We start from the raw sequence: 230,686 nt of genomic DNA, 5'->3' as shown, positions 1-230,686 counted from the left end.
CAGGTTCGCTACCGGTGTGATCAGGACAACTGGCCCGAAAATTTCTTCATAAGCGATTTTAGCTGTCTTTGGTACATCACTTAAAACAGTAGGGTAATAGAAGCTTCCTTCCCGCTTGCCGCCTGTGTGGAGCTTTGCCCCTTTCATCAATGCTTCGTTCACCCAGCTTTCGACTCGCTTTGCCTCCCGTTCATTAATCATCGGGCCGACATCCGTCAGTTCATCCATTTTATCTCCGACCTTTAATTCGGACGTGCGACTGATAAACGTATCAAGGAAGCGGGAGTACACGTCTTTTTGAACGTAGATTCGCTGGACCCCGATACAATTTTGGCCGACTGCAGAGAAAGCGCCGGAGACACAGGATTGAACCGCATCGTTCAGGTTAGCATCGTTCAATACGATGACAGGAGAATTGGATCCAAGCTCCATGCTTACTTTTTTAGGACCTGCCTGTTCCGATATCTTCTTCCCGGCATCTGGTCCGCCTGTAAAGGACAACACTTTAACAGAAGGGTGAGTGACGAGTGTTTCACCGATTTCACGTCCTGAACCAGTAACTACAGATAAGAATCCATCTGGCAACCCGGCGTGGACGAAAGCTTCCGCTAACATCAAAGCACTAAGCGGAGTGACAGATGCCGGTTTGACAACAATAGCGTTTCCGGCTGCGATTGCGGGTCCGACTTTATGGGCCACAAGGTTCAGTGGATCATTGAATGGGGTGATTGCACCGACGACCCCTACCGGAAATCGGTAATGATATCCGACACGGTTTTCACTGCCTTCATTCTGATCGAAATTGATCGTTTCCCCATTGATTCTGCGAGCTTCTTCGGCACTAATCTGAATCGTCTGGATAGCCCGCTTAACTTCCCCACGAGCTTCATTGATTGTCTTGCTTCCTTCCGAAGCGACTGTTCTGGCAAAATCCTCTGCATTTTCTTTCATATAATTAGCTGCTTCCGATAACACTCGAATCCGTTCGTGGGTTGGCCAGACGGCTGTTTTCATATAAGCTTCTTCAGCTTTTTCAATCGCGGTAAGCATATCCTTACTGCTCCCCAAAGGTACGGAAGCGATTGGACGATCATTTTGGGGGTCCACCACCTCAAATGTTTGATTCGAATGGACCCATTCTCCGCCGATCAGCATCTTGACTGCTTTCACTTTGGTATGCATTTCAACACCACCTTCCTTAAATTTTGGCCATAGTCTTCTGTCTTTGATAGTCAATCAGGTCAATCAATAAGGAGAAACCCGTTTCTTTTAGCCCGGCGCCTGCGCCCGTCAACATGATTGGTCCTGCCAGATCACATTCATACAAAATTGCGTTCGTTGCACCTGTTACGCCTGCCAGAGGATCATCCGCGTCTAGTAATTGTGGTTCGACAGAGGCGGTAACCTCTCCATTCTCTTTCTTCACCTGAGCCAATAAGCGCCATTTCTTATTATCCTTCAGTGCTTCATTGACCATTTCAAGCGTCATATGACGGATGCCCTTGCATGGGATATCTTTGGAAGAAATCGGGGTACCCATCAAATAGCCAGAAAGAATGGCCGCTTTATACCGGGCGTCATAACCTTCTACATCATTCGTAGGATCTGCTTCGGCATATCCCAGCTCTTTCGCTTTTTGCAAAGCTTTGTCATAGGAATTACCTTTTTCCATTTCTGTAAGAATATAATTTGTCGTACCGTTTAAGATTCCTTTAATCTCCGTAATTTCATTGCCTGCAAGGGTAGCTATTGGCATTCTTAATGCTGGCGTTCCGCTCATAACAGTACCTTCGAAGCCCCAGTAAGCCCCGTTTTTCTCTGCAAGCGCAGTAAGCTCTTTGTAAGCGAGCGCTACCGGTCCTTTGTTCGTAGTTACGACACTTTTTCCTTTTTCAAACGCAGCCCGGCAATGGTCGATGGCAGGCTGTCCGGTTTCCACATCAGTAAAAGTCACTTCAACAATCATATCGGCATTGGTATCCTGGATCGTTTCCATACTATTCAGGCCCTTGACTGTACCTGGCTCGTCAGGATAATTCTCCACATTTCCCGTTTCCCGGACTGCTTCGAGTAACTGTGCAATATCCAATCCATCAGGTTTATAGACCGCACCTTTCATCATATCCGAAACCGCAACCACTTCTGCATCAAGGCCATAAGATCTTTCCAGCTGTTCCTTCCGCTCCAGCAGAATTTCCGCCAGCGCCTGCCCGACACCACCAAAACCGACAAATGCTATCTTAGTCATCGACCTTCCTCCCTTCTTCTATTTGTATTAACCTGTGAGCGCTATTCGTCAAAATCGCTGTACCAATTGGCAGGGCGTTTTCATCTATTTGAAAGTCACCTGTATGCAGCTTTCGTTCTGGTGTCCCTTTCTTAGCACACCCGAGAAAAAACATCGCTCCTGGCCTTTCAGCAATCATATGAGCGAAATCCTCGCCCCCCATACCAAACGGCCCCTCATGGATTTTCAAATTGGGGTAAAGATGTCTGGCAGCTCTCCTAACCGCTTCATTCACTCGTCTATCATTATCTAACGCAGGCTCTCCGGTTTCTATTTCCAGCTCATAAGTTCCACCCAGTGGCAGAATGACATTTGCCACCTGTTCTAATTCCCGGACTAGCTGCAACCGCATATCTTGAGTGTAGGAGCGCATAGTGCCAGTAATTGTCACTTCATCAGGGATAACATTCGCCGTCTCCCCTCCATGAATTTCTCCTACACTGATGGTACCTACGGAAAGTGGGTCTATTTTCCGGCTAATCAGACTGTACAACCCTTGTAAAAAATAGCTCGACATCCAAATCGGATCCGTGGCCAGGTGAGGATAGCCGCCATGGCCGCCAGTCGCTTTGATTGTCATGTGGAAATTATCGATATTTGCCATGCTCGGTCCGTCATTCACCTGAATTTCACCTGTCATATGCCAGGGGCATACATGTAAAGCAAGGAACACGTCGATGTCATCCAAAAGACCGGACTGCAACATTAATGGTGCCCCGGTTAACCCGGCATCGTTGGTGTCTTCTTCTGCCGGTTGGAAAATGAATTTGATTATACCATTTAACCTTCCTGCCTTTGCATCTTCACCCAATAGTCTAGCAGCTCCTAACAGCATAGCCGTATGGGCATCATGACCACATGCGTGCATAATACCTTGATGAATAGATTGATATTCTACATCATTGTGTTCATTAATAGGTAAAGCGTCCATATCTGCACGTAACCCAATGACAGGGCCCTCTCCACTGCTTAAGGTAGCGACAATGCCATACCCGCCGACATTGGTTTGGATATCAAAAGCCCCCATCGCTTCAAGCTCGCGGAGAACGTATGCACTCGTCTCTTTTTCCTGAAAACTTAATTCCGGATGGCGGTGCAGATGGCGCCGCCACCGGATCAAATCTGCTTTTATTCGTTCGGCATTTACGGTTACCGGGTCATGTTTAATTTGCACAAGGACCCCTCCCTATCACCCTTTCACTGTCAAACTCTCTGGCAATGAGCGGAATGCTTGATTCAAGTCTTCTTTTAAATCTTCGATATCTTCAATCCCTGCAGAGTAGCGAATCAATCCTTCTGGTATTCCCATTGCCGCCCGTTCTTCCGGCGTACACTCGACATGGCTGGTAGTTCTGGCCGGGCCGACAATCGTTTCGACAGCACCAAGGTTAGCCGCACGGTTAGAATACTTGAGCTTAGGCAGTAAATGACGGACAGTATCCATCCCGCCTTTGACAGAAAAGCTTAGCATGCCGCCGAATCCCTTCATTTGCGTCTTAGCAATATCGTGGCCTTTATGCTCTTCCAGCCCAGGGTAGAATACGTCATCGACAATATCGACCGTTTTTAAATGACGGGCTATCGCTAAGGCATTTTCATTTTGACGATCAATACGAAGCTTCAATGTCTTCATACCTCGAAGCAACAAGTATGCCGCCATCGGATCGAGCGTAGCCCCGTTAATTTCACGGTAATGGTACACTTTCTCAACGAGTTCTTTACTTCCGACAAGAGCTCCGCCAAGCGCATCGGCATGACCGCCCAAGAACTTAGTGGCACTGTGGATAACCAGGTCTGCTCCTAAGGCGAGCGGGTTCTGGTTGACTGGTGTTGCAAACGTATTATCTACAACAACAAGAGCTCCTACCTTTTTAGCCACTTTTGCCATCCGTTCAATATCAGTTATTTTAACGGTCGGGTTGGTCGGTGTTTCCAGATAAAGAACTTTACACCCTTTCATTACTTCTCTTTCAATCGCTTCATGATTCCCTGTCTCACAAAGCTCTACATCGATTTGCTGCTGCGGGAGAAATTCCGTAAAAATTTTGTTCGTGCCACCGTACGTATCTTTAATTGAAACGATCCTGTCGCCAGGGAATAAGAGTGTTCCTAGTGTGTTGCTGATAGCTGCCATCCCTGTTGAAAAGCTGGTTGCAGCTTCCGCATCCTCCAGAATCCTGATTTTTTCTTCAAATGCCTGGACGGTTGGATTCGTATTTCTTCCATAAATGTGCCCTTCTTTATTGCCTACCGCTACTTCATACCAGTCATCCATATCGTCATAACCAAACGACACACTGTGAACTACCGGTACCTGTGTTGCTCCGAATGCTAATGAATCCTTTTCCCCCGCCCAAATTGCACGTGTTCCGATATTTGTCTTTTTCATCCTAAATTCCTCCCTTGATTTTTATTTAGTAAGCCTCTCGTAGGCATATCTAGCAATTGCTGTGTCCTGGATGCCGGTACCAGTCAAATCACAAATTGTTATTTGATTTTCAGAATTTCGGCCTTTTTTATCGCCGGCAGTAATCTCCCCAAGTTCAATCGCTTCATCGATCACCCGCTGGCTGTGGCAGGCACGCAGTTCCCCGAGCCTAGTTGACTGGGCGATAACATCACAGACAAACATATCTGCTTTTTCTAAAACGCTGCTCTCCAGTTCCTGTTTATGCTCGGCGTCTGACCCCATAGCAGTTATATGCAAGCCTGGATGAAGCCATTCGGCTTTAATAACCGGTGTTGTTGCTGGTGTGGTAGTGATTATTACATCACTAGCCCTGACCATTTCTTCCGCTGAGCTGGAAATCGTCACATTAATCCCCAATTCCCGCTCCATCTCTGCTTTGTATGCTGCGGCTTTCTCAGGTGTCCGGCCATAGACGAGCAAATGATCAAAATCCCGGACTAGCTTGAGAGCTTTTACTTGATATCTTGCCTGTGCCCCCGTTCCGATTACCCCTGCTGTATTGATTTTCTCCTTGGCCATGTGTTTTGCTGCTACTGCTCCTGCAGCAGCTGTCCGCATTTCCGTGAGATAACCGTTATCGGCAAGTACAGCCTGTGGTATTCCGGTCTCCGAACTCAATAACAGCATCATACCACTGGCGCTTGGCAAGCCAAGTTTATAATTATCAAAAAAACCAGAGGAAAGCTTTACGGCGAAGCTGTCATACCCGGCTACATAAGCTGATTTAATATCAACTTCGCCGTTATATTCCGGTACATCAATCCTCATGATTGGAGGCATTTGTACTTCCTTTTTCACTAAATCAGTAAAGGCCTTCTCGACTACGTCAATAACCTCTTTTTCGAGGTGGATGACCTTCTCCATCTCCTCCTTAGCAAACAGCTTCATCACAAGACACCTCCTAGCTGATCTTATCGGTTGGATTGAGGTTCAATGGATCCCGTACAATCAACCCTTGTGGATAATTTGTAAACCGTTCACAGCCTGTATCCGTAACCCGGAAAGTCTCCGAAATTTCAATGCCATAGTGATCAAACCAAAGGCCCGGAATCAGATGGAATGTCATATTTGGCTCTAAAACTGTCTGGTCACCTTTTCGCAGGCTCGCGGTGTGCTCACCCCAGTCAGGAGGGTAACCCAAACCAACGGAGTAGCCCAGTCTTGATTCTTTTTCCATTCCATATTTGCTGATGCTTTTCCGCCACACTGCCTCAATATCACCACAAGTAATTCCTGGCTTAATTGCTGCCAGCACTTCCTGGATCCCTTCTGTCACTATTGGTGAAAGCGTTGTCATTTCCTCTGCAGGCGTTCCTAGAGAGACCGTACGAGCTAGCGGAACGTGATAACGTTTATAACAGCCAGCCAATTCAATGATGACAGATTCTCCAGTCATAAAGGACCGTTCTGACCAGGTAAGATGTGGAGTGCAGGTATTTTCCCCTGATGGCAGCAATGGTACGATCGAAGGATAATCGCCTCCATGCCCATTAGCCCCTTTGACGAGGTGATAATAAATAGTTGCCGCTACATCCGATTCTTTTGCCCCAGCATATATACTTTCAATTCCTTTTTCCATGGCATGTTCGGCTATCTGTGCGGCTCGCTTCATGTATTCAATTTCCTGATCCGACTTGATGATTCTGACACCGTTAACCAACAAGTCCGCGTTTTTGAAAGTTGCATTGGGCATGTTTTTCTTCAATTGCTCCAATGCCTTCGCTGAAAAATAATAATTATCCATCTCTACCCCAATTGTCCGGTTACCCTGGCCAATTTGATTTAATATCTCAGCGATGAAGTCCATTGGATGATAGGTATCGGAATGAACGTAGTAGTCAGGATATGAAATTACATTTTCATCATAGATCCAGGTTGTCTTCCTTGCTCCATTAGCATCCTGAAACCTGCCTATCCACAATGGCTGTGCTTCATCGATAATAATGACAAGCATCTGATGGACATAAAAAGACCATGCATCATATCCGGAGAGATAATTCATATTAGCGGGATCCGTAATCAGCAGCACCTCTATCCCACTCTCTTCCATCCGCTTCTTCGTTTTCTCCAGCCGCCCATGGTATTCTAAAATATCAAAAGGAAGCATCATTATATTCCCTCCTTACATTAACTGAATATTTATATAATTCTTACTTCTCATTGTATTCATTAAAGTAAACAAATGTAATGTCCAATATGTATGAACTTTCTAAGCTAGGCTTTATACAAATTAAATAGGCGCTCCGCAAGAACCCATAATGGGTTTCACAGAGCGCCTATATTTGGCATTATTCAAGTTTTTTCAGCATCCATAGGCGAACACTCAGCTCCAACAGGAATAAATCATCAGAGTCGACTAATGACAAGCCTGTCAAGTGCTCAATATTCCGAAGACGATGTAACAGAGACTGCCGGTGCAAGTTGAGTGCACGTGCCGTCTGACTGACATTGCTATTGTATTTATTGTAAACAATGAACGTGTGAATCAAGTCCGTCTGCCGCTTCTTATCATATTCAATCAGCTTCTCTAATGTGTCTTTGACAATTGCCGAAATATCCGGATCATGGGAGAGCGCCATCAGCAGTCGGTTGATGCGGGTGTCACTGAAAAAGGTCCGCTCCCCTTTTCCATACTGCTGCTTTCCGATATCAAGCGCTGTTTTCGCTTCCTGATAGCTTTTATGGAAGGAATAATGGCCATCCTTGTGAATGGCGATCCCCCACGATATCTCAATCCCTGCTAATAAATCGTTCAAGCGCCGTTCGACCATATCCAGAAATTGATTGGACGCTTCCATATAAGGATGATGATCCGCTTCCAGATACACAATCACTTCCCCATCCTCAAAGGTCGTCATGGTACTCCTGCTCAGTAGCTCGCCAGCCTGATTGATTTCTTTTTGAATATAATAATTACGGCTATGGAGGGAAGAGCCAGCAGAACGATCCGTTTCCTTCAATTTTTGATTCGTTTCCGTAAAGCTGATTTCACCTACCATACAGATATAAGACTTTGTCAGGTCATACCCAAGCAACTGTCCCTTCGACATCGTCTGCTTCGTAATTTCTGTATCATTTTTAGCGAGATCTAATAAGAAATTATCCTTCAAGCGGATTTCGGTCATTTCAATAGCATTTTCCTGCAAAAAATAAAGGGCACAAGCCGTCAGGGCATGTTCTAAAATATTCATGACCAGCCACGTCAGCTGGTGACGGTCATCCGGCTTAAAAATTAAATATCCTTGTTTTTTTTGATTCGAAAGGATTGTAAGCTGATAACATGTCTGTTGATCGATGACAAATTCTTCAATATGGTGGTACAGTGGATGCTCGCTGAACTGGATATCAGTCTGGGGGATTTGCTGTACCTGCCCGTCAACCTTTCCATTAAAAACATCCAGCAGGTGCGGATCGACATCATGGTTGGCCCGTATCCGCTTATTGTGATCACTGATCGCAATCGGTATTTTCGTATTTTTATACAAATAATTAGATATTTCCTGAAGTCCTTTACCATTTAAAACAAATGTAATCAATTCCTGTCTGATTTCTTCTGCCTGCTGTCTTTCGGCCTTCTTCTCCTGACTGATTTCTTCCAGCACCACTTGCAGGATATCACCAAAACGTACTTCCCAGGGGAGATCGATAAGGATCAGGTCCTTTTGTTCAGCGAGCTGTAAAATTCGGTCTGGTATATCATAGATATAACGGCCAGTGGCAAACGCCAGGACAGAAGCTCCGGATTGGATGACATCCCTTGTGAATTCCTCCAACAGCAGAGGGTCATCTTCACAGCCAATTCCTGTACTTAAAACGAACTCTTTGCTTCGCACAAAATTTTCAACTGGTGTCTCAATCACCGAAATCCAATCGACCTCTTTTTCATGTAACACTGACTTACCTGTCTTGACCTTGGCTGTCTCCATAATCGGAAGCTGGATGATGTCTTTTACGGTCAATCCCATATCCCCCACCTCACCCTTGTTAAACTAATACTTGCCGGTCAAGGAACGGATCGTGTCATGATCGACATTGTTTCCGCTGATGACTAGGACAATATTTTTATATTTACTACTTTCTTCTCCCAGCAGCCAGCCAATTCCTGCTCCGGCTGCCCCCTCTATTGCCATTTTATGATATTCCAGCATAAACATTATCCCTTTTGCAATCGAATCCTCCGATACAAGCACACTCTTATCCATTAATTGTTTCACCATTGAAAAAGTGTAGCGATTATCAGGACCAAGCCCGCCGAGCAAGCTATCGGCTAAGGTGTCCGACTCTTTCAAAACGATGGGCCTGCCATGCTTCAGACTTTCATGCATGACTGCTCCTTTCTCCATAGAAACACCAGTGATATTAATAGTCGCGTCCGTGGATTTCAATGCAAGACTGATTCCTGCAAGCAGCCCGCCACCTGACAATGGAATGACCGCCTGATCAATTTCCGGGCATTCTTCTAAAAGTTCCAATGCAATCGTCCCTTGGCCAGCGATGACTTCCGGGTCATCAAATGGCTTTATGACTGTAACGCCTGATTGCTTCTCCAGTTCGTAGCAATACTGTTCGGCGTCGTCCTGATTATCACCAACTATCTCCACATGGGCACCCAGACGCTTCAACTTTTTCACCTTTTCCTGCGGCACTCTTCTGGAAATACAGACAGTCGCAGGTATATTGGCCGCTTTTGCTACGTGAGCAACCGCAATCCCGTGATTTCCTGTTGAAAAAGTAGCTACCCCTTTATTCTTTTCTTCTCTCGTCAACGACAAAATCTTGTTGGCAGCTCCTCTTAGTTTGAAGGCTCCAGTCGGTTGCATATTCTCTAGTTTCAAATAGACATTAGCCTCCAGCCTGTCAGACAGATGCTGAGAAAAAAGCAATGGAGTTTTAGATACTATGCTTGCTATACGCTTTTGAGCTCTCCAAACATCCCGGATCGTTACACCTGCCACTTGCATTCTTTCCATTCCGCCACCCCCAATACCTTTTCTGAATTATATATAACCTTGTAATTGTCAGTCAATTGCCAATATTATAGTTTTTAATGAAAATTAGACAAAGTACCGTTCTCTCTTCAATGATACAACCATATTTTATTTAGAGAGGAGGTGTTAATATTGGCGATCACCGAACAAAAAGGATATATATATACAATCAAGCAAGGAGATACCTTATACGCTATTGCCCGCAGGTTCGGTACCACTGTGGAAGCTATTGAACAGGCAAACCATTTGTTCCCCCCTGTTACAGACCGCGGGCTTATTTTTCCAGAAGATGTGTTGGTAGTACCTACTTCTACTCCGTCCCCGATAATGAGTTATGTTGTTTACCCGGGGGATGGGTTAAGAGGGATTGCCGCTTCTTTTCAAACATCGGTAGATTTATTGGCCGGTATCAATAAAATCGATAATCCGAACCTCATTTATATCGATCAATTGCTCTTAGTGCCGGCATTTTCGTATGAAATCGAATCCGGGGACACGCTATACCGTATCGCTTCCCGATTCGGTACCACGCTAGAAGCCATTGAAAAAGCAAACAGCGACAGGCCTGGTTTTCAAAGAGATGTCATCTGGCCCGGCTATCACCTGGTTATCCCTATTCCTACTTCTACTAACATCTTTGCTACTACTCCGCTCCCAGGGACCCGAATTAGAAGTGGGCAGCAAGTAGAAGGATATGCCCGGGTTTTTGAGGCTTCCGTCCATCATCAAGTAAGGGACAATAATAATGTAGTTGTTTCCCGTGAACGCTTCACAACCGCATCCGAGGGGGCACCTGCTTATGGATTCTTCAGCAGTACGCTGCCATTTGACCGGCAGCCGACAAGCAGCTCGGGTGAAATGTGGGTATATAGCAGAAGTGCCAAAGACAACAGTATCCAGGATCTTGTACGAATCCCGGTAACTTTTTAGAACAGAAAAAACCCCGATCCTATAGCTGGATCGGGGTTTCTTCATCAGCTTGCTTTTCTCGCAATAACTTGTTTATTGAGCATTCCTTTATGTTTCATTATTTGTACGACAAACCAGACAGCGACTGCCAGCCAGATGACCGAACCGATGATCATCGATGTCGAATAAGCTAAACCGAAGCCTTCAGGAGCATAGAAGATATACGTACTGACAACACCAGTCATAAATAGCGCTGGGATACTGGCAATCCAGTGGAATTTCTTACTCTGCAGCAAATACATCGCTGCTGTCCATAGCATGACGGTGGCCACAACCTGGTTGGACCAGCCAACATAACGCCAAAGGAAGCTGTAGTCCATTTGCGTCAATAAAAAGGTTGGAATTGCTACAGGGAATACAAGACCGATTTTCACCCAGTTTCCCTTCAACTCCTTTTTACTAACTTGTTTTAATAGATCAGCAAGCATCATCCGTGAGGAACGAAGCGCTGTATCACCTGTCGTGATTGGAAGAATGATAACGCCGAGTACTGCCAGGATACCACCTAAGGTTCCAAGGGTAGTCGTGCTGATTTCATTAACTACGCCAGCAGGACCGCCTGCTGCTAATGCTTCCTGCAGCCCGCCAGTGTTCCCGAAGAAAGCCATACCTGCTGCTGCCCAAATCAAAGCGATGACACCTTCTGCTATCATGGCACCGTAAAATACTTTACGGCCTTCACTCTCTTTTTTAAGAGTACGAGCCAGTATCGGGCTTTGCGTACTATGAAAGCCGGAAATAGCACCACAGGAAATAGTGACCATCAACAACGGCCAAACTGGCAAATTTTCCGGATGAAGGTTGCTTACTGTCAAGTTCGGCACCGGGTTATCGAAAAAGAACAAGCCGATTCCGATCGCCACTGCCATGAAGATCAATACGGCACCAAAAACCGGGTAGACCTTACCGATGATTTTATTCACTGGCAAAACGGTCGCGATTAAAAAGTAAGCGAATATGAGCAAGAGGGAAGCCAGGAATCCCAGTGGGGTCACTTCCGCCATCAGCTGTGCCGGGCCTGCTGTAAAAGCGGCAGCTACCAGAATCATTAAAGCTATCGATAGTAGATTAATAATAGATTTTGCATATTTTCCTAAGTATTTGCCAACGAGAGTCGGGTACTGCGCTCCATTATGACGAAGCGACAACATTCCTGAAAAATAGTCATGTACGGCTCCTGCAAAAATCGAGCCAATTACAATCCAAATAAATGCAATAGGACCATATAACGCTCCCATTACTGCTCCAAAAATCGGACCGAGCCCAGCGATATTCAATAACTGGATCAAGCTTGCCTTCCACCAGCTCATCGGCATGTAATCGAAGCCGTCATTGTTTCTGTATGCTGGTGTCTGCTGTTGGTCGTCAATGCCGAAAATTCGTTCGACCACCTTTGCGTAAACGAAATAACCTGTCAGTAATAGTGCGATGGATGCAACAAATGTAAGCATCGCTGAGCCTCCCTTCAAATCGAGTGATAGAGAGTATTCTATAACGGAATTAGACAAAAAACAACATCTTTTCTGAAAATTTTATGTATTCTTTCTAATTAACCGCTTACATTTTCAAACACGAAAAAAGCAGTGGGGTTCCCACCGCTTTTTGACTACTTTTGATTGGATTCCAGCTTCAGCTTTAATTTTTCTACTTGAGCTTTCAAAATCATATTATCCTGGGTCAGCGCCTCAATTGTTTCTTCTTTTGCCTGCTTCCATTTTTCATATTCGTTGCTATCTTTCTTCGACGTTCTTTTATCGTCTAGTTCTTTAGTTAATTTCTGATTCTTTTCATTAAGTGTACGATTGGACTGCTCCAATTCGATGAGTTTGTTTTGGACTTTCTCTTTTTCTTTCAAAAGGTGTTCGATTCTTAAAGTGAGATTTTCCTTCTGAACGCGGAATTCGCTCTCCTGCTTTTGGAGCAGCTCCTGCAACGACTTGTTTTTGATTTGCAGTCGTGAACGGTCACTCTGTTGTTCAGCGATGATTTCTTCAGCGGCACGAAGCTCCTGCTCCATCTTTTCTACCTGGTAATCCAATGCAGCTTTGTCTTCAAGCAGCTGAATATTTTGTTCTTTCAAATCGTCAAGCTGCGCATAATGGTAGTTTTCCTGATAATCTTTTACCTTTTCTTTATACTTTGCCAGCTCTGCTTTGAAATGAATGATCTTCTGCTGGAGCTGGATAGGATCCCCCATATTATTTTTATTCATACCGTAACCTCCCATAAATATTAACTTCCTATGCTTGGGCGTTTACCATATGTATATGTATAGGATGCCTGGAAGGTTACTGGCCTATTTTTACATCATGAAAAAACCAGAGGCAAGTCGCCCTGCCTCTGGCTGAATATTTCCTTATACTTGTTTCAACCTCTCCCTTAACTTGAACTTTTGGAGCTTTCCGCTCGCGTTGCGAGGCAATTCTTCAACGAATTCATAGCGTCTAGGCCGTTTATAGCGGGCAAGCCGTTCCGTAGCGGTGCAAAATTCATCCAGTTCTTTGTCGGTAAGAGATTCATCTTTTTTAACCACGTAAGCAACGACACGTTCTCCCCACATTTCATCTGGTTCACCGATTACAGCAGCATCCATCACCTTTTCATGATCGAACAACACATCTTCGACTTCCCTGGAGTAGATGTTCTCGCCGCCGGAAATAATCATATCCTTAACCCGGTCGCTTACCCAAAGATAGCCTTCTTCATCGAAAGAACCGATATCGCCGGAATGGTACCAGCCTTTATACATCGCCTCATCGGTGGCTTCCGGACGATTATAATACCTCGGCATCATGCTTGGGCCCTGGACAATGATTTCTCCAAGTTCTCCAGACTCACAAATATCTTCCGGGTCAGCCGGGCCCTCCTCCCGTGTTCGCACCACTCTGACTTCATGGTTGATTAGGGCCCGACCGGCTGAACCTGCTTTGTCCAGCTGTTCGTCTTCCGTTAAAACCGTGATCGCAGGACCCATCTCCGTCATGCCATATGCCTCGAATAAACGAATACCGAGCTTTTCATGAAGCTTTTTCACCAATGCAGGAGCCATTGGAGCTCCGCCGTACAGCCCTTTATTAAGAGATGTAAAATCCGCATCCGTTAAATCCTCCTGGAGCATCATATTCCACATCGTGGGAGCGGCGAAAAATGTGGTAACCGCTTCTTCTTTAACTGTTTGAATAAGCGGCTTAGGATCGAAATGGTGCATGATGATATTGGCCCCCCCCATCATCACACGTGGGAAAAAGGCGCAGTGCAGCTCGGCACAATGAAACATCGGAGCCACACTGAGCCCCCTCTCTTTATCCGTTACGTTCATCACAGCTCCCATAATCAGGGCCTGATCAATCATGTCACGGTGCGTATGAAGCACCCCTTTTGGAAGGCCAGTCGTCCCTGATGTGTACATAATGGCATAGAGATCATTCTCTTCAAGCTCACACTCAGGCCTGTCTCGCGATGCTCCTTCCATTTGATCGTGGAAATTAACGGCAAAGTCCAGTTCATACTGATCGATTGACCAAAACTGTACACCGCGTACATCTCCCGCTGCCTGGGCCACCTGCTGGTGTGTCGCGTTCTCAAAGATGACAACTTTCGGTGCTGCATCCTGAAGAATAAAAGTTATTTCTTTGCCGGTTAACCGGAAATTAATCGGATTGAACACTGCGCCTACTTTCATACAGGCGAACAAAGTTGTTGCAAATTCGGCGGTATTGAACAAGACTGTTGAAACCTTATCCCCTTTTTCCACTCCGGCATCCTTCAATGTATTCGCAAGATAATTGACCTCTTCATCCCACTCCTGATATGTCCATCTTCTACCTGCCCTTATATCCACTAAGCCCTCTTTATCTGGATATTTCGCCACCGTCTGTTCGAACATACTACGCAAGGTTGGTCCCATCGATTCATCTCCCTTTATATAAGTTGAGTGTCATTCGCCTTTGACCACGTATCCTTTATTTCGGCTGCATACGAATTGCTCCGTCTAGACGGATCACCTCCCCGTTTAACATCGGATTTCCTATGATACTTGTAACCAATTCCGCATATTCGGCCGGCTTTCCTAATCGGCTCGGAAACGGCGTCATTTTGCCCAGCGCTTCACGTGCCGACTCCGGTAATGTAGCGAACATTGGTGTTTCGAACAAACCTGGCGCAATCGTCATGACCCGGATGCCATACCTGGCAAACTCCCTCGCCACAGGCAGTGTCATACTGGCTACTCCTCCCTTGGAAGCACTATAGGCAGCCTGGCCAATTTGTCCCTCAAAAGCAGCAACGGAAGCTGTATTGATGATTACACCTCGTTCGTCATCCTCGTTTGTCTCATTCGATTGCATGCGCTCCCCCGCAAGACGGATCATGTTGAACGTACCGATCAAGTTGACTTCAATTACTTTTGAAAATTGTCCTAAATCATGGGCGCCATCTTTCCCGACCACTTTCTCCGCAATTGCTATGCCTGCACAATTGACGACAGCATTTATGCTGCCAAACTGATCGACGGTTAAATCCAGCAACTGATTAATGTCGGTTTCTGAAGTGACATCCGTCGTATGGAATAGACAACGGTCGCCTAACTCCTGAGCCAGTTCTGCGGCACGTTCCTCATTTCTGTCCGCGATCACAGCTCTTCCTCCTGCTGCTATAATTTTTCTGACGGTAGCTTCACCAAGTCCGGAAGCTCCACCTGTTACAACGGCAGTGATGTTTTCCGATTTCATTTACTTACCCCTCCAGTCTTTCAATGATAGTTGCGTTGGCCATGCCCATCCCTTCGCATACCGCCTGCAGACCATACCGTTTTCCTGTCCGCTCTAATTCATGGACTAAGGTAGTCATCAGCCTTGTTCCCGTCGCACCAAGCGGATGCCCTAGCGCGATAGCTCCGCCATTGACATTTAATTTATCCGCGTCTGCCCCTGTCTCTTTCAGCCAGAATAACGGTACTGGGGCAAATGCTTCATTTACTTCAAACAAGTCCATATCCTCCAGACTAAGTCCGGCTTTTTGCAGCACTTTATAGGTGGCTGGCACCGGTCCTGTCAACATGAATGTCGGATCCGATCCAACGACGGAACGAGCAATTATTCGGAAGCGAGGCTTTAACCCTAACTGCTCCGCTCGCTCTCTCGACATCAGCAGGACAGCGGAGGCACCGTCACTGATTTGACTGGCATTTCCTGCTGTTATTAACCCGTCCTCTTTAAAAGCGGGCTTTAATTCTCCCAGCGTTTCCAGTGAGGTTCCTGGACGAGGACCTTCATCCGTATCCATTAAATTCACCGTTCCATTTTTATCTTTGACTGGCATGATTTCTTTTTTGAACCGCCCTTCTTTAATAGCGGTTAATGCTTTTTCATGGCTTTCTACAGCGAACTGGTCCAGTTCCTGTCTGGAAAAACCCCAGTGTTCTGCTATACGCTCAGCTGACAACCCCTGGTTAATGATTTCATACTGATCGGTCAGGCGGGGACTGTGCGCTGTCCCTTCAATATTAGAGAACATCGGTACACGGGTCATGTTTTCGACACCACAGGCAATGACTGTCTCCATGTCTCCACTGGAAATGGCCTGAGCTCCAAAATGAACCGCCTGTTGACTCGATCCACATTGGCGATCGATGGTGACACCGGGTACTTCTATTGGGAATCCAGCAATCAATAATGCTGTTCGGGCAATATCCATCCCTTGTTCCCCGACCTGTGATACACAGCCTGCTATCACATCCTCCACTGTTGCCGGATCAAGCTGTGCCCGGTCCATCAGCTCCTTTAGTACATCTCCTAACAGATCATCGGGCCGTTTTTCACTGAGCAGCCCTTTTCTTCTCCCTACCGGGCTGCGAACCGCTTCTACAATCAATACTTCTCTCATCGCTTATCTCCTCCTGTTGTATGTACTCCCTGATGGAGCCATTCGTTTACTATATCTGTCTGGTGTTCTCCTTGTTTCGGTGCCTCTGATATTTTCCCTGGCACTGGATACATCGTGGCCAACTGACTGCCGTTCCGGATGGCCATCGCTCGCTGCTTCCATAATGGATACTGATCCAACTCACCGATTTCCATTACCGGGGTTAAACAGCAGTCAAGCTGCAGTGAAATTTCCATCCACTCTTCCAATGGTTTAGATAGAAAGTAAGCGCTTACTTGTTCGTAAATAGTAAAACCCTTTTTCGCGCGCACGAATTGGTGATTGATCCAATCTTTTCTCCCGGCAAACTCGCAAAAAGCACGCCAAAATTTAGGTTCCAGTGCGGCAAGGGCGACGTAACGTTTATCCATTGTTTCATACAGGTGATAACATACCTTTTCTCCACTGATTTCTTTAATTCCTTTGTGAGCCCCGTTTTCTTTTGAAATCGCATAGTTGGTATTCATCATCGCGTACAGACCGTCGGTCAAAGCTACATCAAGATAAGCTCCTTCTCCTGTGCGAAAGCGGTGCACAAGAGCAGCCAATATCACTTCCGAGGCTGTCAATCCTCCCAGAAAATCAGCGATCTGAACCGATGGATGGACCGGCTTTCCATGTTCATCTTTCAACTGGGAGAGCATCCCGGTGAGGGCCATATAGTTTAAATCATGACTGGCCAAATGGCTCATGCCTTTAGTCTCCTGGCCATATCCTGAAATAGAACAGTAGACTACCTTCTGATTTAACCGTTTTACTTTTTTATAGCCAAGACCCAATCGTTCCATTACACCCGGCCGGTAGCTTTCTACGATGACATCTGCTTTAGACGCCATGTCAAAGGCTGTCCTCTGATCCTGTTCTTTTTTTAAATTCAAAGTAATACTCCGCTTCATTCGGTTGTTGGCCTCAAAAACCGCACTGTTTAAACTTCTTGACGGTTCACCGGCAGGCGGCTCTGCCAGCACGACATCCGCTCCTTTTTCAGCCAGTCGTAACGTTGCATATGGACCCGGCAAATACCTGGAGAAATCGAGCACTCGTATCCCTTTCAACATTTTGTCCATTATTGTAATCCCATCTTTTTGGCGATGATCTGTTTCATAATTTCATTGGATCCAGCGTAAATTGCTGATACCGGAGCATCACGGTACCTTCTGGCGATCTCATATTCTTCCATATAACCGTACCCGCCATGAAGGTGCATGCATTCTGCCGCTACTTTCCTGGTAAGATCAGTGACCCACCATTTTGCCATCGACACTTCTTTGACGACATCTTCTCCCTTTATATGTGAATCTACTACACGATCGAGGAATGTCCGCCCGATTTCTACCTCTGTTTCCAACTCTGCCAATTTGAACTGAGTGTTTTGGAAGGAAGCGATACTTTTGCCAAATGCTTTTCGTTCTTTGACATATTGGGTAGTGATTTCCAGCATCCGCTCTGAGGCGGCTATTCCGCCAATAGCGACAATTAACCTTTCCTGCTGAAGGTTTTTCATTAAGTAATAGAAACCCTCCCCTTCTTTACCGATCAAGTTATCGGCAGGGACACGAGCATCTTCAAAGATCAGTTCAGCAGTATCCTGGCTGTGCAAGCCGATTTTATTGAGCTTTTTCCCTTTGGTGAATCCTGGGGTATCTTTTTCCACCGCTAACAGGCTGACTCCTTTATGAGGAGGATCAGCTTTCGGATCGGTTTTACAGACAACAAGCACCAAATCTGCCTGGATGCCATTGGTGATGAACGTTTTTTCTCCATTTACTATGTAGTCTTTTCCATCACGGAGAGCAGAGGTTTTGATACCAGCCAGGTCGGAACCAGCACCAGGCTCTGTCATCGCTATAGCGGTTATTATTTCTCCCGAAGCACATTTAGGAAGCCACCGTTTCTTTTGCTCCGCTGTCCCATATTGTTCAATATACGGTACCACAATATCATTATGCAGACCGATACCGATCAGCCCGGTACCCACCTTTTCCAGCTCCTCATTGATAACAACCGAATAGCCGAAATCCGCTCCAAATCCCCCATATTCCTCACCCAGCCACGGACATAGATACCCCAGGTCCCCCATCTTTTTCCAAAAAGATCGTGGAATAAGTCCGTCTTGCTCCCATTCATTAAAGTAGGGATAAGCTTCTTTTTCTAAAAATTTTCGCAGCGACTCCCGCAATATTTCATGTTCTTCTTTTATGTAAGCTGCTTTCATATTCCTCCCCCTTACCCATGATTCGATTGAATTTTCTGACTATAATTAGTTTACCTTATTTTTCAAGGAAGTGGAAATGATTTATGAATCAGGCGAAAGCCTAAACCCTTTAAGAAAGTTAAACTTTCTTAAAGTAAAAAAAGACAGACATCAACATGTCCGTCTTTTACGCGAATATCTCCTTTTTACGATAAACCATACCATCGGCAGTCGCTAACAGTTCCCCCGCTTCATTCCGGACGACCATCCGATAGAGACCAAGCTTAGGGTTTTTCGATTCCTCAGAAGCTGTGGCTATGATCTTGTCCCCAAGCATACCCGCCCGCATATAATTCATATTGACGTTAATACCTACCGCAGTCTGCCCATAGGAATTACTGGCAATAGCAAACGCTACATCTGCCAAGGAAAATAAGACTCCTCCATTGGCTGCTCCGTGAAAGTTCATCATGTTTTCGGTGATGCTCATAGAAACTTCCGCTTCCCCTTCACCCACTCGATCAATTTCTATCCCAAGAAATCTGGCATATGGATCTTTGGATACACGCTCTACAATTGCTTCTTTCATTTTCTCCCCCCTATATTTGGAGGGGACCATGCTTTACGAGGCCCCTCCCATTTCAGTTACTATTTTAATGTCCATTCACCAGCAGATACTTCCGCCAAAACCATGCTGTCCGCTTCCAAGCCATTATGGTCGTCTGCACTAAAGGTGAAAATACCAGTGGCACCGACATAGCCTTGTACATCATTCTCTAAGTATTCTCGAATAGATTCTCTATCCGTTGCTCCAGATTCAAGGGCATCAACGATCAACATTAAATTATCATAACCATAGGAACCAAAGTTGGTAGGTGCGCTGTCATATTCACTCATATAATCATCGTAAAAACTGGAAATCACGTCGTATTGCTCGTCGTCCTCAGGTATTTGTGTCGGGAACAGTAATTTACCAGTCGGAATCGTCACCCCTTCTGCTGCTTCACCGGCTAAATCGATAAACGATTGGTTGGCAATCCCATGACTGCCGATATAAGGGATATCCAGGCCTAGTTCTTTACTGTTTTTCGCAATGATTGCCGGACCAGGATTCGTTCCCCAGACAATCATCGCTTCCGCATCAGAGCTGTCTATCTTCGTCAATTGTGTCTTCATATCTGGGTCATCCGTGTTATAGCTCTCTTTCATTACAATTTCCATGCCGTAGTCGCCTGCCAGAGCTTCCAGTTGTTCTACACCGCTTTCCCCGAATGCATTGGAATCTGCTAAAATAGCAATTTTATTCATTCCTTCGTTTTGAAGATGCATGTAGATACGCTCAACAGCATGTGCATCCGAGTGTGGGGTTTTGAAGACCCACTTTGCTTCTTCAACAGGAGAAATGATACTTACCGCAGCACCTGCAGAAACTAAAGGAACCTCATTATCCATTGCAATTCCTTTCATTGCCAGACTTGCGCCACTGGTTGTAGAACCAAGTACAGCTACAACGTTTTCATCATAAATCATTCGATTCATTTCTTCCATTGCTTTTTCCGGTGTTGATTCGTCATCCGCTAAAACAATTTCAACTTTCTTGCCATCAATGCCGCCTTCTTCATTAATTTTCTTTTCAAGCAGCTTCGTAGCATTCCATTCAGGTTCTCCTAGTGGACTACCTGCCCCTGTTTTAGAATAGATAGCACCAATCTTGTATACATCCTCATCGCCTTGAGCCTCCGTGCCACTACATGCTGCCAACCCGAGAACAACTACCATCACCAGCAAGAAACCTACCCATTTTTTCATAAAATCCCCCACTTTTTTTAGTGTCCCATGCCTCAAACCGTGTGACCTAAGAAAACTTCTTTCACTTCTGGGTTATGAAGCAGATCCTCTGCTCTTCCTTCTTTGACAATACTGCCGTGAGACATGACATAACCCCGGTCAGCAATTTTCAAAGACGCACTTACATTCTGTTCGATGAGCAAGATAGTGACACCTAGCTCATCCCGCAACTGCTTGACGTAGTTCAACACTTCTTTGACAATCAAGGGGGCAAGCCCAAGTGATGGTTCATCTAATAGCAGTAAATCAGGTTTAGCCATGATTGCCCTCGCAATTGCAAGCATCTGCTGCTGCCCGCCAGAAAGTGTCCCTGCCAGCTGTTCTTTGCGTTCTTCTAAGATTGGAAATAATGTAAACACTTTATCTATCTCTCTGGCAACCTCTTTTTTTCCGGTTTTTTTATAGTGATGATAAGCTCCCAGAGAAAGATTATCCAACACGGACATCGTCCCGAATACTTGCCGGTGTTCCGGTACCAAAATCAATTTATCTTGGACAATTTTTTCTGCTTCCATCCGTTCAATATTTCTATTTCTATATAAAATTTCTCCGCTGTCAGACTGTAGAAGACCTGCTATATTTTTCAGCAAGGTTGTCTTCCCTGCGCCATTGGCACCAAGCAACGCGACAATTTCGCCATGGTCGACATGAAGGTGGAGATCATCCAAGGCTTGAATCGGACCGTAGCTGAATGAGACCCCTTTAATTTCTAAGATCGGCAGATTCATACCGTTCCCTCCTCCTTTTCTTCATCGTTACCGAGGTAGGCTTCAATGACTCGAGGGTCATTTTGCACTTCCTTTGAGGTTCCTTCCGCAATTTTCTCACCTTGATCTAAGACGATGATCCTGTCGCTGACCCGCATCACCAGGTCCATATCATGCTCGACAACGAATATTGAAACTCCCCGATCCCTGACTTTAAAAATCAAATCACTCATCCCGGCCGTTTCCTGATGATTTAACCCAGCAGCAATTTCATCCAGCAGGAGCAATTTCGGTCTGGTGGCAAGTGCCCTCGCAAGTTCCAGCAAACGCAGTTTACCTAATGGAAGGTTGCCAGCCTCCACCGCTGCTACATCTTCTAACCCGACAAATTCTATCTCTTCCCATGCCTGCTGATAGATTGTCTCTTCTTCTTTCTTAGCTTTGGGCAGTTTAAACGCGGCGGATAAGATCCCGGATGATGTACTGGTATGTAATCCGACCATGACGTTTTCCAATACTGTCATTCGTTTGAATACCTGCAGGTTTTGAAACGTCCGGGCGATACCAAGCGGCGAAACTTTGAAGGCAGGCAGACGATCTATCCTTTTTCCTGCAAACCAAATCTCTCCTTCTGTCGGCGGAAAAATAGCGGAGACCATGTTGAATAACGTACTTTTCCCTGCACCATTAGGGCCAATCAATCCAATAACCTTTTCAGATTCAAAAGAAAAGGACACTCCCTGGTTGGCCACTACTCCCCCAAACTTTTTGGTCACATTCTTCACTTCTAATAAATCAGGCACGTTGATCCCCCTTTACGGCAGTAATACTGCCTGACTTCTTTTTTCTGCCAGTAAACTCCAGGAACGGCTTCAATTTCGCGGCAATCGCAGGAAACAATCCTTGAGGGAGGAATATGACGACAAGCATTAATATCAGTCCATAAAGCACATGTTCAAAATCGCTGGTTATAAACGATATCTTAGAACCTAAAGCCTGTACAAAAGAGCTGATAGCGGTAATTAATAAAGCACCAAAAACCGCTCCCCATACACTAGTCGAACCTCCAAGTACAACCATCGTCAAAAATAAAATCGACCCATCAAGACCGAATGATCCAGGTGAAATACTATAGGACATATGAGCGAACAGCCACCCTGCAATCCCTGCAAACATGGCACTGATAATAAACACTTGCATCTTATAACGCCCCGTATCTACCCCCATTGAACTGGAAGCGACTTCACTATCATGAATCGATCGTAATGCTCTTCCTATCCTGGAATGAATGATGTTAAGGGATAATATGATGACAAGTAACGCAAAAGCCCACACCAGGTAGTAATAGCTTATCCCCTGAGTAAAAGTGAAACCAAAAAGCTCAAGCTTAGGAATGCCATAAAAACCTGAAGCGCCTTTGGTGAACCCTTTCCACTCAACAAGCAGTACATGGATGACTATTCCAAATGCTAATGTAGCCATCGCTAAATAATATCCATGAAGTCTGGCCATCGTATGTCCTAATATATAGGCGATCAATGCCGGAGCTGTTATCGCTATCAGGAGCGACAGCCATGGACTAATTCCAAAAGTAGCTGTCAATATTGCTGTCGAATAAGCACCAACTCCATAAAAAGCTGCTTGTCCTAACGAAATTTGTCCGGCAAATCCCATCAAAAGACCAAGCCCGACTGCAACAATCGTATAGATGCCCGCAAAAGTTGCTTTGGTAATCATCAAGGAGGTGGAAAGCAGGAACGGCAGAATAAGTATCAGCACTGTAAAGGCAGCCAGCCCCTTCCAGCTCATTTGTTGTATTCCTTTACGTTTCACTTACAGACCTCCTTTTCCAACATTCTTTTCACCAAGCAATCCATAAGGGCGAATTAATAAAAGCATCAACACGAAACCGAATGCGATCGCATCTTTCATACCGGAACTGATGAAACCAGCCCCAAGCGATTCAATCACACCCAGCAGCAACCCACCGAGTACAGCCCCTGGCGCACTCCCCAGCCCGCCTAGGATTGTAGCTGAGAAACCTTTGATCCCCAGCATGACTCCCATGTCATAAGCAGGAAAAATAATAGGAGCTATCACAAGTCCTGCTAAAGCCCCTAATCCTGCACTGAGCGCGAATGAAAAGGAAGACATTTTCTTTGGACTCACAGCCATCAGTCTGGCAGCGAGCGGATTTACCGAACAGGCCCGGAATGCTTTCCCTAACATTGTTTTCTCAATCAGCAGGAACAAACCAGCAACTATGACAAGCATAAACACCATCACCCAGATACTTTGAGGGGTAATTGTCGCGCCCATTACGGATACGGGCTCATTGCTTGCAAACGAAGCGACTTTTACAGAATCTTTGCCCCAAATCATACTGGCAATTCCACGTATGAATATAGCTGCTCCGATAGTAAGGATAATAAGACTTAAAGCATCTGCCCCCTTCGCTTTTCTCACAATTGTCCGTTCTAACAACCATCCGATCATGATTACCATCGCAATCGTCGTTAAAAAGGCGATCAAATATGGGATTCCAAGTTTCAATAAAGAAAACATGATCATCCCGCCAAGCATGACAAACTCACCCTGGGCCAAGTTGATCACTTTAGTCACGCTGTAAATCGTAACAAACCCAAGTGCGACAATGGCATAAATGCTCCCTATCGTTAATCCTGAAATTAAAAACTGCACCGAATCTGCCATTGAACTCTCTCCTCACCCGTTTTTATATAACATTTTCTAACCAATCGTATATTTTCATCATGTGTTTCCTTTAAACTTCGATTGCATCCGTTGTCCGATCCACAATCCGCACCGCTTTACCTTCTGACCGGGGAACTGATTTAGGACCAAGGACTTTTACATCTACGGAAATCAGGCAATTATTTTTCATGACTTTTTGAATATACTTGCCCAGTTTCAGCACATCCGGATGAGTCAAATCCTCCTGGATACGTGCATAAAATGCTTCTTCCACTTCCACTTGGAGCTCTACATGCTGCATGCTTCCTTTTTTGAAGACATGGAGCTGATAATGCGGGACGATTCCTTCCACTGTCAGGAGATAATGCTCTATCTCAGATGGAAACACGTTAACGCCGCGGATAATCAGCATGTCATCAATGCGGCCTTTTACTCGCGACATTTTCACGGTAGTTCGTCCACATGCACACTTTCCACGCTCTAAGGAGGCGATGTCCCCAGTACGGTAGCGAATGACAGGGAATGCTTCCTTGGTCAAGCTGGTAAAAACCAGTTCACCATCCTCCCCATCGGGTACTGGTTCCAGGGTGTCTGGATCAATGACTTCAGCTAAAAAATGATCCTCGGCAATATGTAACCCGTCCTGCACTTCATGACATTCCATTGCTACCCCTGGTCCTAACACTTCGCTTAATCCATAAATGTCGCAAGCCTTGATGTTGAATTTATCCTCTAACGTCTTCCTCATTTCTTCCGACCATGGTTCCGCCCCGAATATCCCATATTTTAATGATGTGGAACGAGGGTCTTTCCCTGCCTGCTCCATATGCTCCGCTATATTCAACAAGTATGAAGGAGTGCCGCATATAACTGTCGGTTTGAAATCTTCAATCAAAGTGATCTGCCGCTCGGTATTTCCTCCTGAAATCGGCACAGTTGCCATTCCCAATTCTTCACTGCCACAATGCAGACCTAAGCCACCAGTAAACAACCCATAGCCATAGGCGTTATGAAGCACTTCCCCCGGCATGCCGCCGCCGATTGTGATGGCACGTGCCACTAATTCGGACCACATACAAATATCATTTTTGGTATAGCCGACGACCGTAGGTTTTCCGCTTGTTCCTGAAGAAGCATGTAATCTGACCAGCTCACTTCGGTCTACCGCGAATAACCCAAACGGATAATTATCTCTCAATTCTTTTTTTTCAAGAAATGGCATTTTGGCCACATCGTCGAGTGATTGGATGTCTTCCGGCACTAAACCAGCTTCATCAAACTTCTTTTTGAAAAACGGCACCTTTTCATAAACACGAGTAACGGTTTCCCGCAGCCTTTTTAATTGCAGTTCCTTCATTTCACTTTGTGAAGCGCTTTCAATTTCGTGCAAAATCATTTCCCATCTCTCCTTTTTAAAAAATAGAAACAAGACTCCCCTCCAATAAATGACTCAAAGATATAACGTAAAAAACACGACATATAAATATAATGTTATTTAACAATAAATCTACCGTTAAAATAATGGAAAGTCAACTTTATTTTGGAATTTTCTGAAATTAACGCCGATTATTTATTGTATTATTCCTGATCAAACTTACGTTGTTGGGTAGATATAACTTGTACGCAATAGCTTTTGACATTGCCGTAAAAATAAAGTATTTTAAGCGGAGCAGGTACACAAAAGTTTCACCGGTACCTTTTACAGGGAATGATTAAGGGAATTGAATTTCGGGAGTGAACAAGTTTGAACATTCTATTGACTGGCTCCACCGGTTTTCTCGGCGGCAAACTTATGAAAGAATTGATCCACGGGACAGACCATCATCTATATATCCTCGCAAGAAACCTTGAAAAAGCAGAACGAATGAAAGCCGGCTTCCAGGCGGAAGACCAGCATCGCCTTCATCTGATCACCGGGGACATCACATTGCCTTACTTTGGCTTACAACCTGATATGGTAACCTCTCTGACAGGAAAAATAGACTGTATTTACCATTCTGCAGCTTTGGTGAAATTCGATGAAGAACTGCGTGATGAATTATTTGCCATCAATTATGAGGGTACCAAGCATGCATTGGAGCTCGCTAACCAACTTTCTGTACGCAAGTTTTTCTATGTGAGCACCGCTTACACGGTTGGAAAAAGACATACAGGGGTTGAGGATCTTTATCCAGAAAATGACAGTTATCATAACCCTTATGAAGAGAGCAAAGTAAAGGCGGAGCATCTGGTTTTCAGCTATGGCAACGATATGGAGGTTGCGATTTTCCGACCTTCTATCATTGTGGGAGATTCAAAAACAGGGGAAGCGGATTCGGAGTTCACCCTCTACGGATTCATGCGGGCGTTGGAAATTTTCAAGCGTCGTATGGAAAGGAAAAAAGAGAATGATCGCCAAACGACCTATCGGGTTGTCGCTAATCCAGCCGGCACCTCGAATTTTGTCCCAGTCGATTATGTAGCAGAGATATTAGCGCTTGGCTTGACGAGAGCAGAACCTTACGGAATTTATAATATTACCAATCCAAATCCTCCCACCAACGCCGAAGTGCTCGATCTGTTCCAGGATTCGTTGGGTTTCCACCGATTAACTACAGTAGATGATCATCAGCATTATGAACTTAGTCAAGAAGAAGAAAAATTGAATGATATGATTGATACCTTCAAAGTTTATCTGGCCAGTGATATCACATTTGAAGATGATAATACCCAACAGTTGATTAGCGGTACTGACACGAGACACCTTCACATGTCTCGAGAGATGCTTGAGATGATTATTCACGCCTATTTTTCATTCGATGGATAAGCACAAAAGGGTTGTCCCAGAGAGGACAACCCTTTTGTGCTATTTCCCTTTAAAATTGGCAGGCCGCTTTTCCTTGAATGCTTCCAGGGCCTCGACACGATCTTCTGTCGGAATAATTACTTCATAAGCCTTTGCCTCGATTGCCAAGCCTGTATGTATATCTACATTGCTCCCATGATTAATCGCGTACTTAGCCTGGGTGACAGCCAATGGCCCATTGCCCATAATTTCCTGAGCGAGAGAAGCCGCCCCCTCCATTAAGTCCTTCTGACCATACACCTCGTTGACCAGCCCGATATCCAACGCTTTCTCTGCATCGACCTTGCGAGCGGTCAAAATCAGTTCTTTAGCCCGTGACGTCCCAACAAGCCTTGATAATCGCTGTGTTCCCCCAGCTCCAGGTATAATCGCCCAGCTTACCTCGGTTAGACCCATGACAGCATTTGAAACGGCATACCGGAAGTCACAAGCGAGCGCGAGTTCCAGACCGCCTCCCAGGGCATAACCATTAATGGCTGCGATTGTTGGTTGTGGAAGCTCCTCAATCGCTGTAAAAACTTCTCGTATTGCCCGGACATTACGGCGCACCTCCTTTTCGGAGAGTGTGCGGCGCTCTTTCAAATCAGCTCCGGCACTAAAGGCTTTCTCTCCTGCTCCTGTGATGATAACCGCGCGAACTTCTTTATCCGCTTGAAGGCTTTCGACAATTTCTCCTAGCAATACAAGCGTTTCATAATCAAAACAGTTCAATTGATCCGGCCGATTGATCGTAATTCTGCCGAGATGTCCATCTTTCTCAAACAAAACTTTGCTCATGAAAATCCTCCACTTTTTAAGATTAAATAGTATCCCTTCTGTGATCACGAGACACGCTTACATTATTTATTCGACATGGATCACATTTCCCCTCTCTGAAAAGAAAAAAGCTGACAGTTGGCTTCCTGTCAGCTTTCCTTATTCTTCCACACTTCCATGCAGCATCGCATAATAATCAACTTTTTCGTCAGAAGTCGTAAATCCGTGTTTCCCATCATCGTAGGCTATTAAAATATAACCTAATTCACTTTCCAGCTCCATAATCTTTCTTGTCTGCTCTTCCGTCAATGATGCTATATCCCACTCCATAGTCTCACCCTTCCTTTTTTAATCTAAAGAATCCAGCTCAATTTCTTCCGGCAGTTTTTTTGTTGCTCCGGGAATTTTACGCGATTCAAAATCCACTACATCAGAGGAGTAAATTTTGATACTCACTTGTCCATTTATTACGTTTGTCCGGATCAGCAATGGTTGATTGTACACATTTTTAAAGGTGAAATCGGGACCGTACCAGTTGACGGTAGCATCTCTTCCTTCAGGAACATAGGGGACTCGCTTGCTGTGGGAATAGCGCTCAAGAATCTTCACTCCGGCGTTATCCACTGCATTATACATCGTGGACGAAATTTGACAGATCCCTCCGCCTATCCCTTCTGTCACTTCTCCTTTGACGATAACAGGGGCAGGCTTATACCCTTTTTCTTTTGTTCGTTTGCCAACTACCTCATTGAAAGAAAATGTTTCTCCCGGAAAAACCACATGGCTGTCAATTGCTTCAGCAGCAAGCCGGATATTGTGGGACCGTTCTTTGTTTTTAGGGTTGAAATAAGTGACATAACTTCCAATTTCCTGTGTTCGGATGTTTGCCAGCAATTCACTGTCCACTTTAGGATGAACAGTCAGTTCTGGTACCTCGATTTTCGAGCCTCCACTCCCGTACAAATAGCTGAACAACCCTTCGATGAATCTTTCCCGGTGCAACTGGCGTCCGACTTTCTCCTGGTTTATGTTCCCGTTCTTCTCGATCTTGGCATTTTTAGCCTGTTCATGTACTTCTCTTTCTACCTGGACGACCAGTTGGTGAATTTTTTCCATGTTAAAAAAAGGATCAAGCAGTTCGTTTTCAATAAATTGATGACGGTTGATGTGCTGAATCACTTCATCATCGTGGGTGATGGTTAAATCTTCATCATAAGTCATTGGTTGTATAAAAAATAAAACGGTTACTATCACATTCAGCATAGGCATCCTCCCACGGATAGTATGGCAAAGATACGCATCATTCATGTGACAGAAACGCACAAGTTAAATTTTGGCATTAAAAAAAGGAGAAAGGGTAACCTTCTCCTCAGCTTGTATCCATTCTCTTTGGTAATTAAAGAAGAGTCAGCTGCTTCTTTTCATAGCCTGCTGTTCTTCTGAACCTTCCTCGTACTTTCCCCAATTTATTGTCTTCTCCAACAGGATGGCCACCAGTACTCCAACGATAAACCCATTCGAGACAAGCGGCTGTACCAATGCTGGGAGCTGATTAAACAACGAAGGATCAACAAACATGATCCCTACACCCACTAGTACCGGCCCTGCCAGCCGATGAATCGTAACCGAGTTAAACTGATACCCGCCCAGACTCTTCAGTGAAGTGCCAAAAAGTTGCATGTAAGCAACAAACAAAACAGCATTCCCAACAGTAATCGGCAAAGTTGCCAGCACCCCACCGAGGACGGGGATGATACCTAATAATGACATCAGCCCTCCCCCAATGAGGAACGGCTTACGATTAAAAATGCGGGTGCTTTCCAAAAATCCAACCGACGATGCAAATGGGGCATAAGATACAAGCCCGAACACACCCGCTGTCACCGAATAGCTCCCGGTAAGCATGTAAGATCGGAGAAACTGTCTATCAGTCGGAGTTTTTCCTAATAACTGAGAAGCAGCACGAACGGAAGCAATCGTATTGCTTAAATTAATCATACTGGCTAAAAAGGTAATCAGGATAATTCCTATATTAAGGTTAGGAGGACCGAACGGGAATAGCAGCAGCCCACCATTCGATTGAATGACAGTGCCCTGTTCAGAAGGAAAAAGTATCAGATAAAGCACCCATCCAGCAACCATTCCAATCAAAATTGCAAAATTACTCACGGTAGGCTTCCCTTTTATCTTCAGCAAGCTGACAAGTATGACAATTCCAAAAGAAAACAAGCTGACAGGTATATTCAGCGTACCTCCATTATCCACTTTCAGCATGCCCTCAAAAAAGATAAGTATCAGTTGGAAGGTCAATAAAAACAAATAAACACTCATCACCATTGGCGTAAATATCCGCTGTATAAAAGTAAGCAAGTTGAATAAACCCAATAAAAGGACAACAACGCCTGCAAGAATCATACCTGTAGCAATGCCGCCGCCAATGGAAGTCAAACTCATCCCCATTGCTGATGCTGCCACGCTAAGGTTCAATATTAACCCCCATATGACGCCAGAAGGCCCTTCCATAAGTGGATAGCGGTGACCGATCCACCCTTGCAATACACAGGCTATTCCTGTAAAAATCAGTGCGCTTCTTAGGATCGAGGCAATTTCTTCTTGAGATAATCCAAAAGCAGCCCCTACTGAAATCGGTACCACTACCGTATTTGCAAAAATGAAAAACAACCACTGCAGTGATGCAGCAGCTGTCCCCCATGATGATAGCCGATTCATCAAACCACCTCTTCTTCATAACAGATACATTCTTTTCATTCTACTACTTTTTTCATCTTCCAGCCATTTTCCAAAGTAAAACAGAACCTTTCTCCTATTAGACCAAGGACTGTGGATAGAGGACCAGCTTATTGTCAAAAAAAGACTGCCTCTCACCATTTAGGAGGCAGTCTTACGGTTAACCGATATATATTCCTTTTTTCAATAAATTCATTTCCATTTGATAGGTCTCCTTTGCCTGCTCTTCAGACAATCCCTGGGCGAATTTCTCTACGAAGTTGCGGAAGGTAACCGCCGTGAGAATTTGCATGATATGATATAACTCCTGGTCACCCACAATATTGAGTTTACGTTTATCTATTTGAGCACTGACTTCATTGAAGTCATCGATACTTTCCTCATCACTGAATATCCCAAGAAAACTATGTTCGACCTTGTGCGTCATATTAAGAAAAGCATTCTTCATGAAGCTGATATGTTCCTCTTCATGCAGCATGCATTCAAACATGGCTATCATCGCTTCAATCAGGTCCCCATCATGGTTTTGCAAAAAACCGATGAATTTGTCCTTGCGTTGCTTCGCCATCTTATCGAGAAGATAAAAGTAAATGTCCTCTTTCCCTTCGAAATACTGATAAAAGCTGCCGCGTGGTATTCCGGCAGCTTTGATGATATTGGCTATCGAGGCTTCAAATAATGGGACACGGGAAAATTCTTTCTCCGCAGATTGTAACAGAATTTGTTTCTTCTCTTCCGGCAAATTGAAAAATGTTTGTTTCGGCAATGTACTCCCACCATTCTCTATGTAAAGAAACACCAGCAAGTGGTGTTTCTTTTTCTAAAACCCTCTATATAAATTAAGTTTTTCCTGTCTTTTTTCTTCTTCTAAAAACGCTACAAAATGCTTCATTGCATTCATCGGCTGGGATTTCACCTGATCGGTGTAATCCTTTTTGGCCTGTTCAGTTGCAACATCGCTTCTTCCGATACGTTCCACAATGTAACTAACGCTTCGCTCCTGGATTTCGATTTGTTTATGCTTAGCTTCTTTAGATAAGGCCATACCGACAGCTCCAATCAGAGCATAGATACCTATAGAGATCCAGTTAACCTGTTCGTCTGGCAGCATAAATAAAACTGTCAGCAAGTTCACTACCGAGATTGCTATTAAAGGGAAAGACAAGAAAACATATTTAGCTGCTTTTTTAGTAACAGGAGATAGGTTTCTCTCTAACTCCTCCACCTCTTGCTTGACAGAATTAGGCATATCCGTCATGGAAAAATTCATGTGATTTCCCCTTTTCTTATACTTTAATCCTTTAACAAAAATAAACGTTGGTAAAGGATAAGAAATGAATATACTATTCAATCTTCCCTTTGCGCCAATTCCTTAATCATCGGTTTTTTACAAAATTTCACATCTATTCCTTTGCCTTGTAAATCAAATGCCAGCTTCTTCAGTCTCTCTACATAAATAGGGTTGATTTCCATATGTTTATGCACCTCATTGTGACAATATGTCATGTATACTTCAATCATATATGACACGGTGTCATAAGTCAATCTTTTTCCATGACAACATGTCACCTTCCACTACTTTTTGTTTTCCCTTAAAAATAATAAGATAATCACCATTTTTCTTTCCTTTCCTCTTGAAATCGTAATGAATTTTTGTTAAAGTACAGTCAATTAAATATTTTCTTGCTTCAATAAGTTGAAGCGGGATAGAGGTGCGAAGACCATTAGTACACAATAGGAGGATCATGAGGTCCAGCGAGAATTGTGGAAAGGGGAATTCGCCGAAGCGAAGAGAAACTCATGTTCTCAACGTTGGTTCTGCTATTGAATAAATACAGGACTGTCATATAGGCGACTATATGGAGGGCTATCTTACGCAAAGGAACGGATTTTACACGTTTCTACTGCAACAGCGATCCCTCGTTGTTGTTTTTTTAATGCGATAAATGGGAATGGCTCTATAAAACGCCTCTTATTTAAAATTTTACAAAAGGGTGTGAAAAGCTATGAATTTCGGCCAGGTATTAACCGCTATGGTTACCCCATTTGATCAGAATGGCGAGATCGATTTCAATGCTACACGTACATTAGTCAATTACTTAATTTCTAACGGTTCGGACGGTTTAGTAGTAGCGGGGACGACGGGTGAATCCCCTACATTGACAGACTCTGAAAAGCTTGAGTTATTCCGCTTCGTTGCCCAGGTCGCAGATGGACGAGCGGCAGTCATTGCAGGAACCGGTTCCAATAATACACGGGCATCAATCGAGTTGACAAAACAGGCAGAACAGACTGGTGTCGATGCGGTTATGCTTACAACTCCATATTACAACAAGCCTTCCCAGGAAGGATTGTACCAGCACTATAAAGCAGTCGCTGAGGCAACTTCTTTGCCTGTAATGCTGTACAACATTCCAGGACGAAGCGCAGCGAAAATCGCACCGGAAACAATTATCCGCTTATCTGAAATTGAGAATATCGTTTCTGTAAAAGAAGCAAGCGGTGATTTGGACGCGATGACAGAAATCATCACAAAAACCGGAGATGATTTCACCTTATACAGCGGTGATGACGGCTTGACCCTGCCTGTGTTAGCAATCGGCGGAACAGGAATTGTATCTGTATCAGCTCATATCCTCGGTAATGAAATGCAGGAAATGGTCAACAGCTATAATTACGGAGATGTCAAACGCGCAGCAATCATTCACCAGGAAATCCTCCCGGTAATGAAAGCAATGTTTGCCCAGCCAAGTCCATCTCCAGTAAAAGCAGCCTTAAACCTGATGGGCATCCACGTCGGCGACGTTCGCCTACCGATGGTCCCATTGACAACAGAAGAAATCAATACCCTGCAGCAAAGCCTGCCACCGTATAAAGTCACAGCGGCTGGTTAAGGTAAGAACAAAAGCGCAAGCGCTTTGCTCACCCCCGACAAGCTTAAGGCAAGCCTCGCCGTGACGTTTTTGGTCACAGAGAGGATTGACTTAAGACCTCGAGGGGGTAGGCGCTGGAGCTGGATGTAACCCACTACTTAAAGTTATCTACAAAAAGAAATTATTAAAATTTCCTAGAGTGAGAAAAAGCGATGAAACCAGGATGCTGGTTTCATCGCTTTTTCTGTTTTTATGCAGCAGGTATATGTTTATCTATTTGCTTTGAAGTGAAAATACACAGAATTCCCAACAAACATAGGCTGGCAGCGATTATCATGCCACCTGCAACAAAGGATACCATTAAAAAATAAACTCCTATTCCGGTTGTAAACCAGCCGATAATCAACAATAAACCAGCCAAAAACTCTAACCCTGCTTTCATATGAATCACTTCTTCCTGCGATTAACTGAGTCTGAAAAAAGATATCGATAAAACGATCAGCACCACCAATAGCTGAATGATAACTCCTGTTACACTACATATCATCCCTGTAGTGGCCAACCCTTTGTCGTCCTCATTCTTTTGATTCATTTCCTTCCGAGCTTTTATTGAAAAAATAATCCCCATTGCCCCAAGTACGATTCCCACCAAAGGCATCAGAATGGACAAAACCCCGAGAACTAAAGATACTATAGCATGACTATTAGGTGGTGCTTTCTCCCGCATACTCTTATCCCCTTTTGTGTGAATTAAATCGTTGCTCGATTGCTTTGAAGAATAGCATATTAAATGTATTCACCAGTTTACACTTATATACAAGTAATTAGGGAATAAGAGTTATTTTATAGCTTCTGCCTTCCTCGCTACCTTTAACAGCTGACTTTTACTAATATCATCGTTTGCAAATACTTCATAAATCACCTCATCATTTTCCCATCTTAACGTTTTCAAATCACCGTTCTCACCATATCGTCCCTGCTGAGATTCACTGATTTCTATATCCTCCGTTGTAAAATCCAGGGCATTTTCATTTTCATTAATGGCCCGGAATAAAAAAGATTCATTACCTTCACTAAAATATTGAATAGCAAGCATTTTCCCTTCTCCCATCTCCGGAGTATCGACTTGTATATCACTAGGTTCGAACGGTATTTCTGTTGGCACCTGGGGATCAAAGCTTAACGAACCCACTGCTTCTTCCACCCTGGAAGTATCGTAGGTATGCATTTTTTGAGGGCTGCATCCAGCAAGTATGAAATACAATATGGCGGTGATTGTCATTAATTTTTTCAATAGAAGCATCTCCCTTTCGTGTTCAAACATTGCATTATTGAATATGACCTGTCAGACTGGGGAAGTTATAACCAAAGAAAATAAGAAGGCGACGGTGAAATTTTGATAGAAGTAAAAACATCTACTATTTCTGATGACGAACTTGATAAAGGCGTATTTGCTACAAAAGATATAGCAGAAGGTGAACTGATTCACCAGGCACCAGTACTCCCTTATCCGAATGAAGAACATGAGCATATTGAGAAAACTCACCTAGGCGACTATGTATTCGAGTATGGCAAAAACCACACGGCATTTTTGTTAGGTTATGGGATGTTTTTCAACCATTCCTACCAGCCAAACGCATATTACGAAATTAATTTTGATAATCACTCATTTGAATTCTACGCTTTCAAGGATATAAAAGCTGGAGAAGAAATCTTCATCAACTATAATGGCGAAACGGAAAACGATTCCCCGCTTTGGTTTAATGAAGATAATGATGATTGAACATGCACCCGATTTTCGGGTGTATTTTTTATACTTTAAGAAAAAGTATAAGAAAATCTAAGGCTTTCCCCATATGTACTTGGCGGAAAACAAGTTTTTCCAATGAAATTATGAAGCTTTTGGGATAGCTAATTCGTATACATACTGTAAGAAATAATCGAATAAGTGAGGTGTTGAATATGCTCCCACGTATCTTTCATAAAGCAAACCGTCCTACCAAAATAGCCCTGTTAGCAGGCTCCATACTTTTGCTGCTCGGTGGTTTGGTAAAACTGCTACTCCTTTAGGTCATCTGGAAAATGCGCTTCCTCTTTTGGCCATTGCAAGATTCGTAAATATAAGAGACAAAACCATGGTAATGGAGACATGTCATGTTATATGAGTGAAACCGCACCAATTATATTAGACATGTTTGAAAATAAGAGAGACAAATTTTTCCGAAAGAGAGACAGTTTTAAAAAAAAGAGAGAATGGAAGTCTTGTTATGAGACAATAGGTAAGCTAATTAGAACAACCATCACTCCTCTGTCCATATCCGTATCCTCATTATTCTCACGTTACTGTATATATCCTTTTTGGTTTTCCACCTTTCTATATGTACGAATGAGATAGGCAAAAGTTTTCAATATTATCCAATTTTCTTAGAAAACCTGGCTTACACGTAGGTAGTGTTATATTAAAAAAAGGTTCCGCTCTCCGCGGAACCTTATGTTCTGATCTCTACTTCTTCCCTTTTTTCAGTCGATGTCCTGGTAAACTTCGGAAATCGGAAAACAATGGCCAGTAGGCCAGACAAAGCAAGCAGTATCGGATAAAAACTGTAAGGAACGATTTCCACCGGTGATATCTTTGCTACCCCGGCAGCTGCAAGGATCTGAGCTCCATAAGGAATTAATCCCTGTACCGCGCTTGAAAAGATATCAAGCAGGCTTGCCGACCTCCGGTTATCAATAGCAAACCGTTCAGAAATTTGTTTTGCAAGCGGCCCGGCTGTAATTATGGAAATCGTATTATTCGCTGTCGCGAGGTTCACTGCTGAGACCAGACCAGCAATCCCTGATTCCCCGCCTTTATTGCTATTGATTCGCTTTGTAATACTTTCCAACAAAAATTCAATGCCGCCATTTCGCCGAATCAGTTCAACCAACCCGCCAAGTAAGATGACGAGCATCGTCAGCTCCTGCATCCCAGTAAACCCTTCACTGATCAACGTCACAAAATCCATTACGGCAAACTCTCCAAGTGCCAGACCGACAATCCCGGCAAATATGATACCGCCAATCAACACAAAGATGACATTAACACCAGCGATAGCAAACCCAAGCACCCCAAGATAAGGCAGCACTTTGACAAGGTTGAATGGATGGTTTTCATTGATAGAACCGGAGGCATCGGCACTCAACACACCGAAAATCACAGCCGTTATCACTGCTGCCGGAAGGACGATGAAAAAGTTTGCCTTAAACTTGTCCTTCATTTTTGTCCCTTGCGTCCGGACTGCAGCGATGGTGGTATCAGAAATGATAGACAGGTTGTCCCCGAACATCGCACCGCTGATAATTGCTCCCATTATAAGAGCTGTCGGAATTCCTGTCTGCTCTGCAACTCCAAACCCAATTGGAGCCAGGGCGACGATTGTTCCTACGGACGTCCCCATGGAAATCGAAATAAAGCATCCGATAACGAATAAACCAACCACAAGTAAACTTTGCGGCAGGAGCGTGAGTCCCAGGTTAACAGTCGATTCGACCGCTCCCATTCCTTCCGCTACAGAAGCGAACGCACCCGCTAATAAGAAGATGATCACCATCAAGATGATGTTCGGATGGCCGCCTCCTTCCGCAATCTGCATTACTTTCGTTTGAAATGTCTCTTTCCGATTCATAAACAATGCAGCAAAAACAGCGACGAAAACAGCGACAAGCACGGGCATCTGATAGAAATCACCTGTAACGATACCAGAACCGATAAATAATAAAATGAATATACCAAACGGAATCAGCGCGAGCGGATTCCCTGTGATCTTTTCCTTTTGCATGTAAATCCCTCCAATGTCATTATGCCCAAATTAAAAACCCTCTTGCAGACGCAAGAAGGTACCGTTTATGTTCCTGCTTATCTGCCAAGTCAATGACTTGCTGGAATTAGCACCTTCCCCTCCGGGAGGTTGCTGAAGCTTCATTGGACCAGTTCCTCTGCTTCTCTTGATAAGAACGTTATATATTTTTAAGGATTTCTCAATCACTATTTTCACACTTTACAATAGAAAGCAGCTTCGTGCAAGAGCTTGATTTTTCCATCTTACCTGCACTTCCATAAACCATTACATAAACTACAATTTTCAGCTAATTATGAAAACAGTTAATAGAACTATACCAACTTTAAAAATGACAGGGACAACAAGATCATAATGATACAAGAAGGAATGGCCACCAGCAGGGTAACAGCTTGCAAGGAAGTCAATCCTCCGATTATTAATAGGGCCATAGGCGGTAGTGCCAGGGAGAAAGCCCAAAACAAACGGTTCAACCGGATCGGTTCACCCTCGATCCTTCGCTGGGTTACAGCAGCCAGCATATAAGATGAGGTATCATAAGTGGTCGCTACAAAGATTACAGCAAGAATCAAAAATAAAACCAGGGTGAAATCGCCGAAAGGCAACGAGTGAATAATAGAAATGACCGCTTCGTTTGAATGACCTTGCTTGATCATAGACGCAACGTCTAATTGAGTCGTGTTTTGAAGATAAAGACCATAGTTTCCGAGTACAAAGAAAAACAGCCAACATCCGACAGGTCCAAAAATTATCGTCCCCAGTATCATTTCCTTGATCGTTCTTCCTCTGGATATTTTAGCAATAAACAAACCGATAAAAGGAGCATAGACAATCCACCAGGCCCAGTAGAAGATTGTCCACTTTTCCGGAAAACCTGACTGCGCAATGGGATCCATCCACGTATTCAAGCGGAAGAAATTATTCAGCACCAGCCCGACACTATTAGTTGAAATCTCTAAAATGAAAAAAGTCGGGCCAAGTATAGTGACAAAGAAGAGCAAAAAGAAAACTAAATAGACATTTAAATTGCTTAGCCGTTTTACCCCTTTTTCCATTCCAGCAAAAACACTGACCGCAAACACTATTGTACAGATGAGGAGCAGGAAAATATCCAGGAAGTATGTATGCTGTATTCCTGTAAGTCGCTTTACCCCTTCAGCCATCATCGGTATACTGATGCCGAGGGTTGTCCCGGAGGCTCCCAGCAATCCGATCATAAAAAACATATCAATCAATTTCCCCACAAAACCATCGGTATGATGATTCAGCACAGGCCGGCAAGCTTCGCTGATTTTAAGGATTGGTACTTTTTTTACATGATAGAGATAAGCAATTGGCAGTGCAGGCAGACAATAGATTGCCCACGCTGTCGGCCCATAGTGAAACAAGCCATAAGCTGCACTCCATTCCACTGCAAACGGCGTACCAGGAATGAGTCCCAACGGAGGCTCGAGATAATAATATCCCCATTCAATCGCTCCCCAGTACATGATTCCAGAACCAATACCTGCGCAAAAAATCATGGAAATCCAACTGAATGTAGAAAACTCCGGAGTCTCGTCTTTTTTTCCGAGCCTGATTTGTCCATGTTTGCTAAAAGCTGCCCATATTAAAAAAATCAACGAAGAAAAACCGATCCATAAATATAGGACCCCTGTCATATCCGTTAATTGCATATGCATCTGTTCCAACCAGGTATGCGTGACCTTCGGGTAGAAAAAAACAATGCTGCAGAGTACGAACAAGGACAAAAACGCTACGAGAAAGAACGGCCAATCAATCAATGACTTTTTCAAGTACACACCCCTTACCAGAAAGTCTTGTACTTATATGTATGATTGGAAATCCCGTTCCCATTCTTTTTAATTTTTTATGTGAGTTAAGCACCAGTATGCTTTCTTATACGAAAAAAATAACTCAACCACATGTTTATGAGTGAGTTATTGTCTGGTACTTAGGAATTATTATAAACCTGGCCAATTTCTTTAGCAGCCTGATCTTCATTGAAAGATTCTTTTTTCTTATGTTCATCCACTGAGTCTCCAGAAAGGCTGTCCTCGGCGTCAAATGGCTGATTGGACTTTACCGTATTTTGCATGCCTATTTCTCCTGTACCTTTTGCTTCCGTAGGAATATGAAAATTCTTTTTCACTTTTATCACCTCAACTTTAGCTTTAGCTAAGCTCTAATTTTCATGCCTTCGAGTCAATTGAACATGAGATGGATGATATTTCCTCAACTATATAAAACGGAAGTTTGTTATAGTGGGCCTGTAATTTAATATGGAGGTTTTGTTTGTCCGTTAATAAAGAGATTTTTCATATTAATATGAAAGTGAAAATCACATATTGGGGTAAAAGGATGGGTAATATCATAACTATATTAAAGTGGCTAAGCCAAGGTTCCATCCTGTTAGGAGGAGTGTTGTCGATTTATTGGCTTCAGTTCACCGTAGAAGGAAAGGGCTTTTGGCGTGAAAAAATCAATAATATGAAGAATGAAGAAGAGCAAGAGACCTGGTCACCCAAAAAAGACAAGATAATCGATAAGATCAAACATGGCTCCCTTTTATTGAAACTATGGCTTCTTCTATATACTATTTTCTTCGCCTGCATATTTGCTATGATCTTCATCGCGCTAGCCAAATAAGAAATGCACCTATCGTTGACAGGTGCATTTCTTGTTATTATTTAAGTTTATAAACACGAGCCTCATAAGGCTTGAACCTAACAAATTTTAAGTTTTCCTCAGAATCAATCGCATAGTTGCTGAGCAAAAGCTCTGCCTCTTTGTCCTGAAGATCTGCCGGCAGTTCCAAATCAGCATCTTCTTCAAAAAGATTCGTGATAACAAGTACCTTTTCATCCTCCAAAGTGCGGGTGTATGCGTAAATACTATCGTGGTCTTCTAATATAAGGTCATAGTTGCCATATATGAGAACATCACTGCTTTTTCTCAAATCAATCAGCTGCTTGTAGTAATGATAAATAGAGTTTGGATCCTCTATTCCTTTTTGTACATTGATTTCCGTGTAGTTCGGATTTAACTTCAGCCATGGCGTTCCAGTTGTAAAACCAGCATTTTCTGTATCATTCCATTGCATCGGCGTCCTTGAATTGTCGCGGCCATTTTTCCAAATGACCTCCATGATTTCTTCGTGGGACTTGCCTTCTTCTAATTCGTTATAGTACATATTCTTAATGGCTACATCATTGTAGTCCTCAATAGAATCAAACTTTGTATTGGTCATTCCGATCTCCTGCCCCTGATAAATGAACGGCGTTCCCTGCATCAAAAAGTACATGGTCGCCAGACATTTCGCCGACTTATCCAGAAATCCCCTATCATTTCCCCAGGTCGAAACAGATCTCGGCTGGTCATGGTTTTCCAGGAACAACGCATTCCACCCTCTGCCTTCCAGCCCCTTCTGCCATTTGGTTAAAATTTCTTTCAAGGAGTGGATATCAAGGCCGCCATCGGTACTTTTACCCCAGAGGTCAAGATGCTCGAATTGGAAGATCATATTGAACTTGCCATTTTCCTCTCCGACCCATTCATCGGCTTGCTCGACTTTAACCCCATTAGCTTCACCAACAGTCATAATGTCGTAATTATCGAATGTCTTTTCTTTCAATTCCTCCAGAAAAATCTGTATGCCTTCACGGTTCATATGCCCTTCGAAGGATGGGACATACTTTTTGTTTTCCGGGTTAGGGAGATCGGGGAAGCCCGGGATCTTTTTAATATGGGAAATCGCATCGATTCGGAATCCATCAATCCCTTTATCGAGCCACCAATTGACCATTTCATAAAGGTTTACACGTACTTCCGGATTCTCCCAATTCAAATCTGGCTGCTTCCGGGAAAATACATGCATGTAATACTCTTTTGTCTTCGGATCAAACTCCCATGCTGACCCGCCAAAAATTGATTCCCAGTTGTTTGGCTTCTTGCCGTCTTTTCCCGGATGCCAAATATAATAATCCCGATATGGATTGTCTTTAGAAGAGCGGGATTCGATAAACCACGGATGTTCATCAGAAGTATGGTTGATGACAAGATCCATGATCAGTCGCATACCACGCTTATGAACCTCTTTCAACAGCTGATCGAAATCAGCCATTGTTCCAAACTCCTCCATGATACCTTTATAATCACTGATATCATACCCATTATCATCATTCGGTGAGCTGTAGACCGGACAAATCCAAATCACATCTATTCCGAGATCCTTCAGGTAATCCAGCTTAGATATGACACCCTGTATGTCGCCGATTCCATCTCCATTTGAATCCATAAAACTTCGCGGATATACTTGATATGCTACTGCTTCTTTCCACCATTTTCTGCTCATAATAGACTGCTCCTAACCTGTTGTCATTAAATTATATCGTTGATGTGCAATCGATTGCACAAATAGACAAAAAAATAACAAGGTCAAACAACGACCTCTACTAATTTCTCTTCATTTATCGTATAATTGCTACTATCTATTGTCAAGCAGTAATTGAAATCGATTACATCCATTTGAGGTGCTGTTTATTCTTCACTTGTATATCTTCAATTATTTGGTATTATATAAAGGATTAACGTTATCATCTTCTTCAACTATATGTCAGGCTTAAAGGAGTAATTTGATGGAGAAGGAATTCAGATATATCGGAGAAAAAATAGTAGATCATCGATATGAATTGACAGAAACCTTTAATAAAGAAGTAATGAAAGTATACCCGGAAAATTTCGCTGAAACTGGTATGCCCGAAGCAGAATATTATAAAATTCGAGCGGATTTATTCAAATCCTTCGGGGAAGTTTTATATAAAGATGAAAAAGAAGTGCAACATCAGGTATATGAGTGGGCAGAAGTAGCTGCTAAGCGAACAATCGAATACGATGTATCACTGACGGAGGCTCTTCGGGTCATCTCCTTTTTTCAACCCACCATCTGGGAATTTTTTCAGGAGGAATTAAATCAGGAACATATCAGCCCAAGAGCAGTCATTGAAATCTCCAGGAAAATTGACCGGCTTGTCGATATCGTAACACGCGTATATGGCAGAGTACATGAAGAACACCAGCAGATGATTGCTGATACTGCACACAGTGCCCTGGAAGAGCTGTCGGTTCCAATGGTACCGATAGCAGAAGGCCTTGCCGTCATCCCGCTTGTTGGAGCTATTGATACCCACCGGGCCGCTTTAATCAATGAAGTCGCCCTGACAGAAGCCAATAGTCTTGGCCTCGAAGAAGTGATATTTGATATTTCTGGTGTTCCGGTTTTAGATACCATGGTTAGCAATGAGTTGTTCACAATCATCAATTCATTGAACCTCCTTGGCATCAACACACGAATCAGCGGAATCCGTCCTAAAATAGCTCAAACCATCACTTCATTAGGTATCAACTTTAAAGGGATCAAGACATTCGCAAGCCTTCACCAAGCGCTCGAAGACTGCGGAATAAAAAGAGTAGAGGTAGATGCTCACATAAAGTAACAGAATATCAAAGACAGTTGAACCGTAGAAGCTCTTATTGCAGGGCTTCTTTTTAAATAGCTCTTAAGCTAAAATCCTTCACTTACAAAAACTTCTGAATAGAATGATATTTATCTTGCATCTCCATTGCTCTCGTTAAATTACGCCGCTATAATGAGTATATTATTCTTTTTTCGAAGGAGGAACTTGGTTTGCCTATAAATATTCCCAAAGATTTACCAGCAGGAGAAATTCTTTCAGAAGAGAACATTTTTACGATGGACGAAGAACGGGCGAAAACCCAGGATATCCGTCCTTTGAATATACTGATCCTGAACCTGATGCCAGAAAAAGAACGGACCGAGACTCAATTGCTGCGGCTGCTCAGTAACTCTCCACTTCAAGTAAATGTCGAGTTTTTACATACCGCTACTTATGAGTCGAAAAATGTGAGCAAGTCACACTTGCAGCAATTCTATAAAAGCTTCAAAGATATCAAACACCAGCGTTTTGACGGCATGATTGTGACCGGTGCGCCGATTGAACAGTTACCGTTCGAAGATGTCGTGTACTGGGAAGAACTTACGGAAATCATGGAATGGACAAAAGACCATGTCACTTCCGTCATGCATATATGCTGGGGTGCCCAAGCCGCACTTTACCACCATTACGGTATTGGTAAATATGAATTGCCTCAAAAGTTGACCGGAGTGTTTAAACATCGCTTACTACAGGACAATATTAAGCTTGCCCGAGGCAGTGATGATGAATTTGTGGTGCCTCACTCTCGTTATACCAGTGTTTCTGAGGAAGAAATACTGGCACACGATGACCTGATTCTCTTATCTTCTTCTGAGGAAGCTGGCCCATGCACGATCCTTTCGAAGGATCAAAAACACGTAATGATCACCGGCCACATTGAGTATGACGCCGAAACACTAGGAGACGAATACCACAGGGATACAAATAGAGGGCTGGAGCCTCATGTACCTGTTGATTATTTCCCCGACAATGACCCAGAGAAGAAGCCATTAAACCGCTGGCGTTCTCATGCGTATTTAATGTTCTATAATTGGCTGAATTACTATGTATATCAGGAGACGCCGTTTTCCTGGAAATAACGTAAAAACTTATTTATTAAAGGCTCTGTTAAATCTCCGTGTTGATTTTGCAATAAAAGCTCCCTTTACCTAAAAACTCAGTTTCGAGACTTTTGATTGCAATTATGGTGGCTGGGAAAACGGATCGCTTTCCGTGGGCATGTGGTGAGCTTCCTCAGGCTTCGCCTTGCGGGATCTCACCGCTCATGTTCATCCCACTGGAGTCTCACCGTTTTCCCAGCCACCATACTTTCATTAGTTTCTCGAAACTTCCATCAGAAATAGAGTGATTTTGGAGCAGAAAATACGGTCGATTTACCATTGTAATAGGATTCTCACCACAAAATAGGGCTGGGATTTCCAAACACGATTTCGTGTATCTTATATGGCAAGGGGCGTGGGGGAAGGGTGAGACTCCCTCCGGAAATGTTGATACACCAAGGGTTAAAGATCGTTTTAACACTTTTAAATTTTTTTTATACTTCATTTGTTAAACAAGTTATTCCTTTTCTTCAATATTAAGGAAATCGAAGGGACGCGTTGCGTTTCCTAACTGTATTAGGCGATCTTTTTTGTATGAATCGATGCACCTTGGATCCCTGCTTTCTTATGAGGACTTACCCTCCCATGTCTCTTGGCGTCGTGCGCCTACATTCCTTCGTTTGGTCTCATCATAAGGCAGAGGCCGGCTTTATTCTCCCGCATAGACTCGTAGTCTGTTGTCTCGCTTTGCGCCAGCTTCTCCGTGTCATCTTATGGGTCAGAAATATAGGTTACGCTGCCTGTTGAAGACAGTGGAGGTCCTGTTTCATTCGGTCCTCATTGAAGTGAACCTGGCGGTTCGATAAACCAAAAAAGATCTTTAACAGTTTTCCGCACAACACGACCATTGCTTCCTTCTTTTTCAAAGGATTAACGGGACGAGTAATGTAGTACTGGTACAATTCTTTAAACGCACGATTATTTTGAATCAAAGGCAATATGGCGCGAAAAAGAAGGTTTCTGAGCCGTTTTCGTCCCCGTTTGGAAATTTTCTTTTGACCTTTATGGTAACCGGAAGAGTTCTCGCGCAGTGTTAATCCCGCTAATTTAATGAGTTGGCGTGAATGTGTGTACTGCTTAAGTGAACCCGTTTCCGCAATCAAATCAATGATCGTATGCTTTCCAATGCCGGGAATCGATATCAGGTATTCGTATTCATCCAGCTGGGTGACTAAATCTTCTAAGTGATGATTGAGTTCTGTCAGTTGACGTTCGATTAGAAGAAACTGATCGACAAGTGCGGCGATTTCAAAGCGTGCCACCTCTTTGCCTGTCGAAATACCAATGGAGTTTTCAGCTGCCCGTTTCATCTCTCGAATCTTACTTTTCGAAGGAGAGGATATACCCGCTTTTTCTTTATACATCAGTGCCAGTTCCTCTACCTCCTGGTTTAGTAGATCCTCAGGAAAAGGCGTGTATTTCAAAATGGCGCAAGCCAATTGACCAAACCCTTTGATGACGGTTTTAAATTCAGGAAAGTACTGGTCGATCAACCCCGTCATTTGGTTTTTCAACATCGCTTGTTTGTCTTTCAGTTTCCACCGCGTTATGGAGCCGTTTTTCAGTTCAGCTTCTATACCTTCTGGAATTCTGGGATAGCTGAAATTACCACCAATCATGAGTTTCGCAATCAATCTTGCGTCCTTTTTATCGTTTTTTGTTTGAAGATTATCATCAAACTCTTTCGATTGTTTCACATGCGCAGGATTGACGACCACAAAAGAGATGTCCTCTTCAAGGAGGAAAGCAGCCAGGTTCATCCAGTAATGACCTGTGGGTTCAAACCCGATGATAACCTCACTTTTTCCATGTTGGTGCAGCCATTCCTTTATCTGTTTGTGAAACCCTTCGAAGCCAGCCCTACTCTGAGTAAATCCAACGGGACGTTGGAGTTCCCGTCCGCGATCATCGACCGCGCATGCATAATGGGTTTTTTTAGCGATATCGATACCGATCACTAAGGATTCTCCAGAGATTTGATTTATTTTAGCATTCCTATTAGAATTCAAGGGGAAGTCCTCCTTTTGATGTTTGTTTGTATTTGGTTGTACAAATGCATCATAACGGAGGGCTTTTTTTCATTCAAGACCCCTCTACTGAATCCCACAGGAATCTCCCGCGGGAGAAGGAGCAAGGCAAGATCCCGCAGGGCAAAGCCCGAGGAAGCTTGCCAGGTCCCCCGCAGGAAAGCGAATCCTTCCCCAACGCCCCTTAACTTCTACAATCATCTCGAAATCAAGTCTTCGACTTTTCGTCCGTATTGTGGAATAAGCCTATTTTGAAAAATCAACAATAAAGTTTAACAGAGTCTTATTAAAAGGAAATAATAGATAGACAGATTCCAAAAATTGTATTATTATATATATACAGGTTTCAGCTTTATCAAACTGAATAAAACTCCAAAGGGGAGTAGCTGACAGTTATGTCGACAATACGTGGTCCTTGATCACCGGCTTAACTGGCAACATTACGTTGTTTGCGAGACCTTTGCCTAATACGGTAAAGGTATCAATATGGACTTCATAAGACCTTTACCATGTCATTGGTAAAGGTTTTTTTATTGCCTATGAGGGGGACTGCAGCATTTAGTCACACGTGTCTATCACTTCAGAAATGTGGGTAACGATGTAAAAACATCATTTATGTAAACTTTAGCTCAAGGAGGTAACAACAATGATTATGAAAGTGTTAAGCAAGCTGAAAATCGGATCACCTAAAGTGGATTTGATTTTAAATAGAAATGAACTCCCCCCTGGCAGCACCGTCTCCGGTTCTTTTCATTTATATGGTGGCTGGGTAAGCCAGAGGGTGAATCGCCTGGAGTGCGACTTAGTGAAAGAACAAGCTGGCAGAAAACCAGAATTTATCGAGCCTGTAACCACCGTATTAATGTCAAAGACAATCGAAGCGAACGATAAAACGGAAATCCCTTTCCACTATCAGTTACCGAAAGAACTTTCACCTACAACAAACGCCATTACCTACCGCTTACGAACAAAGATTGTTTTTAAGGAAGATGTCAAAAGTTTTGACCATGATGAAATCATCGTTAGGGATTAAAAATATAACTATTATGAAGGAGCACATGAATTGGACTTTTCTTTATTGATGGAATATGGATGGGTATTATTGATTCTCATTGGTTTAGAAGGTATTTTGGCAGCAGATAACGCCCTCGTCATTGCTACGATGGTCAAACACCTTCCAATAGAACAAAGAAAGAAAGCATTATTTTACGGGCTGGCAGGTGCGTTCATATTCCGTTTCGGATCTTTGTTCATCATTTCCTACCTGGTGCACATTTGGCAGGTTCAGGCGATCGGTGCCCTCTACTTATTCGGCATCGCGGTCTATCACCTATTGAAAAAGCATGTACTGAAACCGAAGTTGAAAACTGTAAAAGAAGTGAAAAAGGGCTCAGGGTTCTGGGCAACTGTTATTAAAGTAGAGTTGGAAAGACATTGCATTTGCCGTCGACTCCATTCTCGCTGCTGTTGCCTTAGCAGTCACATTACCAATGACCAGCATGCCTGAAATTGGTGGCATGGATGGCGGTCACTTCGCCGTCATCCTTGCTGGAGGAATTATCGGCCTTGTCATCATGCGATTTGCAGCCAGCTATTTTGTGGGCCTGCTCGACCGTAGACCAGGTCTCGAAACTGCTGCCTACCTGATCGTCGCCTGGGTTGGTGTTAAGCTCGCCGTCTATACCCTGGCTCATCCAGAACTCGCCATCCTTACAGAAGGTTTTGCTAAAAGTGCCGGCTGGAAAATATCCTTCTGGTCTGTCCTGCTTTCCATTGGTATCGGAGGCTGGTTTTTATCTAAAGAAAAAACTCATCAAACTGTAGAGAGCAAACCCGTTGTACAGAATTAACCATTTAAAAAACTGCTGGAATTCCAGCAGTTTTTTGCTTTCAGGTGGAATAATAGAAAATTTTTTAATGATAGTTTATTAAGTAAACATGGGGATATATTAATAGTTTTATTACTCATACCTACCCGCCCTATCTTGATTTTACTTATATGTAAAACCGGTGGATTATTAGGTATTCCATTATAATCCTAACCAATTAGGAATCCACATGGTAGCATTTTCCCAGTAGGTAATAACAAATAAAATAAGTATCCCCATAATCAGAAATGGTGCTACTGCCTGGACCAATTTCTCAAAACGGACCTCTGCAATAGATGAAACGATAAAGAGCCCAGTCCCAACTGGTGGAGTTAACAAGCCTATCGTTAAATTGATACAGATGATCACCCCGAAATGAATCGGATCAATTTCAAATGTTGTAAGCAGTGGCATAAATACAGGAACCAGTATGATTAAGGCTGCTATTCCATCCAATACGGCTCCTAACAATAGAAGAAAAATATTCACTAACAGTAAAAACACAATCGGGTTATCAGACAAAGATGTCATCCCGGTAACTATAGCTTGAGGAATTTGTTCAAACGCAATCATCCATCCAAAAATATTAGCCATTGCAATTAAGAATGTAACCGTTGCCGAGGTGAGTACCGTGTTGATAAGTATATCAGGAATTTTTCTCCATTTAAGCTCTTTGTAAAAAAATGCCCCTACAATATAGGCTACGACAGATGCTATTGCTGCTGATTCAGTCGCTGTAAACGCACCGCTGATTATACCAGCTATTATGATGAAAGGTACTAATAAAGCTGGTAATACACTAAATGTACTTTTAAAGATTTCTTTCCATGATGCTCGTTTACTTTTCTGGAAGTTATATTTGTATCCTATTAAACTGATCAGCAATATAAAACCTATCCCATATAGGACTCCTGGTATAATACCAGCCATAAACAAACCACCTATTGACGTCCCAGACAAAGTCCCATAGATAATGAATATCATACTTGGGGGAATAATAGGTGCTACGATTGATGATGCCAATGTCAGAGCAGAGGAAAAATCCTTATTGTAACCTTCCCTTTCCATTTCAGGCACCATTACTTTACTCATCATAGCTGCTTGTGCATTAGCAGACCCCAAAATAGAGGCTAGAAACATATTTGAAACCACAGTCACATAGGCTAACCCTCCCCTGACATGACCAAATAGAACTTTAGCAAACTTCACAAGTCGTGTTGTGATGCCTCCCCCATTCATCAATTCTCCTGCCAGCATGAACAACGGAATAGCCAACAAACCAAAGTTATCTAGTCCAGAGTACATCCTCATGGGGGCGGACTCCATCAAAGTAGTATTCCCCTCCACTAAAAAGTACAAAATCGTTGTCATACCCAGGACAAGTGAAATTGGTATTGCCATAAATAAAAAAACAAAAAACATGATCACAACAAAAACACTCATTGACTCTCATCCTTTCTGAAGAAGTCAATTAGATTGGAAAATAGATGAATGGCTGCAAAGCTAAGCCCTAGTGGAACAGCCATATAGGGAATCCACATAGGCAATAGCAACGTAGTTGATTTTTGGTAGGCAACGCTTGGGGATAAAATCCAATTCACACTATAGAAGATCAATATAAGTAGAAAAAGGAGCATAAAAATATGCCCAATAACGGATACGATCTTTCTTATATTGTCAGGAATGAACTCCATTACTATCGTGACACTAGCCTGGGACTTATATTTCAGTCCCAGACTGCCACCAATAAAACTGATCCAAATCAACAGGAAAATAGAAACCTCACCTGCCCACGATAAGGGAGATTGCAACAGATAACGAAATACTACTGCAACAGCCAACACGACAGCCATACAAAACATCAGGATAACCGCAAGTATTCTTTCTATTTTTGAAATCCCATAACTAATTGCCTTCATCTGTTCAACCCCCTAAGTCTTATCGAAATGTATCAATGAACTCTTGAATAAGCGGATCCTTCGCTCCGTATTTTTCATCAAACATATCAATCTGTTTACTAAATACAGAGGAATCGAGCTCATAGATATTCATGCCATTATCCTGCAACTCTTCTTTGAATTCCTCTTCTTGTTCTGCTCTTGTCATAGCCGTATATTCAGCTGCTGCTTTAATAGATTCTCTAACAATTTGCTGATCAGCTTCAGACATCCCTTCGAAAGTAGATTTATTCACCATGGCAATTGCAGGCCATACCATGTGGTTGGTAACAGCCCCATGGTCGACAACTTCGTAATATTTATTTGTGATGGCAGCATCGAGGTCCATATCCATCCCATCAATGACCCCAGTCTGTACTGCTGAATATACCTCAGGCAGTGGAAGCCCCTCGGTGCCAGCCCCTGTCGATGTATAGAAATCCTGCATCGGAGGACTAGGAGTTACACGCAGCTTCAAGCCATTCATATCTTCTGTGCTCTTTACTTCTTTATCTTTAAAAAGCATCACGCGCTGTCCTGCAAAAAGGTAATCAAACCCTACTAACCCCTGTTGATCTAAAGTGCCCAGTATCTTTTTGGCCACATCCGAATCTCTCGCATCATTTGCGGCTTCCAGATCTTCAAATGCATAAGGAGTGAACCAGGCAGCAAACGCTTCCTCTCGGGAACTCATATAAGCTGCAGTTATTAATCCAAAATCAATGGAGCCTCCTACAATTTGCTCTACCATATCTGCTTCCGTACCAAGCTGGCTGGAAGGGTAAATTTCCAGTTGCATTCTTCCATCAGACCTTTGATCAAGTTCTTCCTTGAATTTTTCAGCTCCTTTATGCCACATGTGAGAAGGGGGAGTGATATGTGCCAATTTAAATGAATAAGTCTCTCCGTCCTGTGCATTGGCATCTTGAGTTGCACCGGTATCTGAAGAGTTATTACAAGCTCCTAGTACCAACAACATGAACGCAAATACGAGCAGATATAATCTTTTATTCATAAAATTTCCTCCTATTAATTTAATAAGCAACCGGGAAGCACTTTTTTCACGATCTCTCTTAGTAGACAGGGGCTGGTTGTTCCCACCCTAATAACAAAGCTGCTTCGTGATGCTTTCCTTGCAGCAATAGTTTGCGAATTCTCGTGGAAGAGATGGTGACACCTCCAGCACAACGAACGGTCTCAGTTAAACTAACCTGGAAATGCTTTGATAATTTGGTCACATCACCAGTTCGGTTCTTTCCAAACCGGAAATCCCGCCCTACATTTATTTCTTTTGGAGAAACTCTTGTAAGTTCCTCAATAAAACTATCAGCAGATCTATTAATATAGGATTGATCAAAGTTGGCTACTACAATATGGTCAACCCCTAACGTGACTATTCTGCTAATTTTTTCTTCCACCGTCGTCAAAACCTTGGCGCCTTGAAAGTAAGATCGGGGAGGAGGATCGAATGTGTAAACTAAGCTTGGAACCATCAGTTCCTTACTTCTTTGAACGGCCTGTAAGATGACTTTTTGGTGGCCGCGATGTACACCATCAAATGCACCAATGGCGACCACCGCTCCCGGTAAGTCTGGTGTTCTATTATCATGCGCTCTCATAGGGACCACCTCTTTCAGTAGATGTTAATAAGATTACCAATCACTTTTCATTCTCACTGTCGGCTTTTGTTACGCCGCCAACAGCCCAGTTTTCCTTTTCAACTTCTTGAATGATGATACGTACTTTTTCAGAATCAATCGTTAAGCTTCGGACGATCGCTTCATTTACTTCTTTTATTAATTGTTTTTTTGTATCTTCATTACGTCCCTTCACGATATGGAGGAAAGCAACGGGCATGATTATACCTCCTTATGAAGCAGTGACATCCAATTTCATTTTTCCTAACGTGCCGAAATCGACTTCAATTTCATCTTCATCGTAGACATGTACTGCTTCCGTAATTCCTCCAGTCAGGATAACCATTCCAGGATCAATGGACAGACCAAACCGATTAATCATATTGGCAAGTTCCATAATGGAACGAACGGGATGGCCAAGTACAGCAGCACCTGAGCCTGATTGAACAACCTCACCATTTTTATAGAGGGACACTGGCATATCACTAAGAGAAGTATGGTACGGCGAGTAGGCTTGATCTCCAAGAAAAAACTTGGAAGAGGATGCGTTATCAGCCACTACATCTTCTAACGTGAAGGAAAAATTTTTATAACGACTATCAATCACTTCTACTGCAGGCATGATGAAGTCTGTGGCTGCCCAAATATCCCTGGGAGTAAGGTTTTCTCCTTTTAGTTCTTCTTTCATTACAAAAGCGACTTCCGGTTCTACTCTTGGGTGAATTAACCCATTAAGTCTCAATTTCCGATCAGCTACTTCCATCGACTGAGTAAGTCTTCCATATATCGGTTCTTTAACCCCCACAGATTCTTGTTTAGCCCGGCTGGTCAGTCCCATTTTCCATCCAATCATCTGATCTCCACGTGCGCCTGCCAGCTCCCCCCACAAACTTTGTATTTTATAAGCATCTTCTACTGATAAATCAGGATATTGGAGGGTTAGCTTTTCCATTTCCACCGCATCATTTTGATGCCTATCCACGTGCTCTGCTAACTTTTTCAAATCTATTGCTTTGGTTTTCAAAAACTTACGCTCCTTTCGTCTGTATGTATTTTATTTTGTAAATCTTACAGAAGCTTCACCCAGCTGGTCGATCCTTACAGAAAATTCATCGCCCGGTTTTGCATTAACTGCTGCAGACAACGCTCCTGACAAAATCACTTCACCTTTTTTCAAGGAAATATCATATTTAGCCAGCTTATTTGCAAGCCATGCGACACATTTGGCCGGATTTCCCAGCGCTGCAGAACCTTTTCCTGTATTCACCCGCTCCCCATTCTTAAAAAGTTCCATGTTCAGCCGCGGAAGGTTTACCCCTTGAATAGGGACAGCGTTATCACCAAGTACATACAGGCCAGATGATGCGTTATCAGCAATGGTGTCCGGAAGGGTAATTTTCCAATCAGAAATCCTGCTATCTACTATCTCGATAGCCGTCATCACAGATTCCGTAGCTTCCATGACATCTTCCACTGTGATAGAAGGCCCTCGCAATTCTTCTTTTAATATAAAGGCTACCTCCCCTTCCACTTTTGGCTGCAGGACTCTATTGGGTGGAATTTCCCCTCCACTTTCAACTGCCATAGTATCCAGGAGATGTCCGTAATCAGGTTCATCTACTCCTAACAGCTCTTGCATAGCAATAGAAGTTAACCCGATCTTCTTACCCACCACCTGATGGCCCTCATTTACTTTTTTCTGGATATTTACCAGTTGGATCCGGTAGGCTTCTTCCATAGTCAAATCGCTTTTTATATCTGTTAATGCCTGCATACTTTGCTGTTGTTTTTCTGCTTGTTCTAACTGACCGGACAAATCATCCAAATCACTGCTCGGTATTTTTCTAGTCAAGAAGCAAAACCTCCTTCCTTTTTAGATAGTCACCACTAGAGTTTGATCGTGATATTCGACAATTCACTATAAAATTCAAAGCTGTGTATCCCGCCTTCTCTGCCAATACCACTTTGTTTCAGTCCTCCAAAAGGTGTGCGTAAATCTCTTAGGTACCAAGTGTTAACCCAGATAATTCCCGCCTCTATTTGGTGAGCTACCCGGTGGGCACGCCGTAAGTCATTTGTCCAAATAGTCGTCCCCAACCCATAATGGGTATCGTTTGCTTGTTCGATTACTTCTTCTTCTCTATCAAAAGGCATTACGGTAACTACAGGTCCAAAAATCTCTTCTCGTACACACCTGGAATCACGGTTTAGACCAGCTACAATAGTAGGCTCAATAAAGTATCCTTTACGCATTCCCTTCGGACGATTGCCTCCCGTAAGGATTTCTCCGCCTTCTTCCTCTGCAATTTGAATATAATGATTCACACGATCATAATGCTCTTTCGAAATGACAGCACCTACTTTTGTCCCTGAATCGAATGGATCTCCTACCTGTAGTTCTCTCGTTTTCATTACAAATTTATCCAGGAATTCATCATAAACTTCCCGTTCCACATAAATTCTGGATCCGCAAAGACACACTTCTCCCTGGTTCATAAAACTGGACTTAAGCGTTGTTTCAATCACTTCATCGAGGTCAGAATCAGCGAAAATAATATTTGGGTTCTTACCCCCCAGTTCATAGGAGAGTTTTTTCAAAGTAGGTGCAGCAGCCTTCATGATTGCTGTTCCTGTCTTGGTCTCTCCAGTGAATGTTATCGCATCTACATCTTCATGTTCTGTGAGAGCTGCCCCCGCAGAATTCGGGCCAAACCCATGTACTAAATTGACTACCCCGTCCGGAACTCCAGCTTCTTGAATAATTTCCGCCAGTATTGTAGCAGTCATCGGTGTCCATTCGGCAGGTTTCATTACTACTGTGTTTCCTGCTGCAAGACACGGGGCCATTTTCCAAGTCAGCAGGAGTAATGGTAAATTCCATGGGTTGATCATCCCCACTACGCCTACAGGACGGCGGATGGAATAATGTAATGCCAGATCATCTTGCTGGTAAGATTCCGTTCCTAATGATGTCAGGAAATCTGCAAAGAAATGAAAATTATAGGCTGCCCGAGTAATATCAACTTCCAGCGCCATTTCATAAGGCTTACCTGTATCCATTGCTTCCAGTGCTGCTAACTCTTCTTTTCTATCAATAATTAAATCTCCAATACGGCGTAAAATTTGGGATCTTTGTGCCGTAGTAATGGTAGACCATTGCCCTTTTAAAGCAGTCCTGGCTGCTTTAACGGCCAAGTCAACCTCTTCGTATCCACCTTCCGCTACTTTGCCCATCACTTCTTCTGTAGCTGGATTAATATTTTCAAAGGTTCTCCCATTCTCAAAGTCCATATAATTCCCATTGATAAAGTGACGACAATCAATAGGTTGAACCTTTTTCCCGTACATTTCCTTTATAGGCATGTAATGTCCTCCTTTACTAAATCTCGAGTGAGTTTAAGGAAAGATGGTGACTTAACGCCACCATCTCATTCTTCAATTTCTACAATCATTTCAATCTCGATGGCTGTCCCGCCTGGAAGCTGTGCCATTCCAACTGCTGAACGGGCATGACGCCCTCTTTCCCCAAACACTTCGACCAGAAGATCAGAGGCCCCGTCGATCACTTTGGGCTGATTTATAAAATCTTCTGTACAATTCACCATTCCTAATAATTTGACAACACGCTTCACTTTACTTAATTCTTGAAGCTCAGCTTTTAAAACACATAACAGGTTCAGCATGGATATTCGTGCGGCTTGATATCCTTCTTCAACACTTAAATCTAATCCAAGCTTCCCATGGTATTGATCTACCCCCTGACCAGCAGTGAAGATTAGATTACCTACTTTTACGTGGCTCACATAATTCCCCACCGCCGAGCGAACAGGAGAAAGTTCAAGACCGAGGTTTTGCAGTTTCTCCTCTGGCGTGATTACTTTTTGTTCCATAATTTAACCTTTTCTCCTTTACATTTAAGAATCGGAGCGCATTCTCCCCTAATAACATGCTTTTCTGTGCTTCAGTCAAATTATCCATTTCATCTACTACTTTCCCAGGCGGAATTTCTCGCAATAAAAATGGATAATCGGAACCCATCATCACTCGGTCGTGGCCAAAACGATCAATCAAGTAGTTGATATTAAGAGAATCATAGTTTAATGAATCAAAATAAAAGTTCTTCACATAATGGCTTGGCGGATGAGGGGTCAATCTTAAATGCGGCCATACTTCCCACCCTTTATCCAGTCTTGGGAGGATATACGGGAAAGATCCACCCCCATGGGCCAAGCAAACCTTCAACTTCGGGAACTTTTCGATGACTCCGCTCCAAATCAAGCTGGCGGCTGCCAGTGCTGTTTCACTGGGCATCCCTATGGTGTACATAAAATTGTGACGTGGCGTGCGATCTTTCGCCATCGTCTCCCAGGGATGAATGAATAAAGGCACATTCCATTCTTCGGCTTTTTCGAAGAATTCGAGGAATTGAGGGGAGTCAAGATTCTCCCCATTGATATTTGTACCAATTTCAATTCCGTAAAGGTGGAGCTCGTTGATACATCGTTCCATTTCTTTAATGGCAGCTTTTACGTTTTGCATGGGAACTGTACCCAAACCAATAAAACGTGCCGGGTTTTTCTTGACAGTTTCAGAAATGAAATCGTTCTGTATTTTGGCCATCTCTGTAGCAGCTTTTACGTCTGCCCAATAGGAAAAGGTGACCGGAATCGGGGAAAGCACCTGAATATCTACACCCTCCCTATCCATATCCTTAATCCTTTTTTCCGGGTCCCAAACTTGATCGGTAACTTCCCTGAATACGTTGTCTTCGATCATAATATTTGCGCCACAAGCACAGGTTTGATTCAAAGTGGGCCATTTGCCCTCATACTTTTCTGTGAAGTCAGGTAAATCTTTTGGGATAATATGTGTGTGAAAATCTACCCTCATGCCTTCCATTCCTTTGCTTCAGGAGACATTACATACCCGCACTTATCACAAGTTCGAAGTTCCTCACTTCCGTTGAATGTTTCAATCGCTTCTTTAACTTGTGTTCCTATGTCAGTCAATTGCACAGTAGCACGGTGCATTTCATGGTTACAGTTATCACAGAACCAGGAGAAACTCTCAAGCTCTCCCTCTCCTCTCTTACGCTCAATCACTATGCCATAGGAGTCTGCAACCCGGTGTGGAGAATGAGGGACATGCGCTGGAAGCATGAACATCTCTCCTTCTCCAACTTCTACGATCTCACGTTCTCCCTCTCCATTGATGCATTCTACAAAGGCGCTTCCTTTCACCTGATAGAAGAACTCATCAGCAGGGTCGATATGGAAGTCACGACGCTTGTTAGGTCCCCCAAGGAGCATCGCGATGTACTCGGAATCTTCCCATAGCACTTTATTATTTACAGGCGGTTGCAATAAATGTTTGTTTTCCTCAATCGTTTTCTGTAGATCCAACACCCTGGATTTCAGTAAAGATGTAGATTTAGTGGACATAATAAATCCTCCTTGTGTTTATTTATCTATCAAACTAATTTGTAACCGCTTTCACAAAGCGTTAATATAACCCAAATCTTTAGAAATATTTTCTGCTGTGCTCACAACATTTTTAATCATATCTTCACGGTTTTTGCCATTCATATAAGTGATTGGCCCTACCATATTCAAGGACGCAATTATTTGGCCGGTATACGAACGGATAGGTGCTGCTATTCCATATAAACCTAGCTCATTTTCATTGTTGCTTATCGCATATCCTTGCTTCTTAATTTGTCTTAATTCTTCCTTTAAGGTATCCAGGTCTGTAATCGTATTGGGTGCCAGTTTTAAAAGGCCTTTGGATATCGTAGGTTTAAGAAAGGATGGATTATAAGCTAGTAACACTTTTCCCGTACTCGTACAATAGGCTGGTTTGGTAGCACCAATATAAGTTGGTACTGGGAGGGAATCTTTCGACTGCACTTTTAGGACAAAGCGAACTTCCCCGGCATCAAACATTCCGATGTGCACGGTGCCATGAAATTTTCTAACCAGTCGTTCACAAAAAGGAGTGGCTTCATTGTAGATGTCCTGCTGGTACATCACGTGATTACTCCATTCAAGAAGCTTCCAGCCTAAACGATATCTTCGACGGCTATCTTGTATTAGGATCCCTTCCTGACATAACGTACGTACAAGGTGGTTCACCGTACTTGGATTCATTCCTAACTTCTCTGCAATTTCTAAATTACCAAGCGCGGGTTCATCATTAGTAAAACAATTTAGAATTTTGGAAACTTTCCGAACAGACGAGATCACTTAGCTTCCTTCCCCCTTATTTCTATAACGTTTATAAGTAATTTTTCCCATATTAACCAGTATAAAGGAATTACTTAAATAAACGCTAACCAGCCCTGACGAAAATTGTATATTTAGGTCGTTTGTACCTGGTCGACTTTCGTTCCTTTCAACGCCTCATCTACCATTTCAAATTTATTCTTACGTTTGAATCCGTTATAAAAACGCCCTAGCCTTCTGACAGGATCACCAGAATAATAACGCTCATATTGAAGCAGACGTTGACCGAATGCTTCTCCACTTAGATCCCAGGCAAGCTTGAATAATTGCACCCTTTCTTCTGAAGAAACTCCTTCACGTCCTACATAATATTTCTCAGTAACGCTTCTGAGTTCCGGATTGACAAAGTCTGCCTCTGATGGGGACATCAACAAGCCGCCAGCACCGATCGTCTGAATAACCTCGACTGCTCTCGGGTACATTTTTGGCAGCATACCACGGATAGTCTCCAGCGGGGTACCTGCTGGCATCACTTCCCCATGAGGCAATGTCTCATACTCATATTCAGAAACACGGAGTAACGACCTTATAGCTTCTACTGACTGCATCAACTCTCCCAGTTGGGTCTGAACATTTAAATATCCATCGACACCGATAGAGTCCGCAACCCTGGCAGCCACTTCCGAAGCAAATTGCAGCTTGATTAACCCTCTTACCCCCGATTGATGTGCAGGCTGTTGACCGATGCCTGTTTTAGGATACAGCAGGTTAGCGGCCTCTACGTTTTGATTGATGAATATTCTATGTTTAGGGACGAACACATCATTAAATACAAGGAGGGCATCCATTTCTTCGTAACGTGAGGAAAGCGGGTGATCGAATAGGGAACGCTTGCCATCCTGCGCTGGCTCCCGGCAAATGATTTGTAACCCTGGTGTATCTAACGGTAATGCGAATGCGATGGCATATTTTTCGTCTCCTGGTTTAAATCCAGGAAAAGAATAGATAATAACTTCGTCTGTAATCGGAGCAAGAGTTGCAAGCATTTTTGCTCCTCGTACGACAAAGCCATCTTCTCTATCTTCAACCACCCCTAAATGAGTAAACTCATCACTTTGCTCATGAGAAGCCTTACTCCGATCATTCTGTGGATTAATAATGGCATGCGTTAAGAAGAGATCATTATCACGAATATACTTGTGATAATCGATCATATTTTTTGCCCATTCAGAATCATACTGTTCAAGGAACCACGAGTTACTCGCCATCGCTGTTACAGTCACATTCAAGAAATCCGGTGTCCTGCCCATTAGCCCAAATGTGGCTCTTGCCCAAATTTCAAAAAGTTTTGAACGCGCTTTCAAATCTTCGTATGACTTTGGTACTTTGAAAGCCTGAGAAACTCGTTCCCCATTCTCCTCGCAAATATAAGTAACATCGTCTCGGTACGCAGGGTCATTTTGCATATCATAAAGTTTAGCAATTTCCTTAATCGGCTGATGAAAAACCGGCTCGTTGTAAACATCCGTAACCTTTTGACCACCGAGCCATACCTCAGGCTGCCGCGATTTTAAACCTTCTATATATTCCGCTCCAGTACGAATCCCCATAACAGTTGTGCCTCCTTCAATTAATCTGTAACATAGTTTTCAATAGCCTTTGTCTGACGAAATTTACCTTTGAAGAACACTAATCCATCATCTTCCTGATACGTATAATTCTTAACTTCACCTAAAAATAAAACATGGTCTCCACCATCATATTCTTTCCATGGACTACACTCGATGGTCGCTAATGCTCCCTTTATTTTGGGACCGTATTCACATTCTTCCCACTCGATGGTTAAGCCTTGTTGTTCACGGCCGGCAAATTGCCAGGCAATGGCTTCTTGGCCTGAGGATAAGATATTTACAATGAAACTCTTGTTTTTAAGACTTTCATAAGCCTTAGCATTCTTATCAATAGATACCAAAATAAGAGGAGGATCCAAGGATACAGATGTAAAAGAGTTGACCGTAATCCCTTTCTTAACCTCATCCTCTTCACTCCAGGTAACAACCGTTACACCAGTGGCAAAACTTCCCAAACAATTTCTTAAGTCGCGCACATCCATTTTCGTTATTCCACCTCCATAAGTAAATTCTGTAAACACTATACAAAATTATGAAATAGTAAAAAGCTCAAAATTTCATATTATGAAATTCCGGGATATTTTTTTAATATTTCTGATTAAACCGACTAATTTCTTTATTCAGAAACTTCAAACAAGAAAAAAGACAGTGAACTTGTCGATTCACTGCCCGAAGATTAATTATGCTCCTAGATATTTGCTAGTAATGGTATAAAGTTTGTACTTCGTTAATCACTTTCACCATATTCTTCGTCATATAATTCTCCTGCTCTCCAAACCGAAGATACTTATAGCCATCCACTTCCGGTGTCTCCTTTTTTGTATACGGATGAATAAAATAGGAGGAACAACTCATTTCTGCCGTATCAGGAAGCTTGTCAACTTTCAGTAAAAAAAGATGAAGGTCCTTCTTAGGGTTGTAGTCGAACACCCCTAAATCGACCAGTTCTTCTTTAGGAACATCCAAGTTGGTTTCTTCTTTCACTTCTCGAACACAGGTTGATCTTGGGTCTTCCCCTTCCCCGACTTCTCCTTTTGGCAAGTCATAGAACCAATTGCCTGTTGAATGACATCCAAGGAATTTTTCTCCATCTGTCAGTATCAAGCCTGCTGATAGTTTTTTCATTAAAGATCACCTGCTCGTAATGTCTAAATGTAGTATTCCATCTTTGATAGTGTGTACAAAATTAAAAAAGCCTATCCTGACGATTCCTCAGAATAGGCTAATAGATTAATTAGTTAATAGTTTTTCTAAATGTCTGATCGTTGGGGTCAGGTTGGCCAGGAAATATGATTCTTTCAACCTTCTCGCTGGATTGCTTTTTTGCAGGTAAGCCGCTCCGCCGTTATGCAGCATATCCGCCTGGACGGCTTTCAGTGCAAGCTTGGCTACGGCTAAACGAACTTTAAGAATATCTGTCCATTCTTGTCCAGTGACCAACGTGTATAATTTATTGCGAAGATAGGCATGTTTTTCGGCAAGTTCGTCAGCTTGAACAGTCAAATGACAATTCGCGCCGCCTTGTTTCCTGGATGCTTTTCGAATGGATTCTATTGAAGCTTCAATGATTCCCAATCCTAAAGGTACCTGGTAAAGTACGAAATACGGACGGATCTTTTTAATAAATTGTTGAGCGTTGGTGGAGATGATCCATTTCTCAGGGATAAAGACATCGTTGAACTGGCAGGCAAAAGTAGCACTGCCGTTAACCCCAAGGTAATCCGCTTTCTCCTTGAACTTTAGACCTTCAGCCTCGCACGGAACAAAGGCCATTAGGTGCTTCCCCTCATTGGTATTGGCAACCGCTCCGAACCAATGACCTTTTCCCAGGTTAGAGACAGAAGGCAAGTTACCGGATAAGATCCAGCCTTCCTCTTTTCTTTCTGCCTGCAAATGAAGGGGTTCCAGGCCAGCATAGTTTTTCATTGGGTTGGACAACCCAGTGGCACCAAGTGTCCCCCCATTTTCCAGTTGAGGAAGCAATTCTCTCTTAAGCGTTTCCTTATCGCTGCAGCGCAGGTAAGTCAATGAAGCGAGATGGCACCAAAGATTGAAAGCCGTTGTCATACATGTTTTTGCTGTTTCTTCGACCAGCTGCATCTCATTGTAAACGACTTCGTCTTTTATGTGACCTGGCGACTGAAACAAGCCGGCCTTCCCGAGACTTAGCAGATAATCCTCTGCATAAAAGGCGTCGAGATCCACTTTCTTAACGTATGGTTTCAATTTTTCTTTGATTAATGGGGCTATTTTATTATGTTGATCCGCATTCCCTTCGGTTATCATAGCCGGTCAGCGCCCCTTTCCATAAACTAATACAAGTTAATCATTGTTGATTTCAGTAATCGAATCGAGTGGAGTATTTACTGCTTCCCGGGCACGTTTCACCGCATCTTCATCTGGTGCATCATAAAAGCAGAGGCATTTCGTCATATCTTCACAAACATACGTCCTCGAGAAAGAAACCTCTGGTACTTCTGCATAATGTACGGAATTCTTTTTCTTGCGTGCCAGGTATTGATCCATTGTGAGATCTTCAGGAAGATTCCACTCGACTAAATAGTTCACTTTATCTGCCTGCTTTTTCACTTCTTCCAGTTCTTTTCCAACAATCCGTACTTCCTTGATCAAGTCGATTGCTACACCTTCATCTTTCAATTCCTTTTCTAAGGTCTCAGCACTTTCTGCTTCGAAGATGAAAAAGACTCTTTCGAAATCTTTGGAAACCTGTACTTCGATCAGATTGACATTATTTTGTTCTAAACTTGTTTTTAATTTCTCGACTGAGCCTTCAAACTCTTCTTTATCAGAAATTCTTTCTTTTAACGTGGATTCTACTAAATATAACGCCATTTCTTATCCTCTCCTCATAAAATGATTATTCCGATAAACTTAATCAACTTTAACTATATTGTTAGTTTATGCTACTAAGTTCAAAAAATCAACCTAGTATTATAAAAAAATTATGTTATCATCAAATTACGAAAATTCAATGGAGGGAAAAACATGAAAGCTACTTATGATTTACCTTGCAATATAGCACAAACTTTAAACATCATCGGCGATCGATGGACGCTATTAATCGTTCACGAAATATTCATTGGTAACAATACCTTCAGTGAGATCAAAAGAGGGTTGAATGGGATTTCATCCAACTTACTGTCAGATCGCCTGAAATATTTAGAAGAAAGCGGACTCGTCGCTTCCTCCTTGTACAGCGACCATCCCCCTCGTTACGCTTATAATTTGACAGATAGCGGAAAAGATTTAGAGGATGTTTTCAATTCTATTATCCTTTGGGGGCGACAGCATCTCGATAAATGTTATAAGAAAATTATCCACGATAAATGTAACCATGAAGTTGACATCACATACTACTGCTCTTATTGTAACGAGAATGTTGATGAACTTTCCGTGGTGGAAGTGGATTAAAGACAGGGACCTGGCCCCTGTCTTTTTTATTGTGATCAGTCGTTCGGTACAATTCCCCATTGCTTTTCAATCCAACGTTCAAACAAACGAATTGCTTTATCCAGCAGCAGCCCACATACACCGATGAAAATAATCCCGGCAAGCACGAGATCCAGCCGCAGCAGGTTCCGGGCATCTACTATAAGGTATCCAAGTCCCGATTGCGCCCCTACCATTTCACCAGAAACGAGGAAAATCCACGCAGTGCCGAGACCGATATGAAGTCCATTAGCGATAGCTGGAAAAGCCGCCGGGAAAATGATTTTCGTCATTAACTGTGGCTGTTTGATCTCTAAATTCCTGGCCAGCTTCAGATAAGTTCCATCCACCTTTTTAACCCCTGAGACAGTTGATAAAAGAACGGGGAAGAAGGCAGCAATGAAAATAATGACAATCGCCGGAGCACTCCCGATACCGAACCATAAAACGATGAATGGGGACCACGCAATCGGGGCTACTGGTCTTAATAATTGAACAATCGGATCAAAAACATCCCATAGCTTCGTCATCCTTCCTAACAACAAGCCGAGCAGTACAGCCACGACCACAGCTGAAAGGTAGCCGACCAAAAAGCGATACATACTTACCTTCAAGTGTTCAAAAAATGTCCCATCTGCAATCAAGGAAACGATCCCTTCCGCTACCATAAGTGGCGGAGGTAATAATGCTTCCTCGAAATCAAACAGCATTGTCGTCAATTGCCAGATTACTATAATGATGCTTATGCCTATGAAAATATTAGTAGTTTTCCGTAGCGTTTTCATTCAATCACTTCGCCTTATCTATGAAAGTATTATCTACAAATTCTTCATAAGAAGGAGGGTTTTCCGATAACCCCATTTCCTGCAGGTAGCTGCTTAACTCATGGTAAGAATCTTCTGGAATCTTCAAATCATCATAGGAAATCCATTTCAAGGATAAATTCATCACTTCTTCGTTTACTTTCATGTATTCCGAAGCTACGTCATGGACATGCTGATCTTTTTTCTCTGCCTCTTTACCAGCTTCCACATAGCTATTCATGAATTCCTGAACCAGTTCTTTATCTTTCTCGATAAAATCATTGTGTAAAATCAATGCACAATCCACAGAATCCGTCCATAATTCATCAGATTGATAGAGGACTTTACCTTTTCCTAACGCAACAGACTGGGCACCAAAAGGTTCTGCTACCACGTAGCCCGCAATTCTGCCTTCGGAAAGGGCGGCAGGCATTTCAGCTGGAGGCATTTCCACAGCATTCACATCTTCATAGGCTAATCCCTCTTTTTTCAGCATTTGGTACAGGAGAATATTATGTGTGGAAAATTTATGTGGGATCGCGAAAGTTTCTCCCTTTAAATCTTGAACACTTTCTATTTCGTTACCGGTAACCAGAACGTTACCATCCCGGTGTCCCAATGCTACTGCTTTCAAATCAATTCCTTGTTCTTTCGCTTTCATCGCAACGGTTACTAAAGCAGAAGCCCCATCAATTTGTCCTGTATTTAATGCGTCCATCAAATCTGGCCAAGACGGAAACTTCACCAGCTCAATATTGAAATTCTTATCTTGTTCTTCTATTAAATGCTTTTCCATATATAAAGGGACGGCATGGGTAATCGGTAAGTATCCCAGCTTGATTGTCGGCTTACCATCTCCGTCGGTTTCCGAATCCGAACCACATGCACTCAAGACGAGAAACAGTACCGAGAATGAAGCTATCCATAGCATTTTTTTTGCAAACATAATAATCAGTCCTCCGATTACTTTTAAATATTATATTCCAAAGAAGGAGTTGCACTGCTCAATTGGAATTCTTCCAGTATCAATTTCCTGAAATATTGAAAGTCTCTTCCACTTCTGTCTCTTGGTTTATAAGCGTTGATTACCACTTCTCGTTGGATATCACCGGAGTTGGTGCTCATAATGAAGACCCGATCAGCCAGGTAAATCGCTTCATCAATATCATGGGTAACCAATATTATCGTTGTGTTGGCCTCTTTTTGTATTTTAAGGAGCTCGTCTTGCAGGTAATAACGATTGAAGGTGTCCAATGCTCCGAATGGTTCATCCATTAAAAGCAATTCCGGCTCGATTGCCAAAGCTCTAGCAATCGCTACCCGTTGCTGCATTCCACCCGATAACTGATGTGGAAAGCGATCCCATTTATCCTGGAGACCAACCATTTGAAGATAGTGAAGAGCTTTTTCTTTTCGCTCTGCTGATGAAAGGTTAGTGTCTTCCAAACCTAATTCCACATTCTTTTGCACCGACCTCCATGGTAATAAGCCATAATTCTGAAAAAGCATGACACTTCTTCTACTGGGACTGGTCACTTTCTCTCCTTCAAATAAAACACTTCCACTATCCGGAGTTTCGAACCCGCCAATTACGTTTAGCAGTGTACTCTTTCCACACCCGCTTTGTCCGATGACTGCAATTGTTTCTCCTCTTTCAATATCGACATTAATACTCTTTAATACCTCTTCTTTAGTACCCTTGTTTAGAAAACTCTTCGTCAAATTCCTGATTTGAATCGCATGATCACTCAATTGCCACCCTCCAATCCCATTAATTCATATAAAATTACTGTGTTTTAATGTTGTAAGTTATTCTATTATACTTTGTATAAAAAAACAACTGGCTTCGCCAGTTAAATTTCATCCATTTCCTTACATCCAGAAATAATCACTCGGCAACTCCATACGTTTCCTTTTTGGAGTCACGATTGTCAATATGCCATTCTCAAAATAAGTGGAAGTTTCTTCTTGTGAAATCAAAAAAGGCAATGTAATAGATTGCTCTGCTGTGTGTACGGACTGTTCTTTATGGTAATGATTGTTAGCTTCATCGATTGTTTCGATGATTTCCTTTTTCTCTGCAAGTATCCACAATTGATTTCCTGATATTTCTACTCTCACTTGGTCTTTATCAAATTCCGGGAGCTCCGCTTTTACGATAACTTCTGTTTTAGTTTCTTGGATGTTTACAGGGATTGTTGCTGAATGGAAGAAAGGCTTCAGCTGTTTCATCGTTTTATCGAATAAGGTATCAACGGAGCGGAGGAAATCGTAAAATCTTTCATCGAACAAATTTGGTAGGTTGTTTTTCTTTGAGCCCATCGGTCACCCCCCCTTATTCTTTACTTACTAACAAGTTATGTTATATGGGCGGAATTGTACCAGCTAACCAGGTAAATTGGGCGCAAGCAAAACCCGAAGTGAAAATACTGATTATTTCCAATTTTACTATTATAACCAATTGTATTTACCATTCAATTATTTTCCTATAAAATGACAATGCTAGAGATGGAAGGGGAGATAAGGATGTTGAAAAAATTATTTCTAATAACAGGACTACTCATCGCCCTTGTAGCAGCTGGTTGTTCTCAATCAGGCGCAGACGAGGAAAATGAATCTAACGGTCAGGAAGCACAAGAAAATGAAAGCGCTGAAAATAATGGTGAAGCAGATGAAAAAGCAGTTAAATCCGCTTTACTTAAGACTCAAATGAACCTTGCTGAGGAGCTTCGCCCGTACCATTCAAAGATTGCTGGCTACGAAGCTATGAAAGCGGATGAAGAAAATCAGCCAGAGGATGAAGAATTGCAGGCAGCTGGTGAGGAAGCGCAAGCTGCAGCAGGAGAAGCTGTGAGCGCGGTAGAAAGCTTTGAAGTCAGTGAGGAATTACCTGATAACATGAAAGAGGATTACAAGAGTGCGCTTGATTCACTGAAAGCTTATTATGAGGAAGCACAAAGGTCATTAGAAGAAGCACCTGCAGAAGCGGACTTATCAGGAGCACAAGAAAACTTTGACCAATTCCAGGAAAAACTGGACAGTGTTTATGAAGAGGCAGGCTTGCTGCCAGTAAATATGAGTTCGGAATTAAGCTAAATAAGTTATGCAGGAGGGAGAGATCCCTTCTGCTTTTTTGTATTCAGAAATTTTGCCATTGCCAAACACCATTACCATGAAAAAAGAACCAGGCCGGGCGCAAAAGCGTAAGGTCTGGTTCTCGTCTTTTATAAAATCCCAATTGATGCCAGCAAGATAACAAACGCAACAGAGATGATTGGAATAAGGACGGCTACAACGAAAATGTCTTTATAACTGTCTTTATGGGTCATCCCGGTTATTGCGAACAACGTCAGTACTGCGCCATTATGCGGCAGCGCATCAAGACCTCCTGATGACAGGGATGCAATCCGGTGAAAGGCTTCCGGACTGATGCCCGTGTTTTGTGCTATTTCATAATACTTAGAACCAAGTGCTTCCAACGCGATCCCCATCCCCCCAGATGCGGAACCGGTAGCACCGGCTAAAATATTTACAGCGATCGCTTCTGAAATGAGTGGATGGCCTTTGACTCCCATCAGTAATTCTGTCAGCCGTTCGAATCCTGGCACTTCACGAACAACCGTACCGAAACCGACCGCAGCACTCGTATTGATGATAGCGATGACAGATCCGTTTGCCCCTTTGTTCATCGATGAAATGAAGCGTTTGAATTTACCTGGATTCAATACCATGATCAACAAGATACCAGCGATCAACGCTGCGACAACATCCCAGCCAAATACATTCAATGTAATAAGTACAGTTAATAGTGGAAGTACAGAAAGAAGGAAGTTCGGATCGTCCTCTTCTTCCACTTCCATCATATTTTTATCATTTGGCTCGGTGAAAACTTCCCCTCTGTTGGTCAGTTTCTTTTCCTGCCACCTTAAATAAAAATATCCTCCGACCGCCATGATGATAGCAGCAATAATCCCCATCGCAGGCGCTGCCATAGCGTCTGTCTGGAAATACTGCATCGGGATCAGGTTCTGAATCTGCGGTGTTCCCGGAATGGCTGTCATCGTAAAGGTAAACGCCCCTAACGCGACGGTTGCCGGGATAAGTTTTCTAGAGATGTTCGCCTCACGGAACAAGGATAGTGCCAGTGGATAGACGGCGAAAACGACGACAAACAAGCTGACGCCCCCGTAAGTCAAAACCGCTGCAGATGCCAGCACTCCAAGAATAGCGCGCTTTGTTCCAATCAGTTTTGTCAATGCGACAGCGACGGACCGGGCCATGCCGGTGTCTTCCATCAGTTTTCCAAAAATAGCCCCAAGCATGAAGACAGGAAACCATGCTTTAGCAAAATCAACGAATCCGCCCATATACGTATCTTTATAGGCGTCTAACAGATCGAGACCGCCCGTGACCGCTACGACTCCTGCAGCAATCGGGGCCACCCAGATGATGGACCAGCCAAGATAGGCCAGTGCCATCAACACGATGAGACCTAATAATATTCCAAACATGTTGATTCCTCCACTAGTTGAATAGTTTCTCCCAAACCTCTTTTATTTCTGTCGTTATACGATTTCTACAAGCATGGCGATGCCCTGGCCTCCCCCGATACACAAGGACGCAATGCCGTATTTTTCGTTTCTGCGTTTCAGTTCTTTAATGACGGTATACAAGACACGAGTGCCGCTTGCACCAATTGGATGACCAAGTGAGATGGCACCACCATTGACGTTTACTTTGTTACGATTCAGCCCAAGTTCTTTTTCTACAGCCAGGTACTGAGCGGCGAACGCTTCATTGACCTCGATCAAACCGATGTCATCCAGTGACAGGTCCGTTTGCTCCAATGCTTTTTTGATGGCTGGCACTGGCCCGATGCCCATGTATGCTGGATCGACCCCCGCTACGCCCCATGACACAATTTTCGCGAGAGGCTCAGGTTCTTTTCTTTTACAAAACTTTCACCGGCGAGTACAACAGCTCCAGCCCCATCATTGATACCGCTTGCATTTCCGCCAGTGACGGTGCCTTCTTTTTTGAAGGCAGGCTTTAGCTTTGCCAGCCCTTCAGGCGTCGTGTCCTCACGAATATGTTCATCCGTGTCGACAACTTTAGTTCCTTTACGGGATTTTACTTCAACTGGTACAATCTCTTCCTCAAATTTACCGCTATTGCGAGCTTCAGCTGCGCGTTTGTGGCTTTCTGATGCATAGGCGTCCTGATCTTCCCTTGAAATCTCGTATTTCTCTGAAAGATTCTCAGCTGTTACACCCATGCCTTTGCCAATATATTCGTCTGTCAAGGCAGCCCACAGCATGTCATCGACTTTCGGTGTGCCAAGCTTAGTACCGAAACGGCTGCCACGCATGGCATATGGCGATTGGCTCATATTCTCCACCCCGCCAGTCAAGGCGACTTTGCCCTCCCCGAGCTTGATGGACTGGGCTGCTGATACGACAGATTGCAATCCGGAACCACACAGTCTATTGACCGTAAGCGCCGGGCTTTCCATCGGCACACCGGATTTTAATGCAATATGCCTTACCATATATGGGGCGTTATTCGCGGAATGGATGACATTCCCCATCACCGTCAAATCAATATTCTCAGGTGTTATGCCGCTTCGCTTAATCGCTTCTTTGCTGACCGTCACCCCAAGATCCGTCGGGTCAACATCTTTCAGTGAACCTCCGAAGCTTCCAAATGCTGTTCGTGCACCTTCTAAAATATAAACGTTTTCCATATTGGCTTTCCTCCTTTTATTGAGCGGTATAGCCGCCATCGATAACCACTGCCTGCCCATTAACACCTTTTGCCTGATCACTGGCGAGGAATAATGTATAATCAGCTACTTCCTGAACCTGGAGCAGACGTTTTTGTGGCACTAATGGATAGATGACTTCCTCCAATACTTTTTCTAACGAGACGTTCCGGTTGTCAGCCAGGTCCTCCAGCTGGTTGCGGACAAGCGGCGTATCAACATAGCCTGGGCAAACGGCGTTCACGGTGATACCGTGTTCCGCGCCTTCCAATGCGGTAACTTTTGTCAGACCGATGACGCCATGCTTGGAGCTGTTATAAGCAGATTTACCTGCAAAACCGACCAATCCGTTGATGGAAGCCATATTAATAATACGGCCAAAGCCTTGTTTTTTCATGATTGGGAAGACATGCTTGGTAGCCATAAACGGTGCCACCAGCATAACTTTTGTAATGAACTCAAATTTTTCCGTTGGAAAATCCTCAATGGATGCTACGTGCTGAAGACCAGCATTATTAATCAACACATCAAGACGTCCATATTTTTCTACCGTCTGGTCGATTGCCTGCTGCAACTCTTCCTCTTTCGTTACATCACATTTAACGCCGATGCACTCATATCCTTCATCACTAAGCTTCTTCACAGCTTCCTGCAATTTTTCTTCGTTGATATCACTAAAAGCTACTTTAGCGCCGTTTTTGGCAAACTCTACTCCGATTTCGTGGCCAATACCACTGGCCGCTCCTGTAATGAAAACTACTTTGTTATCTACCATTAACTTCATCCCCCTGCTAAAAAATTAAAATGTTGCCGATAATAGATTTTCGCTGACCTTCAACTCTGCACCAGTTGAATCAATTACTTCATCTACTGTCCATCCTTCTGCGACTTCCACTAAAAGAAGCCCTTCATCCGTCACATCGATCACGGCACGGTCGGTGATGATACGGTCTACAACGCCTTCACCTGTAAGTGGCAATGTACATTCCTTAAGAATCTTCGGCTCGCCGTGTTTATTAACATGATCCATGATGATAACGATTTTCTTCGCACCATGTACAATATCCATGGCACCGCCCATGCCTTTAATCATTTTTCCGGGAATCATCCAGTTTGCCAGGTTACCAGTTTCTGAGACTTCCATTCCGCCAAGGATGGCAAGGTCCAGATGCTCCCCGCGAATCATCGCGAAAGATTCTGCACTGCTGCAGTAAGATGCTCCAGGAGCCGCAGTTACCGTCTCTTTACCTGCGTTAATTAAGTCTGGATCAACTTCTTCTTCGTATGGGGAGCGACCGATACCGACCAATCCATTTTCAGACTGCAGCACAATCTCTTTATCTTCCTGGATGTAGTTGGCTACCATTGTCGGCATCCCGATACCAAGGTTGACGTAGAAACCGTTTTCAATTTCGCGCTCTGCTCGTTTTGCAATTTTTTCTCTTACTAGTGCTTTATCCATGTTCACTGCCATGATGTTTCCCTCCTATTATGCTTCTTTTCTCAATGTCAGACGTTCGATGCGCTTCTCCTGTTTGCCTTCGATTAATCCCTGTACGTAAATACCAGGTGTATGGATGTTATCTGAATCCAATGAGCCGACGTCTACCAGCTCTTCCACTTCTGCAATCGTCGTCGTACCGGCTGCTGCGATTTCAGGATTGAAGTTGCGAGCCGTTTTATTATAGACAAGGTTTCCAAGTCGATCGCCTTTGGCAGCACGGACAAGGCTGAAATCCGCTTTCAAACCTGTCACCATCAGATAGTCTTTTCCATCAAAATTTCGCACTTCTTTCCCTTCCGCAATCGGTGTACCTACGCCTGCTGGTGTATAAAAAGCCGGTATTCCGGCACCGCCGGCACGGATACGTTCCGCCAACGTCCCTTGTGGAGTCAGTTCCACTTCCAGTTCTCCCGCGAGCACCTGGCGTTCGAATTCTTTATTTTCACCGACATAAGAGCCGATCATTTTATCGATCTGCTTATTTTCAAGGAGCAATCCAAGTCCCCAGTCATCCACACCACAGTTATTGGAAATCACCGTCAAATGCTTCACCTTTGATTCTACTAATGCCAAAATCAGGTTCTCCGGGATCCCTACAAGTCCAAACCCTCCAACCATGATTGTTGAGTAATCTTTGATATCTTTTACTGCTTCTTCAAATGATGTATAAATAGTTTTCATCATACTACACTCCCTTCACCGTTTAATAATGCAAGAAGCGTGCCAACTTTTAATATGAATGGAAATTCAATTATGAAAGGGCATTCAATTGAAAGCGCTGACAATTAAATTGCGGATTTTTGGAAAGTTAACTGTAATCCTATCATCATAATAATGAAAACCCTTTCTAGCAGAACAAAAAAGAAACCATTCCAGAATCTCGGAATGGTATTTCCGAATTTTCGGAATGGTTTATAGATTATATTTTTTTGCTTTATCATACAGGCTTGATTTTCCTATTCCAAGCATTGTAGCCGCTTTCCCTTTGTCTCCGTGGACTTTTTTCAATGTCCGTTCAATCGCCTGGCGCTCTGCCGTTTCCATGATCGCCTTCAAGCTTCGATCCTCATCCACTAACAGTGCGTCCGGCTTAATGTGATCCGGCAGATCATCCAGTTCAATCATTTCATTGCTCGTCAGGTGAACAGCTGCTTCGATCACGTTTTCCAGCTCGCGGACATTACCTGGCCAGTGATACTCAAGGAAGCATTCATACACCTCCGGTTCAAAATCGACGACCCGTTTGCCTATCCGCTCGGTCACCTTTTCCAGCAAATATTTTGCCAGCACCCGGAGGTCCTCCGGTCGTTTCCGAAGTGGGGGAATATCAATCTGGACAACATTTATCCGGTAAAATAAATCTTCCCGGAACTTCTGTTGTGCTATTAACTCCTCGAGGGGCTGGTTGGTCGCAGCAATAATCCGTACATCAACTTTCTGTGGATGAACCGATCCGATTGCTTCGACTTCTCCTTCCTGCAGGACGCGAAGAATTTTCACCTGGGCCTGAAGAGGCATATCCCCAATTTCATCGAGGAAAAGTGTTCCGCCGTCTGCCATCTGGAACTTTCCTGGCTTGCCGCCTTTCTTGGCACCAGTAAAAGCACCTTCCTGGTAGCCGAACAGCTCTGATTCGAGAAGGTCAGCTGGAATGGCCGCACAGTTCACCTTGACGAATGGTTTGGTGTTGCGTTCACTCAAGTGATGGATACTGTGCGCAAACAACTCTTTTCCTGTCCCGCTCTCCCCACGCAGCAGCACAGACACATCTCCTGGAGCCACTTTTTTAATTTTATCTTTTAATATGTGCATCTCGGAAGAATTGCTGATGATATCATGCAGCGAATAGGAAACTCCGTTCAATTTTTTCATCTGATTCCGGTACGTTTCCAGCTCCAGGAACAAATCTTTGATATGACTGTTCAGCTTCAGCCATTCCTCCGTATCCCGGAACAGCACCATACCGAGCGCACCGACCACTTCTCCATCTGCACGGAGCGGAATCCGATGGGCGATCATATAATTACCGCGGATATACTGCAGGTCCGCAAGTTCTTCTTTTCCTGTTTCCGCAACGATATGCATCCTGGTATTCTCTATCACATCGGTTACATGCTTCCCGCGGACACCCTCTTTATCTACTTCGAGAAAATCACAATAACTATCATTCATATAAGAAACAAAACCATTGCGATCCACGACGACAATACTATGATTGACATTACCGAAAATCGTCTCTAATATTCCATCCCGGTAATCTTCTAATATATCAAGCATTCATCCACGCTCCTGATGTAAAATCTCTTTGCTGTCTATTTTACCATGAGAGCGATTTCAATCCACCTCCCAATATTTACGAGCTTCTGGATCCGCTGTCACTTTATAAATGTTTTTCAGCGTAGTATGTATGTTATTCAACGTGACCAGTACAAACCCGAGCATAATAAAAGTTACGATTTCTCCTGTGAAAACAGCCACCACGCCTAATATAATCATATAAATGGTATTCCATACATTGTTCATAAACTTCTCCCCCTTTGAACCCGCTGGTAAGGTTCGTCGTTGATTTGTCTCCTATCCAGCTGCTAATTCTCTCTTTTTTTAAAATTTGTCTCTCTTATTCTCGAAAGTGTCTCATATAATTTTAATATTGTCTCTCTTACTTCCTCTTTTTCCTCTCAAAGGATATAGATTGTCTCGTATATTAATAAATTGTCTCATAAACCTGCATTTCAAGTTACATACTCACCAACCACAGTGAAACACATAATATAGAAGAAACTATCACGGAGGTGGCAACCTATGATCCATACTGTCAAACCAGGTGAAACGCTGACACAGATTTCCCGTGATTACCGGAAGCCATTGGCTCAAATCATTCAGGTTAACCCAACAATCAATCCTGACCTCATCTACCCCGGTCAAGCGATTAATATCCCAGGCTTACCTAACCCGGCATCCATTCCTTATAGCATTGATATTTCACTCAATAACCGAACACTTCGCTTACTAAGGAATGGTGTTTTGCAAAAACAATATCCGATCGCGGTAGGCAGGATACTTCATGGTACTCCTATCGGAAATTATGTAGTCATCAATAAAGCCCCAAATCCGGGAGGACCATTCGGTACCATGTGGATGAGCCTGTCAAAACAACATTATGGCATCCATGGCACCAACGATCCAAGCTCCATTGGAAAAGCAGTCTCTCGTGGCTGTATCCGAATGTATAACAAGGATGTCGAAGAACTGGCTCGCACGATCCCTATCGGAACAGGCGTATACATCCATCCCTAACCTGTCACCGTTTTACCACAGGTATTAAGATATCAAAATGAGGATCGCTTAAATCACGATCAGCTGGATAGCGTTCATGCTTAATCGGAAGCTCATCGTAATATTTACGTTCATCCTTATAAGGTTTATAGTTAATTTCTTTGAACCAACTATAAATTTGTGTGTACGTTTCACCAATGTCCCTCCCCCGTTCATGATAGACATGTAAATAAGTCAGTTCAGGAATAATTATTTCAATCATACCTGCAGGAATCTGCTGACTTTTATTGACTTCATAGACAGAATAATGGGTGAATCCATCAGGTCTGAGATGATAGGACAATCCCAGTTGAAGGTTGCGATCAACAGCTTCCTCGAGCTCTTTAGCCCTGTCTTTCATATGGTAAATGGTTTCTTTCAATGTACTGACTTCAGCATATGCCCCTTCCCATTTCAAGCCTACTCCACGATATTCGGGAAGTGTTACAATATTATATTCCATATTTGCATCCTCCTCTGTTCTTTAATAACATTAGACATTTCCCGCCAGTTCCCTTCCAATTTCTACAAAAAGAATAAAAAATCCAGCAGATCGCATTCTGCTGGATTTTTCACTCTTTATTTTATTATAGTAGAGCCTTGAAGCAGCTCGGGCTTGGCACCAAGTGTCAGTAAAAACAACTTGGAATCATTGATACTTTTATACTTCCTCATGATATCTATTAATTTTTCGATTGAAGGATTTTCTTTCAGTTTGTTCACCTCTTGCTGGTAAAGATGAAGAATTGACCCTCTCAAATACTTCGGCTCATATTCCGGGAGATCTTCATCTCTTAACAAAGATCCCATATATCCATATTTTAATTGCATCTGTCTCGTAAGGCTGACCACATGAACCAGCTGTTCGCTTAACTCCGGGTACTCCTGTTTCAATACCTCTAAATCTTCCTTCGCCTCATACAAATCATTCAACCCAGCCAGCATGTATGCCATTATAGTTCCACTCCTTTTTCCCATGGTTTCTCTAAGCCGATCATCCGTGTCAGTTCTTTACTGTGTTCTTTACGTTTTCTCCGTCGTTCCGCACGTTCTTTTCCGGATTCATATAAAAACTTTTCCTCTTCCGATTCGGGAACAATCTCTGGCACTTTGATCGGTTGTTTGTTCTCATCTAATGCTACAAAGGTGAGAAAAGCAGTCGCTGCCATCTTTCGTTCCCCGGTAATCATATCTTCAGCAATGACTTTGCAGAATATTTCCATCGACTTGTTGCCAGTGTAGGAAACATAGGATTCCACACACACCGAATCTGTCTGGTGAATCGGATGAAGGAAGTCAATAGAATCCGTTGAAGCGGTCACACATTCTTTTGCCCGTGCATGCCTTCGCGCAGATAAAGTAGCGTTATTATCTAATTTTTTCATTAATACACCGCCGAACAGTGTATTATAATTATTTAAATCGTTGATCATCACTTGATCGGTATTTACAATCAGGCTCTCTTTTGGACTCTTTGTTTCAGTCATACTTCATAACCCCTTCTGTGATGTGGTAATTCTCAAACGTTTGATAATCCAAGTCTAAGCCTGGCGCTCCTATAAGTGAAATGGATATTTATCATGGATTGGATAGACAAAATCTATGCAAATGCTTTCATCCATGCGCTAAAGCCATAGTTAATGCCACATACGTCCATTAAAAAACACCTCTTATTCAGAGGTGTCCTCCATCAGGCGCTCTTGAGTGAACTTGAGCCATTCTTTTGTGGCAAAAGATAAATAATGATTTTTCCTCCATATAATAGCCAGGTCCCACTCAATCACTGGTTTTACAACTTTAATAATACGGACGTCTTCTTTCAACAACTTTGACACACTATATGGCAAAATCGAGATTCCCAAATCAGCTGTAATCATTTTTCCGATGAAATCCCATTGCGAACTTTCTGAGACCACCTGAGGGAGAAATCCTGCTTCCTTACAAGCTGATCTGATACGTTCATTCAGCGCAAAATCCTTATTGAAGAGAATAAATAATTCCTCACTCAATTCTTCCAGTTTAATTTGCTTCCTGGAAGCGAGTTTATGAGATGTCGGCACAACCACCCGCAACTCTTCCTTCATAAAAGAAAAATGGTGAAACTCTTCTTCCTCTGTCGGCAGCACTGCAATTCCGACATCAAGATTATCGTTAATGATATCTTCCTCAATTTTTCTTGTTCCGTTCTCTATTAACTGAAACGTTATATTAGGATAAAGCTGGTGAAACTCTCCCAGAATACGGATAAATTGGTCGGCATCCATGATTGGCGGCAGTCCAATTCTAATGTGTCCCTTCTGTAAACCGATCAAATCATCCAGTTCTGTCTGCAGGTTGTCAAACGCTTTATCAATGGTTTGAGCCTGATCCAGTATTACTCGTCCTGCATCGGTTAGCACCAGCTGTTTTCTGGAGCGATCGAACAGTTCAACGCCAAGTTCCTCTTCCAGGTTTTTTATCATTTTACTGATTGTCGGCTGTGTGACGAATAAATGATCAGCAGCTCGTGTAAAACTGCTGAACCGTGATACTTCTATAAAATACTTCAAATGTCGGATATCCATGGTTTCACCTTTATTCTTTTCGATAGTTATAGTATTACTTTAAGATAATTATTTTCTTATGTAAATCTGCTGCTCTTTTCGAATAATGCAAATGTTTCAACTTTGCTGGAAAGTGGTATTGTCTACCATTACATGGAAAAGGAGCTTGATATAGTGAAAGATCCTCGTGACGCAGCAGCTAATATGAGTGAAGATAAAAAAGACGACATCATGCAGAATTTCCAGAACTTCAAGGATTATTTAGGTGACCAGGTTAATAAAGGTGAAAAGCTTGGACTTGGCGAAGAGGGACTTACGAAAGGCGCCAAGCGTGTGGGTGATTACCTTGCTAAAAACGAAGATCCAAGAAAACGCGAAGAAAAATTGCTGAATGAACTTTGGAAGTTTGCCGACGAAGAAGAACGGAAGCATATGGCGCATGTTCTTGTAAAGCTTGCCGATTCAACCAACTAATTTTAGCAGACGGCTGTTCCCAAAGTCTTTCAGAGACTTCTGGGATAGCCCTTTTTTTGCACCTGTCTGCTTATTGATCGTAAATACATCTTTTTGATCACAAAGAGAAAAATCCGCTCATAACTCCGTTTTTTCACTCTTTTTCACAAAATAATAAAAAACCCCGGCGAGGATTTGTTATCCTGCCGAGGTCATTTCATCAGGCCCCAGGTGTATCTTCTAAATCATCAATTTTTCTCTCCAAATACTGGGTGTCTTTTCTGGCATTGAATTTCTCTGCCTTCTCCACTTTTACACCAATATTATAGTCTGGGATTTTAGCAAACTGTTCATAGCGGCCTTTTGGTAACAAGAAGTTCCCTTCTGGGAAATGGACGCCAAGGTTTCCTTTCGCGATACTGGCAAACTTGGCTCTTCCTTGAAAAATTCCGTACTGGTTATATAAAACCACTGCTTCTCCATCATGTATCCGATTATCATCCGCATCCTCACGATTGATCAGGACATCATAACGCTCAGCTCCATTAATCGGGTCGGTCTCCTTGTAGACCATTGAATTGAACTGTTTGCCTCGGCGTGTTGTCAGATAAAAATCACCCGGCTTCTTGTTCAAATCAGGTATTTCTACTGGAATCAGGCTCCCTTTCCCGTCCGGCGTCGGGCAAACGCCACCTTCACATAACCAGGCTCCGCCCCATTGGAAGACGTCCCCCTGTTTTTTTAAATGCTGAATGCCATCATAATTCGGGTTGGCTTTAGCGATTTCTTCACGGACGGCCTGACCATCCTTAAAGTCGACCAAATGAGCAGATTCGGGTTTGACGCGTTTAGCGAGATCGATGTAAATTTTCCATTCGGTGCGAGCTTCTTCGATTTTATTTTTATTCCCTTCAATTTCCGGTGAAAAATAAACCATCCGTTCTGTAGAAGTAGATGTACCGCCGCCTTCCTGTTCATATCGTGTCTTAGCCGGCAATACAATCACCGCTTCTTTCGCATCGACAAGTGTGGAAGTATTCAGGATGATATCCTGATGGACACGGATATCAAGCTCCGCTAATGCTTGCTCTACAAAACCAGGATCCGGCATGGTTTCTAGGAAATTCCCACCAGATAGATAGTACAGCTTGATTTTCCGTTCATGATCATCTGGGAGCAGGATGTTTTCAAGTGTCACACCGACGACATCTCCCTGCCATTCAGGAAGTTCAAATTCCCATAGCTTTTCGATTCTGTCAATATGATCACCTTTGAAATCCCCGCCAGGAAGTACAAAAGGATCAGCACCCATTTCACCACTTCCCTGGACACTGGAGTGACCACGGAAAGGCATTAAGCCATTATGTTCTCGTCCAAGAAAACCTCGAAGCAACGCCAGGTTCGCTACCTGGGAAATGTTATCCGTTGCAAAGGAATGCATTGTCAAACCAAGCGCCCAGGCAAAAACAGCATTTTTGCTATTCGCAAGCAGTTCGGAAAGTTCGATAATACGTGCTTTTGAAACCCCGGAAGATTCGGTGATGGCATCCCAGGATAGGGAGATAACCTGCTGTTTTAATTCGTCAAATCCATTAACATGCTCATCAACAAATTTATGGTTGATAGCAGCACCGTGCTGCTTTTCTTCCATTTCGAACCAGTGCTTCATAATCCCATGCATGAAAGCAATGTCCCCGCCAATATTGATTTGATAAAAATCATCAGCTACTTTAGTTCCAAACAAAGCCGACTCTGGATTGGATGGAATCCAGTATCTATCCATCGACGGCTCACGGTATGGATTGATAACTATGATTTTTGTCCCCTTTTTCTTTGCTTCGAGCATATACTTAGTCGAAACTGGCGAACTATTGGAGGCAACACTACCCCAGAACAACAGGACATCTGTGCCAATCCAGTCCTGGTAATTCGCCGTTGAAGCACCTACCCCCACCGAACGCTTTAATGCGGTCTTACTCGGCGAGTGACAAATACGGGAAGCGTTATCGATATGATTGGTATCAAGAAAACGGGCTACTTTTCCCGCTACATAATAAGATTCATTGGTGATCCCACGGGAGGTGAGGTAAAAAGCATACTGCTTCGGGTCCAGAGCTTTCATCTTATCTGCAATCATGTCCATGGCATCATCCCATGTCAGACGGGAAAACTTTCGCTCCCCTTTTCTGCGGATCATCGGGTACGGAATCCTGCCAAGCTCCCTTAACTCTGTACTGGAATACTGCCGAAGTTCCTCTATATCGGCATGGAGGATCTCTTCTTTAATAGCTGGCATTGTATTTAAACGAAGCACATTCAATCGTGTCGTACAAATATGCGGCCCGGTCAATGTCTGATCGTAAAGACCGGAAACGCCTAATGCGCAGCCATCACACACTCCTTTGGTAATGATGTTCTTAGCATAGTTTAAGTTATCCTTGTTATCCCAGGCGACTTTCATCGTATCACGGATATGCTTAGGCTTTATCTTTCCCAGTCCGAACGGGATTGGGCTCACCCAGTGCTCCGGTGCAGGTATTTTAGATTTTTTCATCGGTCCATTATGTTTCGTTTGTCCCATATGTATTCTCCTTACTATTTAGATTCATATAAACAAAAAACCACCATATCTCCATTGAGCTTTGCAACATCTTGGAGGTATGGTGGTTAAGCCTTTTACAGGGGCGCTGTGAAGTACCAAACCATTCTATTATGAAAATTTCTTTTCTAGATCTTCACTGAAAACGAAAATCGACATCCCGAAGTCTTTTTCTATATCGATATCCACAAACAAATCGACGAAATCACACTGCAGGAATTCTTCCATTTCCACCGGGTGATTTTGCCGGTACATATTTTTGACCATTTCCGTACGGGCTGCACGAACCATTTGCTTGCCCTCGTCCTCATTGGCGATAAACTTTTCTACAGGTGACAAGTTGCCTTCCATCTCGCATATGGCCCAGTTCTTGCAAAAGGTGGTACTGATTTTACTCGGTCCTTTTCCCATATGCCGTTTCCGAAAGGCTTTTACTAGATTACTGAACTCAGCTTCATATTTACTCATCGTTGCTTCAACCTTTTCTATAATACTTCTTAAATAGTAGTAGGACGGACGCCAAAAATCAACTAGAAAGTTTCTGTGCAGAAGCCGTGGAACCTTGTGCTTGCTTCAACTGTTTAATATCGATGCGGATGATCAGTGAAACAATCAGTGCTACCACAAACATAGTACCAAAAATTGATAAGGTCAAAGCATAGCTGGTCGTCACTTCCCTGATCCAGGAAGCCAAAATTGGTCCGGCCAGACCAGCTGCAGCCCATGCGGTCAGAATATAACCATGGATAGCACCTAACTGCTTGGTTCCAAACAAATCTCCGATATAGGCTGGGATAGATGAGAAACCTCCGCCGTAACATGTGATTATTAAGAAAACGACTACCTGAAACAGGATGGCATGAGTAATGCCGGGAAGCGCAAAGAATGCAACAACTTGAATGATAAAGAACGTTGTGTATACATTCGGACGCCCAATATAGTCAGAAATTGATGCCCAGGCTATCCGGCCTGCACCATTGAAAAATCCCATCAGACCTACCATTGTCGCTGCTGCTGCAGCACTAAGTCCGGCAATTTCCTGCGCCATCGGGGAAGCCACAGACAGTATCGCGATTCCGCATGTGACATTGATAAACAGCATAACCCATAAATACCAGAACCGGCGTGTTTTGACTGCTTCATTGGCAGTCAATTGAGAAAGGTCCGGAGTTTTCTTTTTGTCCTGACTGAACTCTTTCATATATCCTTCTGGTGGTTTTTCCAAGTAAACAGCTGATGCCATCATGATGACAAAATAGGTAGCACCTAAGATAAAAAAGGTAGCTGGAATACTAACAGAATCAATCAAATTCGCCATCACAGGGCTTGCGATCATCGCTGCGAAGCCGAATCCCATAATCGCAAGACCTGTGGCTAATCCCCTGCGATCAGGAAACCATTTTACCAATGTGGAGACAGGGGTAATATACCCAATTCCAAGCCCGATTCCAGCCAAAACACCGTATGTAAAATATAAAAACCAAAGTGATTCCAACGTAGCAGCCAAACCGGAACCAACCATTCCAACACCAAAGAAACTGGCTGCCACCATTCCTGATTTGCGGGGCCCGTATTTTTCCACGAAATGTCCCATAAATGCTGCCGATAACCCTAGAAATAAAATGGCGATACTAAAAGTCAGCGATACACTGCTAAGACTCCAGCCATACTCCTCGATCAATGGATTCGTAAACACACTCCAGGCATAAACGGAGCCGATAGAAATATGAATCCCTACAGCAGCTAACGCAATCAGCCAACGATTTTTTGTTTTTTCCAAACTATTTCACTCCCTTTATAAAAATAAAAAAACGCCCTCACTTTACTTTTGCAGAATTTTCCCATGCAAAAGTAAATGACGACGTGTTAGTTCCAAGCAGGTTCACTACTTGCACACCAAAGTAATCGTTTACAATAGTTGACGGCATTTAAAATCGATGACAGGATCGCTATCTCGCATCTTAAATGTTACAATTTTATGAACATAAATTATGATAGCGGTTTTTTGCTGAAATTTCAATTGTTTTTTCTGAATTTTACATTTACCGATTCTTATTGCTTGTATTTTCTTTGTGAGACTCGGTATATTTTAATAACGAGAATTTTTCAAGCGTTTCCAAATGAGGTGAGGTAAGTGAGAGACCAAAAAAGTATCAAGAGAACAATTACAAGATATGATCAGGGAGAATTTTCACAAGTGGAAGATGATATTGTCACTGAGTTTCCATTGACGATTTATATAAATGAAGAAGAATTCGCAACAATGGTCTGTACTCCGGCACACCTGGAAGAAATGGTGATCGGATTTCTGGCCTCTGAAGGTGTCATCCGTTTCCGACGTGAAATCAAAAATTTTCAAATTGATGAAGAGCAAGGCTTTGCCTACATTGAAATTGAAGGCAAAATCAATACCCAGCGTGATTTTTCCAAGCGGTTTATCGGTTCCTGCTGTGGAAAAAGCAGACAATTTTATTTTCAAAATGATGTCCAAACCACCAAAACCTCCACCTCAAAAACAACGATAACTGCCGACCAATGCATTAAACTAATGAAGATGATGCAGGCAACCAGTCATGTCTTCAAAGGTACCGGAGGTGTTCATAATGCGGCAATCTGTACGGGCGATGAAATGATTGTCGGACGTGCGGACATTGGCAGACACAATGCACTGGATAAATTATATGGTCATTGCCTGTTGAATCAAATTTCTGTACGTGATAAGGTGCTTGTTTTCAGCGGAAGGATTTCATCGGAGGTCCTGACAAAGGCGGCGAAGATTGGAGTAGGAATCGTTTTGTCTAAATCAGCGCCAACTGATTTAGCGATTGATTTAGCACATGACTTGAACATCACGGCTGTCGGATTCATTCGTGGCGGCTCCTTCAACGTATATTCACACCCTGAACGTATTACCATGTAAAATTTAACAAAGCCTGGCATCAATTAAATGAGTACCAGGCTTTGTTTTTTTTTTATGCAGAACGGTATGTTTCACTATCTCCCTCATTGGAGTTGAATAATACCTGATCCAGTGCAAAGTTTTTGCTTCCGTTAATCAGGAAGTAAAGTGACATGGCGAGCAACACCAAATCAAGCTCATACCCTGCTCCTTGGCCATTTCCCAGGAAGCCTGCTGCAAGCTTCACTTTCAAAATTGCTCCTGCCATTAATACTACAAATAGACCTGAAATGACTCTAGTACCTAATCCAAACAATACTGCCAGACCACCAGCTAATTCAAGAAAGGCTACCACATACGCGAGAAATCCAGGTAATCCAATACTATCAAACCAGCCAGCCGTATTGCCTATTCCGTCCTGAAACTTAACAAGCCCATGGATAAAGAACGTAAGCCCCAATACAACACGTAAGATTACTTGACTCCATGCATATTTACTATTCATAATTATTCCCCCATTGTAATTTTTATTATTTCCCAAATTGCCAGACACTGTGACTTAGGTTTCCATATCGGTAGCTTCTATGAGTTAATTTAGCGCTTCTTTCCTCATCGGCCGCTCCCATCGCATAAAAAATCGGGATAAAATGCTCATTTCCATAAGGAGGGACTGCTAAATCAACGGCAGGAGCCTCTTTTTTATAATTATATAAGGATTCAATATTCCACTTGGTCATTTGCTCTTCCAGCCAGTCATCAAACTCCACTGCCCAGGCATCTGTCTGTCCGTTGTCCTGATGCAGCTTAACAACTCCAAGGTTATGGACAGTGCCTCCACTTCCTATAATCAATACATCCTCTTTTCTTAAGGGAGCCAGAGCCTTCCCGATTTCATATTGCTGCTGTGGGGTCAAATGGGGATTGACCGACATAGAAACCACCGGCACATCTGCTGCTGGATAAATCATACGCAGAACCACCCAGGCCCCATGATCCAATCCTCTTGTTTTATCAACCTCATAAGGTATCTCCTGCTGTGCAAAAGCTTCCTTTATTTTTTTTACTACATCTGGAGATCCTTTGGCAGGGTATTCAATTTGATATAGAGCTTCCGAAAACCCTCCAAAATCATAAATAGTACGGTATTCTTCTACATCGCCTACCTGCTGAACACCTGATTCCCAATGAGCTGAGAAAAGTACAATCGCTTTCGGCTTCGGCAATGCTTCCCCTAATTCTTTCAAATAACTTGTGTACTGATTATCTTCAAGGGCAAGTAACGGTGCCCCATGCGCTACAAAATAAGACGGCATCATATCGTTACTTCACCTCCCCTTCACTGTTTTGTTTCCTAATATGAATATTAGTTACATATATATTAACAACGAGCCCTCTGGAATGTCAACTGTTTTTTTGTTAATATAGATATATGTTTCATAAAAGAAAACAACCGGAGTGAATGACCATGGATATAGGATCCACTATTCGAACAATCAGGCAAAGAAAAAAGATTACGATCGCCAAAATGAGTGAGGGAACTGGACTGTCGAAAGGATTTATCAGCAATATGGAAAATAACAATACATCCCCTTCGATTTCTACATTGCAGACAGTGGCTAATTTCTTAGAAATACCGCTTCCCTACCTGTTATTAGAAAAAAATCAGCGTATGAACGTAGTTAGAAAAGATGAGCGCCGAGTGACGACTCATAATAAAGATCAATTGAAGGTCGAGCATTTAACCTCTAAAGGCGGACTTAAAATGAAACGGGTGGAAATTCCTCCTGGAGCCTCTACAGCAGAAGGCCATTCCCATAATGGGGAAGAGGTCCACCTCGTATTAAGTGGGAAGATTTATGCACAACAGGGAGAGGATTGTTACACCCTGGGAGAAGGAGACTCTTTCAGTTGGAATGCTTCCGTCCCTCACTATGTGAAGAATAACGAGGATGAAACGGCGGTCGTACTGATCGCACAGTATACGGACACGGAGCTCGAAGACATGCTATAATGCTTGGCGAAGTTGTGTTGGGTGGCCCCGCCAAAATTTTATTTTTCACTCATTCTCTTTCCAATTAGAAAACTTTGCTTGTCGCCAAGTACTTATGGCGAAAGCCTTAGTCTTTTCTTATACTTTAACCCTTTAATAAAGTTAAATTTTCTTAAAGTAAATAAAAGAGGCAGCGCCTCGCTGCCTCATTCTTCTAAATCTGTTTTTTCTTCTATTTTCATTTTAAGCAAAAGAACGAGATGATCCTTATCAATCATTTCTTCGATCGATGCTTCACTGGAAAAGTCCTGGACTTTAATAGAATCTTTTGTGGAAGCTTGCCTGTATCCTCCAAGCGTCACCGTTTCACCTAGTCCCAGCTCCAATTTTTCATCCCCTAGCCCATACCCCCACGCACTTGCTAAGTTTTCATTGAAACCTTCTTCCATTCTTTTGGCTGATTGCGTTACCCCAGGGGCATATAAGAAAATTGAGGGCTGCTTTAGCTCAGGGCTTATTATCGCAAGTCCAAGATTACCCTCATCCACTTCATTCGGGCTCATTCCGTAGGACAATTGCGTGACTGGGTCAGGGTCCTTTTCTCCATCCCGATACCTTTCCACCCACACATTCACCCATCGTTTATCTGCATCGGGTAAATAGAATTCAAAACTCCATAACATACCCATACTCAACTCTTCAAATGTCGCCGCATATTTTGAATCCTCTGCCTTAGCGATCGTTGCCTGTTTGCTCGTAGCCTGTTCACAGCTGGAACTAATGACGGCAATAACCATAATAAAAATAAGTGTATAAACTTTACGCAAAGAATTCCTCCTTTGTCTATCAGAAATGTTCTTCCATAGTTTTCATAACCTCAAAAGGCCCTGATTCCTTGTTGGAAGTAATAGCCATTTTTATATCCAAGGCTGGATAAAAAGCAGAATGAAAGCTTACTCCAGGGTCGTACCCCATCACATGATATTTAAATATATCCTCCTTCTTCTTATTAATCCATAATCCATATCCATAATGAACATCGTCCTTTACACATACTTGGGGAGTCAGCAGTATTTGAGTGATTTCTCTATTCACCAATTGATAGCTGAAAAGTGCTTCCCAGAGTTTAATCATATCGGGAGCTGTGCTGAAGGCACCTCCATCAGCCCCACCGATAGCAGGTATAGAGTAAATGTTTGTCCGCCATGTTTCTCCTTTTTCATCATCTATGTATCCTAATGCAGTATTAGAAGGAAGGTGATCCATGGGAAAATAGCCGGAATCTTTCAAACCACATTGCTGAAAGACTTCCGTTTCTATGAAGTCAGTAAATTTTTTACCTGTCTGTTCCTCAATGACTAACCCTAATAAAATAAAGCCGGCATTGTTATAGTGAAATTTTTCTCCTGGGTTGAATTTCATCGGATTATTCTGAAATAAAGGTAGAAAATCACGCGAGGATTTCATGGTGTACACGGGTCGTTCTTGCCATAACGCTTCAAAGTCATCCATGAGCTCTTCATCGAAATAATCTGGAATTCCTGATGTATGTGTCAATAGATGATGAATGGTTATGTTTCTATCAAAATGCGGAAAATCTATATCCAGGCAGTCATGCAATTTGGATTGAAAAGACAGGAGTCCTTTCTCGACTAATTGGCAAATACCAATTGCGGTAAACAGTTTGCAGCCAGAAGCTATGCCAAACCGTGTGTGAATAGTATTAGCAAACTTTTCGGACCGGTTCGCATACCCATAAGCCGCTTCTCCTACTATTTCACTCTCTTTCTTCATGTAGATAACACCTGAAAAGTCATTTTTACTACCTTCTTTTTTAATCAGACTGTCCCAATCACTTCTTCCCATCCTAACTCCCCCTATAATAGATTCAACTGACCCTGGATTGATCTCTTTTATGCTCGTCATACACAGGATTATAAACAAAGGTGCCAGCCATCAACCTGATAGAACCTTTCTAGCTTCTAAAAAGAGACTCCCATTCTTTTCTAAGAACCCCCATCTTAATCGCATCATAATAAGCTCCACCAACCATACGGGCCTGCCTGATTCTCGCTTCTTCTTTCATGCCAATCTTCTCTGCAACTTTTATCATCCTCCCATTCCCGGACCATGTAGACATACCAAGCCGGTGAATGTCCGTAGCCTGAAACAAATAACTGATCCAGCGTTTGTATGCTTCGGTTCCACAACCGCCATTCCAGTAACGCTTGTCATAAATGACGATACCGGTCTCCAGCCAATCGGTATTTTTATCAACCCAATAGGAGCCGACCGTTCCAATCAATTTGTCTCCTGCCAAAATGACCAGCGTGTTTGGTACTCGACCTGTGATAAAGTAGTTCATTTCCCAGCTTTCTCGATACTCATCCATAGTCATTTCCGGTTCTGGGATATAGGGGCCGTTCCACTTTTTAGCTGCTTGTTCTTTCTCCTCGAATTTCCAATAATACAACTCGTCTATGTGTCTGGTTGTTGCTTCTGTCAATGTAATCTTGTCTCCAACTAGTTCTATCATGATAAGTTATTTGCTCCTCATTTGGTTATCCACCGTTTTTTATAAAAGACTATGGTTGTATACTGATTCAACCGTTCGATGATTCCTGTCTTTTTGTATCCTGCTTTTTCATAAAAGTAACAATTCCGTTCTTCTTCCAATATGGTCGCCAACTCCCAGCTAGCCGCATCCGGATATAAACGCTCGACTGCATAAAGAGCCTGTTGAGCTATACCTTTTCCTTGATAAGCTGGCAAAATGAACATCGGGCTGATCCAATACTCTTCTTCTTTCCAGAACACATAAATAGCACCTATCAGTACGTTTTCATATAAAACTTTATGGAAATCGCCATCTGGGTTGTTTATTCTGGATACCACTCGTTCGAGGGGTTCATTTGCAGGATTGGTATCATAATCCTTATATTTTTCTAATAACGGGGTAAATGCCTCAACCTGAATTTCATAAATAGCCGAGGCATCATCCAAGGTGGCTGTTTCTACACGAACGTCCATCTTTCTCCTTCTTTCTAAAAGCAGTATAAATTTCCATGAAAGAAAAGTTCTATCCAATTATTTCAAATTCAGAAGATTAACACAATATTTTTGGCAATAAAAAAACGCCTACCATCAGTTAGGCGTGTAATTAAAAATGATCATTTATGCTTCCCTATAGTGAATCCTTCGAAAAATCGTCCTCCGAATGGCTCTAAAATGCTGTCAACTAAACATAGAATATCTGTTTTTACACCAGTTGTATAAAACTTGTCGAAAGCCTGGATGAACTCTCCGGCGAAAGTTTCATCGTAATTTTTCAGGCTCCTTACTGTCCATTTGGAATTACCGATCCACTGCTTGTTCGTTCGTAAAACGAATTCACTCGCCAATGAAGCCAGCTCATTGGCAATGAACAATGCTTCTCCCCGGTCAGAAGCACCGATGAAATCCTCGAGTGTATCCGTAAGAAAGTAGCGCTTCGTTGTGATAGTGTCCTCACTCCAAGTTTCTGGTCCTTTATCTAACAAAGCATCAGCTTCTTGTTTGATCCCCTGGATGACATCATTATCCTTAAGAATGATACCTTCTGAAACCATTCGTGGCATGGAAGGCCTTGCCCGCTCGCAATCACTCTTAAAAAAATCTTTATAGGATATCATGTTATGTACAAAAACTTCAATCGGCCAGCCAGATTCAAGGAAAGACTGTCGATAAGAAGCGGATATTTCCTGATCAAAAATAACAATATCTAAATCAGATGTTTCGGTAGCTTCACCACGGATAATACTCCCGGCTAATAAAGCAGCCTGACAATCAGGGAAATGAGCCTCAATAAATTTGTAAGCTGCATCAATAGGCTTCATCTACTTCTCCTTTCAGCTGTCTCGCAATATAGTCTGTTCTATGATTTTTCTTGCCCGATCATCCATATTTTTGGGCAAGGCTGTTGTAGAAAAATACTTTAGTTCCAAGCTCTCTCCATCATCCATCGTCAATTCTCCATATGGGTGGATAGCCTGGTAGACACCGATCACATTATAGACTTCATCGCCATTAGGATACTTGAAATAGTATTCTTCACCGGATAATACAGACAGGAATCGTAACGACTCGGCTTGTAAGCCGGTCTCTTCAAACAGCTCCCGTTCTGCGGTTTCTTGTAAACTCTCACCGGGTTCCATGTTGCCTCCCGGGAGCCCCCATTCTTTCGTATCGGAACGATGCTGAAGAAGCAGTTCTTCTGCATCATTGAAAACGAGAATGGTAGACCCCGGTAGTATCAATGGGCGGGTCCCAATTAATTTTCTAATGTCCTTCGTATAGTCCGAGATAGGAACAACTCCTTTTCTATCTTTGGGCCTGAGAGTAGAAACGTCTAAGGCATTCTTTCACTCGTCAAAAGCATCAACCATTCGATTCAGAAAGTCAACTGTTTGTTTTTCTTCCTTTATGATTGTTTCAATCTCGCTTTGTTCTTTATTCAAAAAACAAGCAATTTTCTTCACGGCAGTACGATGCGAATAAGGAGTCATATATTCATAGATATCTTTAATCTCCTGGTATGTTTTAGCAGGTAAAGACTTTGGTAAAGCTTTCAGCCCTAACATTGCCCTGTCCGGTACATATCTATGTAAGACGACATAGGAAAGGTGTCTCATCACCTGCCTCAACATTTCAACGGCCCACGTATCATTCCTCCGCTCGGAGGCTTTTTTATATTGAAAGAGAAACCAGGCCACATCAAGGACATGGTCATGGAATTCTTCTTTTGGTAAAGTCAGGTGCTGATCTGCTTCAAATTTCTTCATAGTATTCTCAGGATCATATAATACGGTGAAATAATCTTTATTCTGAAAGCTTTCTTCTGTTACCGTAAACAAATCGATATGCAGCCAGTCGTCGTAAACAGCTATTATCTGTGGCGCAATAATAAAAATATCATCATAAAAAATGATTTCCCTATAGGAAGTAAGGTGGTCCAAACGCCGGGAAAGAAACGACTTTTCCTCTTCCTTCTTAACCATACAGTATAAATCGATATCAGAATGTTCATCATGCTCTTGCCGGCCCATCGAACCTTTCAGAAAAACACTCTGAACAGCAGAATCCCTCTTTAAGCTGTCAACAATCTTTTGCACTGCTCTTTCCTGCCTCACATGCTTTCCCCCCCTTTTTCTGAAATAAAAGATTACGTCATTGTACCTTTAATTTTCTTCAGTTTCAATATGAAATATTGTTCTGGAAAAAAGAGACCGAGTTTAAAGGTCTTCCATTTGCTTTTTCATTTAAATGAATTATACTTATATTATACAAACATTGAACATAAGTTAGAAAAAGGGAGTGAATAGATGTATAAACTTGTTAGAAATACTGCACAACAAAACGAGACATTAAAAAATCCACTTGATCATACAGATAAGGTTTTTGAAGATTACCAGGATGCCAAGCTCTTAGCGGCAAAGTTGAACACCTATATTAAATACAATTTACATTGGAAAGTAAAAAATTATTTCGAACATTGATTATTTACAAAAATAAAAACGATGTTGCGATAACATCGTCAAGATAACTGTTTATGGGGTTGGTTTTGTTTGGTTTTTAAATCTTGCAGGTAAGAATGTATCTCTTGTTTATTTTTCAATACAATGACCTCCTTACCTGACGAGTGCCAGAGCTTAAACCGTTTATACATCTTTCTTTTGCGTTCTTTATAGGTAGTAACTATATATTTCAGAAACTTCCACTCCATTTTTTCTTTACAGCCTGCACCAATATCTGGCCTTGTCTTTCCAATGTTCGTCACCCATCTCTTCAGTGCCCGATAAAGACAGACATAACGCGGAAGCTCTAGATAAATGATAGTATCCACACGATCTTCCCGCACACCAAAAGTCTTACTATAGTTCCCTTCTATTATCCATGTCTGCCGTTCAGCAATTTCCCTCTGAGCTTCCTCGAATTCTTTGAATGGTGCTTCAATCCAATTAGGCCTCCAGTACAAAGCATCTAAATGATAAACATCTATCCGCAAAATTTCCCCAAGCTCACTTGCAAAGGTGGACTTTCCCACACCTGCCGAAACACCAATCACCATAATTCTCCTCATAGTCATCTCTCCTTTATGTATCCATAAGCTTACTTCTCTTCCAGCCGTGCCACCTCCTTCTTTAAACAAAATTTTTATCAATGAAAAGCATACTATTCTCATTGAACTTATCGTACAATTAAAGTTACAAATAATAGGAGGTCATTTACTATGCAAAAAACACTTAATGAAACATCTCATCATTTAACAGGAGGGAAAGCAAACTAGTAAGGAATAGCTGCTTTACCTCCTGCAAGCCTATATCAAATAGTTTCAGGAGGAGCCTATGAAGAAAAATACATTAGCAGCTCATAACATTAAATTTCTATTTTTAGCTAAAATTTTCGGGAGCATTCGCTTTATCGCCCCCGTATTGACCTTGTTCTATTTTGCGCGTGGGTTAGATGAAGCTCAAATCCTTCTTGTGATGACTTTTTTCAGTATCGGAGTTCTAATTGGGGAGATTCCTACAGGCATCTTCGCTGATCGCTTTGGAGCAAAAACTTCTTTTTTAGCCGGATCTTTACTGGGAATCGCCAGTCATGCGTTATTGCTTTTTGCTTACGATCCGTGGATATTTTTTATCAGCAGCGCCTTGACCGGACTTGCCGCCACATTCTTCAGCGGTGCTGATGAGGCATTGATTTATGAATCCCTCGTATTATCCAATGAACAGCACCTGATGGATAAAGCGATGGGGCGGATCGGATCTGCCACTTTCCTTGTCTCCATCCTTGTCGTTATCATTGGGGCCTTTTTAGCAAAAGATTTGACGAATGAACAATTCCAACGCTTAATACTACTCGGGGTCGGGTTCATGTCGGCGGAATTTGCTTTACTTTTATTCATTAAAAACCCGCCTCAGCAAGGAAACTATAACGACCATGTATACTCCCAGTTATCGGAAGGTTTCCAGGCCATAAAGAAAAACCCGGAAGTGCTTTGGATGTTCATGAATGTTTCCCTTGTATTCATCCCGGCAGCAGCCATCTTTGAACAATTCGATCAGAAGCTGTTAGTGGATGCTGGTCTGCCGGTATATTTACTCGGGATTGTCTATGCGGTCAGTTCTTTAGGTGGTTTTGTCGCTTCTAATATGATCGGCTGGATGACGGCAAGAATCAATCGGGTAAGCCTTTTGTTCTTAACAGGAATGCTCGCAGTAGCAGGACTGACGGCAGCAGCTTTGTTCCACACTTTTTTATGGGTAGTCCTCGGAGTGTTACTCGTCCTTAAAATTGTTAATGCCATCAGATATCCTGTCTATTCCCAGCTTTCCAATGACATCATCCCATCGAAGGTAAGAGCGACGACGATATCACTGTTATCCATTTTGGATTCGGGGTTCGACATTATTATTTTCTTATCGGTAAGCGGGATGGCATTATCAGGCTTTACCCCAATGTTCCTGGCTTGTGCAGCAATCGCCTTGCTTGGGGTTATGATCCCCGTCTTACCACGAAAGGATAGTTTACAAAACGCCCGGGTAAAAAAACTGTCATAAAGATAAAAAGAGCGTTTGGGTTGATCCAAACGCTCTTTTATTTGGAAAGTTATAATCTTTTTGTAAAAAATACTGATCAAAACTATTATCCTAATTGCTTTCTACCACCATATCGGCACTCTTTATCGGCTGTTCGCTGTCCAGGTAATATTCTTCAGCCTTCCAATAGCGATTGATAAACTTCGAGATATTTGCTCTTATCTCCTCTTTCTCCCGGAGGAAGCGTTTCTCGCGCGGACAATCCAGATACACGATATAATCAAAAAAATGTTTCCACTCTTTGCGTTGAAGGAATATCCCTTCTATTATCAAGAGACAATTTTCCGGGAGACTGAAGGTGCGGAATTGGTGTGTATCTGTTCCCTTATCATAAAAAGGCAGGGTCACCTCAGAAGCATACTTGAGTTTATCAAATAATTTCCCGCGCAAACCCTCTACATCCCACTGAAGATGATAATATTCATACCATTCTTCCTGCCCCGTATCATACCGGTTCTCTCGTGTTACGATATGGTCATCGATATGGAAGGTACGAAAAGGGATATTCTCTGTTTCAAGCCTTTTCTCTAATTCCTCCGTAAAGGTAGTTTTTCCAGAACGGCTTAACCCGTCAATTCCTATTATAAAACGCCGCCCTTTCACCTTATCGATTAAAAAATCTTTCAGCTCATTGACTTCTGAATGCACTGCCCTTCACCTGCTTCACACTTACTTTTCTAATTTTTCGCGTAAACATATACTTCCTGGCCGGCCAAAACCATCCGCTTTTCAAGCTGCATGCCGATTTTCTGGGCAACCTGCCGAGAAGCCATATTACCAGGCTGAATGATGGCAATGAACCGCTTGATTCCCAACTGATAGTGGCCGTAATCAAGGAAAGCCTTGGCTGCTTCCGTAGCATAACCTTTGCCCCAATATTCCCGGGCAATCCAGTAACCGATTTCAATTTCCTGCTGACCATCGAGTTCGCGTGGAACTAATCCGGCATGTCCGACAGGTACATTATCTTCCGTTCGGACGAGCATCTTGAACCCCATATCCTCCCCGTGTTCATATGTACGGTAGATCCATTGTAAAAACTCTTTCGCCTCATCTTTATTCTTTGGTGTGCCCTCACCAATATATCGGACCATCTGAGGGTCAGCCAGCATATCTGCCAAAAAATCCATATCATCCTGTTGATAAGAACGGACATCCAATCTTCTTTCTGTATAAATTTGCATTAAAACACACCTCTGCTCTCTAATTTCTAGTTGTGGTTGTTTAAATTAATTATCTAAATCGTCCTGGAGAAACCCCTTTTTGCTGGTCCTCCTTGTTTCCTCTTCTTTCTCCAGCCGCTCACCAATTCGGGAACTATTAATTCCATCACGTACAGCAGCTTTAATGACCAAATAAAAAATAAATATAGAAACTATGTACAGCAAAATCCCCATACAAATCCCCCGTTGTTTACCTCTATGTTAGTTGTTTTCCTTTTTTTCATGCAACTAAAGCGTGCTGGTGGCTCCTGCTTCGGCAGGGTATAAAAAAAGCTTCACCCCCATTTCTATTAAGTTGAACAAGATGACGTGCTATCAGCCAATTTTATGTGGGTACTCGATGCGGATGGACACAATCTCTCCGCAATTCTCACAGAATGTGTAAATCTTATTGGATCCCATACTCATTGGTTTCCCTAAAGGCCTTACATGTGTGTAATCTGTACCTTCCACAAGTTTAGTTCCGCTGCATTTCGGGCACTTGCTCTTGCTCAACTACACCATCTCCCTATTATTTTTTTAATAGCTTACTATTAAATTCGCTTTTTTCCGCTTAATTCCTGCAAAAAGACGCCTTCTTATTTCTAGAAGGCGCCTTCGGTCACTCATATTCTTTTTCAATAGCTTTGGTGCTTCTCACTGTATCGATTGGTCGTACTCTAGCCTCAATTGCTTCCCGTTTCGGTTCGAGAAATGGCGGCAGGGATAATTTCTCACCTAGTGTTTCATAAGGTTCGTCCCCCATGAATCCAGGTCCGTCCGTCGCAAATTCAAACAGAATTTGGGGAGCGACATTGCTATACAACGATCCGAAAAAGTGACGGTTCACATATCCGGAAGTCCTGAAATTGAAACTTTCCATCCGCTGCTGCCATTCATCCAATACCGAGCGATCTTCGACACGGAAGGCAGCGTGGTGGACGGTTCCGTATCCTTGACGAGCCGGTGGCAGTACAGGGTTATATTCGACAACCACTTGTCCGCCATTGCCTCCTTCTCCTACTTCGAATAAATGAAAAGCGCCTTCCTGATCAATCTCTTTAAATAAGAGCACTTGTTCCATCACTTTTTTGAAGTAATCGATATTGTCAACACGGGCAAACAGCGGTCCAAGACCCGTAATGGCGTATTCTAATGGAATTGGTCCTTCCTGCCATGGTGTACCGGGAAGAACGCCACGATTATTTTCATCCGAAACCAATTGGTATTGCTGATCATCAAAGTCTACAAATGGAAGCACCTTTTTGCCGAACTGTTCCTTGATACCTTCATGCTTCACTTCCAGACGATCAAACCGCTTAACCCAGTAATCTAATGCTGTGTCATCAGGTACGCGGAAAGATGTTTTGGAAATCTCATTCGTGCCATGGGTGCCTTTCGGGATGCCAGGAAAATCGAAAAACGTCATATCGGTTCCAGGACTTCCTTTATCATCCGCAAAAAACAAATGATAGGTACGGATATCATCCTGGTTAACTGTCTTTTTCACCAGCCGCATGCCCAGGACATAAGTGAAAAAATCATAATTCTTTTCAGCACTGCTGGTAATTGCAGTTACGTGATGGATACCTTTCAAGTGATTCATCTTGTTACCTCCTTGAAAACTTATCTATTTACGTTCTATAATTATTTCGATTTCAAGATAAATATAATACGTAGAATATTTCCTGTCAAACAATAGTGTTTACCTTGTTTATCTTAATTATTGTGACTAAGCCACTTCTCGTTTTCAACAAAAAAAGTACATCCTTAGAAAAAAAGAATGTACTCTTGAGGGCTTTTAACATTGATACAAAATGGTCTGGGCTACCCCAATGAAATATTCGGATTCGACGATAATATGGTTCAGGACAACTTTAGCCGTAGGATTACTGCTGATTGGTGCGCTATCTTCCATCAGGCTGCGGCAAAAGTTGATGAATTGCTGGCTTTGGGTCAGACAGAACGAGACAAGCTGCATAATGTCCTGATACAATCTTGGGGAAACTTGTCCTTTCGAACGATTGACCGTTTCGATGTAACGGACTACTTGCTGATGCGCAGCAGCAAAATCCTTTTCCCATTGGGCTAACGCCTGTACATATTGAGTTTCTAAATCCGGAACTAGTTCACGGATCACTACAGTATGCTCTTCTTCTTGATGTTTCCAAAATTCTGCCTCGTCAAGGACACGCAAAGGCATCTGATGACCATAGTAAAATTGCATGAATACACCCTCCATTATGATATTTACTCCTATCATTCTATGAAGGATGAATTCAAAAAAAGAACCAGCAATCAGATGAAGATCACTGGTTCTATACGTATTGTTATACAGGGGTTGCTTGTTTTTTACTAGTAATGACGAAATCCTCCAGCTTCAGTTTTACCTTATTGGCAAGCGTATCGCCTACCGGACAAGTTTTCTCGATAAAAGCGATGAATTCCGCTACCTTTTCTCTTGGCGCCTCTGTATCTATATGAATGGTATAGCGGATATCACTGAATCCGCAACGTACATCAGACTTATGCATGAAACCATCGGTATCAAGATCGCCCGCTACCTCAACACGAAAATCATCAAACTCTATTCCAAAATGACGAGCATACGCGCGTGCGACAATAGCCTGGCAGGCTCCTAGGGCATTTAGTAATATTTCAACCGGGCTCATCCCTGTATCGGTGCCACCCATTTGAACAGGTTCATCGATTGTCACCTCAAAATTTCTTGACTTTGCGGTTACCTTCATTCCTTCTTGCAGTTGTGCAGTTGCATAAAACGTTGTGTTTGGCATGTTGATTACCCCTTCCGGTATCTTGTTATACTTTTATTATAATCATTTCCAGTAATAAAACCATGGACAAATTGTGAAATATTGAGCAATTAAAAAATGAAAAAAGCTGCAGATGATCTGCAGCTTTTCAGAAACTAATAAAACTAAAGATATACCCACCAATCACACCTAAAATCACAATAAGCCAGGCTGGTACTTTCCATATATTCAACAGTGCAAAAAGAATCGCTCCTAAGGCAAAGTCAGCTCCAGTAAATATAGAGCTTTTAAGGACAGGATCATAAAAAGCAGCTAACAATATTCCCACGACACTGGCATTAACACCCATAAGCACGCCCTGGAATGATTTTCTGCTGCGCAATTCATTCAAGAATGGCAACGCTGCAATAATTAATAGAAAAGATGGCAAGAAAATTCCGATGGTTGCTACGAGGGCACCGGCTATTCCTTCCATCATCGTTCCAAGATAGCTGGAAAAGGTGAATAAAGGTCCTGGTACAGCCTGAGCCATACCATAGCCTGCCAGAAATTCATTCGCTGTCAGCCATCCCTGAGGTACAACTTCCCGCTCAATCATTGGGAGTACGACATGGCCGCCTCCAAATACTAAGGAACCGACACGGAAAAAGGTATCAAAGATACTTAAGAGTGGATTATCTGTTAAATTTGTTAACACCGGCATCACAACAAGCGTAAACACAAGAATGCCAAGTGACGTAATGCCAAGTTTTTTAGAAATATTCACATGGAACGTCTGCACTTTAGGTTCTGCTTTGTCTTTGAACAGCCTAACCCCGAGTAATCCAGCTGCTACGATGATCAATATCTGCATCCACGCAGATGGATATAATAACATGACCGCCGCTGCCACAAGGGCGATTGCTATTCGGGTTTTATCTGGAGTCAGCTTTTTCCCTAATCCGATCAACGCATGAAGCACTACTGCTGCTGCCACCACTTTCAGACTGTGAATGAACCCGGCATCTCCGAGTGCGAGTGTCTGATACATCATGGCAAAAATAATTAATACTATAATCGAAGGCACCGTGAAACCAAACCAGGAAACGACGCCCCCTAAAATGCCTCCCCGCAACATACCGATGGCGATACCTACTTGCGAGCTTGCCGGCCCCGGAAGAAACTGACACAAGGCAATGATGTCGGCATATGTTTTATCGTCGAGCCATTTCCTGCGGTCGATATATTCATCCTTGAAGTAAGCCAGATGAGCTACGGGCCCCCCGAAGGAAGTGAGGCCAAGTTTTGTTGAAACTGCTAAAATTTCCAGAAGTCTTTTCATCGTCCTTTGTCTCCCTCCTATCACTTGATTTCTTTAAACAATTCATACGCCTTCGCACGGGCCTCTTTGAGAATAGTTTCTCCATGTTTAGTAATCCGGTAATATTTTCTGATTTTGCCATTCACATTTTTTTCTTCTTTATCTAACAGACCATCGACTTCCATGTGATGAAGAATCGGATACAACGTTCCTGGACTGATATCATAGCCATGCTCCCGAAGTTCTTCCAGCATCCATGATCCGTAAATGGCTTCTTCTTTGGCATGATGGAGGATATGAATATGAATGAATCCTAAAAATAACTTCCTCAAAACTTTATTGTCCATTTGGTTATCACTCCCAATATCGGATTTCAATAACGAAATTCGATATCAATTATATATAGTAGGAGCTATCTGGTCAATACAAAAATGCTCAGGCTTACTACCTGAGCATTTAAACTAGATGTTATCTTAAAAGTTCAAACGGTACGTAAGTAGGTCTGCCGCCCCCACAACATTCCTGGGATCAGCAGCACGGCCAGCGCTATAACTCCGAGCCAGCCTATTGCTCCCCAGAGAAATCCAGTCAATGTTCCGCCTGTTGCCACCCCGATATAATAGCTTACGAGATAAATACTGGAGGCGCCGCCCTTGTGATGGGTAGCGGTCTGATTGACAGATGCTGCTACCATGGAATGAACCACGAAGAAGCCGAGACACATTAGGCCGACTCCCAAATAAATAAGCGCTACTACCGGTATCGCAGTTAAGATAATCCCTGTCAGCATAACGAACACGCTCGTTATTACTATCTTACCCATCCCGAACGAAAGCGAGAGTTTACTGGCAACCGGTGAGCTGACGAGTCCTAAGCCATAAGCGAAATAAGCAAATGTAATGGTACCGATCGACAAGTAGAACGGTGCGTCACTCAAGTAGAAAGGAAGATACGTCCAGACACCAGTAAAAGTTAACTGGATGACGATTCCCATATAGAATGCCGGAATCAGATTTTTATTTTTTAAATGGATGAACATGCCTGCCAAATCATCCTTGATAGGAAGTTCACTCGTATGAAAGTTCCGCGATGCTGGAAGGAGTATTAGAAACACGATAAAAAATAACGCCTCTAACACGAACAGCAGCCATAAAGACATCTGCCAGGAAGCATATTCCGATATGTAACCCACGAATACTCTGCCGAACATGCCGCCGACAGCGTTGCTCGCGATATAAAAGGAAATCCCGATTCGTACGCTGCGCTGTTCAAATTCTTCTCCGATATAGGCAATTGCTGCAGCCGGCAATCCAGCAACAAAAAACCCCTGAATGAACCGTAAGACCAAAAGCAGCACGAAAGACTCAAGGAAAGGCATGATGAATAATGGGATGATCGATAGAAGCATCGTGATTTTCATCAATTTCACCCTGCCCCAGCGATCCGACATCAAACCGAACACAAGCAGCCCGATAATCAAGGAAACGATTGTCAGAGAGATTAATAGACTGGATGCTGTCGGCGAGACATCAAATTCTTTGGTGAATATCGGCAGGATTGGCTGCAGCATATAAATGTTCGAAAATGTCATAATGGAGGCTGCCGCAAGTGCGATAAGCGCCATCCAAAACGGTTTATCTTTTGAAGTGTAGCCATTATTATATGTACGTTTTTCTTCTGTCACACCATCACTTCCTAACACTCTATTGTATATGAAAATATCATTTCGTTCTTCCTGCTACAAGAGTTTAAAGAACCAAAGTCAATCGATTCCGAATTTTCATTACTCGTGTTAGGATAGAAATAATCATACATAGAAGGAGTGACAATTCATGTTCAAACCAATCGCTACAGATAAAGCCCCCGCCGCTATCGGCCCATACTCGCAGGCAGTCGATGTCGGGGAGGTCATCTATATTTCAGGTCAGATCCCACTCGACCCTTCTACGCAGGAATTCGTCTCAGATAATGTGAAAGAGCAGGCGGAGCAGGTAATGAAAAACCTGGGAGGCATCCTGGAAGAAGCAGGACTCGATTACAGTCATATCGCAAAAGCGAACATCTACCTGGATTCGATGGATGATTTTGCTATTGTAAATGACGTATATGCCAGCTTTTTGAGTGAGCCTTATCCTGCCCGTGCAGCAGTGGAAGTAAGCAAACTCCCTAAAGGCGCAAAGGTAGAAATTGAAGCGATTGCCGTGAAAGAAAAATAATGAAGCCGAGCCTATAGGCTCGGCTTTTCATTTGCTTATTCGTTGGTATTAGGCGAAAAATACTGTTATCAGACGATTTATATAGAAACTATATCAAGTCCAATTTAATAAAAAAACACCCTCTAAAAAGAAGGTGTTCAGGCCATCCATTTTGGCGGTGTATTTTTATCCCAATAAATCTCACCAATCTCATGATGTTTCTCAAATCCATCTTCACTTAAATGGTAGTGAAAATTAAACCAGTATCCTTCACCTGGACGTTTTTCCCGGCGTACATCAAATCTGGCAATCTCTTCTTTGGTCCGGTAATCAGAAAGGTGGAAAATCTTCTCTCCATACCCTGCAGCCGGCTGCTCTGATATTTCATAATATGGTACTTCCTCTTCTGCTTCTTCTAAAAGATTTGTTATCACTTCTTCTATTCCAGGCAGAATAACTGCAGCAAATTCATCTTCCACTTTCGTTGCGATTTTAGGTCCCAGCTTTGTGACCGCCTGCTCCTTGGCACGCTCAGTCAAGACATCAATCAAGTAATCATTCGACTGTGGTTCGAGGGTTAATTCTTCCTCCGGGATGACTGCCTCAGTCGATATGTAGGTATCTTCTTTTTCCTTAGGAGATGCTACCTCTTTTTTCGCAGGAGTCTCCGCATCCGCATATGTCGGTGGTATATATAAACCAAGTGTAAGAATGGCAACTAATACGACAGAAACTTTTCTAAACCAGAGCTTCATATGAATTACTCCTTTTTATGTACTCTATTAAATTCTACCATGTTACAAATGCTTGTCTATATATTATACGAGTTTCCTGGAGAAAAGTTTCAAATTTTTCTAATAGATTTTATCAAGCATAGAGGAACCAGCCGTACAACCTGGCTCCTCTATGAGTCAAACCCTCCACCTGAGTGCAATCGTCAAATGACAGCACTCAATTCCTTCTACTGCAGAAGAAAGCTGCAGATTGATACCATCGGGATTCACTTTCGTTTCAACACCAGAATGGATGCCCGTAGATTTCAAAAGAGCATCGACTTTTTCCATATCATTAACCTGGGCAGCCTCCATCACGTCATGAGCGAATGTTTCGGATTCCGCGAGACGATTCAGGACAAGGCTGGCCTCATCCAGTAATTTTTCCATAGCTGCAGCAGAATCAGAAAACATAGTGGAATCCACCGGTGGATAGGCTGGTTCCTCCGAATACCTTCTCGGAAAATAAGGAAAATAACCATACCTCGCCTGATAGTATGGGTTATATGGATAGTAGATCGGATACATTTTACTGTCTCCTCCCCCTTCAATTTCACTCTCTTAAAAGTATATGCACACCACAGATATCCGGAAGTTGTCATGCATTCTATCGGTGAATTGTTTCATTTTTTCATTATTAGGATATAAACCATTACAAATATCTTTAGAAGGAGGATTGTATGGCTAACGGTGCTCGAAATCCATATTATGCTCGCAATCTATGGTCAGGTTTTTTATTCGGACTTGGACTCGTCGCTTTCTTTGACGAAGCTGTTTTCCACCAGCTCCTGAATTGGCACCATTTTTATGATAAATCGACTACCCAAATGGGGCTTGTATCAGATGGCTTCTTTCATGCATTCAGCTGGTTTGCAACGGTTGGCGGGCTATTCATGTATGCTGATCTCCGCCGGCGACAGACGCTATGGAAAACCAGGTGGTGGGGCGGCGTATTACTTGGGATGGGCGTCTTCCAATTGTATGATGGTACTGTCCAGCACAAACTTATGCAGCTCCACCAAATCCGTTACAATGTCAACATTCTGCCTTATGACCTGGTGTGGAATATCACAGCGGTTCTTATGGTCCTTGCCGGTTCTATTATTTTGTTAAAGACCCGGCGGAAAGCAGGTACGGGAGGAGTGACTAACCCACTTTCCAATGAATAATACGATTGCAGCTTTCCTATTAGGTGTTCCCTTTGTATTATTGCTGGGACTTTACATGGGGGCAGCTTTTCTTTCCAACCGCCGCCACAGACGTTGGCCACTTTATCGCAGTGTTCTATGGGGGATTGGAACCTCTATTGCCCTCCTATCTGTGGCAGGACCTCTAGCAGAGCGTGCACATGTTGACTTCACCGTACACATGCTTGGCCACCTTTTTTTAGGAATGCTGGCACCTTTATTAATGGTCCTGGCCGCACCCATGACTTTACTACTGAGAACGTTGCCTGTAACAGCCGCTCGGCGTCTGACAAAATTGCTCCGCAGCAAGCCGGTGCGTGTCCTCAGCGATCCTATCACGGCGACGATACTAAACATAGGCGGTCTATGGCTATTATATGCGACGGATTTATATATGCTGATGCATCACAGCTTGCTATTACATGTCTTCGTACACATTCATGTGTTTTTAGCAGGATATTTATTTACCATTTCGATGGTCTATATCGATCCAACTCCCCACCGGCACAGCTACCTTTACCGGGGGATCGTGCTGGTTATTGCTCTAGCGGGGCATGGGATATTATCAAAATATATTTATGCAAATCCCCCAGCAGGAGTAGCAGCTGACCAGGCGCAGGCAGGCGGTAAGCTGATGTATTACGGTGGTGACATGATCGATATCGTCATCATTTTTCTGCTTTGCCTCCATTGGTACCAGGATTCACGGCCACGGAAAAGAGCTGGACAGGTTACATGGCAGAATAGTTAAACAAAGTAAAAAACGCCAGCCGTGTGATTACCACGGTTGGCGTTTTTACTTTACATATTGAGCACAAATAACTTATCGCGGGTCATGGATTCGATGCTCCGACGGATGCCCTGAGCCCCTAGTCCGGAGTTCTTCGCTCCGATGAACGGGAAATGATCCGGGCCGCGCTCGGTTTTAGCATTCAACTGCACAGAGCCGACATGAAGCTTTCCTCCGATGTCCATTGCTTTTTGGACATCTGCTGTGAAAATACTCGCCTGCAGGCCATATTGAGATTCATTGGCAAGGGTTACGAAATCTTTTTCATCCGTAATTCGGATGATCGGAAGTACTGGGCCGAATGGTTCTTCCCAGGCAATGTCCATATCGGAAGTAACATCATCAATTAGTGTCGGGTGAATCAATTTGCCTTCCCGCTTGTTGCCTGTTACTAATGTCGCACCTTTTTCAAGGGCGTCATCAATCAAGCCCTGGACAAAGTCTGCTGCCTTGTCATTAATCAGCGGAGTGACAGCCGCGTCGTCTTCCGGGTTTCCCACGGTCAGTCCCTCCACTTTCTGTTTGACTTTCTCAGAAAGCTGATCGGCGACAGCATCAGCAACCAGAACGCGCTTGATGGCTGTACAGCGCTGACCGGAGTAGGAATAAGCACCGCTGACAATTTGGTCGGCAGCCAGATCAAGATCAGCGTCCTCCAAAACGATAGCTGGATCTTTACCACCTAATTCGAGAACGACTGGAATCATTTTTGCTTTTTCAGAGATAGATTGACCGACCTCTGTGCTTCCTGTAAAGCTGATCATGCTGATTTCTGGATGGGTAACAATAAAGTCTCCAATTTCAGATCCCTTTCCTGTGACCAGTTGGACAATGCCTTTAGGAATTTCCGTTTCAAGTAAAGCATCAATCATTAGACGGCCACTTAACGCACCTTGGGATGCTGGTTTGAAGACCACTGCATTTCCAGAAATCAATGCTGGGGCAATTTTTGATGCGGCTAAGTTAACTGGGTAGTTAAATGGGGATATGGCTAAAACCACACCAAGAGGCTCGCGGTCCGCCATCGCTATTTTATTAGAGCTTCCACCTCGGAATGAATCTCCACGGAGCATGTCGCCATGGATACGGCAGCCTTCCTCGGCAGTATAACGAATCAAATCGGCCGTTCGTTTGACTTCTTTCATGGCAGAAGCTTTGTTTTTGCCAACTTCCTTATAAATCATTGTACCGATTTTTTCTTGTTGTTCGAGTAAACGATCGGCCCATTTATGTAAAATGTCCGCTCGTTTATATACCTCTGTCTCGGCCCAGGCCTGTTGGGCATCGCTGGCCTTCTTTATTGCCTGATCTACTTCTTCTTGAGACATCAAGGAATATGAACCGATTGCTTCTTCTTCTGCTACAGAATAAACTACTTTTTCTTTCTCTACTGTCATGCTGATAATGTACCACTCCTTTAAATTTGATTATTCTGATTATTAAGGATGTAAGATTATTTCTCAAACGGCAATAAAGCGGTAACATTTCCATTAAAACCTCCTCTACGTTAAATAACATGGCTTATGCTTGCTTATGCTTAGTTTTTCACGTTAATGTGATAAAGTTCCAATTAAGCGAAAATTGGGATTGATTCATGGTAAGGAACAAAAGCGCAAGCGACTTGCTCACCCCCGACAAGCTTAAGACAAGCCTCGCCGTGACGTTTTTTGTCACAGAGAGGATTGACTTAAGACCTCGAGGGGGTAGGCGCTGGAGCTGGATGGGGCCCACCAGGTAAAGGTATCCACAATAAGAAAATTTTATAATTTCCTAGACAGCAAAAAAGCAGAGCACGGAGGCTCTGCTTTTCAGTCTTCATCTTTAATATCTGAATCAGGTGGAAGCGGCTCTCTCAAATATTCCTGAAGTGTAGCACGGTACTTCTCCACTTGCTCAAAATAATTTGAAAACTGGTCCTTATTGATCAATACCTGCTGTCCGTCATCAATCGTTTTTATTTTGTTTTCCAGTACCATTTTGTGAATATAAGATACCGGGATATCCAGGTATTCAGCAGTTTCCTGTATCGTCAAATACATCTGACCACCCGCCCTGCTAAAATTTTTATACCAATCTATCCAATATTGTTTCGAAAATAAGCAACCACTTCATCCTATTATATCACTTTATCATTTTGGTATAATTATTTTATAGAAACATGCGTATGTAGCAAACCATAGAGAGTGGTGAAAAAATGACAGACGATCGCAAAAAAGCTAAGTGGGAAAAAACAAGAGAAGCAGGTAAAGGAAAATACATAGCACTCTATGGATTACTTGGATTCGGAGGCGTTTTTGTACTTGTTTCCCTACTGTTCCAGGCATTCCGGGAAGACAGCATTACATTCGATTATGTCGTACAGCGGATTGTCATCGGGCTGATTGCCGGAGCTTTATACGGCTGGGTCAGCTGGCGGTCCAACGAAAAAAGATACCACGACATTACGTGATGACATTAATTCAAGCGGAGCACATCTAACTGTGTTCCGCTTTTTTTAATGGAAACCATTTAATAACCATTAGGACTTCTTAACATTCTGGTGCAGATGCTTATCATAATAATCAGATACTGCAACTCGTGTATTTAGTCGTTAGCATTACCATAATGATTCTTCTTTACTGCTAAGCTCGTAATAAAAGGGAGCGATCCCCATGACGGTCAAAAATACAACCAGCCCAAATATAAAATAAAACAGCATAGAGAAATCAAATAGTGACACGATAAACATCGGTATTATGACAGATAACACCATAATACCTCCCCGCTTGCGTGTCTTCGCAGATGCATACTGTTTTTCTCCACAGTAAGGACATGGTGCACTACTGCTCAGCATCAACTTACTGAAAACCGTCTGTTTCCATGTCCATTTCTTCTTACAATGATCACACACCGGCATGCTGATAACCCCCATATCCAGATTTTCTAGTTAATGCGAGCCGACCACTCGTCTTCAAGCAGGCTCATCTCCCAAAGGCTCCAATATTCATCTCCGACTTTCCTGTAATCACGAAGCAGTCCCTCTTTCTTAAAACCTGCCTTTTGATAACAGGATATAGCTGCGGAATTGAAGTCAAAAACACCTAAACTAACACGGTGCAGTTCTAAATCTTCAAATGCGATTTTTACAATTTTTTCAATCATTTGTCTGCAAATCCCCTGACCTTGATAACTCTGATCTCCCACCAGCACTCTGCCGATTCTTGCAGAATGATTCTCTCTATCAATACGCACCAAAGAAATATGCCCAATCATGGCACCTGTCTCTGTATGGACGACTTTGTAAATTAGTTTATCTGTCTGATTATTATTGGCTCCTCTAAGATATTCGCTCAATTGACTTTTATCTAATGGGTAGTTGAAAGAAGGACCAGCCCACTGCATCAGAAATTTTTCAGAATCTACCCATCGGATCAGCTGGTCAAAATCATCCTGGGTGAAATATTGAAGTTCAATCATTGCTATCGGCCTCTCTGTCATATAATTCTATGTTCTCTTTTAAATCCCTTTCTTTTTGACTATCCCGCCATTGCACAATGGCATATATCTGCTCAATATCTTCTATTTTATAGCTTCATCGCTAAACGTTCTCCTTCCTTCTATTGTACCCATTTGGTAGATTAATGCTTTCCATATCGCCACCCGATACGGAGTGGCATGGAATTTTCCATGCACTTCCTTTTCGACAAACCCACCATATTACCGACTTAATCAATTATTTCCCGCGCAATAATTTTTAGATTCGACTCGATAACCTCGTTTTGTTATTACATTTTGACGGCTTTTGTAGCAATAAACGTTTTGATATAGTGATCGATTATCCGTTTACCACCAAAATCATCCTCATAAAAACCAGTGATTGCATAGCCAGCATTAATTTGGCCTTGGATTTGATCTTCTAACGTATGTCCAAATTCGATCGTCAAATTATTATCCAAGTGACGTTGTAATTCTTCTTCCGAAATTGCCGATAAACCAGAGTATGGAATCGAGTATTTCACATCGAGGATGCCTTTCTCTTCCTGCTCATCATCAAAAAGGTACAACAAGGGATTTGTAAAACCTGATATAAGCGTACCACCTGTCTTTAAAACCCTGGAAGTCTCTTTCCATACAGGCAAAATATCTTCCACAAAGACATTCGAAACCGGATGCACGATGATATCAAATAAATCATCCTTAAAGAAATGCAAGTCAGACATATCGCCTTGTATCGCCTCTAGATATAGCCCGTCCCGCTCGGCCACAAGCCTATCCTGTGCTAATTGCATATCCGATATATCGACCACCGATACATCGGCTCCAGCAGCAGCCAACACAGGTGCCTGCTGTCCTCCCCCGGAAGCTAAACAAAGAATTTTCACTCCTGTTAAAGCGGATGGAAACCAGGAACGTGGTACTGGCCTTTCTGTGGTAACTGTTATTTCCCACTCCCCCGCTCTCGCTTTTTCAATGGTTTCGCTGCTCACCGGTTTTGTGTAGACGACTCCCTCTTCTACTTTTTTATCCCATGCTTTTTGATTATGTTTTACTAGTTTCATATTCGACTTCTCCCTTTGCATCTACTGTGCATTTTATGTAATTTACCAGGTTATTTGTTCATTTCAGACTACGTACCACTGGAGTTATTCCGATAATCCCCTCTCTTTTCATATCTTCTTTTTCTTCACTTTATACTTTAGCATATATCGCATTCGATTTTTCCATTAATATCCTTATCACTTAAGAAAAAGGATTTTACTACCCTATCGAGAATGTTTTACTTTAACGCACACGTCTAGGAGGTACAAGATGAGTGAAAAAATTATTTCGCTAAAAGGTATTGAGTGGCAACAAAAGGAAAAGACAATTTTAACTAATGTTTCCTGGGATATAGAAAAAGGTGAGCATTGGGCATTGTTGGGGCTGAATGGTTCAGGTAAAACCTCACTTCTTAATATGATTACCGGTTACCAATGGCCGACAAATGGAGAAGTTAACGTATTAGGCCACCGTTTTGGTAAAACGAATATATTGGAACTGCGTAAATCCATAGGCTGGGTGAGCACGTCATTGGAAGAACGCTTCAAGCATCATGGCGGAGAAACTTCCATAGAAGTAGTTTTGAGTGGAAAACATGCTACCATCGGTATTTATGATGAAATCACACCGGCTGATAGGAACCGGGCTAAACGCCTTTTAGAACAATTTCGAATCGAGGGCAGCCTTGCCGAGCAAAAATTTTCTTCCCTCTCCCAGGGTGAAAAACGAAAAACCATGATTGCACGGGCATTGATGGCATCGCCCGAACTATTGATTCTGGACGAACCTTGCAGTGGATTGGATATTTTATCAAGGGAAGAGCTGCTTAAGAATATCGATCAAATGAATCGAGCTGCTGATGGTCCCACTTTGATATACGTGACTCATCATATCGAAGAAGTCATTCCGTCGATCTCCCATGCTTTACTGCTTCATGCTGGCAGTATAGTAGCTAGTGGAGAAAAATATAGCACGTTAACCAGGGAAAATTTGCAACAAACCTTTGAACTTCCCTTAGCTGTTGAATGGGATAATGACCGCCCCTGGATTCGTGTTAAATCAGATAATATAAACCTTCCCCTTGATTTTTATAAGAGATATTGACCCTCACGTTACGTGATAGATTATAGTGAATCTGAAGGGAGGGTTCCAAACATGAAAGTAAAAAAAGTCGCCGACCTGGTTGGAATCAGTGTGCGCGCGCTGCATCCTTATGGTGAAATTGAATTCCATAAACTGGAGGACCCGGGGTGTTAGACAAAACACCCCGGGTCCTCCAGTATTTTACATATGTTAATTGAATACGATTGTTTTATTTTGATGCACGAGAATGCGATCTTCTAAATCCCATTTCACACCGCGAGCTAGCACACTGCGTTCAACTTTTCGTCCGATTTTCTTCAAGTCTTCTGCATTATCGCGATGGTCGACACGCATGATGTCCTGTTCAATGATCGGCCCTTCATCCAGATCATTAGTGACATAGTGGGAGGTGGCACCGATCAGTTTTACCCCTCGCTCATAGGCACGGCCATAAGGATTCGCTCCAATGAATGCTGGCAGGAACGAATGGTGGATATTGATGATCTGGGATGGATAAGCAGCTACGAAGTCAGGAGTCAGGATTTGCATATAACGGGCCAGGACGATTTGATCGATATTGTAATCTTCCAGCAGCTCAAGTTGCTTAGCCTCTGCTTCCTTACGGATATCTTTATTGGCTGGAATATAATGAAACGGGATGCCGAGTGATTCTACCAAGTCTCTGGCATCCTCATGATTGCTGACAACAACCGCAATATCGGTTACTAAGTCACCGCTCTGCCATTCCCATAGCAGTTCACGCAGGCAATGCAATTGTTTGGATACAAAAATTGCGGTTCTCTTCAGTTGATAAACAAATTTAATATCCCATTGCATGTTAAAGTTTTCAGCTACCGCTTGAAACTTGCTCTTCATTTCTTCTTCTTTGCCCTGCAACCCGGGACAATCAAATTCAATCCGCAAGAAAAATGTGCCTTCATAGGCGTCCGTCGTATACTGGCTGGACTCCATAATATTGGCTCCATTTTGAAAAAGGAAATTAGAAACAGCTGCTACGATCCCAGGCTGGTCCGGGCAGCAGATCAGCAGTCGTCCTTTATCTTTATTTGCTTCTTGAAAATTTCGTAGATGTTGGTGTGTTGTTTCAGCCATAATAATCTCCTTTACATGTATTACTGTTAGTTTAGTCTTTATCTTATCGCTCTATCCTATAACAAAATAGACGCTGACAGCAAATCAAAATCCCCTCGCTTCTTGAGGGGATTTAGTACTGCATTATTTTAATGAGGACATTTAGCGCCTTGCCCCGTAATTTATTGCGCCTGTGAATGATTTTCGTCATCATCATCAGACTGATCAAACAAAAGGTTATCATCGATACCAGCTTTACTGAAGTTTTCGCCGAAATACTTGGCCATGCTGGCATGGGCCTGTGCTTTGATCGAAGCATCGATGTGGGAAACAACACTGTATATGGCATAGATGATAGCGAGGCTGTCATCTGCAAAACCCACGACCGGAATGAAGTCAGGTATGACATCGGCTGGAAAAATCAAATAACCAAGGGCACCCGCAATCGTAAGCTTGTCTTTCTTCGGGGTGTTTGGGCTCTTGAATGTGTAATACAAAAGGAAGCTATAGTAAGCGATCTTGGAGCCGAGCAATAATGCATAGCGGCCCATCTTGGCAAAAAATTTACTCTCGGAAAAATACTTACGCCCGGTTTCCACTGCTTTGGCGGGATTGAAGTTATTCAGTTTTTTATTATAATTGTTTTCTTCACTCATCATCTAATTCTCCTTTTTGATATAAGCGCTTCTTTTATTTTACCTTCCCCGAATACATCGTTGTCAATCATTCTCTTCTACTATAAAAATTCGAAAAATTCACTTCTTACCCTTGTAAAATTCACCGCTTTAGTGTAAGTTAGTGAGAACCAATTAAATACTAACTCGATGATTTCTTATCTAGAGAGGCAGAGGGACTGGCCCGTCGAAGCCTCAGCAACCACTGGTGTGACCAGAAAGGTGCTAATTCCAGCAAGTTGTGTGATGCAGCTTGGAAGATAAGGAGAGGAACTTATTCATTCAAAAGTCTTCTTCTTATGGGAAGACTTTTTTTATATTTACCTATGATTTTTCAACGAGGAGGAATTGTACATGACCGATCATTCGTATTCTTTTCAGACACGCGTGCTTCACGGTAATCATAAGTTCGACCCGACCACAGGTGCGGTTAGCGTGCCAATCCAGCAGGCGTCAACTTTTCATCAGGAAGACTTTGATAATCCAGGAAAATATGACTACAGCCGATCAGGCAACCCGACAAGAGAAGCCTTGGAAGAGGAGATCGCCAGGCTTGAAGGCGGCGATAAAGGGCTTGCTTTCGCATCCGGTATGGCTGCCATTTCCACCTCGTTCATGATGTTGTCCAAAAACGATCACGTAGTCATTACGGAAGATGTCTACGGCGGGACATTTCGACTGGTCCACGAGGTCCTGCACCGGTTCGGAATCGAGCATACTTTCGTCGATATGACAGATTTGCATGCGGTCGCGACAGCCATTCAGCCGAATACCAAAGTCGTCTACATCGAAACACCAGCTAATCCGCTCTTAAATATAACCGACATCAGTGCTGTTGCTAAACTTGCTAAAGCCCATGGCTGCTACACATTCGTCGATAATACATTCATGACTCCAGCCCTGCAGCGGCCGTTGGAGCTTGGTGCCGATCTGGTTCTGCACAGCGCTACTAAATTCATTGCGGGACATAGTGATGTTGTAGCTGGCCTCGCCGTTACGAACCATCCGGAGATCGCTGAACAGCTCCCGTATTTACAGAATGCTTTCGGCTCGATTCTTGGGCCGCATGACTCCTGGCTCGTTTTACGAGGACTGAAGACACTGGACTGCCGGTTGAAACAATCGACCGAATCAGCCATCAAAATCACACAATATCTAGACGACCATCCATTGGTGGAAGAAGTATATCACCCAAGCCTTAGTACTCATCCTGGTTATTCGACCCATAACTATCAGGCAGACGGTCCCGGTGCTGTCCTTTCGTTTCGGCTGAAAGATGCAGCTGCCGTCCGTGAATTCTCTAAACACGTAGAAATTCCAGTGTTTGCTGTGAGCCTGGGAGCTGTCGAGTCGATTCTTTCTTACCCGGCGAAAATGTCCCATGCTTCCATGCCTGAACAGGAAAGGCTGAAAAGAGGTATTACCGACGGTCTGCTCCGTCTATCTGTGGGCCTGGAAAAAGCCGAAGACATCATCAAAGATTTTGACCAGGCATTACAGTCGATCACTAGCCTGGAAGTCGAACTAGGAGGATAACGAATGAAATTAGATCAAGCACTTCAGGAAAAGACATTAATCGGAGACGGCGCGATGGGGACCCTGCTCTATTCTTACGGGGTCGACCGTTGTTTTGAAGAACTGAACTTGTCCCATGCGAAAGAAGTACGAAATGTGCATAAAGCCTATGTCCGTGCCGGTGCTGATGTCATTCAGACCAATACGTACGGAGCCAATTATATTAAATTATCCCGCTACGGGCTGGAAGATCACGTAAAAGCAATCAATACTGCAGCCGTACGCCTGGCAAAAGAAGCCGCCGGTAAAGATGCCTATGTCGTAGGCACCATCGGAGGCATCCGGGATATTCAAAAAGAAATACCAACTATGGACGAATTGAAACGCAGTTTCCGTGAGCAGCTATATTGCCTGTTGATGGAAGATATAGACGGATTGATTTTTGAAACCTTCTATGACCTGGAAGAACTGACAACCGTTTTAGAGATTTCCCGGCAGGAAACTGATCTTCCATTAATTGCGGAAGTTTCCATGCATGAGCCCGGCGTTGTGCAAAATGGCACACCACTTGCAGATGCGCTTCACCTGTTGGAACAAAAAGGTGCTGATGTTGTCGGCGTCAACTGCCGGCTTGGCCCTTATCATATGATTCAAGCACTGGAAGACGTTCCATTACCGGAAAAAGCAGTGCTTTCTGCATATCCGAATGCCAGTCTGCCAGATTACGATGATGGAAGATTAATCTACCCGAATGACCCGAATTATTTTCAAAAAAGCGCGCTGGATTTATACCGGCAGGGAGCACGTCTGATCGGCGGTTGCTGCGGGACTACTCCCGAGCATATTGCTGCGGTCGCTAAAGAAGTAAAAGGCAGAAAGCCGATTACCGAGAAAGTAGTACCTATTAAACAGCCACCTGTGCCTAAGCAGGCAGATGAAAGTAAGCGTGAGGAACACCTTCATGAAATCGCAAAGAAAAAGCGTTCCATTATTGTTGAACTGGATCCTCCGAAAAAGTTGAATACAGAAAAGTATCTGCGCGGGGCAAAGGCTTTAAGAGATGCTGGAGTCGATTCGGTAACACTGGCAGACAACTCTCTCGCCTCTCCCCGAATCAGCAATACAGCGATGGCAACAATCATCAAGCAGGAATATGAGATCAATCCGCTTGTCCATATCGCCTGTCGCGATCGGAATTTGATTGGGCTGCAATCGCACTTGATGGGACTGCACACACTTGGTATCCGCGAGGTGCTTGCCGTGACCGGTGACCCTACGAAAATAGGCGACTTTCCCGGGGCCACCTCCGTGTATGATTTATCGTCATTCGACCTGATTCACTACATTAAGCAGCTCAATGAAGGTATCTCTTTCTCTGGTAAATCACTAGGAGAAAAGACTGATTTTTCTGTTGCTGCTGCATTCAATCCGAATGTGCGTAATTTGAACCGGGCAGTCGGCCGGTTAGAGAAAAAGATTTCTTATGGCGCTGATTACTTCATCAGTCAGCCGGTATACTGCGAAAAGCAGATCGTGGAAGTCTATGAAGCTACGAAACATCTCGATACACCGGTTTATATCGGTATCATGCCGCTGACCAGCTCGCGAAACGCGGAATTTTTGCATCATGAAGTTCCAGGCATCACGCTTTCACCGGAAATACGGGAGAGCATGGAACAACACAGCCATGACAAAGAACGTTCCCAGAAAGAAGGGATTGCCATCGCCAAATCATTGATTGATGCGGCGCTTGATTTGTTTAATGGCATCTATTTAATCACCCCTTTTCTACGTTATGAAATGACGGTAGAATTGACGGAATACATCAAACAACAAACCGCAAAGCAGGAAAGGAAGGTTTCCAATGGCATCAACATCATTTAAGGAACACCTGGCCAGTAGAATACTAGTATTGGATGGTGCGATGGGAACGATGCTTCAACAGGCAGACCTGGCACCGGAAGATTTTGGCGGAGAAGCCTACGACGGATGCAACGAATATTTGAACATTACCGCCCCCCATGTACTGGAACGGATTCACACCGAATATCTGGAAGCTGGTGCCGATATTATCGAGACTAATACTTTCGGAGCGACCAGTCTTGTCCTGGATGAATATGACCTTGGCCACTTAGCTGAGGAAATCAATATCAAAGCAGCACAAATTGCTAAAGAAGCAGCTGAATCTTTTAACAGTGCAGAAAAACCGCGATATGTAGCTGGAGCGATGGGCCCGACAACTAAGACCTTATCCGTTACAGGCGGAACAACATTCGATGCCTTGGCAGAAGCGTATGAAGAACAGGCTCGCGGCCTGATTACCGGCGGTGTCGACTTGCTGCTTTTAGAAACCTCCCAGGACATGCTGAATGTAAAAGCCGCTTACCTTGGGATTACAAGGGCTTTTGAAACCACTGGCACTGAACTGCCGCTCATCATTTCAGGGACAATTGAGCCGATGGGGACCACACTTGCCGGCCAAAGCATCGAAGCTTTTTATATTTCCCTGGAACATATGAATCCTGCTGTCGTTGGTTTGAACTGTGCCACCGGACCGGAATTCATGCGTGACCACCTCCGCTCCCTGTCTGATTTGGCGACCACGGCAACGAGCTGTTATCCGAATGCCGGCCTTCCCGATGAAGAAGGAAACTATCATGAAACACCACAGTCACTCGCAGCAAAAATTGCCGGCTTTGCTGAAAAGGGCTGGCTGAATCTTGTCGGGGGATGCTGTGGTACGACACCGGACCACATTAAAGCGATCGCGGAAGCTGTGGAAGGTCTGGAACCACGGACCGCACCGGATTCCCACCCCCATGCTGTTTCCGGAATCGAGCCATTCCTATATGATGACAAAAATGACCGGCCGATCCTTGTCGGTGAACGGACCAATGTCATCGGCTCCCGTAAGTTCAAGCGGCTGATTGCCGAGGAAAAGTTTGAGGAAGCATCGGAGATTGCCCGGGCCCAGGTAAAAAAAGGTGCTCAGGTCATTGATATCTGTCTTGCCGATCCTGACCGTGATGAAACGCAGGACATGGAAGCTTTCATGAAGCAAGTCGTCAATAAAGTGAAGGTTCCCCTGGTGATCGACTCGACGGATGTAGAAGTCATTGAGAAAGCACTCAAATATTCCCAGGGAAAAGCGATCATCAACTCGATCAACCTTGAAGATGGGGAGGAACGCTTCAAAGAAGTGCTGCCGGTAGTGAAGAAATTTGGAGCGGCTGTTGTTGTCGGAACCATTGATGAAGAAGGGATGGCCGTCACTGCAAAACGGAAGCTGGAGGTAGCTAAACGCTCTTACGATATTCTCGTTGGCGAATACGGGCTTGAGCCATCCGATATCATCTTTGATCCACTTGTCTTCCCGGTCGGCACCGGTGATGAACAGTATATCGGTTCTGCCGAAGCTACAATTGAAGGGATTCGCCTGATCAAAGAAGATTTGTCGGAATGCCAGACAGTACTAGGTGTCAGCAACGTATCATTCGGCCTGCCACCAGTAGGACGTGAAGTCCTGAACGCCGTCTACCTCTATCACTGTACCAAGGCAGGACTGGATTACGCGATTGTAAATACGGAGAAGTTAGAGAGATATGCTTCGATCCCGGAAGAAGAAATCGAGCAAGCCAATCAGTTGCTCTTTGATACAAATGATAAAACACTGGCAGAGTTCACTGCCTTTTACCGTGGGAAGAAAAAAGAGACGAAAGTGCCAACCGAGACAATGACACTTGCCGAGCGGCTTGCGCATTATGTCGTGGAGGGTACGAAAGAAGGACTAATACCTGACTTAGAACAGGCACTTGAAGAATACAATACTCCACTTGAGGTGATCAATGGACCGCTTATGGAGGGTATGGCTGAGGTTGGCCGCCTGTTCAACGACAACCAGCTGATCGTTGCAGAAGTTCTGCAAAGTGCCGAAGTAATGAAGGCATCCGTCGCCTTCCTGGAACCCCACATGGAAGTAGCGGATACCTCTAATAAAAAAGGGAAAGTCCTGCTCGCCACCGTCAAAGGTGACGTGCATGATATCGGTAAGAATCTTGTCGAGATTATTCTAAGTAACAATGGCTTTGAAGTGGTCGACCTTGGCATTAAAGTCACCCCTTCAGAACTGATCAATCAAATCAAAGAGGAAAACCCTGACTTTGTCGGGTTATCCGGCCTGCTCGTCAAGTCCGCCCAACAGATGGTACTGACAGCACAGGATCTGACCCAGCAAAAGATTTCCATTCCGATTCTTGTGGGCGGAGCCGCTTTATCCCGTAAATTCACATTGACGAAAATCCTTCCGCAATATGAAGGACCGGTTTTCTACGCGAAAGATGCGATGGATGGATTGGCATTATCGAATCGCCTCAGTAATGAGGAAGAGCGGGAAGCACTGGTAGGCGAGCTCCATGAAAAACAGCAGGCGGCTTTAGCTAAAAACGCGGACCGGGAACAATCTCAGGGAGCTACTGCTGTGGCTGTCAAACCGAAGTCTTCGGTATCAACTGAGGTACCTGTCTACCATCCACAGGATTACAAACAGCATGTTCTCCGGAATTATTCGGTTGACCATATAGAACCCTATATCAATATGCAGATGCTGATCGGTCACCACCTTGGACTGAAAGGCAAGTATTCCAGATTGATAGCTGAGAATAATGAAAAAGCCGTCCATTTGAAGGGTGTCGTTGACGATTTGTTGACGAAAGCTAAAAAAGAGAGTTGGATTGAGCCATCTGCTCTCTATCAATTTTTCCCTGCTCAATCGGATGGGGACGATGTCATCATCTATGATCCAGCTGATGAAAAGACGGAAATCGAGCGGTTCACCTTCCCGCGCCAGCCACGGGAGCCATTCCTTTGTCTGGCAGACTACCTCCGTCCGGTATCCAGTGAAGAGATGGATTATGTCGGGTTCTTCGCCGTCACCGCTGGAAAAGGAATTCGAGACCGTGCAGAAATGTTAAAGGAACAAGGTGAATACCTGGAAAGCCATGCCTTGCAGGCACTGGCACTCGAAACCGCAGAAGGCCTGGCCGAACATGTTCACCAGCTGATGCGTGATAAATGGGGATTCCCGGATCCAACTGATTTTACAATGCAGCAGCGGTTCTCGGCTAAATATCAAGGCCAACGCTATTCCTTCGGATACCCGGCCTGTCCGGATTTAGAGGATCAGGAAAAATTATTCCAGCTGATTAAGCCGGAACAAATCGGCGTCGAGCTGACCGATGGATTCATGATGGAGCCGGAAGCCTCTGTCACCGCCATCGTATTCGCTCATCCTGATGCCAGATATTTCAACGTCTATTAAATACGAAAGGCAGCGATTTTCTCGCTGCCTTTTCTGTATTTATTGTTGTCTCTTATCCCGCTGTATTTTCTCTTATATCATTTTATCTGTCTCTTTTATTTTCAAAAGTTGGAACTAGTATAGAAAGTGGACACAGGTAGTGAGCCATGTTTTAATCGACCTAAAGCTTAAATTAAGGACGTGTTCACTTGACTAAAAAAATGAAGAGTTACAGTTCGGAATTTAAAGAGTATGTAGCTAAAATGATTGTCCTAGACGGACATAAAATGACTGATATTTGCAACAAGCTCAATTTACCTTACGGTACCGTTAAGCGGTGGGTAGGGAGCTATCGTGACAAGCAGAAGAACGCAGAAAAAGAGGAACAAAACCAGCTATTAACGGCCTCTGAGTACAAAGAGATGTATGAAAAAGAACGGCAAGAGAAGCTTGAAGCTCAGGAGGAAGCCGAAATATTAAAAAAGGCAATGCACATCTTCACGCAAGAAAAAGAGTAAAGTTCGAGTTCATTTATGAACATCGTACAGAACACACCGTATCGAAGATGTGCGAAGTTCTTGGTGTGTCTACATCAGGCTATTATGCTTACCTCCACAGGTTAGAGCAGCCAGAAACAGAGCGGGAAGCATTCAACCGGCATTTAGATGAGCGAATTCTATTTCACTATCACGATAATCATGGGTGTTACGGCAGCCCTCGTATTTATAAAAAAATCCGGGATGAGGATGAACTATCGGTTTCCGAGAAGAAAGTGACAAACCGTATGAGGGAGTTAGAACTGTATGCAGTGCCACCAAAGAAGTTTGTAGCGACTACCGATTCGAAACATGCCAATCAAACTTTTCCTAACCATTTGAAACGAGAGTTTCAACCAGAAGCTCCGAACAAGGTCTGGGCTACGGATATTACCTATATTCATACTGGTGAAGGATTCTTGTATCTAAATCCTGTCATGGACCTGTATTCTCGCCGTATTATCAGTTTTCGTATTGACGACCATATGAAACAATCGCTATCTCTACATGCCTTAGAAGAAGCTATCTCCCTTCGGGAGCCAGAAGCAGGATGGATCCATCATTCAGATCAAGGATCCCAATACTGTTCCAGGGCTTATGTAGAAACCCTTGAAGAAGCCCAAGCTACAATAAGCATGAGTCGGAAAGGCACACCCTATGATAACGCCTGTGTCGAAAGTTTCTTTGCCTCATTAAAAAAGGAGTACTTGTATAAATACGTATTCCCTACAAAAGCTGAAGCTATTTTAGCTGTTCAATTTTATATTAAATTTTATAACCAGAAGCGTATGCATTCCTTCTTGGATGATAAGAGCCCTATTGAAAAAGAAAAGGCCTATTATTCGGGCCAAAGTCAGAAGCTCGCTTCAGAACAAACTCCCTCTGCATAAAGGGTAGGATCGGTTTTGGTATCCTTCCCTTTATGCGGAGGCATCCAAGTGTTTCGGAAGAAAACACGCGGAAGAAAAAGTGGCCCGCTGAGTGATCTATTTTTGTCCACTTTATTGACAGAATTCCAAAGTGTCTCTCTTATTCTCGAAATTGTCACTCTTTCGTTCCATATTGTCTCTCATATGCACCAGCCCTTCTCACAAACTGTAAGTTTGTCTCATAAATGACCCTTTTCTACCCAAAAAAAGACCACCCTTAGCTCACAATCAGAGCAAGGGTGACCTTTGATTAATGCATATGACGGAGAAGCATACTTTCCGACGGACCGAGTGTTATCGTGAGCTCGCCGTCTTTTGCTTTAAATACACGCTTTTTATTCTCCATATGCTGCCACTTCCCTTTTCTCACCATCAATGTAACTTCCCGGTTTTCATGAATATGACGGTTGTACAGATAAATCATATGTTCATCACTGGCACTCCCGCCAAAATTGTCAACTCCGTTTTCAATCCATCGTTCAAAAGAATACACATCATGATGAAGCGAATGGGATTTCCAGCAGCCGGTCCGTAATGCCGGATGTTCGCGGCGCCATTTCCCAATCATTTTATACCATTCTACCAGGCTATCATCTTCTCTTCCCCACGGGTAAGGCTTCCGATTATCAGGATCGCTCCCCCCGGTCAAGCCTGCTTCGTCACCGTAGTAAAGCGATGGTACTCCCGGGAAAGTATAGAGCCACAAACTAAGGGCTTTCACCTGGGCATCAACGATTACAGCTTTGTCGTCAGCTAGCATATCTCCCGGCAAAAACTGATCGAGCATCGTCTTGATCCGTTCAACATCATGGCTGGATAACATATTCATCAAGGCATAAAAGTAGTGCTTCGGATAATGTTCGCTCAAAGTCAACAACCGGCGTTCCACGTCATGGGCATCAGCATCGCCACTCATGAACGCCAGCATAAGTCCCCTCAGCGGATAGTTCATGACCGAATCCAATACACCGCCAAGGAAATACTCTCTGCGTTTGCCATGGCCGATTTTCGTCGTGGCATCTTCCCACACTTCTCCCAGCAACACGCTTGATTCATCTTCTTTTTTCAGCTGCTGGTAGATTTGCTTAATCAAATCATCGGTCAATTCATCAGCGACATCGAGACGCCAGTGCTTCAAGCCGTGTTTTTGCCAGAACTTCAGGACACTTTCCTCATCATGAATCAAAAAGTTCTGGTAGCTTTCATCGTCTTTATTTACGGTGGGAAGTGTCCCTACCCCCCACCAGGACTCGTATTCATCAGGGTGGTTATGGAAGAGATACCAGGAATAGTATGGGGATTCTTTCGATTGATAGGCTCCGATCGAATCATACTGGCCGCGTTGGTTGAAATAGATGCTGTTGCTGCCGGTATGGTTGAAGACACCGTCGAGCATAATTTCAATCCCATGTTCACCAGCCTTCTGAACAAGTTCTGCCAAATCTTCATTGCTCCCAAGCAGCTGGTCTACCGTATGATAGTCGCCGGTATCATAGCGGTGGTTGCTTTCCGCTTCGAATAAAGGATTCAGATAAATCACCGTGACACCGAGTGAGGCGATATAGTCGAGCTTCTCGATTATTCCCTGGATGTTCCCCGCAAAAAAGTCCCAGCGGACAACAGCGCCATTTTCATCACGGATATAAATCGGGTCATTTTCCCAGTGGCTGTGCATCAGGCTTGTCTTCGGAGCCTTGGCAAGCTCACGTTCACCAGCCGCATAGAAGCGGTCAGGGAAAATCTGATAGATGGTTCCATGCTTCCACCATTCCGGAGTTTCATAGGCAGCATCATAGACGGTAATCTGCCAGGACGGGGGAACATGATCATACACAACCCCATCACCGCTTTCTTCAATATTGCGACGTCCATAAAAAAACGTGCCATCTTCCAGCTGGATTTCAAAGTAGTACCAAACCAGTTGTGGTTCCTCTGGCATGGTAATGGTAGTTTCATAGCCGGAAAATTGATGCTGCTCACTATAGATATCCATTTCCTGCGTTTGTTCTTTATCCGTATTATCCAAAATATAATGAAGGATGACGCTTGAAATGCGGTAGCGGTTATGGATATCAATGGTAAGGGTCACATTGGAGCCTTTTGGTGCAGCACCGAAAGGCTCGCGGTATTGTGATTTGAAGCTGTTATGATAAACGTCGTTTGATTTCATCGTACGTCCTCCTCCATTCATTGATCACTTAAGCGTATTTACTGGTGCAATCCTCCAGATATCAGAGGCATATTCCTGAATCGTCCGATCACTGGAGAATTTCCCGGCATGTGCAATATTGACCAGGCTCTTTCTGTTCCATGCCTGTTTCTGCTGATAATCAAAGCTAACCCGCTGCTGGGCCGCTACATAAGCTGCGAAATCTTTCAGTACAAAAAATTCATCATTATGGTGCACGAGCGAGTCATAGATTTCCTGAAATTCTGTATCCCCTTTTGAAAAAGGACTGTAATGAATTAGCTGATCGACAGTGAGTCGAACCTCTTCGTTCGTTTCATACACCTGCTTCGAGGAATATTCCCCGGTCCGGTAAAACTCCAAAACTTCCTCCGAGCTTAAGCCGAACGTGTAAATATTGTCATCCCCGACAAGTTCATGAATTTCCACATTGGCGCCATCCATCGTTCCAAGTGTCAACGCCCCGTTCATCATCAGCTTCATGTTTCCGGTACCGGAAGCTTCCTTACTGGCCGTTGAAATCTGTTCACTCACATTGGCTGCCGGGATGATCCGTTCCGCAAGAGAAACCGAATAGTTTTCCAGAAAAACAACTTTAAGCTTGTCGCTTACTACCGGGTCATTATTCACCACGTCAGCAATCGTATTGATCAGCTTGATGATTTTTTTGGCATAATGGTAGCCCTGTGCTGCTTTGGCACCGAAAAAGAAGGTTCTTGGGGCCATTTCCAGCGAAGGATCTGTTTTGATTTTGTTATACAGATGCATGATATGGAGCGCATTCAAGAGCTGACGTTTATAGCCATGGAGACGCTTGATATGGACATCAAAAATCGATTGCGGATCAAGGGAAATTCCTTTCGTGTCGTAAACCCAGGAAGCCAGCTTTTCTTTGTTCGCTTGCTTGATATTTTCCAAGCTATTCAATACACCTGCATCCTCCTGATAAGCCAGCAGGTCTGTCAGGCGCCCAGGTTCATTTATCCAACTTTCACCAATTGTTTCTGTAAGAAGTCCGGCAAGCGGCTTATTGGCATGCATCAGCCAGCGTCTGTGGGTAATACCGTTCGTCTTGTTGTTGAACCGCTCAGGAAATGTATTATAAAAAATTTTCATTTCCCGCTTTTTCAAAATCTCGGTGTGAAGCCTTGCCACCCCATTGATGCTATGGCTGCCGACAATCGACAGGTGAGCCATTTTCACCTGCCCATCGGCAATGATAGCCAGTTCAGCGATCCGGTCGAATTCTCCCGGATACTGTTCCCATAACGATTGGCAGAACCGCTCGTTGATTTCTTCTATAATCATAAAAATACGTGGCAGCAGTTGCCGTACCATATCCACAGGCCAGGACTCCAACGCTTCACTCAGGGTCGTATGATTGGTGTAGGAAACCGAGGCTTGAATGATGTCCCAGGCTTCTTTCCATCCCAGCTGCTTTTCATCCAGCAAAACCCGCATCAGTTCCGGAATCACCATTGCAGGATGGGTGTCATTAATATGGAGAGCGACTTTTTCAGGAAAGGCGGACCAGGGCAGTTCGAGCTGTTCAAAAGCACGCACGGCACTCTGAACCCCTGCCGATACTAAAAAGTATTCCTGTTTCAGTCGCAGCTGCTTCCCTTCTTCATGGGAATCATCGGGGTATAAAAATTCCGAAATTGCTTCAAGGGAGCGCTTGTGGCCGAGGAAATTCCCGAACTCATTCAGCCTTGATGCTTTTTTGATCGTATCATCCAGGTTCGCTTCTACAGACCAGAGGCGCAGCGTATTGACGGTATCACTGTTATAGCCGACAACCGGGACATCATAGGGAACCGCCTGGACCTGCTCATAATCATGGTGGTCGAAATGCAGGTTGCCATCTTCATCCTTGCTCGAAGACACATGACCGCCGAAACGGACTTCCACTGCTTCTTCCGGGCGACGGACTTCCCATACAAATTCACGTGATAGCCATAAGTCAGGAAATTCGACTTGATTGCCATCGATGAACTGCTGGTCGAACATACCGTATTTATACCGGATACCATAGCCATGACCAGCCAGCCCCAATGAGGCAAGGGAATCCAGGAAGCAGGCAGCAAGTCGACCCAGCCCCCCGTTACCGAGGCCTGCGTCACTCTCTTCTTCCTCTAGTTCCCCCAGTTCAAATCCTAAATCTTTCAAACCTTCTGCCACAACATCGACTATTTGCATATTCAGGAGATTATTCCCCATCAATCTGCCGATCAGAAACTCCATGGAAAAATAGTAGACTTGCTTTTCCTTCTCTCGTTCATAGCGCTGGTTCGTCTCCAGCCATTTTGTTCCGATTCTTTCTCGCAACAGCGAACCAAGAGCTCTATATGCATCCACCTCTGTAGCGGTTTCAACTGTTTTGCCTAGTTTAGCCTCGAGCTTCTGGGAAAATGCCTGTTTGAATTCCTCTTTGTCGCTGAACATTACGGTTTCCTCCAATTCATACAGCCCTATTCCATTGCCTGCGCGTACACCTCACGATACCGGCGTGCAGAATACTTCCACGGGAATTGACTTTTTGTGATATTTTTTATGAGCGGTTTCCAGAGCTCTTTATCCTGGTAAAATTCAAGTGCCCGACGGATAGTGAACAGCATGTCATGGGCATTATAATTCGCAAATGTGAAGCCGTTCCCTTCCCCTGTTTGTTCATTGTACGGCTGAACCGTATCAGCAAGACCACCTGTTTCCCTGACAATTGGAGCAGCCAGATAACGGAGGGCGATCAATTGTCCGATGCCGCATGGTTCAAACCGGGACGGCATCAGGAACATGTCGCTCGCCGCGTATACTTGGCGGGAGAAGGATTCACTGAATAAGATATTCGCGGACATCTTCGTTGGATACTTTGATTGTGCCCATTGAAACATTTGTTCATAATCATATTCTCCCGTGCCTAGCACGACCAGCTGAATATCCTCCGTATCCAGGAGTTCATCGATAACTCGGGCGATCAAATCGAATCCTTTTTGCTCAACAAGCCTGGAAACGATGCTGATCATCGGGACATCACTCCGCACCGGCAGCCCTAGTTCTTTTTGCAGCCATAGTTTATTATGGCACTTTTTCGTCAGTGAACTTCGGTAAGGGAAAGCAAGCGCCTCATCCTTCATCGGATCATAATCTTTGATATTGATGCCATTAACGATGCCGGTCATTCGGTCGGATTTGCTCCGTAATACTCCATCTAGGTTTTCCCCATAATAAGGAGTTTGAATCTCTTTTGCATAAGTTTCACTGACAGTGGTAATACGGTCAGCAAAATTCAATGCCCCCTTCATGAAGTTGATGTCCCCGAAAAACTCGAGTCCTTCCGGCGTCATCAGGCGCTCGTCCAGCTCCATCAAGTCATATAAAACCGACTCTGAAAATATCCCCTGGTATTTCAGGTTATGAATCGTAAAGACTGTTTTCATACTTTCAAAGATTGGATCATCCTTGTAATGGGTGTGGAGAAAGACTGGAATCAGACCGCTCTGCCAGTCATGACAATGGATGACATCAGGTGTCCAGTCCAGCGCTTTAATCATTTCCATTACGGCACGGTTGAAAAAGACGAACCGTTCCGCTTCATCTCCATATCCATACAAATTCGAACGCTTGAAATAATATTCATTATCAATGAAATAGACGGTTACGCCATTCTGTTCGATGTATTCCACCCCGGCATACTGATTGCGCCAGCCAAGGGTCACATTCAATTCCAATAGCGGCTTCATCTGCGACTTCCATTCATCACTTATTTCCTGATATTTCGGGAGGACAATACGAACATCCTCCCCCTGCTCCTTAAGTGCCTGCGGAAGTGAACCCAGCACATCTGCAAGTCCGCCTGTTTTGATGAATGGGGTGCATTCGGATCCTACCATCAATATTTCCATTCTGTTCACTCCTTTTACCTGTTCATTTCATCACATGTAGAAATTGTAAAAAGATTGCCGTGATAGGCAATCTCTTACATGGACACACGTTTTGCTACGACATAAGGCTTCTCAGGGACTCCAATCAATGTCCGGCTATTAGAAATACGACAGTCCTTATCCAGGATGACATTTTCTAATACTGCATTGCTGTCGATTTCACAACGCTGCATTATGATCGAGTTTTTGATTACTGCCCCTTTTGCCACTTTCACTCCACGGAATAAAATGCTGTCCTCCACTTGTCCGTCAATGACACAGCCATTGGCGACAAGAGTATTCGTAACATTTGAATCCTGAGAATACTTTGTCGGAGGCTCATTTTTCACCTTTGTAAATATAGGTGCTTCCTCTTTGAATAAATCATCATGGTTTGCCCCATTCAGCAGGCTCGCACTATGCCGATAATAGCTTTCTACCGAATTGATAAGAGCGTGCGCTCCCTCATATTCATAAGCATGCATATGGATTTGCGGCAGCCTGGCTTTGATACCATCAAGGAAAAAGTGAGAACAGCCGTGAGCGATACAGTCTTCAATCATCCCATATAAATAGTTCTTCTCCAGGATATACATATCCATATAGACATTGTTACTCCGTTGATCATTATGGATATCGGTAACCCGGCCACTTTCATCAATCGTCAGCTTATGGGCGCGCTTATGTTCCGGGTACAGCTCCTCCACCTTTTTATAGACAACCGTTACATCAGCACCGGACGCTTTATGTTCCTCCAGTACTTCACGGAAGTTTATGTTGCAGATATTCTGTGTCCCGGAGACGACGACATAGTCGGCAAGCGTACGAGTGATAAAGTCAATATTATTATGGAAATGCTGCAGGTCCCCTTTTGATATATCCGTCGGATCATTCCAGTCTGGAGGAAGAATGAATAATCCGCCACGTTTACGATCCAGATCCCAGGCTTTCCCTTGCTCCAAATGATCCATCAGCGAACGGTATTTCCGTCTGGCGAAAACAGCAATCGACTCGATTCGGGAATTACTCATATTGGATATGGTAAAGTCAATCATTCGGTAACGTCCGGCAAATGGGACAGCGGCACTGCACCGAAAATAAGTGAGTTCATCCAACACATCTTGTTCATGGTCTAGATTTATGATTCCTGCAATACGATCCATCGACTACCATCCTCCTATTTTATAATTTGCTCCAAATAACTTTTCGCTAACACACTGTCTTCATCGGCAACTAACGTAATATCGCTTTTAGGTGATGGGTCGCCGATGACGGCCCCATCCTCGATGACACTCCCAGCTGCAATGATGGCACGGTTGATGGTCACATTTTTTCCGATTTTAGCTTCCGGCATGATAACCGAATCCTGGATAATGGAACCTTCCTTGACATGGACCCCATAGAAGATAACAGAATGGTCAATAGTTCCGTGAATCCGGCAGCCTTCATTAATCAGGGCATTATGAACGGTCGCTTCATGCGAGATATACTGCGGAGGCTGGTTCGGACTTTTTGAGTAAATGCGCCAGGAGTAATCATTCAACTCAAGCTCCTGTTTCTCTTTCAGTAAATCCATGTTGGCTTCCCATAAGCTCGCAACCGTCCCGACATCTTTCCAGTAGCCATCAAATGTGTAGGCCATCATCTTTTTGTAGTCGCCGAGCATCGCGGGGATGATATCTTTTCCGAAGTCATTTGAAGAATTTTCATTATTGGCATCATCGATCAAATAGCGTTTCAAGATGTCCCACCTGAAAATATAGACACCCATAGAAGCCAAATTACTCTTCGGGTGTTCCGGTTTCTCATCGAATTCCGTGATTACACCCGAGTCATTGGTGTTCATAAGGCCGAACCGGCTCGCTTCCTCCCATGGTACTTCTATGACTGAAATCGTAGCATCCGCACCGCTCGCCTTATGGTAATCAAGCATATCGCTGTAATCCATTTTATAAATATGATCTCCCGATAAAACAAGGACATGGTCGGGGTCATACTGATTGAGGAATTTGATATTTCGATAAATAGCATTAGCCGTTCCTGTATACCAGCCTCCCCCTTCTTCGGATTGAACATATGGTGGCAGAACAGAAACTCCACCGTATTTACGATCAAGATCCCAGTCGCTTCCAATTCCTATATAGTTATTCAAAATCAATGGTTCATATTGGGTGAGGACTCCTACCGTATCAATTCCCGAATTGGTACAGTTACTCAATGGAAAATCAATGATTCTGTATTTCCCGCCAAAATAGACAGCAGGCTTTGCAATCTGCTTGGTGAGTGATTTAAGTCTCGTTCCCTGGCCTCCGGCTAAAAGCATAGCTACACACTCTTTTTTCATGATTTAGTCCCCCTTCGGTCCATTGGTTCGTTTCCAAAAAGTTACCGCTAGTGGCGGTATCGTCATTTTAATATGGTGATTCTGCCCCTGCCATGGCTCTGGGACAGATGCAGCCTTTAATCCGTTTCTCTGGCCGGATCCGCCAAAATGTTCCGCGTCGCTATTGAATATCTCCTCATAATGCCCGGGCTGTGGTACTCCGACTTTATAGTCGTGATAAACTACCGGAGTAAAATTACAGACAACCAGCAGCTGGTCTTTGGGTGTCCGGCTGCAACGTATAAAAGATATGACGCTCTGCTCAAAATTATGTGGATCTATCCATGAGAAGCCATCTTCATGATGATCCAGTTCCCATAAGGCAGGCATATCCTTATAAAATTGATGCAGCTGTTTTACATAGTCGAGTACCGATGCATGGGAATCATAATCCAACAGCTCCCAATCGAGGTCCTCCAAGTCCTTCCACTCGTCGAACTGACCAAATTCAGAGCCCATGAATAACAACTTTTTACCAGGATGGGCGAACATAAAAGCCAAAAACGCCCGTAAATTGGCAAATTTCTGCCAGTAGTCTCCCGGCATCTTATTCAACAATGATTTCTTGCCATGTACGACTTCATCATGAGAAATCGGGAGGACGAAATTCTCGGAAAAAGCATAGAACAACGAGAACGTAATGAGGTTATGATTGTATTTACGGTGCACCGGATCCATTTCCATATAACGGAGCATATCGTTCATCCAGCCCATATTCCATTTATAATTGAACCCGAGTCCACCAATGTAAGTCGGCGCGCTGACAAGCGGATAAGACGTGGATTCCTCTGCCATCATCAATACATTCGGTACTTCCTCAAAAATCGCTTCATTCATTTTTTTAATGAATGCGATGGCTTCAAGGTTTTCCCTGCCTCCATGCTCATTCGTTTCCCATTCATCGTCTTCCTTGCCAAAATCAAGATAAAGCATACTTGCTACCGCATCGACACGGAGGCCATCCAGGTGGAACTCCTTCAGCCAGTAAATTGCATTTGAAATGAGAAAGCTCTGTACTTCATTGCGGCCAAAGTCAAACGTCAGTGTCCCCCATTGTGGCTTCTCCGCTTTCAGCGGATTTTCGTATTCATAGAGTGCCTCTCCGTCGAACCGGCGAAGACCATGGGCATCTTTACAGAAATGACCCGGTACCCAGTCGAGAATGACACCAATGCCATGCTGGTGGCATTGATCGACAAAATAACGGAAGTCATCCGGTGTCCCATAGCGGGAGGTCACAGCATAATACCCCGTAGTCTGATAACCCCAGGAGCGGTCAAACGGATGCTCGGTGATCGGAAGCAGTTCGATATGGGTGTATCCCAGCTCTTTGACATAGGGGATAACTTCCTCTGCATAATCGCGGTAATTATAATAGACTTCAGGCTCAATGTTTTTCCACGATCCCAAATGCAGCTCATAGATGGAAATGGGAGATTCATAGAAATTCATCTCTTCGCGGCGCTTCATCCATAGATCGTCATTCCATTGATAATTGTCAAGCGGATAGATGACCGAAGCTGTATTCGGCCGCAATTCACTGGAGAATGCGTAAGGATCTGCTTTCAGCTGCAGATGTCCGTGGGGAGTGAGGATTTCATACTTATAAATTTCCCCTTGTTCAAGGTGAGGGATGAACGTATGCCAGATCCCGTTCTCGTTCAATTTCTTCATCGGGTGTTCCCTGCCATCCCATTCATTAAAGTCGCCGACAACACTGACCTGCTGTGCATTCGGCGCCCAGACCATGAACCGGGTGCCTGGAGTACCATTTTGTGTATCTTGGTGCGCCCCGAGAAGTTCGTAGCTGTATCGGAGGTTTCCTTGGTGGAATAAATAAACGTCATGCTCTAAAGCGGTAAAATCTAACAATCTACCACTCCCCTTCTAGTTGATTTAAAGCCCGTTCAAGTGAACTTGTATTACTAGCATAAAATGTTCTTATCGTGATTACAATTGTTTTTATGCTAATTTTCTGAAATGTTTTGTCGTATTTTGTCTTGATAACGGTTACATGTAAAAAATCGTATATATCAAGCTTTCAGAAGGTTTTACTACTGGAAAATTACCCCTTTTCATTAAGAGATAATCGCCCTACTTCTTTTTTATTGCTCGATAAATCTCAATATTTTTTCCCGGTGCTTTGCATAAACCTGTTCACCGATTTTAATTAGCTCTTCGGTGAACTTAACATCATCAAATGGGACTTCTTCTCCGAGCTCTTCGTTGATTCGGAGATAATTGTCCTGCAAAAGCAGCTGACAGTGGTAGGATACGGATTCCGAAGAGAGATTCAGTGCCAAATCCAACAGCTTTGGTGTAACTTTCATTGCCGGCAGATGGAATGGCATCCATTTTTTAATGCCCCAAAACTTATCGTGATCAATTGTGAAATCAATGCTTTGCTTTCCCGTACCTAGGGAGAGAATTTGAATATCCTGCAAACTCTCTTCAAAATAATGGACTGCTTCGGTTATACAGACTAGTGAAGGATTGTTCGCCCACAGTCCCCCGTCAATGGACAAGTAATCATTATCGACATTGTTGGGTGGAAAATAAATTGGAGCGGAGCATGAAGACAAAACAGCATCCCAAAGTGGGATCGATAGGTCATCATTCTCTGACTCGACAACATGAGACCGATGAATGTATGGTTTGCCATGAGTAACATCCACAGCAGGGATCAGCAAAGGACCACTCATCTCACCCAGTTTTTTATTTTCAAATGCTTCTTTCAAAAGCCGGCGCAGATAGCGGTCGCTATATACGCTTTTGAACAAGCCCACTTTTGCCTGCCTGATAAAAATTTTTTTGCCATATTTCTGGTACGATTTCAACAAGTCGCCCATATCCCTACGCATCATGACAGAGGCGGCTATAATCGAACCCGTGCTCGTCCCGGCAATTAAATCAAATTTCTCTGCAGCAGAACTCCCAATATCTTCTTCCAAAGCTCTCAATACCGCAATCGGCATAACACCCCGGATGCCACCACCATCAATACATAATATTTTCATTTGTTCACCAACGCTCATTAGGCTGATATTCCCGTTTCAACAATCTGCACTTCCACATTAACCTCTACTGGAACATTAGGATACTGCTGTTCCCACGCCTCTTTATCAAAATGGCCTTTTCGATTTTTTAATACTTTTCCAAGTCCTAAAGGATCCACTTCCTTCTCTTGGAATTGCTTAATCATTCTTTTTCCTTTTTCCTCATGATAGTGCTCGAATGCTTTTTCCAGTTGGTCTGTTAGTTTATAGGTGTCTTTGGCGGTCAAATCTGTTATTTCACTGACCATCCCTTTCATTTTGATATTTACTGAGAATTTAGGGTTGTTTCTATCTCCATAAAGTCTATATTTTACTTTAGAGCCGATATTGTCCATTACTACCGTCTTCCCACCGATCTCTATTCCTTGTGTGCCATCATTAAAATTCTCTATCAGCAGTTTGTAAGTGAAAACATCTGAATAAGGCACTTCATGAACCAGAGCATCCTCCTTAAACACCCCTATACCGTCCATTTTCATTTCGTTCTCTTCCAACTTCAATAATGGAAGAAAACCATCTATTCCATCCCCGTAATAAGCGTATAAGAATTTATGCAAGTTGGTCTTAGGAAAATTATTTCTTTCATTTTGTTCCACTATCCCGGTAAGGAAGCGGGCCGTCGTTTCATTTTCACTGTATTTAGTTTCGATCATCTCTTTTGCGCTACCTTTTACAATTCCAAGATAGACATCCCTTCCAATGTGTGGATCACGGGCTAGTACATCAATAATTTCAGATATTCCTTCAGTGACAAGCCTTTCATCGTATAATGCAAGACTTAACTTACCCAGTCTTATCGGTCTGGGTGACTTACTCTCGAGACCAGAAGAAATTTCTTTCATTGACTTAGCTGTGAAAGACAGGAATTGTTCAAAAGGAATTTCTTCTTTACTCCTACCGAAATGTCGTACAGATATGGTGCCTTGAACAAGGTCATTATCAACGTAATCATAGCCTACTATATTAACCAACGCGACATTTTCTACACTTTCATGGGGTAGACAGCCTGTCAGAAAAATGGAGAATGCAATTATTATTAAAAATATTTTTTTAGCTTTCATTAGCAATTCTCACCTTTTTCATTATCCAAGTTAGAACAAACAACACAGGGATATACATCAAAAAGTAAAACCCAATCTGGTTTGTGAAGGTATTAAGCCCGTCAATCAAATTGCGATCATCGATTCTGATGGTTGCTATGAAGACGATAACCATATACAAAATAAGGATGTACTTTTGTTTAATGTTGAACATACGTTTAGGAATTCTGCTGGCTGCCCAAAGCCCCAGGCATATATTCGGTAAGACTACGTAAGCCCATAAAGCTATCCCCATATATTCGAATCGTTGCATGAAAGGGAAATCTACAATTTTCCATAATGAAATGGTACCCCATGTTACAAACTGCAATTGCTCTTCGCTATAATAAATGAAAGCCACCAAAGCACTGGCTAAATAAATCATGGTTGTGTAAAAAGAAGCAAAATGTGCCCACTTTTTAGAAGAAGCAGCATTCTTTATAAATGGATAAAAAACCAATAACAATTCAAACCCTAAAAAACTGAGTGTACTCGTTTTTGCGGACACTAAAATCTCATTAATGGAATGGTCGACCAGAGGATAAACATTATCAACCTGTCCGTTCTGAATGGGAAAGAATTTGAACAATAATAACGGTAGTCCCAGAATTACACTTAGCAGGCACATTCCGACTACTATACGCAGGCCACCGGTTATAAAATAATAGGCAAGCAGCAAATAAGCTAACGCAAACATCCATACACTCATTTGAGGGAATACCCAAACTTGAATTATTTCTGTAAATGTTCTCAATACCGTAAGGCTTAATAGAAGAAAATAAAAGCTGAAACCAATATTCAGCAATCCACCCAGGATTTTTCCATACACAGACGTATGAATAGAAACCAAATCTCCGCCATTAGCCTCTAGTATCCAATAAATCATAAATAGCAAGAGATGAATGGCGACACCAGCAATTAGTATCGATATCCATGCATCATAACCTGCATCCATTGCTATATACTTTTCAAACCCCAGTATTCCTACCCCGACTTGCATAGAGTGTACAAGTAAAAATACCATGGTAGATGTAACTAATAAATGTTCAGGTACTGGAATTTTGTTGGTATTATTCATCGATATCCCTCTTCTCGCTAGCCCGTTTTTGATTGAACCGTTCAGAATCTATTGGCCGCGTTTGGATTGGCCTTTGCGATTGTTTATTAAACGGGAGACGAATGAAGGCATCCTTCAGATCCCGGAATCTAAGTGGGTAGATGGGTGCAAAGAATGGCCTTCCGATCGATCTCAATTTAAGCAAATGGGCAATAAAGAACGCCATTACCAGAGATACACCAACTAACCCCCATAATTGAGCCCCAATCATAAATGGAAAGCGGACAAGCCGTATCGTATTACCTATCTGATAGACGGGTGTTGTAAATGAAGCGAGTGCTGCAAGTGCAACGATAATCAATAATACGTTACTGGTTAGACCAGCTTCTACAGCTGCCGTTCCAATAACGATACCACCAACGATACCAATGGTCTGACCGACCTTCATCGGCAGCCTGGCCCCTGCTTCCCGCAATAATTCAATCGTCAGTTCCAATATAATTACTTCAAGAATTGGCGGAAATGGTATATCCGCACGCGAGGAAACTATTGTCGCCAATAAATCTTGTGGAATCATTTCATGATGATAAGTTAATATAGCTATATATAACGGTGTACTAAGAACAGAGAAGATGACAGCAAATAATCGAATAAGCCGAAAAGCCGATGCCAAGTGCCAGGGCAGAAAATAATCATCAGATGCAGAGAAGAACTCGACAATCGTAGTGGGGCATGTCAAACCATGCGGCGAGCCATCGACTAATATTGCGATCTTCCCTTCAACAAGTGAACCAGTAACCCGGTCTGGCCTTTCCGTGTCCAGGAGTTGCGGAAAAGGAGAATTAGAATTATCAGCAATCATTTGTGTAATATATGAGCTATCATTAATCTGATCATATTCAATATCTTCTAGACGCTGCTCAACTGTATTAACATTTTCTTCATTAGCAACCCCTTCCACATATAGAATAGCGACACGGGTTTTTGTCAGTTTACCAATATTAACTTCCTTAACTATTAATTGTGGTAATGTCAAACGTTTTCGAACAAGATTGATGTTTGTATCAAGGGATTCGACAAATGCTTCTTTTGGACCTACAACACTGAACTCCACTTCAGGGATGCTGACATCACGATTTTCAGCTACTACTGCTGGAATAGTCAGAACTTTCTTATCAGATTTCTTCATTTGTATGATAATGTGACCTTGCATGAATCGATGCCTGATAATATTAACATCGTCAGTAACTGCTAAGCCTTCAACTGGGATATTGTTTTTCATGGCTTCTAATGAATGCAAGGCATTTCGCTTTAATGTGGGTAAAATCAATCTGTTTATTGTTTTTGGTTCTATCATTGTCTCAAAATAAGACACAACGCAATTGGTTGGTTCTTCCAGTTCATAACTCATGAAGTCTTTCGACTGACTTAGTTTGTTCATCAAGTCCTTAAGCGTTTCATTATGATTTGGTTGTTGATCTCCGCTACCTTTTTTCCATTTCCACATCAGAATGCTCCTTATGATTAAAGAGAGTAAGTTCTATTTTTATCTCTCTTTAGTACTGTGCAATGCAGAATAATTTATACCAGCACGGGAAAGATAATCTACACCTGGAAATCGGAGGGAAAAACATGATACTCGCCTATGTAATTCCTTTATTGATGGTTACAGCTTTCTTTATTGCAGTGCTTTTATTAATGGATTGGCTTGCAAAATTAATACTATATTCTTTTATTATTATTCTTTTATTTCTTCCTTTCTTTCTCCTTTATAAAGCAGAAGCAGAAGACGAAAAGAGATAAAAAAACGATTCATCCTCTGTTGAAGATGAATCGTTTTTTAATGCATATTTAACTGGCCATCCGCTTTTTCTTTTTTTTACGAATCGATTGCTCTAATGCCCCTGTACCTAGTATAACTCCTGTCACAATGAACAAGAATCCGTACAGCTGCTCCACCATAATTCTTTCCCCTAAAAACAGGTAGGAACCCGTCAGTGAGAAGAATGGAGTAAGGTTGATGAAAATAGCTGTTTCTCCAGCGCCGATCTGGTGGATTGCTTTATTATAGACCATATGTCCAAGTCCGGTTGCCAATATCGCCGAGGCTAAAAACACAATCCAGGCAAGAGGAGTGCCTGTCGTCAATGTAGCAAGCCCATCAGGCTCCAGCTGAGCACTTACGACGAACAGGAAAAAAGCCCCCGCAATTTGCATCCAACCCGTCATCAGGCGGGCATCCATCGTTTCTGTCGCCCGTTTGATGGCAATGAAACTGACAGCCTGGGTTACGACGGCAAGAAAAATGTAAAGATCACCACGCGAAATACTCCCTACACTTCCTTCTCCGTTCATCACAATGAATGAAACGCCAATCAGACCAGACACAATGCCGATCATCCTCAGGACCGTCAGCCTATCGCCTAAAAATAATATTGCAGCTAACGCCGTCATCAGCGGAACCAAACCCAGGATAAGACCGGCATTAGAAGCATTGGTAGCTGTGAGACCTACCGATAAAAAGAAATGGTGGCCTAAAATCCCGGTCAATGCGCCAATCGTAATATAAATAAGCTGAGGTCTGGTAACTTTTCGGAATTCCTTTTTGATTCCTAAAATAAGCATGACAACAATACCTGCCAGCAGAATCCGAAAAGCAGTGATAGTCACAGGCGCAAAGTTCTCAACCAGAACTTTAATCGCGATGACATTGAATCCCCAGATCATCATGACGAAAAAAAGCAGCGTGTATGTAAGTGGTTTAGACATATGCTCTCATCTCTTTCTAATTCATAAATAAATTTCTTATAAATAAATAAGTTTAAACCTATACGCCACTCTATTCAATTAAAGTGCCTGTATATAGTATGCAAACAAAGTTAACTTCTCAAATTTCCCCCCATACGCCATGTATACTTACCAGGAAAGCTCATATTTTCACGTTGATAGCGGCCCCCTGAGCTCTACAACTTTCATAAAGGTAAAGGCGGAAAACTTCTGGAAGAAGGTTTCCGCCTCTATAAAGCTCAGGCAACGCCTGGCCGTGAATTTTTGATAAAAAATGACATACCAAGCCCGGCAATCGCTATGATCCCCGCAACAATAAATGAAACGTTCACCCCATGAATAAGTCCGGTAATCCCTTCTGCGGGATCAGCCTGGGTGGTCATTACAGATACCAGCAAGGCTGTGCCGACCGCTCCGGCTACCTGCCGCATCGTATTATTCATCGCTGAACCGTGCGGCATAAGTTGGTTCGGCAGTTGGTTCAGTCCTGCCGTTGTGACTGGCATCATGATCATGGAAATACTGAACATACGAGCTGCATTAACGGTTGCCAGATAAACAAATGTCGTTTCCATGGTTATGTTCGAAAACATAAAGGTAGTGATTACCAGAATCGACAAGCCGATGATAGCCAGCCACCGCGCGCCAAACCGATCAAAAAGCCGGCCTGTGACCGGGTTCATCAGTCCCATGAGCACCGCTCCAGGAAGGAGCATTAATCCTGATTCTAATGCCGTAAACCCTAACATATCCTGCATCAGAATCGGAAGGATGACCGCGCCCCCGATCATCGCAATAAATGATACCATCCCGATTGCCGTAGTGAGAGTGAAGGTAGTGTTTTTAAAAATCCGGAATTCCAAAATCGGCTGCTCAAGTTTCAATTGTCTCAATATGAATAATACGAGTGTAACGGCACCAACAATTAAAGACCCCAGCACTTCTGTATGGAGCCATCCACCACTGCCTGCCACACTAAACCCATATAATATGCCGCCAAAGCCGACAGTCGATAGAATGATCGACAAGATATCGACCTTCGGGAATGTCTGCTTCGTTACATTTTTCAAAATAAAATAAGCGACAATGATATCTATGATTGCGATAGGCAAGATAACATAAAATAAACTTCGCCAATGGTGGTGGTCAACGAGGTACCCCGACAATGTCGGACCAATGGCAGGCGCAAATGCAATCACGAGACCAAACATCCCCATAGCCGACCCACGTTTTTCAACGGGAAAGACTAAGAACAGAATCGTCTGCATCAATGGCATGATAATCCCTGCCCCCGCTGCCTGCAGGACTCTTCCTGATAATAATATACCGAAGTTCGGAGCAATGGCACATACTAATGTGCCTATCGCGAAGGTACCGACAGCTGTCAAAAATAGCCCCCGGGTTGTAAAACGTTCAATCAAAAAAGCAGTGATAGGAATCATGATTCCGTTTACCAGCATAAAAATCGTCTGCAGCCACTGGGCGGTATTCGCGTCCAGGTTCAAATCCTGCATAATATGTGGAATAGCTGTTGCTAATAGTGTCTGATTCAAAATGGCGACAAATGCGCCGGATAACAATACGATCATTAATGGAACTTTATTGATTGGTTCTTCCTTTGTCTGTTCCACAATATACCTTCTTTCCTAATTTAAGTAACTCAAAAATATTAACTCAAATTATCTTGAAAATCAATGTTTAGTTACCCGAAATAATAGATATTTGTTTTTAAAAGCATAATAATGTTAAATTACTTAAAAATGACTAGCTTACTTACTACACTCACCGGGTACATAAAAAAAGGAGTGTAAAATCATAGTAGTAAAGGAGATGGACTATGGGGAATAAAAAGAAAAAGTACAAATTTATGAACAGCATTTTCTGGGTCTCATTCACCATTATTTTTCTTTTCGCTTTATGGGGTGCGGTTGCTCCTCAGATACTGGCTTCCCAGGCTGAAGTCATTTACGGGTTTATTGCCAATACGTTTGGCTGGTTTTATTTATCGTTCGTGCTTTTTATCATTATTTTCAACTTTTATTTAGCATTCAGTAAATATGGGAGAATCAAACTTGGTGGAGAAAACACCAAACCCAAATACCCTTTGTTTACCTGGATCGCCATGTTATTCAGTACCGGTTTTGGTGTCAGTATCGTCTTCTGGGGTGTTGCTGAACCGATGACCCACTTCGGAACACCGCCTCCCTTCGACCCCAGTATCGAAGCTGGAACAGCAGAGGCTGCAAGAGAAGCAATGTGGAATGCATTTTTCAATAACGGCATACACCAGTGGGCCTCCTTCACTTTTGTCGGACTGGCACTCTCGTACTTTATTTACCGCCAGGATGAACGAAGCCTGATCAGTGATACCATGAACCCGGTAATTGGCGATAAAGGGAAAAAGCCGCTCCGGAATACGATCGACATCATAGCAGTCATTGCTACAGTTATGGGTGTAGCAACTACACTTGGATTAAGTGTACTGCAGATCAACGGAGGTCTTGGCTATGTTTTTAACGTTCCTTCTGGTACCACGACACAGCTCATCATCGTAGGGGCTATGTTCGTCTTCTTCATGGTATCGACTATATCGGGTCTTGATAAAGGGATTAAATACTTAAGTAACGCTAACTTAGGACTGGCTCTTGTGCTTATGGTTGCCGTCTTATTCATCGGTCCTACCGGCTTTATTCTAGATACGATTACCATGGGCGTTGGTGACTACCTGCAGAATTTCTTCCAGGCTAGCTTAAGACTTGATCAGTATACACAAGGAACATGGGTGCAGGATTGGCCGGTCTATTACTGGGCCTGGACCATTGCCTGGGCTCCGTTTGTCGGAATGTTTGTTGCCCGTATCTCGAAAGGACGCACGGTCAGGGAATTTGTACTAGGGGTTATGGTTGCACCTCCAGCTATCGGTCTAATTTGGATTGGGATCTTCGGTGGGACGGCGATCAACTTCGACCTCTTTCATGGTACGGATATTGCCGGGGCCGTTGCTCAAGATGAAACAACCGCATTGTTTGCGATGTTAGAAAACGTACCATTAGGTACCATATTATCGGTACTATCTATCGGCCTGCTGTTTACCTTCCTGGTAACATCCGCCGACTCAGCAACTTTCGTACTTGGTATGATGACATCGAATGGGGATACAAACCCTTCGGTTGTTGTAAAAGTAGTGTGGGGCTCTCTTATCGCCTCACTTGCGATCATTTTGATTATCAGCGCTGGGTTGGAAGGACTGCAAACCGCTTCCCTGATCGGGGCACTGCCGTTTTCAATCGTCCTGTTCGTAGCCGCTATCTCCCTCTTGAAATCGATACGGGAAGATTATAAAGATGCTCGCAGAAAAGCAGAGAAACAAGCAGAAGAAAAACGCCACCAGCGGGTTATCGATCACATTGAAGAGAACTATGAATTTAATAATGATGATAACAAATAACCTAAAAACAAGCTTCCTTTAGAAGGGAAGCTCGTTCTTTTAATGGCTGGCAGTCCATGTAAAGCATCCTGAAGTATAGCTGAACATACAAAAATAGCAACCTTCCTATAGGTTGCTATTTTGTGTGGAAATGATTTATTTTCGATCTTCATATCTTGCAGAAATCAGTCCTAATGCTGTTCCTAAAAGTGCTCCACCCAACACTTCTAATGGCTGGTGACCCAAGAGTTCTTTCAATTCCTTTTCCCTTTGCACGAATTCCAGGCTCGGAAAGTCTTTTGATATCGTAGCAAAACTGTCTTCTAACTCATTGACCAGTTTAGCAATCTCCCCTGTATGACGGCGGATACCCTGGGCATCGTACATGACGATCACTCCAAAAACAACCGCTAATGCTGTTTCCGTATGGCGAGATCCTCTATTGGCCGCTATGTAGGTAGCGAGCGCTGAAACTCCCGCGGAATGGGAGCTTGGCATACCGCCTGTCGTAGCAACCTGCTTCCAGTCCCATTTTCCTGCCAAACGTTTGTGCGTTAAAATCTTCAACCCTTGTGCGAGGCCGATTCCTGTCAGTGCTGTCAAAATGCCCCGATTCATTTTATTATTGTCCACAAGTAAAACCTCCACTCTGCAATCATCTTTCTTCTACTTTTCATTACCCGAAATGGCCAGTTTTATTCAGAAAAGCATACTAAATAAAATAAAGCCTGTCCTTGCGAATTGTACCTTATGTTAAAATAAAAGAATCGTTTCAAGGGACAACCAATGGAACTTAGGAGTGAATAATACATGGATAAAAAAGATGTTGCCGGTATTCGCAGGCAGTTCAAAGTGGATAATGACTTATTGAAGATTTCTGACCTTTTTAACGTATATATCATGAAAGAAACGACAGAAATTTTTCATCATCAGAGCCAGCCGTTCGAAATGCTCGATAGAGATCAGCAGGAGCTGTTCATGAATAATTTCAAGAAAGTACTGACAGGACAGCTGGATGAAAAACTGTTCGAGTTGAAATTTCAGCGGGATGCTGACAACCACACCCAACTCACATTACATAGAGGGCTGCTTAGCAGCGAACTGGAAGAGTGGAAGGCCCAAATGCTGCAGATGACAGAAAAGATTATTAAAGACAATCCTTATGAAAAAGATGTAGTCATCTCTTTCATCCGTGCTGAATATATGAAACCGATGAAGCGACGCAACGAAGAAGCTGAAGAAAGTGAACGGGATGCGGTCTATTCTCATCCCTTTATCCTCTGCAGTATCAATAAAACCCAAGAACCCAAAAGAGAATGGCAATTCGACTATATTGAAAAGGAATTCAAGTACAACATTGAGGTGGATCCCGTCATTGATCTAAACTCCCCAATGGCAGGATTTCTTTTTCCGTGCTTTACAGACAATTCAGCTGATGTGAACCATATCCTTTATAGTGCAGGCAAAGCAAACGAGCCTGACTACCGATTTATCGAAGAAGTATTGAATGGCGAAGAAATCATGACAGCCAAAGAAGACAAAGCGGTATTTGAAGAAGTCATCAGAGATGTTGTCGGAGATCAGCTCCCTCCTTCTACTCTGGCTACTGTCTATGGAGAAATTAATAATGTCGTAGAGGAAAATGAAGAAGGAGAAGTGCCGAAGCTCGATTACAATGATGTTGAACGGGTGCTGACTCGAAGCGGCGCACAAGTGGAAGCTGAAAAAGTAAAAGATGCGTTTCAAAAAATCACCGATGATGGAGCCTACGAACTAAAAGCAAGCAGCATTGTTCCAAAGTATAAGTCAAAGTCGATTAAAATCAATACGAAGGTAGCTAATATTGCGATCAGTCCCCAGGATTTGCAGTTTGTCAAGCAGGTCAATCATCAGGGGAAACGATATATCATGATCGAAGTAGAAGAAGATGCGGAGATTGAAGGGTTCAAGATGCTTCCGGAAGCTTTCGGGGAGTGATGAAGACAAATCCAATACTTAGCAGTATGATATAGTCTCTATAAAAGGGCATTCCTTCTTAATTAAAGAATAGAATGCCCTTTTGGTAATCTTTTGAGTCTTCACTTTCCGGGAATACAGTTAAACACTTTCATCCGGATATTTCATAATTACTATTTTGATCGCTAATAACCTTCCTCTATTTCCTTTTCCTTATTGTCATTCATCCACTTCAACCACTCTCGCAACCTCATTCCTGCAATTCTTGCACTTTCCTTCTAAAAGAATACCAGCTGGATCATCAACAATAACAAATTCCACTATAGTAACGGTATCTAAACAATGGGGACAAAAAACATTTTGAATAAGCTTATTTCTTATATCTTTTGGTAAAGCAACCCACTTTTTATTTGCTTTCATTTTTACAACCACCCTTCTGAAAATCAGCAAAACAAATTGTCCAGCTATCCTACCAATCACACGAGGATTCCCCCTTGATATTAGTCCATCATATACTGGAATTTTCACAAAATACTAATTAATTAATCTCCTATACTATTTTCCTGCTGCTTATGTATTAATTTGTCTAAATTTGATTTCTGAATTTTGTGTGAAATCGCTTTCATTTAAGGTGTTTTTTTATTATAATTATAATTTGAGAACGGTTATAATATTTTATCACCATATCCAGGAGGGGGAGTTGTAAATGGACAAGAACGAAATGCATGAAAGTAAAGCCAGTGCTGAGCAGTGTCCTGTAACCGGCCATAAAACCGAGGAGGAAAATGCGGTCACTACCGCCAAGGTTGGGACAACCAATAAGGACTGGTGGCCGAACCAGTTGAATTTGCACATTCTTCGTCAGCATGATAACAAATCGAACCCAATGGGGGAAGAATTTAATTATGAAGAAGAATTTCAGAAGCTGGACTATGATGCACTAAAGCAGGACCTTCGTGAACTTATGACAGACAGTCAGGAGTGGTGGCCTGCTGACTATGGTCATTACGGACCGCTCTTCATCCGTATGTCGTGGCATGCTGCCGGAACATATCGTACTGGCGACGGACGCGGCGGAGGTGCGACTGGTAACCAGCGCTTTGCCCCTCTTAACAGCTGGCCGGATAACGTAAACCTTGATAAAGCACGACGCTTGTTATGGCCAATTAAACAAAAGTATGGAAACAAGATCTCCTGGGCCGACTTGCTTGTGTTAACCGGGAACGTCGCGCTGGAAGATATGGGCTTGAAAACTTTCGGATTTGGTGGAGGACGGGAAGACATCTGGCATCCAGAAGAAGACGTTTATTGGGGCACTGAAAAGGAATGGCTGGCTGACAACCGTTATTCAGGCGACCGCGAGCTTGAAAACCCGCTTGCTGCCGTGCAAATGGGATTGATATATGTAAATCCTGAAGGACCTGACGGTGAACCGGACCCGCTTGCAAGTGCTCGCGATATTCGTGAAACATTTGCTCGTATGGGTATGAATGATGAGGAAACCGTTGCCCTGATCGCCGGCGGTCATACATTCGGTAAAGCCCATGGCGCAGGTGACCCGGAAAAGGTCGGCGCTGCACCAGAAGCAGCTGATATAGAAGCACAAGGGTTGGGCTGGGAAAGCACTCACGGAAGCGGTAAAGGTCGTGACACGATCTCCAGTGGTGTAGACGGCGCGTGGACTTCCAACCCAACAAAATGGGACAACGGCTATTTCGAACTGCTATTCAACTATGAATGGGAGCTGACGAAGAGTCGGGCCGGTGCGAACCAGTGGGCTCCGGTCAACCCGAAGGAAGATGACCTTGCTCCGGATGCAGAAGACCCAGCTATCAAAGTCCCTACCTTTATGACAACAGCTGATATGGCATTACGCATGGATCCCGATTATGAAAAGATTTCACGCCATTACTATGAAAACCCTGATGAATTTGCAGACGCTTTCTCCCGCGCATGGTTCAAGCTGCTTCACCGTGACATGGGCCCTAAATCAAGATACCTGGGACCTGAAGTTCCAGAAGAGGATTTGATTTGGCAGGACCCTATCCCTGCTGTAGATTATACATTGACAGATGCGGAAGTGTCCGAGCTGAAAGGAAAAATCCTTAATACTGGATTAACAATCGGCGAACTGGTTACAACTGCCTGGGCTTCAGCAAGCACATACCGGGGTTCTGATATGCGTGGCGGTGCGAATGGAGCCCGCATCCGTCTTGCTCCACAGAAGGACTGGGAAGTGAACGAGCCGGAAAAACTGGAACACGTGCTATCTGTCTATCAAGACCTTCAAAACCAGCTTGATAAAAAAGTCAGTATCGCAGATTTAATTGTCCTGGGTGGCAGCGCAGCAATAGAAAAAGCTGCAAAAGATGCCGGCGTCGATGTAACCGTTCCATTCGCTCCAGGACGAGGAGATGCTGATGCAGAAATGACAGATGCGGAAAGCTTTGATGTATTAGAGCCAATGGCAGATGGCTTCCGCAACTATGAGAAAAAAGCCTATACCTTAAGTCCGGAAGAATTGTTGGTAGACAAATCTCAGCTGCTCGGCCTAACTCCACCGGAAATGACCGTGCTGATCGGCGGGATGCGTGTGCTTGGTACTAACCATGGCGGAACAGACCATGGTGTATTCACAGATCATGTCGGCACATTGACGAACGACTTCTTCGTAAACCTCCTGGATATGGGCATAGAATGGAAACCAAAAGATTATAACCTGTACGAAGGACGCAACCGTAAAACCGGTGAAGTTGTACGGACAGCGACACGCGTGGACCTAGTCTTCGGTTCAAATTCAGAACTTCGTGCTCTGGCAGAAGTATATGCACAAGACGACAACAAAGAGAAATTTGTGCGTGACTTCGTAGATGCCTGGGTAAAAGTCATGAACGCTGATCGCTTCGATCTTAAAAGAAAACAGGAATCCACATTGTCTATATAATGCATAATGAAAAGCACCTTACCAGATGCCTTGTTCAATCGGCATCGGTAAGGTGCTTTTTTTAATTAGGATCGATATTTATTTCTTTTCTAACCATGAAACGCACTCCACGTGAGATGTCTGGGGAAACATATCGACTGGCTGAACTTCTTTCGTTTCATAACCGCCATCTTCCAGTATTCTTAAATCACGCGCCAGGGTCGACGGATTACACGATACGTAAACGATACGCTCCGGTTCCATTTCCAGCATGGATTGCAATAGTTGCTCGTCGCAGCCTTTTCGTGGCGGGTCGACAACAATGACATCTGAATCCAGCCCTTGCGACTTCCACCATGGCATCACTTTCTCTGCCTGTCCAACGTAGAACTCTGCGTTATCGATATGGTTGAGCTTGGCATTTGCTTTGGCGTCCGCTACGGCTTCCGGCACCACTTCGACTCCATAAACTTTCTTAGCATTCTGGGCTAAGAAAAGCGATATGGTCCCGATACCGCAATAAGCATCGATGACTTGTTCTTTCCCTGTCAACGCAGCATACTCCAATGCTTGATCGTATAAAGTCTTTGTCTGGGTCGGATTTACCTGATAGAACGATTTAGGCGATATGGCGAATTTGATATCGCCAATCATATCGTAGATGTATTCTTCCCCGTAAAGAACCTTTGTATCGTCACCCAATACGACATTCGTCCGCTTTGGGTTTACGTTTTGAACAATTGATTTCACACTTGGATAAGCGTCACGTATTTCATCTATGATCTCATCCTGGTTCGGAAGTTTTTCCGTTCTGGTAACGAGTACAACCATAACATCCTTGGTGATCTGTCCAGTACGCACCATGATATGGCGCAACACACCACGGTTATTTTCTTCATCGTAGGCTCGGATTCCGTATCGATCGGCGATACGGCGCACTGCTTCAACCATCCGATCATTTGATTCATCCTGAACGACACATGTGTCCATATCAATGATATTGTGGCTTCGTTTTTGATAAAAACCAGCAACCAGGCCTCCATTACGTTCTCCCACTGGCATCTGAACCTTGTTCCGATAGCGCCATGGATCCTTCATCCCTTTTACCGGGTGGACAGGTACATGTTCCAGATGACCGATTTTCCGCATCGCGTCTTTGACCTGCTTCTGTTTCATTTCGAGTTGCATGTCGTAGCTCATGTGCTGGATCTGGCAGCCGCCACACTGGAAAAAGACATTGCAAGGCGGCTCTACTCGCTCCGGGCTTTTTTCATGAAGATCGAGCAACTTTCCAAACCCAAAGTTTTTCTTCACTTTTATCACTTTCACTGTTGCTTTTTCACCCGGCAGTCCATAAGGGACAAATAGCGGGTAGCCGTCGATTTTCCCTACACCGTCTCCTTCATGGGTCAAATCCTCAAAAGTCAGTTCCACCCGTTGATTTTTTTGTACTGGCGGCTTTGGTTTAGCCATTTTACATCGTCCTTTTTCTTAAGATTTATCTACATAAATGCGATCGCTCAATTATAAGTTTTGAACGCTTAATTTCAGGGGACTAACGCCTAATTAAGCGATAAAAACCCTAAGTTCCTTGCCCAAAGTTTAACACATGCCGATATGGATAGCGAAAAAAGGCTGCAGATAGTTATATCTACAACCCTTTTTTTGGCAGTTTATTTCATATCAATGTCTTCCAGCTTCTTCTCTTCCGCCACAAATTTACCCTTTGGGACAAAAAAGTCGATATGTCGATACAAGTTGGCAAATTTCCCGGGCAATAATCCGCCAAATTCCCCGTCGATATTCAACTGCATCTTCTCTTCTGTATGAACTTTGATCAGGCTTGCCTTCGTATAGATGATATGCGGGTCGTTCAAATGCTTACCCTGAGTTGCCATAGACGCGATTCGAATAAAATCTGCGATATTCATTTTTTTGATGATTAGTAAGTCGAACAAGCCGTCATTCATTTCCGCTCCTGGAGCCAGCTTCTCAAAGCCGCCGACAGAGTTCGTATTAGAGACGAGGAATAACATGATTTCCCCTTTGAATTCTTTGCCGTCATATTCGATTTCTACGTAAGTTGGCCTCAGGGAAGGGAGCATCTCAATGCCTTTCAAGTAATAGGCAAGCTGCCCCAGCATTGTTTTCAGCTTACTGGGCACCTCATAAGAAAGTTCGGTCAGTTTTCCTCCACCGGCGATATTCATAAAGTATTGACCGTTGACTCTGCCGATATCGAGAGCTTCATAATGATCATCAAGAATGACATCGACTGCTTTATGGATATTATTTCGCGGAACACTCAACGCACGGGCGAAGTCATTCGTTGTGCCAACAGGAATGATACCGAGTTTCGGCCGGTTTTCCTGTTCCGCTATGCCGTTGATCACTTCATTGATGGTGCCATCGCCGCCTGCCGCTACTACAATGTCAAAACCACGCTGCACCGCTATAGTAGCAGCTTCTGTCGCATCTCCCGCACAGGTCGTAGCGTGCGCCGATGTTTCATACCCCGCCTGCTCGAAGCGTACCAGCACGTCAGGCAATACTTTTTTGAATACTTCCCTTCCGGAGGTCGGATTATAAATGATCCGAGCACGTTTCATAAGGTCTCCCCCTCATCCAGGCTTTCTACCACTATCTATCATAGCTTGTTTACTGTTATTTCGCCATTAATATAGTATATGGAAACTGTTTACAAACATACAAAAGCACGCAGTCCTTTGCGTGCTTTTGCAGGGCCGTGTTTTTTGAAAATATCGTTTACCGTTTTTCCATTTCCGCAAGGATGATCTTGTTGACCATCGGCGGGTTTGCCTGTCCTTTGGTCGCTTTCATTACCTGACCAACAAGGAAGCCAAGTGCACGGTCTTTCCCATTCTTGTAGTCCTCGATGGACTGCTGGTTTTCATCTAAGATCTTCGTGATGATTTCCGTCAGCTGACCTTCGTCAGAAATCTGGACAAGGCCTTTATCCTTAACAATCTTCTCTGGATCGCCACCTTTTTCCACTAACTCAGCAAAAACTTTCTTGGCGATTTTAGAGGAAATTGTGCCGTCTTCCAGAAGTTTGATCATCTTAGCAAGTGATTCAGGCGTCAAGGCCAATTCGTCGAATTCTTTCTGTTGCTTATTCAAATAAGCAGATACCTCACCCATCAGCCAGTTGGATGACTGTTTAACATCTGCGCCATGGTCGATTGTTTCTTCAAAGAAGTCGGACATTGCTTTGTTATTTGTCAGCACCATTGCATCATATTCCGGAAGCTCTAGCTCTTCTATATAACGCTTCTTCCGTGCATCTGGAAGCTCTGGAATTTCTGCACGTACGCGCTCTTTCCAGTCTTCGTCAATATAAAGTGGTACCAAATCCGGTTCCGGGAAGTAACGGTAGTCATCCGAGCCTTCCTTGACACGCATCAGTAGTGTTTCTTTTGTCTGTTCATCGTAGCGACGTGTCTCCTGCAAAATTTCTCCGCCAGCCAGCAACACCTGGGCCTGACGCTTTTCTTCAAACTCCAGACCTTTTTGAACGAAGGAGAACGAGTTCAAGTTCTTCAACTCAGTCTTGGTTCCAAACTCTTCCTGGCCAATTGGACGAAGGGACAGGTTGGCGTCACAACGCAGGGAACCTTCTTCCATTTTACAATCCGATACCCCGGTATATTGTATGATATTTTTCAGTTTTTCCAGGTACGCATAGGCTTCCTGTGGAGAGCGGATATCGGGTTCCGATACGATCTCAACAAGTGGTGTTCCCTGACGATTGTAGTCGACAAGGGAATAGCCTTCATCGCTGTGCGTCAGTTTACCGGCATCTTCTTCTAAATGAAGACGAGTAATACCGATACGCTTTTGTATGCCATCTACTTCGATATCAATGTAACCATTTTCCCCGATCGGCTGATCGAACTGGGAAATTTGATAAGCTTTCGGATTATCCGGGTAAAAATAGTTTTTCCGGTCAAATTTTGTATCGGTAGCGATATCGCAATTGAGTGCCATGGCAGCTTTCATTGCGAAGTTGACCGCTTCCTCATTCAATACCGGAAGCACTCCCGGATACCCAAGGTCGATGGGGTTGACGTTCGTATTCGGCTCATCCCCGAACATATTCGGAGATGGGCTGAAGATTTTCGAGTTGGTTTTTAATTCAACGTGTACTTCAAGACCAATGATTGTTTCAAAATTCATGACTGCGCACCTCCAAGGGATGGGCGTTGTTTATGGAAGTCTGTCGCCTGTTCGAACGCATGTGCGGTGCGATAGACAGTACTTTCATCAAAGTGTTTACCGATGATCTGCAGACCGATTGGCAGACCATCAGAAGAGAATCCGCATGGCACCGAAATTCCTGGTACACCTGCCAGATTGACTGGGATGGTCAGGATATCGTTGGCATACATCGTAAGTGGATCGTCTACGATTTCACCGACTTTGAAAGCAGGTGTCGGCGTTGTTGGTCCGATGATGACATCGTAGTCTTCCAATACTTTTTCAAAATCGTTCTTGATCAACGTACGCACTTGCTGTGCTTTTTTATAGTAAGCATCATAATAGCCTGAGCTTAACGCAAATGTTCCAAGCATGATACGACGCTTGACTTCATCACCAAAGCCTTCGGAGCGTGAACGCTTGAACATATCAAGCATGGATTCCGCATTTTGTGTACGAACACCATAGCGCACACCGTCAAAGCGGGCAAGGTTAGCAGACGCTTCCGAGGAAGCGATCAGATAGTAGGTGGCTACCGCATACTTGGAATGGGGCAGGGAAACCTCTTCCCATGTAGCTCCAAGCTCTTCGTACTTTCTTAAAGCACTCATGACTGCTTCTTTTACTTCTTCAGAAACACCTTCACTTAGGTATTCTTTAGGAACTGCAATTCTCAAGCCTTTGACATCGCCAGTCAGGGCTTCGGTGAAGTTTGGTACGTCCACATCAGCAGAAGTAGCGTCCATTTTGTCATGCCCGGAAATGGCTTCGAGCAAGTAAGCATTATCTTCTACCGTTCTTGTAACTGGGCCGATTTGATCAAGAGAAGACGCGAATGCGACCAGTCCGAAACGGGATACGCGGCCGTATGTCGGCTTCAAACCTACCACGCCACAGAATGCTGCCGGTTGACGGATGGACCCGCCTGTATCGGAACCAAGGGAGAAAAACACTTCCCCAGCGGCTACTGCTGCTGCAGAGCCACCACTGGAACCACCTGGGACATAGTCGGTGTTCCATGGGTTGCGAGTTGCGTAATAGCTGGAATTCTCATTAGAGGATCCCATAGCGAATTCATCCATGTTGAGTTTGCCGATCGTCACAGCTTTAGCATCCGCTAATTTTTCCACGACCGTTGCGTCATACAAAGGATTTATAAAGTTGTCCAAAAACTGACTGGCACATGTCGTACGCAATCCGTTCGTGACGATATTATCTTTCACACCGATTGGAAGGCCGAACAATGCTCCTGTGCCCTCCGTTCCGCGGGCAGCATCTAATTCTTCCGCCTGTTTCAATGCTTGTTCTTTATTCAATGTCAAAAAAGCTTTTACTTTTCCATCTACCGCTTCAATGCGCTGGTAGGATTCTTCTACAAGCTCCGTGACACTGATTTCTTTATTATGTAGCTTCTCTTGAAGCTCTTTTAATGTATAGTCAAACAATGACATTGGTGTACCTCCTTTATTCCAATATAGATGGAACTTTGAATTGTCCGTCTTTATGATCTGGAGCGTTTTTCAGAACATCTTCCTTCTCCAGCCACTTTCTAGGTTCGTCCTTACGCATGACGTTCTTCAAATCCAATACATGCGTAGTCGGTTCGACATCAGTGGTATCCAGTTCATTCAACTGTTCGGCATACGTAATGATATCGTCCAACTGTTTGGTAAACATGTCCGCCTCTTTTTCACTAATCGCAAGACGAGCCAAATTGGCTACGTGCTTTACTTCTTCCTTGCTGATTCTAGACATAACTAACCCTCCATCGAGTTTTCGTACTCACATAATATTAGATGATACCAAATGATTGATTCGATAAGCAACGTTCAAGTTTTTTCACCTTTCCTATCTTAACATAAAACACTGGATGACTCATCAGAAACTATTAAATAGGAAGGAAGGCATTACCGGAGGAAATTAACCTGAAAACATGCTATAATGCCTAAGGTACACCTGTTTTCATAACCAGCACATACACCTGCACTTCCGGTTTACCATTAACGTTGTGAGGGTAATGATTAACGTGCTGTTACAAAGGAGTTCATCAATGCTAGATTACGTTTTGAAAACAAATGATTCGACATCTGAGTATGTTGTTTTTGTTCATGGAATCGGAGGAAACTCCAGGATTTTTTATAAACAGATCAAGGCTTTTCGAAAGCAATTCAATGTGCTTTCCATCCACCTGCCTGGTCATGGCAAATCGCCAAGCACGACGTCTTATTCAGAAAAAATGACTTTCCAAACAGTAAACGAAGAGATCATCGCTTTAATGAACCATTTAAAGATTCCTAAAGCACATTTTGTCGGCATTTCATTAGGATCCATGGTGATTCAAAGTTTAATTTCTCATTTCCCTGAACGTGTTAGATCTACTGTTCTTGGCGGATCGATTGTCAGGTTGAACGCAATATCAAAGGGGCTGCTGGTGTTTGGGGAATCAATTAAGAACTTCATGCCCTACCATACCCTTTATAAGTTGTTCGCTCATATTTTGATGCCAAGATCCAACCACAAGTCGGGTCGTGAAGCATTCGTCCGCGAAGCGAAAAAAATGAAGCGGAAAGACTTCCTGGCCTGGTATAAGGTAGCCAGACACCCGAAAAAGACTTTAGAAAAAATTCATCATGCCGCTAAAGTGCCAAAGCTGTTCATTTCCGGCACCCAAGACCACCTTTGCATCAAAGATGTTCGAAAGACGGTGAAGCAAATCGAACATGCAAAGCTAGCGGAAATCCCGGAATGCGGACACGTATGTAACATTGAACAGGCAGACAAGTTCAATGAATTAGCCATCAGCTTCATCAACCAGTATCGGCAGAAGAAAAGAATTCAAAACTCCGTCGCTTTATAAAATATTCAAGTACAAAAAAACTCTTTCCTGTAACGCAACAGGAAAGAGTTTTTTTAAAACCATTAACGACGGGAAGCTTCTTCAAAGGAAGCAATGATTTCTTTCGAAGGCTTAGGACCGGCAAGACTGACAAGAATAGCAACAATTAAGTTCAAGATGAAACCAGGAACGATTTCATAAAGATCGAAAATGCCACCGCTTAAGAAATCAGCCCATACAACTACCGTTACCGCACCGACAATCATACCGGCAAGTGCACCATTACGAGTGATGCCTTTCCAGAATAGAGATAAGATGATGATCGGGCCGAATGCCGCACCAAAACCTGCCCAAGCATAAGATACTAATTCAAGTACTGTGCTGTCTGGATTTTGTGCAAGCATTACGGCAATCAATGCGATACCTGCAACAGCAATACGACCAACCCATACTAATTCACGCTCAGTCGCCTGCTTACGGAAAATCGCTTTGTAAAAGTCCTCCGCAAGTGCTGAAGAAGATACAAGCAGCTGAGAGTCAATCGTACTCATGATAGCAGACAGAATTGCTGCCAATAAAATACCTGCAATGACAGGATGGAACAATACTTGGGAAAATGCGATAAATACTTTTTCCGGGTCATCCAGCATTTGAACGCCATTTTCATTAATCAATGTAATACCAAATTCACTCAACATGCCAACATCCTGTGAATTGATGTAAGCAAGACCGGCCAAACCAGTGAAAATCGCACCATATAGTCCTAGAACCATCCATGTAACACCTATGAAACGCGCTTTTGGCACGTCCTTAGGTGAACGTAACGCCATAAAACGGACAAGGATGTGCGGCTGACCGAAATAACCAAGTCCCCACGCCATGGAGGAAATAATCGCTAACATGCCAACTCCGCTTACCATGTTTAGATTGCTTGCTTCAATATTACCAACAGCATTCATCGTTGCATCCCAACCGCCGATTTCTGTAATCGCTACAATTGGCACCGCAATCAATGCTGCGAACATCAAAATACCCTGGACAAAGTCCGTCCAGCTTACTGCAAGGAAACCACCTAAGAAAGTATAAGAAATGGTCACGATTGCACCTATCCATAGTGCTTGTGTATATGACAATCCAAATGACGCTTCAAAAAGCTTGGCACCTGCCACCATACCGGATGAAGTATAGAAGGTAAAGAATAGAAGGATTACAAGTGCTGAAATTACTCGTAAGATGTGTGAATTATCGTGGAAACGGTTCTCCAGGTAGTCCGGAACCGTGATTGAATCATTTGCAACCTCCGTATAAACACGTAGTCGACGAGCGACGAATTGCCAGTTCAAGTAAGCACCGATGGCAAGTCCTACCCCAATCCATGCTTCTCCAAGACCTGCTGCATAAATGGCACCAGGCAGACCTAGTAATAGCCAGCCACTCATATCAGATGCTCCGGCACTTAATGCCGCGACACTTGGACCTAAACGACGGCCACCTAATACATAATCAGATAAATTGCTTGTCATTTTGTATGCGGCAAAACCGATGCCCAGCATACCTAATAAATAAATAATAAACGTTATTAACGTTGCTGTACCCATTGTTTGTTATTCGCTCCTTTCAGTAAATAAAGTAATGACGGATAGTAGGATTAATATTGGCATAGGGACAAACAGCCAGAACCAAGTTGCCCCGGTTAGTGCGAATTCTTCCATGTTTCCACCTCCACATATTTTGTTCCGCTGCTCTGTTATACACTCCCATGCAATTTTTTAAAAATTTAAAATTATGATTCAAAAGTCATAGGAGCGTTAAAACACAAACGCAGGTACAACTATATCATATACAAATGATTTGAACATTGCAAAAATTATATCATCGACAAATAGATGTATTATTATACATTTAAACGCTATATTTACCGTCATATATTTTTTATATGCGATATATATTCATAAAAGGTAATAAAAAAAAATTTAATAAATTTAAACAGAACCCCGTTTTACGTGGGTACTACTATCTACCTATACAAATATTTACAAAAATTCCTTTGCTTGTATGCGCTTTTATTATATCCGTCTTCATAAAAAAAATCCTCCTATAAAGGAGGATTTTTTTTAACGATTAAAGCATTTCAGAAGTTGTTTTCGGCTGCATATGGTGCAGCAGATAATCTGGTCCGCCAGCTTTTGAATCGGTACCGGACATATTAAATCCGCCAAACGGATGGTAGCCGACAATCGCCGCTGTACAGCCACGATTGAAGTAAAGGTTTCCAACATGGAAATCTTCTCTGGCCTGTTCCAAGTGCTGTCTATTATTTGTGATTACGGCACCAGTCAGTCCGTATTCAGTATTGTTGGCGATTTCAATGGCTTCATCAAATGACCTAGCTTTTGTAAATGCCACCACTGGGCCGAAGATCTCTTCCTGCATGATGACAGCTTCCGGATCAACATCTGCAAAAATAGTCGGCTCGATGAACCATCCTTTGCTTTTGTCCCCCTTACCGCCATGGACAAGGCGACCTTCTTCTTTCCCCTTGGAAATGTACCCAAGGATCTTATCATAAGCGCCCTGGTCTATGACCGGTCCCATGTAAGAACCATGGTCCGTCGGATCGCCATATTTCACTTCGTTCTTCGTTTTTTCAACCACTCGTTCAAGCAGCTCATCGTAAACATCTTCATGAGCGACAACACGGGAACATGCAGAACACTTCTGCCCGGAGAATCCGAACGCAGAATAGGTGATGGCATCCGCCGCAAGCTCAAGGTCAGACTCATTGTCGACAACAATGGTATCTTTACCACCCATTTCAATGATGGTACGCTTCAGCCATTTTTGACCATCCTGCACTTTGGCCGCACGTTCAAAGATACGCGTTCCGACTTCACGAGAGCCAGTGAAACTAATGAAACGTGTGCGTGGGTGGTCAACCAGATAGTCACCCACTTCTTTTCCGCTTCCAGGTACATAGTTGATAACACCTGCAGGCATCCCCGCTTCTTCCAGTACTTCCATCATCTTATAAGCGATGATTGGTGTCGCACTTGCTGGTTTTAATAGAACCGTATTTCCGGAAACCATAGAAGCTACGGTCGTACCACACATAATGGCAAACAGGAAGTTCCATGGAGAAATGACGACCCCGACACCTAGCGGAATATAATTGAAGCGATTATTTTCAATTGGGCGGGAATTGATCTCTACCCCACCATCAATTCGCAGCATCTGGCGGGCATAGAACTCCATGAAGTCGATTGCTTCTGCCGTATCAGCATCCGCTTCTTTCCATGGCTTACCGCCTTCTTTAATAAGATGAGCTGTAAACTCATGTTTGCGGCGACGGACAATCGCAGCAGCACGGAACAAAATATCCGCACGGAAGCTCGCGTCTGTCTTGCGCCACCATTCGAAGGTTTCATCCGCAATCTTATGCGCTTTTTCAGCAAGGTCTCTATTTGTTTTCGAGACGTAACCAATGACTTCTTTTCGATTGGCCGGATTGACGACCTCGATTTTATCGTCTGTCATAATACGCTCGCCACCAATGATTAGTGGATATTCTTTACCTAAATCAGATTCCACTTTCGCAATCGCCTCTTCCATTGCCTTGCGATTTTCTTCTACACTGAAATCTGTAAAGGGTTCATGCTTGTAAGGTACTACCATTCTAAAACGCCTCCTTGGGAAATAGAAATAGAAGCCCGCTTTCATCTCACTTATGTAACCTTATTAAAGCGCTTCCATAACATATTCTATCTTATCTCTACCAACTGTTCAAATCTAACATCTGAATTATTTTTCCAGTCAAAAAAATCCCGCCTTGATATGTATCAGGGCGGGATTTGAGATTAATAGATATGGACGTAGGGCTCTTCCTTGCCTCGCTCTTTTACGATTACACTTTCCGGTTGACTGTTACTACTGATTTTCACTTCTATCTCATAATCTTCATTGAACATTTCCATTACTAAACCATATACGTACTGGGTGAACCCGACCACTTCATTCTTCGACTGAAACTGGATCGGGATTTCTATCGATACCTCTTCTAAGTTATCGTTAACATAAAATCCTTCCCCTACAAACCCGACAAAGTTAGGGAAATACTTCGATACTTCATTACGGAATTCTCCTAGCAGCTGAGAATCCTGATAATGTTTTTCTTCCGCTTCACCAGAAGGGAATAAAATGAAGTCTTCGTTAACGTCTTTCCAATCAGATGAATTAGTACTTCCGCCTTTCACGTACGCTTTTTTAATAAAATTACCAGGAACAGCGGAACCGGAATCTTCCTCACGATAAAGAGCAATCATGATCGGTACGTTCTCAAGACCTTCTTTCTTACGTATCTCCTCTATCACCTGGTCAGCAGTCCGCTGTCCCATTTTAAGTATTTCCTGCTCAGAAATATCTTCATCGTAAGTAGGTCCTCCGATTTCCGTTTGGAATGAATAGGTCGACTTCAGAGCCAATCCGATCGAAATACCAGCCAGCTTGACGACACCTTCCTCTTCTTCTTTCAAGTAATTCTGTTCGAGGATATGGGAAAGAACCCTGGGATTTTTCCGATGGTCGTCTTCTGACTCTAACTTGTCACGGTCTGGGTTCAATCCATCAATCAACGCAAGAACGGTGTCACGCTCTAAATATTGCCCGGCTTGGAAAAAGTGAGATTCAGGATCAAAATATTCTTTGGAATGCCGTTGCAGCCCTGTTTCCATCTCATCAATGTCCAGTCGATTGTTCAGCTGTCTTGTTATCGTCCCACGAGCTTTCGCCTGTTTTGGACCGTCCTCCGTCAAAATTGTTTTATAATGTTCTTCGGAGATATTATGACGAGGGACGATCGCTGTTTCATTCTTACTATCATCCGTGTTTTCCTGTACTATTTCTTCGTCATTATCATAAACCGGTATACAGGCAGTCAGCACCAGGAGAGTACTCATCCATAATGCGTGCAGCTTTCTCATATTTCCACTCCCTAAGCATTCAATGCTTGTTTGAACGTTTCTTCATCCCAAATCTCTACTCCAAGATCTTTTGCCTTATCATATTTCGAACCGGCATCTTCCCCAGCGATCAATAAATCCGTCTTCTTGCTGATGCTTCCTGTAATTTTCCCGCCAAGTTCCTCAACTAACTTCTTCGCTTCGGATCGCGAATAGCTTTCCATTTTACCAGTAAGGACAATCGTTTTATCCATAAATGGCGAATCGCTCGGCTGATCACTTTTCTTCCGGCCTTTATATTCCATGTTCAAACCAAGTTCTTTTAGTTCAGTAAGCAAACTCTGAACCTTTGGTTCGTCAAAGTAACGGTAAATAGAATCAGCCATTTTCTCTCCGATTTCATTGATAGCCGTCAGGTCTTCATAGCTGGCATCCTGCAAATTATCCATTGTCTCAAAAGCTTCAGCCAATGTCTTTGCCGCTTTGGAACCGACATATCGGATGCCGAGACCAAATAGCAGTCGCTCTAAGGAATTATCTTTAGAGGCATCGATGGCACGCAGCAGGTTATCTACGGATTTTTCTCCCATCCGCTCCAGCTTCAGCAATTCATCCCGGTCCAGTTTATAAAGATCGGCAATCGTTGCGATCAAATTCTCTTTGAACAACTGGGCGATGACTTTTTCGCCAAGGCCGTCAATGTTCATGGCATTTCTCGATACAAAGTGAATCAGGCCTTCCCGCAGCTGAGCCGGGCAGTTCGGATTGATACAGCGAAGCGCTACTTCCTCTTCTAAACGGACAAGCTCGCTGCCACACTCCGGGCACTCCTCCGGCATGGCGTAAGGTTCCTCGTCCCCGCTACGTTCTTCGGTAAGGACACGGACCACCTCCGGAATGATATCCCCGGCTTTCTTAATAACTACGGTGTCACCGATACGAATGTCTTTTTCTTTGATTAAGTCTTCATTATGAAGCGAGGCGCGCTGTACCGTGGTACCGGCTACTTTCACTGGTTCAAGAATTGCCGTCGGTGTTACGGCACCCGTTCTGCCGACACTGAGTTCAATGTCCTTCAAATGGGTGATTGCTTCTTCTGCAGGAAACTTGTAGGCGATCGCCCATCTAGGGCTTTTCGCCGTGAATCCTAATGTCTCCTGCTGATCAAGGCGATCGACTTTGATGACGATGCCATCAATTTCATAATCGAGGTCCATCCGATGCTCGACCCAGCCATTGACGTAGTCAATCACTTCGTCGATATCCTTGCATTTCTTCCATTCTGGATTCGTCTTTAAGCCGAGTTCTTCCAATTTCTCCAGTCGTTCACTATGCGATTCCAATGGATTGCCTTCCCATTCACCGACTCCATATAGAAAGATGTCGAGATTACGTTTCGCAGCTATTTTAGGATCCAGCTGACGTAAGGATCCTGCGGCGGCATTACGCGGGTTGGCAAATGGTTCATCTCCATTAGCTTCTTTTTCCTCGTTCAATGCCAGGAATGATTTCTTCGGCATATAAGCTTCACCGCGGACTTCAAGCGAATGATTTTCCTTAAGTCGGAGCGGGATATTCCGGATGGTGCGCAGGTTCTTTGTAATATCTTCTCCTGTCGTACCATCCCCTCGCGTAGCTCCCCGCACAAACAAGCCATCTTCATAAGTCAATGACACAGCAAGACCATCGATTTTCAGTTCGCAGACGTATTCGATGTCTTCCTCTACTCCCCCACGAGCACGGCGGTCAAAGTCGCGAAGCTCTTCTTCATTGAAGGCATTACCTAAGCTCAACATCGGTACATTGTGCTGGACTTTCATAAATGCATCCAGTGGAGGCCCGCCGACACGCTGGGACGGTGAGTCTGGAGTGATCAATTCCGGGAACTTTTCTTCCAGTTCGATCAGCTCCCGCATTTTCATATCGTATTCATAATCGGAAACACTCGGGTTGTCTTCGACATGGTATTCATAATTATAACGATCTAGTTGCTCGCGTAATGATTCAAGTTTTTGTTTAGCTTCTGCTTCGTTCATGGGAACACCTCACCTTATACTTTTGTGATTGGTGCGAATTTGGCCAGCAGGCGCTTGACGCCGACAGGTGCTGGGAACGCAATATCAAGTTCCATTGCTTCACCTTCTCCTTGCACCTTGACGACAGTGCCTACGCCCCACTTTTTATGCTGGGCTTTATCACCAGCCTGCCAGGTAATCTTTTCTCCCCCGGATGTGGTCTTTTGCTTCAGCTTCTGAGGAGCACGTTTCGGCTGGGCAGGAGCCTCAAAGCCTTTGGTCCGCTGCTTTTGATTATTGAAGAACGGGAGGTTCTCTTTTTCCGCTTTGCCTTCGATCATATCTTCCGGTATCTCATTGATAAATCTGCTAACCGGGTTCATGTTCGTTCTTCCATATAACGTGCGCATTTTTGCATGAGTCATGTACAGCTGTTTTTCCGCACGTGTAATCCCCACATAAGCAAGCCGTCGTTCTTCTTCCATTTCTTCTTCATCCATAATTGACCGGCTGTGCGGAAATACATTTTCTTCCATTCCGATCAAAAAGACAATCGGGAACTCCAGTCCTTTCGCTGAATGAAGCGTCATCAATACTACTTTATTATCTCCCATCGGATCCTCATCCATCTGGTCGATATCAGCTATCAACGCAAGGTCGGTCAAGAAAGCGATCAAGGTTTTATCTTCACTGTTCTCTTCGAAATTTTTAGTAACAGATTTGAATTCTTCAATGTTTTCCAGACGGCTTTGTGCTTCAATGCTTTTTTCATTCTTCAGCATTTCCTCATAGCCTGTCTTATCGATAACTTCCTGAACCATATCAGTCGCGGATAAAAACTCCTGCTGTTTGGTCCAATTATCAATCATGGTACGGAACGCCATAATCGCCTTTGCCGCCCGGGCACTCACCCCGACAAAATCGACTTCTGCAGCCGCTTCAAAAAGAGAAATATCATGATCAGCCGCATAGGCCTGCATTTTTTCAATGCTCGTTTTGCCGACACCGCGCTTCGGTTCGTTGACCACACGGGTAAAACTCAAATCATCATTCGGATTGGCAATCAATCGCAAATAAGCAAGCATATCTTTGATTTCTTTTCTATCATAGAACTTGGTTCCGCCGATCATCTGATAAGGAACGCCTGCTTTTACGAACGTTTCCTCGATGGCACGGGATTGGGCATTGGTACGATAAAGAATCGCGATGTCTTTATACTGACATTTATGGTCATGTACCATTTCTTCTATTTTATTGGTGACGAATAATCCCTCTTCCCGTTCTGTAGCCGCTGCGTGATAGTAGATTTTTTCGCCGCCATCATTGTCTGTCCAAAGGCGCTTCGGTTTACGTCCAGGGTTGTTTTCGATCACCTTATTGGCTGCATCGAGTATCAATTTAGTAGAGCGGTAGTTCTGCTCCAGCATGATGACCTTTGCATTCGGGTAATCCTTTTCGAACGACAGGATGTTCTGAATGTCGGCCCCACGCCAGCGATAGATGGACTGGTCAGAATCCCCCACGACGCAAAGATTCTGGTAACGTCTCGCGAGCTGGTTGACCAGCTGGTACTGGGCATGGTTGGTATCCTGATACTCATCAACATGGATATATTGGAACCGGCGCTGGTAGTATTCCAACACTTCCGGTACCCGGTCGAACAGGTTCAACGTCTGCATGATCAAGTCATCAAAGTCGAGTGACTGGTTTTTCCGAAGCGTTTTGGTATAGCGCTTGTATACCTCTGCCACCTGCTCTTCATAAAAGCTTCCCGCCTGCTGGGCATAGTCATCCGGGGACATCAGTTCATTCTTCGCTCCGCTGATCGCCCCGAGCATCGCACGCGGATCCCATTTTTTTGGATCAAGATTAAGCTGTTTCAACACTTGTTTGATGACTGATAACTGATCGCTGGAATCCAGAATAGAAAAGTTGCGATCGATACCGATACGGTCGATATCACGACGAAGGATTCTTACACACATCGAGTGAAAGGTCGACATCCAGATGGATTCGCCTTCCTGACCGACAAGCGCTTCCACCCTTTCCTTCATTTCCCGGGCCGCTTTATTCGTAAATGTAATTGCCAGTATGCTGCGTGGGGATGCTTCTTTTTCCTGCAGTAAATATGCAATTCGGTGGGTAAGTACACGTGTTTTTCCACTTCCGGCACCTGCCATGATTAAAAGTGGTCCTTCTGTATGTGTCACTGCACTACGTTGAGGTTCGTTGAGGCCTTTCAATAACCCGTTAATTGCCTGGGCCATGTTGACACCATCCTTTGTTAATTTATCCTTTCACTGCCTTTACCGTCTTCAAGGCGGCTTTCAAATCTTCATATATGACATTACCGATGACGATAACATCGGCGTGCTGTTTCATTTCCTTTGCTTGTTCTGCGGTAGTAATACCGCCGCCATAAAAAAGGCACGTATTCTCAAGCGTCTCTTTTACTTCTTCGACGAGTCCGGCATCTCCATAGATGCCGCTGTATTCCATATAAAAAATCGGCAGCTGGTACATGTGCTCCGCCATCCGTGCATAGGCGATGACATCCTCTCTCGACGGGAGAATACTATCGGTATAGTGGTAAGCTTTGGCTTTCTCGTTTAGAATACAGTATCCTTCCACCAGCAGCTCCTCCCAGTTCATGATGTCTCCGTACTCCTTGACCGCCTGGTGCTGGATATCCATCATCCATTTTTTATCCCGGCTGTTCATCACCATCGGAATAAAATAAAAATCGAAACCAGGTGTGATCGCATCAAGGTTCGAAATCTCCAGCACACATGGTACAGAATAACGACGTACCCTCGCCAGCAGATTCAATACATCATCGAGGGTCACATGATCCGTTCCACCGACGATGACAGCATCTGTCCCTGATTCACACACTTTTTCTAAATCTTTATCTGTAATTTCTTTATTCGGATCGAGCTTGAATACATGCTGCCACTCGTTCACATTGTACACGATTCTGTCCTCCAATTTCTCCTGTAATCCATTATTTCATTATAGCAAAAACTAGTACCAGAAAGGAACCAGCACAGCCGCTTCCGATATGTAGCACGAAAATCAAAAATCCAGCACAAATTTTTTTAGGCGCGGAAGTTTGAAATTAGGCGCAAATTATCCTGATGTATGCGTGAAAAAGCATATTTAGGCGCGGACAGCCTTTCCTTAGACAAAAAATAATCGCGCCCCGTATCATACAGGCGCGATTTGTATCACTTATTTATTTTTTTGTGCAGCAAGGCGATCAAGTGCCATCTGATAGGCGTCATTACCATAGTTCAAACTGCGCTTCACACGAGAAATGGTAGCTGTGGAAGCCCCTGTTTCGGTTTCGATTTTATGGTAAGTATAACCCTCACGAAGCATTCGGGCCACTTCCAGACGCTGGGCCAGCGATTGCACTTCGTTCATCGTAGCCAGGTCATCAAAAAAGCGATAGCATTCTTCTACATTTTCTAATGCGAGTATCGCCTCAAAAAGTTGATCCAGCGTCTTCCCCCGCAATTTATCAATTTGCATTAACATTCATCCTCCTATTCTCCTGTTTCCCGGTAAGATACGGATTGTTCAAGTCCAGGGCTGAATGGAATCACGTTCACCCACGTCCGTCCTGGAAGCATACCCGCTTTTTCATCCCCTGTATATGGAATGATGCGACCGGACTCATTTTTCCAGGTGATTTCCCGAAGCTTCCCCGCCTGAAGCAAGTAGCCTTTCCCACCCGAAGTTAAATCAATATCCCTTCGGCCAGCAGAATCAATCACCTGGTGACTCGTTTCTATAATCAATACATTAGCAAGCTGGACTGGCGTATCATCATCACGCTCTAGCGTTTGCTTGCCATCACTGTAGCGAATGTACTCGCTCTCTTTTGGCTCGTACTCGTAAGATACAGTGGTATCAAACCGTTCCGAATAGACAATTTTCAGGTCAGAAACTTCTTTCCCGCCACTATTCAGAACTGCTTTCTCATTGATAAAAGTAAAAGGTTCGATGTTTATACTGCTTTCATAGCCTTTTCTGTCAGCGACTGGAGTAACCCCCTGCGTCAGCAAGTAGGAATTATGAGGAGCTTTCTTGGTGTTATCCCGTTTAAACAGGCGCCCATCATTATCGTATGTTGCTCCGTTGAGGTAGTCATGGCCATCATTTCTAATCTGTTCATCAATAAAATCAGCCGCGCCATGATAGGTATAAATAGCCTCATGGGCTTTGGCAAGGTTAAAATAATAAGGCCTCGCACTTCTTACCGGTCCTATTTCATCCGGAATTGTACTATGAAAAACTGCTAAAAATCGAGTGATTTCACCTTCAGCCAATAATTCATAGACGATGTCCGCCTGGCTAAGTCCTGTTTGCGGCCTTGCTTTTGAATGGTTATTTACCATCACAGCCAGGGCCCGATGGTCAACCGGATCATTAGTCGGCTCTCCAGTAAAAGGAAATACATTGGCATATGTATCTTCCTCCGTTTCTTCCCCACTGCTGCTATCCGACTCACCTGCATCGTTGGATTCAGGAGCATCTCCCGGTTGTTTCCCTTTCCCTGATTCACTCGTACAAGCAGCCAGTAACAAGGTCATGAGCAGCAGAATCCCCACTATAATCTTTTTCACGCAGTCCCACCCTTACCTTAATTTCTCTATATTAACATTTTAACGCATTATTGCAGGAAAGAGTACCTCTTTCTTTTTCACATCCAAAATTCCTACCGGGGTAATACGGATGTATGGCAGGTGAACAGAGGATAAGAACAATAATGTATAGACAGGGTCTTCATGACGATATCCGAAGCTCCACAAATGCTCTCGTAATTCTTTTTCCTTCTTTATGACTGTTTCCATTTTTTCATCAGACATAACACCGCTGAGTTTCAACGGCATTTCATAGATGATGTCACCATCATGTACCAGTACAATGCCTCCCCCTATTTCTTTCATCCGGTTAAAGGCTATCTTCATGTCCTGCTTGTTTTTCCCTAACAGTACGATATCTCCCGTATTCGAGTAGGAACTGATGAGGGCACCCAACTTATTCGTGAAACCTTTCAAAATCGTATTGACTCGCCACTCCCCCTCACGGTCGACCAGCATTAAAAAAGATTCATCATTTCCCTCTGGCAGCTCTTCCCGCGATGCATCGCTGCTGAGTGCATAGGGCTGCATGATGACAGAGCTCTTCATATTCATTCCGAGCGGCATAGAGAATTGGAGGTCTTCCTCATTCAAATCCCAATCTATTTGTAGCGGTGTCACCCCGAAACTTGGAAAATCAATCGTCTTCTCGACATTGTATGTTTCATTATCCCGTTTCATCCATTCTCCTTTTGCGAGGACCGAGTGAGGGCTTGGCTCTTCTGGTGAATGGAGGAAATTCAAGTGGGCGGTGCGTCCTGGTGCGATACTTCCCACACGGTGTTCGATGCCAAAGTGTCTAGCGGCCTGATACGAAGCCATCAAGTAGGCATCGATTGTCGGTACTCCTGCTTCCAGTGCTAGTTTCACACAGTGATCCATGATTCCTTGTTCATAAAAACCAGGAGTAGATCCGTCGGTCGTCATCATGAAATGATCGAATTGATTATGGCCGCGGTCTACCAGTTCTTTCAACATGCCGTATAGATCAGGGCGTATGGATGAATTGCGGAGACCGACATTATATCCAAGCGCCAAACGTCTCAATACCTCATCGGCTGTTATCGATTCATGATCGGAATCGACGCCGAGCAATTTCATTTTCGTCAATGTCCGCTCAGACGCCCCTGGCAAATGCCCTTCCACCGGTTTACGAAGCCGTGTTGTTTCCTGCATCCAGTATAAGGTCTGGTCATCACCTTTCAGCACTTCCGGCCAGGAAGTCAATTCCCCTCCCTGAATGACGGCATCGTGATTCAGCCAAGGTACCACTTTTTCCTGGAATTCCTCCTGATCGGTTTCCTGCAGTACGGATTGTGAGTCGTAACGTCCCCACCAGAACATGGAACAAGGCAATTCTACGAATTCTTCCAGCAAAGAAAACGCTTTCTTTTCGTCCAATAAAAAAAGCCACATCAAGTTGTCATTAATCAAGGTAGTGGTCCCTGTCTGAGCTGCATAAAGCCCCAGGCTTTGGGGATTATATAGTTGGAATGGGTGCGAATGGGGCTCAATATACCCTGGGACGATGTAACTTTCCGAAGCGTCAATCATTTCCGTCCCGTCTGTATTGTCCGGCATAGCTTCGCCAACATAAACGATCCGGTCATCGTCAATCCATATATTTCCTTCCATCCATTGTTTCATATATACATTCAAATAAGTTGCGTTTGTGATTACTTTAGTAGGCGCTAGTTTTCCATCGATGATAGCAGCGTGTTCCCTAAGCTGCCGATTGCGCCAGCGAAAACGATTTTCATTCATTGTCCTTCCCCCAATTTGGAGTTTCTTTCTATCTTAACACAGGAAGCGTTTTCACGCAGTAACGTTTTGAAGTATTATTTGACAAAAATATGACAGTAAAGGAGCTTGTTCATTATGTTCAGACGTATCAAACCTAATATCGGCATTTTAAATGCTTTAGTAAGGATTACTGCCGGATTTACAATGTTAAGTTTTTGCACCATCCGCGCCTTGAAACGCCCGTACTCCGACACAAATATGCTATGGATCATCATCGGAGCGATGAAGGTCGCCGAAGGAATTGTCCGCTTTTGTCCGGTCACTGCAATCGTACAGCAAACGATGCAAGAAGATGACCAGCAGGAAAAAGACCAAGCCATCAACCCTTCATAATCCCGGTCCTGCTTTTCAGGTATTTTGAAACCATAACAAAAAGCTGCCCCTAGTAAGTCCGATACAGACTTATAGGACAGCCTTGGATGTTTCCTTTAAAGTCGAAGAGTTGATTTTAAAATGTTTTGGGTCCGTTACCGAGTCAGGAGTAAAGGCGGCGGGGAAACAGTTCGCTTTCCTGTGGGGGAACTGGCAAGCCTCCTCAGTCGTTTCACTCCCTGCGGGGTCTCGCCTTGTCCCTTCTCCCACGGGAGTCTCACCGTTTCCCCGCCGCCTTATCGTTTTTCATGTACGGACCACTACCACAGATGAAGATCTCTTGCGCCTTCGTACTTTATAAAAGGATTCAGATAGTAAGCATTTTTCGAGAAGCACACTCTCTAAGTTTGAAGTGATTTATATTGATGTTTCCGTTTCTCTCATAAACAAAAGGAGGTCCGGGAAATTGCGAGACTCCGATGGGAAGATAGTACATGGTGAGATCCCGCAGGGCTTTAGCCCGAGGAAGCTCACCGTACACCCATGGAAAGCGAGTGATTTCCCGGACCTCCAAAGGCTCTCAAACATTACGGAAACCATCCATCTCGAAACCGACTTTCAGCAAAAGCTGTGAAATTAAATAGAATTTATCTTAGAAAGGAGCGGAAAGTCACATGAACATAATGGAATATTTAACGGATACGACATTTGTCCTGGCGGTCATTATCGGGAGTATCATCGCGCTGCTATTTGTTTTTATGAACAAGCGCAGAACGTAAGACCCGGCCAGCTATGTCCGTACGATAGAAAAAATCCGAAGAACCCTGGAACACTTCAAGGTTCTGGTAAACCGTCTTCATCGCTTCATCTAATGTATCCGCAACAGCGTGTACAAGCAGGACACGCCCGCCATCTGAGACAAAGCTGTCCCCCTGCTTTTGTGTGCCGGCATGCACGATGGTTACATTCTCTTCCATATTCAATGCCGGCAGCAGCTTCCCTTTTTCATAACTGCCAGGATATCCTTCAGAAGCTACAACGACACCACCACAATAGCCTTGTTTCCATTGCAGCTGAGGGTCCTTTCCCTCCAGAACATCGTTTATCACCTGTATAAGGTCATTGCGAAGAAGCGGCAGTACGACCTGGACTTCCGGGTCTCCGAATCTGGCATTGAATTCGATAACTTTTGGTCCATCCTGTGTTTGAATCAGCCCGGCGTAAAGGATTCCTGTGAATGGTGTACCCTCTGCTGCCATCGCTTTGGCGGCGGGTTTCAAAATAGCAGCCACAGCTGTATCGATGTCCTGTTCTGATAAAAATGGTACCGGAGCGTAAGCCCCCATGCCGCCTGTGTTGGGACCGTGATCGCCATCAAACGCTCGTTTATGATCCTGCGATGGAAGCAATGGATGAACCTCTTCTCCATTGACAAAAGCCATGAGTGAAAACTCTTCGCCTTGCAGAAATTCTTCGATGACGATTTCCTTGCTGGCTTCGCCATACTTATGATCGATTAACATCGTTTCCACCGCTTGCTCTGCTTCTTCAATAGTTTCTGCGACCACTACCCCTTTACCGGCAGCTAATCCATCCGCTTTGATGACAATGGGCACCCCTTGACCTTTTACATACGCTTTTGCCGTGTCAGGATCTGTAAACACACGATAGGCAGCTGTCGGAATATCGTATTTCTCCATCAGTGCCTTGGCAAAGTGCTTGCTTCCCTCTATTTGGGCAGCCGTTTGATTAGGACCAAAAACAGCTAGTCCGGCATTCTGGAAGACATCTACGATGCCAGCCGTCAACGGATTTTCCGGCCCGACAATGGTAAGCGCGATATCATTTTCTTTAGCGAACTGCACCAATGCCTCGCTATCTGTCTCATTCAAGGCAACCCGTTCCGCTAAAGCTTCCATGCCGCCATTCCCAGGCGCTGCAAAGACTTTCTCCACCTGAGGGCTTTCATGGATTTTCTGGATAAGGCTATGCTCCCGACCGCCGCGACCGATTACTAATACGTTCATCGCTTTCCACTCCCGTCTGAATTAATGTTTGAAATGCCGCATTCCAGTAAACACCATCGCAATTCCATGCTTATTACAGGCGTCAATGGAGTCCTGGTCACGTTTCGAACCGCCAGGCTGGATGATAGCAGTGATACCAGATTCGGCAGCTGCTTCTACGGTGTCCGGCATAGGAAAGAAGGCATCCGAAGCCATCACAGCACCTTTCGCTTTTTCTCCTGCCTGCTCAAATGCGATTTTGGCTGCACCGACACGATTCATTTGGCCAGCACCAATCCCAAGCGTCTGATCTGCTTTAGCGACAACGATCGCATTAGACTTCACGTGTTTGACAACCTGCCAGCTCAATTTCAAATCTTCTATTTCCTGGGCTGTCGGTTCACGATCGGTCGCTACCTCTAACTCTACTCCATCGATACTTCCCGTATCAGCATCCTGGACAAGCAGCCCGCCGCTGACAGAAGTAAGTTTTTGAGCTGTCTTGTTCGATTTGGTGATATCCATTTCCAGCAGGCGCAGGTTCTTCTTCGTGGTGAGCACTTCTAATGCTTCCTTACTGAATTTAGGAGCAATAACGATTTCCAGGAAAATCTCTTTCATCTTTTCAGCAGTAACGATATCCACTTCCTGATTAACGGCAACAATCCCTCCGAAGATAGAAACCGGATCTCCCTCGTAAGCTTTCTGGTAAGCTTCGGCCAGGCAGTTTCCTGTTCCAACCCCACAAGGATTCATATGTTTGACTGCAACAGCCGCTGGCTTCTTGAATTCCTGCACGATTTCAAGAGCAGCATTGGCATCCTGAATATTGTTGTAGGAAAGCTCCTTGCCGTTCAGTTGCTTAGCATTGGCAAGCGACACACCTTCCGCATTCGCCTGTTTATAAAAGGCCGCTGTCTGATGAGGATTCTCGCCATAACGAAGCGACTGGACTTTTTCAAAAGTAGCGGTGTAGGTTTCCGGATAATCATCTTCCGTCATCTCTGTAAAGTACGCTGCGATCGCCGCATCATAATTGGCAGTATGACGATAAACTTTACCGGCAAGACGTTTGCGTACATCGACACTAAGTCCGTCATTTTGCAATCCTTCAGCAACCATGTCATAATCTGACGGATCAACGACAACAATGACGTCCTGGAAGTTCTTAGCTGCCGCCCGCAGCATGGTAGGTCCTCCGATATCTATATTCTCAATCGCATCCGCTTCTGTAACATCAGGCTTCGCGATCGTTTTCTGGAATGGATACAAATTGACGACTACCATGTCGATCGTATCCAGTTCTAACTTACGAAGCTGATCCATGTGTACTTCGTTGTCACGTTTCGCTAACAGGGCACTATGGACAGCAGGATGCAGCGTTTTGACACGACCGTCCATAATCTCCGGAAAGTTCGTTACATCACTAACAGAAAGCACCGGGATACCAGCTTCCTCGATCGCTTTTTTCGTACCTCCGGTAGATACCAGTTCATATCCGCTCTCTACTAGCTTCTTTGCAAAATCGGGCAGACCTGCTTTATCGGAAACACTCAATAATGCTCGCTTCTTCTCACTCAATGTACTTCCTCCTCGACTAATAATGATTGGATCACTTTAGGATATAGGGTATGTTCAACTGCCTGGATTTTTTGCTGCAGCGTTTCTCTCGTATCTTTCGCCGATATACGGATAGCTTCCTGTTCAATGATCGGACCGGTATCCATCCCGTCGTCAATATAATGGATGGTCACCCCTGTCACCTTCACTTGCTTTTCAAAAGCCTGGCCGATCGCATCTTTGCCGGGGAAAGCAGGCAAAAGTGAGGGATGGATATTGATGATCCGGTTCTTAAATGGTTCGAGCAGGACTGGACCGATTAAACGCATGTACCCGGCAAGAAATATCCATTCTATCCCCCGCTCTCTACATTCTAATAGAATCTGACGTTCATACGCATCCTTTCCGTCAAATTCTTTTGGGGAGAACACGAATGTGTCGATATTTTTCTGTTCGGCTTTTTTAATAACTCCAGCATCCCTTCGGTCGCAGACAAGCAGCTGGATATCACAAGGAATGTCGCCTGCCTCTGAAGCCTTTACAATCGCATCAAAATTACTACCTGTACCTGAAGCAAAAACGGCAGCCTTTATCATAGCCATTGAATCCCTTCCTGCGCCGTAACCATACCAATGTGATAAGCAATTTCACCAGCCTGTTCCAGGTGGTTCATGACTTCTTCCCTGACCGCTTCCGATATGATGACGACCATGCCGATACCCATATTGAATACACCATACATTTCCTCATCAGACAAGCTGCCCTGCTGCTGCAGGAAAGGGAATATATCCGGCTGTTTCCAGGTGTTGCGGTCAATTTCAACGCCAAACCCATCCGGCAATGCGCGCGGGATGTTTTCATAGAATCCACCGCCGGTAATATGTGCAACGCCCTTTAGGGTCGATTGTTTTTTCATGATTTGCACTTGATTGGCATACAACCTGGTCGGTGTTAGAAGGACTTCCCCCAGTGGTTCCCGTAGTTCCGGATAGGAGTCATTCAGGTTTAAATTTTGTTCTGCTATGATCTTCCGCACTAATGAGAAACCGTTGGAATGGACTCCAGAAGAAGCAAGGCCTATAACCGCATCGCCAGGACGGATATCTTCTCCGGTAATCAGCTCTTCCTTTTCAGCAATTCCAACAGCAAATCCTGCAAGGTCATATTCTGTTGGCTCATACATCCCAGGCATCTCCGCTGTTTCGCCGCCAATCAAAGCACAACCGGAAGCTTCACAACCATCAGCGATTCCTTTGACAATCTGTTCCACTTGATCCGGGTTGTTTTTTCCGCAAGCGATATAATCAAGGAAAAATAATGGGTCTGCCCCTTGAGCTACAATATCATTGACACACATCGCCACAGCATCCTGACCGATGGTATCATGTTTTTCCATCTCGAATGCCAGCTTTAACTTTGTACCGACGCCATCCGTGCCAGTGACTAGTACGGGATGATTGTAATTGAATTGACTGATATCGAATATACCTGCAAAAGCACCAAGACCGCCGACTACTTCCGGACGTAATGTTCGTGTCACATGCTTTTTCATTTGTTCAACTGCCTGATAACCTGCTTCAACGTCGACACCTGCTTGTTTATATTGCTCGCTCATTATGAACCCTCACTTTTTTGTATTTTGACTACTAAGCTTTGACGTAGGGCGGCACTGTATTTGGATAGATTTCTGTCGGATAGTTGCCTGTGAAACAGGCGGCACAGGGACCGTGGTTGAGGGATTGGCCATCCTGGTAGATGGCATCCTCCAACCCTTGCACAGATAAAAATGCAAGGCTGTCAGCTCCGATGATCTCCTGCATTTCTTCCAGACTGTGATTAGCCGCAATCAGTTCACCCTCTGTAGAAGTATCAATGCCGTAATAACAAGGATTCTTTATCGGTGGTGATGCAATCCGGACATGGACTTCCGTAGCTCCCGCTTCTTTTAAAAGCCTTACGATTCTGCGGCTGGTTGTTCCCCGGACGATAGAGTCATCGACCATGACGACACGCTTCCCTTCGACAATACCGCGAACGGCGGACAGTTTCATTTTCACACCCTGCTCCCGCAGCTCCTGGGATGGCTGAATAAATGTCCTGCCGACATAACGGTTCTTTATCAAACCGAGTTCATATGGGGTTCGCGAAGCTTCTGCATAACCGATTGCCGCGGATATGCTGGAATCAGGCACACCGGTGACGACATCCGCTTCTACCGGTGCTTCATCAGCAAGGACTTTCCCCATCCGCTTTCTTGATGCGTGGACGTTGATGCCATCGAGATTGCTGTCTGGACGGGAAAAATAGACGTGCTCCATGGAACATAGTGTCCGTTGAATCGGTGCAGAAAACCGCTTCGATTCGATGCCGTTTTCATCGATGACCAATAACTCTCCCGGCTCAACGTCCCGTTCATGTTCCGCTCCGACGACATCAAACGCACAAGTTTCTGAAGCGACGACATAAGCACTGCCGATCCGGCCGATCGATAACGGCCGCAAGCCGCGCGGATCCTGAGCGACAAATAATTGCTTTTCCGTCATGACAGCAAATGCGTAAGCCCCTTTAATCATTGTAAGGGCTTGTATTAATGCCTCTTCCATATTTAAGTGGCCGCTCCGTTTAATCAAGTGAGCGATCACCTCGGTATCGGAGGTCGTCTGCAAAATGCTTCCCTGCGCTTCCAGCTGCATTTTCAGCGCCTGAGCATTGACGAGGTTTCCGTTATGAGCAAGCGCCATGCTGCTTTTTTGCGAGCGAAATAATAGCGGCTGGACATTTTCATAACCTCCGCCACCTTGTGTTGCATAACGGACATGGCCAAGTGCGGCATGGCCTTCTAAATTATCCAGCATATCCTGTTTGAATACATCGTTTACTAACCCAAGCCCTTTGGCCAGTTTCAACTCTTCTCCGTCACTGACGACAATGCCGGCTCCTTCCTGGCCGCGATGCTGTAGGGCATGGAGCCCGTAATACGTAATCTGCGCTGACTCTTCATGTCCCCATACACCAAAGATGCCACATTCTTCATTCAGGCCTTTGATTTCACCAAGCATGGAATGGCTCCTTTCCAGGCGTCCTTCAATTTATTCGTCACCGTATGAATGATCGGCTGACCGTTGACGTTTAAACGGTATTCCCCATCATCTATTACGCGCCCGATAAGAACTGCCTCGGTCATTAACTGCTCCCATTCTTTCTGTTTTTCAGGACTCACTGAGATAATGAATCGGGATTGTGTTTCAGCGAAAAGCTCTGCCGCTGTATCTCCTTCTAACTCCACTTTACAACCAAACTCCTGTGCAAACAGGCTCTCTGCCAGTGCCACTGCCAACCCACCTTCAGAAATATCATGCGCCGATTGGACAACCCCTGCCTGGATGGCAGTCAGCAAATGGCTCTGGCGCTTTTTTTCCACCTCTAAATCGATATGAGGAGGTTTGCCAAAATGACGACCTTCCAATATGCCTTGCAGCTCGCTCCCGCCGAATTCCGCCTGTGCTTTTCCAATCACATAAATCAAGTCCCCGGACCGCTGGAAATCGGAACGTGTGATGTGGGCCGTATCTTCGATGAGACCGACCATCCCTACAATCGGCGTTGGGTATATCGCTTTCCCATACGATTCGTTGTAAAGCGATACATTCCCACTGATGACCGGTGCTTCAAGCTGCTCACAAGCTTCACTCATACCATCGACACTTTTTTCCATCTGCCAGAAAATTTCCGGGTTTTCCGGAGAGCCGAAATTCAAACCGTCGGTCAGACCTAGCGGACGGGCACCTGAACAGACGATATTCCGAGCGGCTTCTGCTACAGCAATCTTACCGCCCATTTCCGGGTCAAGGTAGATGTAGCGAGAATTACAATCCGTCGTCATCGCGAGTGCTTTCTTTGTACCACGAACACGAAGCACAGCTGCATCAGAACCCGGGGTGACTACCGTATTCGTCTGCACCATGGAATCATACTGGTCATAGACCCATTCCTTACTGGCAATTGTCGGCTGCTTTAAGAGGTCAATCAAGGTTTTTTCATAGTCTTCAATGGTAGACTGATAATCTTCCATCGCCTGAAATTCTTTAAAATATTCCGGTACACAGGATGGCTGACGATAGACAGGGGCATCTTCTGCCAAAGCGTCTACAGGGACATCCGCAGCCACCTCTCCTTTATGGAATAAACGGAAGCGACGCTCCTCAATGACTTCCCCGACTGCTACTGCTTCCAGATCGTACTTTTCGAAAATCTTACGGATCTCCTGCTCGCGTCCTTTTTCAATGACCAGCAGCATCCGCTCCTGAGATTCCGACAACATCATCTCGTATGGCGACATATTCAGCTCCCGCTGCGGAATATGATCCAAATTCATTTCCATTCCTGTACCGGCTTTACTTGCCATCTCGCTGGCGGACGATGTCAGCCCCGCCGCTCCCATATCCTGCATCCCGATAAGGGCGTCATGATGGATGACTTCCAGACACGCTTCAATCAACAGTTTTTCCATGAATGGGTCACCGACCTGGACTGATGGGCGCTTACTTTCTGCTTCTTCGGATAATTCTTCGGAAGCAAAGGTGGCACCATGTATGCCGTCACGCCCTGTTTTAGCTCCAACATACATGACCGTGTTTCCGACTCCGGCTGCAATCCCTTTTTGAATGTCTTTGTGATCAATCAGTCCGACACACATGGCATTGACAAGGGGATTTCCTTCATAAGCATCGTCAAACTGGACTTCTCCTCCGACTGTTGGAACGCCGACACAGTTGCCATAGCCGGCAATCCCCCGTACGACTTCCTCAAACAGATATTTGATTCTCGGATGTTTCAACGAGCCGAACCTTAGTGAATTCAACAGAGCAATCGGACGGGCTCCCATGGAAAACACGTCGCGAATAATACCTCCGACACCTGTCGCTGCCCCTTGGTATGGTTCAACGGCTGAGGGGTGATTATGGCTTTCAATTTTGAAAACGACAGCCTGCTCATCGCCGATATCAATAATGCCGGCACCTTCCCCAGGCCCCTGCAATACTTGCGGGCCTTCTGTAGGAAACTTTTTTAGCAAAGGCTTAGAGTTTTTGTAGCTGCAATGCTCGGACCACATCACCGAAAATAACCCGATTTCCGTATGATTCGGACGTCTGCCCAGCAGGCTTACAACCTGTTTATATTCCTGGTCGCTGAGCCCCATTTCTGCGTATATTCGATTATGTTCAATTTCTTCTGGACTGATTTCAAGCATGGATGGCATGATTATTCCTCCAATACGTCAAAATGGATTGAAACAAACGAAGTCCGTCCGCATTTCCGAGCAGACTTTCGACCGCGCGTTCCGGGTGAGGCATCATCCCCAGTACATTTCCTGTTTCATTAACGATACCTGCGATATCCCCTGTCGAGCCATTAGGATTATTCGTGTACGTAAAAACAATCTGTTCATTATCCTTCAGTTGTTGATAAGTAGCATCGTCACAGTAATAATTTCCTTCCCCGTGGGCAATCGGCAGATGGATCAGTCCGTCTTTTTGGTATTCTGAAGTGAACATCGTCTTATTATTTTCCACACGTAATTCTTCCTGGTGACACATGAATTTCAAATCACGATTTGCAAGCATGGCACCTGGCAAAAGACCGGACTCCAGTAAAATCTGAAACCCATTGCAAACCCCTAAGACCGGCTTTTTGTCAGCGGCCGCTTTTTTGATTTGCTGAACAATAGGAGATGTGGAAGCGATTGATCCAGAACGGAGATAGTCACCGTAGGAAAAGCCCCCTGGAAGCAAAATCGCATCATAAGAGGATAAATCAGCGTCCAGATACCAGACTAAGTCCGCCTCTTCGTTCAATCCTTCTTTAACGGCATGATACATGTCCCGGTCACAATTGGAGCCTGGAAATACAACAACGGCGAACTTCACGCGATAACCTCCTCAATCTCGTAGGAATAATCTTCAATGACTGGGTTGGCAAGCAGCTTATCGCACATTTCTTCCACCTGAGCTTCCAGGTTCTCGGATTCTTCCATCATGACTTCCATATACTTTCCGACCCTTACCTCATTTACGCTGCCGAAATCTAAGGTGTTGAGAGAGTTTTTGACAGCCTTCCCTTGAGGATCCAGAACCCCTTCTTTCAATGTGATATAAACTTTTACTTTGCGCATATGCTCTCCTCCAGTCGTTGTAAAATAGTTTCATAGGTTGCGATTAAATCGCCGATATCTTCCCGGAAGACATCCTTATCCATCTTTTCTCCAGTTGCTGCATCCCAAAGACGGCAGGTATCTGGCGATATTTCATCAGCCAGGACGATGGTGCCGTCATTCAAGCGTCCGAATTCCAATTTGAAATCCACTAACTCCAAATCTGTCTGTTTAAATAACCGTTTCAATATTTCATTGATCTTAAGTGCGAGAATTTTGATTTTGTCCAGATCATGCTCGGTCACATTCGCTAACCGTTTCGCATGATCATCATTGATGAGCGGATCATCGAGGTCATCGTTTTTATAAAAAAGTTCGATAATAGGAGGTTGTAGCACTGTTTTTTCCTGTATCGCCAGGCGCCTTGTCAGGCTTCCTGCGGCAATGTTACGAACAACCACTTCAAGTGGAATGATTGTTGTTTTTTGAACAAGTTGTTCATTATCATTCAGTGCTTTCAAAAAATGCGAGGGAATATGCTGCTGATGTAAATGTTCGAAAATTCTGCTGGTAATCAAGTTATTCAAGCGGCCTTTACCTTCGAATTGATCCTTCTTCTTTCCATTAAAAGCAGTAGCATCGTTTTTATAGGAGAGGACTAGTTGTTCCGGTTTGCCTTCCACATGATAGACTTTCTTTGCTTTGCCTTCATATAATAGGGAGCCTTTCATTTTTAGAACACCTCGTTTTAGTAAAAGTAAGAGGAGGAACATACGATGCCCCTCCCCTCCTGCTGACTACAATCCAATCCGTTCGAAAATACGATCCACGTTTTTCAAGTGATGGGTGTAATCAAAACATTGTTCGATTTGTTCAGGGGACAGTGTTGATGTAATTTTTTCGTCTACTTCAATCAATTCACGGAATGGAATCCCTTTCTCCCAGGCTTCCATTGCTTTTGGCTGGACCAGGTCATAAGCCTCTTCACGAACCATGCCTTCATCAATCAGGGTCAGCAGTACCCGTTGAGAGAAGATAAGCCCGTACGTTTTCTTCATATTGGCTTTCATCTGCTCCGGGAATACCGTCAAGTTTTTGACGATACTGCCAAACCGGTTCAACATATAATTGATGGCAATCGTTGCATCCGGCAAAATGACACGTTCCGCTGATGAATGGGAAATGTCCCGCTCATGCCAAAGGGCGACATTCTCAAACGCCGTCATCATTTCACCGCGAATGACACGGGCCATGCCTGTCATATTTTCCGAACCGATCGGGTTCCGCTTGTGCGGCATTGCTGACGAGCCTTTCTGACCTTTAGCAAAAAACTCTTCCACTTCACGTGTTTCTGTTTTTTGCAGGCCGCGGATTTCGACTGCCATTTTTTCAATGGAAGTGGCGATCAAGCTTAATGTAGAAACATAGTGAGCATGGCGGTCACGCTGCAACGTCTGCGTTGACACGGGTGCCGCCTTCAAACCGAGGTTACGGCAAACATATTCTTCTACAAAAGGATCAATGTTCGCATAGGTACCGACTGCTCCGGATAGCTTTCCGACTTCGATATGGTCGATGGCAAGATCCAAACGTTCCAGGTTCCGCTTCATCTCTTCATACCAAAGCGCAAGCTTCAGACCGAATGTGGTCGGTTCCGCATGGACGCCGTGGGTGCGTCCCATCATGACAGTGTGCTTATGCTCCAGGGCTTTATCTGCCAGGATATCGATAAAGCTGACCAGATCTTTGCGGATGATTTCGTTCGCCTGCTTCAATAAGTAAGAAAGGGCGGTGTCCACGACATCTGTGGAAGTGAGACCGTAATGCACCCACTTCCGCTCTTCACCTACGGTTTCGGAAACCGCGCGAGTAAAGGCAACGACATCATGTCGTGTTTCTTTTTCAATTTCATAGATGCGCTCGATATCGAACGATGCATGCTGGCGCAGCTTCTCGACATCTTCTTTTGGAATGATGCCAAGCTCACTCCAAGCTTCACAGGCAAGCAATTCGACTTCAAGCCAGGCTTTGTACTTGTTTTCTTCTGTCCAGATGGCTCCCATTTCTGGACGTGTGTAACGATCAATCATGTTACTCCTCCTAAAACTGTCCCACCCAACACTTTACCATGTGGGAAGCTGATTTTCTTCCATCCGTTGAAAAATTTCATCTAAGCTTGTGCCAACTATCGTGATATGACCCATCTTTCTCTCCGGCCTCGCTTCTTCTTTCCCGTAATCATGAAGGTGAAAGTCCTGAATACGGGCAAGGTTTTCAAAGAGCTCCTCCCGATGCTTCCCAAGAATGTTGAGCATGACAGCTGCCGGAAACGATTGGACTTTTAAAAGTGGCAGTCCGCAAATCGCACGTACATGCTGTTCGAACTGCGAGACATTGCACGCTTCAATCGTGTAATGACCGGAGTTATGTGGTCGTGGCGCCATTTCATTGACAAACACCTGGTCATCTTTCACAAAAAGTTCGACAGTGAAGGTGCCGACCACTTGCAAATGCTCTGCTAATAGCTTTGCAGCCGCCTTAGCCTTCGCTGCCACGTTATCGTTGATTGCTGCCGGGATCTGGGTCCGGTGGAGGATCTGGTTATTGTGAGTGTTCTCAGCCACAGGAAAATACGTTATTTCTCCGGTTTGGCTACGCGTGAACACCACGGATATTTCTTTTTGAAAATCGATGAAGGCTTCGATAATATAAGTAGAATCTGGTGCGATGAAGTTTTCCACTTCCGCCAGGTCCTCTTCCTTATTCAGCTTAACCTGACCTTTTCCGTCATATCCCCCGGTAATCGTCTTGATGATCGCCGGGTATCCGATCGACTGAACGGCTGTTTTTACTTGATCAAACGTTTGAACAATCTCGTAATTCGGCACATTCAACCCTGTTTCGACAGCGATTTGTTTCTCTTTTTGTCGATTTTGCGTGATTTCTAAAGGCAGGGCTCCTTGCGGCAACTTTCCGGTTTTTTCGAGCATATCGGCCACATTTAGATCGACATTTTCAAACTCATAGGTGATTACATCGCTGATGTTTTCAAGGTTCCGGGCTGCCTCAAAATCATCATAGGCTGCTTCGATATGGTAATCTGCAACCTGGGCACACGGACAATCCGGTTTCGGGTCGAGGACGGCGACTCGATAACCCATATGTTTTGCCGCTACAGCCATCATCCGTCCGAGCTGTCCACCACCTAATATTCCAATTGTCTGACCCGGGATGAGTCTAACTGTCATGGAGCTCACTCCTCATTTCTTCGACTTTTTCTTTCATACGGGATCGATAGTCTGCTAGTTTGTCAGCAATCGATACGTCAAAGCTTCCCAGTATTTCTGCTGCCAAAAGTCCGGCATTCTTAGCCCCTGCTGTTCCGATAGCTACGGTCGCGACCGGGACACCGCCAGGCATTTGAACAATTGATAATAAGGAGTCCATCCCTTTGAGGGACTTGGATTCCACCGGGACGCCAATGACCGGAAGCGTCGTCTTTGCAGCAACCATCCCCGGAAGGTGGGCGGCACCGCCAGCACCGGCAATAATCACTTTCATGCCCTTCCCTCTCGCTTCATCAGCATAGCGGAACATATCTTCCGGCGTCCGGTGAGCGGAAATGATTTCTTTTTCATAGGCTATTTCAAGTTCATCCAGCACTTCACATGTATGCTGCATCGTCGACCAATCGGAGATACTTCCCATGATTACTCCTACCTGAGCCATCGAACCCCTCGTTTCATTAAAATTATGGTTTCGCGCCTAATTTAGTATTTTCGCGCAGTTAACAGCTGTTTTCGCGCAACAATTTTGTTTTCCGCGCTCTTTTCAATTTTTTAGCGCCTTTATTCGGATTCTCGCGCCCACACTAATAACTAAAAAAACGCCTGCACCACCTTCTCCACTATGAGAGAAGATGGGCAGACGCTTTTTGCGGATACCGAATACAATCATCGCAGCACAGCAATGATTCATCTTCCTCATAGTCCAGTAATTTACGGTTACCGGGTAGAGACGAACGGGCCATATTCCCGTCTTATATGAGGTGCTTTATTCAATTAACTACGTTCATCATAACAATTTCCCCAAAGAGCTGTCAACGTTAAAAACGAACATTGTAAAACTCCATAGAAATTATTGTTCGCTTTTTACCGCTTGAAAGACAATCTTTCTTCCAACCGGCTCATAGATTTTCTCACCGTCTCGATTCACTTCCTGGAAGATCGGTTCTTCTGCTCGTCGAACCGGGGTGTAGCCTTCTTTTTTCATACGATCCAGGCATTGATCGATTGTTTCGCCTTCGTGGACTTCAAAGCGCATTTTTTTGCTTTTCGCCATTGCTCAACCTTCCCTTCTTCACCTGCTTGACCCAGAACCCACCGTGGATCTGTTTGGGTTCATAAGCGATGATGAATGCTTTCGGGTCAAGCGTACGAATTGTGTCGTATAATTTCAATTCATACTTGCGCGGTGTCAGGATCTGCATGGCAAGCCGGTCTCCTTCCATTCCATAAGCAAACCAGCTCGTTACCCCGTAGCCCTTATCTCTAAGCTTACGCGTAAACTCAATGTCCGGGCTTGAGGAAATGACATTCACTGTAATGTAGCCAAGTGCGAGCTTTTCTTCAATTTTCATTCCGACAATGACACCAAGTGCATACCCGACCGCATAGGCGATGACGTTCTGAATCTGATCGAGGTTGTCTAGCACCAATCCTAAACCTAAGATATACACAACAATCTCAAACATACTGATAAAAGCTGCTAAGTAACGTTGTCCTTTCAGCGTCAGAATCATCCGGATCGTAAAAAAGGAGACATATACAATGTTGATGACCAGGATGATAGCGATCATAACCAAGGCATTATCCAGCATGGCAGCCCCTCCAAACCTTTATAGCTTATCATCTCCCCTGCAGCTATAGGCATTCACACAGGTGAAAGATATGCATACACTATATAACAGGAAGAAACGTCTGCACAATAACTTTTTTACATTTTAAGGGAGAGGCTGGAATTGCTATGAATCAATTCGATGATTGGAAAAAGAATTTAGATCGTTTTTTCGGCCATGATTTCTGGGGAGATTTTGAAGGACTGGTCAAGCCCCCGCTGCCCCAAATGAATTTATATCAATACGATAATGAATTGCTTTGTATCTTTAACATTCCAGGGTTAAAAGATTTGAATAAAGTGGATGTCTACGTGAACCACGCCACCTTGGAAATCAGAGGCATCGTCGAGATCAACCAAAAAGGCGGCCAGCAGGTAAAAGGCGAAATCATGGAAGGCACATTCGACCGCCAAGTCGACCTGCCCTATCCGGTCCGCAGCGATAAAATCCAGGCATCCTATAAACAGGGCCTGCTCGTCGTACAGCTTTACCGCCTAATTTCAGATGCCAACCAAAAGAACCGCATCCAAATTACGAACCTGGAAGAAGAATGATCCCTCCGTTGATAAAATAACCAATGCTGACCAAGTTGCAGCATTGGTTATTTTGGTATCACCTTTAGGACAAGAAAATAAAGTAAAGAATGAAAATCACAAATAGCAGATACATAATCGGGTGGATTTCTTTGATTCGCCCTTTCATGATCATCGTAATTGGGTAAAAAATGAAACCTAGAGCAATACCTGTCGCAATGCTATACGTCAGCGGCATGGCGATAATAGTGAAAAAGGCGGGAACTGCAATTTCGAATTGATCCCAGTCGACATTTTTCAAAGAAGATGCCATCAACACACCAACAATAATCAATGCTGGAGCGGTGACTTCAGCCGTCACAACTCCAAGCAGCGGTGAGAACCATAACGCTAATAAGAAGAAGCCGGCCGTTACAACGGAAGTGAAACCAGTTCGTCCACCAGCGCCTACACCAGCTGTCGATTCAATATAAGAAGTAGTAGTCGATGTTCCAACCGCAGCCCCAACCACAGTAGCAGCAGAGTCAGATAACAGCGCACGACCTGCTCGTGGCAGTTTATTATCTTTCATGAAACCTGCCTGAGTGGATACAGCAACCAATGTACCAGCAGTATCAAAGAAGTCGACAAACAAGAATGTCAAAATAACAACGAGCATCTCTATGGTGAAAATATCTCCAAAATGAATGAATGCCTGTCCGAAAGTAGGCGCGACACTTGGTACACTGCCTACAACATCGCCAGCTCCTTTTGGAGGATCAATCAACCCAACGACCATGCCAGCAATTGCCGTCAAAATCATACCATAAAAAATTCCGCCTTTGATACCCAGCGACAACAGAATAACCGATGCGACAATCCCAAAGATAGCAAGCAGAACAGTCGGCGAGGTCAAGTCGCCTAGCTCGACCAGTGTGGCTTCATTAGCCTGAATGATTCCGGAACTCTGAAAACCGATGAAGGCGATAAACAATCCGATACCAGCTCCGACAGCCATTTTCAAATTGGCTGGAATAGCATTAATGATTCGTTCACGAAGTCCTGTCAGCGTTAAAACGATAAAAATAAGTCCAGATGCCAACACCCCGGCAAGCGCGGTTTCCCATGGGATTCCATACCCCAGAACAACCGTGTAAGCGAAGAAAGCATTCAGCCCCATACCCGGAGCCAAAGCGATCGGGTAACGTGCGAACACACCCATAATTAATGTACCGATAGCAGCCGCTATCGCAGTTGCAGTAAATACGGCTCCCTGGTCAATACGGGTCACGCCTTCTGGGAGCTCTTCAACCCCTACAAGGGCCAAAGTAGCCGGATTAACAAATAAAATATAAGCCATAGCCAGGAATGTTGTCATCCCCGCCATGAATTCGGTACGGTAGTTCGTACCCAATTCTTCAAATCTAAAAAACTTCTTCATGGTGATTCTCCCCCTCTATGTTTAACCGTCGAAAAAATTAAAAAGCACTCCATGGATTTCTCCAGGAGTGCTGAACTGACGCGGGGAATTCGGACATGCAGAAAGATATACATCTCCCCTGCCTGTCCAATCCACCAACGTAGTCAGGCCATTTACGGCAGCCTGGTAGAAACGTTCGGGCCATATCCCCGAATTTATACGACGGTGTCACTATATTTATTTCTCTTATATCGTACGAGCCTTCCTCGCAATTGTCAACCTAAAAGACGAACATTTAATAATTAAATTTTGGTAATGTTCGTTTATTCCCATTCAATCGTAGCAGGCGGCTTGCTCGTAATGTCATAAACAACGCGGTTGATATGTTCGACCTCATTGACACAACGAGTGGAAATCTTCTCCAGAACATCCCAGGGAATGCGCGCCCAATCAGATGTCATTCCATCAACAGAAGTGACAGCCCGGATGCCGATGGTATGATCATAGGTGCGTGTATCTCCCATGACACCAACAGACCGGAAATTAGGCAGTACCGTGAAGTATTGCCAAATGTCACGATCAAGACCCGCGTTGCTGATTTCTTCACGGAGGATAGCATCAGATTCACGGACAATCTTCAACTTTTCCTCAGTCACTTCCCCCAGGACACGGATAGCCAGACCTGGCCCTGGGAACGGCTGTCTCCAAACGATTTCATCAGAAACCCCCAGCTCTGAACCTAGAACACGCACTTCGTCTTTGAACAACGTATTCAATGGCTCGATCAATTCGAACTGCATATCCTCAGGCAGCCCGCCAACATTATGATGGGATTTAATCGTCTGGGCGGTATCGGTGCCACTCTCGATAATATCCGTATAAAGCGTACCTTGCGCAAGAAAGTGAGTATCCTTCAGCTTAGCTGCTTCATCATCAAACACATAAATGAATTCATTACCGATGATTTTCCGCTTTTGCTCCGGATCAGAAACGCCAGCCAGTTTACTCATGAACCGCTCTTTAGCATCCACTTTGATGACGTTCATGTTGAAGCCATCACGGAAGGTGGTCATGACACTGTCGGCTTCCCCTTCCCGCAAGAGTCCGTGATCGACAAAGATACAGGTCAGCTGGTCGCCAATCGCCTTATGGATCAAGGCAGCTACAACAGAAGAATCGACCCCACCGCTTAATGCACACAATACCTTCTGCTCACCCACTTGTTCGCGGATTTTTTCCACTTCCATATCGATGAAGTTTTCCATCGTCCAGTCACCTTCAGCCCCACAGACATCATAGACGAATTGTTTCAAAAGGTTATCGCCATATTCGGAATGGCGTACTTCCGGGTGAAACTGAACCCCATACATCTTCCGCTCATCATCACTGATTGCAGCTACGGGACAGGAAGGACTGGTAGCATCAGTGGAGAACCCTGGGGGAGATTCGATCACCTTATCGCTGTGACTCATCCATACTGTTTGGACAAGAGGAGTATCTTTGAACAGCACAGGTTCATGCTCTTTCAACGTAATCGCAGCTTTTCCATATTCCCGTTCATTGGCACGTTCTACCGTACCACCAAAATGGTGGGTCATCAGCTGCATACCATAACAAATTCCAAGCACAGGAATGCCCAGTTCAAAAATCTCTTCGTCGCAGCGAAAACTATTTTCCCCATAAACACTGTTCGGCCCGCCCGAGAGGATGATCCCGGTTGGATTCATCGCTTTCACTTCATCAGCGGTCAACTTATGAGAATGCAATTCACTGTAAACACCGAACTCCCTGATCCGCCTTGTGATCAGCTGGTTGTATTGACTTCCGAAATCCAATACTAGAATAAAATCATCGATCTGTTTCATATCTTCAGCTCCCTTTTTCCCAAAGCTTAACCTTGTAATATTAGAAACACCCGGATCACCGCCAACACTTATGGCGAAAGCCCTCGTTTCTGCTTATACAGAAATTAAAATTTCTCATTGTAATAAAATAGACTTCTGCCCCTGATCACAGGAAGGCAGAAGTCCACTGAAAAAATAGGAAATCTGCCTTCATAGTCAGGATATTTACGGCATCCCGGTAGAGACTCTCGAACCTTATTATCGAGGATATATGAAGGTGCAGCATGTGTAATTTTCATTAATTCTATCAACCCACATGGCAAGAATCAAGACAATGCCTTGTTGATTAAATTTTCCCATAATTCTGTGACCTTTCTCCATTGATCGGATTGCTGTTCATTTCTGTATAACATCCGTTCATAATGATGGGTCAATACTTTCATATCATTGGTCTGGAAATGCCTGTCCACATCATTGGCATATTCCCGTAGTGTCTGGTTCGGCTTCCGCTTCAGCCCTTTATTATCAAGAACTTTCAACAGATAATGGTAGGCGTTTTGATAAGCAGCCGGATCTTCACTTTGCTTGTATCGCCTTTTCAAAAAGGCGGACATCCAACGGAATCGGGTCACGTACAAAACAATAGCTATTCCTGCCAAGGCTGCAGTTAAGCCAATATAATTCCAGAAGTTACCTCCCTCTTCCGAAGCAGCAGCGCCACTTTCATCAGAATCAAAATCTTCCTCTATTTCCTGCTGCTGATTAGGAGATTCCGTGTCTGGTGTGTCTGTTTCTTCGGAATTATCTTCATTAGAACTGCTATCTAAATCGTCCGTATCTACATAAAAGTCTGTCGGGTTAGAGAAACCTTTGGTGGGCTCAAATGGTACCCAGCCGATTCCAGGAAAATGTACTTCCACCCAGGAATGGGCATTGTTGTTTGTCACCTGGTATAAGTTATAGGTGTCCCCGTCCTCCAGTTCGATATCCGTATCTTCCAATTCGCCGCCAGTAAAACCTTTTACCCAACGAGCCGGAATGCCGACAGAACGAAGCATGACTACCATCGAGGTCGAGAAGTTATCACAGTATCCTTGCTGCGTTTCGAACAAGAACTGATCGACATAGTCATCACTCTCTCCTGGAACTGCTACGTCTTCGGTATTGTATTCAAAACCGCTCGTTGAAAAGTAATTCTCCACTTCTTTTACCCGATCATAACGATTGTCTTCATCTTTAATAATCTGCTCGGTCAAATTTTCCACTCTTCCTGGCAGATCATCAGGAAGCTGCAAGTATTCATCACGGATTTCCCGGGGGTCGTTCTCGCCCGCTTCTCGTAATTGATCATATTCATAGGAAGGGACGTCGATTTGCATCCGATAGCCGGGGATTTGACGGGATTTCTGGTTAACTTGCGTTTCTACTTCGCCCGTGGGCTGATGAACAAGAAATTGAAACTGCTCAGGATAAGATACGACCTCTGCTGCACCATATGGATAAACCAGTTTATTCAGTTGCACGTCATCATTGAAATTGACAAGCGAGTATTGCTCTTCCGTCTCTACTTCATCAGTAAAGGTCCTGATTCCCAGGTCGCCTCCATTAGCAACCCTGATATCCTCTTCCAGGGTATCCTCCCATCCCTTACCGGTATAATGATTCTTCGATTCTACTCGCCAATACCTTTCTTTCTTGGCTGCCACCCGAAAAACTGGTGTGTCGTCCCGCATGAACGCACCGCCAAGCTCGGAGTCATTTTCACCATAGCCGATCTTCTGAATGCTTCCACCGCCTGGTCCGTTACCGCCAGAGTTACCTACTGCACTTTCAATATATGGGACAGGATCCGCCCATTGCGGCCCGGGCTTCGGAGAAGCAAATCCGACTGCGGTCGAAAACAAGACGATTGCAGCCATCGGAAGAATCCAACGGTGAAGACGCTTCATACCTCCGAAAGAAATCCCCTCTTTCTCCATTTCTCTCGAAAAACTGGATACCCCAAGAGCGATCATAGCAATAATGAAGGTTCGTACGATTGCCCACTGCCCGTTGTATTCCGTAAAGGTATCCATGATCGTGATGACAAAGAATGTCATGAGTACAAACAGAAAAATACGTTTGGCGATGACAAACCAGAAATACAGCAGGTAGCTCATCAGCCAAAGCAGAACAAGGAATAAGAAGCTCCGGAAGAACGCCGTCATGTCTCCCCATTGCTGGTTCAAAATGAGATCGATATTATAAGCGAACTGCTGATAAATAATCAGGAACCATTCTTTACTAAATAATCGCTCATAAAGGAACAGTCCATCCAAAATAAAAACAAGTCCCAGCAGCTTCAAAGGCATCGACAGCCACCAGCTGACCTGTAAAAAAGAAATGAAGAAGCTAAAGGCTGCAAAAATAATGAAAACCGTAATGTTCTCCGTATCCGTAACTTTCTCTAACGGCCTCATCCATTCCCAAAACAACAGAAACCCACAAATGTAGAGAATCAGCTGATAATAAAATTGTTGTTGGTTTTCTCCTCTCATGCCTTCACCTCGAATTCTTTCTTACTCAGCTCGGCTTCTGTCATCACGTTCACCATGACCCCCCGGTAATCCAACTGTTTTAACAATTTCCTGACTTCGGGTGTCAACTGGGTGGAAGGAGCAATGAAAAATAAAATCACCCGCTTCGCTTTATGCTGCATTTGAACGAGCACTTCCAGTACACCTTCATCCATGCTCGTTGTCACTACCATCGTAATCAGCCCTGCCGGAAGCTTGTGTTGTTCCTGTGCTAATTGTTTGGAAAATGTTTGATTTTCCGCCGGCATGATGATGGAAAGGTGCCGCCGGATATTATCCATCTGCGCTTTGTTCAGCTGGAATGAAAACGAAGCCGTACGATCCGCCAACGTTTTCAGCATTAATTGCGATGATTTCTTTTGCAGCTTGGCCAGCAGCGAATCCGCCAATTCGACAGCACCCTCAAAAGCGATCATATTCCGCGAGGCATGGCTGCCGGCATCAAGTACCACCAGCATATCGATGCTTTTCTCCTGCTCGAACTCTTTCGTCATAATCGCATCTTTACGAGCTGTCGCCTTCCAATCAATCCACTGCAGACGGTCGCCAGGCATATATTCCCGAACACCAGCGACAATGCTTGTATTATTATCGCTGAGAGATAACGAGGGACTGGCCCCCTGCTGATAGCTGTACGCCTGCTCTTTGAATTGCAGCTGGCGGCGATAAGGATAGGCTACCAACAGGTTATCCAATTCGAACACATGCTCTTTTTTAATAAATCCAAAAAAATCTCCTGTTCTGATTCGTAACGCCCGTAAATGATGCTCCCCTCTCGGGATATGATCGAGTTCATAGCGGTAATGGATGGAGCGTTGAAACCAAGGAAAAGCGACTCGTTTCATCACTCTTTCCATCTGCATGTTCTCCGGATTGTTCATCCACTTGAACTTCTCCAGGTGTGTATCTCTTTTGGCTAATGACACAGGAAAATATTCTTCGAGTACACAATAAAAAAGCGGGAAAGGCATCCGCCGTTCCAACGTGATTTCTACATCCACAGATTCTCCCGCTTGGACAATCCGCTTGGACAATTTGCGGGCAGCCTTCCAATTATCAAGCGGATAGAGCAGAAGCAGCAGCATATAGATCAGAAAGGGGAGAAACGCAGCAAATAAAAACCAGCTGACAAAGCCTCCCTGAAACATGGCATAAGAAAAAATCACTGCGAACAGCAGCACAATCAACGATAATTTAAGCGCAAAGCTTACCCAGCGTTTCATTCATGTCTGTTCCTTTGCACCGGGATCGCAATCTGCTCCAGAATCTCTTCAGTAATCCTCTCTGCTGTGTATCCTTCAAATTTCGCTTCAGAGGTCAAAATGATCCGGTGCGGCATGACGAATGGTGCTAAGTATTTGATATCATCGGGAATGACATAATCCCTATCCTGAATGAACGCAAAAGCCTTCGCAGCTCTCATCAAGGCGATCGAACCACGAGGGCTGACTCCAAGATAGACACCATCATGGTCCCGCGTCGCTGTCACAACATCCACAATATAATGGCGGATCGTATCATCGACGTAGACCTCTTTCACGCTGTTTTGAATATCGAGAAGCTCGTCTTTTGTCATCACAGCCCGGATTTTTGTTAACGGATGGTCCCCGGACGTACGGCTCAACATTTCACGTTCCTCCTGAGCAGTCGGATAGCCCATATTCAACTTCAGCAGGAACCGGTCCAACTGCGCTTCCGGCAATGGATAAGTACCTTCATACTCAATCGGATTCTGCGTTGCCATGACAAAGAATGGTTCTTTCAATGGTACCGGCGAACCTTCGACCGTTATGCTGGACTCTTCCATACCTTCCAGCAGGGCAGACTGCGTCTTCGGTGAAGTCCGATTGATCTCATCAGCCAGAACGACATTTCCTAAAATCGGTCCCGGCCGGAATTCAAACGCCATTTCTTTCGGGTTATAAATAGAAACACCCGTCACATCAGATGGCAGTAAATCAGGTGTAAACTGAATCCGCTTAAATTCACAATCCAGTGATTTTGCAATTGCCCGTACCAGCATTGTCTTTCCGACCCCCGGCACGTCTTCCAACAGGACATGGCCCTTCGCCAACAGCGCTACCATACTAAGGAGAGTGACCTCCTCTTTTCCTACCATTACTTTATTCACATTTTTCATCACTTCTGATATTTTTGGTTCGTATAAGGACAGTTGCTGGGTCATTTGTCGACTCCTCTCACCTTCTATAACTCCTGGAAATTTAAATTTTCCGTATATTTCAACTATACTATATCCTGACTCATGGGACAAAAAGCACCACTCGAATGTCGATCTATCAAAATACCTTATAACAGAAGGATTCTTCTATTGAGTTACTTCAAAAGGAGAGAACAGGATAATATTGTTACTATTTTATTTATTAGTATGTGAGATTCTGTCCTGACACAGCACTCTTCTAACTTAACGTGCTGACATTCTTTTTTATAACCTTTTCAAAACGAAACCATCCGTTATATGATTAGGGTAATCAGAGCATACGTAGTTCCGCAATTCAGAAAGGAGAGAACAGAGTGAGTGTAAAATCCACGATTTATAAAGTACTGCGGATTTGGAACGATGTCGATGCGGTCCGGAAAGGAAAAATCGGCCGCAGAGTCGGAAGAAGGGCAGCAGGAAAAGCGACCGGAAAAATTATGCGCAAGTTATTTAAGTGACGCCAGAGAAGCTTCTTTTTCACAAGAGAAGCTTCTCTTTTTGTTTACATTTTTTATGAAAAGCGTTAAACTAAATCAATGAATTACTTAGCTAGGTAAATAATTGAGGTGAATCCATTGACTAATACCGAAACCCGCGAATTATTTCATTTATTGAACCAACGAGTGAGGCTAATTACAAAAGAAGTGAACAACGTATTGAGCGACCATGGGTTATACCACTCCCAATGGTCCATTATTTTTTGTCTGGATCAATTCGGCCCGATGACGCAAACAGCAATATGGAAGTATTTGAACGTAGAAGCCCCTACGGTCACTCGCACGTTATCACGAATGGAAAAGAACGGCTGGATTATAAGGAAACAAGGCGAGGATAAACGGGAACGCGTCATCGAAATGACGGACGCCGCTAAACAAAAGTTTGCAGCTGTCAATGAAGCGGTCGATCAAGTTGAAAAGGAAATGGCACACCCGCTTTCCAGCGAGGAAATCCAACACTTACAACTTCTACTAAGGAAATTAGGTGCCACTGAAGGAGAGTAATGCATCATGGAACAAAGCAAGCGAGAACCGATTTGGACGAAGAGTTTCATCAGTATCTCGTTGACACAATTCACGGTCTTTCTGGTTTTTTACGCCCTTTTGACCACCCTCCCCATTTATGTCATTCATGATATGAATGGAACAGAAGCCCAGGGCGGCTTGACGGTCACTGCCATGTTAGTAGCAGCTATTCTCATCCGGCCTTTTTCAGGGAAGCTAATAGATGTGATCGGCAAAAGGAAGACATTATTCGTCAGCATCATGGTGTTTACAATGACCACCTTCCTTTATATAGGAATTAAGGATTTTATACCTTTATTATGGCTGCGATTGTTTCACGGTCTGTCATTCGGCCTGTTCACGACGGTGAGCGGAGCAATTGCCGCTGACGTCGTCCCCGAGTCACGCCGTGGTGAAGGTATCGGATATTTCGCTATGGCTATGAACCTAGCGGTCGTAGTCGGCCCATTCATCGGCCTTTCGGTACTACAGTTCGCCCCATTCCAGGTTCTTTTTATACTGTTAAGTGTATTTATGATCAGCGGAGCTCTATCTGCTTTTCTGGTTAAGGTACCACAAGCAACCGAAGCGGTCCGGAAAACGGGCACGTTTAAATTATCTCTGCATGATTTGATCGAGACAAAGGCAGTGCCGATCGCCTTGATCAGCAGCCTGGCTGCATTATCTTATTCGAGCATCCTTTCATTCCTGTCCGTTTATGCTAATGCAATCGGGCTATCATCGGCTGCCAGTTATTTCTTCCTCGTTTTCGCGATGGCCATGCTGCTCTCGCGTCCATATTTAGGAAGGGCCTATGACATCAAGGGGCCGAAGTTTGTCATTATCCCGTGTCTATTCATCTTCGCTTTCGGCCTGGTGTTTATCAGTTTTACTAGTGCCGCGTGGATGCTGCTCGCTTCCGCAGCTATTATCGGGCTCGGCTATGGGACACTGCTGCCAAGCTTCCAGACTATGGCTGTCCAATCAGCACCAATTGCCCGAAGCGGACACTCGACCGCTACCTTCTTCATGTTCTATGATACCGGAATTGCTGCCGGCTCCTTCGTTTGGGGATTAGTGGTAGCAAAAGCAGGATTCCAGCAATTATACCTGATCAGCGCTGTTGTCGTACTCGTGTTAATCGGCCTTTTCTATACGTACCAGGCCAAGCGTCAGCCCAAATACGCAGCTAAGAACCACCCAGTATAATCCCGCATTTATATCATAGAAAAAGCATTGACGTGTCGTCTATCCAGGAGGACTACGTCAATGCTTTTCTTATAATGAAACTGCTAACTCAGGTCCGCTTTGATTTTTCAATAATATGTTCCAGCCCGGCATGTGCATTCCGGAACGTGGCGAGTTCACTATCCAGATACTCAAAACTCATGGCCAGCTGAGGCGTAATTCCAACAAGAATACACTCCGTTCCTACCAGCGTCAAGGTTTCCGTCAACTGCTGTACCTGGTAGCTGATGCCTTCATCAAACGTGTGAATACCACTTAAATCGATTAAAGCATGCTCAATATCCGCAGATGCACATTCTTTCAAAACAAACGAAGTCAAACGTTCCGAACGCTCTCTATCAAAAGTACCGATTAAGGGCACCGCTATCGCCTTATCCCAAATCTTGATCAGCGGCGTCGATAGCTCCTCAATCAGCTTATCTTTCCTTTTTTCCTCTTCCGCTTTTGTTGTCACATCCATCAGCATGACCACATAACCGTCCACGTTACCTGCTTCACCTTGCACAGGCGTAATGACAATATCTGCGACAAATTGATTACGGATATTGATACGGGCGCGATGCGTCTCCATCAAGGTCGCCATTTTCTCCTGCTGATACGCCGGGTTTGTGTGAAAATGATCCATATTCATTCCGATAAAATCTTCAGCACCATCCAAGTTAAACAACGGTGCGATTGCAGTGAACAGCTTTACCGCATTGTCATTCATCCACTTCACATCGTAATTTGTATCTGCAATTAAAATATTTTCTCCAATACTGTTTAAAGTATCCAACAATGATAGATTTCTGGGGATTTCACCAACAAAACTCATTTATTTCACCTATCCTACTTTATGTTTATGTCATTATTTTATAGCACTCAGGCAACCTTTCATAAGAAAAAGCCTGAACCCAGGACAGGACTGAGTCAGACTTCTTACTATAGATTATAGGTGTTATTATTTCGAAGATTCAATTACTTTGTATTTTCCCGGACCTACTACGGTATGGGTATGCTCGAACCCTGTATCTTCCAGGTTCTCCATCACACTTAGGTCCACCATAACACAACGCTGGCAGGAAGATGTAACTACCTTCCCTTTTGCGTCAACACCATTCAATTTAAATGAAATTATATCTCCAATATTTGCTTCGTGACCTTCTGGGGTTTCCATAGCTAACATCCTTTCCATCAATAATGAGTATGATGTTTTCTGACATTATAACAAATTTATAGAAAATTTCCATCTTTTTGATATGCGGGGCCTCTCCCCCTCTTTAAAAACAATCGGAGCAGCCCCCTGGAGCCGCTCCGTTTATCTATTTTTTTGACTGATGTAGTTCCGGATTACATCAGAACTTTCGTATATTATGCTTCCACGCCTGGTCTTTATTGATCATCCGTATCGCTGCATAGATGAGAAGGAATTGCAGGGCAATGATTGGCAGCCCCATCAGACCGGAAATGACCTCAAGTGGAGCAAGTCCACCAATACGCATCAGGACAAGCGCAAGTCCGGTAATAACTGCCGCTATGATGATACGCAGTGTTTTCGGAGGTTCGAACTTACTCATATCCCTCGTACTGGTATAAGCCGCGACCGTATACGTTGTGGAGTCCAGCGTGGTCGTCAGGAAGATAAGCGCCACAATCATGAAGATGACAATCGCCATACTACCTAGCGGAAGTGTATTCAATATTTCCGGGATTGCCGCCATCCTTTCTTCATTTTCAACAAACTCCAAGATACCCAGGTCGCCTTCTAAATATCTGTTGACCCCCAGACCGCCAAGAACCCCTGTTGCAATCCAGGAAATCAATGTTGGCGCCAGCAAGTATGTCAAAATCATTTCTTTAATGGTACGCCCTCTGGAAATCTTAGCGGCGAAGACACTATGAAGCATCGCCCATGTCGCACTGTAAGCAAACCAGAAGACAGTGTTACTTTGAACGTGAGAAGCCGAACCTTCATATACCGATTCTGTATTCAACGAAAAGTTCAGATAGTTGGATAATAGAAAATTAAGACTATCCGAGAAGTAATTCAGGATAAATACGCCCGGACCAGCTATTAGAATAAAAACAGAAAACAGGCCGGCTAACCACATATTCCAGGTACTCAATCGTTTAATCCCCTTCTCAATTCCTAAGTAGGCACTTAGTGAGAACAGGAATACCCAAACGATAGTGACAATGATCGTCATCGTAAATGTAACTTCCATATTAAGCAGGCTGGATAAATTATGGGTAATGATTGGCGCACCCAACCCTAATGTTACAGCAGCACCAGCCAGGATACTGATCAGAAATAAGATATCAAGAAATTTACCGCCGATACCGTCCGTAAACTTATCACCGAAAATATCCCGGCAAGCCTCAGAAATCCGCATCAGTGGACGCTTCTTTACGTGCAGGATATAAGCCATCGCCGGAGCGGCCATAACAAATATCGCAAACACCTGGAAGCCCCACAAAAACATACTGTAGGAGTTACCCCATAACAGCGCTTCTGCTGAGCCAGGGTCCACACCAGCAGGCGGATCGTTTGCTACAGACGTCCATTGCAGCATCCCCGTCCGCATAATAGTGGAACCTACACCCATCGCTATCAAAATAGACGCATATTCAAACAGGCTGAACCGTGGTTTTTCGTTCGGATCTCCCAGTACCACTTGTCCATATTTTGAAAAAGATAGATAAAGTCCTGCGACAACCAGAATGATGCCATACCAGAGATACCCCCAGCTGAACACTTCTACAATATAATCAAAGATAGCATTTAGTAGTTCCAAGGACTCTTTTTCATATAAGGCAAATGGAATACTGATCGCTATGATAATTAATAAGGATGGTACAAATATCGAGTAGTCAATCAGCTTCTTTTTATTCATCGAATCCTCCTCTATTTTTCTCTCGCCTCGTAATGGTTCCCCTTTCCTATTACCCCAAAACTATAAATTATAACGAAATTCGAAATAAGTGGCTTTTCTATTTAATTCCATATTTCCACTCCAAAAATTAGAAGAAAAACAGTCTAATAGCTTTGCAAACCTAGCTAATTTTGATTAAATAAAACTAACGATCCAACAAGACGGAAAAAAATACCTGGACAAAGGATTGTGATCTGGCTGATGTTATATATTTGGGATATTGAAACCATCATCGAGCAGACCAAAAATGAAAACCAATTAGACATCCACTCGGAAGCGAACAACCGGCTCTCAGCACCCATGAGTTTCAACGTATCGACCAATACACTTACATTCAATTATCTGGAAGTGAATGGGTATATCAGTAAAATGAAGATTAAAGAATCCGATGAAAATTTAGTGAAAATTATGCTCTATCACGAACTCGGCTATTATCTGACGTTTAAAAAACATAAGCATGACATACGGACACTGATGTATGGGGAAGATGAGGAAGTCGAAGCATTGAAGAATGAAATTGAAACAAACGCGTGGGAATATGGCAGAACATTGGCACCTGAAGAATTGCTTGATTCCTATGATAAAGTCAGAGAACTAGATGCAAGGCTGATCAAAGGTTTATAAACCAGAACAAAAGCGCAAGCGCCTTGCTCACCCCCGACAAGCTTAAGACCTCGAGGGGGTAGGCGCTGGAGCTGGATGGGATCCACCACGTAAAGTTATCCACAACAAGAAAATTTTATAATTTCCTAGACCATTAAAAAAGCCTCTCAGCACCCGATCGGATTTGAGAGGCCTTTTATATCAAAATTCTTTCTTCATTAACTTTTTAATACCGGCAATATTGACTCCCTGTTCGATAAGCAGTTTCACTTCTTTCAACTGATGAATGTCGTTCAGCGAGTATACACGCTGATTGCCATCATTTCGATTCGGGTTGATTAATCCATGCTCTTCGTAATAACGTATTTGCCTTGCCGTTAATTGCGTAGCATTCTTCACCACACTGATTGGAAACGTCTGGACATGATGAGGAATTTCATCACTCACATCCCCTCCCCTCCCTCATTTTAATTTGGCAATATGGGCATACACATCGTTCAAGTGGTCGTAGCCTAACCTTTTGATATGGCGAATGCTTTCCGTCCATAAATGCGCGGTTGCAAGTGCATCATACAAGGCATGGTGTCTTTGATGATTGCAAATACCATAGTGTTCACAATAATCATCAAGGGAAAATAAATCAGAATCAGGGTGCACAATCTTTGTTAGAAAGGATGTATCAATGATGCGATGCTGAAAATCGGATCTCAAAGCGGTCCAGTTCGCATGCTTCATGAACTGCTTCTCATGGCTGGAATGATGAGCGACGAGCGTATCACTTTCCACAAATTGATAGAATTTTTTCAACACGTCCGGCAGCAAAGGCGCTCCTTTCAACTCTTCTATCGTCATGCCTGTCAGTTCTTGAATTTCTTCGGAAGGCTCGGAGTCATTATGAATGGCGGAATAAAACGTCTCTTCTAACATTCGCTCACCTTGTACCTTCACTGCCCCAATTGACAAGATACGATCTCCCTTATAAGGGTAAAACCCGGTCGTTTCAATATCAAAAACAACGACACTTAAATCATCAAATGGGGTATTCAGTACATCCTGCTTTTTTATCTCTCGATGAAGGTTCCTGATATAGGCTAGCTGTCCAGGGTCGGCTACGGAGGCAGAAGCTTCCGGATAAAGACGGCCTGACACTTGTCTGATGAATTGCAGCATGTGATTCATGACCATGCGGAACACTCATTATCTATCATTTTCTTTGTATCGGAAAAAAGCTCATATCCTTTCTTCATGAATAACTTAAGCTCCTTCTTATCCTCTTTCGTCAATTGTTCCATAGCAATCAGATGCGCTTGGTCGTAACTTTCTACCTCTTGCTGAAAACGAAGTCGAAAATCCAGAAGTTTCATGAAATAACCCTCAAAGCGATGCAGTGATGGATAGTCAGCTTTTATTTTTTCAAACCTTGTTAACGTAGAAGGAGCTAATATGCCCTCTTTTAAAGCGAGGAGCCTCATGGCATTGACATAAGGAAAGAAAGTGGTCTGTTTCACGTGAATTTTACCCGATTGCTCCCCATGCGCCCCCGGAAGCAATTGACCGAAAACACCGACGCCTTTTTTAATGAAATCAACATTTTCTACTAATCGAATAAATAATTCTGGGCGGGAATGGATAATGGTCAAAGCTTCCTTTTTGATTTCTTCAAGAAAACGTTCTTCACCAATCAATACCCGGGAATCAAAAAAAGTAGAAAAGTGACGCAGCGATGTCCAGTTCGCTTCGGTCAGCCAATCGGTTACCTGCTGGTTCCAGCTGCTTAGAGATTGGCACCACAACGGATTGGACGCCATTACCTTGCCGTCACAGAGCTGATAACCGACTACTTCCAAACCCTCGGCTATTTCTTTTCCTAAAGTTAAAAAATAGTTTTCGAACTCCTGACTCCCATCAAAAATGATCCCGTGGTCCTGATCACTAAACACCGACTGTTCAAACCTTCCGGCACTTCCCATTAAAAAGAAGGCAAAGGGAGCAGGAGGGTCCCCCCGCTCCCTTTGCACGTAATTCATAGCACATTCCACTGTTGCTGCGATAACTTCATCGTGAAACCTATTCAGCTTGTCATGATCAGTTGAAACGTCTTTTATATATGTTTGCCGCCAATCTCTGATTTTTCCGTAGCTATTCAAGGTAGACCCCCCCTGTTTCAACTAATCGTTTCATTGGTTATGCGCCCCTTTGTTCTTCCGGATGAGGAATGTTTTCCGGATAGCCATAGCCTCCGTGTTCACTCAAGTCCAGACCAACAATCTCTTCTTCTTCCGATACACGAATCCCGCCCATCATTTTATCCATTACCTTCAAGATAATTAATGCCACAACGAAAGCGTATAGACCACTTGCCACAACACCCACCGTCTGCACGCCTAATTGAGTAAAGCCACCGCCATAGAATAATCCGGCTTGCCCCCAGCCGATTTCTGTCGAGAAAGCAGGGACGGCGAATAATCCATTAGCAAGCGTTCCCCAGACACCGACGGTCCCGTGGACAGATAAAGCAAAAATCGGATCATCAATTTTCGCTCGATCAAACAACTTCATACTATAGACGACAATCACCCCGCCAATAAGACCGATGATCACAGCTGCCCATGGTGCAACAAAGCCGGCAGGAGCCGTTATGGCAACAAGCCCTGCTAACGCGCCATTTAATGTCGTCGGCACGTCCGCTTTACCAGTCCAAACATAGGCAACCAGCATCGCCGAAACGGCACCGCCCGCGGCTGCTAATTGTGTATTCAGCATGACAAACCCAAAGAATGCATCTGCTACCTCAAATGTACTTGCTCCATTGAAACCGAACCAACCTACCCATAGCAGTAATACGCCAAGCGCTGTATATACCTGGTTGTGCCCGGCAAGATCATTGGAAGAACCATCTTTGTTATATTTTCCGATACGAGGCTTCAGAACAATGGTTGCTGCCAAAGCTGCCATCGCCCCCGTCAGGTGAACTACCGTTGAACCAGCAAAGTCCTGCTTCCCGTGGTCAGCTAACCAGCCGCCGCCCCAAATCCAGTGAGCTACAACCGGATAGATGACCGCCGAAAATAGTACGGCAAAAATCACATAAGCTGATAATTTCGCACGCTCCGCAAATCCGCCGAACGCAATCGTCATCGCTACTAGCGCAAACATCATCTGGAACATAAAATCTACTGCTGGAGAAAGCCCTTCTCCACTGAAAGAAGCATCACCATAGAAGAAATCCGATAGACCAATAAACCAATTGCCCTCTCCATAAATGAATCCCCAGCCAATTGCCCAAAACATTAATGAACCGATTCCAGCGGTGAAAATGGTCTTACCGGCAATATGGCCGGCGTTTTTCATCCGGGTAGATCCGGCCTCCAGCAAAATGAATCCTCCCAGCATAAGAAATACTAAAAATGTACCAATAATCACCCACAAATTATCCATCAAAACTGTTTCCATTTAATCCTCTCCCTTTCATGTTAGTTTTTGTAACATTAAATGTTAGTTATTAAGTTACTACGAATGAAAGGGTGTCACAATTGGTTTGTCAGATTATCTGACAAGGTTTCTGAAAATTCTATCTCTCTTCTTAAAAGAAACGTCCAAAGGGAAACAGTTCGGCTATCCACAAAATACGTCTGGAGGCTTAGGAGAAATTACACCAAAAGCCGTTATTTATTTTCCATCTAAGCGCTATAATGTAGGTAGATGGTGAAGGGGGCGAAGGTTATGAAAAGGATGTTTTTGTTCTCTGTTGCGGTGGTGGCCGCATTGGTTTTGTTGTTTACGGGATACCAGATGGTTGGTGCTAAACAAGGAAAAAGTGAGGAAGTGGTCGAACGGGATGATGCGGAATTTTTATCAGTAGACCTGGAAATGGGTGTCGGAAGCCTCCATGTTTCACCCGGATCCAAAGAATGGATGAAAGCTCAATTCGAATATGATCATTCCCGGAAAGAACCTGTAGTCACCTATAAACGAAGTGGCACAGAAGGGCATTTAGAAATCAGCGAGAAACGAAGATGGTTTCAGGTAAGCATCTTCGGATTCAACAGTAAAAGTGAATGGAATGTACAGTTGAATGAGGATGTCCCAACCGAACTTGAAATCGAGACTGGTGTCTCTGATTCTAACCTGGATTTACGCAGGATGAACTTAACCGATTTAGATATCGACACGGGCGTAGGGGATGTAACCTTAGACCTCTCCGGAGAAAGAAAAGAAAGCTTTGATGTCACGATTGATTCTGGGGTCGGTGACACCAAGGTATACCTGCCAGAGGAAATCGGAGTAAAAATTAAGATTGATAATGGTGTTGGAGATTTAAATATCAAGGACTTCATTACCAAAGGTGACGATACGTTTGTAAATGAAGCTTACGAAAATGGTGCGGACGTCATCATGGAGGTTGATATTGATATGGGGGTTGGAGATATTACGGTAGAGAAAAAGTAAAGAAAAAGGACTGCCGGTGAAGAGCAGCCCTCTTCCTTTGCAGCCTCGCAAAAGATAAAATATTAATATAAGTTCACGTATTAGCGAAGCGGCTCTTGGTCATAGTGATCACAGAGCTTTTTTACTTGGCCATGCTCGTATCCAATACAGTAATTTTGCGGCTTCCACTGATTAAGCTGCGTAATCGGGAATCCTCTTTTCTTGCCCGCCAAATGATTTGGGAAAAGTTCTTAGGAGTGAAATCATAGACGTCGATCAGGTATTGCTCAAATGCTTGATGGTCAACCTGATTGTTATGTTCTTTCGCAAAATCAATCAAAATTTGTGTCAGTTCCTTATAACTCATTCGTTTCGTTCCATCCTCGGAAAGTGCTTCCGGTTCCGTCGGAAGGATATATTCGTTTTTCGTCGCTGCGCTTGGTAACGGATCTTTCTTTTGGCGCGCCCCTTTTTCTCCCCCATTGGCTTCGGGCAAATCCAGGCTGCTATCCTTCCATACGCTACCATTCTCCTCTAACTCCGCTATAACAGCAGAAGGATCGCCATTTTCCCTTTTCTCCTCTAACCGTTCAAGTCGAGCGATAAGTTCCTGCTGCTCTTTGGTAAGCTGGTTCAACATTTCCCGGAGCTGCTTCTTCTCCTCCTGAATATCCTCCAGGCGCATGTAGATCGCTTTACTCAGCATAGACATGGCAGAGTACCCTCCTTTGATAGGAATGATTATAGTTATAATAGCATACGAAAAAGGCGGGTTATTAGATAACTGCCCGCCTTATCGAAAAATGATAGAAAAGTTGTTGTTTATACGAAGGGCTTAAGTAGGGGAAATGCCCCCTTGCATAGCCGCCTAAGATGAGGCTTTTTACGTTTTATCAAGGGTTAAAGCTTATTCCTGAGAACCATAGATGGATAAATCCTGATAGTCCAAAACAAACATATAGCCATTCCATTTTAATCTATTTTGAATTGTACCTAACCCATCGGCATGAAACGTTCCTGCAATCTGTTGATAAGCGATTAGATCATAGATATTATCGAATTCAAAATCGATTGGGTATAGACCGCTGATAGGATCTACCCATCCACTGACTGGCTCCTTCAGTTTTCCGTTGGTATCATACAATTCATTTAAATACTCCGGATCCCTCTGTGATAAATCGATGATATATCTTTTATTATTCCTTTTACTCCACACTTCCACCTTGTAGTCATCTTTGTAAGTAACATCATAGGTATAGGTCTGGTTGAACGCATCAGAGTCGAACAGCAAGCGGGCCTCGTTATTAATAAAAGAATAGATATAGTTGTTTGTCGTCCCGCCACTGCCCCCTGTAGGAATATTAATCAAAATATCATTAATTCCGTCTCCGGTGAAATCTCCAAGAAACAGCATGGGATCATACCCGATATTTTCTTTCAATGGAATACTGACAGAAACCCCTGTCGCTCCATCCCGGATTCCAAGTGCCATATTTTGAATAATAGAAACGTCTGATTCTCTATAACCAGTCACGTAAACGATATCGGGAACACCGTCCCCATTTACGTCCCCAGTTGCAGAAGCGACCACACCAGTAACTCTCATGTTTGGATTGTAATAATATCTGTACATAACAGACTCCCCAGCATAAATTTTATTGATGCAATAACCTATGCTGTATCCAGGAAACACGTTCAAGTTAATCATACAGGCACTGAAGTACGCTTTTGTTTATACACTAGATTGGGGGGGAGTGTCAGCTATGCCATGGCAGCAGAAAGTGCCATATTTATATGGTCAGCCGATTGGAGTGTCTTTCGTGGATGGAACAGGAGCCTCAGGTGTTTTATGCGGAATTTCTGAAGGAAAGCTTCTCGTTATGCAATACCTTTACCATACCCAATTCGCTTTAATGCAATATGATCTTTATACGATTCAGGATATCCATGGTTTTCCGCTTTGCCCCGACGAAGGGCCTCTATATTAACGAAAAATCCCTCTTTGCTTAAAAAAGAGGGATTTTTCCAGACAGGAGAAAGGGTTTACTAGAAACCCACAGAGCTTTACTAGACAAGTTCAGAAATTAACTAGACAGTGACTGCTGTTTGCTAGAAGATATTTTCGCTTATTAGACACCACTGGCCTTCGACGCTTAAGGGGGCCACCTAAGATTTCGAATCCAAAAAGTAGTTATATCAGGGTGAAAAGTGAGTTCACCAAGACTTCTATCCTCTATATTTAATCGTTAACCCTTTTAAGAAATTCCGTGCGTACTTATCTCCGCACTCTTTATAATTTTTGTGTCCTTCTTTTCTTAATAACGCACTTAATTCCCCTTTTGTTATCGTGACTCCCGCTTCATCTAAAATATCTATGATATCCTCACTCGTTAATTTTAGTGCTATTTTCACTTTTTTCAGCATCACGTTATTTACACTTGAATGATTTTTAATGGACCTGTCTGATTTATTAGGCTGTCCAGGTTTTGGTTCTTGTGGTCCTCTTTTGAACGTAATCAAGCCATTTAAAAATGACTCCAACATACTATTTGTGCATTTTATATGATCATCATTCTCCGAGGCGTTCTCAACGTCCTCCTCGTAACTGTCGTCTGACTTGGTGAGTATCTTTGATACTTCTTCTTTTGTAAAGTCCTCTCCCCCAAGTTTAAATATTTCTACCATATCCTGATCTTTTATATCTAACGCATACCTCAATCGAATTAATATATCATTGTTATCCATTTAGAAACCTCCAATAAAATTACATAATTAACAGCATACCTTCATCATAAGGGCTGCCAAGAGACCGTCAGATTTTAAATGATTTTTCCGCTCCCGGCTCCGCGTTTTATTTGTTCCCATTCCTCATTCATATATGTCTGCGTTCATTCAGTCGATTCCCATTATACTTTAAAAGATCTCAGGCACCAATGAAGGATATTTTTACTAAGGATTTTATTTCAATTTATAACAAAAGATAACGGAAAGAAGGAGGGTATCAAATGAAACGAAAATCATTAAGAGATGGTGCATTAACTAACAATCAGACACCTACAGAAAGCCTGCCTGAAAGAGAAAGTAAGGAGACATTTACAGATGTAGATGCTGCAAGAGCCCAGGAACGAGCAAGAATCGCTGATCGCGAAGAGCTTGAAGGGAAAAAGTAATAGTAGAAAAACTTGGCTTATCGCCAAAATTTTTAAAGTAAAAAAGCAGGAACCCTTTACCGGTTACCTGCTTCTTCTTTTAACACTAGTTTTGCGACAGCTTCTACGTGATGGGTCTGAGGGAACATGTCCACCGGCTGAATACCTTCTACTTTATATCCATTCTTCGTCAGGTACTTCATATCCCGTGCCTGTGTCTCAGGGTTGCACGATACGTAGATTACCCGTTTTGGATTCAGCTTCACTACGCTGGACAAGAATGCTTCGTCACTCCCGCTTCGAGGCGGATCCATAATTACTACATCAGCTTTCTCCCCACGTGCTGCCATCTGTACCATGAACTCTCCGGCATCTCCCTGATAGAACCTGGCATTTTTTATGCCGTTGCGTTTGGAATTGCGGATAGCATCACGGACGGCATCTTTATTCAACTCCACCCCAATAACCTTCCCTGCTTTTTGGCTGGCAATCAGACTGATGGTACCAATCCCGCAATACGCATCCACTACGGTTTCCTTGCCCGACAGCTCCGCCATTTCAATCGCCTTCCCATATAACTTTTCTGTCTGCACAGGGTTGATCTGATAGAAGGATTTCGCTGAGATTTCAAACTCCAGTCCACAGAGGGTGTCCGTAATCGTTCCCTTGCCGAACAATACTTTTTCCTGATCGCCCAGAACCATACTGGTGTCCCGGTTATTGACATTCATAAGAAGGGTCGTAATTTCCGGATGAGCCTTTCGCAGGGCTTTTACAAAATTGTTCTTACCCTTGAACACCGGTGACGCGACTACCAGCACCACCATAATTTCACCGCTGACTTTGCCGACTTTAACCAATACGTGTCGCAGGAACCCTTGCCCAGTATCTTCGTTGTAAGGCTGCATTTTTGAGTTTTGAAGGATATCTCTGATCGTCTGCACAATTTCGTCCGCTTTCGGGTCATGAATGAGGCACCGTTCCATTGGTATGATCTGATGCGTGTGCTGGGCGTATAGTCCGCCAATTACCTGACGATGCTGATTCAGACCGAATGTCGTATGGCTCTTGTTCCGGTAATCATACGGGTGGTCCATGGTCATAATCGCTTCCGGCTTAACGAACGGCTTCATGAGTTCATCTACCGTTTCCTGCTTGAAACGCATTTGCTTCTCTTCATTCATATGCTGAATCTGACATCCCCCGCACTCATAGTAATACTCGCACGGCGGAGTTACCCGATCTTTAGAGGGGGTAATCACCTGCTTCAGCTCGGCGTTGACAAAGCCTCCTCTTTGAGACACGGTAACCTCAGCCGTTTCCCCAGGCAACAGGTTCGCTACCTCCAACTGTTTACCTTCCCACTGGACAATGCCTTTGGCATCATTGGTAAGACCGGAACAGGTCACCTTCGCGGTTACCGTTTTCCGCTTTCCTTTAGGTTTGCCACCCTTTTGACTTCCCCGAGAGAAGTTCTGTTTCTTATTCTTTTTGTCCAGGCGTTTTTTTCCTGAATCTCTATATCCTTTATTTTTTCGTTTATTCATAGGCACTTCCCATCTTTCTTCATCCTTGACAATCCATTATATACTAGCCACAGTTAGCAGTAAAACATACGGTAAGAACTTCCTTATTTTATAGAAGTCCTTTTTCATCTTATATTTTAAATTATAAAAGGCCTGCCCCTACGGTTGTTTAACAGGGACAGGCCTATCTTATTTACATTTCTATTACATGAGCGAAAGTCTTATAATCAGAGGGCGTTATTCGGATACAGTACCTGCATCAGCTGGATGTTCGCCATGACGATAGTAGTCAGCATCGATTGGATCCAGCGGCTTGCGTCCAAGGATAAGGTCCGCAGCCTTTTCCGCCAGCATCAGTACAGGCGCATGAATATTACCATTTGTAACGTAAGGCATAGCGGATGCGTCGACCACTCGTACATTATCGAGACCGTGAACCTTCATGGTATTCGGGTCTACGACAGCCATCGGATCTGATTCCGGTCCCATTTTTGCCGTACAAGATGGATGAAGAGCTGTCTCCGCATCTTCTCTCACCCAATCCAGGATTTCCTCTTCCGTCTGAACAGTAGGACCAGGAGAGATTTCTCCGGCATTATAAGGCTTCATGGCTGGCTGAGACATGATTTCACGAGTAATTTTGATCGCTTCCACCCATTCGCGTTTGTCCTGTTCTGTAGAAAGATAGTTGTAGACCATGCTTGGGTGCTCTTTTGGATCTTTTGAACGTATTTTTAATGAACCGCGAGCATCGGAGTACATTGGTCCGATGTGCACTTGGAATCCATGATCCGTTGGCGCTTTCTGCCCATCGTACCGCACCGCTACCGGTAGGAAGTGGAACATCAAGTTCGGATAGTCAACCTCATCGTTCGATCGGACGAAACCTCCGCCTTCGAAATGGTTGGTCGCTGCCGGTCCCGTACGTCCAAGCATCCACTGCAAACCAATCCAAGGCATGCGTGCTTTATTTAAGTTCGGCTGCTCGGAAACAGGAAGTGGACAAGCATGCTGGACATAAACTTCCAGGTGATCCTGAAGATTTTCCCCTACCCCCGGAAGATCGACGACCGGTTTAATACCAAGTGAGCGAAGGTGTTCGGCGTCTCCCACTCCTGATAACTGAAGGAGCTGTGGCGTGTTGATGGCACCACCTGAGAGGATGACTTCACCGGCCTCCACTTGATGGATCTTCCCATTTCGCTTATACGTCAATCCTTTAGCTTTCGTACCATCAAAGTCGATACTCGTAACGAAGGCACGGGTCTTCACTGTCAGGTTCTCCCGGTCCATGATCGGATGGAGATAAGCACGGGAAGCAGACAACCGCTGGCCTTTGTATACGTGCTTATCAAACGGTCCGAACCCCTCCTGGCGAAATCCGTTCACATCAGGAGTTCTGGAATAACCAGCTTCTACAGCCGAGTTAAAGAAAGCCTGGAATAAAGGATTTTTAGCAGGTCCGCGCTCCAATTTGATAGGACCATCATGACCGCGAAGATCATCATCCGGTGATTCTAAAGCATTTTCCAAACGCTTGAAATATGGTAGGCAGTGCGCAAAATTCCACGATTCCATCCCGGGATCGGCTCCCCAGCGTTCATAGTCTTTAGGATTTCCGCGCTGATAAATCATGCCATTGATGGAACTGGAGCCGCCAAGCACCTTCCCTCTGGCATGCTTAATACGCCGGCCATTCATATATGGCTCCGGGTCTGATTCGTATTTCCAGTCGTAGAGGCTTTTGCCGGATGGAAACGGCAAAGCTGCCGGCATTTGGATCAATAAATCCCAGGAATAATCACTGCGTCCCGCCTCTAAAACAAGTACACTCTTTTTCCCATCTTCGCTTAAACGGTTGCCGAGTACAGAACCCGCACTCCCGCCACCAACGATTACAATATCATATGATTCAGTCATTTTCTGTTCCTCCTTGATGTCGAACTTGAAACAAGGGCTTCATTAGAAACCCTTTTTCATTTATTTAATTTATTACTTGATTTTCATAATAGATTGTCAGCTTAGAACCAGTTCATAGCTTCAGGTTTCAGGTTTTGGAAGATATGCTTGGTTTCTGTATATTCCTCTATGCCCAGTCTGCCTAGTTCGCGACCAATACCAGACTGCTTATATCCGCCCCATGGTGCGTGTGGGAAATAAAGATTGAATTCATTAATCCAGACCGTACCCATACGCATCTTCGCGGCACATCGTTCCGCTTTTGCAATATCGTTTGTCCAAACGCCTCCTGCAAGTCCGTAGATCGAGTCATTGGCAAGCTTTACGGCTTCTTCTTCTTTTTTAAATTTCTCAACCGTAATAACTGGACCAAAAGCTTCCTCTTGGACAATGCTCATGTCTGTCGTGCAGTCGGTGAAAATCGTAGGCAAGTAGAAAAATCCTTTTTGTAATTCCGGATCTTCCGGGCGCTTACCGCCAACTGCTAATGTAGCCCCTTCTTTAACACCTGCTTCCACATACTTTTCTACCTTCGCAAGATGTTCCGCTGAAATAAGCGGTCCCATCTGTGTATCTTCGTCAAATCCGCTTCCCAGCTTGAAATTTTTCACCCGTTCCACAAGCGCATTAACGAAATCATCGTGCATACTTTCTTCTACAATCAATCTTGTACCAGCAGAGCAGATTTGTCCGGCGTGAAAGAATACGCCATTTAATGCCTGGTCGACTGCTGTCTCAAAATCAGCATCAGCAAAGATGATATTCGGGTTTTTCCCGCCAAGCTCAAGTGCGAGCTTCTTCACATTCACGCTTGCCGCTTGCATGATCTTTTTCCCGGTAACAATCCCGCCTGTAAAAGAAATAAGGTCTACATCCGTGTTACTGGATAGCTCTGCACCGACGGTATCACCTGCACCAAGAACAAGGTTCGCAACACCCGCAGGCACTCCCGCCTCTTCCATCAGTTCAAATACTTTTATCGTAGTAAGTGGTGTGATTTCACTTGGCTTCATGATTAACGTATTTCCTGTCGCAAGCGCTGGAGCCAGTTTCCAGGACGCTTGAAGTAATGGATAATTCCAAGGTGTAATTTGCCCGCAAACACCAACCGGTTCATGAACCACTTTACTGATAGAGTCGGGCACTGGAGAATCGATCAGTTCCCCGCCATTTTTATCTGCAAGTTCTCCATAATAACGGAACACTCCAGCGATATCGTCCATATCTCCGCGACTTTCTTCCATTGTTTTTCCAGTATCCAAGGATTCTAAATGAGCCAGTTCCTCTTTATCTCTTTCAATCAATTCCGCAATTTTCATTACGACAGTTCCCCGCTCAGTCGCTGGGGTAGAAGCCCATTCTCCGTTATCAAATGCTTCTCTTGCTGCAGCGATGGCTGCTTTCGTATCGGATTCATCGCCTTCCGGAACAACAGCAATGATTTCCTGGTTAAATGGATTGATAATATGACGCGTATTCTCCGAGTTCGCATTAACCCATTTACCATTAATGTATTGTTTTAGTTTTATATCCAAATCTATCAACTCCATTTTCGAAGTAATTAAGTTTATTAAAAATTTATTTAACGTTTAAAACACTAACATGCCTTTTTACGGTTGTCAAAAATACTTTCAAACAAAAACCCTGAAAAGAATTAACAGGGACCGGAATGGTTATGATGAGTAATGTAGCGGGTATTTGCTCGAAAATAAATTAAAATTCCTATTTGACATTTCTTCTGAAGACGTTAACATAAAGTTTGTGCAAAATATTTAATTATTTTTTAATTTGGTTTACTTTAAACTGAAGGAGCGACCTTATGAGTGAATCCATGGAAAAATCGAGAATCAAAATAGAAGAAGCCAAAGATAAAGTTATTGGCGCCATTGCGGAGACAATGGATTTATACGGGGTAACACCAGCCGCTGCCAATTTATATGCGACGATGTACTTTGAAGATCAGATGACACTTGATGAAATGCGTGAGGAACTGGGAATGAGTAAACCAAGCATGAGTACCAGTGTCCGCAGGCTCCAGGAAATCAAAATGGTGAAAAAAACATTTACACGGGGTTCCAGAAAACATACGTATGCAGCGGAGAAAAATTTCTTCCGTTCGTTTATGGCGTTTTATTGCCAGATGTGGGAACGGGAAGCGAAAATGAATTTGGATGCAATTGAAGAAGCGCAGGAAGATTTCATCGATGTTATAAAAGATTCCAGCAGCACACCAGAAATTGTTGCCCAAGCAAAGGGATACTATGATCAACTAGAAGAATCTAAAACCTATTATCACTGGCTGGAAGACTTAGTGGAAAGTATAAGAAGCGGTGAGATATTCGAGTTCTTACCGAAAGATCAACAAGATTAAGTAAATAAGCATTACCAGGTAGTCCAGCCTGGACTACCTGGTTGAACCACTCTTTTTATTGAAAGAGTTGGCTGCTTTGCGCATTTATGTTAAATAAATTCTTAATACATTAAACTTTTTGAATGTATTAAGGATTAATATAAAACAAAAGGGAGTTTTTCAACATGAGCAACTGGAAAAAAAGTCTTAGTTTTATTTTCGCTATTCTAATGGTGGCTGTACTGACAGCATGCGGAAACACTAGTGGAGAATCAGACAGTGACCAATCAGGGACAGAATCAGAAGAAAATGATCAAGAACTAATCATTGGTCAAATTAGCTGGGCTGAAAATATTGCTGTAACAAATATGTGGAAAGTGATTTTAGAAGAAAAAGGGTATGACGTAAAATTAAACAATTTGAACATGGGAGCTACGATGAGTGCGTTAGATAGTGGCGATCTAGATGCCAGCTTAGAAATATGGCTGCCGGTTCAGGATGCTAATTACTTAGAGAAATATCAGGACACGGTTAATTTCTCAGATGCTACCTGGTATGACAATGCAAAAGTAGGACTTGTTGTCCCAGAATATTTAGAAGATGTGAATAGCATAGAAGACTTAAATGACCATAAAGAATTGTTCAATAGTGAAATTGTTGGTTTTGATCCTGGCGCTGGTACAATGGAAATTGTTGAACAAGCAATCGAGGACTATGACCTCGAACTTCAACTGCTGCCAAGTTCGGAATCTGCCATGATAGCTGAAATTGGAGAAGCAGTAAAAAATGAGGAGCCTATCGTGGCACCACTTTGGAGCCCGCACTGGGTATTCTCCAAGTATGACCTGAAATTCCTGGAAGACCCACAAAACACATTCGGTGATACAGAAAAAATCCACCATGCTACCAGACAAGGATTTGAAGAAGATTACCCTGAAGTAAGTGAATGGTTTAAAAATTGGAAGATGGATGATCAGCAAATCGGCGAACTGATTGAATATGTAGAAAATGCCGAAGAGCCTATTGATGGAGCAGAGAAATGGGTGGACGAGAACCGGGATTTGATTGATGAATGGGTAAAATAAACAAAGAAATATAAAAAATAAGCAGAAAGCAGGCCTATAATGGGCCTGCTTTTCATATTGGACATAACATCCTTTCTTCATTTTCCATCTACTTGTTGACATGTTGTGATCAAAGGTATATATTTTGCATTAAGGAAACTTTTTAAGCATAAGGAAAAATCAGTCACCTTTATTTAGAACACCTATATACTAAAAGAAATATTTTTTTACCCAAAAAGTTGCACTAAGGAAAATTATGTTCCTTATTTAAACTTTTATGGTTAAACGCTAAAATTCTACAAGTGATTTTATGAAAGCATAGGAAGCATTAGAAGGAGGAGAATCCATGGAGAAAGCGGCTATTTCTATCAACGATCTGCATGTTTCCTATTATGGAAATGAAGCATTAAAAGGAGTTAGTTTATCCGTACAACCAGGAAATCTGGTTGGAATTATCGGCCCTAACGGTGCTGGGAAGTCCACGCTTTTAAAAGCGATGTTGAACCTGCTCCCAAAGGATAAAGGGGATATTAAAGTATTAGGGAAGACCGTAAAAGAAGTAAGGAAAAAGATCGCCTATGTACCACAACGCAATGATATTGATTGGGATTTCCCTATTACCGTACTTGATGCGGTACTTTTGGGCACTTACCCGAACCTTCAACTATTTAGGCGCCCTAAGAAAAAAGAAAAAGAATGGGCGCTGGAGTGTCTTCAACGGGTCGGCATGGAAGCATTCAAAAAGAGACAAATCGGTGAGCTGTCCGGCGGCCAGCAGCAGCGTGTCTTTCTTGCCCGCGCCTTAGCCCAAAAAGCAGAGTTATTCTGCCTTGATGAACCTTTTGTCGGAGTTGATGCTTCCAGTGAAGAAACGATTGTAACCATATTGAAAGAGCTTTGCATGCAAGGAAAGACGGTCATTGTCGTGCACCATGACCTTAGTAAGGCAAATGATTACTTCAGTCAACTCATCCTGTTAAACAAAGAGTTGATCAGCTTCGGTGGCGTTAATGAAGTCATTCAATCCGATATCATTGAAAGAGCCTACAAAGGCCAGTTTGCTTTTATGAAAGAGATGGGAGTGTAAGGGATGGCTTTTATTGAAGCAATTATGCAGTATGGATTTTTACAAAAAGCATTATTAACTTCGATTATGGTAGGAATTATCTGTGGTGTGATTGGCTGCTTTATTATTCTCAGAGGTATGGCGCTTATGGGAGATGCCATCTCTCATGCAGTGTTACCAGGCGTTGCAATTTCGTATATGCTTGGCATCAACTTCTTCTTCGGGGCTGTTTTCAGTGGTGTTGTTACAGCCATAGCAATCGGATTTGTCAGTCAGAACAGTCGGATTAAACACGATACTTCCATTGGCATTATGTTCACTGCTGCCTTTGCGGCTGGGATAATCATCATAACCTTGCTAAAGAGCAGTACGGATTTATACCATATTCTGTTCGGGAATGTGCTTGCTGTCCGCTCGTCAGATATGTGGATCACCCTTGCTATCGGGATCGTCGTGCTGGCAGCTGTATACCTCTTTTATAAAGAACTACTGATTACATCGTTCGATGAAACAATGGGAGCGGCCTATGGCCTGCCAGTCCGGCTGATTCATTATTTTCTTATGACATTGCTGACGATGGTGACAGTTGCTTCTCTCCAAACTGTAGGTATAGTTCTGGTGGTAGCAATGTTAATCACGCCAGCAGCTGCTGCCTATCTCTTAACGGATCGTTTATGGATAATGATTTTTCTAGCGTCTGGAATCGGCGTCATCTCCTCTATTGCCGGTCTGTACTTCAGTTTCACCTACAACCTGGCTTCAGGAGCAACGATTGTTATTTCAGCAACTGCCATCTTCGTTCTCGTTTTCCTATTCTCTCCAAAACATGGATTAATATGGAGGATGTTAAGGGTCAAAAAGAAGAGAGCCTCACTTATTTAGTGTGAAATAATAGAAAACAGGAGGAAAATAAATGATTAAGAAAAGGATTTTGCTTTTAGCAGCCTCAATTTTAACGCTTATGATGTTGGTTGCCTGCGGAGGTGAGGAAGCAACCGGGAACTCCGAGAGTACTAATGGAAAGATTCAAGTCGTTACCACTTACTCGATCGTGTACGACATTGTTAAAAATGTAGGCGGGGACTTAGTGGAGATTCACAGCCTGGCACCAGTTGGGTCTAACCCTCATGAATATGACCCACTTCCGGAGGATGTTAAGAAAACAACGGATGCAGATGCTGTTTTCTATAACGGCCTAAACCTCGAAGCAGGAAACTCATGGTTTGACAATCTAATGGAAACAGCCGGAAAAAATGGAGATCATGCTCCTGTTTTCCTTATGAGTAAAGGGGTCGATCCGATGTACTTAACATCGAAAGGCAAGCAGGGTGAGGAAGATCCTCATGCATGGCTGGACATTCGTAACGGCATCCAATATGCGAAAAATGCAAGAGATGGTCTCATTAAAGTCGACCCGGAAAACGAAGAAGTCTATAAAAAAAATGCCGAACAGTATATTACGAAACTCAAAGAGCTCCATGACAGTGCTGTAGAGGAATTCAACCAAATTCCTGAAGAAGAACGTGTACTTGTGACGAGTGAAGGAGCATTCAAATATTTCAGTGACGCATACGGATTTCAGGCTGAATATATTTGGGAAATCAACCAGGAAAATCAAGGAACTCCCGATCAAATTACAAGAATTGTAGATATCATCAACGACAAAGAAATCACTGGTCTATTTTTAGAAACCAGTATTGATCCGCGGAGCATGGAGGCAGTCGCTGCTGAAACCAATGTCCCGATCATGGGTACAGTGTTTACAGATTCTCTGGCCAAACCCGGTGAAAATGGCGATACGTATATTTCTATGATGGAATCGAACATAAAAACCATTAAAGAGGGTTTGATACAGTAACCATAAAAAGCTGTCATCCTAAGTGGATGACAGCCTTTTTATACGCTTTATTTAAAAGGAGTTACAACGCAACTAGTGCAAAAAAACCAGAAAGCAAAAGGGCCAGCCACGCTTTCCCTATCCAAAAAAGCTTTCCGCCTTTTCCAGCATTTCCTCCTGATCGGGTGATAATTCATGCTCATCAATGATTGCCTCTACCGGGCAAGCTGCGACACAAGCACCACAGTCTATACAAGTATTCGGATCAATGAAATATTGATCCTCCCCTTCTTCAATACAATCAACCGGACAGACATCCACACACTCTGCTGCCTTTTCATGACGGCACGGAGCCGTTATTACAAAAGCCAAGATGATCCTCTCCTTCTCTCTGTTTTGATGTAACATTTCCAATCTGTCTTAATCATCTATTTTCACTTCGTACTAAATTCCTCTTTGACCGCCTTCGTATATTCTTCTTTATTCAGATTTAAAAAATCTAAAGCATTAAGCCCGAGAATTTTCCCTTTTTCTGCGCCACTTAATGTCGACAATCGGTCAACAACTTCTCCCGATGGTGCTTCACGTAATAAGAAAGGGTAATCAGAACCTGCTATGATTTGATCGACTCCGAATTTCTCAATCATAAATTGCAAATTATCTTCATCGTAAACCAGGGAATCATAATATAGTAATTTCGCATAGTGACTTGGTGGCTTCTCCGTCTTTCTGATTTGCGGCCATACATTCCATCCTTTATCCATTCTTGGTAATAAATAAGGTAAAGAACCACCACCATGGGCAAAACATAATTTTAAGTTTGGATACCTATCCAGCATGCCGCTCATAATGATACTCCCGGCTGCCAAGGCTGTTTCGGAAGGCATCCCCACCATATACATAAAGTTATGGCGTGGCATCCGTTCTTTTCCTAACGTTGCCCAAGGATGAATAAACAACGGTACTTCCTGATCGTTTGCCGCTTTGAAGAATCGCTCTAATGAGTCATCATCCAAGTTCTTACCGTTCACGTTACTTCCTATTTCGATACCTTTCAGCCCCAGTTCATTGACCGCTCGATCCATTTCTTTTATAGCTGAATCAACATCTTGTAACGGGACGGTAGCTAACCCTATGAACCTATTCGGATGTTCACGTGTGACGGATGCAATGAAATCATTCTGGAACCTTGCCATTTCCAAGCCTTGCTCAGGATCCGCCCAATAACTGAAGGTAACTGGAATCGGAGACAAAACCTGAATATCAATACCTTCTTTGTCCATGTCACTCAGCCGCTTTTCTGCATCCCAGGTCTGGTCCGTTATCTCCCTGAATTTATTACCCTTAATCATGATATTAGCACCGCAGTCACATGTTTTCTCTAACACAGGCCAGCGATCATCGCCATATTTTTCGGCCAAATTCAGAAAGTCCTCGGAAATGATATGTGTATGAAAATCAATGTTTAGGTCTGGTTTCACCACTGAACTCTCCCCACCTTCATAGTTTCGGAATAGAGAGACTAGCAAGCTAGTCTCTCCCTTTCTATTACTCTCCTATTTTCGTTCCATAAGTCAGGTAAGATTCCGGCGGTGTGCTTCCCCACATCTCCAGGCCTAGCTGACCAACATCGGAAGACCATTTGATCGGCTCCCAATCCGGGGAGAACATAAGGATGCCGCCTGTCCAGATTTCTACGCGGTGGCCAGAAGGTTCAAACACATAGATGAATTGCGCACCACTAGTTCCATGTTTACCAGGGCCCCATTCAATCTTAATGCCATTCTCAGCCATAATATTGGATGCACGTAGAAGTTCATCCGGGGAATCCAGGTAATAGGCTAAATGGTGGAAAGCTGCCCCATCTTGATTGGAGTTTCTCATCAATGCAATTTCATGTGCAATATTTGTTCGGCTCAACCATGACCCTAAACGGACATCTTCCTGGTTTTGAATATAATAACGATGGTGAATACCGAGCAAGTCCGTCCACCATTGTTGTTCTTTCGCAACATCATTAACCATCAGATTGACATGATCAAAGCGACGAGGGGAGACACCTTTCGCCATATACTTACTTGGATGACTTGGCAAGTTTGATTTCAAAGCAGGATCATCCGTTACAAACAATTCTTTTTCCCAATATAATTCAACTGGAATTCCAGCAGGGGATTTGAAGTGGAGCGTATCTCCTAATGCTTTCTTTTGTCCGCCACCTACCCAGTGACAGTCAATATTCATTACTTGTAATTGCTTTTCGAATAGCTCCAGGGACTCTTTTGTGCTAACACGCCAGCCCATGCGGTTGACTTCTGAAGTATTAGAGGCCTTCAGCACAAGCGTGTGGTGGTCAAAGTCCTGCCATGCCCGCAAATAGGCACGATCTCCGTCCGTCTCGGTTAATACAAGACCCATCACTTCGGTGAAAAACCATAGCGATTTCTCAAAATTAGTGACACTGATCTCCACATGGCCGATATGGGCAACCGTACGTAAATAAGTTTCCAGCCTTTCCTGCGCTGATTCCTGACTGATGATTTCTTCTTTTACTTTCGACATATAAAGTTCCTCCTCTTTTATAAAACAGTCCTTTTTATATTAAGTGACTACTTTTTCTTTCTTCTTCTTATCTTTCCTGCTCATGATGGATGTACTATGAGCTGCGTGTAAGGATTCATCTGGATTGATATAAACTTTTGCGTTACTCACGGCAATCGGAGCCTCTCCAAAACCGGTTGCCATCAACTTAACTTTGCCTGGATAAGTTGAAATATCTCCTGCTGCATAGATTCCAGGAATATTCGTTTCAGCTCTTGAGTTTACTAGAATTGAGTTCTTTTCTATCTCAAGTCCCCAGTCATTAATAGGTCCCAGATTGGATATAAAACCATAATTGACCAGGTATTCATCTGCCTTTAATTCCATAAATTCTTCCGCCTTGGCTTTTTTCAGTTTTACGCAATCTATTTTTTCCTCTCCCAATAATTCACAAGGACTATACGGAGTTAGAATATTAACAGATGAATCCTTCAATAAATTGACACTATGTTCATGAGCCCTGAACCGGTCTCTTCGATGGACGATGTTTACCGATGAAGCAACATTCTCTAACATGAGCGCCCAATCTACCGCAGAATCTCCGCCGCCACAAACGACTACATCTTTATCTTTAAAATCATTAATATCCTCGATACTGTAATGAAGGTTCTTCCCTGTATAGTGTTCTTCTCTTTCTAAATTCATGTTGCGCGGCTTAAAGGCGCCATTCCCGGCCGTGACAATGATCGTTCTCGAGTAATGGGTCTGGGTATTTGTTTTGATTGTGAAAATATCATTTTCTTTTGTGACTTCTTTGACTTCTTCACCCAGGCAAACCTCATTTTCAAATTGGTCCATTTGAACTTTTAACTGTTCGACTAGATCCTTCGCTTTCACCTTAGGAAATCCAGCGACATCATAGACGTATTTATCCGGGTATAACGCAGCCAGCTGGCCGCCCAGTTGAGGTAAACTTTCGATAACTTTCACGCTTGCCTGACGCATCCCTGCGTAGAAAGCAGTAAACATACCAACTGGACCACCGCCTACAATGGTAATGTCGTAGACTTCGTGCTGATTACTCATACCATTCACCACCTCTCCTTAGGAAACTATTAGAGAATTAAACTGATTTTTCCGTGCGGCCTTAAACTATCGAGATTTAAGATCACTTTTTTACTTTTGATAGCAAGTTCTCCATTTTGCTGAACAATTTCGTATTTGTGTTTACCAACAAACGTATCTAACACTTCTCTTTTGGTTCGATGTGTTGTAAAGTTGCACTCCACTGTAATTACATCAGACTCGACACCACTAACCAGAATGTTATGGTAATTTCGAAGTGTGGTGGAGTGCGGATATTCCACATGGGCTTCTTTCTTCAACAGGCGCTCCGCCCGCTCTTGCAGGCGTGACCGATTATCATGCACATAGAATAGCGATTCCGTCGGACTGGCTTCAGGCTTGCCGATCGGCGGAACTTTATAGGTGCCGTCATCCGTAAACAATGCCGCCCATTCTTTCAGCTTCCATTCATCGAGTAATTTGGCTTCTTTATAAAGGAAATCAACCACATTTTGGCGTGTTAGCGCTACTACTGTCATGGCTGCGCAACCTCCTTCTTCATGGATTCCTCGATTCTGACCTTATACTGCCTCCAGAAACTCCTCATTTGGAGTTCATCGGTTGCCATGGCATTTTCTTCTCCTCTAACCATGCCCTTAGAAATATCATTCCATTGAACTTCCTCGTTATTGTTATAGGCTTCCTGACATAGTTCCAATGCTTCATTGTCGTCCGGAGTAGCAAATCCGCCCGGTCCCAAAAATTCAAGGAAGTTATTATTCCTGGCCATTCGATGCTCTTCATCTTCTCCTATAGGCGCTAAGGAATAGCCGGAGACTTCCATATATCCTGGACTCGACGGGTAGAACGTTCTTGCTGTAATCGCCATAATGTCGTTGATAACCAAATTAGGGAATATGATAATGTTCCGGTTGTAGTTCGCGATTCGATCGGCACGTTCTTCTCCGAACCTTTCCACTAATTTTTCTTTCATTTTCTCCATATCTTGTTTTAAATCTTCGCTCCAAATAGGTGTCCACTGAGCAACCGGTCTTCCCCAAGGTGCCACATATTCCATAACAGCGTGACCGTTACCCAGGTCTTTGCCCCTTCCTTCCAGCTTCACGCGTTTTAAACCAGGGTCCTGGGCTTGTTTAATATCGAAATAGGTTTTATGGGTAGGCATGCCGTGATAGAGGTCGACGCTATTTTCAGCTAGCAGCTTCCAATTTGCCCGGACACTGTATTCCTGCACTCCTCCGAGAACTTCCAATCCTGTTTCGGATTGATCTGCTGCCAGGTCAATATATTCCTTGGCATCCCCTAAGTAGTCATCCAGGGAAATAGCCTGATCGTCAAAGTTCACAAATATGAACCCACGATAGCTTTCCAATCGATTAACCGCTTTCATGTCTTTCTCGCCATCGCAGTTAAAATCATCAGGGAACCCATCTTTACCCGGCATACCATTCAATTGGCCATCATTTTTAAAGCTCCAGGCATGATAGAAACAACGAAACACCCTTGAATTACCTTCATTTTCTCTGGCGACAAGTGCACCGCGATGTGGGCAGGTATTATACAGGGCTCTAATTTCACCGTCCTGACTATGGACAAGCAGTAAGTTACGTCCACCTACTTTTTTCCGTTTGTAATCTCCTTTTTCGGGAACTTCTGTTTCATGGCCAATAAACAGCCAGCATTTATTGAAGATTTCTGCCCGTTCTCTTGCCAGCATTTCTTTATCCGTAAAAACACTTCGATGAACAAGAAATTCATTTTTCTCCCGATTATCCCGGATTAATTCTTCCATGTTATTCACCTCATTTTTAGATTTCTAAAGCATTGGGGAGATCCCAGGTGTAGTATTTAACTTCCTTTTGTTAGCGCTTGCATTTCTTCGAAAGCTTTTTTTAGCTTATTTTTTAAACTTAATGCTTCTTTTTTTTCACTTACACCTTGTAAAAAATCACACAATTTTCCACTTCCTCCTTAGCTGGTTATTACTAAATTCATGTTGTTTAAATTGCTTACTTTTCATTATAAAAGTCAGAATTTTTAGATACCAATCGAATATTTCTTTGGTTTACCACGAATATTAAAAAATAATTTATACAACAGTTTCTAAAATACAGAATTATCTGTAATCACCGTTGACAAGTTATCTTTTTTATCAATATAATCATCGTATGCTTAACTCTAAGCGGGAACTTCCCCCATTAACTAGTAGATTTTAGGAATAATGGATCCTCCATTTTCTACCTTTTATCCAAGGTGATTACTTTTAACTGCAATCGCTTAGCCATCTTTGAAAGCGCTTTCCGTGTTACATCCTTTTTAATAGTCTCTGTTAAACCAGTGAGGTTAAGTAGAGCCTTTTAATAAGTAAGTTTTAGGAGGAAACTAGATGAATGAATGCCAATTGAATACGTTTCTTACCATTGTGAAATATAAAAGCTATTCAAAAGCTGCTGAAGTTCTTGATGTGACCCAACCGACCGTTACCTCACGTATAAAGGCTTTAGAAGAAATCTTGCAATGCCAGCTTTTCAAAAGAATTGGACACGAAATATATCTGACAGAAGAAGGAAATCTGTTCATCGAATACGCAAAAAATATCCTGTTATATATTAATCACTCCAAAGAAATTCCCAACATGGTTAAAGATCCAATCATCAAGGTCGGCTTCTCTCCCGGATACTCGCACTCTTTTATTGTAGAACTTTTAAAAACGATCAAATCAATCGGGGATATTGATGTTCAAGTGATCGAAGGGTTTGATTCTGTCAGTTTAAATGAGCGGGCTTTATCAGGAGAGGTTGATTTAATCTTTACTAGAAATGCACTCTCAAATAATCATGACATTACTTCCGAATACTTATTTGAAAATAATTTGGTGGTGGTCCTGCCAAAAGAGCACGCCTTATGTCAAAGAGAATCTTTGGGGGTAAAAGATTTAAGCGGAGAAACAATTATCAGTTATCGAAGAAACTCCACTTTATGGAATTTAATTGATAAACAACTTAATGGCGCCCAGAATATTACCCGCATGGATGTCGATAATAACGAAATGCTTCTGAATGCTGTGGCCAATGAAATCGGGATAGGTATCATCCCTAAACTGGGAGTTGATAGGAGGTACGAGAGTGAAGTGGAAGTCCGGGAAATCGATGAAATTTATAATATACCCAATCATGTGTACGTCCAATTTCGCAATAATTCCCGCATCGAGAGTCTGGCTAAAAAAATTATTTACTCGATCATCAATCATAAATATACAGAGGCCCAATAAAACACAGAGACGATTCTGCAGCTTCCAAAATTGGAAGTCAGAGAATCGCCTCTGTGTTTTTCTTATTTTCCTAATGCTTTGGCACTTGTACCACCGATGGACCAATGCGTTTTTGGCACTTCGTTGACAAGAACGCGTACATTTTCTTTCGGAGCACCCAGTGACTCACTGACAGTGTCAGTCAGGTTCTTCATCAGTGTTTCAATTTGTTCGGGATCTCTTCCCTCCATCATTTGCACATTGATAATCGGCACATCCATCACCACCTCTAAAGAGTTCCAATTATTCTTTCACGAAAAATGAGACGTTACCTAATCCACCGTATTCGGCTTGGACAAAGTCACCTGGAGATAGTCGTACGGCTGCAGTGACACCGCCGGTTAAAATCGGCTGTCCCGCTTTTACTTTTTCTCCCTTTTTACTTACCATATTGGCGAGTCTGGCTACTGAATTGGCTGGGTTTCCAAGCACAGCGGCTCCTGCTCCCAATGATTGGATTTCTCCATTGATCGATAACGTCACACCGACCACATCAAGGTCCAGTTCATCAGGTTTTCTAAAATAGGTTCCAAATACAGCACCAGCCGCAGAGGTATTATCTGCAATGACATCCGGCAGTGTAAAATTGAAGTTCTCATATCGGCTGTCGATTATCTCTATCGCCGGGAATACATATTCTGTCGCTCGCAGCACATCCAATGCGGTCACGTTTGGTCCTTCCAGGTCCCTTGCTAAAATAAAGCCGATTTCCGGTTCCACTTTGGGATGAATGTAATCAGAAATGGAAATGGAATCTCCATCCTCGACTACCATATTATCGAATACATATCCATAGATGGGATCATCTACATCCATCTGCTTCATCTTAGCCTCACTGGTTATCCCCATTTTCGGGCCAATGATTTGATAGCCATCTTCAATTTTTTGGCGAACCAGTTCTTCTTGAATGATGTACCCTTCATCAATCGAAAGTTCCGGATATAAATTGGCCGTAATTTTTGTTATTTCCCGTTTTTCTTTTTCTGCACCATGTACGTAATCAGCAAGCTCATTAATTAGATGATTATCCATAATATTACCCTCCTTTACTCCGTGAATGAAACATGCACTTCTCCCAGCTCAGCAAACTTTGCGTAAAAATGATCACCAGGTTCAGCAGGCATGGCTGCAGATAATGCTCCTGATAAAATAATTTCCCCTGCTTTTAATGTAATGTCATAATCAGCCAGTTTGTTGGCGAGCCAGGCCACACATTTTACCGGATCTCCTAAGGCCGCAGCACCAACACCTGTGTTCAGTAATTCATCATTTTTATAGAGCGCCATTCCCATTTGTTTCAGGTTTACGTCTTCCACTTTTTTCGGTTTTCCTCCGAGGATATACATTCCGGAAGAGGCATTATCAGCTACGGTATCAGCTAGTGTGATCTTCCAATCTTTAATGCGACTGTCTACGATTTCAAGCGCTGGAACCACGACATCCGTTGCTTTTAATACATCTAATGACGTTACGTTAGGTCCGACTAAATCTTCTTTTAAGATGAAGGCTATTTCCCCTTCTACTCTTGGCTGTAACACTTGCTTGGAGGAAATCTTACCTCGGTTCGGGCATTCCATTTCGTCTAATAAATGGCCATAGTCCGGTTCGTTGACACCTAACGATTCTTGCATGGCCTTGGATGTAAGGCCGATTTTCTTCCCTGTTATCCGCTGCCCTTGTTTTACTTTTTGGTCTACCGTTTGCAATTGCACCTGGTAAGCTTCATCAAGGGAGATCTCAGGATCCAGCTCCGTAATCGGCTGGACCCCTTCCCCTTTACTCCACGCCTCTGACAAGTGCTTCGCATGCGTTTCCTTTTTCGTTACGTTATCTGTTTTCACTGTCATCCTCCTACATTTTTAACGTGATATTAGTTAATTCAGAGTAGAAATCAAAACTGTGAGCGCCACCTTCGCGGCCAATACCACTGCGCTTCATTCCTCCGAAAGGTGTACGTAAGTCGCGCAGGAACCATGTGTTCACCCACACCATACCAGCTTCGATTTGTGCGCTGAAGCGGGTAGCACGTTTGATATCACTCGTCCAAAGGCTTGCACTTAAGCCATAATGCGTATCATTCACTTGCTCGAGCACCTCTTCTTCGGTATCAAACGGCACAACGGTCACCACCGGTCCGAAGATTTCTTCGCGTACACATCTGGCCTCACTTCCAAGCCCTGTAATAATCGTCGGTTCGACGAAGAACCCTTTATCAAATCCTTCTGCAGGCTTACCGCCGGTCAGGAATGTACCGCCTTCTTCTTTGGCAATATCCAGATAGCTGACTACTTTGTTATAGTGTTCTTCACTGACCAATGCTCCGACGTTGGTATCCGGATCGAAAGGATCCCCAACTTTAAGTTCTTTGGTTTTTGCTGCAAATCGTTCCAGGAATTCATCGTAAGCGGAACGTTCCACATAAATTCTTGAACCGCACAAGCAGACTTCTCCTTGGTTAATGAAGCTGGATTTTATTGTAGTTTCAATGACATCATCCAGATCAGCATCGGCAAATATAATGTTCGGATTCTTACCGCCTAGTTCAAAGGATAGTTTCTTTAATGTTGGCGCAGCAGACTTCATAATGGCAGTACCAGTTACCGTTTCACCAGTAAAGGCAATGGCATCTACATCATCATGAGAAGAAAGGGCAGCACCTGTTACACCAAAGCCATGAACCATATTGACCACGCCATCCGGTACCCCAGCCTCCTTACAAATCTCAGCCAGCACTGTTGCGGTCATTGGAGTTACTTCAGATGGCTTCATGACAGCTGTATTCCCTGCCGCTAGAGCTGGGGCCAGCTTCCAGGTCATGAGGAAGAGCGGCAAGTTCCACGGATTAATGAGTCCCACAACACCAACTGGACGGCGCACGGCATAATGAATCGCGATATCATCCTGTTGATAAGCCTCGGTGCCAACGGATGTCATATAATCAGCAAAGAAATAAAAATTATTGGCTGCTCGATCAATATCAACTTTATTCGAAAGCCATAGTGGTTTACCTGTATCCAAGGATTCGAGCTCGGCGAGTTCTTCTTTTCTCTCCAAAATCAAGTCACCGATCTTGCGGATGATATTCGATCGTTTCTTTAGAGGCATATTGCCCCATTCACCCTTAAGTGCCTTTCTGGCAGCACTTACTGCCTGATCGACTTCTTCTTTCCCACCTTCTGCAACAGTTCCCAATACTTCTTCTGTTGCCGGATTAACATTTTCAAACGCTTTCCCATTGTTTGACTGCACATAGGCACCATCAATGTAATGGGTACAATCAATCGCTTTTGTTTTTGTCGTTTGCATATAGAAAGCCTCCTTATTTTTTCGGAAACCTGGAACCAGGTTTCGATAAATGGATAACAAAAATCTCTCAAAAATCCTTTTTGTTGAGTACACGTTCATTATAGAAACCATTAAGAATTTAAAAAAGATTCCCGTTCCTCTATACGCAACAAAATTAAAAATAATCAAAATTTTCTACGATTACTATTTAGAAAGTGCCCATAATTCTATATAATTAGCGTATATTCCATCTATCAACCGTTCCATAAACCGTTCCTGTATAAAGAACTACATTTACAAGAGGTGAAAAACATGCCAAAAAAGAAGCAGCCGCAAACACTGTCTTCTGTAAAAAATGCATTACTTATTTTAAAAAGCTTTTCCACCTATGAACCGACCAAAAAAGTGAGTGAACTGGCAGAATCCTTAGGACTGGCTAAAAGCACCGTCAGCCGGTTACTATCCACACTTGCCAGTGAAGGGTTTGTCATTAAAGATCAAAAAACAAACGCCTATAGACTAGGCATGTCAGTCCTCACGCTTGGAGGCATCGTGACCAACAATCTGGAAATCCATAAAGAATCCGCTCCTGTTCTATATAAACTAGTCAATGATACCGGGGAAACCGCACACTTAGCGATCATGGATGGGCTCGATACGATTTATATCCATAAAGAAGAATGCAATCATCCTGTTCGCATACTGACACACTTAGGAAGGAGAAACCCTTCCTACTGTACAAGTTCAGGAAAAGTACTACTCGCCTTTAGCGACGATCATATTGTAGAAGCGGTCATTAGTCAGGGATTAAGTCCCTATACAGAGAACAGCATCACGGACCCTGACCTGCTTCAAGAAGAACTAGTATCGATACGTGAAAAAGGGTACGCGGTAAGTACAGAGGAATTAACAGAAGGAACGAAGTCAGTTGCTGCCCCGATCCGGGATTACCAGGGAAAAGTGGTCAGCGCGATTACCGTTGTTGGACCGATCCAGCGGATGAAAGACAAAAAAATTCCGGATATCGCCAAAAAAGTGATGGAAGCTGGAAAAGAGGCCTCAGAACGCTTGGGGTATGATGAACGTTATTTTAAGCGTTTTTAATCATTTCATATTATCAAAGGACTAAAAACACAAAAAAGGCGCCTGCCCCCTTTATTAATGCATTATCACGCTGGGGACAGGCACCGAATTTTAATGGTACTTCTTCTCTCAGAATCACCATAAAAATTCTTCATCTCTTTGATTTCGACACTCGTTACATCTCTTTGGGTATACAAAACCTTTTTGTTTATAAAATTTCTGTTCACCTACTGTAAAGAGGAAGCGCTCCCCACATTCATAACATTTCAATAGGAGATCCTGGGGAGCCTCTCCCTCCAACATTTCCTTTGTTGATTCTTCCCTTTTTAATTTTACTTGATGATCAATTGGTTCGTTTAATTCCAGTGCTTTAATAGTCTCCTGAATTTTAGCTTTCACCTTTTTGTAATCAATTTCAGCCCATGTTTTCAAGTATGGTATGTACCTTTTGTCTTGTGTCTCTTTCACTTTTTCAAGAAATAGAAGAATCATTTCTCGATTACGATCTTTTAAATAACTCATGTCTGGATGACTAATTCCCTGCTCTATCCACTGCTGCCATTCACGCAAAATTTCATCGGCCATCTGATCACGCTCAATATGCCAGCCTCTTTCCGTAAAAATAATCATCGGTAATTTTCCGCTGTACTGAATATCGAGAAAATCGTAATCAATCATCCACTCTATTTTATTCTGGACCTCTTCCAGTTTTTCTGACTTAAAATAGCCATAGACTGGACACTTATCCAATTTCAATTGTAATACCTTTTTCTCACGCGATCCTTTCAAAATCTTAGCAAGAAGCGTTCGTCCTCCTGTTGCTATAATTTCATCGGCTGCTCGTAATATCGCTCTTTTTTCTTCTTCCGATAAGTGATTGTTGTTTGATTTCTTCATAATGACAACTCCTCACTTTTCAATCATTTTTTATTATGATGACTTACCCAATAATCCCTATGAATAACAACCTTCTGATTACTATTGGCTTTAATCATTGCTTCTGTACTGGACAATCCCTTAATCTCTGATAATTGATTAGAAGAAAAGTTCACACTGCCTCTTCCAATAAGCTGCCCCTTTACGTTAACTACCTCTACTACATCATTGGCTCTAAAGTTACCAATGATGTTGGTTATACCCGCAGGCAGGAGACTTTTACCATGCATTACGATAGCCGCTTCAGCCCCATGGTCCACTTCTATTTTGCCATTAGGTATAGAATGGAGTGCCAGCCACTGTTTAGTATTCTTCATACTGCTCTGAGAGCTGCTCCCTATATATGTTCCATCGCCTTTTCCAGCCAGGATATCAACCAACTTTTCATGTCCTGTTCCAGACCCAATAAATACTTTCACCCCTAACGCTAATGCTGTGCGGGCTGCCTCTATTTTCGATTTCATCCCGCCAGTGCCCACTTTTGAACCGGCTCCTGAAGCACCTTTTACTAAATCATCATCGACCTCTTGAAGGAAGTTATATTTCTTTGCATTTGGGTGCGTGTTTGGATTTTGATCATATATACCATTAATATCTGTCAGTATCATTAAGAAATCGGCGTGGACAAGTCCACTAACGAGCGCAGATAACATATCGTTATCGCCAAAGGTTAATTCTTCAACGGCCACGGAATCATTTTCATTAATAATGGGTGTGACATTACGTTTTAACAGTTCCGATAAGGTGGCATGGGCATTTTGATATTGTTCTTTGTGCAGGAAATTTTGCCTCGTTAACAGTAATTGTGCAGCAACAACCCCATGTCTTCTAAACTCTTCGGTATACCCTTGCAAAAGTTGTCCTTGCCCTACCGCTGCGGCTGCTTGTTTACCGGAAATCGTTACCGGACGTGAGGAATAACCAAGATCTTTAAAGCCCGCCGCAACGGCACCGGATGATATCAAAATCACTTCGTGCCCAAGCTTCTTGAGACGTGCCAGCGCATCAACGTGCTCACGCAGCTTATCATTACTTAGTCCACCATTTGCATTTGTCAAAGAACTGCTTCCTATTTTGACAACGATCCTTTGCTTCTTCATTCTCCATCCACCACCCAAATAGTAAACATTTAAAGTGTAAAAAACGCCCTTCTCCCCTTTCACATGGGATAGAAGAGCATTTTCTTATTAGTACTTCCTGAACTAATGTTACTTTCAAATATCTATGTTCCATAGCATGCAGGTTATAAAACCATATTAGTCTTCTATATTAATAGAATAGTATGAAATAATTTCAATGAAGAGTCAATGTAAAAATTTACGTTTTTTTCCCGAAATCAAATACGATTTTATAGTTTTCATCCAACACTAGCGCTGTGCTGAATCGTTTCTTTCCTTTAAATCCTTTCAAAACATTGGTACGCTTCTTCTGACACAATGTCTTTATCATATTCTGCGTTAGTGTCTTCCCTGCCAGTTTCTTCGGGAAAGTCACTGTACATCCTTTTTTGTAGGCCGAGCACGCGTAGAATTTGTAACGATCGACAATCGATCCATTCTCACAGGCAGGACATTTGGCAATCGGTTCGTTCCACTTGCGTTTCTCAGGTTCACCGGTACTCCTGACGTTAACCTGCTGGATGATATCCGGTGTTTCCTGAAGCAATTTATCTATGAATTGGCGGGTTTGTTTGATGAAGACTTGCTTCGAGCCATCGCCGCTTCCGATTTTCTTTAAATAGGACTCCCATTTGGCTGTCATCGAGGGACTGGATAGGAGTGTTCCTTCAATCGCCTCACAGAGCATGATCCCTTTCTCGGTGATCGACACATTGTTCCGTTTCACTTCTATATATTTCTGGGCTTTGATTGTTTCAATAATACTCGAGCGGGTGGCTTCTGTCCCGAGGCCTTCGACTTCTTTCAAAATCTCGACATCCGCTTCATTATCCACCAGTTTCCCGCACGTCTTCATCATATTAATCAGCTGACCTTCGGTGTAGGGCTTCGGTGGCTGTGTCATGCTTTCCTTTATATGAAGTTTGGCATCTACCTGCTCCCCTTTTTGAACCCCAGGCAGATCAGCTTCTTTCTCCTGCTTCGCCTTCACCGGCTTTGGAAATAGTTCCTTCCATCCCCTGTCGACATCTCTTTTTCCAGTAGACTTAAACGGTAAATCATGCACATGAGTAAAAATCGTCGTCTCCTCATAAACATAATCCTTGTGAAACATCGCAAGGGTCGTTGCCATAATTTCATTGTAAATATTACGTTCTTCACGGCTTAACCCACTCAGCTTTTTTTCGGTCGGAACGGACTTTGTCGGTATGATTGCGTAGTGTTCCTGCACCTTGCTGCTGTCTACATACCGCTTGCTAGGCTTCAAGGACGATGCTGTAAAAGAAACATTCAACGCTTGCTGGTACCCTTGCAAATTTTTAACCAGATAGGAAAACTCGCTGTCAGTGATAAAATTGCAGTCCGTTCTTGGATAGCTGACAAGGCGTTTTTCATAGAGCTTCTGCATTGTTTTGAGTACTTGCGACGGAGAATACTTCCAACGCCGGTTCGCGACACTTTGCAACGTGGAAAGGGAGTGGAGCTTCGGTGACTTTATCCGCTTCGTCTTTTTATCCAGTCGCTCGACAATGCCTTTGTAAGCTTCCTTCTCCTGCAATTGATGCTTGTCCAGCACGGCCTGGACCTTCGCTTTATCCTTTTCCTTTACCTCAGCCAGCCCTTTGTATGTACCTGCCTGGGAGTTGAAAAGTCCCTCAATCTGATAAAACGGTTCCGGTTTGAAATTCTCTATCTCCTTATGCCGTTGATAAATCAAATAAACCGTCGGCGACTGCACTCGTCCGATGGTAAGGTAGCTTCCATACCCTTTCTTCTGTAGCAGCAGGGTGAACAGCCGACTTGCATTGATTCCCACCATCCAGTCGCTGATTTGCCGGGCTTTCGCTTCATCAAATAAACGTAAATCCTTCTCGTTAGTTTGCAGCTGCCTGAATCCTTTCCGCACTTCATCCTTTTCAAGCGAGTTGATCCATAAACGTTGAATCGGCTTTCCTTTAACTCCAGTCAGCTTAAGGATACTGTAAAAAATATTCGACCCTTCCCGATCGACATCCGCCGCATTGACGATGATATCCGCCTGATGGAATAGCTTTTTGACCGCCTGGAATTGCTCCCATTTTCCTTTTGCTACTTTTTCCAGGAACTGTTCCGGAACAACCGGCAATTGGTCCAGCTTCCACTTCTTCCACTCGGCTTTATAATCGTGGGGTTCCTTCAATTCCACGAGATGTCCTACTCCCCATGTGATCGTTGCTCCATTCGGGAACGTATCGTCCGCCTTAAGCTGGATGTAAGTTTTTGTCTTCTCCTGTACTGTAAATGCTTCGGCATATGCTTTTGCCTGGGAGGGTTTTTCCGCTAAGATGACTACTCTTGCCACGTCCTCGTACTCCTTTCGATGAATGACTGTTGAGGTGCAATGAAAAATTAATAAATGATGGGGATCGTAATAAAGGTATTGGATAGAGGTGTCCGGGGTTTAAATTGAGGAGATAAAACATCATTTCTAAGAACATACATTCCCATCTATTATACTATAAGTGATTTATGAAAGGGAGGGAAAATACTCATTTCTCTTTTTTAATATTAAAAAAGCAGGCACCTATGATCGGTTCCTGCTTTATTTGCATTCAGATTATAAGTTATTTTGTGTTTTCATTAAAGTGGACCGTATCTTTCAAATCATTGCTATCATCTAACGACTTACTGCTGGTCATCTTTTTCACAAACTCCTTAACGGTCTTGACGTTCACGCCGGACTCCCAGTATTCGGCGATTTCTGGTGTCACTTTGACCAATACAACATTCGGATCATCGGGAGAAGTGTTCAGTAATCGTCCTAATATTTTATTCCAATAGTCTTTCTTCTTATCTTCATCCTGAACAAATTCAGCAGTGCCACTGATCGATACATAGGAGTTGCCTGCGTATGCCAGGTTAACGGCAGAATTACGTTCGATATCCCTATACTTTTCGGTATCTTTTTCGGTGATGAACCAGATTTCTTCCTTATCCATATCCATTTCTACTTCCTGGGTACGCATCGGCCGGGACATCAGCTTGCCTTCTGGAGTTAACGTGGTCAGCATCGCTACCTTCTCATCTTTAATCAAGTCTTTAATTTTCTTGATGGTTTCCTGGTTTTCTGAAGTTTGGTTTGCCATTTATGTTTCCCTCCTTATCGTTGTAAGCTACCGCTCTCCTATCCCAATGGATCGAAGCAGTATACCTTCTATCTTTTTCTTCTTGTTCCCGAATAGACACAATTTTACACGTTCATTCTTTAGTTGGGGAGGCACGAGCACCTGCACCACTCTTTTCCAGCGCTCTCCACCGCGACTTTCTCTTGCACTTTTCGTTTGATACCATTAAAGTATATATTGGTTGAAATCCAGCCTAAGTGGATATAGATAAGAAGCAGAAATATTTTACTTTTAAATTTTGGAACGACCTCGTTCCTTAAGGAAAGGTTCAGATATAGTATGAAAGATAACTTTTGGCATGAGTTGCCGCGACCGTTTTTTGTTCTTGCGCCAATGGAAGCAGTGACGGATGTCGTTTTTCGTCATGTCGTGAGTGAAGCAGCAAGACCTGACGTGTTTTTTACAGAGTTTACGAATACAGAGAGCTACTGCCACCCGAGAGGAAAAGACAGCCTGCGGGGACGTCTGACGTTCACGGAAGATGAGCAGCCGATCGTCGCCCATATCTGGGGAGATAAGCCCGAGTACTTCCGTCAGATGAGTATAGGTATGGCAGAGATGGGATATCGTGGCATTGATATCAACATGGGCTGTCCTGCGCCGAATGTCGCAACAAAAGGGAAAGGCTGCGGATTGATTCGTCGCCCCGATGTCGCAGCGGAACTCATCCAGGCTGCCAAAGCGGGTGGACTGCCTGTCAGTGTGAAGACCCGTCTCGGTTATTCGGAAGTGGATGAGTGGCGCGACTGGTTGAAGCACCTGCTGGAACAGGATATCGTCAACCTTTCCATTCACCTCCGTACGAAAAAAGAAATGAGTAAAGTACCGGCGCACTGGGAGCTGATTCCCGAGATCAAGAAACTCCGTGATGAAGTGGCACCTGATACGCTTCTGACGATTAACGGAGATATTCCAGACCGTCAGAAAGGACTTGAGCTCGTGGAAAAATACGGCGTGGACGGCGTAATGATCGGCCGCGGGATCTTCCATAACCCGTTCGCGTTTGAAAAAGAGAAAAAAGAGCACACAAGCGAAGAACTGCTCGACCTCCTTCGCCTGCAGCTCGATCTTCATGATAAATATTCCGAAGAACTCGAACCGCGTCTCTTCAAACCGCTCCTCCGCTTTTTTAAAATATATGTCCGCGGATTCCGGGGAGCAAGTGAGTTAAGGAATCAGCTGATGAACACAAAATCCACCGATGAGGTACGTGCTCTGCTTGATGAGTTTACGGAGGAACATGGTGGCGTGACAGAAGAGAAAAGTTTTTCTATTTCGTAATAAGTTTAATTCCAATAGAGAAAAGCCAATCGAGCTTTTCTCTATTTTTTTGACCTAATGTATTCCTAAAAGGTAACGAGTAAATAAAAGTGCCTGCTCCCACTGTGTTATCACTTTAGTACAGTGGGGCAGGCGCTTATTAATCTCCCAGGTAACCCTTTGGAATCTTACATATTTTTCAACATTTCTTCAATCACATGACTGGAGTTCTTCGCTGCTTCTTCTACAAAGTTTTCTTGTATTCCTGCTGCTTCTTCTCCTGCATCATCGGAAGCTGAGCGAATGACTACGTACGGGATTTCATTTAAGTAGGCAACTTGTCCAACAGCCGCTCCTTCCATTTCAACAACATACGCATCAAACGTTTCATAAATCCAGTCCGTTTTTTCTTTGCTTGCAATGAATTGGTCTCCTGTCGCAATCGGCCCTTTGAATACATCAACGTAATCAGGAAGACCCTTCGTACCTTTCTTCGCAAGCTGAATCAGTTCTTGATCCGCTTCGAAATACCTTGTATCCATATATGGAATTTGTCCTGGCTTAAAATCTTTAGCCGTTTCGTCCATATCATGATGCACGGTCTTTGTGGAAATAACGATATCTCCAAGACCTAGATCAGGATGAATCCCACCTGCAACGCCAGAGTTAATCAATATATCTGCATCAAAATCGCTGATGAGCATTTGAGCTGCAGATGCTGCATTCACTTTCCCGATTCCCGATTTCACCAGTACAATAGGCTGGCCTTCTAAATTTCCTTCATAAAAGGTTAATGTCCCTTTTTCCGTTGTCTCTTCCACTTCCATATGAGAATGAAGAATGTCAATTTCTACTTCCATTGGACCTATGATTCCTACTACTTTTTCTTCCTCTTTGTCAGGCGCTCCTGTAGCCTCGGGCTGGTCCCCACACCCCGCAAGCATGAAAACTAAGATCACGATCCCAAATAAACTGCTTATACGTTGTTTTAAATTCATGTTATTACTCCTCCCACCCTAAATACGAACATTTAAAAAAACCACACTTATAATGTACGTGTTTTATTTTACACAACTCACTATTTCTTGCCAACCTTTCTTTTTAAATTTGTATAACACGAATTTATTCTGATGTCTTACGATCATCACCCACCATGCAAAAGCAGTACTAAAAAAGAGGCTGGGACAAAACCCAGTAAATTAAACGGAAAGTGGTCGGCATCAACATGATGCCGACCACTTTTTTATGGTTTTCTTTTATTTTCAATAAAGAAAATAAGGACAACCTCTGATAAAATTAAAGTTACCACACAACAACCATCGGAGGTGTCCTTATGTTTAAACAGTATAACATGAACCAAGTAATCTTGCCTATGGATGTGGAAATGAAACTTCAAGATAATGATATCGCCTATGCCGTGCATGAGTTGGTGGAAAGTATTCCGGATGAAGCCTTTTCAGCATTCCTGCGTGACACGGGATGCCCGGCGTATCACCCACGCATGATGATGAAGGTCATTTTATGCGCCTACACCCAATCCGTGTTCTCTGGAAGAAAAATCGAAGGGCTACTCAAGGATAGTGTGCGTATGATGTGGCTGGCTCAAGGTTATGAGCCCAGCTATCGAACCATTAATCGGTTCCGTGTCCACCCCGCCGTCAAAGATCTTCTTCGCCAGAGCTTTGTCCAGTTTCGTTCCCGACTGGTTCAAGAAGATATCATTGATGCGGAAGCTATTTTTATTGATGGAACCAAGATAGAAGCAAACGCCAACAAGTTTACGTTCGTCTGGCGTAAGGCCGTCGAAAACTACAGCGACAAGCTAATAGAAAAGTCCAACCAAATGTATGATGAATTAGTGGAAAAGGAAATCATCCCTGAAATAGAAAGGGAAAATCCGGAGGAATTATCGGTCGACGAACTTTCTGATATAGCCGAAACATTAGATGAAAAAGTCGAAGACTTGAACCGGAAAATTGAAGAAAGCGAAGACACAAGTGAACGAAAACAAATTCGTTCCGAACGCAAAGAACCGAATCAGGCCAGGAAACAGTTCAGAGACTTTGCGGCGCGCAAGCAAAAATATGCGAACGACATGGAAATCTTCGGGAAAAGGAATAGTTATTCGAAGACAGACCACGATGCGACATTTATGCGGATGAAAGATGATTATATGAAGAATGGGCAATTGAAAGCCGGCTATAATATCCAAGTTGCGACGGAAGGTCAATACGCCCTCGCTTATGATATTTTTCCGAACCCCACGGATATGCGTACCTTCGGTCCTTTCCTTGATCGGATCGAACAGGATTACTTTGAACTTCCGAACTACATCGTCGCCGATGGGGGCTATGGGAGTGAAGAAAATTATGAAGATGTCCTGGAAAACCGGGAGCGTGAGCCTCTGATTACATACAACTCTTATCGTAAAGAGAAGACGAAGAGCTTTCAAAAAAATGCCTTCCACTCCGCGAATTGGTCATACAATGAAGAAGAAGATTCCTATACGTGTCCTAACGGAAAACAAGTGACGTTCCGTTACCGATCCCAGAAAACCGATCGAAACGGTTATACTCGGGAGTTCAAAGTGTACGAGAGCGAAGATTGTACGGGATGTCCGCTCCGTTCCCAGTGCACGAAGGCAAAAGAAGGGAACAATCGAAAAATCTATTATAATGAAAAGTGGGAGCAACAAAAAAATACGGTGAGAGAGAAGCTTTCGGATGAGAAAACCGGCGAACTCTACGGCAGACGCAAAGTAGATGTAGAGCCAGTTTTTGGATTTCTGAAGGCTAATTTGCGTTTCACTCGCATGTCCGTTAGGGGCAGCGATAACGTTGAAAATGAATTAGGTTTTGCCTTTTTGGCCGTGAACTTGAGAAAGTACACGGCCTGAAACGGAAACCGTCTAACCAATTATGAGATTGACTCAGTAAAAAAGGTTCCGGTCATCAAAATTCGATAATCGGAACCCTTTTTTTACTATTTTCGGCTAGTTATGTCCCAGACTCTTATTAGAGTTTCCCGTGTACTAAAAAGCAGCTTTCGATAAACCTGGTACCATTGTGTATCATTAAGCACTAGTTTCTATTCTTTCTT

General features: G+C 43.6%; 224 protein-coding genes, 2 pseudogenes and 6 riboswitches (2 of these 232 only partly in view). Of the genes and pseudogenes, 50 read left to right on the top strand and 176 right to left on the bottom strand.

The genetic code is table 11. The features are described 5' to 3' along the window. The 8 genes from B9Y67_RS03645 to eutB all read right to left on the bottom strand — a co-directional run. Window positions 1-1,182, bottom strand: the 5' portion of a protein-coding gene (locus B9Y67_RS03645) for an aldehyde dehydrogenase family protein (RefSeq protein ID WP_085505413.1). Its footprint begins 267 nt before the window's first position; only the first 1,182 of its 1,449 coding nucleotides appear in the window; it begins with the start codon at window positions 1,180-1,182; the stop codon falls past the left edge of the window. Between the two features lie 16 nt (window positions 1,183-1,198). Next, window positions 1,199-2,248 (bottom strand): homoserine dehydrogenase, encoded by a 1,050-nt coding sequence (locus tag B9Y67_RS03640; protein ID WP_085505412.1) that lies wholly within the window; start codon window positions 2,246-2,248, stop codon window positions 1,199-1,201. Then, window positions 2,241-3,461 carry a M20 metallopeptidase family protein gene (locus B9Y67_RS03635; protein WP_085505411.1) on the bottom strand — a complete coding sequence of 407 codons (1,221 nt, stop codon included), beginning with the start codon at window positions 3,459-3,461 and terminating at the stop codon, window positions 2,241-2,243. Before B9Y67_RS03635 ends, B9Y67_RS03640 begins: the two co-directional genes overlap by 8 nt. 15 nt (window positions 3,462-3,476) lie before the next feature. After that, on the bottom strand, window positions 3,477-4,676 hold the full coding sequence (locus tag B9Y67_RS03630; RefSeq protein ID WP_085505410.1) for a cystathionine gamma-synthase family protein: 1,200 nt from the start codon (window positions 4,674-4,676) through the stop codon (window positions 3,477-3,479). A gap of 21 nt (window positions 4,677-4,697) precedes the next feature. Next, entirely contained in the window at window positions 4,698-5,645 is a 948-nt protein-coding gene (locus B9Y67_RS03625; protein WP_085505409.1) for a cyclodeaminase, read from the bottom strand. Between the two features lie 13 nt (window positions 5,646-5,658). Further along, window positions 5,659-6,864, bottom strand: a complete 1,206-nt coding sequence (locus tag B9Y67_RS03620) for a M24 family metallopeptidase (protein WP_085505640.1) — start codon at window positions 6,862-6,864, stop codon at window positions 5,659-5,661. Window positions 6,865-7,045: 181 nt separating this feature from the next. Further along, window positions 7,046-8,722 (bottom strand): PucR family transcriptional regulator, encoded by a 1,677-nt coding sequence (locus tag B9Y67_RS03615; RefSeq protein WP_085505408.1) that lies wholly within the window; start codon window positions 8,720-8,722, stop codon window positions 7,046-7,048. A gap of 24 nt (window positions 8,723-8,746) precedes the next feature. After that, a complete protein-coding gene (gene eutB, locus B9Y67_RS03610; RefSeq protein ID WP_139823718.1) occupies window positions 8,747-9,727 on the bottom strand; it encodes a hydroxyectoine utilization dehydratase EutB in 981 nt (326 codons plus the stop codon). Window positions 9,728-9,868: 141 nt separating this feature from the next. Here eutB and B9Y67_RS03605 point away from each other — a divergent pair, with 141 nt between their 5' ends. Further along, a complete protein-coding gene (locus tag B9Y67_RS03605) occupies window positions 9,869-10,675 on the top strand; it encodes a LysM peptidoglycan-binding domain-containing protein (RefSeq protein WP_441007546.1) in 807 nt (268 codons plus the stop codon). A 44-nt stretch (window positions 10,676-10,719) separates the two neighbouring features. Here the strand turns inward: B9Y67_RS03605 and B9Y67_RS03600 are convergent, their stop codons facing one another. The 14 genes from B9Y67_RS03600 to B9Y67_RS03535 form a co-directional block, all read right to left on the bottom strand. Then, window positions 10,720-12,165 carry a carbon starvation CstA family protein gene (locus B9Y67_RS03600; RefSeq protein ID WP_085505406.1) on the bottom strand — a complete coding sequence of 482 codons (1,446 nt, stop codon included), beginning with the start codon at window positions 12,163-12,165 and terminating at the stop codon, window positions 10,720-10,722. A gap of 155 nt (window positions 12,166-12,320) precedes the next feature. Beyond that, complete coding sequence (locus B9Y67_RS03595) at window positions 12,321-12,926, bottom strand: hypothetical protein (RefSeq protein ID WP_139823717.1); 606 nt, start codon at window positions 12,924-12,926, stop codon at window positions 12,321-12,323. A gap of 144 nt (window positions 12,927-13,070) precedes the next feature. After that, window positions 13,071-14,621: a fatty acid--CoA ligase gene (locus tag B9Y67_RS03590; RefSeq protein WP_085505404.1), complete on the bottom strand. Its 1,551-nt coding sequence runs from the start codon at window positions 14,619-14,621 to the stop codon at window positions 13,071-13,073. 55 nt (window positions 14,622-14,676) lie between these two features. Then, window positions 14,677-15,444, bottom strand: coding sequence for a 3-hydroxyacyl-CoA dehydrogenase (locus tag B9Y67_RS03585; protein WP_085505403.1), 768 nt, complete (start codon window positions 15,442-15,444; stop codon window positions 14,677-14,679). 4 nt (window positions 15,445-15,448) lie between these two features. Next, entirely contained in the window at window positions 15,449-16,597 is a 1,149-nt protein-coding gene (locus B9Y67_RS03580) for a thiolase family protein (RefSeq protein ID WP_085505402.1), read from the bottom strand. Further along, window positions 16,594-17,703: a CaiB/BaiF CoA transferase family protein gene (locus B9Y67_RS03575; protein ID WP_085505401.1), complete on the bottom strand. Its 1,110-nt coding sequence runs from the start codon at window positions 17,701-17,703 to the stop codon at window positions 16,594-16,596. Before B9Y67_RS03575 ends, B9Y67_RS03580 begins: the two co-directional genes overlap by 4 nt. Next, the gene (locus B9Y67_RS03570; protein ID WP_085505400.1) at window positions 17,703-18,851 is read right to left on the bottom strand and encodes an acyl-CoA dehydrogenase family protein; all 1,149 of its coding nucleotides are present in this window, start codon (window positions 18,849-18,851) and stop codon (window positions 17,703-17,705) included. Before B9Y67_RS03570 ends, B9Y67_RS03575 begins: the two co-directional genes overlap by 1 nt. A gap of 166 nt (window positions 18,852-19,017) precedes the next feature. After that, the gene (paaI, locus tag B9Y67_RS03565; protein ID WP_085505399.1) at window positions 19,018-19,419 is read right to left on the bottom strand and encodes a hydroxyphenylacetyl-CoA thioesterase PaaI; all 402 of its coding nucleotides are present in this window, start codon (window positions 19,417-19,419) and stop codon (window positions 19,018-19,020) included. A 59-nt stretch (window positions 19,420-19,478) separates the two neighbouring features. After that, on the bottom strand, window positions 19,479-20,639 hold the full coding sequence (locus B9Y67_RS03560; protein ID WP_085505398.1) for an ABC transporter substrate-binding protein: 1,161 nt from the start codon (window positions 20,637-20,639) through the stop codon (window positions 19,479-19,481). A gap of 32 nt (window positions 20,640-20,671) precedes the next feature. Further along, window positions 20,672-21,406: an ABC transporter ATP-binding protein gene (locus tag B9Y67_RS03555; protein ID WP_085505397.1), complete on the bottom strand. Its 735-nt coding sequence runs from the start codon at window positions 21,404-21,406 to the stop codon at window positions 20,672-20,674. Then, window positions 21,403-22,188: an ABC transporter ATP-binding protein gene (locus tag B9Y67_RS03550; RefSeq protein ID WP_085505396.1), complete on the bottom strand. Its 786-nt coding sequence runs from the start codon at window positions 22,186-22,188 to the stop codon at window positions 21,403-21,405. Before B9Y67_RS03550 ends, B9Y67_RS03555 begins: the two co-directional genes overlap by 4 nt. Beyond that, on the bottom strand, window positions 22,181-23,218 hold the full coding sequence (locus B9Y67_RS03545) for a branched-chain amino acid ABC transporter permease (protein ID WP_254901690.1): 1,038 nt from the start codon (window positions 23,216-23,218) through the stop codon (window positions 22,181-22,183). Before B9Y67_RS03545 ends, B9Y67_RS03550 begins: the two co-directional genes overlap by 8 nt. Further along, the gene (locus B9Y67_RS03540; protein ID WP_085505395.1) at window positions 23,219-24,097 is read right to left on the bottom strand and encodes a branched-chain amino acid ABC transporter permease; all 879 of its coding nucleotides are present in this window, start codon (window positions 24,095-24,097) and stop codon (window positions 23,219-23,221) included. Between the two features lie 70 nt (window positions 24,098-24,167). Next, window positions 24,168-25,493, bottom strand: coding sequence for a phenylacetate--CoA ligase family protein (locus tag B9Y67_RS03535; RefSeq protein ID WP_085505394.1), 1,326 nt, complete (start codon window positions 25,491-25,493; stop codon window positions 24,168-24,170). 348 nt (window positions 25,494-25,841) lie between these two features. On the opposite strand from B9Y67_RS03535, the gene B9Y67_RS03530 reads away from it, so the two are divergent. Then, window positions 25,842-26,903: an SDR family oxidoreductase gene (locus B9Y67_RS03530; RefSeq protein ID WP_085505393.1), complete on the top strand. Its 1,062-nt coding sequence runs from the start codon at window positions 25,842-25,844 to the stop codon at window positions 26,901-26,903. A gap of 39 nt (window positions 26,904-26,942) precedes the next feature. On the opposite strand, the gene B9Y67_RS03525 is transcribed toward B9Y67_RS03530, so the two are convergent. From B9Y67_RS03525 to B9Y67_RS20590, 7 genes are all read right to left on the bottom strand, one after another. Further along, window positions 26,943-27,719, bottom strand: a complete 777-nt coding sequence (locus B9Y67_RS03525; protein ID WP_085505392.1) for an enoyl-CoA hydratase-related protein — start codon at window positions 27,717-27,719, stop codon at window positions 26,943-26,945. Between the two features lie 138 nt (window positions 27,720-27,857). Beyond that, window positions 27,858-28,028 carry a hypothetical protein gene (locus B9Y67_RS20595; protein WP_176223904.1) on the bottom strand — a complete coding sequence of 57 codons (171 nt, stop codon included), beginning with the start codon at window positions 28,026-28,028 and terminating at the stop codon, window positions 27,858-27,860. Window positions 28,029-28,046: 18 nt separating this feature from the next. Further along, window positions 28,047-28,961: a VanW family protein gene (locus tag B9Y67_RS03520; RefSeq protein ID WP_085505391.1), complete on the bottom strand. Its 915-nt coding sequence runs from the start codon at window positions 28,959-28,961 to the stop codon at window positions 28,047-28,049. Between the two features lie 144 nt (window positions 28,962-29,105). Beyond that, entirely contained in the window at window positions 29,106-30,428 is a 1,323-nt protein-coding gene (locus B9Y67_RS03515; RefSeq protein ID WP_085505390.1) for a uracil/xanthine transporter, read from the bottom strand. Between the two features lie 178 nt (window positions 30,429-30,606). Continuing rightward, entirely contained in the window at window positions 30,607-31,212 is a 606-nt protein-coding gene (locus B9Y67_RS03510; RefSeq protein ID WP_085505389.1) for a TetR/AcrR family transcriptional regulator, read from the bottom strand. A gap of 54 nt (window positions 31,213-31,266) precedes the next feature. After that, a complete protein-coding gene (locus B9Y67_RS03505; RefSeq protein WP_085505388.1) occupies window positions 31,267-31,716 on the bottom strand; it encodes a DUF5392 family protein in 450 nt (149 codons plus the stop codon). 77 nt (window positions 31,717-31,793) lie between these two features. Next, window positions 31,794-31,967 (bottom strand): hypothetical protein, encoded by a 174-nt coding sequence (locus B9Y67_RS20590; protein ID WP_176223903.1) that lies wholly within the window; start codon window positions 31,965-31,967, stop codon window positions 31,794-31,796. A gap of 178 nt (window positions 31,968-32,145) precedes the next feature. Continuing rightward, a riboswitch (Lysine riboswitch) is annotated at window positions 32,146-32,324 on the top strand. A 128-nt stretch (window positions 32,325-32,452) separates the two neighbouring features. Between B9Y67_RS20590 and dapA the strand changes: the two genes are divergently transcribed. Beyond that, a complete protein-coding gene (gene dapA / locus B9Y67_RS03500) occupies window positions 32,453-33,340 on the top strand; it encodes a 4-hydroxy-tetrahydrodipicolinate synthase (RefSeq protein ID WP_085505387.1) in 888 nt (295 codons plus the stop codon). A 229-nt stretch (window positions 33,341-33,569) separates the two neighbouring features. Here dapA and B9Y67_RS03495 read toward each other — a convergent pair whose 3' ends face one another. The 3 genes from B9Y67_RS03495 to B9Y67_RS03485 all read right to left on the bottom strand — a co-directional run bounded on the left by B9Y67_RS03495 (window position 33,570) and on the right by B9Y67_RS03485 (window position 34,613). Then, a complete protein-coding gene (locus B9Y67_RS03495) occupies window positions 33,570-33,761 on the bottom strand; it encodes a hypothetical protein (protein ID WP_085505386.1) in 192 nt (63 codons plus the stop codon). A gap of 21 nt (window positions 33,762-33,782) precedes the next feature. Further along, window positions 33,783-34,046 (bottom strand): DUF4190 domain-containing protein, encoded by a 264-nt coding sequence (locus tag B9Y67_RS03490; protein WP_085505385.1) that lies wholly within the window; start codon window positions 34,044-34,046, stop codon window positions 33,783-33,785. 111 nt (window positions 34,047-34,157) lie between these two features. After that, entirely contained in the window at window positions 34,158-34,613 is a 456-nt protein-coding gene (locus B9Y67_RS03485) for a DUF4367 domain-containing protein (protein ID WP_176223902.1), read from the bottom strand. 102 nt (window positions 34,614-34,715) lie between these two features. On the opposite strand from B9Y67_RS03485, the gene B9Y67_RS03480 reads away from it, so the two are divergent. After that, entirely contained in the window at window positions 34,716-35,102 is a 387-nt protein-coding gene (locus B9Y67_RS03480; protein ID WP_085505383.1) for an SET domain-containing protein, read from the top strand. Window positions 35,103-35,808: 706 nt separating this feature from the next. Here the strand turns inward: B9Y67_RS03480 and B9Y67_RS03475 are convergent. The 3 genes from B9Y67_RS03475 to B9Y67_RS20585 all read right to left on the bottom strand — a co-directional run bounded on the left by B9Y67_RS03475 (window position 35,809) and on the right by B9Y67_RS20585 (window position 39,256). Then, complete coding sequence (locus tag B9Y67_RS03475; protein WP_085505382.1) at window positions 35,809-37,140, bottom strand: Na+/H+ antiporter NhaC family protein; 1,332 nt, start codon at window positions 37,138-37,140, stop codon at window positions 35,809-35,811. A 74-nt stretch (window positions 37,141-37,214) separates the two neighbouring features. Then, window positions 37,215-37,316, bottom strand: a riboswitch (SAM riboswitch). Between the two features lie 156 nt (window positions 37,317-37,472). Beyond that, window positions 37,473-38,954: a BCCT family transporter gene (locus tag B9Y67_RS03470; protein WP_176223901.1), complete on the bottom strand. Its 1,482-nt coding sequence runs from the start codon at window positions 38,952-38,954 to the stop codon at window positions 37,473-37,475. A 158-nt stretch (window positions 38,955-39,112) separates the two neighbouring features. Continuing rightward, window positions 39,113-39,256, bottom strand: coding sequence for a hypothetical protein (locus B9Y67_RS20585; RefSeq protein ID WP_176223900.1), 144 nt, complete (start codon window positions 39,254-39,256; stop codon window positions 39,113-39,115). 263 nt (window positions 39,257-39,519) lie between these two features. Between B9Y67_RS20585 and B9Y67_RS03460 the strand changes: the two genes are divergently transcribed. Beyond that, a complete protein-coding gene (locus B9Y67_RS03460) occupies window positions 39,520-39,807 on the top strand; it encodes a hypothetical protein (protein WP_139823715.1) in 288 nt (95 codons plus the stop codon). A gap of 37 nt (window positions 39,808-39,844) precedes the next feature. On the opposite strand, the gene B9Y67_RS03455 is transcribed toward B9Y67_RS03460, so the two are convergent. Then, window positions 39,845-41,512 (bottom strand): glycoside hydrolase family 13 protein, encoded by a 1,668-nt coding sequence (locus B9Y67_RS03455; protein WP_085505378.1) that lies wholly within the window; start codon window positions 41,510-41,512, stop codon window positions 39,845-39,847. A 283-nt stretch (window positions 41,513-41,795) separates the two neighbouring features. On the opposite strand from B9Y67_RS03455, the gene B9Y67_RS03450 reads away from it, so the two are divergent. Both B9Y67_RS03450 and metA read left to right on the top strand, forming a co-directional pair. Continuing rightward, complete coding sequence (locus B9Y67_RS03450) at window positions 41,796-42,653, top strand: STAS domain-containing protein (protein WP_085505377.1); 858 nt, start codon at window positions 41,796-41,798, stop codon at window positions 42,651-42,653. Between the two features lie 191 nt (window positions 42,654-42,844). Further along, window positions 42,845-43,753 carry a homoserine O-acetyltransferase MetA gene (gene metA, locus B9Y67_RS03445; protein WP_085505376.1) on the top strand — a complete coding sequence of 303 codons (909 nt, stop codon included), beginning with the start codon at window positions 42,845-42,847 and terminating at the stop codon, window positions 43,751-43,753. A gap of 752 nt (window positions 43,754-44,505) precedes the next feature. Here the strand turns inward: metA and B9Y67_RS03440 are convergent. Beyond that, entirely contained in the window at window positions 44,506-45,783 is a 1,278-nt protein-coding gene (locus B9Y67_RS03440; RefSeq protein ID WP_085505375.1) for an IS110 family RNA-guided transposase, read from the bottom strand. A gap of 664 nt (window positions 45,784-46,447) precedes the next feature. Between B9Y67_RS03440 and B9Y67_RS03435 the strand changes: the two genes are divergently transcribed. Together B9Y67_RS03435 and B9Y67_RS03430 are read left to right on the top strand one after the other, a co-directional pair. Beyond that, the gene (locus B9Y67_RS03435; RefSeq protein ID WP_085505374.1) at window positions 46,448-46,834 is read left to right on the top strand and encodes a sporulation protein; all 387 of its coding nucleotides are present in this window, start codon (window positions 46,448-46,450) and stop codon (window positions 46,832-46,834) included. A 30-nt stretch (window positions 46,835-46,864) separates the two neighbouring features. After that, a pseudogene (locus B9Y67_RS03430) lies at window positions 46,865-47,651 on the top strand (TerC family protein). Between the two features lie 180 nt (window positions 47,652-47,831). On the opposite strand, the gene B9Y67_RS03425 reads toward B9Y67_RS03430, so the two are convergent. The 17 genes from B9Y67_RS03425 to B9Y67_RS03345 form a co-directional block, all read right to left on the bottom strand. Beyond that, window positions 47,832-49,112 carry a TRAP transporter large permease gene (locus B9Y67_RS03425; RefSeq protein ID WP_085505373.1) on the bottom strand — a complete coding sequence of 427 codons (1,281 nt, stop codon included), beginning with the start codon at window positions 49,110-49,112 and terminating at the stop codon, window positions 47,832-47,834. Continuing rightward, entirely contained in the window at window positions 49,109-49,588 is a 480-nt protein-coding gene (locus B9Y67_RS03420; protein ID WP_085505372.1) for a TRAP transporter small permease, read from the bottom strand. Before B9Y67_RS03420 ends, B9Y67_RS03425 begins: the two co-directional genes overlap by 4 nt. Window positions 49,589-49,607: 19 nt before the next feature. Further along, the gene (locus B9Y67_RS03415; RefSeq protein WP_085505371.1) at window positions 49,608-50,621 is read right to left on the bottom strand and encodes a TRAP transporter substrate-binding protein; all 1,014 of its coding nucleotides are present in this window, start codon (window positions 50,619-50,621) and stop codon (window positions 49,608-49,610) included. A gap of 58 nt (window positions 50,622-50,679) precedes the next feature. Next, the gene (locus tag B9Y67_RS03410; protein ID WP_085505370.1) at window positions 50,680-51,225 is read right to left on the bottom strand and encodes an FAD synthetase family protein; all 546 of its coding nucleotides are present in this window, start codon (window positions 51,223-51,225) and stop codon (window positions 50,680-50,682) included. A gap of 40 nt (window positions 51,226-51,265) precedes the next feature. Next, window positions 51,266-51,463, bottom strand: a complete 198-nt coding sequence (locus B9Y67_RS03405) for a 2-hydroxymuconate tautomerase family protein (protein WP_085505369.1) — start codon at window positions 51,461-51,463, stop codon at window positions 51,266-51,268. A gap of 12 nt (window positions 51,464-51,475) precedes the next feature. After that, the gene (locus B9Y67_RS03400; protein WP_254901689.1) at window positions 51,476-52,267 is read right to left on the bottom strand and encodes a 2-keto-4-pentenoate hydratase; all 792 of its coding nucleotides are present in this window, start codon (window positions 52,265-52,267) and stop codon (window positions 51,476-51,478) included. Window positions 52,268-52,297: 30 nt separating this feature from the next. Next, on the bottom strand, window positions 52,298-53,017 hold the full coding sequence (locus tag B9Y67_RS03395) for a 2-keto-4-pentenoate hydratase (protein ID WP_085505636.1): 720 nt from the start codon (window positions 53,015-53,017) through the stop codon (window positions 52,298-52,300). A 113-nt stretch (window positions 53,018-53,130) separates the two neighbouring features. Next, on the bottom strand, window positions 53,131-54,606 hold the full coding sequence (locus B9Y67_RS03390) for an aldehyde dehydrogenase (protein ID WP_085505368.1): 1,476 nt from the start codon (window positions 54,604-54,606) through the stop codon (window positions 53,131-53,133). A gap of 65 nt (window positions 54,607-54,671) precedes the next feature. After that, entirely contained in the window at window positions 54,672-55,133 is a 462-nt protein-coding gene (locus B9Y67_RS03385; protein WP_085505367.1) for a RidA family protein, read from the bottom strand. Further along, window positions 55,081-56,133 (bottom strand): amidohydrolase family protein, encoded by a 1,053-nt coding sequence (locus tag B9Y67_RS03380; protein ID WP_441007545.1) that lies wholly within the window; start codon window positions 56,131-56,133, stop codon window positions 55,081-55,083. The genes B9Y67_RS03385 and B9Y67_RS03380 overlap by 53 nt, the downstream gene beginning before the upstream one ends. Further along, window positions 56,130-56,684 (bottom strand): 3-hydroxyanthranilate 3,4-dioxygenase, encoded by a 555-nt coding sequence (locus tag B9Y67_RS03375; protein ID WP_085505365.1) that lies wholly within the window; start codon window positions 56,682-56,684, stop codon window positions 56,130-56,132. Before B9Y67_RS03375 ends, B9Y67_RS03380 begins: the two co-directional genes overlap by 4 nt. Before the next feature lie 51 nt (window positions 56,685-56,735). Then, window positions 56,736-57,485: an IclR family transcriptional regulator gene (locus tag B9Y67_RS03370; RefSeq protein ID WP_085505364.1), complete on the bottom strand. Its 750-nt coding sequence runs from the start codon at window positions 57,483-57,485 to the stop codon at window positions 56,736-56,738. 113 nt (window positions 57,486-57,598) lie between these two features. Next, a complete protein-coding gene (locus B9Y67_RS03365; RefSeq protein ID WP_085505363.1) occupies window positions 57,599-59,074 on the bottom strand; it encodes a 4-hydroxyphenylacetate 3-hydroxylase family protein in 1,476 nt (491 codons plus the stop codon). A 20-nt stretch (window positions 59,075-59,094) separates the two neighbouring features. Then, on the bottom strand, window positions 59,095-59,577 hold the full coding sequence (locus B9Y67_RS03360; RefSeq protein WP_085505362.1) for a flavin reductase family protein: 483 nt from the start codon (window positions 59,575-59,577) through the stop codon (window positions 59,095-59,097). Window positions 59,578-59,794: 217 nt separating this feature from the next. Next, complete coding sequence (locus B9Y67_RS03355) at window positions 59,795-60,220, bottom strand: NUDIX hydrolase (protein ID WP_085505361.1); 426 nt, start codon at window positions 60,218-60,220, stop codon at window positions 59,795-59,797. 105 nt (window positions 60,221-60,325) lie between these two features. Further along, entirely contained in the window at window positions 60,326-61,381 is a 1,056-nt protein-coding gene (locus tag B9Y67_RS03350) for an acyl-CoA dehydrogenase family protein (RefSeq protein WP_085505360.1), read from the bottom strand. 36 nt (window positions 61,382-61,417) lie between these two features. Next, entirely contained in the window at window positions 61,418-61,948 is a 531-nt protein-coding gene (locus B9Y67_RS03345) for a DUF4242 domain-containing protein (RefSeq protein ID WP_085505359.1), read from the bottom strand. A gap of 153 nt (window positions 61,949-62,101) precedes the next feature. Between B9Y67_RS03345 and B9Y67_RS03340 the strand changes: the two genes are divergently transcribed. Continuing rightward, entirely contained in the window at window positions 62,102-62,527 is a 426-nt protein-coding gene (locus B9Y67_RS03340; protein WP_085505358.1) for a winged helix-turn-helix transcriptional regulator, read from the top strand. Window positions 62,528-62,562: 35 nt separating this feature from the next. On the opposite strand, the gene B9Y67_RS03335 is transcribed toward B9Y67_RS03340, so the two are convergent. The 4 genes from B9Y67_RS03335 to B9Y67_RS03320 all read right to left on the bottom strand — a co-directional run bounded on the left by B9Y67_RS03335 (window position 62,563) and on the right by B9Y67_RS03320 (window position 65,670). Beyond that, window positions 62,563-63,330, bottom strand: coding sequence for an ABC transporter permease (locus B9Y67_RS03335; protein ID WP_085505357.1), 768 nt, complete (start codon window positions 63,328-63,330; stop codon window positions 62,563-62,565). 4 nt (window positions 63,331-63,334) lie between these two features. Next, a complete protein-coding gene (locus B9Y67_RS03330) occupies window positions 63,335-64,294 on the bottom strand; it encodes an ABC transporter substrate-binding protein (protein WP_085505356.1) in 960 nt (319 codons plus the stop codon). 23 nt (window positions 64,295-64,317) lie between these two features. Beyond that, the gene (locus B9Y67_RS03325) at window positions 64,318-65,100 is read right to left on the bottom strand and encodes an ABC transporter ATP-binding protein (protein WP_085505355.1); all 783 of its coding nucleotides are present in this window, start codon (window positions 65,098-65,100) and stop codon (window positions 64,318-64,320) included. A 120-nt stretch (window positions 65,101-65,220) separates the two neighbouring features. Then, window positions 65,221-65,670, bottom strand: coding sequence for an Hsp20/alpha crystallin family protein (locus B9Y67_RS03320; protein WP_085505354.1), 450 nt, complete (start codon window positions 65,668-65,670; stop codon window positions 65,221-65,223). Window positions 65,671-65,874: 204 nt separating this feature from the next. Between B9Y67_RS03320 and B9Y67_RS03315 the strand changes: the two genes are divergently transcribed. Beyond that, window positions 65,875-66,444, top strand: coding sequence for a hypothetical protein (locus B9Y67_RS03315; RefSeq protein WP_085505353.1), 570 nt, complete (start codon window positions 65,875-65,877; stop codon window positions 66,442-66,444). Window positions 66,445-66,572: 128 nt separating this feature from the next. Here B9Y67_RS03315 and B9Y67_RS03310 read toward each other — a convergent pair whose 3' ends face one another. The 7 genes and pseudogenes from B9Y67_RS03310 to B9Y67_RS03280 form a co-directional block, all read right to left on the bottom strand. Next, entirely contained in the window at window positions 66,573-67,859 is a 1,287-nt protein-coding gene (locus tag B9Y67_RS03310) for a GntP family permease (RefSeq protein ID WP_085505352.1), read from the bottom strand. Between the two features lie 54 nt (window positions 67,860-67,913). Then, window positions 67,914-69,091: pseudogene (locus B9Y67_RS03305) on the bottom strand (acetyl-CoA C-acetyltransferase). 16 nt (window positions 69,092-69,107) lie between these two features. Next, window positions 69,108-69,884: a 3-hydroxybutyrate dehydrogenase gene (locus tag B9Y67_RS03300; protein ID WP_085505351.1), complete on the bottom strand. Its 777-nt coding sequence runs from the start codon at window positions 69,882-69,884 to the stop codon at window positions 69,108-69,110. A 24-nt stretch (window positions 69,885-69,908) separates the two neighbouring features. Next, window positions 69,909-70,583 carry a 3-oxoacid CoA-transferase subunit B gene (locus B9Y67_RS03295; protein ID WP_176223899.1) on the bottom strand — a complete coding sequence of 225 codons (675 nt, stop codon included), beginning with the start codon at window positions 70,581-70,583 and terminating at the stop codon, window positions 69,909-69,911. Window positions 70,584-70,598: 15 nt separating this feature from the next. After that, on the bottom strand, window positions 70,599-71,294 hold the full coding sequence (locus B9Y67_RS03290) for a CoA transferase subunit A (RefSeq protein ID WP_085505634.1): 696 nt from the start codon (window positions 71,292-71,294) through the stop codon (window positions 70,599-70,601). Window positions 71,295-71,525: 231 nt separating this feature from the next. Then, window positions 71,526-72,890 (bottom strand): sigma-54 interaction domain-containing protein, encoded by a 1,365-nt coding sequence (locus B9Y67_RS03285; RefSeq protein WP_085505350.1) that lies wholly within the window; start codon window positions 72,888-72,890, stop codon window positions 71,526-71,528. 57 nt (window positions 72,891-72,947) lie between these two features. After that, window positions 72,948-73,136: a hypothetical protein gene (locus B9Y67_RS03280; protein WP_085505349.1), complete on the bottom strand. Its 189-nt coding sequence runs from the start codon at window positions 73,134-73,136 to the stop codon at window positions 72,948-72,950. A 279-nt stretch (window positions 73,137-73,415) separates the two neighbouring features. Between B9Y67_RS03280 and B9Y67_RS03275 the strand changes: the two genes are divergently transcribed. Beyond that, on the top strand, window positions 73,416-73,910 hold the full coding sequence (locus tag B9Y67_RS03275) for a L,D-transpeptidase family protein (protein ID WP_085505348.1): 495 nt from the start codon (window positions 73,416-73,418) through the stop codon (window positions 73,908-73,910). A gap of 4 nt (window positions 73,911-73,914) precedes the next feature. Here the strand turns inward: B9Y67_RS03275 and B9Y67_RS03270 are convergent, their stop codons facing one another. The 4 genes from B9Y67_RS03270 to cidR form a co-directional block, all read right to left on the bottom strand. Next, window positions 73,915-74,391 carry a GyrI-like domain-containing protein gene (locus tag B9Y67_RS03270; protein ID WP_085505347.1) on the bottom strand — a complete coding sequence of 159 codons (477 nt, stop codon included), beginning with the start codon at window positions 74,389-74,391 and terminating at the stop codon, window positions 73,915-73,917. A 116-nt stretch (window positions 74,392-74,507) separates the two neighbouring features. After that, complete coding sequence (locus tag B9Y67_RS03265) at window positions 74,508-74,882, bottom strand: hypothetical protein (protein ID WP_085505346.1); 375 nt, start codon at window positions 74,880-74,882, stop codon at window positions 74,508-74,510. Next, window positions 74,882-75,415, bottom strand: coding sequence for an acyl-CoA thioesterase (locus tag B9Y67_RS03260; protein WP_085505345.1), 534 nt, complete (start codon window positions 75,413-75,415; stop codon window positions 74,882-74,884). Before B9Y67_RS03260 ends, B9Y67_RS03265 begins: the two co-directional genes overlap by 1 nt. A 183-nt stretch (window positions 75,416-75,598) precedes the next feature. After that, window positions 75,599-76,492 carry a cidABC operon transcriptional activator CidR gene (gene cidR, locus B9Y67_RS03255; RefSeq protein WP_085505344.1) on the bottom strand — a complete coding sequence of 298 codons (894 nt, stop codon included), beginning with the start codon at window positions 76,490-76,492 and terminating at the stop codon, window positions 75,599-75,601. Window positions 76,493-76,645: 153 nt separating this feature from the next. On the opposite strand from cidR, the gene B9Y67_RS03250 reads away from it, so the two are divergent. Next, complete coding sequence (locus tag B9Y67_RS03250; RefSeq protein ID WP_441007544.1) at window positions 76,646-76,945, top strand: DUF3243 domain-containing protein; 300 nt, start codon at window positions 76,646-76,648, stop codon at window positions 76,943-76,945. A 199-nt stretch (window positions 76,946-77,144) separates the two neighbouring features. On the opposite strand, the gene B9Y67_RS03245 is transcribed toward B9Y67_RS03250, so the two are convergent. The 3 genes from B9Y67_RS03245 to B9Y67_RS03235 form a co-directional block, all read right to left on the bottom strand. Further along, a complete protein-coding gene (locus B9Y67_RS03245; protein WP_085505342.1) occupies window positions 77,145-79,505 on the bottom strand; it encodes an FdhF/YdeP family oxidoreductase in 2,361 nt (786 codons plus the stop codon). A 129-nt stretch (window positions 79,506-79,634) separates the two neighbouring features. Further along, window positions 79,635-79,991, bottom strand: a complete 357-nt coding sequence (locus B9Y67_RS03240) for a Na-translocating system protein MpsC family protein (protein ID WP_085505341.1) — start codon at window positions 79,989-79,991, stop codon at window positions 79,635-79,637. A gap of 58 nt (window positions 79,992-80,049) precedes the next feature. Then, complete coding sequence (locus tag B9Y67_RS03235; RefSeq protein WP_085505340.1) at window positions 80,050-81,303, bottom strand: L-lactate MFS transporter; 1,254 nt, start codon at window positions 81,301-81,303, stop codon at window positions 80,050-80,052. A 354-nt stretch (window positions 81,304-81,657) separates the two neighbouring features. Between B9Y67_RS03235 and fdhD the strand changes: the two genes are divergently transcribed. Then, window positions 81,658-82,443 (top strand): formate dehydrogenase accessory sulfurtransferase FdhD, encoded by a 786-nt coding sequence (fdhD, locus tag B9Y67_RS03230; RefSeq protein ID WP_085505339.1) that lies wholly within the window; start codon window positions 81,658-81,660, stop codon window positions 82,441-82,443. Between the two features lie 52 nt (window positions 82,444-82,495). Here the strand turns inward: fdhD and B9Y67_RS03225 are convergent, their stop codons facing one another. Then, entirely contained in the window at window positions 82,496-82,927 is a 432-nt protein-coding gene (locus B9Y67_RS03225; RefSeq protein WP_085505338.1) for a DoxX family protein, read from the bottom strand. A 25-nt stretch (window positions 82,928-82,952) separates the two neighbouring features. After that, window positions 82,953-83,738 carry a dioxygenase family protein gene (locus B9Y67_RS03220; protein ID WP_085505337.1) on the bottom strand — a complete coding sequence of 262 codons (786 nt, stop codon included), beginning with the start codon at window positions 83,736-83,738 and terminating at the stop codon, window positions 82,953-82,955. 149 nt (window positions 83,739-83,887) lie between these two features. Between B9Y67_RS03220 and B9Y67_RS03215 the strand changes: the two genes are divergently transcribed. Then, window positions 83,888-84,433 (top strand): helix-turn-helix domain-containing protein, encoded by a 546-nt coding sequence (locus B9Y67_RS03215; protein ID WP_085505336.1) that lies wholly within the window; start codon window positions 83,888-83,890, stop codon window positions 84,431-84,433. A 185-nt stretch (window positions 84,434-84,618) separates the two neighbouring features. Here the strand turns inward: B9Y67_RS03215 and B9Y67_RS03210 are convergent, their stop codons facing one another. The 8 genes from B9Y67_RS03210 to B9Y67_RS03175 all read right to left on the bottom strand — a co-directional run bounded on the left by B9Y67_RS03210 (window position 84,619) and on the right by B9Y67_RS03175 (window position 90,530). Next, on the bottom strand, window positions 84,619-85,239 hold the full coding sequence (locus B9Y67_RS03210; RefSeq protein ID WP_085505335.1) for a hypothetical protein: 621 nt from the start codon (window positions 85,237-85,239) through the stop codon (window positions 84,619-84,621). Window positions 85,240-85,258: 19 nt separating this feature from the next. Next, complete coding sequence (locus tag B9Y67_RS03205) at window positions 85,259-86,278, bottom strand: serine hydrolase domain-containing protein (protein ID WP_085505334.1); 1,020 nt, start codon at window positions 86,276-86,278, stop codon at window positions 85,259-85,261. Window positions 86,279-86,387: 109 nt separating this feature from the next. Beyond that, entirely contained in the window at window positions 86,388-86,948 is a 561-nt protein-coding gene (locus B9Y67_RS03200; RefSeq protein ID WP_085505333.1) for a GNAT family N-acetyltransferase, read from the bottom strand. A gap of 17 nt (window positions 86,949-86,965) precedes the next feature. Further along, window positions 86,966-87,442: a GNAT family N-acetyltransferase gene (locus B9Y67_RS03195; RefSeq protein ID WP_085505332.1), complete on the bottom strand. Its 477-nt coding sequence runs from the start codon at window positions 87,440-87,442 to the stop codon at window positions 86,966-86,968. Between the two features lie 140 nt (window positions 87,443-87,582). Further along, window positions 87,583-88,287: a nucleotidyltransferase domain-containing protein gene (locus tag B9Y67_RS03190; protein WP_085505331.1), complete on the bottom strand. Its 705-nt coding sequence runs from the start codon at window positions 88,285-88,287 to the stop codon at window positions 87,583-87,585. 12 nt (window positions 88,288-88,299) lie between these two features. Beyond that, a complete protein-coding gene (locus tag B9Y67_RS03185) occupies window positions 88,300-88,755 on the bottom strand; it encodes an NUDIX hydrolase (RefSeq protein ID WP_085505330.1) in 456 nt (151 codons plus the stop codon). Between the two features lie 57 nt (window positions 88,756-88,812). Then, window positions 88,813-89,580: a nucleotidyltransferase domain-containing protein gene (locus B9Y67_RS03180; protein ID WP_085505329.1), complete on the bottom strand. Its 768-nt coding sequence runs from the start codon at window positions 89,578-89,580 to the stop codon at window positions 88,813-88,815. A 404-nt stretch (window positions 89,581-89,984) separates the two neighbouring features. After that, on the bottom strand, window positions 89,985-90,530 hold the full coding sequence (locus B9Y67_RS03175) for a P-loop NTPase family protein (RefSeq protein WP_085505328.1): 546 nt from the start codon (window positions 90,528-90,530) through the stop codon (window positions 89,985-89,987). A gap of 265 nt (window positions 90,531-90,795) precedes the next feature. Between B9Y67_RS03175 and B9Y67_RS03170 the strand changes: the two genes are divergently transcribed. Next, window positions 90,796-92,013, top strand: a complete 1,218-nt coding sequence (locus B9Y67_RS03170; protein WP_085505327.1) for an MFS transporter — start codon at window positions 90,796-90,798, stop codon at window positions 92,011-92,013. A gap of 90 nt (window positions 92,014-92,103) precedes the next feature. On the opposite strand, the gene B9Y67_RS03165 is transcribed toward B9Y67_RS03170, so the two are convergent. The 9 genes from B9Y67_RS03165 to B9Y67_RS03125 all read right to left on the bottom strand — a co-directional run bounded on the left by B9Y67_RS03165 (window position 92,104) and on the right by B9Y67_RS03125 (window position 99,012). Further along, window positions 92,104-92,700, bottom strand: coding sequence for a kinase (locus B9Y67_RS03165; RefSeq protein WP_085505326.1), 597 nt, complete (start codon window positions 92,698-92,700; stop codon window positions 92,104-92,106). A gap of 29 nt (window positions 92,701-92,729) precedes the next feature. Next, window positions 92,730-93,236, bottom strand: a complete 507-nt coding sequence (locus tag B9Y67_RS03160; RefSeq protein ID WP_085505325.1) for a GNAT family N-acetyltransferase — start codon at window positions 93,234-93,236, stop codon at window positions 92,730-92,732. A gap of 45 nt (window positions 93,237-93,281) precedes the next feature. Beyond that, window positions 93,282-93,449: a hypothetical protein gene (locus B9Y67_RS20580; RefSeq protein WP_176223898.1), complete on the bottom strand. Its 168-nt coding sequence runs from the start codon at window positions 93,447-93,449 to the stop codon at window positions 93,282-93,284. Window positions 93,450-93,876: 427 nt separating this feature from the next. Then, complete coding sequence (locus tag B9Y67_RS03150) at window positions 93,877-94,860, bottom strand: ring-cleaving dioxygenase (protein WP_085505324.1); 984 nt, start codon at window positions 94,858-94,860, stop codon at window positions 93,877-93,879. A 195-nt stretch (window positions 94,861-95,055) separates the two neighbouring features. Next, the gene (locus B9Y67_RS03145; protein ID WP_085505633.1) at window positions 95,056-95,481 is read right to left on the bottom strand and encodes a DUF2935 domain-containing protein; all 426 of its coding nucleotides are present in this window, start codon (window positions 95,479-95,481) and stop codon (window positions 95,056-95,058) included. A gap of 103 nt (window positions 95,482-95,584) precedes the next feature. After that, window positions 95,585-96,049, bottom strand: a complete 465-nt coding sequence (locus B9Y67_RS03140) for an OsmC family protein (protein ID WP_085505323.1) — start codon at window positions 96,047-96,049, stop codon at window positions 95,585-95,587. 127 nt (window positions 96,050-96,176) lie between these two features. After that, a complete protein-coding gene (gene chrA, locus B9Y67_RS03135) occupies window positions 96,177-97,349 on the bottom strand; it encodes a chromate efflux transporter (protein WP_085505322.1) in 1,173 nt (390 codons plus the stop codon). A 20-nt stretch (window positions 97,350-97,369) separates the two neighbouring features. Next, window positions 97,370-97,675, bottom strand: a complete 306-nt coding sequence (locus B9Y67_RS03130) for a PadR family transcriptional regulator (RefSeq protein ID WP_085505321.1) — start codon at window positions 97,673-97,675, stop codon at window positions 97,370-97,372. Window positions 97,676-97,809: 134 nt separating this feature from the next. Then, window positions 97,810-99,012, bottom strand: coding sequence for an MFS transporter (locus B9Y67_RS03125; protein WP_254901688.1), 1,203 nt, complete (start codon window positions 99,010-99,012; stop codon window positions 97,810-97,812). 148 nt (window positions 99,013-99,160) lie between these two features. Between B9Y67_RS03125 and B9Y67_RS03120 the strand changes: the two genes are divergently transcribed. Further along, window positions 99,161-99,544, top strand: a complete 384-nt coding sequence (locus tag B9Y67_RS03120) for a RidA family protein (protein WP_085505320.1) — start codon at window positions 99,161-99,163, stop codon at window positions 99,542-99,544. Window positions 99,545-99,681: 137 nt separating this feature from the next. Here B9Y67_RS03120 and B9Y67_RS03115 read toward each other — a convergent pair whose 3' ends face one another. Together B9Y67_RS03115 and B9Y67_RS03110 are read right to left on the bottom strand one after the other, a co-directional pair. Further along, window positions 99,682-100,278, bottom strand: a complete 597-nt coding sequence (locus B9Y67_RS03115) for a YpjP family protein (RefSeq protein WP_085505319.1) — start codon at window positions 100,276-100,278, stop codon at window positions 99,682-99,684. 156 nt (window positions 100,279-100,434) lie between these two features. Further along, complete coding sequence (locus B9Y67_RS03110; protein WP_085505318.1) at window positions 100,435-100,824, bottom strand: hypothetical protein; 390 nt, start codon at window positions 100,822-100,824, stop codon at window positions 100,435-100,437. Window positions 100,825-100,976: 152 nt separating this feature from the next. Between B9Y67_RS03110 and B9Y67_RS03105 the strand changes: the two genes are divergently transcribed. Together B9Y67_RS03105 and B9Y67_RS03100 are read left to right on the top strand one after the other, a co-directional pair. Continuing rightward, window positions 100,977-101,465, top strand: coding sequence for a DUF2243 domain-containing protein (locus B9Y67_RS03105; RefSeq protein WP_085505317.1), 489 nt, complete (start codon window positions 100,977-100,979; stop codon window positions 101,463-101,465). After that, window positions 101,458-102,234 carry a cytochrome c oxidase assembly protein gene (locus B9Y67_RS03100; protein WP_085505316.1) on the top strand — a complete coding sequence of 259 codons (777 nt, stop codon included), beginning with the start codon at window positions 101,458-101,460 and terminating at the stop codon, window positions 102,232-102,234. The genes B9Y67_RS03105 and B9Y67_RS03100 overlap by 8 nt, the downstream gene beginning before the upstream one ends. Window positions 102,235-102,284: 50 nt before the next feature. Here B9Y67_RS03100 and B9Y67_RS03095 read toward each other — a convergent pair whose 3' ends face one another. Both B9Y67_RS03095 and B9Y67_RS03090 read right to left on the bottom strand, forming a co-directional pair. Then, a complete protein-coding gene (locus tag B9Y67_RS03095; protein WP_085505315.1) occupies window positions 102,285-103,670 on the bottom strand; it encodes an NADP-dependent glyceraldehyde-3-phosphate dehydrogenase in 1,386 nt (461 codons plus the stop codon). A gap of 411 nt (window positions 103,671-104,081) precedes the next feature. After that, complete coding sequence (locus B9Y67_RS03090) at window positions 104,082-104,312, bottom strand: excisionase family DNA-binding protein (protein WP_085505314.1); 231 nt, start codon at window positions 104,310-104,312, stop codon at window positions 104,082-104,084. A gap of 155 nt (window positions 104,313-104,467) precedes the next feature. Here B9Y67_RS03090 and B9Y67_RS03085 point away from each other — a divergent pair, with 155 nt between their 5' ends. Then, window positions 104,468-104,722 carry a hypothetical protein gene (locus tag B9Y67_RS03085; RefSeq protein WP_085505313.1) on the top strand — a complete coding sequence of 85 codons (255 nt, stop codon included), beginning with the start codon at window positions 104,468-104,470 and terminating at the stop codon, window positions 104,720-104,722. 147 nt (window positions 104,723-104,869) lie between these two features. Here B9Y67_RS03085 and B9Y67_RS03080 read toward each other — a convergent pair whose 3' ends face one another. The 3 genes from B9Y67_RS03080 to B9Y67_RS03070 all read right to left on the bottom strand — a co-directional run bounded on the left by B9Y67_RS03080 (window position 104,870) and on the right by B9Y67_RS03070 (window position 106,811). After that, a complete protein-coding gene (locus B9Y67_RS03080; RefSeq protein WP_254901687.1) occupies window positions 104,870-105,184 on the bottom strand; it encodes a TIGR04104 family putative zinc finger protein in 315 nt (104 codons plus the stop codon). A gap of 11 nt (window positions 105,185-105,195) precedes the next feature. Next, the gene (locus B9Y67_RS03075; RefSeq protein ID WP_085505311.1) at window positions 105,196-105,729 is read right to left on the bottom strand and encodes a GNAT family N-acetyltransferase; all 534 of its coding nucleotides are present in this window, start codon (window positions 105,727-105,729) and stop codon (window positions 105,196-105,198) included. A gap of 308 nt (window positions 105,730-106,037) precedes the next feature. Beyond that, entirely contained in the window at window positions 106,038-106,811 is a 774-nt protein-coding gene (locus B9Y67_RS03070; RefSeq protein ID WP_085505310.1) for a class I SAM-dependent methyltransferase, read from the bottom strand. A 250-nt stretch (window positions 106,812-107,061) separates the two neighbouring features. Here B9Y67_RS03070 and B9Y67_RS03065 point away from each other — a divergent pair, with 250 nt between their 5' ends. Beyond that, entirely contained in the window at window positions 107,062-107,895 is an 834-nt protein-coding gene (locus B9Y67_RS03065; protein WP_085505309.1) for an ABC transporter ATP-binding protein, read from the top strand. 189 nt (window positions 107,896-108,084) lie between these two features. Here the strand turns inward: B9Y67_RS03065 and purU are convergent, their stop codons facing one another. Continuing rightward, window positions 108,085-108,987 carry a formyltetrahydrofolate deformylase gene (gene purU, locus B9Y67_RS03060; protein WP_085505308.1) on the bottom strand — a complete coding sequence of 301 codons (903 nt, stop codon included), beginning with the start codon at window positions 108,985-108,987 and terminating at the stop codon, window positions 108,085-108,087. A 161-nt stretch (window positions 108,988-109,148) separates the two neighbouring features. Beyond that, the gene (locus B9Y67_RS03055; protein WP_254901686.1) at window positions 109,149-109,622 is read right to left on the bottom strand and encodes a YkvA family protein; all 474 of its coding nucleotides are present in this window, start codon (window positions 109,620-109,622) and stop codon (window positions 109,149-109,151) included. Between the two features lie 173 nt (window positions 109,623-109,795). After that, a riboswitch (SAM riboswitch) is annotated at window positions 109,796-109,907 on the top strand. Window positions 109,908-109,994: 87 nt separating this feature from the next. Between B9Y67_RS03055 and metC the strand changes: the two genes are divergently transcribed. The 5 genes from metC to B9Y67_RS03030 all read left to right on the top strand — a co-directional run bounded on the left by metC (window position 109,995) and on the right by B9Y67_RS03030 (window position 117,877). Beyond that, window positions 109,995-111,176 carry a cystathionine beta-lyase gene (gene metC, locus B9Y67_RS03050; protein WP_085505306.1) on the top strand — a complete coding sequence of 394 codons (1,182 nt, stop codon included), beginning with the start codon at window positions 109,995-109,997 and terminating at the stop codon, window positions 111,174-111,176. 3 nt (window positions 111,177-111,179) lie between these two features. Further along, on the top strand, window positions 111,180-113,039 hold the full coding sequence (locus B9Y67_RS03045) for a bifunctional homocysteine S-methyltransferase/methylenetetrahydrofolate reductase (protein WP_085505305.1): 1,860 nt from the start codon (window positions 111,180-111,182) through the stop codon (window positions 113,037-113,039). Then, on the top strand, window positions 113,020-116,472 hold the full coding sequence (metH, locus tag B9Y67_RS03040) for a methionine synthase (RefSeq protein ID WP_085505304.1): 3,453 nt from the start codon (window positions 113,020-113,022) through the stop codon (window positions 116,470-116,472). The genes B9Y67_RS03045 and metH overlap by 20 nt, the downstream gene beginning before the upstream one ends. 188 nt (window positions 116,473-116,660) lie before the next feature. After that, entirely contained in the window at window positions 116,661-116,969 is a 309-nt protein-coding gene (locus B9Y67_RS03035) for a transposase (protein WP_085505303.1), read from the top strand. Next, complete coding sequence (locus tag B9Y67_RS03030) at window positions 116,927-117,877, top strand: IS3 family transposase (protein ID WP_139823713.1); 951 nt, start codon at window positions 116,927-116,929, stop codon at window positions 117,875-117,877. The genes B9Y67_RS03035 and B9Y67_RS03030 overlap by 43 nt, the downstream gene beginning before the upstream one ends. A gap of 289 nt (window positions 117,878-118,166) precedes the next feature. On the opposite strand, the gene B9Y67_RS03025 is transcribed toward B9Y67_RS03030, so the two are convergent. The 10 genes from B9Y67_RS03025 to B9Y67_RS02980 form a co-directional block, all read right to left on the bottom strand. Further along, window positions 118,167-120,086, bottom strand: a complete 1,920-nt coding sequence (locus tag B9Y67_RS03025; RefSeq protein ID WP_085505301.1) for a glycoside hydrolase family 13 protein — start codon at window positions 120,084-120,086, stop codon at window positions 118,167-118,169. A gap of 24 nt (window positions 120,087-120,110) precedes the next feature. Beyond that, window positions 120,111-122,549, bottom strand: a complete 2,439-nt coding sequence (locus B9Y67_RS03020) for a glycogen/starch/alpha-glucan phosphorylase (protein ID WP_085505300.1) — start codon at window positions 122,547-122,549, stop codon at window positions 120,111-120,113. A gap of 26 nt (window positions 122,550-122,575) precedes the next feature. Beyond that, window positions 122,576-124,006 carry a glycogen synthase GlgA gene (gene glgA, locus B9Y67_RS03015; RefSeq protein WP_085505299.1) on the bottom strand — a complete coding sequence of 477 codons (1,431 nt, stop codon included), beginning with the start codon at window positions 124,004-124,006 and terminating at the stop codon, window positions 122,576-122,578. A gap of 74 nt (window positions 124,007-124,080) precedes the next feature. Continuing rightward, window positions 124,081-125,187, bottom strand: coding sequence for a glucose-1-phosphate adenylyltransferase subunit GlgD (glgD, locus tag B9Y67_RS03010; RefSeq protein ID WP_062440068.1), 1,107 nt, complete (start codon window positions 125,185-125,187; stop codon window positions 124,081-124,083). Window positions 125,188-125,201: 14 nt separating this feature from the next. Then, window positions 125,202-126,368 (bottom strand): glucose-1-phosphate adenylyltransferase, encoded by a 1,167-nt coding sequence (locus B9Y67_RS03005; RefSeq protein WP_139823712.1) that lies wholly within the window; start codon window positions 126,366-126,368, stop codon window positions 125,202-125,204. 3 nt (window positions 126,369-126,371) lie between these two features. Continuing rightward, window positions 126,372-128,279: a 1,4-alpha-glucan branching protein GlgB gene (glgB, locus tag B9Y67_RS03000; protein ID WP_085505297.1), complete on the bottom strand. Its 1,908-nt coding sequence runs from the start codon at window positions 128,277-128,279 to the stop codon at window positions 126,372-126,374. A gap of 233 nt (window positions 128,280-128,512) precedes the next feature. After that, complete coding sequence (locus tag B9Y67_RS02995) at window positions 128,513-129,424, bottom strand: CBASS cGAMP-activated phospholipase (protein ID WP_085505631.1); 912 nt, start codon at window positions 129,422-129,424, stop codon at window positions 128,513-128,515. Between the two features lie 17 nt (window positions 129,425-129,441). Continuing rightward, entirely contained in the window at window positions 129,442-130,524 is a 1,083-nt protein-coding gene (locus B9Y67_RS02990; RefSeq protein ID WP_085505296.1) for a Ger(x)C family spore germination protein, read from the bottom strand. Beyond that, entirely contained in the window at window positions 130,514-131,620 is a 1,107-nt protein-coding gene (locus B9Y67_RS02985) for a GerAB/ArcD/ProY family transporter (protein ID WP_085505295.1), read from the bottom strand. The genes B9Y67_RS02990 and B9Y67_RS02985 overlap by 11 nt, the downstream gene beginning before the upstream one ends. Then, window positions 131,613-133,106, bottom strand: a complete 1,494-nt coding sequence (locus B9Y67_RS02980; protein ID WP_085505294.1) for a spore germination protein — start codon at window positions 133,104-133,106, stop codon at window positions 131,613-131,615. Before B9Y67_RS02980 ends, B9Y67_RS02985 begins: the two co-directional genes overlap by 8 nt. Before the next feature lie 62 nt (window positions 133,107-133,168). Here B9Y67_RS02980 and B9Y67_RS20395 point away from each other — a divergent pair, with 62 nt between their 5' ends. Then, on the top strand, window positions 133,169-133,402 hold the full coding sequence (locus B9Y67_RS20395) for a hypothetical protein (RefSeq protein WP_139823711.1): 234 nt from the start codon (window positions 133,169-133,171) through the stop codon (window positions 133,400-133,402). A 48-nt stretch (window positions 133,403-133,450) separates the two neighbouring features. Here B9Y67_RS20395 and B9Y67_RS02975 read toward each other — a convergent pair whose 3' ends face one another. Together B9Y67_RS02975 and B9Y67_RS02970 are read right to left on the bottom strand one after the other, a co-directional pair. Continuing rightward, on the bottom strand, window positions 133,451-134,368 hold the full coding sequence (locus B9Y67_RS02975) for a DMT family transporter (RefSeq protein ID WP_085505293.1): 918 nt from the start codon (window positions 134,366-134,368) through the stop codon (window positions 133,451-133,453). A gap of 257 nt (window positions 134,369-134,625) precedes the next feature. Beyond that, entirely contained in the window at window positions 134,626-135,975 is a 1,350-nt protein-coding gene (locus tag B9Y67_RS02970) for a DHA2 family efflux MFS transporter permease subunit (RefSeq protein ID WP_085505630.1), read from the bottom strand. A 248-nt stretch (window positions 135,976-136,223) separates the two neighbouring features. Here B9Y67_RS02970 and B9Y67_RS02965 point away from each other — a divergent pair, with 248 nt between their 5' ends. Continuing rightward, window positions 136,224-137,834 carry a BCCT family transporter gene (locus B9Y67_RS02965; protein ID WP_062440093.1) on the top strand — a complete coding sequence of 537 codons (1,611 nt, stop codon included), beginning with the start codon at window positions 136,224-136,226 and terminating at the stop codon, window positions 137,832-137,834. A 135-nt stretch (window positions 137,835-137,969) separates the two neighbouring features. Here B9Y67_RS02965 and B9Y67_RS02960 read toward each other — a convergent pair whose 3' ends face one another. Then, the gene (locus B9Y67_RS02960; RefSeq protein ID WP_085505629.1) at window positions 137,970-138,431 is read right to left on the bottom strand and encodes a divergent PAP2 family protein; all 462 of its coding nucleotides are present in this window, start codon (window positions 138,429-138,431) and stop codon (window positions 137,970-137,972) included. A gap of 192 nt (window positions 138,432-138,623) precedes the next feature. Between B9Y67_RS02960 and B9Y67_RS02955 the strand changes: the two genes are divergently transcribed. After that, window positions 138,624-139,790 carry a DUF4317 domain-containing protein gene (locus B9Y67_RS02955; protein WP_062440096.1) on the top strand — a complete coding sequence of 389 codons (1,167 nt, stop codon included), beginning with the start codon at window positions 138,624-138,626 and terminating at the stop codon, window positions 139,788-139,790. Between the two features lie 198 nt (window positions 139,791-139,988). Here B9Y67_RS02955 and B9Y67_RS02950 read toward each other — a convergent pair whose 3' ends face one another. Continuing rightward, window positions 139,989-140,249, bottom strand: coding sequence for a hypothetical protein (locus B9Y67_RS02950; RefSeq protein ID WP_254901685.1), 261 nt, complete (start codon window positions 140,247-140,249; stop codon window positions 139,989-139,991). 226 nt (window positions 140,250-140,475) lie between these two features. Between B9Y67_RS02950 and katG the strand changes: the two genes are divergently transcribed. Further along, window positions 140,476-142,713, top strand: coding sequence for a catalase/peroxidase HPI (katG, locus tag B9Y67_RS02945; protein WP_085505292.1), 2,238 nt, complete (start codon window positions 140,476-140,478; stop codon window positions 142,711-142,713). Between the two features lie 78 nt (window positions 142,714-142,791). Here katG and rlmD (B9Y67_RS02940) read toward each other — a convergent pair whose 3' ends face one another. From rlmD (B9Y67_RS02940) to gatC, 5 genes are all read right to left on the bottom strand, one after another. Continuing rightward, entirely contained in the window at window positions 142,792-144,165 is a 1,374-nt protein-coding gene (gene rlmD / locus B9Y67_RS02940) for a 23S rRNA (uracil(1939)-C(5))-methyltransferase RlmD (RefSeq protein WP_085505291.1), read from the bottom strand. A gap of 200 nt (window positions 144,166-144,365) precedes the next feature. Further along, complete coding sequence (locus B9Y67_RS02935) at window positions 144,366-145,301, bottom strand: diacylglycerol kinase (RefSeq protein WP_085505290.1); 936 nt, start codon at window positions 145,299-145,301, stop codon at window positions 144,366-144,368. Between the two features lie 157 nt (window positions 145,302-145,458). Beyond that, complete coding sequence (gatB, locus tag B9Y67_RS02930; RefSeq protein WP_085505289.1) at window positions 145,459-146,889, bottom strand: Asp-tRNA(Asn)/Glu-tRNA(Gln) amidotransferase subunit GatB; 1,431 nt, start codon at window positions 146,887-146,889, stop codon at window positions 145,459-145,461. After that, window positions 146,886-148,361, bottom strand: coding sequence for an Asp-tRNA(Asn)/Glu-tRNA(Gln) amidotransferase subunit GatA (gatA, locus tag B9Y67_RS02925; RefSeq protein WP_085505288.1), 1,476 nt, complete (start codon window positions 148,359-148,361; stop codon window positions 146,886-146,888). Before gatA ends, gatB begins: the two co-directional genes overlap by 4 nt. Before the next feature lie 13 nt (window positions 148,362-148,374). Next, window positions 148,375-148,665, bottom strand: a complete 291-nt coding sequence (gene gatC, locus B9Y67_RS02920; RefSeq protein ID WP_085505287.1) for an Asp-tRNA(Asn)/Glu-tRNA(Gln) amidotransferase subunit GatC — start codon at window positions 148,663-148,665, stop codon at window positions 148,375-148,377. 295 nt (window positions 148,666-148,960) lie between these two features. Here gatC and B9Y67_RS02915 point away from each other — a divergent pair, with 295 nt between their 5' ends. Then, window positions 148,961-149,767, top strand: coding sequence for an alpha/beta fold hydrolase (locus B9Y67_RS02915; RefSeq protein ID WP_176223897.1), 807 nt, complete (start codon window positions 148,961-148,963; stop codon window positions 149,765-149,767). 62 nt (window positions 149,768-149,829) lie between these two features. Here B9Y67_RS02915 and putP read toward each other — a convergent pair whose 3' ends face one another. From putP to B9Y67_RS02870, 9 genes are all read right to left on the bottom strand, one after another. Next, complete coding sequence (putP, locus tag B9Y67_RS02910) at window positions 149,830-151,344, bottom strand: sodium/proline symporter PutP (RefSeq protein WP_085505285.1); 1,515 nt, start codon at window positions 151,342-151,344, stop codon at window positions 149,830-149,832. A gap of 523 nt (window positions 151,345-151,867) precedes the next feature. Beyond that, a complete protein-coding gene (gene pruA / locus B9Y67_RS02905) occupies window positions 151,868-153,418 on the bottom strand; it encodes an L-glutamate gamma-semialdehyde dehydrogenase (protein ID WP_085505284.1) in 1,551 nt (516 codons plus the stop codon). A gap of 182 nt (window positions 153,419-153,600) precedes the next feature. Beyond that, a complete protein-coding gene (locus tag B9Y67_RS02900) occupies window positions 153,601-154,722 on the bottom strand; it encodes a CamS family sex pheromone protein (RefSeq protein ID WP_085505283.1) in 1,122 nt (373 codons plus the stop codon). 11 nt (window positions 154,723-154,733) lie between these two features. Beyond that, window positions 154,734-156,737 carry an NAD-dependent DNA ligase LigA gene (gene ligA, locus B9Y67_RS02895; RefSeq protein WP_085505282.1) on the bottom strand — a complete coding sequence of 668 codons (2,004 nt, stop codon included), beginning with the start codon at window positions 156,735-156,737 and terminating at the stop codon, window positions 154,734-154,736. Between the two features lie 14 nt (window positions 156,738-156,751). Continuing rightward, window positions 156,752-158,983, bottom strand: a complete 2,232-nt coding sequence (pcrA, locus tag B9Y67_RS02890) for a DNA helicase PcrA (protein WP_085505281.1) — start codon at window positions 158,981-158,983, stop codon at window positions 156,752-156,754. A gap of 22 nt (window positions 158,984-159,005) precedes the next feature. Next, complete coding sequence (locus tag B9Y67_RS02885) at window positions 159,006-159,689, bottom strand: heptaprenylglyceryl phosphate synthase (RefSeq protein WP_085505280.1); 684 nt, start codon at window positions 159,687-159,689, stop codon at window positions 159,006-159,008. Window positions 159,690-159,947: 258 nt separating this feature from the next. After that, a complete protein-coding gene (locus B9Y67_RS02880; RefSeq protein WP_085505279.1) occupies window positions 159,948-160,250 on the bottom strand; it encodes a YerC/YecD family TrpR-related protein in 303 nt (100 codons plus the stop codon). Between the two features lie 14 nt (window positions 160,251-160,264). Next, the gene (locus tag B9Y67_RS02875) at window positions 160,265-161,347 is read right to left on the bottom strand and encodes a DUF3048 domain-containing protein (RefSeq protein ID WP_085505278.1); all 1,083 of its coding nucleotides are present in this window, start codon (window positions 161,345-161,347) and stop codon (window positions 160,265-160,267) included. Between the two features lie 39 nt (window positions 161,348-161,386). Further along, window positions 161,387-163,129, bottom strand: coding sequence for an adenine deaminase C-terminal domain-containing protein (locus tag B9Y67_RS02870; protein ID WP_085505277.1), 1,743 nt, complete (start codon window positions 163,127-163,129; stop codon window positions 161,387-161,389). Window positions 163,130-163,243: 114 nt separating this feature from the next. Here B9Y67_RS02870 and B9Y67_RS02865 point away from each other — a divergent pair, with 114 nt between their 5' ends. Both B9Y67_RS02865 and B9Y67_RS21125 read left to right on the top strand, forming a co-directional pair. Further along, window positions 163,244-163,501 (top strand): YgaP family membrane protein, encoded by a 258-nt coding sequence (locus B9Y67_RS02865; RefSeq protein ID WP_254901684.1) that lies wholly within the window; start codon window positions 163,244-163,246, stop codon window positions 163,499-163,501. A 653-nt stretch (window positions 163,502-164,154) separates the two neighbouring features. Next, window positions 164,155-164,259 carry an EYxxD motif small membrane protein gene (locus tag B9Y67_RS21125; protein WP_341829893.1) on the top strand — a complete coding sequence of 35 codons (105 nt, stop codon included), beginning with the start codon at window positions 164,155-164,157 and terminating at the stop codon, window positions 164,257-164,259. Here the strand turns inward: B9Y67_RS21125 and purD are convergent. The 14 genes from purD to B9Y67_RS02795 all read right to left on the bottom strand — a co-directional run bounded on the left by purD (window position 164,227) and on the right by B9Y67_RS02795 (window position 178,076). Then, window positions 164,227-165,507 carry a phosphoribosylamine--glycine ligase gene (gene purD, locus B9Y67_RS02860; protein WP_085505276.1) on the bottom strand — a complete coding sequence of 427 codons (1,281 nt, stop codon included), beginning with the start codon at window positions 165,505-165,507 and terminating at the stop codon, window positions 164,227-164,229. The genes B9Y67_RS21125 and purD overlap by 33 nt on opposite strands. A 21-nt stretch (window positions 165,508-165,528) precedes the next feature. Continuing rightward, on the bottom strand, window positions 165,529-167,067 hold the full coding sequence (gene purH / locus B9Y67_RS02855; RefSeq protein WP_085505275.1) for a bifunctional phosphoribosylaminoimidazolecarboxamide formyltransferase/IMP cyclohydrolase: 1,539 nt from the start codon (window positions 167,065-167,067) through the stop codon (window positions 165,529-165,531). Further along, on the bottom strand, window positions 167,064-167,642 hold the full coding sequence (purN, locus tag B9Y67_RS02850) for a phosphoribosylglycinamide formyltransferase (protein WP_085505626.1): 579 nt from the start codon (window positions 167,640-167,642) through the stop codon (window positions 167,064-167,066). The genes purH and purN overlap by 4 nt, the downstream gene beginning before the upstream one ends. Beyond that, entirely contained in the window at window positions 167,639-168,661 is a 1,023-nt protein-coding gene (gene purM, locus B9Y67_RS02845) for a phosphoribosylformylglycinamidine cyclo-ligase (RefSeq protein ID WP_085505274.1), read from the bottom strand. The genes purN and purM overlap by 4 nt, the downstream gene beginning before the upstream one ends. 31 nt (window positions 168,662-168,692) lie before the next feature. Further along, window positions 168,693-170,105 (bottom strand): amidophosphoribosyltransferase, encoded by a 1,413-nt coding sequence (gene purF, locus B9Y67_RS02840; protein WP_085505273.1) that lies wholly within the window; start codon window positions 170,103-170,105, stop codon window positions 168,693-168,695. Further along, the gene (purL, locus tag B9Y67_RS02835; RefSeq protein WP_085505272.1) at window positions 170,081-172,306 is read right to left on the bottom strand and encodes a phosphoribosylformylglycinamidine synthase subunit PurL; all 2,226 of its coding nucleotides are present in this window, start codon (window positions 172,304-172,306) and stop codon (window positions 170,081-170,083) included. The genes purF and purL overlap by 25 nt, the downstream gene beginning before the upstream one ends. Continuing rightward, window positions 172,290-172,973 carry a phosphoribosylformylglycinamidine synthase subunit PurQ gene (gene purQ, locus B9Y67_RS02830; protein ID WP_085505271.1) on the bottom strand — a complete coding sequence of 228 codons (684 nt, stop codon included), beginning with the start codon at window positions 172,971-172,973 and terminating at the stop codon, window positions 172,290-172,292. Before purQ ends, purL begins: the two co-directional genes overlap by 17 nt. Next, window positions 172,970-173,218 (bottom strand): phosphoribosylformylglycinamidine synthase subunit PurS, encoded by a 249-nt coding sequence (gene purS / locus B9Y67_RS02825; RefSeq protein WP_085505270.1) that lies wholly within the window; start codon window positions 173,216-173,218, stop codon window positions 172,970-172,972. The genes purQ and purS overlap by 4 nt, the downstream gene beginning before the upstream one ends. Then, window positions 173,206-173,928 (bottom strand): phosphoribosylaminoimidazolesuccinocarboxamide synthase, encoded by a 723-nt coding sequence (gene purC, locus B9Y67_RS02820; protein WP_085505269.1) that lies wholly within the window; start codon window positions 173,926-173,928, stop codon window positions 173,206-173,208. The genes purS and purC overlap by 13 nt, the downstream gene beginning before the upstream one ends. 66 nt (window positions 173,929-173,994) lie before the next feature. Then, window positions 173,995-175,287, bottom strand: coding sequence for an adenylosuccinate lyase (gene purB, locus B9Y67_RS02815; protein ID WP_085505268.1), 1,293 nt, complete (start codon window positions 175,285-175,287; stop codon window positions 173,995-173,997). Window positions 175,288-175,320: 33 nt separating this feature from the next. Then, entirely contained in the window at window positions 175,321-176,445 is a 1,125-nt protein-coding gene (gene purK, locus B9Y67_RS02810; protein WP_085505267.1) for a 5-(carboxyamino)imidazole ribonucleotide synthase, read from the bottom strand. Continuing rightward, window positions 176,435-176,926: a 5-(carboxyamino)imidazole ribonucleotide mutase gene (gene purE, locus B9Y67_RS02805; RefSeq protein WP_085505266.1), complete on the bottom strand. Its 492-nt coding sequence runs from the start codon at window positions 176,924-176,926 to the stop codon at window positions 176,435-176,437. Before purE ends, purK begins: the two co-directional genes overlap by 11 nt. A gap of 237 nt (window positions 176,927-177,163) precedes the next feature. Further along, window positions 177,164-177,264: riboswitch (purine riboswitch) on the bottom strand. A gap of 70 nt (window positions 177,265-177,334) precedes the next feature. Further along, on the bottom strand, window positions 177,335-177,538 hold the full coding sequence (locus tag B9Y67_RS02800; RefSeq protein WP_085505265.1) for an NETI motif-containing protein: 204 nt from the start codon (window positions 177,536-177,538) through the stop codon (window positions 177,335-177,337). Next, complete coding sequence (locus B9Y67_RS02795; RefSeq protein WP_085505264.1) at window positions 177,510-178,076, bottom strand: DUF2179 domain-containing protein; 567 nt, start codon at window positions 178,074-178,076, stop codon at window positions 177,510-177,512. The genes B9Y67_RS02800 and B9Y67_RS02795 overlap by 29 nt, the downstream gene beginning before the upstream one ends. A 146-nt stretch (window positions 178,077-178,222) precedes the next feature. Between B9Y67_RS02795 and B9Y67_RS02790 the strand changes: the two genes are divergently transcribed. Further along, on the top strand, window positions 178,223-178,648 hold the full coding sequence (locus B9Y67_RS02790) for an Hsp20/alpha crystallin family protein (protein WP_085505263.1): 426 nt from the start codon (window positions 178,223-178,225) through the stop codon (window positions 178,646-178,648). Window positions 178,649-178,712: 64 nt separating this feature from the next. Here the strand turns inward: B9Y67_RS02790 and B9Y67_RS02785 are convergent, their stop codons facing one another. The 5 genes from B9Y67_RS02785 to B9Y67_RS02765 form a co-directional block, all read right to left on the bottom strand. Then, window positions 178,713-180,047: an NCS2 family permease gene (locus B9Y67_RS02785; protein WP_085505262.1), complete on the bottom strand. Its 1,335-nt coding sequence runs from the start codon at window positions 180,045-180,047 to the stop codon at window positions 178,713-178,715. A 120-nt stretch (window positions 180,048-180,167) separates the two neighbouring features. Then, a riboswitch (purine riboswitch) is annotated at window positions 180,168-180,269 on the bottom strand. 80 nt (window positions 180,270-180,349) lie between these two features. Beyond that, on the bottom strand, window positions 180,350-181,891 hold the full coding sequence (guaA, locus tag B9Y67_RS02780) for a glutamine-hydrolyzing GMP synthase (RefSeq protein ID WP_085505261.1): 1,542 nt from the start codon (window positions 181,889-181,891) through the stop codon (window positions 180,350-180,352). Window positions 181,892-182,063: 172 nt separating this feature from the next. Further along, window positions 182,064-182,165, bottom strand: a riboswitch (purine riboswitch). Window positions 182,166-182,196: 31 nt separating this feature from the next. Beyond that, window positions 182,197-184,407, bottom strand: coding sequence for a transglutaminase TgpA family protein (locus B9Y67_RS02775; protein WP_085505260.1), 2,211 nt, complete (start codon window positions 184,405-184,407; stop codon window positions 182,197-182,199). Further along, a complete protein-coding gene (locus tag B9Y67_RS02770; protein ID WP_085505259.1) occupies window positions 184,404-185,669 on the bottom strand; it encodes a DUF58 domain-containing protein in 1,266 nt (421 codons plus the stop codon). The genes B9Y67_RS02775 and B9Y67_RS02770 overlap by 4 nt, the downstream gene beginning before the upstream one ends. Next, window positions 185,666-186,631: an AAA family ATPase gene (locus B9Y67_RS02765; protein ID WP_085505258.1), complete on the bottom strand. Its 966-nt coding sequence runs from the start codon at window positions 186,629-186,631 to the stop codon at window positions 185,666-185,668. Before B9Y67_RS02765 ends, B9Y67_RS02770 begins: the two co-directional genes overlap by 4 nt. A 347-nt stretch (window positions 186,632-186,978) precedes the next feature. On the opposite strand from B9Y67_RS02765, the gene B9Y67_RS20575 reads away from it, so the two are divergent. From B9Y67_RS20575 to B9Y67_RS02755, 3 genes are all read left to right on the top strand, one after another. After that, a complete protein-coding gene (locus B9Y67_RS20575) occupies window positions 186,979-187,122 on the top strand; it encodes a hypothetical protein (protein WP_166761432.1) in 144 nt (47 codons plus the stop codon). 117 nt (window positions 187,123-187,239) lie between these two features. Then, window positions 187,240-187,665 carry a MarR family winged helix-turn-helix transcriptional regulator gene (locus B9Y67_RS02760; RefSeq protein WP_085505257.1) on the top strand — a complete coding sequence of 142 codons (426 nt, stop codon included), beginning with the start codon at window positions 187,240-187,242 and terminating at the stop codon, window positions 187,663-187,665. A 6-nt stretch (window positions 187,666-187,671) separates the two neighbouring features. Then, window positions 187,672-188,874, top strand: coding sequence for an MFS transporter (locus B9Y67_RS02755; RefSeq protein ID WP_085505256.1), 1,203 nt, complete (start codon window positions 187,672-187,674; stop codon window positions 188,872-188,874). An 88-nt stretch (window positions 188,875-188,962) separates the two neighbouring features. Here B9Y67_RS02755 and B9Y67_RS02750 read toward each other — a convergent pair whose 3' ends face one another. The 3 genes from B9Y67_RS02750 to B9Y67_RS02740 form a co-directional block, all read right to left on the bottom strand. Then, window positions 188,963-189,727 (bottom strand): STAS domain-containing protein, encoded by a 765-nt coding sequence (locus tag B9Y67_RS02750; protein WP_085505255.1) that lies wholly within the window; start codon window positions 189,725-189,727, stop codon window positions 188,963-188,965. 126 nt (window positions 189,728-189,853) lie between these two features. Continuing rightward, window positions 189,854-190,069 (bottom strand): DUF2187 family protein, encoded by a 216-nt coding sequence (locus B9Y67_RS02745; protein ID WP_062440227.1) that lies wholly within the window; start codon window positions 190,067-190,069, stop codon window positions 189,854-189,856. Window positions 190,070-190,247: 178 nt separating this feature from the next. After that, complete coding sequence (locus B9Y67_RS02740; RefSeq protein WP_085505254.1) at window positions 190,248-191,786, bottom strand: BCCT family transporter; 1,539 nt, start codon at window positions 191,784-191,786, stop codon at window positions 190,248-190,250. Window positions 191,787-192,026: 240 nt separating this feature from the next. Here B9Y67_RS02740 and B9Y67_RS02735 point away from each other — a divergent pair, with 240 nt between their 5' ends. Next, complete coding sequence (locus tag B9Y67_RS02735) at window positions 192,027-192,449, top strand: hypothetical protein (protein ID WP_085505253.1); 423 nt, start codon at window positions 192,027-192,029, stop codon at window positions 192,447-192,449. A 180-nt stretch (window positions 192,450-192,629) separates the two neighbouring features. Here B9Y67_RS02735 and B9Y67_RS02730 read toward each other — a convergent pair whose 3' ends face one another. The 4 genes from B9Y67_RS02730 to B9Y67_RS02715 are packed head-to-tail and all read right to left on the bottom strand — an operon-like array spanning window position 192,630 to window position 195,881. Beyond that, window positions 192,630-192,875, bottom strand: a complete 246-nt coding sequence (locus tag B9Y67_RS02730; RefSeq protein ID WP_085505252.1) for a MerR family transcriptional regulator — start codon at window positions 192,873-192,875, stop codon at window positions 192,630-192,632. 15 nt (window positions 192,876-192,890) lie between these two features. After that, complete coding sequence (locus tag B9Y67_RS02725) at window positions 192,891-193,613, bottom strand: exonuclease domain-containing protein (RefSeq protein ID WP_085505251.1); 723 nt, start codon at window positions 193,611-193,613, stop codon at window positions 192,891-192,893. Beyond that, the gene (locus B9Y67_RS02720; RefSeq protein ID WP_085505250.1) at window positions 193,604-194,575 is read right to left on the bottom strand and encodes a DUF294 nucleotidyltransferase-like domain-containing protein; all 972 of its coding nucleotides are present in this window, start codon (window positions 194,573-194,575) and stop codon (window positions 193,604-193,606) included. Before B9Y67_RS02720 ends, B9Y67_RS02725 begins: the two co-directional genes overlap by 10 nt. Window positions 194,576-194,612: 37 nt before the next feature. Then, window positions 194,613-195,881, bottom strand: a complete 1,269-nt coding sequence (locus tag B9Y67_RS02715; protein WP_085505249.1) for an ammonium transporter — start codon at window positions 195,879-195,881, stop codon at window positions 194,613-194,615. A gap of 270 nt (window positions 195,882-196,151) precedes the next feature. Between B9Y67_RS02715 and B9Y67_RS02710 the strand changes: the two genes are divergently transcribed. Further along, a complete protein-coding gene (locus B9Y67_RS02710; RefSeq protein WP_176223896.1) occupies window positions 196,152-196,877 on the top strand; it encodes a toast rack family protein in 726 nt (241 codons plus the stop codon). Between the two features lie 121 nt (window positions 196,878-196,998). Here the strand turns inward: B9Y67_RS02710 and B9Y67_RS02705 are convergent, their stop codons facing one another. Both B9Y67_RS02705 and B9Y67_RS02700 read right to left on the bottom strand, forming a co-directional pair. After that, on the bottom strand, window positions 196,999-197,568 hold the full coding sequence (locus B9Y67_RS02705; protein ID WP_085505247.1) for a hypothetical protein: 570 nt from the start codon (window positions 197,566-197,568) through the stop codon (window positions 196,999-197,001). 195 nt (window positions 197,569-197,763) lie between these two features. After that, window positions 197,764-198,489 carry a VCBS repeat-containing protein gene (locus B9Y67_RS02700; RefSeq protein ID WP_176223895.1) on the bottom strand — a complete coding sequence of 242 codons (726 nt, stop codon included), beginning with the start codon at window positions 198,487-198,489 and terminating at the stop codon, window positions 197,764-197,766. Between the two features lie 130 nt (window positions 198,490-198,619). On the opposite strand from B9Y67_RS02700, the gene B9Y67_RS02695 reads away from it, so the two are divergent. Further along, a complete protein-coding gene (locus tag B9Y67_RS02695; protein ID WP_085505246.1) occupies window positions 198,620-198,844 on the top strand; it encodes a hypothetical protein in 225 nt (74 codons plus the stop codon). A gap of 238 nt (window positions 198,845-199,082) precedes the next feature. Here B9Y67_RS02695 and B9Y67_RS02690 read toward each other — a convergent pair whose 3' ends face one another. Next, window positions 199,083-199,601 carry a YehS family protein gene (locus tag B9Y67_RS02690; protein ID WP_085505245.1) on the bottom strand — a complete coding sequence of 173 codons (519 nt, stop codon included), beginning with the start codon at window positions 199,599-199,601 and terminating at the stop codon, window positions 199,083-199,085. 260 nt (window positions 199,602-199,861) lie between these two features. Between B9Y67_RS02690 and B9Y67_RS20570 the strand changes: the two genes are divergently transcribed. Continuing rightward, window positions 199,862-200,026, top strand: a complete 165-nt coding sequence (locus B9Y67_RS20570; protein WP_166761431.1) for a hypothetical protein — start codon at window positions 199,862-199,864, stop codon at window positions 200,024-200,026. A 56-nt stretch (window positions 200,027-200,082) separates the two neighbouring features. Here the strand turns inward: B9Y67_RS20570 and rlmD (B9Y67_RS02685) are convergent, their stop codons facing one another. The 3 genes from rlmD (B9Y67_RS02685) to betB all read right to left on the bottom strand — a co-directional run bounded on the left by rlmD (B9Y67_RS02685) (window position 200,083) and on the right by betB (window position 205,040). After that, on the bottom strand, window positions 200,083-201,552 hold the full coding sequence (gene rlmD / locus B9Y67_RS02685; RefSeq protein WP_085505244.1) for a 23S rRNA (uracil(1939)-C(5))-methyltransferase RlmD: 1,470 nt from the start codon (window positions 201,550-201,552) through the stop codon (window positions 200,083-200,085). Between the two features lie 216 nt (window positions 201,553-201,768). After that, on the bottom strand, window positions 201,769-203,451 hold the full coding sequence (gene betA, locus B9Y67_RS02680) for a choline dehydrogenase (protein WP_085505243.1): 1,683 nt from the start codon (window positions 203,449-203,451) through the stop codon (window positions 201,769-201,771). A gap of 101 nt (window positions 203,452-203,552) precedes the next feature. Beyond that, window positions 203,553-205,040, bottom strand: coding sequence for a betaine-aldehyde dehydrogenase (gene betB, locus B9Y67_RS02675; RefSeq protein WP_254901683.1), 1,488 nt, complete (start codon window positions 205,038-205,040; stop codon window positions 203,553-203,555). 269 nt (window positions 205,041-205,309) lie between these two features. Here betB and cudC point away from each other — a divergent pair, with 269 nt between their 5' ends. From cudC to B9Y67_RS02650, 5 genes are all read left to right on the top strand, one after another. After that, the gene (gene cudC / locus B9Y67_RS02670) at window positions 205,310-205,861 is read left to right on the top strand and encodes a choline uptake/conversion transcriptional regulator CudC (RefSeq protein ID WP_085505241.1); all 552 of its coding nucleotides are present in this window, start codon (window positions 205,310-205,312) and stop codon (window positions 205,859-205,861) included. Window positions 205,862-206,025: 164 nt separating this feature from the next. Beyond that, complete coding sequence (locus B9Y67_RS02665; RefSeq protein WP_085505240.1) at window positions 206,026-206,925, top strand: glycine betaine ABC transporter substrate-binding protein; 900 nt, start codon at window positions 206,026-206,028, stop codon at window positions 206,923-206,925. A 325-nt stretch (window positions 206,926-207,250) separates the two neighbouring features. Then, a complete protein-coding gene (locus B9Y67_RS02660) occupies window positions 207,251-207,991 on the top strand; it encodes a metal ABC transporter ATP-binding protein (protein WP_085505239.1) in 741 nt (246 codons plus the stop codon). A gap of 3 nt (window positions 207,992-207,994) precedes the next feature. After that, window positions 207,995-208,852 (top strand): metal ABC transporter permease, encoded by an 858-nt coding sequence (locus B9Y67_RS02655; protein ID WP_085505238.1) that lies wholly within the window; start codon window positions 207,995-207,997, stop codon window positions 208,850-208,852. A gap of 31 nt (window positions 208,853-208,883) precedes the next feature. Next, window positions 208,884-209,828, top strand: a complete 945-nt coding sequence (locus tag B9Y67_RS02650; protein ID WP_085505237.1) for a metal ABC transporter solute-binding protein, Zn/Mn family — start codon at window positions 208,884-208,886, stop codon at window positions 209,826-209,828. Window positions 209,829-209,945: 117 nt separating this feature from the next. Here B9Y67_RS02650 and B9Y67_RS02645 read toward each other — a convergent pair whose 3' ends face one another. The 6 genes from B9Y67_RS02645 to B9Y67_RS02620 form a co-directional block, all read right to left on the bottom strand. Further along, window positions 209,946-210,179 (bottom strand): indolepyruvate ferredoxin oxidoreductase subunit alpha, encoded by a 234-nt coding sequence (locus B9Y67_RS02645; protein ID WP_085505236.1) that lies wholly within the window; start codon window positions 210,177-210,179, stop codon window positions 209,946-209,948. Between the two features lie 62 nt (window positions 210,180-210,241). After that, window positions 210,242-211,288: an amidohydrolase family protein gene (locus tag B9Y67_RS02640; protein ID WP_085505624.1), complete on the bottom strand. Its 1,047-nt coding sequence runs from the start codon at window positions 211,286-211,288 to the stop codon at window positions 210,242-210,244. A gap of 67 nt (window positions 211,289-211,355) precedes the next feature. Then, window positions 211,356-212,366 carry a VOC family protein gene (locus B9Y67_RS02635; protein WP_085505235.1) on the bottom strand — a complete coding sequence of 337 codons (1,011 nt, stop codon included), beginning with the start codon at window positions 212,364-212,366 and terminating at the stop codon, window positions 211,356-211,358. 39 nt (window positions 212,367-212,405) lie between these two features. Then, a complete protein-coding gene (locus tag B9Y67_RS02630) occupies window positions 212,406-213,431 on the bottom strand; it encodes an NAD(P)/FAD-dependent oxidoreductase (protein WP_085505234.1) in 1,026 nt (341 codons plus the stop codon). Between the two features lie 29 nt (window positions 213,432-213,460). Next, entirely contained in the window at window positions 213,461-213,949 is a 489-nt protein-coding gene (locus tag B9Y67_RS02625) for an aromatic-ring-hydroxylating dioxygenase subunit beta (RefSeq protein ID WP_085505233.1), read from the bottom strand. Further along, complete coding sequence (locus B9Y67_RS02620; RefSeq protein ID WP_085505232.1) at window positions 213,946-215,223, bottom strand: aromatic ring-hydroxylating oxygenase subunit alpha; 1,278 nt, start codon at window positions 215,221-215,223, stop codon at window positions 213,946-213,948. The genes B9Y67_RS02625 and B9Y67_RS02620 overlap by 4 nt, the downstream gene beginning before the upstream one ends. A gap of 594 nt (window positions 215,224-215,817) precedes the next feature. Between B9Y67_RS02620 and B9Y67_RS02615 the strand changes: the two genes are divergently transcribed. Continuing rightward, entirely contained in the window at window positions 215,818-216,702 is an 885-nt protein-coding gene (locus B9Y67_RS02615; protein ID WP_085505231.1) for a LysR family transcriptional regulator, read from the top strand. A 62-nt stretch (window positions 216,703-216,764) separates the two neighbouring features. Here B9Y67_RS02615 and B9Y67_RS02610 read toward each other — a convergent pair whose 3' ends face one another. From B9Y67_RS02610 to B9Y67_RS02595, 4 genes are read right to left on the bottom strand one after another with little or no spacing between them, the layout of a single operon-like run. Continuing rightward, window positions 216,765-216,956: a 4-oxalocrotonate tautomerase gene (locus B9Y67_RS02610; protein ID WP_062440323.1), complete on the bottom strand. Its 192-nt coding sequence runs from the start codon at window positions 216,954-216,956 to the stop codon at window positions 216,765-216,767. A 28-nt stretch (window positions 216,957-216,984) separates the two neighbouring features. Continuing rightward, window positions 216,985-217,773: a 2-keto-4-pentenoate hydratase gene (locus B9Y67_RS02605; RefSeq protein WP_085505230.1), complete on the bottom strand. Its 789-nt coding sequence runs from the start codon at window positions 217,771-217,773 to the stop codon at window positions 216,985-216,987. Window positions 217,774-217,787: 14 nt separating this feature from the next. Beyond that, entirely contained in the window at window positions 217,788-218,582 is a 795-nt protein-coding gene (locus B9Y67_RS02600) for a 2-keto-4-pentenoate hydratase (RefSeq protein WP_254901682.1), read from the bottom strand. Window positions 218,583-218,592: 10 nt separating this feature from the next. Next, entirely contained in the window at window positions 218,593-220,047 is a 1,455-nt protein-coding gene (locus B9Y67_RS02595; protein WP_085505228.1) for an aldehyde dehydrogenase, read from the bottom strand. A gap of 291 nt (window positions 220,048-220,338) precedes the next feature. On the opposite strand from B9Y67_RS02595, the gene B9Y67_RS02590 reads away from it, so the two are divergent. Further along, window positions 220,339-221,130, top strand: a complete 792-nt coding sequence (locus B9Y67_RS02590) for an IclR family transcriptional regulator (protein ID WP_085505227.1) — start codon at window positions 220,339-220,341, stop codon at window positions 221,128-221,130. 114 nt (window positions 221,131-221,244) lie between these two features. Here the strand turns inward: B9Y67_RS02590 and B9Y67_RS02585 are convergent, their stop codons facing one another. The 4 genes from B9Y67_RS02585 to B9Y67_RS02570 form a co-directional block, all read right to left on the bottom strand. Next, window positions 221,245-222,006 (bottom strand): RQC-minor-1 family DNA-binding protein, encoded by a 762-nt coding sequence (locus B9Y67_RS02585; RefSeq protein WP_085505226.1) that lies wholly within the window; start codon window positions 222,004-222,006, stop codon window positions 221,245-221,247. A gap of 23 nt (window positions 222,007-222,029) precedes the next feature. Next, window positions 222,030-223,145, bottom strand: a complete 1,116-nt coding sequence (proB, locus tag B9Y67_RS02580; protein ID WP_085505225.1) for a glutamate 5-kinase — start codon at window positions 223,143-223,145, stop codon at window positions 222,030-222,032. 217 nt (window positions 223,146-223,362) lie between these two features. Then, the gene (gene topB, locus B9Y67_RS02575; protein ID WP_085505224.1) at window positions 223,363-225,504 is read right to left on the bottom strand and encodes a type IA DNA topoisomerase; all 2,142 of its coding nucleotides are present in this window, start codon (window positions 225,502-225,504) and stop codon (window positions 223,363-223,365) included. Window positions 225,505-225,766: 262 nt separating this feature from the next. Beyond that, window positions 225,767-226,288: a pyridoxamine 5'-phosphate oxidase family protein gene (locus B9Y67_RS02570; protein ID WP_085505223.1), complete on the bottom strand. Its 522-nt coding sequence runs from the start codon at window positions 226,286-226,288 to the stop codon at window positions 225,767-225,769. Between the two features lie 318 nt (window positions 226,289-226,606). Between B9Y67_RS02570 and B9Y67_RS02565 the strand changes: the two genes are divergently transcribed. After that, the gene (locus B9Y67_RS02565) at window positions 226,607-227,608 is read left to right on the top strand and encodes a tRNA dihydrouridine synthase (protein WP_085505222.1); all 1,002 of its coding nucleotides are present in this window, start codon (window positions 226,607-226,609) and stop codon (window positions 227,606-227,608) included. A gap of 167 nt (window positions 227,609-227,775) precedes the next feature. Here the strand turns inward: B9Y67_RS02565 and B9Y67_RS02560 are convergent, their stop codons facing one another. Beyond that, entirely contained in the window at window positions 227,776-228,585 is an 810-nt protein-coding gene (locus tag B9Y67_RS02560) for a 5'-methylthioadenosine/adenosylhomocysteine nucleosidase (RefSeq protein ID WP_085505221.1), read from the bottom strand. Window positions 228,586-228,920: 335 nt separating this feature from the next. Here B9Y67_RS02560 and B9Y67_RS02555 point away from each other — a divergent pair, with 335 nt between their 5' ends. Beyond that, window positions 228,921-230,483, top strand: a complete 1,563-nt coding sequence (locus B9Y67_RS02555) for an IS1182 family transposase (protein ID WP_085505220.1) — start codon at window positions 228,921-228,923, stop codon at window positions 230,481-230,483. Between the two features lie 177 nt (window positions 230,484-230,660). Here B9Y67_RS02555 and B9Y67_RS02550 read toward each other — a convergent pair whose 3' ends face one another. After that, window positions 230,661-230,686: the end of a benzoate/H(+) symporter BenE family transporter gene (locus B9Y67_RS02550; RefSeq protein WP_085505219.1), read on the bottom strand. The gene runs 1,228 nt beyond the window's last position; 26 of the gene's 1,254 nt are visible here — the last part of the coding sequence; its start codon lies off the right edge, out of view; its stop codon occupies window positions 230,661-230,663.

It is taken from the genome of Thalassobacillus devorans (assembly GCF_900176565.1).
GTDB classification, from domain to species: Bacteria; Bacillota; Bacilli; order Bacillales; family Halobacillaceae; genus Thalassobacillus; species Thalassobacillus devorans_A.
This window is presented reverse-complemented; position numbering and strand designations above follow the sequence as displayed.

Excerpts from the sequence above, each read along its gene's own strand:
- eutB (WP_139823718.1), bottom strand. The coding sequence starts at position 9,727 with ATGGAAAGAATGCAAGTGGCAGGTGTAACGATCCGGGATGTTTGGAGA.
- B9Y67_RS03405 (WP_085505369.1), bottom strand. The coding sequence starts at position 51,463 with ATGCCCGTTGCTTTCCTCCATATCGTGAAGGGACGTAATGAAGATACA.
- B9Y67_RS02980 (WP_085505294.1), bottom strand. The coding sequence starts at position 133,106 with ATGTGGAAATGGAAAAAAGGTAGCGGAGATCAACAACCAAATCATAAT.
- B9Y67_RS03295 (WP_176223899.1), bottom strand. The coding sequence starts at position 70,583 with ATGGCAGTGAACATGGATAAAGCACTAGTAAGAGAAAAAATTGCAAAA.
- B9Y67_RS02965 (WP_062440093.1), top strand. The coding sequence starts at position 136,224 with ATGGGGAATAAAAAGAAAAAGTACAAATTTATGAACAGCATTTTCTGG.
- purC (WP_085505269.1), bottom strand. The coding sequence starts at position 173,928 with ATGAAAGGCTCCCTATTATATGAAGGCAAAGCAAAGAAAGTCTATCAT.
- B9Y67_RS03450 (WP_085505377.1), top strand. The coding sequence starts at position 41,796 with ATGGAGAAGGAATTCAGATATATCGGAGAAAAAATAGTAGATCATCGA.
- B9Y67_RS03395 (WP_085505636.1), bottom strand. The coding sequence starts at position 53,017 with ATGCAGGCATTAACAGATATAAAAAGCGATTTGACTATGGAAGAAGCC.
- B9Y67_RS03225 (WP_085505338.1), bottom strand. The coding sequence starts at position 82,927 with ATGAATAGTAAATATGCATGGAGTCAAGTAATCTTACGTGTTGTATTG.
- B9Y67_RS02705 (WP_085505247.1), bottom strand. The coding sequence starts at position 197,568 with ATGTCTATGCTGAGTAAAGCGATCTACATGCGCCTGGAGGATATTCAG.
- B9Y67_RS03435 (WP_085505374.1), top strand. The coding sequence starts at position 46,448 with ATGATTATGAAAGTGTTAAGCAAGCTGAAAATCGGATCACCTAAAGTG.
- B9Y67_RS03560 (WP_085505398.1), bottom strand. The coding sequence starts at position 20,639 with ATGAAAAAATGGGTAGGTTTCTTGCTGGTGATGGTAGTTGTTCTCGGG.
- B9Y67_RS02755 (WP_085505256.1), top strand. The coding sequence starts at position 187,672 with ATGGAACAAAGCAAGCGAGAACCGATTTGGACGAAGAGTTTCATCAGT.
- B9Y67_RS03130 (WP_085505321.1), bottom strand. The coding sequence starts at position 97,675 with ATGGACAATAAAGTTTTGAGGAAGTTATTTTTAGGATTCATTCATATT.
- B9Y67_RS02970 (WP_085505630.1), bottom strand. The coding sequence starts at position 135,975 with ATGATCGTATTGTTATCCGGCGCATTTGTCGCCATTTTGAATCAGACA.
- gatC (WP_085505287.1), bottom strand. The coding sequence starts at position 148,665 with ATGTCTAGAATCAGCAAGGAAGAAGTAAAGCACGTAGCCAATTTGGCT.
- B9Y67_RS02990 (WP_085505296.1), bottom strand. The coding sequence starts at position 130,524 with ATGAAAGCTAAAAAAATATTTTTAATAATAATTGCATTCTCCATTTTT.
- purL (WP_085505272.1), bottom strand. The coding sequence starts at position 172,306 with ATGCCATCCATGCTTGAAATCAGTCCAGAAGAAATTGAACATAATCGA.
- B9Y67_RS03600 (WP_085505406.1), bottom strand. The coding sequence starts at position 12,165 with ATGCTTACATTTGTTGCATCCATCGCACTATTACTGACAGGTTATTTC.
- B9Y67_RS03585 (WP_085505403.1), bottom strand. The coding sequence starts at position 15,444 with ATGAAATCGGAAAACATCACTGCCGTTGTAACAGGTGGAGCTTCCGGA.
- B9Y67_RS02665 (WP_085505240.1), top strand. The coding sequence starts at position 206,026 with ATGAGCAACTGGAAAAAAAGTCTTAGTTTTATTTTCGCTATTCTAATG.
- B9Y67_RS03640 (WP_085505412.1), bottom strand. The coding sequence starts at position 2,248 with ATGACTAAGATAGCATTTGTCGGTTTTGGTGGTGTCGGGCAGGCGCTG.
- B9Y67_RS03190 (WP_085505331.1), bottom strand. The coding sequence starts at position 88,287 with ATGAAGCCTATTGATGCAGCTTACAAATTTATTGAGGCTCATTTCCCT.
- purF (WP_085505273.1), bottom strand. The coding sequence starts at position 170,105 with ATGCTTGGTGAAATCAAAGGCCTGAATGAAGAATGTGGCATCTTTGGT.
- B9Y67_RS03390 (WP_085505368.1), bottom strand. The coding sequence starts at position 54,606 with ATGCCTATAAAGGAAATGTACGGGAAAAAGGTTCAACCTATTGATTGT.
- B9Y67_RS03520 (WP_085505391.1), bottom strand. The coding sequence starts at position 28,961 with ATGCTGAATGTGATAGTAACCGTTTTATTTTTTATACAACCAATGACT.
- B9Y67_RS02710 (WP_176223896.1), top strand. The coding sequence starts at position 196,152 with ATGAAAAGGATGTTTTTGTTCTCTGTTGCGGTGGTGGCCGCATTGGTT.
- cudC (WP_085505241.1), top strand. The coding sequence starts at position 205,310 with ATGAGTGAATCCATGGAAAAATCGAGAATCAAAATAGAAGAAGCCAAA.
- B9Y67_RS02960 (WP_085505629.1), bottom strand. The coding sequence starts at position 138,431 with ATGAATCGGGGCATTTTGACAGCACTGACAGGAATCGGCCTCGCACAA.
- purU (WP_085505308.1), bottom strand. The coding sequence starts at position 108,987 with ATGGCTGAAACAACACACCAACATCTACGAAATTTTCAAGAAGCAAAT.
- B9Y67_RS02795 (WP_085505264.1), bottom strand. The coding sequence starts at position 178,076 with ATGCTGGATAATGCCTTGGTTATGATCGCTATCATCCTGGTCATCAAC.
- B9Y67_RS03495 (WP_085505386.1), bottom strand. The coding sequence starts at position 33,761 with ATGAAAGCAGGGTTAGAGTTTTTGGCTGGTTTATTGTTGATTATCGGC.
- B9Y67_RS21125 (WP_341829893.1), top strand. The coding sequence starts at position 164,155 with ATGAACATAATGGAATATTTAACGGATACGACATTTGTCCTGGCGGTC.
- B9Y67_RS03335 (WP_085505357.1), bottom strand. The coding sequence starts at position 63,330 with ATGAAAACGCTACGGAAAACTACTAATATTTTCATAGGCATAAGCATC.
- B9Y67_RS02625 (WP_085505233.1), bottom strand. The coding sequence starts at position 213,949 with ATGACAGTAGTAGCGCTAACACGCCAAAATGTGGTTGATTTCCTTTAT.
- metH (WP_085505304.1), top strand. The coding sequence starts at position 113,020 with ATGGCATCAACATCATTTAAGGAACACCTGGCCAGTAGAATACTAGTA.
- B9Y67_RS03630 (WP_085505410.1), bottom strand. The coding sequence starts at position 4,676 with ATGAAAAAGACAAATATCGGAACACGTGCAATTTGGGCGGGGGAAAAG.
- B9Y67_RS02785 (WP_085505262.1), bottom strand. The coding sequence starts at position 180,047 with ATGAAGAAGTTTTTTAGATTTGAAGAATTGGGTACGAACTACCGTACC.
- B9Y67_RS03240 (WP_085505341.1), bottom strand. The coding sequence starts at position 79,991 with ATGAGTAAATATGAAGCTGAGTTCAGTAATCTAGTAAAAGCCTTTCGG.
- B9Y67_RS02615 (WP_085505231.1), top strand. The coding sequence starts at position 215,818 with ATGAATGAATGCCAATTGAATACGTTTCTTACCATTGTGAAATATAAA.
- B9Y67_RS03095 (WP_085505315.1), bottom strand. The coding sequence starts at position 103,670 with ATGACAGTAGAGAAAGAAAAAGTAGTTTATTCTGTAGCAGAAGAAGAA.
- B9Y67_RS03045 (WP_085505305.1), top strand. The coding sequence starts at position 111,180 with ATGAAATTAGATCAAGCACTTCAGGAAAAGACATTAATCGGAGACGGC.
- B9Y67_RS03140 (WP_085505323.1), bottom strand. The coding sequence starts at position 96,049 with ATGCCAAACACAACGTTTTATGCAACTGCACAACTGCAAGAAGGAATG.
- B9Y67_RS02870 (WP_085505277.1), bottom strand. The coding sequence starts at position 163,129 with ATGAATGAAAATCGTTTTCGCTGGCGCAATCGGCAGCTTAGGGAACAC.
- katG (WP_085505292.1), top strand. The coding sequence starts at position 140,476 with ATGGACAAGAACGAAATGCATGAAAGTAAAGCCAGTGCTGAGCAGTGT.
- B9Y67_RS03505 (WP_085505388.1), bottom strand. The coding sequence starts at position 31,716 with ATGAATTTTTCCATGACGGATATGCCTAATTCTGTCAAGCAAGAGGTG.
- rlmD (WP_085505244.1), bottom strand. The coding sequence starts at position 201,552 with ATGAATAAACGAAAAAATAAAGGATATAGAGATTCAGGAAAAAAACGC.
- B9Y67_RS02620 (WP_085505232.1), bottom strand. The coding sequence starts at position 215,223 with ATGGAAGAATTAATCCGGGATAATCGGGAGAAAAATGAATTTCTTGTT.
- B9Y67_RS03385 (WP_085505367.1), bottom strand. The coding sequence starts at position 55,133 with ATGGAACAAAAAGTAATCACGCCAGAGGAGAAACTGCAAAACCTCGGT.
- proB (WP_085505225.1), bottom strand. The coding sequence starts at position 223,145 with ATGAAGAAGCAAAGGATCGTTGTCAAAATAGGAAGCAGTTCTTTGACA.
- B9Y67_RS03200 (WP_085505333.1), bottom strand. The coding sequence starts at position 86,948 with ATGATAGAACTAGTTGGAGACAAGATTACATTGACAGAAGCAACAACC.
- B9Y67_RS03455 (WP_085505378.1), bottom strand. The coding sequence starts at position 41,512 with ATGAGCAGAAAATGGTGGAAAGAAGCAGTAGCATATCAAGTATATCCG.
- B9Y67_RS02590 (WP_085505227.1), top strand. The coding sequence starts at position 220,339 with ATGCCAAAAAAGAAGCAGCCGCAAACACTGTCTTCTGTAAAAAATGCA.
- B9Y67_RS03270 (WP_085505347.1), bottom strand. The coding sequence starts at position 74,391 with ATGGAATATAATATTGTAACACTTCCCGAATATCGTGGAGTAGGCTTG.
- chrA (WP_085505322.1), bottom strand. The coding sequence starts at position 97,349 with ATGAAAAGACTTCTGGAAATTTTAGCAGTTTCAACAAAACTTGGCCTC.
- B9Y67_RS02975 (WP_085505293.1), bottom strand. The coding sequence starts at position 134,368 with ATGTCTAAACCACTTACATACACGCTGCTTTTTTTCGTCATGATGATC.
- B9Y67_RS03080 (WP_254901687.1), bottom strand. The coding sequence starts at position 105,184 with ATGGGGGTTATCAGCATGCCGGTGTGTGATCATTGTAAGAAGAAATGG.
- B9Y67_RS03575 (WP_085505401.1), bottom strand. The coding sequence starts at position 17,703 with ATGGACAAAATGTTGAAAGGGATACGAGTGCTCGATTTCTCCAGGTAT.
- B9Y67_RS02745 (WP_062440227.1), bottom strand. The coding sequence starts at position 190,069 with ATGGAAACCCCAGAAGGTCACGAAGCAAATATTGGAGATATAATTTCA.
- B9Y67_RS03320 (WP_085505354.1), bottom strand. The coding sequence starts at position 65,670 with ATGGGCTCAAAGAAAAACAACCTACCAAATTTGTTCGATGAAAGATTT.
- B9Y67_RS03350 (WP_085505360.1), bottom strand. The coding sequence starts at position 61,381 with ATGATAACCGAAGGGAATGCGGATCAACATAATAAAATAGCCCCATTA.
- B9Y67_RS02570 (WP_085505223.1), bottom strand. The coding sequence starts at position 226,288 with ATGGCAAACCAAACTTCAGAAAACCAGGAAACCATCAAGAAAATTAAA.
- B9Y67_RS03425 (WP_085505373.1), bottom strand. The coding sequence starts at position 49,112 with ATGAGTGTTTTTGTTGTGATCATGTTTTTTGTTTTTTTATTTATGGCA.
- B9Y67_RS03615 (WP_085505408.1), bottom strand. The coding sequence starts at position 8,722 with ATGGGATTGACCGTAAAAGACATCATCCAGCTTCCGATTATGGAGACA.
- B9Y67_RS03145 (WP_085505633.1), bottom strand. The coding sequence starts at position 95,481 with ATGCAATTTTACTATGGTCATCAGATGCCTTTGCGTGTCCTTGACGAG.
- B9Y67_RS03245 (WP_085505342.1), bottom strand. The coding sequence starts at position 79,505 with ATGGGACAAACGAAACATAATGGACCGATGAAAAAATCTAAAATACCT.
- B9Y67_RS03580 (WP_085505402.1), bottom strand. The coding sequence starts at position 16,597 with ATGAGAGAAGTATTGATTGTAGAAGCGGTTCGCAGCCCGGTAGGGAGA.
- B9Y67_RS02775 (WP_085505260.1), bottom strand. The coding sequence starts at position 184,407 with ATGAGAGGAGAAAACCAACAACAATTTTATTATCAGCTGATTCTCTAC.
- B9Y67_RS03625 (WP_085505409.1), bottom strand. The coding sequence starts at position 5,645 with ATGAAGCTGTTTGCTAAGGAGGAGATGGAGAAGGTCATCCACCTCGAA.
- purM (WP_085505274.1), bottom strand. The coding sequence starts at position 168,661 with ATGAGCGAGCAATATAAACAAGCAGGTGTCGACGTTGAAGCAGGTTAT.
- B9Y67_RS20580 (WP_176223898.1), bottom strand. The coding sequence starts at position 93,449 with ATGGGGATTTTGCTGTACATAGTTTCTATATTTATTTTTTATTTGGTC.
- B9Y67_RS02630 (WP_085505234.1), bottom strand. The coding sequence starts at position 213,431 with ATGAGTAATCAGCACGAAGTCTACGACATTACCATTGTAGGCGGTGGT.
- B9Y67_RS03490 (WP_085505385.1), bottom strand. The coding sequence starts at position 34,046 with ATGCGGGAGAAAGCACCACCTAATAGTCATGCTATAGTATCTTTAGTT.
- B9Y67_RS03020 (WP_085505300.1), bottom strand. The coding sequence starts at position 122,549 with ATGTTCAGCGACAAAGAGGAATTCAAACAGGCATTTTCCCAGAAGCTC.
- B9Y67_RS03105 (WP_085505317.1), top strand. The coding sequence starts at position 100,977 with ATGGCTAACGGTGCTCGAAATCCATATTATGCTCGCAATCTATGGTCA.
- B9Y67_RS03100 (WP_085505316.1), top strand. The coding sequence starts at position 101,458 with ATGAATAATACGATTGCAGCTTTCCTATTAGGTGTTCCCTTTGTATTA.
- B9Y67_RS03310 (WP_085505352.1), bottom strand. The coding sequence starts at position 67,859 with ATGTTTGGAATATTATTAGGTCTCATCGTGTTGATGGCACTGGCCTAT.
- B9Y67_RS03005 (WP_139823712.1), bottom strand. The coding sequence starts at position 126,368 with ATGAAAAAAGAGTGTGTAGCTATGCTTTTAGCCGGAGGCCAGGGAACG.
- B9Y67_RS03355 (WP_085505361.1), bottom strand. The coding sequence starts at position 60,220 with ATGAAAAAACTATCAGCAGGCTTGATACTGACAGATGGAGAAAAATTC.
- B9Y67_RS02555 (WP_085505220.1), top strand. The coding sequence starts at position 228,921 with ATGTTTAAACAGTATAACATGAACCAAGTAATCTTGCCTATGGATGTG.
- B9Y67_RS03285 (WP_085505350.1), bottom strand. The coding sequence starts at position 72,890 with ATGCTTGATATATTAGAAGATTACCGGGATGGAATATTAGAGACGATT.
- B9Y67_RS03555 (WP_085505397.1), bottom strand. The coding sequence starts at position 21,406 with ATGAATCTGCCGATCTTAGAAATTAAAGGGGTCTCATTCAGCTACGGT.
- B9Y67_RS02935 (WP_085505290.1), bottom strand. The coding sequence starts at position 145,301 with ATGAAACGTGCTCGGATCATTTATAATCCGACCTCCGGAAGGGAAGTA.
- B9Y67_RS02985 (WP_085505295.1), bottom strand. The coding sequence starts at position 131,620 with ATGAATAATACCAACAAAATTCCAGTACCTGAACATTTATTAGTTACA.
- B9Y67_RS03160 (WP_085505325.1), bottom strand. The coding sequence starts at position 93,236 with ATGCAAATTTATACAGAAAGAAGATTGGATGTCCGTTCTTATCAACAG.
- B9Y67_RS02750 (WP_085505255.1), bottom strand. The coding sequence starts at position 189,727 with ATGAGTTTTGTTGGTGAAATCCCCAGAAATCTATCATTGTTGGATACT.
- B9Y67_RS03175 (WP_085505328.1), bottom strand. The coding sequence starts at position 90,530 with ATGAGGAGAATTATGGTGATTGGTGTTTCGGCAGGTGTGGGAAAGTCC.
- B9Y67_RS02690 (WP_085505245.1), bottom strand. The coding sequence starts at position 199,601 with ATGGATAACAATGATATATTAATTCGATTGAGGTATGCGTTAGATATA.
- B9Y67_RS03365 (WP_085505363.1), bottom strand. The coding sequence starts at position 59,074 with ATGGGGATTCGTACTGGAGCGGAATATATAGAAGGTTTAAAATCGCGG.
- gatA (WP_085505288.1), bottom strand. The coding sequence starts at position 148,361 with ATGTCATTGTTTGACTATACATTAAAAGAGCTTCAAGAGAAGCTACAT.
- B9Y67_RS03275 (WP_085505348.1), top strand. The coding sequence starts at position 73,416 with ATGATCCATACTGTCAAACCAGGTGAAACGCTGACACAGATTTCCCGT.
- B9Y67_RS02660 (WP_085505239.1), top strand. The coding sequence starts at position 207,251 with ATGGAGAAAGCGGCTATTTCTATCAACGATCTGCATGTTTCCTATTAT.
- B9Y67_RS03150 (WP_085505324.1), bottom strand. The coding sequence starts at position 94,860 with ATGAATCACTTGAAAGGTATCCATCACGTAACTGCAATTACCAGCAGT.
- purB (WP_085505268.1), bottom strand. The coding sequence starts at position 175,287 with ATGATTGATCGTTACACACGTCCAGAAATGGGAGCCATCTGGACAGAA.
- B9Y67_RS20595 (WP_176223904.1), bottom strand. The coding sequence starts at position 28,028 with ATGGAGTGGGATATAGCATCATTGACGGAAGAGCAGACAAGAAAGATT.
- purD (WP_085505276.1), bottom strand. The coding sequence starts at position 165,507 with ATGAACGTATTAGTAATCGGTCGCGGCGGTCGGGAGCATAGCCTTATC.
- B9Y67_RS03085 (WP_085505313.1), top strand. The coding sequence starts at position 104,468 with ATGACAGACGATCGCAAAAAAGCTAAGTGGGAAAAAACAAGAGAAGCA.
- rlmD (WP_085505291.1), bottom strand. The coding sequence starts at position 144,165 with ATGGCTAAACCAAAGCCGCCAGTACAAAAAAATCAACGGGTGGAACTG.
- B9Y67_RS02735 (WP_085505253.1), top strand. The coding sequence starts at position 192,027 with ATGTTATATATTTGGGATATTGAAACCATCATCGAGCAGACCAAAAAT.
- B9Y67_RS02700 (WP_176223895.1), bottom strand. The coding sequence starts at position 198,489 with ATGTACAGATATTATTACAATCCAAACATGAGAGTTACTGGTGTGGTC.
- B9Y67_RS03195 (WP_085505332.1), bottom strand. The coding sequence starts at position 87,442 with ATGGACGTTCGTGTAGAAACAGCCACCTTGGATGATGCCTCGGCTATT.
- B9Y67_RS03215 (WP_085505336.1), top strand. The coding sequence starts at position 83,888 with ATGGATATAGGATCCACTATTCGAACAATCAGGCAAAGAAAAAAGATT.
- B9Y67_RS03110 (WP_085505318.1), bottom strand. The coding sequence starts at position 100,824 with ATGTATCCGATCTACTATCCATATAACCCATACTATCAGGCGAGGTAT.
- B9Y67_RS03475 (WP_085505382.1), bottom strand. The coding sequence starts at position 37,140 with ATGCAAAAGGAAAAGATCACAGGGAATCCGCTCGCGCTGATTCCGTTT.
- B9Y67_RS03380 (WP_441007545.1), bottom strand. The coding sequence starts at position 56,133 with ATGAGGGTAGATTTTCACACACATATTATCCCAAAAGATTTACCTGAC.
- B9Y67_RS20570 (WP_166761431.1), top strand. The coding sequence starts at position 199,862 with ATGAAACGAAAATCATTAAGAGATGGTGCATTAACTAACAATCAGACA.
- B9Y67_RS03265 (WP_085505346.1), bottom strand. The coding sequence starts at position 74,882 with ATGGCATACATGCTGGCTGGGTTGAATGATTTGTATGAGGCGAAGGAA.
- B9Y67_RS20585 (WP_176223900.1), bottom strand. The coding sequence starts at position 39,256 with ATGCAAAATACGGTAAAGTCCAATCAGCCATTTGACGCCGAGGACAGC.
- B9Y67_RS02865 (WP_254901684.1), top strand. The coding sequence starts at position 163,244 with ATGTTCAGACGTATCAAACCTAATATCGGCATTTTAAATGCTTTAGTA.
- B9Y67_RS03360 (WP_085505362.1), bottom strand. The coding sequence starts at position 59,577 with ATGGATGTGCGCGACTTAAGAAATTGTTTGGGAAGTTTTGCCACTGGT.
- B9Y67_RS02635 (WP_085505235.1), bottom strand. The coding sequence starts at position 212,366 with ATGTCGAAAGTAAAAGAAGAAATCATCAGTCAGGAATCAGCGCAGGAA.
- B9Y67_RS02565 (WP_085505222.1), top strand. The coding sequence starts at position 226,607 with ATGAAAGATAACTTTTGGCATGAGTTGCCGCGACCGTTTTTTGTTCTT.
- B9Y67_RS02715 (WP_085505249.1), bottom strand. The coding sequence starts at position 195,881 with ATGGAAACAGTTTTGATGGATAATTTGTGGGTGATTATTGGTACATTT.
- B9Y67_RS03220 (WP_085505337.1), bottom strand. The coding sequence starts at position 83,738 with ATGATGCCGTCTTATTTTGTAGCGCATGGGGCACCGTTACTTGCCCTT.
- B9Y67_RS02900 (WP_085505283.1), bottom strand. The coding sequence starts at position 154,722 with ATGAGAAAGCTGCACGCATTATGGATGAGTACTCTCCTGGTGCTGACT.
- B9Y67_RS03290 (WP_085505634.1), bottom strand. The coding sequence starts at position 71,294 with ATGAAAACTATTTATACATCATTTGAAGAAGCAGTAAAAGATATCAAA.
- B9Y67_RS02765 (WP_085505258.1), bottom strand. The coding sequence starts at position 186,631 with ATGACCCAGCAACTGTCCTTATACGAACCAAAAATATCAGAAGTGATG.
- B9Y67_RS03075 (WP_085505311.1), bottom strand. The coding sequence starts at position 105,729 with ATGATTGAACTTCAATATTTCACCCAGGATGATTTTGACCAGCTGATC.
- B9Y67_RS03375 (WP_085505365.1), bottom strand. The coding sequence starts at position 56,684 with ATGTCCACTAAATCTACATCTTTACTGAAATCCAGGGTGTTGGATCTA.
- B9Y67_RS03590 (WP_085505404.1), bottom strand. The coding sequence starts at position 14,621 with ATGGGACCAACCTTGCGTAGTATGTTCGAACAGACGGTGGCGAAATAT.
- putP (WP_085505285.1), bottom strand. The coding sequence starts at position 151,344 with ATGGGTACAGCAACGTTAATAACGTTTATTATTTATTTATTAGGTATG.
- B9Y67_RS02655 (WP_085505238.1), top strand. The coding sequence starts at position 207,995 with ATGGCTTTTATTGAAGCAATTATGCAGTATGGATTTTTACAAAAAGCA.
- B9Y67_RS03525 (WP_085505392.1), bottom strand. The coding sequence starts at position 27,719 with ATGAGCAAAGTTTTGTTTGAGAAAGATGGACATCTCGGCAGAATTACG.
- B9Y67_RS02770 (WP_085505259.1), bottom strand. The coding sequence starts at position 185,669 with ATGAAACGCTGGGTAAGCTTTGCGCTTAAATTATCGTTGATTGTGCTG.
- B9Y67_RS02915 (WP_176223897.1), top strand. The coding sequence starts at position 148,961 with ATGCTAGATTACGTTTTGAAAACAAATGATTCGACATCTGAGTATGTT.
- B9Y67_RS03420 (WP_085505372.1), bottom strand. The coding sequence starts at position 49,588 with ATGAAGGCAATTAGTTATGGGATTTCAAAAATAGAAAGAATACTTGCG.
- B9Y67_RS20590 (WP_176223903.1), bottom strand. The coding sequence starts at position 31,967 with ATGATTGAAGTATACATGACATATTGTCACAATGAGGTGCATAAACAT.
- B9Y67_RS03025 (WP_085505301.1), bottom strand. The coding sequence starts at position 120,086 with ATGAAATCAAACGACGTTTATCATAACAGCTTCAAATCACAATACCGC.
- B9Y67_RS03090 (WP_085505314.1), bottom strand. The coding sequence starts at position 104,312 with ATGTATTTGACGATACAGGAAACTGCTGAATACCTGGATATCCCGGTA.
- purK (WP_085505267.1), bottom strand. The coding sequence starts at position 176,445 with ATGACAGTTAGACTCATCCCGGGTCAGACAATTGGAATATTAGGTGGT.
- B9Y67_RS03535 (WP_085505394.1), bottom strand. The coding sequence starts at position 25,493 with ATGATTTTGCACGAAATTGAAAGCGCTTCACAAAGTGAAATGAAGGAA.
- gatB (WP_085505289.1), bottom strand. The coding sequence starts at position 146,889 with ATGAATTTTGAAACAATCATTGGTCTTGAAGTACACGTTGAATTAAAA.
- B9Y67_RS02585 (WP_085505226.1), bottom strand. The coding sequence starts at position 222,006 with ATGAAGAAATCAAACAACAATCACTTATCGGAAGAAGAAAAAAGAGCG.
- B9Y67_RS03415 (WP_085505371.1), bottom strand. The coding sequence starts at position 50,621 with ATGAATAAAAGATTATATCTGCTCGTATTTGCGTTCATGTTGTTGGTA.
- purS (WP_085505270.1), bottom strand. The coding sequence starts at position 173,218 with ATGCGCAAAGTAAAAGTTTATATCACATTGAAAGAAGGGGTTCTGGAT.
- B9Y67_RS03410 (WP_085505370.1), bottom strand. The coding sequence starts at position 51,225 with ATGAGAGCGCATGATAATAGAACACCAGACTTACCGGGAGCGGTGGTC.
- pcrA (WP_085505281.1), bottom strand. The coding sequence starts at position 158,983 with ATGGCCCAGGCAATTAACGGGTTATTGAAAGGCCTCAACGAACCTCAA.
- paaI (WP_085505399.1), bottom strand. The coding sequence starts at position 19,419 with ATGAAAGAAGCAATTGTAGAGCGTGTATCCAAAGATCCATATGCCAGA.
- B9Y67_RS03515 (WP_085505390.1), bottom strand. The coding sequence starts at position 30,428 with ATGAATCGGCTATCATCATGGGGGACAGCTGCTGCATCACTGCAGTGG.
- B9Y67_RS03055 (WP_254901686.1), bottom strand. The coding sequence starts at position 109,622 with ATGAGTGAAGAAAACAATTATAATAAAAAACTGAATAACTTCAATCCC.
- B9Y67_RS03205 (WP_085505334.1), bottom strand. The coding sequence starts at position 86,278 with ATGGGAAGAAGTGATTGGGACAGTCTGATTAAAAAAGAAGGTAGTAAA.
- B9Y67_RS03345 (WP_085505359.1), bottom strand. The coding sequence starts at position 61,948 with ATGGCGTTATATTTAGTAGAATCCACGTTAAAAGAAAGAATTTCTGAT.
- B9Y67_RS02880 (WP_085505279.1), bottom strand. The coding sequence starts at position 160,250 with ATGCAAATTGATAAATTGCGGGGGAAGACGCTGGATCAACTTTTTGAG.
- metC (WP_085505306.1), top strand. The coding sequence starts at position 109,995 with ATGACCGATCATTCGTATTCTTTTCAGACACGCGTGCTTCACGGTAAT.
- B9Y67_RS03065 (WP_085505309.1), top strand. The coding sequence starts at position 107,062 with ATGAGTGAAAAAATTATTTCGCTAAAAGGTATTGAGTGGCAACAAAAG.
- B9Y67_RS02560 (WP_085505221.1), bottom strand. The coding sequence starts at position 228,585 with ATGAATTTAAAACAACGTATAAGCAGTTTATTTGGGATCGTGATCTTA.
- B9Y67_RS02595 (WP_085505228.1), bottom strand. The coding sequence starts at position 220,047 with ATGCAAACGACAAAAACAAAAGCGATTGATTGTACCCATTACATTGAT.
- B9Y67_RS03570 (WP_085505400.1), bottom strand. The coding sequence starts at position 18,851 with ATGAAAGCAGCTTACATAAAAGAAGAACATGAAATATTGCGGGAGTCG.
- B9Y67_RS02605 (WP_085505230.1), bottom strand. The coding sequence starts at position 217,773 with ATGGATAATCATCTAATTAATGAGCTTGCTGATTACGTACATGGTGCA.
- glgD (WP_062440068.1), bottom strand. The coding sequence starts at position 125,187 with ATGGATCGTATTGCAGGAATCATAAATCTAGACCATGAACAAGATGTG.
- B9Y67_RS03340 (WP_085505358.1), top strand. The coding sequence starts at position 62,102 with ATGAAAGCTACTTATGATTTACCTTGCAATATAGCACAAACTTTAAAC.
- cidR (WP_085505344.1), bottom strand. The coding sequence starts at position 76,492 with ATGGATATCCGACATTTGAAGTATTTTATAGAAGTATCACGGTTCAGC.
- B9Y67_RS03120 (WP_085505320.1), top strand. The coding sequence starts at position 99,161 with ATGTTCAAACCAATCGCTACAGATAAAGCCCCCGCCGCTATCGGCCCA.
- B9Y67_RS03595 (WP_139823717.1), bottom strand. The coding sequence starts at position 12,926 with ATGAATAAAAATAATATGGGGGATCCTATCCAGCTCCAGCAGAAGATC.
- B9Y67_RS03115 (WP_085505319.1), bottom strand. The coding sequence starts at position 100,278 with ATGAAGCTCTGGTTTAGAAAAGTTTCTGTCGTATTAGTTGCCATTCTT.
- purN (WP_085505626.1), bottom strand. The coding sequence starts at position 167,642 with ATGATAAAGGCTGCCGTTTTTGCTTCAGGTACAGGTAGTAATTTTGAT.
- B9Y67_RS03315 (WP_085505353.1), top strand. The coding sequence starts at position 65,875 with ATGTTGAAAAAATTATTTCTAATAACAGGACTACTCATCGCCCTTGTA.
- purE (WP_085505266.1), bottom strand. The coding sequence starts at position 176,926 with ATGGCTCAGGTAGGAGTAATCATGGGAAGTATCTCCGATTGGTCGACG.
- B9Y67_RS02740 (WP_085505254.1), bottom strand. The coding sequence starts at position 191,786 with ATGAATAAAAAGAAGCTGATTGACTACTCGATATTTGTACCATCCTTA.
- B9Y67_RS02955 (WP_062440096.1), top strand. The coding sequence starts at position 138,624 with ATGGATAAAAAAGATGTTGCCGGTATTCGCAGGCAGTTCAAAGTGGAT.
- ligA (WP_085505282.1), bottom strand. The coding sequence starts at position 156,737 with ATGAACGAAGCAGAAGCTAAACAAAAACTTGAATCATTACGCGAGCAA.
- B9Y67_RS03280 (WP_085505349.1), bottom strand. The coding sequence starts at position 73,136 with ATGAACAATGTATGGAATACCATTTATATGATTATATTAGGCGTGGTG.
- dapA (WP_085505387.1), top strand. The coding sequence starts at position 32,453 with ATGAATTTCGGCCAGGTATTAACCGCTATGGTTACCCCATTTGATCAG.
- betA (WP_085505243.1), bottom strand. The coding sequence starts at position 203,451 with ATGACTGAATCATATGATATTGTAATCGTTGGTGGCGGGAGTGCGGGT.
- B9Y67_RS03620 (WP_085505640.1), bottom strand. The coding sequence starts at position 6,864 with ATGCTTCCTTTTGATATTTTAGAATACCATGGGCGGCTGGAGAAAACG.
- B9Y67_RS02800 (WP_085505265.1), bottom strand. The coding sequence starts at position 177,538 with ATGGCGAAAAGCAAAAAAATGCGCTTTGAAGTCCACGAAGGCGAAACA.
- pruA (WP_085505284.1), bottom strand. The coding sequence starts at position 153,418 with ATGGTAGTACCTTACAAGCATGAACCCTTTACAGATTTCAGTGTAGAA.
- B9Y67_RS03300 (WP_085505351.1), bottom strand. The coding sequence starts at position 69,884 with ATGGTAGATAACAAAGTAGTTTTCATTACAGGAGCGGCCAGTGGTATT.
- glgA (WP_085505299.1), bottom strand. The coding sequence starts at position 124,006 with ATGGAAATATTGATGGTAGGATCCGAATGCACCCCATTCATCAAAACA.
- B9Y67_RS03170 (WP_085505327.1), top strand. The coding sequence starts at position 90,796 with ATGAAGAAAAATACATTAGCAGCTCATAACATTAAATTTCTATTTTTA.
- B9Y67_RS03330 (WP_085505356.1), bottom strand. The coding sequence starts at position 64,294 with ATGTTTGCAAAAAAAATGCTATGGATAGCTTCATTCTCGGTACTGTTT.
- guaA (WP_085505261.1), bottom strand. The coding sequence starts at position 181,891 with ATGAAACAGATCGATGATTTTATTCTAGTATTGGATTTCGGAAGTCAA.
- betB (WP_254901683.1), bottom strand. The coding sequence starts at position 205,040 with ATGGAGTTGATAGATTTGGATATAAAACTAAAACAATACATTAATGGT.
- B9Y67_RS03260 (WP_085505345.1), bottom strand. The coding sequence starts at position 75,415 with ATGACTGAAACAAAGAGTCCAAAAGAGAGCCTGATTGTAAATACCGAT.
- B9Y67_RS03070 (WP_085505310.1), bottom strand. The coding sequence starts at position 106,811 with ATGAAACTAGTAAAACATAATCAAAAAGCATGGGATAAAAAAGTAGAA.
- B9Y67_RS02790 (WP_085505263.1), top strand. The coding sequence starts at position 178,223 with ATGAATCAATTCGATGATTGGAAAAAGAATTTAGATCGTTTTTTCGGC.
- B9Y67_RS02695 (WP_085505246.1), top strand. The coding sequence starts at position 198,620 with ATGCCATGGCAGCAGAAAGTGCCATATTTATATGGTCAGCCGATTGGA.
- B9Y67_RS03540 (WP_085505395.1), bottom strand. The coding sequence starts at position 24,097 with ATGGCAGATTCGGTGCAGTTTTTAATTTCAGGATTAACGATAGGGAGC.
- B9Y67_RS02725 (WP_085505251.1), bottom strand. The coding sequence starts at position 193,613 with ATGGTCATGAATCACATGCTGCAATTCATCAGACAAGTGTCAGGCCGT.
- B9Y67_RS02995 (WP_085505631.1), bottom strand. The coding sequence starts at position 129,424 with ATGAAAATATTATGTATTGATGGTGGTGGCATCCGGGGTGTTATGCCG.
- B9Y67_RS02650 (WP_085505237.1), top strand. The coding sequence starts at position 208,884 with ATGATTAAGAAAAGGATTTTGCTTTTAGCAGCCTCAATTTTAACGCTT.
- B9Y67_RS03460 (WP_139823715.1), top strand. The coding sequence starts at position 39,520 with ATGGGTAATATCATAACTATATTAAAGTGGCTAAGCCAAGGTTCCATC.
- B9Y67_RS20395 (WP_139823711.1), top strand. The coding sequence starts at position 133,169 with ATGCAGAATAATTTATACCAGCACGGGAAAGATAATCTACACCTGGAA.